This is a genomic window from Gemmiger gallinarum, assembly GCF_014982805.1.
Lineage (GTDB): Bacteria > Bacillota > Clostridia > Oscillospirales > Ruminococcaceae > Gemmiger > Gemmiger gallinarum.
In genome coordinates, this window is sequence record NZ_JADCKC010000001.1 from 1 (window position 1) to 230,686 (window position 230,686).

Here is a 230,686-nt window from a genome sequence, read left to right on the forward strand (position 1 = left end):
TCTTATTCAGTTTTGAGGGCACATGCCTTCAGAAAAGAGAATATGCGATCGAAAGATTGTATACCGGCCGGTGTCGATGACGGTGAGGTTCCACCTGTTCCCATTCCGAACACAGAAGTTAAGCTCATTCGTGCCGACGATAGTTGGTTGGAAACGACCTGTGAAAATAGGTAGATGCCGGCTTCTCTTTTATATGGCCCGTTGGTCAAGCGGTTAAGACAGCGGCCTCTCACGCCGTTAACGTGGGTTCGATTCCCGCACGGGTCACCAAAAGACGAAAAACAGCCTATCAGAGTTGATAGGCTGTTTTTCGTTTTGCCTGTTTTTTGAAAAACAAATTCCATAATTACTTAAATAAGGCAGACGCTCTATATAAAAGCGTCTGCCAGCTCTATATGCTTTTAGAAAGATATCTTGCCAGGTAACGGGTGTTGCGCTCCATCGTAACATGCTCCGGCCCTCTGCCGCTTTGCAGGATTTTTATTATTTTGCCATTCTTAAAAGAGCTTGGCGTTTATCTCACTCTCGATTTTTGGCTGTAAAAGTGAAGGAAAAACAATTTTAGAATGGGATTTTACAAAAATCAGTTTTAATGCATGATTTGCTATTTTTGGATAAACAAAGTGTCTGCGCTAAAAATTTAGCCATATAAGAACCGGCTTCTTTTGGAGAAATAGCTGGATTTCTCATGCAGGTGATGAACATTTGACTGCAACCGCCTTTGATATATTCCATCAGTAAGCTTTGCTCATAAACATTGAGCGGTGAGTTGTTCGCAGTAACCAGTTCTTGCAGAGGTGGCATGTAGTATACTTGGAGCTTGCTTAGCAAGTGATTGGCATAAGCACGATCCCCCATGAAATAGTTTAAATGAGGGTATTTTTGAGCTAGAAGAAACAACTGCTGCAGGATTGTGGCGGGGGATGACTGCCCTGGCACAATACTTTCCATCAAAGCTATAAACTCTTGAACAAGGGAATTTTCAATTTTTTGGGCCAAATCAGGAACATCTGCGTAATATCGGTAAAAAGTACCGCGATTTAGACAGGCGTACCGACAGATATCGGTAACGGTGATGCGCTGGGGTGGTTTTGTCTCTAAAAAATGAAGATAAGCTTCATAAATAGCTTTCCGAGAGTAGCGCGAACGCTGATCGATTTTATCGCCTTTTATAGTTATCACCACTTTTTGAACACAAGCATAGGCGAATGTTTGAAATCAAACAATATCAGAGAATATGGATGTTTGCTTTGTGCTTTTTTGGACTATTTATAATAATCACAGATACTGGATGTCAACTGGGGAAGACGGTAGCATTTTCAGCAGACAGTGAGATAATGGAACGAGGCTTCAGAATCTCCCGCGAATAGAAAAGAACTGTATTGTATGGTATAAGAATATAACCGGATCCCGTAACTAAAAAAATATGAGAAAATGCAGATGCCGGTGATTCCAATACTTTTGCCCTGCCTTCAAAGAGGAATGAAATTGTTGTACTACAGAGAACGTTCCGACAAAAAATCAGGCCGGAACGACGCAGTTTTATGGCCAGAGATGGCTACGAGTTGTTTGGATTGTTGTATATACCTGATAATTGCAACACACCTTCCCCTATGATACTTTTTTATCATGGAGGAGGATTTACATATCAGGCAGCAACCCACCATTTTGTGATGGCGCGACGTTTGGCGATGGGGACAGGAGCCAGGGGGGCTTGTGGATTACCGGCTGTCTCCCCGATATAAATTTCCCACGGAACAGCAGGATGCTTTTGATGCCTACCTGTGGGTATTAGAAAATGCAGAACAGATACATATAGATCCTCAGAAGATCGCTGTTTGTGGAGACAGTGCGGGAGGCAATTTGTCGGCAGTAGTGTGTCGTATGGCGCAGAAACAAAAAATCCAAATGCCCTGTGCACAGGAACTGTACTATCCGTTTGCCAATATGGATACAGAGACAAACAGCATGAAAAAGTACCGGAATGCGCCGATGTGTGGGGGAAAGCAATCAAAAGTCTTTAACAAATTGTTCTTTGGCGATATGCCGGAACCGCTTGAGTACGCTTCGCTTGTAGAAGCGGAAAATCTTGAGGGAATGCCCCCTACATATATAGAAAGCGCAGAGTATGATCCGCTGCTGGACGGTGCCGTTGCATACGGAGAAAAATTGAAGGTTAGCGGCGTGGCGGTTGAAGAAAATCATACAAAAGGTACGATGCATGGATACGATATTGCAGTAGACAGCGTATTTGTTCAAACGCTTATGAAAAAGAGAGTGGCTTTTCTGAAAAGATATTTTCAGCAGCGATAGATTCATTCAGAGAAGCCGAAACACAAACGCAGCCTTTGCATCGGTAGTTTATAAAAAATAAGTATAGCAACTTGGGGGCAATGAGAATGGGAGGAAACTTGTAAAACAAAAGCTCCGTCCCATTGAGATCCAAACTGTACAGAACAAAATTCGATCAAGAAACGCATGAAAAGACACGGCAGCAATGCCGTGTCTTTTTGGCATTTGGAAAAAGAAATAAAGGATCGATGAGTCCGCGGTTCCATAAAAACAAGGCCGCAAAACTCTAACTGCAAGGCGGCAGATACCGCCTTGCAGTAATTTTCGATGCTTCATAGTTCTTTTGAAACCTTCGTTTTCTTATATCCCTTGCGCTTTACGCCTCCGTGGTTTTTAGGGGCGCCTATTACGGAATGTTGAACACTTGTACTTATTTTGTACAAAAGCAACGGTTTATTTGTGCTCACAGCACAAAGCTTTTGGTCGGAAGGGCGAAAGCAAAAAAATACGCTTGACAAGGCAAAAATCTCTGATATGATATGTTCATAAGATTTATCTAAATAAATTTAGGTAAATTATTTTAATTCAAATACAGACAATCAAAAGGAGAACGTATCATGGAATTCGAAACTCTCAAACAGATCATTTCCGACACCTTCAGCTGTGACGAAGCCAAGATCACCATGGAGGCCTCTCTGGCCGATGACCTGGGCGCCGACAGCCTGGACGCTGTTGAGCTGAACATGGCTCTGGAGGAAGCCTGCGGCATTGCCATCCCCGATGAGGAGCTGGGCAATATGAAAACCGTCAAGGACATCTACGATTACCTGCAGGCCCACGCTGAGTAATTTTCCGGGAAAAGCTGCAAACTGCGTTCGTCCGGCGTTGCCGGGAGCGGAAACAAGGAGATCCGAACATGGCAAATGTTTTAGATAAAATCGGCAGGGTGAGCCGCCAGGGGGAACTGATCCGCAAGGCAGCACCCGAAAGCGGCGAGCTTGCCCCGGTCTGGCAGGAACCCACCTTTGTGACCTGTCCCACCTGCAAGCGCCGGGCCACCCGCAAGATCTGGGCGGAAACATTGTATGTCTGCCCCAACTGCGGTCACTATCAGCCTATCGGCGGGTATTACCGTCTGTCGCTGATCCTGGACCACGGCAGCTTCCGGGAGCTGGATGAAAAGCTCCGTGCCAAAGACGTGCTGAACTTTCCCGGCTACGCCGAGAAGCTGGCCGTTCAGAGCCGCAAGACCGGTCTGAATGACGCCGCCATCACGGCGACAGGCAAGATCGAAGGCATGCCGGTGGTCGTGGCCGTGTTGGACAGCCGGTTTTTTATGGGAAGCATGGGCACCGCCGTCGGGGAAAAGATCACCCGTGCGGTGGAGTATGCCCAGGCCAAAAAACTGCCTCTTATCATCTTTTCTGCCAGCGGCGGCGCCCGGATGCAGGAGGGTATTTTCAGCCTGATGCAGATGGCAAAAACCAGCTCCGCCATCGCAGAGTTTTCCTCCCGGGGCGGGTTGTTCATCAGCTACCTGACCCATCCCACCACCGGCGGCGTGACCGCCAGCTTTGCCAGCCTGGGCGACATCATGCTGGCGGAGCCGGGCGCACTCATCGGGTTTGCAGGTCCGCGAGTCATTGAGCAGACTATCGGCCAGAAACTGCCCGCCGGTTTCCAGCGCAGTGAATTCCAGGAGGAACACGGCTTCGTGGACGACATTGTGCCGCGCAGCGAAATGAAAGCAACTCTGGCGCAGCTGCTGCGCCTGCACACCAAAGGGGGACGCCGAGCTTGATTAAGGATATCTTGCGCATGACCGATGCGCTGGAACAGGAACTTGCCACGCTGGACGACGTGGATACGCCCCAGGCGAAGCTGCGCCGCAAGCAGATCGAGCGTGACCGTGCCGAGCTGCTGGAAAGCTGCACCGCCCTCCACGCGGAGGACAAGGTCTTTCTGGCGCGGCATCCCCATCGCCCCAAGATCGACGACTACATCAACGCCCTTTTCACCGACTTTTTCGTCCAGCGCGGCGACCGTCAGTGCAAGGAGGACGAAAGTATACTGGGCGGCATTGCCCTGTACAAGGGCCGTCCGGTGACCGTCATCGGCCACCGCAAGGGCAACACCCTTGAGGAAAACATGAAGTACAACTTCGGCATGCCCGGCCCCGAGGGCTACCGCAAGGCGCTGCGCCTGATGAAGCAGGCGGAGAAATTCGGCCGCCCCATCATCACTTTCATTGATACGCCGGGTGCCTACCCGGGCATGGAGGCCGAGATGCGGGGCCAGGGCGAGGCCATTGCCCGCAACCTGGCCGAAATGAGCCAGCTGACGGTGCCGGTCATTGCCATCGTCACCGGCGAGGGCAGCAGCGGCGGCGCTCTGGCGCTGGGCGTTGCCAACCGGGTGCTCATGCTGGAAAACGCCATTTACAGCGTGCTCAGCCCCGAGGGCTTTGCCAGCATTCTGTGGAAGGATGCCACCCGCCACGCAGAGGCCTGCGATGTGATGAAACTGACGGCGCAGGACCTGCTGGGCTTCGGCATCATTGATGAGGTCATTCCCGAGCCCATGGGCGGCGCACAGACCGATCCCAAGAGCCTGTTTGCCTGCCTGGATGTGGTGCTGGACAAAAATCTGTCCCAGCTGTGCAAGATGAGCGGCAATGCGCTGACCAACCAGAGGTATAAGAAATTCCGTCAGATGGGCCAGGTCTGAACCCGGTCCGCATAGGAGGAGCCATGACAGGATTACAACTGATCGGCACCGGCCGGGCCCTGCCCAAACGGTGTGTGACCAACGATGAACTGAGCCTGACGGTGGATACCAGCGACGCCTGGATCTCCGAGCGGACGGGCATACGCAACCGCTATTTCTGCGGGGAAGGGGAGAGCACCGTCACCCTGGCGGTGGCGGCAGCCCGCCAGGCCCTGGAGGGCGCGGGCATTGCTCCGGAGCAGATCGCCTGCTGCATCTGTGCCACCGTATCGGGAGACTATGCCACGCCCAGTGTTGCCTGCATGGTACAGGCGGAACTCGGCCTGCCCGAGGACATTCCGGTGCTGGATGTCAACGCGGCCTGCTCCGGATTCTTGTACGGCACCGTCACGGCGGCGGGCCTTCTGGAAAACTGCGGCGGCGACTATGCCTTGGTTGTGGGCTGCGAGCAGCTTTCCCGCCTGCTGGACATGACCGACCGCAGCACTTGTGTGCTGTTCGGCGACGGTGCGGGCGCGGCGGTGTACCGTAAGGAACCCGGCAAGCCGTTGGTATCCTGTCTGGGGGCCCGGGGCAGCAAGGCCATTGTGGCCGAAGGCCCTGGCCCCGAAACCAGCAAGATCGGTATGGACGGCCGGGCGGTGTTCCGCTTTGCGGTGGAAGCCATCCCACACTGCCTGCATGAGACGCTGGCCAGGGCAGGCAAGACGCTGGATGAGGTGGACTGGGTGGTCTGCCATCAGGCAAACGCCCGTATCATCGACCACTGCGTCAAAAAGCTGGGTGCTCCGCCCGAAAAGTTCTATAAAAATATCGACCGTTACGGCAACACCAGCGCCGCCAGCATTCCCATGGCCCTGCGCGATATGCGCGAGGCCGGGCTGCTGAAAGACGGTCAGACGGTTTTGTGCATCGGTTTTGGCGGCGGCCTGACCTGGGCCGGGGTGCTGCTGACCGTATCCATGGGGGAAGAAAAATGAAACTGCTCAACGAGATCCTCGGGACCAAGTATCCCATCATTCAGGGCGGCATGGCCAACATTGCCACCGGAGAGTTTGCCGCAGCCTGCTCCAACGCAGGCGCCCTGGGCATCATCGGGGCGGGCGGCGTCCGCAGCGCCGACGATCTGCGGGGCCACATCCGCCGCTGCCGGGAACTGACCGACAAGCCCTTCGGCGTCAACATCATGCTCATGCACCCCTGCGCCGATGAGTTCGCCCAGGTGGTGGCGGAGGAGCATGTCCCCGTGGTCACCACCGGTGCAGGCAACCCCGGCAAGTATGTTGCCAAGTGGAAGGAAGCCGGCATCATCATCATTCCCGTGGTGGCCGCTGCGGTGCTGGCAAAGCACCTGGCCAAGTCGGGGGTGGATGCCATCATCGCCGAGGGCACCGAGAGCGGCGGCCATGTGGGCGAGATGGCCACCATGGCCCTGGTGCCCCAGGTGGTGGACGCGGTGGACCTGCCGGTCATTGCGGCGGGCGGCATCGCGGACGGCCGTCAGATGGCGGCAGCCCTGGCCCTGGGGGCCTGCGGTGTTCAGGTGGGTACCTGCCTGCTGGCCAGCACCGAGTGCCCCATCCATGAAAACTACAAGGCCGCCCTGCTCAAGGCCAAGGACAGCGATACCATCGTCACCGGCCGCATCGGCGGCACCCCGGTCCGCGTGCTGAAAAACCGCATGAGCCGGGAGTACGTCCGCCGGGAAAAGGCGGGGGCCGACAAGATGGAACTGGAACAGTACACGCTGGGCAGCCTGCGCCGCGCCGTGTTTGAGGGTGACACCGACACCGGCAGCCTGATGGCGGGCCAGGTCAGCGGCATGCTCCACGACATCCGCCCGGCGGCGGAAATTCTGGATGAGCTCTGGACGGGAGCACAGCGCCGCATCGCCGAGATTCAGAATCTGGCACAGGCCTGAATGACAGGGGAGGTACTTTGATGAAACTGGCATTTTTGTACGCGGGCCAGGGCAGCCAGCATGCCGGCATGGGCCGCGATCTCTATGAGAGCAGCGCCGACTTCCGGGCAGCTTTTGACGCTGCCAAGCTGGATTTCGACCTGAAATCCGTCTGCTTTGACGACCCTGATGGGGTCATCAACCAGACCCAGTATACCCAGCCCTGCATGGTGGCTTTTGCGGCGGGTGTTACCGCGGCGCTGTACGCGGCAGGGATTCGGCCCGAGTACGCGGCAGGCCTTTCTCTGGGCGAGTATTCCGCCCTGCAGGCGGCAGGCGTCTTTGACGCCGCCACCGCCGTGGAACTGGCAGCCTTCCGGGGCAAGGCCATGGCCAAGGCGGCCGATGGCATTGACTGCGGCATGACCGCGGTGCTGGCCCTTGACCGGGACAAGCTGCAGGCCTGCTGCGACGAGGCTTCTTCCCAGGGCGTGGTGCAGATCTGCAACTACAACTGCCCCGGTCAGCTGGTCATCGGCGGCGAGAAGGCTGCTGTGGACCGTGCGTCGGAACTGGCCAAGGCGGCGGGCGCCAAGCGTTGCCTGCCCCTCAAGGTCAGCGGACCCTTCCACACCAGCCTGATGCACCCGGCGGGGGAGGAACTCCAGGAAAAATTCCGCACCGTCACCTTCGGCGAGATGCAGATCCCGGTGCTGTTCAACTGCCTGGGCCATGAAAAGGCCGCGGAGGATACCATCCCCGACCTGTTGGTCCGTCAGGTGCAGAGCAGTGTTTACATGGAGGACACCATCCGCCGTCTGGGCGAGCTGGGTGTGGATACCATTGTGGAGATCGGTCCCGGCCGTGCTTTGTCCGGTTTTGTGAAAAAGACGCTGGGCACCTCGGTGCGCTGCCTGGCGGTGGAGACCGCCCAGGAGCTGGCCGCCGCAGTGGCTGAGCTGAAAGGGGAGGCCTGAACATGAAGGAAGCTATGGTTCCCGACCGCCGCGTTGCCGTTGTCACCGGCGGCAGCCGGGGCATCGGCCGCGCCGTCTGCGTGCGGCTGGCAAAGGCGGGCTATGACATCTGCCTCAACTATGCGGGCAATGCCGCGGCCGCCGAGGAGACTGCCGCTCTCTGCCGGGAGGCGGGGGCACAGGTGCTGACGGTGCAGGCCGATGTCTCCTCTACCCAGGGCTGCACCGACCTCTTCGACGCGGTCAAGAAGCAGTTTGGCCGGGTGGACGTGCTGGTCAATAATGCCGGCATTACCCGGGACGGCCTGCTGCTGCGCATGAGCGAGGCCGACTACGACGCGGTGCTGGGCACCAACCTGAAGGGCGCGGTGTTCTGCTGCAAGGCGGCATCCCGCATGATGATGCACCAGCGTTACGGCCGCATCATCAACATGACCAGCGTGGTGGGCCTGCGGGGCAACGCGGGCCAGGTCAACTACGCGGCCAGCAAGGCGGGCCTGATCGGCCTGACCAAGAGCCTGGCCAAAGAGCTGGCTTCCCGCAATATCACGGTCAACGCGGTGGCTCCCGGCTTTGTGGGTACCGAGATGACCGCCGCCATGCCGGAAGCCGCCCGCACGGCGGCGCTGGCCACCATCCCGGCGGGCCGCATGGCCGACCCGGACGAGATCGCCCGGGCGGTGGAATTTTTTGCCGCCGAAGGCAGTTCCTACATTACCGGACAGGTGCTTTGCGTCGACGGCGGCATGGCCGTCTGACCCGGCAGAACATGATAAGGAGTACAGTTATGGACAAACGCAGAGTCGTCGTCACCGGCCTTGGCACGGTGAATCCTATCGGACACAACACTGCCGAGACCTGGGCCGCCGCCAAGGCAGGCGTCTGCGGCATCGCGCCCATCACCCTGTTTGACGCCAGCAATTTCAAGGTACATCTGGCGGGGGAAGTCAAGGACTTTGACCCTCAGCCGGTTATCGAGCGGCGGGACGCCAAAAAGATGGCCCGCTTCACCCAGTTCGCCGTCTATGCGGCAGCGGAGGCCCTGGCGGACAGCGGCCTTTCCGTCGACCCTGATTCCCCGGAGGCTGCCCGCTGCGGCGTTATTGTTTCCAGCGGCATCGGCGGCCTGCCCGTCATCGAGGAAGAGCATTCCCGCGGCCTGCAGAAGGGCTTTGAGCGGGTCAGCCCCTTCTTTGTGCCCATGACCATCGCCAATATGGCGGCGGCCCAGATCGCCATCCGCACCGGCTTCAAGGGCATGTGCAACTGCCCCGTCACCGCCTGCGCCGGCGGTACCAACGCGGTGGGCGACGCTTTCCATCGCATCCGCGACGGTTACGAGGATGTCATGCTCTGCGGCGGCGCCGAAAGCTGCATCAGCGAGCTGGGCATCGGCGGCTTCTCCAGCATGAAAGCCCTGTGCAATGCCGAGGACCCCGCCTGCGCCAGCGTTCCCTTTGATGCCCGCCGTTCCGGCTTCGTCATGGGCGAGGGCGGCGGCGTCCTGGTTCTGGAGGAACTGGAGCACGCCAAGGCCCGCGGCGCAAAGATCTACGCCGAGATGATCGGCTACGGCGCCAACTGCGACGCCTACCACATCACCGCACCGGCACCGGAGGGGGCAGGCGGCGCGGCCTGCATGACCCTGGCCATTCAGGATGCAGACATTCAGCCGGAGGATGTGGACTACATCAACGCCCACGGCACCTCCACCCACATGAACGACTCCTGTGAGACTGCTGCCATCAAGACGGCTTTCGGCGACTGGGCGTATAAACTTTGCGTGTCCAGCACCAAGTCCATGACCGGCCACCTGCTGGGCGGCGCGGGCGGCGTGGAGGCGGTCCTCACCGTTATGGCGCTGCACGACGGCTTTGTCCCCGCCACCATCCATTATGAGCAGCCCGACCCCGAGTGCGATCTGGACTATGTGCCCAACACCGGCCGGGAGATGCCCCTGCGCTGCGCCATGAGCAACAGCCTGGGCTTCGGCGGTCACAACGCCTGCATCGTCCTGCGCAAATGGGAGGGCTGAACATGAACGTTGAAAGTTCCATTCCCGCCCTCCCGCGGGAGAACGCCAACACCCTGACCTGCGACGAGATCGCCAGCATTCTGCCCCACCGCTATCCCTTTGCCCTGGTGGACCGCATCCTGGATATGGAACCGGGCCAGTGGGCGGTGGGCCGCAAATGCGTCAGCGGAAACGAGGCCTTTTTCTGCGGACATTTCCCGGAGTACAAGGTCATGCCCGGCGTGCTGATCCTGGAGGCCATGGCCCAGGTGGGGGCGGTGGCGCTGCTCTGCCAGCCGGAAAACCGCGGCAAACTGGCCTTCTTCGGCGGCGTCAAGAACGCCCGCTTCAAATATCAGGTCACTCCCGGCGATGTGCTGGAACTCCGCTGTGAGATCGTGCGCCGGGTGGGCCCGGTGGGGTACGGCATGGCCCGCGCCTTTGTGGACGGCAAACTGGCTGCCCAGGCCGAGCTGACCTTTGCCCTCAGCGCGCCCAAGGCGGATGCCGCTCAGTGACAAAATAGATAAAATCAAAAAGAGGTACTCCCGCTGCACAGAATGCGGCGGAAGTACCTCTTTTTCTTGATTCCCGATGAGCGCGCTGTATGCCCCAGGCTGACTTACTTTCTTAAGGACAGAAGCCCCGAACAGTAGGAAAACGGCTCAAATTGCATGGTCGGGAAACTGGACTTCAGCTCGTCAAAGACAAAGTAAATCTCGTCCTCGTCCCAGCTGTCGCCCGCCTCAGCCCGGCAGGCTTCCAGCTCCCGGCGGGTGGCAAAGGCCACATCCCCGATATAGAGGCTGCCGCCTTCCCGCAGACAGGACAGCAGCTCCCCGAGAAAGGAGACCTTTTGCGCATCGGTGAGGTGGTGCAGGGAATAGGTGGCCAGAATGGCATCATAGCGGTTTTGCCGCAGCGGGGCGGCCAGCCCTTTGGAAAAATCCCCCTGAACCAGGATGGCCTCCGGCATTTTTTGCTGGGCCAGCTCGATCATTTTGGAGGAAAAGTCCTGCCCGAAGATCCGGCACCCCTGTTCGTACAGTCGGGCAGTCAGAACACCGGTACCAAACCCGATATCCAGAATATCCCGCCCCGGAGCGCTCAGTACCCGGCGGAAAATCTCATCCATAATGTCCTGATACCCGGCAAACGGGTAGCGGCTGTTCTCGTCGGAACGGCGGACGCTGTTGTCGTACTCCTGCGCCCAAAGATTGAACCCCTGATTGTCCAGCATGAGAAAACTCCTTGTGCTTTTTCAGGCATTCTACCATATCCGGGCAGACTGGTAAAGACTCTGATACAATCCGAGGCGCAGCAGGGAACGATCCCGATACAAAAACACGGCGGCCCGCAAGGGCAGCCGTGTAAGGGGCAGGGGATAAGTAGCACGCCGGCACAAAGGGCACCGGCGCAGCGGGCGTTCCTGCAGCCCGCCGAAGGCTTACTGGGCGTCCCGGTTCTCGGGCGGCTTGGACATGAACAGCGTGGGGATCAATGCGATCGCCGCCAGGCCCACCAGGATGAACACCGCGCGGGCCAGCCAGCCAAGACTGCCGCCGAACAGCCAGCCCACCGCGTCGAACGCCCAGATGCCGTAGATGCCCCAGTTCAGCCCGCCGATAATGACGAGCAGGAGCAGGATCTTCTGAAATAAGGACATGAAAAACATCCTCCTTTCCACTGGCAGTATTGCCGGGCAGGAGGATGTTTATGCACACTTTATGGTTTGGGGGCAGGGAAGATCAGTTCTTCAGTGCCTGCATGGGGGCGGGAATGCGTCCGCCGCGATGGATCATGACGTCAGGCTTGAACTTGGAGATGGGCATAATGGGAGCGTGACCCAGCAGACCGCCGAAGTCCAGCACATCGCCCGCCTTGTGTCCAATGGCCGGGATGACGCGGACGGCAGTGGTCTTGCTGTTGACCATGCCGATGGCTGCCTCGTCGGCAATCAGGGCGCTGATGACCTCGGCGGAGGTGTCGCCGGGGATGACCACCATGTCGATGCCCACCGAGCAGACTGCGGTCATGGCTTCCAGCTTTTCCAGCGTTAGGCTGCCGCACTCAGCGGCCTTGATCATGCCGTCGTCCTCGGAGACCGGAATGAAGGCGCCGGACAGGCCGCCCACATGGTTGGAGGCCATAACGCCGCCTTTCTTGACTGCGTCGTTGAGCAGGGCCAGGCAGGCGGTGGTACCGCAGCAGCCGCAGCTTTCCAGGCCCATCTCTTCCAGAATGTTGGCCACACTGTCGCCGATGGCCGGGGTGGGCGCCAGGGACAGGTCGATGATGCCGGCGGGCACGCCCAGCCGCTCGCTGGCCAGGTTGGCCACCAGCTGGCCCAGACGGGTGATCTTGAAGGCGGTGCGCTTGACCAGTTCGGCCACCTCGTCCATAGGGGCGTCCTTGGGCAGCTTGGCTAGGGCGGCACGCACAGCGCCGGGGCCGGAAACACCCACGTGGATCTCGCAGTCGGGCTCGCCGGGACCATGGAAGGCGCCCGCCATGAAGGGGTTGTCCTCCGGCGCGTTGCAGAAGACCACCAGCTTGGCGTCGCCCATGCACATGTTGTCCTGGGTCAGCTCGGCGGTTTTGCGGACCACCTGGCCCATCATGCGCACCGCGTCCATGTTGATGCCGGACTTGGTGGAGCCCACGTTGATGCTGGAGCAGACGATCTCGGTCTCGGCCAGGGCGCGGGGAATGCTCTCGATCAGGCGTTTGTCGCCTGCCGAAAAGCCCTTGTGCACCAGCGCGCCGAAACCGCCGATGAAGTTGACACCCACCGTTTTGGCGGCGGCATCCAGGGCTTTGGCGTAGTCTACGGGATCGGCATCGGGTGCGGCGCCCAGAAGCATGGAGATGGGAGTGACGCTGATGCGCTTGTTGACAATGGGAATGCCGTACTCGGCGCTGATGGCGTCCACCACGGGAACCAAGTTTTTGGCGCGGGAAACAATTTTGTTGTAGATCTTTTCGCAGGCTGCCTTGCCGTCGGGGTCAATGCAGTCGAGCAGGCTGATGCCCATCGTTACGGTGCGGACATCGAGATTCTCGTTTGTCAGCATCTCGATGGTTTCCATAATATCGCCGCTGTTCAGTATCCGCATGTTAGCAAACCCCTCCGTCAGATTTTGTGCATGGCGTCAAAGACTTCCTGACGCGTCAGCGTGACCTGCATCTTCATTTCCTTGCCCAGCTCGTCAAAGCGGGCGCGGACAGCGTCCTGCGGAACGTTTGCCTTGGACAGGTCCACCAGCATGATCATGCAGAACATTTCCTGCATGATGCTCTGGGTCACATCCTCAATGTTGATGTTCATTTCGGCGCACACGGTGCCGACTTTGGCGACAACGCCGACGGTATCATGGCCGATGACGGTAATGACAGCTTTCATAATAAATATCCCCCATCCCAGATATATTGGATATTGCGAACACAGCCATTATAACAGATTTCTTTCCGTTTGGATACCACTGTACAGGAATTTATAGCGCAAAAGCGGCCATGCCCCGGAAAAAGGGATGCAAACCCCGGACCGATATGCTATAATGACAGAAAAATCTGTTTTGGCACGCGCCCTGCCGGCACTGCGGTCCGGGGCGGGAAAGGAGCGAGTTATGGAAAAGATGGAAGAATTGCTGCATATTCTGGAGAAAAACGCACGCCTTCCGCTGGAGGATATCGCTGCGATGATGGATGTCCCCGCCGCCGAGGCCGCCGCACTGATGGATGAGGCGACCGAGAAGGGGTATGTCCGGGGCTATCAGGCGCTGGTGGACTGGGAAAAGGCCGGCGTCAATCAGGTGGAGGCTGTGATCGAGCTGCACGTGTCTCCCCGCAAAGACCGCGGATTTGAGGAGATTGCCGCCACCATTGCAGCCTTTGAGGAAGTGGACGGCGTCATGCTCATGAGCGGCGGCTATGATCTGCTGGTCACCATCAAAGGCAGCAGTTTCCAGCAGATTGCCCTGTTTGTGGCCATGCGGCTTTCCCCGCTGGACGACGTGCTGTCCACGGCCACCAGCTTTGTGCTGCGCCCGTACAAGCGCGGCGGCATCCTGTTTCAGGATGAAGAGATCGACGAAAGAGAGTGTACGGTGCTGTGATGGATTACGAATCTTTGCTTTCTCCCCGGGCGAAGGCCATGCGTCCTTCCGGAATCCGCAAGTTTTTTGACCTTGCGGCCGATATGCCGGAGTGCATTTCTCTGGGTGTGGGTGAGCCGGACTTCAAGACGCCCTGGAGCGTGCGCGACGCGGCCATCCGGACTCTGCAGCAGGGGCGGACCCGCTACACCGCCAACGCAGGCATGAAGGAACTGCGGGACGAGATCTGCAAGTATCTTGACCGCCGCTTTGACCTGCACTACCATCCCGAGGATGAAGTTCTCGTCACGGTAGGCGGCAGCGAGGCCATTGACATGGCCATCCGCGCCCTGGTGGAGCCGGGGGATGAGGTCATCATTCCCGAACCCTGTTTTGTCTGCTACGAGCCCATCACCGAGCTGACCGGTGGCGTCCCGGTGCATATCGCCACCCGGCCGGAGGACGGTTTCCGCCTCAAGGCGGAGCAGCTGCGGGCGGCCATCACCCCCAAAACCAAGCTGCTGATCCTGCCGTACCCCAATAACCCCACCGGCGGCGTTATGGAGCGCGCCGACCTGGAGGCCATCGCCGAGGTCCTGCGCGGCACCAACGTTCTGGTGCTGTCGGATGAGATCTACTCCGAGCTGACCTACGGCCCTGAGCACCACGTCAGCATTGCGGCCCTGCCCGGCATGCGGGAGCACACCATTGTGGTCAACGGTTTTTCCAAGTCCTACGCCATGACGGGCTGGCGGCTGGGCTACGCGGTTGGCCCCGCTCCCATCATCAAGGTCATGACCAAGATCCACCAGAGCTGCATCATGTCGGCTCCCACCACCAGTCAGTACGCCGCCATTACCGCCCTGCGCCAGTGCGACGATCAGATCGAAAAAATGCGGGACGAGTATAACCGCCGCCGCCGTTTTCTGGTCAAGGCCCTGAACGATATGGGCATGGACTGCTTTACGCCGTTGGGAGCTTTCTATGTATTCCCCAGTATTCAGGTGTCGGGACTGAGCAGCGCCGCCTTCTGCGAGCTGCTTTTGCAGGAAAAGCATGTTGCCATCGTTCCCGGCGACGCTTTCGGGGCATCCGGTGAGGGCTACGCCCGCATCAGTTACGCCTACAGCGTGGAGTATCTTGAGACTGCCATCAAGCGGATGCGCGCATTTTTGAAAGAACACGGCTGGCACAAGTAAGCCGCTTCTCGGGGAGGAAACACCAATGCAAAAACAAAGCGTAACGGTTATTGCGCCCGCCAAGCTGAACCTTTCCCTGGACGTTGTGGGCCTTTTGCCCAACGGATACCATGATCTTGACATGGTCATGCAGGCCATCACTCTGCGGGAACAGCTGACTTTGCGCCGCAGCGAGACCCTCAACGTACGTATGCCCGGCAGCTTTGTGCCGGTCAATGACAAGAACACGGCCGTCAAAGCGGCCATGGCCTTCTTCCACTATACCGGGCTGCTGGCCGGGGTGGATATCACCATCCGCAAGACGATCCCGGTGCGGGCCGGTATGGCGGGGGGCAGTGCCGACGCCGCCGGGGTGCTGGTGGGCATGAACGAACTGTACGGCGCCCGCCTTTCCATGAGCGAACTCTGCGCCCTGGGGGCAACCATCGGCGCCGACGTGCCCTTTGCCCTCATGGGGGGTACCTGCCGGGTGCAGGGGGTGGGGGACTTCATCAAAGCCCTGCCGCCCTGCCCGCCCTGCTGGTTCGTGGTGGTCATGCCGTCGGTGGGCGTCTCCACGCCGGAGGCCTTCCAGAGGTACGACACCATGGGCAGCCCTGTCCATCCCGACTGCCAGGCCCAGGAGGATGCCATCCGGGCAGGGGACCTTGCGGGCCTCTGCCGGGCGGCGGGCAATGCCCTGGAACATTGCAGCGGCGCCGAGGAAACCCCTGCCATCCGGAAACTTCTGGACGAGGCCGGGGCCTGCACCAGCCTCATGACCGGGTCGGGGGCGGCAGTGTTCGGCATCTTTGACGACGAGGCCAAAGCCCGTGCCGCCCGCACCGCCCTGCAAAAACAGTATAAAAAGGTGTATCTGGCAAAGCCGGACCTGGGCGGCGCCCGGGTGGTGTACAGCCGTCCCCTCAAAGCCAAAAACTGATTGGATTTTATGTATAGACCCTCCGGGTCGGGACCATACTTTCTTTGCCGCCAAACTCCGGCGGAAAAAGAGGTTTCGACCGGGAGGGTTTTATGAAACAGCGAACTTTTCGCCTGCCCGTCCGCCGTGCCGCCGTTGAGATCGGCGTGGCACTGGGGCTGGTTTTGACCGTTGTACTTACCGCGGCGCTCTGGCACCGCCAGCAGGTATCTGCCGCCGTCTGCGCGGACACCCTTCGCCTGCATATCCTTGCCAACAGCGACACCATCGAGGACCAGCTGCTCAAGCTGAAGGTCCGGGATGCCGTTCTCACCGAGATGCCCGATATCCTGGCCGATGCCGACGACAAGGCAGACGCCGTCGCGGCGGTGAACGCCGCTCAGCGCCGCCTGCAAAAGACGGCGGAGGACACCCTGCGCCGGGTGGGCAGTGCCCAGACCGTTGCCGTCCGGCTGGAACAGGCGGAATTTGCTGCCAGGGATTACGGCAGTTTCCGTCTGCCCGGCGGGACCTACACTGCCCTGCGCATCGAGCTGGGCAAAGCGGAGGGCCATAACTGGTTCTGCGTGCTGTATCCGGAGCTGTGCATCGGCAGCAGCGAGGCGCAGTATAAGGACGAGGCCGAGAACGCTCTGGTTTTCGGCGGGTATGAAGTCCGGTTTGCCCTGCTGGACGGGGCAAAAAAACTGGCGGATGTCATCCGCGGCATCGGATGAACGATAGATAGAAAGGAAAACCACATGCTCAACCTGCTTTTGGGAACTTCCGGCAGCGGCAAGTCCACCCGGCTGATGCAGACCCTTAAGGCTGAGGCCGAGGCCGGCCGCCGCAGCATTCTCATCGTGCCCGAGCAGTTCACTTCCTCCACCGAGGGCGCCCTCTACCGCTTGCTGGGGGATACCCTCTCCGGCTATGTGGAGAGCTACTCTTTCACCTCCCTGGCGGAGACGCTGCTCCGCCGCTACGGCGGGGCCGCGGTGCCTACTTTGGATGAAGCCGGGCGGGCTGTGCTGGTCCGCCGGGCGCTGGACTCGCTGCTGGACAAGGTGGTCTATTACAGCCGTCAGCGTCAGAGCGCGGCTTTCTGTGAAAAAGCTGCCCAGACCATTGACGAGCTGAAAAGCGCCGGGGTCACCCCCGACATGCTGGCCGATTATGCCCGGGCTCCCGGAGCCGACCACGACAAACTGGGGGAGCTGGCGCTGATTTATGGCGCTTACGAGGGGCTTCTGGCCGGGACGGGCATGGACCCCGGCGACCGGGTGGAGCTGGCCGCCAGAAAGCTGGAGCCGGAATTCTTTGCCGGCCGCAGCGTGTACATTGATGAATTCGATACCTTCAACGCCTCCAAGCGTGCCATGCTGGAGGCTATGCTGCCTGTGGCCGATGTGACCGTCGCCCTGTGCTGCGACGGCATCCCGGATACCACGGGAGGCATGGGCGTTTTCTCGGGCGCCAAGCGGGTGGCAGCTCAGCTGCGCCAGATGGCCGAGCGCGCCTCCGTGCCCTGCCATACTGAGACATTGACCGACGACCCCCGCCACACCCATGCCCCCGCCCTGGCCGAGCTCTCCCTGCTGCTGGCCGACCCCACCTACACCCCTCAGTGCACCGTGGACCCGGCAAAGCCCGAGCTTACGTACTTTGCCGCCGACAGCCGCCAGGAGGAAGCCAAGGCGGTGGCGGCCGCCGTCCGCCGCTGTGCCAGACAGGGCGTGCCTTACCGGCGGATGGCAGTCATCTGCCGCAATGCCCCCGACTATCTGCCCGCCCTGCGGTATGAGTTCCGGCTGGCGGATATCCCTCTTTTCTGCGATGAGTCCACCACCCCGGAAAACACTGCCCCCGCCCGGGCGGTCCATGCGGCGCTGGATCTTTTGCGGGGCGGGCTTTCCACCACGGCGGTGCTGCGCCTGCTCAAGACGGGGCTGACCTCGCTGCCCCAGGACGCCCAGTGCGCCCTGGAAAACTACGCCTATACCTGGACGCTCTCCGCCGCCGACTGGCGGGAGCCTTTTACCCGCAACCCGGCGGGCTATACCGACCGCATGGGGGAGCAGGAGCGCAATGACCTGGCCCTGGCCGAGCAGGCACGGGATTTTCTCGTCAGCCGAATCACCCGGTTCACAAACGGCGCCAAAGGGGCCGACGTGACGGGTCTGACCCGGCATATCTATGGATTTTTGCAATCTCTCGGGGCGGAGGATGCCCTGGAAGCCCTGGCAAAGACCCTGCGGGAGGGGGGAGAACTCCCTGCCGCCGACGAGGCCCTGCGGGAGTGGAACGTGGTCATGGGTCTGCTGGACCAGATGGTCCGGCTGCTGGGCAGCGACGGGGAGGTACTGGCTCCCGCCGCATACGACGAACTGTTCACTCTGCTTTTGCGCACCACCGATATGGGGCACATTCCCCAGAGCATGGACAGCGTCATTTTCACCACGGCGGGCCGTATGCGCCTGCCCGAGACTGACGCCTGCTTCATCCTCGGTCTGGCGGAAGGGGAGTTCCCCCAGACGCCGGGAGACACCGGCCTTTTGACCCACGCCGACCGGGACGCCATGATCGCCCAAGGCGCTGAACTGCCCGACTGCTTTGAAAACCGTGTCATCCGGGAACAGGTCTGCTTTTACAAGGCCCTCACGGCTGCCCGGCGGTTTGTCTGGCTGTCCTGGCCGGGGGGCGCGGCGGGGCTGCCGGTCTCGGCAGCATTGGCCCCTGTGCTGGAGCTCATGCAGGTCCCTGCCGCAGAACCCGACCCCCGGGACCTGGCGGGGACTCCTGCCGCAGCCCTCGATCTGCTGGGCAGCCTGTGGCAGCAGCAGACGCCCCAGCGGGCTGCCGTTTACGGTGCCTTGCAGGCAGTGGAACACACCCCCGCCGCTGCACCTGGTTTTGCTGCCGTGGAACGTGCCGCCCGCCGTGACCCCGCCAAAGTGGAGGACACCGAAGCGCTGGAACAGCTCCTGGGCCGCAGCATCCGCGTCAGCCCCACAAGGTTTGAGCGGTACGCAGTCTGCCCCTTCGGTTATTTCATGGAGTATGTGCTGCGGGCCAAACCCCGGCAGAAAGCGGAGCTTGCCCCCAACATCAGCGGCACCCTCACCCACTGGGTGCTGGAAAACGCCCTGCGCCGCACCGGCAAGGCCTTTCTGGAACTGGACGAGGCGGACATTGGCCAGCTGGTGGACACCCTCGTCAGGGAGTACGCCGACGCCAACCTCCCAGGCGCCGGGGTGCGGATGCAGTATCTGATCGAGCGGATTGCCCGCAACCTCAAGAACCTGCTGGCTTTTCTGCAGCGGGATATGCGCCAGTCAGGCTTTCACCCGGTGGCCTTTGAGCTGCGCATCGACGACCGCCCCGACCCGGACGACCCCGACGCTCCCCGGGTCCTGCCGGTGGAGCTCTCGGACGAGAAGGGCCACACCGTGCGGGTGGTGGGCACCGTCGACCGTGTAGACGCCATGACACTGGGCAGCACCACCTATCTGCGGGTGGTGGACTACAAGACCGGAACCAAAAAGTTTGATCTGCGGGAGGTCTATTACGGCCTTGACTGCCAGATGCTCATGTACCTCTTTACCCTGGAACGCAACGGTTCCGGTATGGCTGAACAGCTGGGCGGCGAACCGGGCGGGGAACTGCGTGCCGCGGGAGTGGAATACCTCATGGCCGACCCCTCCCCAAAGACCCAGCCCCGCCCCCAGGCGGAGGACGACGCCCCCCAGGACTACCCCATGGAGGGACTGCTTCTGGATGAGGAGAGCGTCTACCGGGCCATGGATACCAAAGGCACCGGCGCCTACTCGCCCCTGACCTACCTGGCCAGCAGCGGCAAGGTGTCGGCAGCCTCCCGCGCCCGCCTGGCCGATGCCGACAAGCTGGGACGCATCCGGGACCACCTGGACGGCCTGCTGCTGCAGATGGCGGATAACCTTTACGCGGGCAAGATCGCCGCTGAGCCCCTCTGTCCGGGCAACTCCACCCCCTGTGTATGGTGTGATTACCGCGCCGTCTGCCGCCACGCGGACGGGGAAGGGGAGCGCACCGCCCTGATGGACGGTGACCCCTTTGAAGAGCAAAGCCCGGTGGAAACCGGAAAAGCAAAAACCAAAAAGAAAGGAGGAGCAAAGCATGGCTGATACCGCACCCAAAAAGATCCAGTTTACCCCCGCCCAGCAGGCGGCAATCTCGGCCCGGGGCGGCAGCCTGCTGGTCAGCGCAGCGGCAGGCTCCGGCAAGACCCGCGTGCTGGTGGAACGGGTGGTGGGCCTCATCACCGACCCCGACCACCCCGTGGAGGCCGACAGCCTTCTCATCATGACCTTCACCAATGCGGCGGCGGCCAAGCTGCGCGCCGATATCACCGAGCGCTTGGGCAAGGAGGTCCGCGCCCATCCCGATGACCTGCGCCTGCGCCGCCAGCAGATGCGGCTGCAAAGAGCCTCCATCGGCACGGTGGATGCCTTCTGCCTGCGGTTTGTGCAGCAGCATTTTTCCTCCCTGGACATTCCGCCCGACTTTACCACCGCCGACGACGCCGACCTCTTCCGCATCCGGCAGGAGGTGCTGGCCGACACGCTGGAACAGGCTTATCAGGACCCCGACTTCCGGGCCTTTGCCGACATGTACGACCGGGGGCGGACAGACGACACGGCAGGTCAGACGGTGCTTGCCCTCCACGATTTCCTCCGTACGCTGCCCTACCCCCCGCAGGCGCTGGAAAACTTTGTGGCCATGTGGCAGACCGACGAACCGCCCCAGGAGACGGCCTGGGGCAAAACGCTGCTCTCGGCGGCACTGGCCCGGGTGGCGAGTGCCCGCTGCCTGATCGCCGCTGCCCGCAGCCGCGCGGCGCTGGACGATGCCGCCGCCCAGGCCTTTGCCGTCGTGCTGGAGGACGACGACACCCGCCTGGCCCTGCTGGAGGACAAACTCCGCAGCGGGGACTGGGAGGCTGCCGTGAACGCCGCCTCGGACATGGGCAAGTGGCCCTCGGCGGGACGGGTCAAGGGCGGCCGGGATTCCAACCCCTATGCCAGTGCGGCGGCGGAACTGCGCACCCGTGCCAAAAAGCGAATGGACCAGCTGCGCACCGACCTGCTGCTCTGCACCGGGGCAGAATTTGCCGTCGACCGCACCGCCGCCGCACCCCTGGTGGCTGCTCTGGGCCGGGCGGTGTCTCAGTTCTCGTCGGCCTATTTTACGGCCAAGGTGACGGAAAAGCTTCTCGACTATGCCGACTATGAGCACCTGACCCTGGACCTGCTCAAGACCCCCGACGGCAGCCGCACCCCGCTGTGCACCACCGTCTCGGCCCAGTACTCTTACGTGCTGGTGGACGAGTATCAGGACACCAACGCCCTGCAGGACGCCATCTATTATGCATTGGCAAAGCCCGATGCCTCCAACCTGTTTTTTGTGGGCGACATCAAGCAGAGCATCTACCGCTTCCGCCAGGCGGAGCCCTCGGTGTTTATCGAGAAGCAGAAAGCCTGGCCCGCCTGGCCCGTCACGTCGGGGCCGGCTACCATCGCTCTGGACGCCAACTTCCGCAGTGCCCCCAACGTCATTGCAGGGGCCAACTATTTCTTTGAACATATCTTCTCGGCGGGGCTGGGCGGTGTGGATTACGGCGATGGCCAGCGCCTGGTGGTGGGCCGCGAGACCGAATATAAAGGAACCTGTGAGCTTACCGTGGTGGACGGCGCCGACGTGGATGCCGATGCCCGCGCCGTGGCCGAGCGCATCCAACAATTAAAGGAAGAGGCCTTCCCGGTGCGGGATGGTGATGCCACCCGCCCCTGTGATTACGGCGACTTCTGTATTCTGCTGCGTGGCCGGGGAGATTTTCCCACCTATGAGGCCGCTTTGCGTGCCCGGGGCATCCCCGTTTTTGCCGACACCGCCGCGGACTTGCTGGACGCTCCTCATGTGCGCCCCTTTGCGGCACTTTTGGAGGTCATCGACAACCCGGCCCAGGATGTGGCCCTCTCAGCGGTGCTGCTCAGCCCCATTTTCCCCTTTACCCCCGACGATCTGGTTCACCTGCGGCAGGAACTGCCCGGCGGCAGCCTGTACGGCGCTGTGCTGGCCAGCAGGGAGAAAAAGTTCCAGGACTTTGCCCGGCAGCTGGCGGTGTTCCGCCGTCTGGCCCGCACTTTGCCGGTGGACGGACTCATTGAGGAGCTCTTTGCCCGCACCGGCTACCTTGCCGCGGCGGGAGCCATGCCCGACGGAGCCCGCTGCCGGGATGACCTCCGTGCCTTTGCAGGCTGGGCGTCCGGGGCTGGCAAGGCCGGACTGGCGGCGCTGGTCCGGGCCATGCGGGCGGCACGGCAGAACGGCGGCCTGACCCAGTCGGGCACCGGGCAGTCCCGCCCGGGCTGTGTCTCCATTATGACGGTGCACCGCTCCAAGGGACTGGAATTCCCCATCGTCTTTGTGGCCAACACCTCCCACAAGTTCAATAATTCCGACATCATGCGTCCGGTGCTGTTCCATCGGGAGCTGGGCATCGGTATGACGCTGCGGGCAGGCAGTCAGGCCCGGCGGTACAAGACGCTGGCCCATGCGGCCCTGGTGCAGCAGATCAAGGCAGAATCCCTCAGCGAGGAAATGCGCATCCTGTACGTGGCGCTGACCCGTGCCCAGGACGCCCTGTTCATCACGGTGCCCCTCAAGCATACCGACAGCGAGCTCAAGACCCCGGCCCTCTATGCGGCGGCCGATATGCTCACGCCGGAGGCCCTCTGTGACTTCCAGGCCTGGTCGGGCTGGCTGCTGACGGCGGCTCTGCGCCACCCGGACAGCGATATCCTCTGGGCCCGCACCGACCTGCTGCCCGCCCAGGACAAAACCGGCGCACCGCTGTCCATCCGCCTGGTGGAACCGCCGGAAGTCCTACCGGCGCAGGAACCCGAGGAAATGCCCGCCCCCGACACAGCCCTTCAGGAGGAACTGATTCGGGGCTTTGCCTGGCACAGTCCCGACGAGGCATTGCGGGATGTGCCGGTCAAGGTCAGCGTCAGCGCCGTGACCCACGGGGCAGGGGAGACGGTGCAGCAGCGCCCGGCTTTTCTGCAGAAAAGCGGTATGACCGGGGCCGAGCGCGGCACCGCCATCCATGCGTTCCTGCAGAGCGTGCCTTTTGACCGGGACATGACCGACCTGGACGCCGAAGTCCGCCGCCAGACCGACCTGCAACTGCTGGACCCGGCCTTGGCCGGGGTGCTGGACCTGGATACGGTGCGCACCTTCTTTGAAAGCCCTGCCTGGCGCCGGGTGCGCAGTGCAAAGCAGGTATTGCGGGAGGAACCCTTCATCACGGCGCTGCCGGCGGGGGAGATATCTCCCGGAGCCCCGGACACGGCTCAGGTGCTGGTGCAGGGCATTGCCGACCTGGTACTGGTGTTTGACGACCACGCCGAGATCCTGGACTACAAGACCGACCGCCAGACCGATCCCCAGTATTATGTGGATGCCTACGGGGCCCAGCTGCGGCTTTACCGCCGCGCCTTTGCCCTGCGGCTGCGGGTGCCGGTAACCAAGCTGACCATCTACAGCTTCACCCTGGCCAGGGAACTGGATGTCCCCCTCAACGGATAAGGACGAGGCGGTGCCTGCCGGAAACACTGCGGAAGGCTGAAATACAAACTTTCCCCGCTGCTCTGCCGGGCTTTGCGCTTGACAAGCAGCGGGGTTTTGTGTACCATAATGAGCGGTCGAATGCGAAGAAATATCATAAATATTGTGCTTGTCCCTCTTGACGAGAGGAAACAACTATGATATTATGATACTACCTCTTTTGCGGGGCTATTTTTTTGTGCCCTTTTTTGGGCGCGACCGCAAGCACGAGGGAGGCTTTAGAAACCGTTAATTGGAGGTGCCGAAACATGACTGTCAAAATCACTCTTGCCTGCACGGAATGCAAACAGCGCAACTATAACAAGACCAAGAACAAGAAGAACAACCCTGACCGCATCGAGATGAAGAAGTATTGCCGTTTCTGCAAGAAGCATACCGTCCATCGCGAGACGAAGTAAGGAAAGGCGGAGCTTGAACAATGGCTGATAAGAAAGCTGTAACAGGGGCAGCCGCCAAGGCCGAACAGGCCGACAAGAAGGCTGACAAAAAGACCGACGGCAAAAAGAAGACTTCCTTCTTCACCAAGGTCAAGAACTTTTTCAGCCGCATCGGTAAGTATTTCAAAGACACCAAGAGCGAGCTGAAAAAGGTCGTTTGGCCCAGCAAAAAGCAGGTTCGCACCAACACCATCACCGTTTTGGTCGTCGTGCTGATCGCCGCGGTGGTGCTGGTTCTGCTGGACCTGATCTTCGGCGGCGTCATCCAGCTGATGATCGGCGCCTGACGACTTGGAGGCATGATTCATGGCTGAACAGGCTTACTGGTATGTTGTCCACACCTATTCCGGCTACGAGAACAAGGTGGCCCAGGACCTGATGACGATGGTGGAAAACCGCCGCCTGCAGGACCTGATCTGTGATGTCAAGGTCCCCACCGAGACTGTCATCGAGGACAAGCTGGACAAAAACGAGAACAAGATCGGTGAAAAAGAAGTCCAGCGCAAGATCTATCCGGGTTATGTCTTCGTCAAAATGGTCATGAATGACAATACCTGGTACATCGTGCGCAACACGCGCGGCTGCACCGGTTTTGTCGGCCCGGCATCCAAGCCGGAGCCCCTGACCGAAGAGGAAGTCGAGAAGCTGGGTGTCGAGATCGTGTCCGGACCTCGTGTGGATTACGAGGTCGGCGATACGGTGGAGCTCACCGGCGGCCCCATGGCGGGTTCTGTCGGTGTGGTCGAAGCCATCGACACCAACGCCCGCAAGGTCCGCGTCAAGATCTCGATGTTTGGCCGCGAAACTCCGGCAGAGCTGGAACTTTCCCAGGTCAAGCTGCTGTGACCTGCACGATCCGTGCAAGGCTGATCCCGCCGCCAGGGGGCGGCAAATACGTTTTCCGGTAAAGACCGCACGCGGTTTTTATAGAGTGCGCGCCTGCGCGTACTCGTGGGAGGTCCGCGCCGCGGACCGCAACTCACCACAAATTTTGGAGGTGCAAATAGTATGGCACAGAAAATCACTGGCTACATTAAGCTGCAGATCCCTGCCGGCAAGGCGACTCCGGCACCGCCCGTCGGCCCCGCTCTGGGCCAGAAGGGCGTCAACATCATGGCGTTCACCAAGGAGTTCAACGAGCGTACCAAGAATCAGATGGGCTACATCATCCCCGTCGTCATCACCGTTTACGCTGACCGCTCCTTCAGCTTCATCACCAAGACTCCGCCGGCCCCGGTCCTGATCAAGAAGGCCGCCGGCATCGAGACTGCTTCCGGCGCGCCGAACAAGAACAAGGTCGGCTCCATCACTCTGGCTCAGGCCGAGGAGATCGCCAAGCAGAAGATGCCCGACCTGAACGCTTCCAGCCTGGAAAGCGCCGTCAGCATGATCAAGGGCACCTGCCGCAGCATGGGTGTTACCGTCGAGGAATAAGCCCTGCATGACTGCGCGCAAATACGTGGGAGGAATTGATCCGATAACCACCACACAGGAGGAATGAGTAATGAATCACGGTAAGAAATATACCGAAAGCGCTAAGCTGATCGACCGTACCAAAGTTTACGACCCGCAGGAGGCGCTGTCCCTCTGCTGCCAGACCGCAAAGGCCAAGTTTGACGAGACCGTTGAGCTGCACGTCCGCCTGGGCGTTGACAGCCGCCACGCTGACCAGCAGGTCCGTGGCGCTGTTGTTCTGCCCAACGGCACCGGCAAGAACGTCCGCGTCATCGCCATCTGCAAAGGCGACGCTGCCAAGGCTGCTGAGGCTGCCGGCGCTCAGGAGGTCGGCGACGACGACCTGATCGCCAAGATTCAGGGCGGCTACCTGGACTTCGATGTTCTGGTCACCACCCCGGACATGATGGGCCGTGTCGGCCGTCTGGGCAAAATCCTCGGACCCCGTGGCCTGATGCCCAACCCCAAGGCTGGTACCGTTACCCCCGATGTGGGCCGTGCCGTTACCGAGGCCAAGGCCGGTAAGATCGAGTACCGTCTCGACAAGCAGAACATCATCCATGTGCCCATCGGCAAGGCTTCTTTCGGCGCCGACAAGCTGATGACCAACCTGGATACCGTTCTGGAGGCCATTGCCAAGGCTAAGCCCGCGGCTGCCAAGGGCCAGTACTTCAAGAGCGCTACCGTGGCTACCACCATGGGCCCCGGCGTCCGCGTCAACACCCTGAAGTACGGTGTCTGATTAAAAAATGCTTGACAAACCCGCGTTTGTGCGGTATTATAATTAAGCTGTTTTTAAGACAGCAGGTGCTGATTTCAGCATAAAGGGTTTCGCCCTGCCTGCCGAGAAACGTGGCGTTTGCTTTCATGCGATTTTCAGCCTCTTTCCCGGCATGTCCGGGCAAGAGGCTTTTTTGATCCCACAAATGAAATGAGGTGAATGAAAAATGCCCAGCAAGAAGATTTTGGCTGCCAAGCAGGCTTATGTCAAGGAGCTCAACGAGAAGCTGTCCAGCGCGATGGCCGGTGTTGTCGTTTCCTACAACGGCATCAGCGTTGCTGACGATACCAAACTGCGTAAGGAACTGCGTGAGGCCGGTGTTGAGTACACCGTCGTCAAGAACACCATGCTCCGTCTCGCCGTCAAGGGCACCCAGTACGAGGCTCTGACCGAGTGCTTCAAGGGTGACACTGCTATCGCGATCTCTCCGGAGGATCCCGCCGCCGCGGCTCGTATCCTGTGCAAGTTCGCCGACGCTGACAAGAGCAAGCGTTTCACCGTCAAGGGCGGTTTCTGCGACGGTCAGGTCATGGACGCCGCAGGTGTTCGCAGCCTGTCCACCATGCCCAACCGCGAAGGTCTGCTGTCCATGCTGGCCGGTTCCCTGTCCGGGATCATCGGCGGCCTGGCTGTTGCCCTGCAGGCTGTTGCCGACAAGCAGGAGGAGACTCCCGCTGCGTAACAGCTGCCTGATGCCGGCTGCATAATGGCCGGCGACCCCACAAAATTTGATCATAAGAGATCGAAATAAAAAACTTATGGAGGTAACTATCATGGCTTCTGAGAAGATCACTGCCATTGTCGAGTCTGTCAAGACTATGACTGTTCTTGAGCTGAAAGAGCTCGTTGACACCATCTGCGAGGAGTTCGGCGTTTCCGCTGTTGCTGCTGCTGCTCCCGCTGCTGCTGGCGCTGCTGCTGCTCCCGCTGAGGAGGAGAAGACCGAGTTCGACGTCATCCTGGCTGATGTCGGCGGCAACAAGATGCAGGTCATCAAGGCTGTCAAGGAGCTGACCGGTGCTTCCCTGATGGAGGCTAAGAAGCTGGTCGAGACCCCCAACGCCAAGCTGAAGGAGAACGCTTCCAAGGCTGACGCTGAGGAGATCCAGAAGAAGCTGGAAGAGGTCGGCGCAAAGGTCGAGCTGAAGTAATTTCCGCTTCAATTAGCACACAAAAGCCCGCTGCGAGGTTTATGCCCCGCAGCGGGCTTTTTGCATTTGTGTGCACGCAGGACAGGGCGGACCATCCCCGGAGAATGAACCTGCGGAAAACGCCGTCCGCCAAACCTCCGCTGTGCCGGACAAAAAGAAAGCCCTGTCCCGGTTTTCATGGAAAGCCGGAACGGGGCTTTTACGCAGCAATCAGGAATGGGTCTGCTGCATCAGTTTTTTCTTGATGGCGCGGGTGGAAATCTGTGTCGTTTCAGAGGAACTGTCCATTCGCCGCAGCATGTATTTGATGATGGCGGTACGGGGAACGATACCGATAAAGACATTGCGGTCATCCACAACCGGGACAAAATTCTGATCTACGGTTGCTTCCACCAGGGTCCGCATGTCGGTGGTGACAGGCACTGCCTTGTAATTGCGGCGGCGGGGGAAGCTGGAGATGGGAACATCCTCGCTGGCATCCAGGTCCAGACCGTGGATGTTCTTGATGCCCCAGAGAAGATCTCCCTCGCTGATGGTGCCGATGTACTCGCCGTTGCGGCGCAGAACGGGGATGGTTGCAAAGCGTTGATTGGACCACTTTTCCAGTGCCTGCCGGAGAGTAAAGTCCTCGTAGACGAACAGTACGTCCTGCTTGGGGGTCAGGAAAAACAGCAGGTTCATGATTGGGTTGTCTCCTTTGCTCAGTGTGTGGGCACGAAGCACGGCATGACAGGACAGATTCTGTGATCATGGCATTTCCGGACGGAAAACATTGTGCCCGCCGGAAAGCGGTAAATGAAGTAAATCTGCCAAGAATACAGCGAAATGCCGACGAAAAAATGTGAGAAATCCGCCCTGCTGCAAACGCGCTGACAAGGAGGCAGTGCAGAGTTCCACGAAAAGGCTCCCGCCGTACAATAGGTGGTCATGTCGGTCCCGAACGGGGGCTTCGGGCGGGGTGATCGGGCTTGCCGGCCGATCTCTTCAATTAAAGTATACGCGCCTGCCATGGGAACTTTGTGAATGGATTGTAAAATCTGCCCATACAAAACCTGACGAAAAAGGAGGAACAAATTCTGCGGACAAATGAAAGGAAACTGTAAAAATACCACTGTTCAAACGGCGCTGGATGGTGTATAATAAACCTGATTATACAGGCAATTTCCCCGGACGGGGTGTTGCGTGGATTGCAATAGTAAGGAGGATCGGCGATGATCACCAAGGTCAACCCCTACGGGAGCATTTCACTGACCAACGAATATTTCTCGGGCCTGGTCGCGCAGGCTGCAAAAAATTGTTACGGCATTGCCGCCATGGGCCAGAACACCGCGTCCGGCACGGTGCGTTCGGCGCTGCGTCACGGCAGCCTGCCGCAGCAGGGCGTTACGGTGGAGGAGGAGAACGGTGCGCTTCGCATTGCGCTGCACATCACAGTGGGGTATGGCCTGAACATTGCCTCCATTACCCAAAGCATTACCCACCGTGTGCGCGATGAAGTGGAGCATGCCACCGGGCTGAAGGTTTTCCGCGTGGATGTCTATGTAGACGACATCGTCGCCGGCTGATGGCTGTGCGCATCTGATCGTAAAAGTCAAACAACGAGGTGTTTATTACATGATTACTGGCAAGATCCTGCGTGACGCAATGATTTCCGGCGCCAACAACATTTCCAACCAGCGCACCCGCGTGGATGAACTGAATGTTTTCCCCGTACCTGACGGCGATACCGGCACCAACATGAGCATGACCATCGGTGCAGCCCGCCCTGAGCTGGAAAATCTGCCCGACGACTGCACTGTGGCGCAGGCAAGCAAGTGCGCGGCATCCGCCATGCTCCGCGGCGCCCGCGGCAACTCCGGCGTCATCACCAGCCTGCTGTTCCGCGGCTTTTCCAAGGCGCTGAAGGACAAGACCAATGCCGAGGCTGCCGACCTGGCCAGCGCTCTGCAGATGGGCGTTGACGCTGCCTACAAGGCTGTCATGAAGCCCACCGAGGGCACCATCCTGACGGTCACCCGCCTGGCTGCCGAAGCTGCTGCCGCCAGCACCCAGACCGAAGTTCCCGCCCTGTGGGATGAGGTTCTTGCCGCAGGCCAGAAGGCGCTGGACGATACCCCCAATCTGCTGCCTGTGCTGAAAAAGGCCGGCGTTGTGGATGCCGGTGGCCAGGGTATCATGCTGGTGTTTGAGGGCATGAAACAGGTCTTTGACGGCGGCGAGGTCATCCAGAGCATGGAAGTCGCCGCCAAGCCCAAGGTTGCAAGCACCGCGGCCGGCAAGGGCGTCTTTGCCGATGACCTTATGAAGGTCGAGGATATCAAGAACGGCTACTGCACCCAGTTCCTGCTGCATAAAGATGAGGGCGCCAGCGTCACCCGCCTGCGCGCTTTCCTGGAGTCCAACGGTGACTCTGTTGTGGTCATTGAGGACGACGATGTGGCAAACTGCCATGTCCATACCTCCGACCCCGGCATGATGCTGAGCGAAGCCATCAAGTACGGCTACCTGACCGACTTCAAGATCGAGAACATGCATGAGCAGTTCCTGGCCCGCCAGAAGCAGGGCAAGAGTCTGGAGAAGCAGGCGGCCGCCGAGGAGCGTGCCGCTGCCGGCAGCGCCGACGAGTTCGTCTACGCGGCTGTGGACCCCGAGCAGGACTACGGCTTTGTGGCTGTTGCCGCAGGCGAGGGCCTCAAGAGCGTCTTTACCGACCTGGGCGTGGAGGCGGTCGTCTCCGGCGGCCAGACCATGAACCCGGCCACCGAGGACATCCTGGCTGCCATCCAGAGCGTCCCCGCCAAGACGGTCTTTGTGCTGCCCAACAACAAGAACATCATCATGGCGGCGGAGCAGGCCCAGAAGCTGGCCGACCGCAAGGTCATTGTTCTGCCCACCCGCACGGTTCCCCAGGGCATGACCGCCATGCTCAACTTTGACCCGGGCACTTCCGCCGACGAGAACGCCATCAACATGATGGCGGCCGCCGATAAGGTTGCCACCGGCCTGATCACCTATGCCGCCCGCGACAGCGAGTTTGACGGCAAGACCATCAAGAAGGGCGAGATCATGGCCCTGGAGAACGGCAAGATCGTGGCCACCGGTAATGACATTACCAAGATGACCTATCGTCTGGCCCGCTCCATGAAGAAGAAGGATACCCAGTTCATCACGGTCATCTCCGGTTGCGAGATCAGCGACGCCGACGCCGAGAAGACCACCGATCTGGTGCGCTCCAAGTGCGGCGGCAACATTGAGGTCAGCCACATCAGCGGCGGTCAGCCGGTCTACTACTATATGATCTCGGTGGAGTAATCATTTTTCCATGAACCCAAAAAGGACGAATCTGTTTGGAGAGCCGCGGCAAAGCGGCATCCCGGTTCGTCCTTTTTTCGCAATCCGGGGCAGGGCGGAACTGTCCTGGAACTGCATGATTCAGACAGAAAGGAGGTCCCGCCATGCCTGCACTGGACGGCAGCATCCAATACTTGAAGGGAGTAGGTCCCGCCTTTGCCAGGAAGTTTGAAAAACTGGGCATCCGCACGGTGCGGGACCTGCTTCTGCACTATCCCCGCCGCTATATCGACTATACCAGACCCTATACCGTGGCCGAGGCCCCCTATGACGTGGACTGCTGCGTCCGGGCGGAGGTGCTGCAAAAGGAACCGGCCCGGCGCATCCGGGGCGGGCGTACCCTCTATCGGGTGCTGGCGGCGGATGACAGCGGCACCCTGACCCTGTCCTGGTTCAATGCCTCCTATGCGGCGGAAAACCTGACCATCGGCCAGAGCTATTACTTTGAGGGCCGGGTGGGGGGCACCCTGACCCACCGGGAGATGCTCCACCCCAATGTGCGTACCGAGGCGCAGGTCCAGGCGGGGCCGCTGGTGCCGGTCTATGCCAGCACCGAGGGTTTGCCCAGCGGCCGCATTGCCCGCTGTGTGGAGGCTGCCCTCAGCGCGGCGGACGACCTGGAAGACCCCCTGCCGCCGGTACTGCTGACCCGCTACCGTATGCCCTCCCGCGCGGCAGCGGTGAAAGGCGTTCATGCGCCCCATTCCCTCGAGGAAGCAGCCGCTGCCCGCCGCCGCCTGATCTTTGAGGAACTCTATGTGCTGCAGCTGGGCATCTTCCTCATGCGGGGGCACGGCCGGCAAAAGACCGGGGCCCCCATGCATCCGGTGGACCTGGAGCCCTTCTGGCGCAGCCTGCCCTATGCACCCACAGCAGCCCAGCGGAGGGCCAGCAATGAGATCTGCGCCGACCTTTGCGGGGAAGTCCCCATGAACCGCCTGCTGCAGGGAGATGTGGGCAGCGGCAAGACACTGGTGGCGGCGGCAGCCATCTGGCATGCTGCCCAGAACGGCTGGCAGAGCGCCATGCTTGCCCCCACCGAACTGCTGGCCCGTCAGCATGCCGCCACCCTGGCCGACCGGCTGGAACCCTTCGGCGTCAACGTCACCCTGCTGGTGGGAGGCATGAAAGCCGCCGAGCGCCGGGTGGCCCTCTCCGCCATTGCGGACGGCCGTGCCGGGCTGGTGGTGGGCACCCATGCGGTGCTCACCGACGCGGTGCAGTTCAAAAATCTGGGACTGGCCATTGTGGACGAGCAGCACCGGTTCGGCGTGCGGCAGCGGGGATTGCTGGCAGGCAAGGCCAGAAGCCCCCATCTGCTGGTCATGAGCGCCACCCCCATCCCGCGCACCCTGGGACTGCTGCTCTACGGCGACCTGGATATCTCGGTGCTGGACGAACTGCCCCCCGGCCGCAAACCCATCAAGACCTGGTTCATCACCGGACGCAAACGGCGGGATATGTACGGCTATCTGGAAAAACAGATCGCCGCGGGGCATCAGGTCTACATTGTCTGCCCGGCCATTGAACAGAATGAGATGGACGCAGGCATTCAGGCTGTCACCACCTACTATGAACAGACCGTCTGTCCGCTGCTGCCCGGCCGCCGGGTGGGGCTTCTTCACGGCAAGCTCAAGTCCAAAGAAAAGGACTCCGTCATGTCGGCCTTCAAAGCGGGGGAGCTGGATGTGCTGGTTTCCACCACCGTCATTGAGGTGGGGGTGGATGTGCCCAACGCCACCGTCATGGTCATCGAGAACGCCGAGCGCTTCGGCCTGTCGGCGCTGCATCAGCTGCGCGGCCGGGTAGGGCGGGGAAGCGCCGACTCCTGCTGTATCCTCATCTCGGACAATGAGGGCAAAACGGTGCGGGAGCGCCTCAGCTTCCTCTGCCATACCCAGAACGGCTTTGAGATCGCCAAGTACGATCTGGAGACCCGGGGCCCCGGAGATTTCTTCGGGGAGGCACAGCACGGCCTGCCCACCCTGCATGTGGCGGACCTGGTACAGGATACCCGCACCCTGCATGTGGCCCAGGACGAGGCCAAAGCCCTGCTGGCTGCCGACCCCAACCTGGCAAAACCCGAACACAAACTTCTTGCCGATGAGGTGGAACGGCTGTTTTCCTCGGCAGGGGCCATGAACTGAGCGCTCCGAATATCGGCAGCCTCTTTTGCCCTTTTCTCGGCGGGAAATTTTTGGTATACTGTTCGTATCGTTTATCCCTGCGGTAACCTGTCCGCCAAACGCAAAAGGAACAAACCTGCTTATGAAAAAACGTTTTGCCGGCTTTCTTGCCGTGCTTGTGATCGCCGTTACGCTGGCGCTACCCGCCTCGGCCATGCAGGGCTATACGCCCGACTTTGAGCCCACGGCGGAGGGAGCCTATATCGTCAACCTGGACACCAACATTGTGGTGTACCAGAAGGACAGCGAAAAGCAGCTGACGGCCGCCAGCCTGACCAAGATGATGACCATGCTGCTGCTGCTTAAGAATTATCAGGATCAGCTGGACACCGCCACGGGAGAAATGACCCGGGCCATCGATGACATCCTGTACGGGACGGGAGCCTCTCTGGCGGATATCCGTCCGGGAGAGTCCGTCACCCTGCGCAATCTGCTGTACGCCATGGAGCTGCCCTCCGGCAACGAGGCGGCTTATATAGCGGCATTTTTTATGGGCGGCACGGTGGAAAACTTCGTCGCCATGATGAACGAGGAAGCCAAGGCCCTGGGCTGCACGGGCACGGTTTTCACCGACCCCTGCGGCCTGGATACCGGCAATGTGACCACGGCCCGGGATGCCTACCTGATTCTGCGGGCGCTGATCCAGTACGATGCTTTTGTGGAGATTGCCGGGACCTCCAGCTACTGGATGCCCGCCAATACCCAGCATCCGGAACCCTATATCATTCTTTCCTCCAACAAAATGCTGACCCAGGGTACGACCTATTACCGGTCCTACACCCAGGGCGGCAAGACCGGCAGCCTGAGTGAAGGCTGGCAAAACTTTGCCAGCTGGCATACCCAGAACGGGGAAACCTACATCAGCGTTTTGCTGCACAGTTCCGCCGACCAAGAGGTAGACCCCCGTCCCGCCCTGACCGAGACAGGCACCCTGATGGACTGGGTGTTCCAGACCTTCACCATCCAGTCGGCTCTGGATACCACCCGCCCCATCACCGAGCGGCCCATTCGCTATTCTACTGAGACGGACACCATCATGCTCTACCCGGCGGATGACATGATGACGCTGCTGCCCGCAGACGGCGGCGCGGCGCTGACGGAACAGACCTTCTCCCTGCCGGAATACCTGACCGCCCCCATCGAGCAGGGGGATGTGGTAGGCACGGTGACTCTTTCCATCAACGGGGAAAAACTGGGCACCGTCGACCTGATCGCGGGCAGTACAGTTGCCCGCAACCAGGTGCTGTACACGCTGACTAAAGTAGGGGAATTCTTCTCCGGCACCTATTTCAAGGTGGTTGTCATTCTGACCATGATTGTTGTGGCGGTGTATGCCTTTGTGTGGGTGTGCGCCATCCTCATTGAGGGCAACCGAGGGCCCAAGCGCCGCCAGTGACGGTGCGCCAACCCCAAGTCGTATCGGCCCCGCGGCACCGAGTATATCAATTTGGCGCCGCACGGTCGTTTGTTTGCCGGTGCCCGGGCATTGCCTGAGCATCAAAATACTGGGAGCTGATATTTATGCTGGATGTCAAACGCAATCTGACCACCATGACGGATTTTTACGAGCTGACCATGTCGGCGGGCTATCTGGACGAGGGGTATCAGGACAAGATCGCAGTCTTTGATATGTTTTTCCGCCGCGTGCCCAACGGCGGCGGTTATGCCATCATGGCAGGCCTGCAGCAGTTCATGGACGCTGTGGACCACCTCTGCTTTACCGAGGAGGACATCAACTACCTGCGCTCCACCGGTGTCTTCAATGAACAGTTTCTCGACTACCTGAAAAACTTCAAGCTGCACTGCAATATCTGGGCCATCGAGGAAGGCGTGCCCATCTTCCCCCATGAGCCCATCGTCACGGTGGAAGGCCCTGCCATCGAGTGTCAGCTGCTGGAGACATTGCTGCTGGTCACCTTCAACCATCAGTGCCTCATCGCCACCAAGGCAAACCGCATCTGCCGTGCGGCGGAAAGCCGCCCGGTTATGGAGTTCGGCGCCCGCCGTGCGCAAGGGTATGACGCCGCCTATTTCGGTGCCCGCGCGGCCTACATCGGCGGCTGCGGTTCCACCTCCTGCGTCATGGCGGCGCGGGATTTCGGGATTCCGGCATCCGGCACCATGGCCCACAGCTGGGTCCAGATGTTCCCCACCGAGTATGAGGCCTTCAAGAAATACGCCGAGATGTATCCTGATGCCTGCGTGCTGCTGGTGGATACCTACAACGTGCTGCGCCACGGTGTGCCCGACGCCATCCGCGTCTTTGACGAGGTGCTCAAGCCCATGGGCAAGCGTCCCAAGGGTATCCGAATCGACTCGGGCGACATCGCTTATCTGTCCAAGAAGGCCCGCAAGATGCTGGATGCCGCAGGTTACCCTGACTGCACCATCTGCGCCTCCAACAGTCTGGACGAGTACCTGGTCCGTGACCTGATCCTGCAGGGGGCCCGGGTGGACAGTTTCGGCATCGGTGAGAACATGATCACCGCCAAGAGTGACCCTGTCTTCGGCGGCGTCTACAAGCTGGCAGCCGTCAAGGATGAGAAGACCGGTGAGTATATTCCCAGGATGAAGCTGTCCGAAACGGCGGAGAAGATGACCATTCCCTGCCTGAAAAAGGTCTGGCGTATTTATGACGAGGACGGCAAGGCCATGGCCGACCTGATCACCATGGCGGACGAGATGGTGGAGACCAAAAACGGCATCACGCTGTTTGACCCGGTGGAAACCTGGAAGGAACGCACCTACGTCAACTGCACGGCACGCTGCCTGTCCACACCCATCTATCAAAACGGCCAGCGGGTCTACACCTCGCCGGACCTCAATGACATTCGCAAATTCTGCAAGGCCCAGGTCAATACCCTGTGGGATGAAGTCAAGCGCTTTGAAAATCCCCACCGCTACTATGTGGACCTGAGCCAGAAACTGTGGGATACCCGCAGCGAGCTGCTCAAGCGCCTGTCCAAGTAAGCGCCGTAAACAGGCCGGAAACAACGCAATACCGGACTGCCGGGAAGGCTTCTGCTTCCCCGGCGGTCCGTTTTTTGTCTCCACAGGAAAAAATCCCCAGATTCATTACGATTCGGTTACTTTGCGGCCATCCGGCGCACAATAAAGCAGACGGATTTGCCACCCGGCGGCGGGTCGGCAGCCGAAATTTTTATTTTGGGAGAGTCTGCGATGCGGTGGTTTGAAAAAATGATGCTGTTTGTGATGGGCGGTGCCGCTTATCTGGCGGCGGAGGTGGCATGGCGGGGCGTCACCCACTGGACCATGTTTTTTGCCGGGGGGATCAGCTTTTGCTGCCTGGCCTGGCTGGGGGCGCGTCCTGGCCTGCCCGTGTTGGCTGGGGCGGGCATCGGTGCCGCAGGCATCAGCATGATGGAGTTTTTCGGGGGGATATTCTGCACTCATCTGCTCAAGGTGCGAGTGTGGGACTACAGTGCCGAGTGGGGCAACCTCTTCGGCTATGTCTGCCCCAAATACACCATGCTGTGGTACATCCTGTGCCTTTGGCTGCTGCTTTCCATGCGTCTGATGCAGCTGCCCGCCAGGGCCGGTGCCGGTCGATGAAAGACCGAATAACTGTACTCTTGAAGGCTGCCAAATGATTGAAAATCCGGTTTATGACCCTTTCTTTCTGATATACTGCAATCAAAGAAAAGAAAGGTGGTCTGAACCATGGCAAATCAGTTTCGGAATGTGGGCGGTCATATCGAAGTGTATGATGCATCGGGAGAATTTCTGTTTTCTGCCGACACCATGGAGGAGGCCTGGCGTGAACTCTGCGCCTGAGCGGTGTCATGTCCCGCTGCCAAAGGTGCCGGTACCCCCGGAGCGGGAGGAAACCGCGCAAAAGAACCGTGCTTGCCGCTTTGTGGAAAAAAGGAGGCCGGCCGGACCGGCGGCGCCTATTTGACGCGGAGACAAGGAAATCCTGCCGGAAAAAGCCTGTGCAAGGAAGTCCTGGACCGGTAAATTTCATTCGTCCTCTTGTAATTTTGTCCAAAAAAAGGTACACTTTTAGCAGTATGACCTGATTGCCGAGAAATGGGAGGAAATCATCGTGCAGCTTTTGCCGTATGCCATTCTGGATATGGATGGCACTCTGCTGGATTCTTCCGGCATGTGGGACGAGGTCGCCAGGGGGCTGCTGGCCCAGTGGGATGCCGTCTACACGCCGCGCCAGGGAGATGAGACGATGACCATGACCATCGACGGCGCCGCCGCCTATTTTGTGGAGCAGTGCCGCCTGCCGGTCACACCCGAGGAGCTTGCCCGGCAGATCCGTGACCGTGCCCGCAGGGCATACGGTACCATAGCCACACTCAAACCCGGTGTACGGGAGGCTCTCGACCTGATGAAAGACCGGGGCATTACCATGTGCGTGGCTTCCGGCACCGAGAAGCCTCTGGTGGATGCAGCTCTGGAGCAGTTCGGCATTCTGGACCGGTTCGCCTTTACGCTGTCCTGTCAGACGCCCGAGGGCAAGGCTGGGCCGGAGGTCTACCTGCGTGCCGCCCAAAAACTGGGGGCTGAGCCTGCACAGATCATGGTGTTTGAGGATTCCGCGGTGGCGGTACACACAGCACATCAGGCGGGTTTTGCCACCATCGGCGTGCTGGATTCTCATACCCGGCCCCACTGGCCGGAGGTTCGCCGGGAGGCCGACGATGTGCTGACCGACTGGGCAAGCTGGTGCGCTGCCATACGGGCATGATTCCGGACCGAATCACTACAAGAAAGAGGATGGAACATTTTTATGAAACTGATCACCTTTACCGTGCCGTGCTATAATTCCGCCGACTATATGGACCGCTGCATCGAGACGCTGCTGCCTGCCGGTGAGGAAGCGGAGATCATTCTGGTGGACGACGGCTCCAAGGACGATACCGGCCGCATTGCGGATGAGTACGCCGCCAAATACCCCGATATTGTGCGCGTGATCCATCAGGAAAACGGCGGCCACGGTGAGGGCGTCAACCAGGGCATCCGCAATGCTCAGGGCATGTACTTCAAGGTGGTGGATTCGGACGACTGGCTGGACGGCGACGCCCTGCAGAAGGTCATGGACTGCCTGCGCAAGTTCGCCGAGATGGAAAAGCCGGTGGATCTGCTGCTGTGCAATTATGTCTATGAGCATGTGTCGGACAATACCCGCCACGTCATTTCCTACAAGGGCATTATGCCCCAGGACCGGGTCTTTGTCTGGCAGGAGTGCGGCAAGTTCCCGCCGAGCCAGAACATTCTGATGCACAGTGTCATTTACCGCACTCAGGTTCTGCGGGACTGCGGCATTGAGCTGCCCAAACATACTTTCTATGTGGACAACATTTTTGTCTACCAGCCGCTGCCCTATGTGCAGACGCTGTACTATCTCAATCTGGACCTCTATCGCTACTTCATCGGCCGCGAGGACCAGAGCGTCAACGAGAAGATCATGGTCAAGCGGGTGGATCAGCAGGTTCTGGTCACCAAGATCATGATCGATGCGGTGGATCTCTACGCCCTGCCGCCGGAGCAGAAGAAGCTGCGGGCTTATATGTTCAACTACCTGTTCATGATGATGACCATCTCCATGGTCTTCCTTACCATGGACGGCAGCGCGGAGGCCCTGGAAAAGAAGAAGATCCTGTGGGCGTATATGCGCCATCGTGACCAGCGCCTGTACAAGCGCTGCCGGCTCTCGCTGGCGGGACTGTGCGATCTGCCCGGTGCTGTCGGCCGCAAGATCTGCCTGGGAGGCTACCGCATCGCCCAGAAAATCTTCAAATTCAACTGATCTCTCCACTTGCACTGGAGGAAAATGCCCCTCTCAGCCGAGCACCATGCCGGCAGGGAGGGGCGTTTTCCGTGTATACGAGAGAGAAGGAGTCTTCGTCAGGATTTGGGGTCTTGTCCGCGCTTTCCGTTTTCATTGAAGGCAAGGTAGTAGTTGCGGACCGAGATCACCGCGCCGAGGACCAGCAGGGAAATCTCAATCACCCAGAAGCCCGGCTCCTGCCGGCTGGCAGCATCGCTGGCGGACCAAATGTAAACCGCAAGAATCAGCGACAGCACCACAGGCAGGCACAAACTGAAGACACGCTGGCCCAGACGTTTGAGAGGACTGGCGGGTGGCAGCAGAGCGTCCATGTCCACTGCCGTACACAGAATGGATGCTACAGGAAAGCCCTGCACGTGGGTATAGTTGCGCTGGGCGGTAAAGGGCACACCGTCAATGGTGAACTCCGGATACATGCTTTCCTTTGTGACGACCAGATCCAGGCCGTGTTCTTTGGCATAGGCAAACAGTGCTTCGGAAAACTCCTGGGGCGTGGTGACCGCGCCGTCGGGGAAAAAAGTGAAGCGCAGTTCGTGCTGTGCCTTGGCAAATTCTTTGTAGTCGTTGATCCAGCCGGTGAAAAATCCACCGCCTTCTTTTTGCGGTGCAGCGGCTCGGGCCAGCACCTGGTCGATGTCCAGTGTCTGAATCTGCTGTCCCTGCAGCCCGTCGCACAGCCGAATGGCGCCCAGCAGTTCCTCCTGGCGGCGAATGAGGCGCTCCTTGTGCCGGGCGGCAGTGATGGACAGGGGACAACTGCCTGAAAGAATACCGCGGATCTCTTCAAGGGGCATATCTGTCATGCGCAGCATTCGAATCAGCTTCAGGGTGCGGATGTCCTCATCGGTGTACTCCCGGTAGCTGTTGTCGGCATTGCGTTGGGGGCGGAGCAGGCCCTGCGCTTCATAAAAACGGATGTTGCGGCGGGAAATGCCGGTTTCTGCCTCGGCCTGTTTGATGTTCATAAAAGATTCTCCTTTCCGGGGAAGGCCTCCTCCTGCAAAAGTGTTTCACGCGGGGGATGGATGTGATATAATTTGAACAACGGGCATGGCATCCAAGACAAGGAGGGATGACGGATGAAGAAAATTGCTTTTTGGGGCAGCGTGATCGCCCTTACAGTCTGGACCCTGGCGATAATAGTCATGGGCGTCTCCCTGCTCGGCGACATCGATACCGAGGTTATCAAGGTCTGCAGTTATGTCATGATCGGCTGCCTGGTTGTGCTGGCTCCCTGCTCAGGTTACCGCGTCTGGCTCAAGCAGCAGGAGTATGAGGAACTGAAAGAGACGGTGCGTCAGCTGAAAGAAAACCGGAAGTAGCTGTTGCAGGGGCGACCGGTCTTTGACGGCGTGCCCGGCGTACCCTTCGCCATGCCTTTTCTTTGACCTCATTATACCTGTTCCAGTTGGTGGAAGGTCAATACAAAACCGTAAAAAGACGCAAAATCCTGCCGGAAGGGAGAAAAAATCCTCTGCCAAGCGGTAACCGCCGAAACACTATGGGCAGAACGGCGGTTTTGCGTTATACTGTTACACGTAAAAACTGAAGAGGGGGAACTTTTTATGTATACTGTGGGAGATTCCATGCTGGAAGTCCGGGAGCTGCTGATCAAAGCCTTTGCCAGTGCCTGGCGGGCCGGAGAGCAGGCGACGGACCGGGATACTTATATTACCAGCAGCATCAACGTGATCACCTCCATCCAGATTCAGCCGGAAATGATCTATGCCGAGGAAGGCCAGGGACTGGTGGACGGAGAGCAGCTGGACCACATCGAGGATCTGGTCCGTGCCGACGGTGCCTGGGTATATTACGGCGTCCCGGCAGAGAACTTCTTTCTTGTGACATGGATGCCCGACGCAGAGACGGCCCGGCAGAAGGTGGAGGCCCTGCAGGCGGAAGGCGACTGCATCGCCTGTGTGGTGGATTTGGGCGAGCAGTGGCAGTTCGGTGAATAATCATGCCGGACCGAGTTTCCATTGCGCTGCCGCCGGTGGTTGCCTCGCTGCTGGCCAGACTGGAAGCAGCCGGGCATACGGCCTATGTGGTGGGCGGATGCGTGCGGGACAGCCTGCTGGGCATTGTCCCGGGGGACTGGGACATCTGTACCTCCGCCACGCCGGAGCAGACGCGGAAAATCTTTTCCGACTGCCGGCAGGTACTGACCGGCATGAAGCACGGTACCGTCACGGTACTTTGCGGCAAAAAGGCCTATGAGATCACCACCTACCGGGAGGACGGGGCCTATGCCGACCACCGTCACCCCGAGGCGGTGCATTTTGTGCCCAGGGTGGAAGGGGATCTGGCACGGCGGGATTTTACCGTCAATGCCATGGCCTATAATCCGGCGTCAGGTCTGGTGGATTGCTTTGGCGGCCGGGCAGACCTGACGGCCCGGGTGATCCGCTGTGTGGGGGAACCCTGCCAACGCTTTGCCGAGGATGCCCTTCGGGTGCTTCGGGCGGTTCGGTTTGCCTCTCAGCTGGATTTCTCCATTGATGCGGCCACCGCGCAGGCGGCTCTTGCCCTGCGGGACAGCGTGCAGACCGTCTCCCCGGAGCGTATCTTCACCGAGATGGAAAAGCTGCTGGCCGGCCCGGCGGCAGGACGTGTGCTCGCCGAGTTCGGCCCCATTCTGGCAGGAGCCCTGCCGGAGATTCAGGCATGCATCGGCTGCACCCAGCCTGGACGCTGGCATTGCTACGATGTCTGGCATCACACTGCCGCCGCAGTGGGGGCGCTGCCCCGGGACCTTGCGCCGGAAAACGCCCGGATTCTCCGCTGGACAATGCTTCTGCACGATATGGCAAAGCCTCTCTGCCGCACGGTGGGATCGGATGGTGCGGCCCATTTTCCGGGCCATAACCAGCGGGGGGCGCAGCTTGCCGACAGGATCCTGCAGCGCCTGCATGCCCCTACGGTGGTAAGGCTGGAAGCCTGCGGACTCATTGCCGTTCATGATGGTCCTCTGCCGGACAACGACCCGGCGATTCTGCGGATGCTGGCCAGACACGGCGAGGTCTGGCTGGAACGCCTGTGCACTGTCAAGCTGGCCGACCTGGCAGCCCATGCCCGCAAGCCGGCGGTGGAGGCGCGGGAACAGGAGGTTCGCCGCTTTGCACAGCGGATGCACACCCTGGCCAGAACCGGCTGCTATACCCTGAGAGGACTCAAGGTAGGGGGCGGCGACGCATTGGCTGCCGGTATCCGTCCCGGCCCGGCGGTGGGGGAGGCCCTGCAAAGGCTGCTGGACGATGTGATAGACGGTCGCCTGCCCAATGAACGGGCAACACAGATGGAAGAACTCCGAAAGATGGCAGGCGGTGCACACTGACAGCACAACGGGTCTGTCGGTGCATCCTCCGTTTGGCCTGTATCATACACACATAAAAGATTTGAATGAAAGCAAAATAAAAGCCCCGGCTGCGAAAAAAGCAGTCGGGGCTTTTGGCGTAGCGTTATATTCCGGCAGACAAAACCGCCCCGCTCACAGACGCACAGTCTGAAAAGCGGGGCGGTGGTGTATTACCGAATGAACTTCAGGCAGTCAGACGATAGCCTGACTGGGCACAAGGCTTACAGCTGAGGACCAGCGGAAACCAGAGCCTTGCCGGCTTCGTTGCTTTCGTACTTGACGAAGTTCTTCTGGAAGCGGGAAGCCAGATCCTTTGCCTTGGCATCCCACTCGGCAGCATCGGCGTAGGTGTCGCGAGGGTCGAGGATCTTCGGATCGACGCCGGGCAGAGAGGTGGGAACCTCGAAGTTGAAGTAGGGGATGGTCTTGGTATCGGCCTTCAGGATGGAGCCGTCCAGGATGGCGTCGATGATGCCGCGGGTATCCTTGATGGAGATACGCTTGCCGGTGCCGTTCCAGCCGGTGTTGACCAGGTAAGCCTTGGCGCCGGACTTCTGCATCTTCTTGACCAGCTCCTCAGCGTACTTGGTGGGATGCAGCTCCAGGAAGGCCTGGCCGAAGCAGGCAGAGAAGGTGGGAGTGGGCTCGGTGATGCCGCGCTCGGTGCCGGCCAGCTTGGAGGTGAAGCCGGACAGGAAGTAGTACTCGGTCTGCTCGGGGGTCAGGATGGAGACCGGGGGCAGAACGCCGAAAGCGTCGGCGGACAGGAAGATGACGTTCTTGGCGTCGGGGCCGGCGGAAACGGGGCGGACGATCTTCTCGATGTGGTCGATGGGGTAGGACACACGAGTATTCTCGGTGACGCTCTTGTCGTTGAAGTCGATCTTGCCGTGCTCGTCCAGAGTGACGTTCTCCAGCAGAGCGTTGCGCTTGATGGCGTTGTAGATGTCAGGCTCGGACTCCTTGTCCAGGTTGATGACCTTGGCGTAGCAGCCGCCCTCGAAGTTGAAGACGCCGTTGTCGTCCCAGCCGTGCTCGTCGTCGCCGATGAGCAGACGCTTCGGGTCGGTGGACAGGGTGGTCTTGCCGGTGCCGGACAGACCGAAGAACAGAGCGGTGTTCTCGCCGTTCATATCGGTGTTGGCGGAGCAGTGCATGGAAGCAATGCCCTTCAGCGGCAGGTAGTAGTTCATCATGGAGAACATACCCTTCTTCATCTCGCCGCCGTACCAGGTGTTCAGAATGACCTGCTCACGGCTGGTGATGTTGAAGACAACGGCAGTCTCGGAGTTCAGGCCCAGCTCCTTGTAGTTCTCCACCTTGGCCTTGGAAGCGTTGTAGGAGATGAAGTCGGGCTCGAAGTTCTCCAGTTCCTCAGCGGTGGGCTGGATGAACATGTTCTTGACGAAGTGAGCCTGCCATGCCACTTCCATGATGAAACGGATGGCCATGCGGGTGTCCTTGTTGGTGCCGCAGAAGACATCCATCACGTACAGCTTCTTGTTGGACAGCTCTTTGATGGCCAGTGCCTTGCAGGCATCCCATGCTTCCTTGGAAGCGGGCTTGTTATCGTTCTTGTAGCCCTCGGAGGTCCACCACACGGTGTCCTTGGAGTTCTCGTCCATGACGATGAACTTGTCCTTGGGGGAGCGGCCGGTGTAGATACCGGTCATGACGTTGACAGCGCCGAGCTCGCTGACCTGGCCCTTTTCATAGCCTTCCAGGCCGGGCTTGGTCTCTTCCTCGAACAGAGTCTCGTAGGAAGGATTGTATACGACCTCGGTAGTGCCGGTGATGCCGTATTTGGTCAGATCGATGTTTTTCATCGGAAAAAACCTCCTTGTACTCCAATTTAATTTGGTACTATGGATAGTATACCGTAATCCCTACAAAACCGCAATGTATGAAACGGCAAAATTGATAAAAAAATATCGAAAACTTTTGGTTACAACCGCCATTTTCTGGGGCTTGCACCCACCGCAGCATATCCCGGCGGAAGCAAACTGTGTTATAATAGGACCGGAAAGCAAGTTCTGTCCACACATTACTCTGCAAGGGAGGCTGTTTTTATGCAGACAAATGATACACTCAAGACCATTCACACCCGCCGCAGCTGCCGGGCCTATCAGGACCGGCAGCTGGACCGGGACAGCCTGGATACCGTCATCGATGCCGGGCTGTGGGCGGCATCCGGCCGGGGCTCTCAGGACCCGGTCATTGTGGCGGTGCAGGACAAGGCGCTGCGGGATGAGCTGTCCCGTATGAACGCCTCCATCATGGGCACCGACAGCGATCCCTTCTACGGCGCACCCACGGTGCTGGTGGTGCTGGCCCGCCGGGACGTACATACCTCTTTGGAAAACGGCAGCCTGGTCATCGGCAACATGATGCTGGCCGCCGAGAGCATCGGCCTGGCATCCTGCTGGATTCACCGCGCAAAGGAAATGTTCGATTCTCCCCGGGGCAAGGAACTGCTGGGGCAGTGGGGCCTGGACCCGGAGGTCTACTACGGAGTAGGCAACTGCATTCTGGGCTATGCCGCACCCGACGGCACCCGTCCCGCAGCGGACCGCAAAGAAGGCCGTGTGCTCTATCTCTGAGAAGGAGCCGTGAGGCATTCCGGCAGCTCTGAAAAACAGCATGATCACAAAAAGGCAGCCCATTACGGAAAGCTTTCCGCAGTGGGCTGCCTTTTTGTGTCGGAACATCTTTGCACAGCCCGGTCACAGATCCAGCTGCAAAATGTAATCGTCCATCACAAAACCGTGGCCGATGTCGGTTACCACGGCATCCACATCTTTGAACCCTTTGGCGTGGTAAACGTCCAGACTGTGGGCATTGTATTTGTTGCAGGTCAGATAGACAGCGCGTTTGCCTTCGGTGCGGGCCAGCTCCACGGCGCGGGCCAGCAGCAGGGAAGAGAGATGTTTGCCGCGCATGTCGCTGCGCAGATAGAGCTTGCTCAAAAACAGCCGGTCGCCGTCGGGTTTGACGCCGCAGTACCCCACCAGGTCGTCGCCCTCATAGCCGAGAAAATAGGTGTAGCCTTCCCGCCGCACCGCCCGGGTCAGGGCGTCCGGACTCTGGTACATCTGTACCATGTAGTCGATCTGCTCGGGGGAGAGCAGACCGGCGAAATATTCGTGCCAGATCTCGTTGGCCAGCCGGGCCAGCTGGGCAAGCTGTTCATCGGTTTTGCAAATACGGATCTCCATGGTAGCGTCTGCGCGGCAGAACGCGCACTCCTTTCATAAAAACTGTATATTTATGCTATCACAGCCGGCGGAACCATGCAAGCACTCTCCGTTGGTGTCGGCATTTGCCAAACCTTGTCGATTCCGTTATAATGTATAACGTATTTTGGAGGATTGTACCCATGGCAGGGAAACCCTGCGGGGCAATCCCCGGGAAGGAGGCCCGCCCTATGGCCGGAAACGGTACGCAGAACACCCAGGAGCTGCAGAAGCTGGAAGGCGTTGTGGAGCATATGATCTACGAAAACCCCGAAACCGGCTACGCGGTGTTCGAGGTGGATGCTCAGGGCACCGACATTGTGGTGGCGGGCAATGTGGGCAGCGTGGACAACGGCATGTCGGTGGTGGTGTACGGGCATATGACCACCCACCCCAACTATGGCGAGCAGTTCCGTGCCGAGACCTGCGAGGCGTCCCTGCCCCAGGATACGGCCGCCACCCTGAGCTACCTTTCCAGCGGGGCGCTGCCCTATATCGGGCCGTCCACCGCCAAAAAGATCGTGGCCAAATTCGGGGACGACACCCTCACCGTCATTGCCGAGAGCCCCCAGCAGCTGTGTGCCATCCGGGGCATCACGCCGGACAAGGCGGAAGCCATCTCCAAGGAGTTCAAGCGGATGTACGGCGTGCGGGAGGTGGTGGCCTGGGCGGCGGGGTTCGGCCTGTCGGCTCAGAACGCCGTGGAGCTCTACCGCAGTTTCGGCGCCAACGCCGTCACCATTCTGCAGGATAACCCCTATCTTTTATGCGGGGACCCTCTCAACCTGAAATTCAGCCAGGTGGATGCCATTGCGGCCCGCCTGCGCTTTGAGCTGGACGACCGCCTGCGGGTGGGGGCAGGCCTTTTGTATGCCATGCGCCACAATGCGGGCAACGGTCACACCTGTCTGCCCCGGGCAAAACTGCTGGAGAGCACGGCACGCTTTCTCCGGCTGGAACCCGACCGGGTGGAGGAAGGCCTGGAAGGTCTGCTGGCCTCGGATGAGCTGAGGGCGCGGACCTTCGACGGCACCGAGTATATCTATCTGCCCGACCTTCTCACCGCCGAGGAGGACATCGCCGCCCGTCTGCGGGAGCTGGCCAGCTATCCCACCGAGCCGCCCAAGACGCTGGACAGCGACATCCGGGTGCTGGAGTTTGCCCAGGGGGTGACCTATGCCCCTTTGCAGAAGGATGCCATCCGTCTGGCGCTGTCCTCCCGCATCATGGTGCTCACCGGCGGCCCCGGCACCGGCAAGACCACCACCGTCAACGCGATTTTGTCGCTGTATGAGGCATCCTATGACCGGGTGTCCCTCTGTGCCCCTACCGGCCGTGCAGCCAAGCGGCTGAGCGAGCTGACCGGGCATAAGGCCTCCACCATCCACCGGCTTCTGGAGGTGGATTATACATCCGGAACGCTGCGGTTCATTCACAACGCAAAAAATCTTCTGAAGTGCGATGTGGTCATTCTGGACGAGGTGAGCATGGTGGATGTCAAGCTGTTTCAGGCCTTGCTGGCGGCGCTGAGACCCTCCTGCCGCATTGTGCTGGTGGGGGATGCGGACCAGCTGCCCAGCGTGGGCCCCGGCAATATTCTGGGGGAGATCCTGCGCGCCGGGACCCTGCCCACCGTGCGGCTGAACCAGGTGTTCCGCCAGGCCGGGCAGAGCCTGATCGTGCGTAACGCCCACCGCATCGTCAACGGCCAGATGCCCCAGAAAGGCGGCCGGGACGACGATTTCTTCATGATCGAGTCGATGGGACTGGCCTGCCAGCGCCTGGTCTGCGACCTGGTGGCCACACGGCTGCCCCAAGCCTACGGCTTTGACCCGGTGCGGGACATTCAGGTGCTCTGTCCCACCAAGGTGGGCCCCACCGGCAGTGTGGAGCTCAACCGCCGCCTGCAGGAGCTGCTCAATCCGCCGGGGCCCGGCAAGCCGCAGATCGGCTCGTCGGACGGCGGGCGTGTGCTGCGCCTGGGCGACAAGGTCATGCAGATTAAAAATGATTACGATATCACCTATGAGCGCAACGGCGCCGAGGCCGGCGTGGGCGCCTACAACGGGGATATGGGCATCGTGACGGCGGTGGATACCGAAAACCGCACCGTCACGGTGCAGATGGATGACCGCCGCTACACCTATATGGCGGATCAGCTGTCCGAGCTGGAACCGGCCTACGCGGTGACGGTGCACAAGAGCCAGGGCTCCGAGTTTCCGGCGGTGGTTCTGCCTGCCGCCGATGTCCCGGCGCGCCTCTGTTACCGGAATCTGCTGTATACCGGGGTTACCCGTGCCCGCAGGCTCTGCGTGCTGGTGGGCAGCAGCCGGACTGAGCGCACCATGGTGGATAATGTCCGCCAGAACCTGCGGTTCAGCGGTCTGCGGTATTTCCTCAAACCGGCACAGGGCGCAAAATGATATTCAAGGCGCTGCGCAGCGTATGGGAGACCGTTACGCTCTTGTGTTTTCCGCGGCGGTGTCCGCTGTGTGATAGGGTATTGGGCCGCGACGTTGTCGATGGTCTGCTTTGCCCGGCCTGTGCGGCCAAAGAGGAGCAGCTGCGCCATATGCCGCCTCGCCTTCCCGCCACCGAGCATTGCTTTTACGCCGTGGCGGGGGCAGCCAGTGCCTACTATTATGCAGGAGAAATCCGGCAGGCCATTTTGCGATGCAAATTGCATGGTCAGATCTGGTATATCCGGGAGCTGACCGATCTGGCAGCGCTGCGGCTGTTCCCGTTGGAACCGGCGGAAAAAACGGGACGGCTGCCGGTCTATCTGGGGGTGCCAACCCTGCAGCCTTTTGACTGCATCGTCCCGGTGCCGCCGCGCCTGGGGGAGGAAAAAGGACTTCGAATCCCGGAACAGATTGCCCGGCGGCTGGGAAAAATACTCGGCCTTCCGGTCAGCCGGGCGCTGCGCCCGACCCGAAAAATGGAGCCCCAGAAGGGCCTGGATCTGGCCGACCGCCTGCGGAACCGAAAAAAGGGTTATGTCGTGTGCGATTATCCGGCCATTGCGGGGCGGCGGGTCCTGCTGGTGGATGACATCATCACCAGCGGGGCGACGGTCTCGGCCTGTGCAAAGGCCCTGTATGACGGCGGCGCGGCGGATGTGTTTGCCGTCAGTCTGGCGGTGGAGGAAGACCGCCTCTCAGCATTACCAAATAACAAGGAGATCAGATATGAAGCAGCAGGACATCGGCATTGATCTGGGGACGACCTCCATCATCATTGCCACCGAAAAACAGGGCGTGGTGTTTTCCCAGCCCAGCATCGGCGCGGTGGATACCCGTACCGGGTCCATTGTGGCGGTGGGGGACAAGGCCCTGCGCATGGTGGGACGGGTGCCCTCCTATATTGAGCTGATCCGCCCGCTGCGGGACGGCGTCATTCAGGATCACCGCATGACCCATGAGCTGATCGTGCGCTTCATCAATGAGGTCTGCCGTTCCCGCATCCGCCGTCCCCGGGTGGCGGTCTGTGTTCCTGCGGCCATCACCGGCGTGGAGGCAGACGCGGTGGTGGAGGCGGTCATGTCGGCGGGGGCACGCCAGGTCTACCTGGTGGATGAGCCGGTGGCAGCAGCCCTGGGGGCGGGACTGGATATCCGCCAGCCCCGGGGCTGTATGGTCATCGACATCGGCGGCGGCTCCACCGACATTGCGGTCATCAGCATGGGCGGCCGTGTCCGGGCAGCCAGCGTTCCGGTGGCAGGCAACGCATTCGATAACTGCATCGCCCAGTGCGTGCAGGAAAAGTACGGCTTGGCCATCGGCCCCGCCACGGCAGAACAGCTGAAAAAGCAGGTGGCCAGCTGCTCCGGCAATGACTTTGAGGGCGTCATGGAGGTGCGGGGGCATTCCTGGCAGACCAACCTGCCCGCCCGCCAGATCGTCTATACCCGGGACCTGTACGAACCGGTGCGGGAGCTGGTGGCCCGCATTGCCACGGCAGCCCGCGGCGTTCTGGAAAGCACTCCGCCTGAGCTGGCCGCCGATGTCTCCCAGACCGGCGTGCTGCTGACCGGCGGCGGCTCCATGCTGCGGGGCCTGCCCGGTTATCTGGCCGGTATCCTGCATGTCAACGTGGCCATCGCCCCCGATCCCCTCAACTGTGTGGCCCGGGGCACGGCGGCCAGTCTGTCCATGGGCTCCCAGCTGACGGCAGGCTTCCGGGACGCCACACCCAAGGTCTGGCATCCCATCCTGTAAAAATCCGGGTTACCCGGAATGCACATTGCCCTGCATCCATGCCAAAGGAGGTGCCTCCCATGACCGCACATCCGGACAATCCCACACCCTCCCCGAAACAATCCCGGGGCCGATGGCTGTGGCTCAAGCTTTATCTGCCCGTCTGGGTGTTCTGCGCCGCCTGGTACTGGCTTGGCATGGGCGGCGGGGGATGGATCATGGGTTACGGCATTCTGGCAATGCTGATCCTGCTGCCGTTGGCAACTCTGGCGGCAGCAGTTGCCATCGGCTGGAGGAAAGAATCCGGCCCCCGGCGGTGGGGTGCCCTGATTTTGCTGCCCGCTTTGTACGGGCTGCATATCCTGGTTACTACCTCGCTTTCCACGGCGCTGGGCATCACCAACATTGCGCCGGTGGGGGTTGCTGTCCTGGTTTACCCCTTTGCCGCGGTACTTTTGGGGTTGCTGGTGGGGGCAGGAGCCCGTGCCCTGCGGGAAAAATCCCGGGCAGGCCCCACGGCTGGCAAATGAAATTTGCCTCACAAAAGTTACAACTGTAAATCGCGCCCGGAGCCTTTTCTCCGGGCGTGATTTATGCTATACTGAGCTGAATAGCGATTTCAGGCATCCGGCGCTGAGCTGAGCATCGGAACGGCCTTTCCGGCGGACGGTTTCATCCGGTCCGCATCACCCCGAGACCCTGAGAGGACGGAACGAATCACACATGTCCGATACACGTACCAACGATTATTTTTCTCTGCGCGACCAGTATATTTCGGCGCGCTTTCCCCGGCTCAACAATGTGCAGCGGCAGGCCGTATTCACCACGGAAGGTCCCCTGCTGATTCTGGCGGGCGCGGGCAGCGGCAAGACCACCGTGCTGGTCAACCGCATTGCCAACATCATCCGGTTCGGCGCGGCCTACGGCTCCCGGGAGATGCCGGAAGGCGGCCTCTCCACCAGCGAGATGGAAGCCCTGCGCCACGCCGTGCAGACGGGCAGTGATCTGCCCTCCACTATCGAGCGGCGGCTGTCGGTGCATCCCGCCCGCCCCTGGAACGTGCTGGCCATCACCTTCACCAACAAGGCGGCAGGGGAGCTGAAGGAGCGCCTCAAGGCCATGCTGGGGGAGACGGTGGGCGGCGATGTCAACGCCTCCACCTTCCACTCCGCCTGTGTGCGGATTCTGCGCCGGGACGCCGAGCGCATCGGCTTTCCCCGCAGCTTCACCATCTACGATTCCGACGACCAGCAGCGGGTCATGAAGCTGATCTATAAGGAACTGATGATTGACGACAAGTTCCTGCCGGTCAAGTCGGCCATTGCTCAAATCAGCGGCTTCAAGGACAAGCTCCTGTCGCCCGCCGATGTGGCTTCCCAGCCCGCCGCCAACACCAAGGCGGCACTGGTCTCCAAGCTCTACACCGCTTACGCCAAGCGCCTGCGGGATAACGGGGCCATGGATTTCGACGACCTGATCTACCACACGGTCCAGATGCTCAAAACCGATGCCGAGGCCCGCCAGTATTACCAGCAGAAATTCCGTTATGTTCTGGTGGACGAGTATCAGGACACCAGCGTGGCCCAGTTCCATCTGGTGCGGCTGCTGGGCGGCGGCTACAACAATGTCTGCGTGGTCGGTGATGACGACCAGTCCATCTACCGGTTCCGCGGCGCCACCATCGAGAACATCCTCAGCTTCGAGCAGCATTTCACCGGCGCCAGGACCATCCGTCTGGAGCAGAATTACCGTTCCACCGCCAACATCCTGAACGCCGCCAACAGTGTCATCAGGAACAACAACGGCCGCAAGGGCAAGACCCTCTGGACCGAGAACGGCGACGGCGCCAAGATTCACCACTACACTGCAACCAACGAGCAGGACGAGGCCAGCCACATTGCCGAGATCATCGGCGAGCATCTGCGGGAGGGTGCCGCCCTGCGGGACCATGCGGTGCTCTACCGAATGAACGCTCAGTCCAACCCCGTGGAAACTTACTTCGCCCGTGCGGGCATTCCGTACCGCATTGTGGGCGGCCAGCGCTTCTTTGACCGCAAGGAAGTCAAGGACATCAACTCCTACCTGGCGGTCATTGTCAACCCTCGGGATGACGTTCGTCTGCGCCGGATCATCAATGAGCCCGCCCGAAAGATCGGCAATACCACCATTGAAAAGATCGGTGAGCTGGCTGCGGCGGACGGCGTCCCCATGATGGAAGTCATCGCCCACACCGAGCGCTATCCCGCCCTGGGCCGTGCAGCGGGAGCACTGAACGGCTTCTATGCCATGTACCGGGATCTGTGCGAAAAGTCCACCTCCATGGCCCTGGACGACTTTATGGGCGAGGTCATTGCTAAGACCGGCTATGAAGCTATGCTCAAGGCCCAGGGGGAGGAGGGGCAGACCCGTCTGGAGAACCTGGGCCAGTTGGTGTCCTCCATCAAGACCTACGCCGACCAGAACGGCGAGGACGCCACCCTCTCGGGCTTTTTGGAGGAAGTCGCCCTCATCAGCGACCTGGACTCCTACGATGAAAACACCGATGCGGTGGTCATGATGACACTGCACTCGGCCAAGGGCCTGGAATTCCCCTATGTGTTCATCATCGGCATGGAGGACGGCATCTTCCCCGGGGAGCTCTCCCGCTACAACGAGGAGGATATGGAGGAGGAACGCCGCCTCTGCTACGTGGGCATCACCCGCGCCAAGAAGGAGCTGTTCCTCTCCTCGGCCCGCAGCCGTATGATGTTCGGCCGGACCCAGCGCAACCAGCCGTCCTGCTTCCTGGACGAGCTGCCTCCCGACCTGCTGGATGCCACCGAGAATCCCGAGCTGGAATACAGCAGCGGCTTTGGCGCGGGCTACGGCAGCTACAGTTATAACGTTCCCGGCGGGCGCAGCGGTTACTCCGGTGCCTCCCGCGGCTACCTCAACAGCGAGTACAACCGTTCGGCCGGAGGTTTCGGGGCGGGTTATTCCTCCCGGGGAGGCTTCAAGAGCGGATTCTCGGTCAGCGGCGGCCACGAAAGCCCCAACTTTGAGGGCGGCCGCCACAGCATTCCGTCCTCCGGTTTCGGTGCAGGCTATGGCCGCACCAACCATCATTCGGGCACACCGGCCCGGGCGGCCGGGGCGGGGACCTCGTCCCTGGCCTCCCTGCAGAACCAGTCGGCACCCAAGCCCAAAAAGGCAGCGGGCTTTGCCCCCGGGGACCTGGTGGATCATAAGGTGTTCGGCCGGGGCAAGGTGCTCAAGGTCACGCCGGTGGCGGGAGACTGCATTGTCGAAATTCAGTTCGACCGTGTGGGCGTCAAAAAGACCATGGCCAACTATGCCCCCCTGCAAAAGGTCGAGGAATAAATACACGCCCTGCGGGCCGCTGCCAATGGAGCGCGGCCCTGCGGCTACATAAAGAGGAACCATCATGCTTGTCACACTCATTGCACATACCAACGATCCCGAAAAGACGGTGGCGGCGGCTGCCAAGCTCTGCTACTCCGATGCTCACATCGAAACCCTTATGGAAGGCCTCACTCCCGAAAAGACGGCGGCTTTTCTGCAGAAGCTGTCGGACTTCGGCCATGCCAGCCCCATTGAACACGCCAGCTTCACCTTCGGCATCGAGGGGGTCTCCCGCACCTTTCTGGCGCAGGTCACCCGCCACCGCATTGCCAGCTTCAGTGTCCAGAGCCAGCGCTATGTCCGGCTGGAGGACTTCCGCTATGTCATCCCGCCCGAGATCGAGTGCATCCCCGAGGCAAAGGCCAAATTCATCGAGGCCATGAACCTGGATGCAGCCAAGTATCTGGAACTGGTCAAAAGCCTGGAGGATGCCCACACCGCCCGCCTGATGGCGGAAGGCCTGGACGAGAAAAAAGCCCGGGCCAAAGCCTCCAAGCAGGCCAATGAGGACGCCCGCTTTGTGCTGCCCAACGCCTGCGAGACCAAGATGGTCATGACCATGAACTGCCGCAGCCTCATCAACTTCTTCAACCTGCGCTGCTGCAACCGCGCTCAGTGGGAGATCCGCGCCGTGGCGGACGAGATGCTGCGTCTTGTGCTGCCGCTGGCTCCCCATATCTTTGCCCAGGCAGGTCCTCGCTGCCTGACGGGCCCCTGCCCGGAGGGCGGCATGAACTGCGGTAAGATGCTCGAGGTGCGGGACAAATACGCAAAACTCAAACAAGAGGCGCTGCAAAATGGGTAAACTCATTATCATGGAAGGCTTGGACGGTTCCGGCAAGGGGACGCAGGCCGAACTTCTGGCAAAGAGTCTGACGGAGCAGGGAAAGACCCTGCGCAAGGTCACCTTCCCGGACTACGCCAGCGACTCCTCGGCCTTGGTGCGGATGTACCTGGCCGGAAAATTCGGCGACAGACCGGACGACGTCAACGCCTACGCGGCGTCGAGCTTTTTTTCGGTGGACCGCTACGCCAGCTATAAAACCAACTGGGGGGAGTTTTACCGCAGCGGCGGGCTGGTCATTTCCGACCGGTACACCACCAGCAACGCGGTGCATCAGTGCTCCAAGCTGCCGCCGGAACAGTGGGATTCCTTTTTGAACTGGTTGTTTGACTTTGAGTACAACAAGATCGGCATCCCCGCGCCCGACCGGGTGATCTACCTGGCGGTGGACCCGGAGGTGTCCCAGCAGCTCATGTCCAAGCGCTATCACGGAGATGAGAGCAAAAAGGACATTCAGGAAAAAGACACCGAGTATATGGCCCGTTCCCGGGCGGCCGCCGAGTATTGTGCCAGAACCCTGGGCTGGCGGCGCATCGAATGCACCGAGGTGCAAAACGGTGTCCGGGAGATGCTGCCGGTGGAGACGATCCACGACCGGATTCTTCACGAGATCGAAGACCTGCTGTAATGGCGGACAAAGCCCTGCCGCGGGGCAGAAAGGAAGGTGCCCATGCTGCGCAAAGCAACGGACGCGGATCTCGAGATGCTGACGGACTTTCGTCACGAGGCATACGGCGGCAGCCGGACCGAGATCGCGGGGTGGCTGAAAAACATTGTCGGACCGGATAACATTCTGCTGGTGGAACTGCCCGGCGGAGAAAAAACGGCGCCGCCCGTCTCCATGCTGTGTGCCGTTCCGGTGGAGACGGCGGGGCGGCGGGGCATCTGGTTCTGCGGCATGGCCACGCGGCCGCAGTATCGCGGCCGGGGACTGATGACCCACCTGCTGGATGGCTGTATCCGGGCGTATGCTGCCAGCGGCTATGAATTTGCCGTGGTGGTGCCGGAGGCATCCCGGGCGGCGGCCCGCCTGCGAAAGCTGGAATTCAAGGATGCCTTTGCCATGCGGGTGCTCAATCGTCCCATCAATCACAATCTGTGGGCCCGGGCGGAGTTCGACACCATGACGGTGCACCGCCTGATGGAGACAAGGCTTCGTTATCAGCCGGGCTGCATCACCCTGCCCGAGACCAGCATGAATGAGGTGGTCTCCCAACTGTATCACCGCGGCGCCACCATTGTGGCCAACCAGCGGGGCTACGGCATCTATTTTGTCCGGGAGGACCTTCTGCAATTTATCGAGCTTCAGGCAGACAACGACCATTCGGCCGATATCCTGCTGGAAGCTGCAAGAGAACGCACCGGCTGCACCCATGCGCAGCTGCTTTTGACGGAAAATCAGTCCCTGTTTCTGGGGGCGGGCAAGCGCTGCGGGTACGGCATGATCCGTTTTCTGCAAAAGCCTTTTCCGTTGTCGGACGTTTATTTTCGCCTGCTGTTGTGATGCGGGCCCTGCCTAAAGGAGTGTAAAACCATGAGGATTCAGAGAAATCAGAGCGGACAGCCTTCCGGTGCACAGGGGCGCCCAAGTACGCCGCAGCCCTCCGCGGAGGATATGGCAAAACGCCGGACAGCAGCGCAGCCTGCTCCCGAACCGGAACCCGATCCCGAGCCGGAATACGAGGATTACGACGATGAGGAGGAGGAAAGGCCCCGCCGCCGTCGCTTCCCCATTGCGCTCATTATTATTGTGGTGTTCCTGGCGCTGGTGGTTGCTGCCGGCTGGCAGGTGCTTCAGCTTTACAATGAGGTGGGTGGCCGCACCGGTTCCCTGGGGGATGAGGTGACCGTCACCATTGAGGAGGGGGCCAACGCAAATCAGATCGCCCGTCAGCTGGCCAAGGCCGGCATCGTCGAGCATGAGTGGCTGTTCCGTGCCTATGCCCAGTACAGCGGCAAAGCCGGTGACCTGCAGCCCGGCGAGATCACCCTGCGTTCCGGCATGTCCTACAATGACATTCTGCAGCAGCTGTCTCAGCAGCGGGTGTTCCGCAAGACGGTGACCGTGACCTTCCCCGAAGGCTATACTGCTGTGGCCATCGCACAGCTGATGGAAGAAAACGGTCTGTGCACGGCGTCCGACTTCCTGGCCTGCGCCAACGGCGATGCGTACACCGAGAAGGACGGCAGCGAGGCTGTGGCCGACTTCAGCGACTACGATTTCTGGAACCAGATCCCCGACAATGAGGGCCGTCTGCTCCGGTGTGAGGGCTATCTCTTCCCGGAAACCTATGAATTCTTTGAGGACGACACCATCGAAAACTACGTCCGCACCTTCTACAACCAGTTCCAGAAGGTCATTTCCGGCTTGACCGATCAGATCGACGCCAACCCGGACGACTGCATCAACTCCATCGACGACGCGGTGATCCTGGCCTCCTTCATTCAGGAGGAAGCCGGTTTGGAATCGGAGGATTACAAAGTCTCCGCCTGCTTCCATAACCGTCTCGAGAGCGACGACCCGCAGTGGGCAGACCACCGTCTCGAGTCCAACGCCTCCAGCTATATCACCAACGACGCGGACAACAACTACCTGTGGAACTCTCCCATGGCCGAGTATATGGGCTGGGTGGAGGCCGGGGCCATCCCGGAGGAAGTTCTGGCTGCTTACGACACCTACCGCATCAGCGGTCTGCCTGCCGGTGCCATCTCCAACCCGGGCAAGGCTGCCATCGAGGCTGCCCTCAACCCCGATCAGGAGTATATCGACGAAGGCTACTACTTCTTCGTCACCGGCAACCCCAACGGCGACTATCCCGGCGAGTACTTCTACGCCAAGACCGCCGACGAACACGTGGCCAATGTGGCAAAGGCGGGCTGGTAATCCGCCGCAGCACAACCAGAATGAGGGAGGAACCACCATGCTTTCACAGCCGGAACTGCTTTCCCCGGCAGGCAACCTTGAAACACTGAAATATGCGGTGCTGTTCGGCGCCGATGCCGTCTACTGCGCCCTGCCGGAGTTCGGCATGCGGGCCGCACCGGTCAACCTCACCCCGGAGGAACTGGCCGAGGGCTGTATCTTTGCCCATGCCCGGGGCAAAAAGGTCTATCTGACCCTCAACACCCTGCCCACCAATGAGGAACTGGACCGCCTGCCCCAGGCCATCCGCGACGCGGCGGCCGCGGGGGTGGACGCCTTCATCGTGGCGGACCTGGGCGTTGTGGAGATGGTCAAAAAATACGCCCCTGACGTGGATATCCACTTTTCCACCCAGGCGGGCATCGCCAACTATGCGGCGGCCACGGCGGCCTGGCACCTGGGAGCCAAGCGGGTGGTGCTCTCCCGGGAGCTCACTCTCACCGAGATCGCCCAGATCCGGGACAACACTCCGCCTGAACTGGAACTGGAAGCCTTTGTCCACGGCGCCATGTGCATGAGCGTCTCAGGGCGCTGCCTGCTGTCCAGCTATATGACCGGCCGCAGCGGCAACCGGGGGGAGTGTGCCCAGCCCTGCCGCTGGAAATACTATCTGGTGGAAGAACGCCGTCCCGGGCAGTATATGGAGATCGGCGAGACCGGCAGCGGAAGCTATATCCTCAACGCCAACGACCTGTGCACCGCGCCGTTTATTGATCTGATCTGCAAGGCGGGCATCGACTCTCTCAAGATCGAGGGCCGGGCCAAGACCTTCTACTATGTGGCGTCGGTGACCAGTGCCTACCGCCGCGCTCTGGATGCCTATCTCAAGGACCCCATGTCGGACAGCTTTGATCTGCCCGACGACGTTATTGACGAACTGGGCCGCACCAGCCACCGCCACTACTCGCCGGGCTTCTACTTCGGCAAGGAGCAGGCCCTGCAGACGCCTTCCCACACCTATGTGCGGGACTGGGATTTCATCGGAACGGTGGATTCCTGGGAAAACGGCATTGCCAGCTGCACCCAGCGGGGACGCTTTTTGCTGGGGGATACCATTGAGGCGCTGCAGCCCGACGGCACCGCGGTGCCCATCACCCCCGAGTGGATCAAAAACGAGGCAGGGGAGGAGGTCAGCGCCACCCCGCATCCCATGATGCACTACACCATTCCCTGCAAGACGGAGCTTATGCCCTACACGCTGCTGCGCGCTCCCAAAAAGCCCTGTCCCGATGAGGTGGCGGACCCCAACGCCGACACCACCTTCTCCTGCACCGACTGCTGAGCGGCGTCCAAAGACTGTGAGGGAGTACCATGGATTTTGAAACGCTGAAACAGGAGTGTCTGGCCTGCCGCCGCTGCGGCCTGTGCGAGACGCGGCAGAACGTGGTGTTCGGCCAGGGAGTGCCCAATGCCGAGGTCATGTTTATCGGCGAAGGCCCCGGCGCCAATGAGGATGAACAGGGCCTGCCCTTTGTGGGCCGCAGCGGCAAGCTGCTGGACAGTTACCTGGAGGCTGTCGGCCTCAGCCGGGACAAAAACATTTTCATTGCCAACATTGTCAAATGCCGCCCGCCTCAGAACCGGGACCCTCTGCCCGAGGAATCGGCGGCCTGTATGCCCTGGCTGCGGGAGCAGTTCCGTATCCTGCGGCCCAAAATCGTGGTCTGCCTGGGCCGGATCTCTGCCCAGCAGCTGATCGACCACAAGTTTTCGGTCACCAAAGACCACGGCAAGTTCTTTGACAAGCAGGGAACTCTGTTCATGGCGACCCTGCACCCGGCGGCGCTGCTGCGCAACCCCAACAACAAGCCGCTGGCCTTCGGGGACTTTGTGGCCCTGCGGGACAAGATTCATGAGGTCTGTGACCACACCTATTCCGACGCTGAATAACGCTCAACCGCCCGCTGCCGTGCCGATTGGCTCAGGCGGCGGGCGGCCTGCGTTTTGGCAGGGGTGACAGGAGCTGCCTTTTGCGCATACGATGGGATGTGCCCGTTGTTTGGGCAAAAAGGAGGCTGTTTTTGATGCAAAATACACCTGTTCTGGATTTCTTTCTGGGGGCGCTGTCTCCCTCCGGTTTCTCCGGCTGGTTTGCCGAGGCTGCGGCCGAACCCGGTGCAAGACCACGCCTCATCAAGGCGGGACCCGGCTGCGGCAAATCCACCTTCATGCGCCGCATGGGGGAAAAAGGCGCCCAAACCGCACCCGACGGCGCCATGATCGAACAGATCCACTGTTCCAGCGATCCCGACAGTCTGGACGGCGTCCGGCTGCCCGACGGCACCCTGTATCTCGATGCCACCGCGCCCCATACCCTGGACTGTAAATATCCCGGCGCTGCCGAGCGGGTGGTCAGCTTCTACGATACCCTGGACAACGACTATCTGGAGGAACACAGCGCCGAGGTGCTGGCGCTGGGCAATCAGAACACCGAACTTCTGCAGCGGGCAGCGGCGGATTTTGCCCTGGCATGCGGCCTTTTGCAGCGCCGCCGCCAGTATGCGGCCCAGGCCCTCGACACAGAAAAGCTGGATCGCTTTACAGCCCGCCTGGCCGCCCGTCTCATGCCCCGGCGGGGCGGCTGCAAACCCGGCACCCGGCGTATCCGGCTGCTCAGCGCCCCCACGCCCGGCGGCATCACGGTGTTTGCGGATACCGTGACAAAGGCGGCGGACACCATCTATGTGGTGCACGACGCCTACGGTGCCGCATCCGCCCGTATGCTGAAACAGCTGGCCGACCGGGCACGGCAGGCGGGATATGAAGCCTATGTCTGCCGCTGTGCTTCCGACCAGCGCAGAATCGATCATCTGATTCTGCCGGAACTGCGCCTTGCAGTGCTGACTTCCAACACCTGGCATACCATGAACTTCCCGGGACAGAAAAACATCCACGCAGCCCGCTTTATGAACGGAAAGATGCTGGCAGCCCGCAGGGGGCCGCTGCAGTACCAGAAGCGTATTGCCTCCCAGCTGATTGCCCGGACCTGTCAGACCCAGGCCGAGGCCAAGCGCATTCACGATGAGCTGGAAAAGCACTATATCCGTGCCACTGACTTTGCGGCGGTGGACGCCATCCGTGCCCGGCAGCAAGCCGAGCTTTTCGACCAGAAGTAAAAGAGCTAAGGACCATACAACCGGAAAGGCAGGGAAACGGGATTGGAACAGCAGCAACCATTGTCGCTGACATTGCCGGTGCGGCAGCTGGTGGAGTTTTTGCTTCGCCGGGGCAGCATTGACAACCGTTTCACCGGCTTTGACCGCGCAAACGAAGGCGCGCGCCTGCACCGCAAGCTGCAGCGCGCCGCCGTCACAGAACACCCCGACTATAAAGCCGAGGTGTTTTTGCGCTACCAGATCACGGCCGCTCAGGTGGATTACACCATCGAAGGCCGGGCCGACGGTATCTTTACCGCCCCCGACGGCATTACCGCCATTGACGAGATCAAGACCACCGCCCTGCCGTCCACCGCCATCACGGGGGAACAGTCTCCCGAGCACTGGGCTCAGGGCCAGGTCTATGCCTATATCTATGCCGAACAGAACGACCTGCCCACCGTGCGGGTCCAGCTGACCTATTACCAGATCGATGAGGAACTGACCCTGCGCTTTTCCCACGACTATACCCGGGAGCAGCTGAGGGAGATCGCCACCGGTCTGTTGGAACAGTATGCCCCCTGGGCGCAGCGTGCCGCCCGGTGGAAGGATGCGCGCAGGGAAAGCCTTGCCGCCATGCGGTTCCCCTTTGACAGCTACCGCCCTGGTCAGCGGGCCATGCTGACGGCGGTCTATCATACCTGTGCGGAGGGCGGGCAGCTGCTCTGCCAGGCGCCCACCGGCATCGGCAAGACCATCAGTGTGCTGTTCCCGGCCCTCAAGGCCATGGGGGAGGGCGGCCCGGTCTTTTACCTGACCGCCCGGGGCACCACCCGTGCGGCGGCGGAAAACGCCATCGTAGCCCTGCACGAGGCAAACCCCGGTTTGACGCTGCGCAGCATCACCCTGACTGCCAAAGACAAGATCTGTCTGACCGAGACCCACGAATGCACGCCGGAAGCCTGCCCCTATGCCAACGGCTACTTTGACCGTATCCGGGAGGCTCTGTGGGAAACGCTGGACGCCGACACCCTCACGGCCCAGACCCTCACCGACGCAGCAAAAAAGCATACCGTCTGTCCTTTTGAAATGGGGCTGGACCTGAGTCTGTGGTGTGATGTGATCATCGGGGATTATAACTATCTGTTCGACCCGGTGGTCAGCCTCAAACGGTTCTTTGAGTCGGCGGGGGACTACCTCTTCCTTATTGATGAAGCCCATAACCTGCCCGACCGTGCCCGAGACATGCACACAGAATCGCTTTTGAAAAGTGAGTTCACCTCTGCCAAAAAGCTTTTGGGCAAAGGAAAAAGCCGCCTCAAGACGGCGCTCCAGAAGGTGAACAATGCCCTGCTGGAATGGCGTCATCGCTGCGAGAAGGAGGGAGGCAGCGCCAAAACCCTCATCCGCCCAAATCGGGATGAGGAACTGGACCGGATGCTCAGCCGCCTGTGTGAGCCGCTGGAGGCCTGGCTGGATGAGCACCGCACCCCCGATGAGACCCATGGAGCGCTCCTGCAGCTTTACTTTGACGTGCGGGCCTGGCTGCGGGTGGCAGAAACCTTTGACGACCATTTTGTGTTACAGGCCACGGCCTTCGGCAGCGATGTGCGCCTGACCCAGCTCTGCCTGGACCCCAGCGCTTTTCTTCAGCAGAATTTTGCTCTGGGACGGGCGGGGGTGCTGTTTTCCGCAACCCTGGCGCCCCCTTCCTATTATAAGGATCTCTGCGGTCTGCCCGACGCCCGGGCCGTGGCACTGAAAAGCCCTTTTCCCCAGCAGAACTTTGCCCTCTACTGTGCCTGCGATGTGAGCACCCGCTACCGGGACAGGGACGCTGCCTGCGCCCGGGTGGCCGATTATCTGGCGGGGATGGTGAAGGCCAGGACCGGCAACTATATTGCCTTTTTCCCCAGCTATCTCTATCTGGACAAGGTGCGTGCCGCCTTTGCGGATCGTTATCCGGATATCCCGGTGCTCATCCAGCAGAGTGCCCTGGACGAGGCTGGCCGGGAAGAATTCCTCTCCCGGTTTGCCCCCGACCCGGCGCGGTCGCTGCTGGGGTTTGCGGTGCTGGGCGGCGTGTTCGGGGAAGGGGTGGACCTGGCGGGCAGCCGTCTCATCGGTGCGGCGGTGGTGGGGCCCGGTCTGCCTCAGGTGGGCGCCCGTCAGGAACAGCTGCGGGACTATTTTGAGCGCACCCGGGGCAGCGGCTTTGATTACGCCTACCGCTATCCCGGCATGAATAAAGTACTCCAGGCTGCGGGCCGGGTCATCCGGACCCCGCAGGACAGGGGAGTGGTCCTGCTCATCGACGACCGGTTTTCTGCGCCGGATTACCGCCGCCTGATGCCGCCCCACTGGTCGCACTTTGCCCCGGTGTACGGCTGCGGGGAACTGTGCGCCGCGCTTGAACAGTTCTGGCGGACAGCCGATGCCGATTCTTCCAATCCGGAAGGGGAGGAACCACCCATGCAAAAGAGTGAACACGACGTATAAAGAATGGCGCTTGGCCGGGAACCGACGGCCAAAAACAGCACATTACAGCGAAAAAGTGAAGGAGAAAATCCGGAATTTTTGCAATTTTCTGTGGGCAGGGCCTTGTAAAACAGATGGTTTCTTGGTAATATTTTAACAGGAGACTGCGTTGCGGCCCGGCGTGTTGGAAGGCGCGGGCGGTGGTCCCCGATAAATTCATGCTGTAAGGAGCTATCAAGATGAGAGGCATTTACACCCCTGTCACGGATATTCGCCGCAAGGTGTTTACCGAAGTTGCGCGCATGTCCTATGAGGGCGGCGAGTATGCGGATTACGCCAAGCATATGCGTGACCTGCCCTACAAGATCATTCCCGGCGAGGTCGGCCAGCTGCGCAGCAGCATCTTCCTGGAGAGAGCCATTGTCTCCGAGCGTATCCGTCTTGCCATGGGACTTTCTCTGCGTCCTCTGGACGAGAGTGTTCCCGCTTCGGACAATCTGGAGCATAGCATGATCGCGGACAAGTACTATGAGCCGCCGCTGATCAACGTCATCAAGTTCGCCTGCAACAAGTGCCCGGAAAAGGTCATCAAGGTCACCTCCATGTGCCAGGGCTGCCTTGCTCATCCCTGCCAGGAAGTCTGCCCCAAAAAGGCCATCAGCTTCCGCAACGGCCGCAGCCATATCGATCAGAGCCTGTGCGTCAAGTGCGGCCGCTGTGTCAGCACCTGCCCGTACAATGCCATCGTCAAGGTGGAGCGCCCCTGCGCCAAGGCCTGCGGTATGGATGCCATTCATTCCGACAAATACGGCCGTGCCGAGATCGATTACGACAAGTGCGTATCCTGCGGCATGTGCCTGGTCAACTGCCCCTTCGGCGCCATTGTGGACAAGGGGCAGATCTTCCAGCTCATTCAGGCCATCAAGCGCGGCGACCGTGTTATTGCCATTGTTGCGCCTGCCTTCATCAACCAGTTCCCCGGCCTGACCCCTGCCAAGCTGCGCGTCGCCATGCAGCAGCTGGGCTTTGCCGGTGTGTCTGAGGTTGCCGTGGGCGCCGACCTGTGCACCATTGACGAGGCCAAGGACTTCATGGAAGAGGTTCCGGAAAAGCATCCCTTCATGGGTACGTCCTGCTGCCCGGCCTGGAGCGTTATGGCAAAGAAGCTGTTCCCCCAGTATGCCGATTGCATCAGCATGACCATGACCCCCATGGTGCTGACTGCCCGTCTTATCAAGCGTTCGGACAAGAATGTCCGTATCTGCTTTGTGGGTCCCTGCTCCGCCAAGAAGCTGGAGGCCAGCCGGCGTACCGTCCGCAGTGAGGTGGACTTTGTCCTCACCTTCGAGGAACTGATGGGCATGTTTGAGGCCAAGGGCGTTGACTTTGCCTCTCTGCCCGATGACAAGAACGATACCTTCGACGACGCCAGCGGTGACGGCCGTGGTTTCGCGGTGTCCGGCGGCGTTGCTCAGGCAGTGGTCAATGCCATCCACAAGCTGGAACCCGACCGCGAGGTCAAGGTCGCTTCTGCCCAGGGCCTGGCGGAATGCCGTAAGATGATGATGATGGCTAAGGCCGGCAAGTATAACGGCTACCTGTTGGAAGGCATGGCCTGCCCGGGCGGCTGCATTGCCGGTGCGGGCACCATCGCAGACCCGGCCAAGAGCGCTGCCATGCTGGCCAAGTACAAGGCCCAGGCGCCCAAGCAGTCTGCACTGGATACCGAATACAAGGATACTCTGGACTACCTGAAATACTGATCCGTTTCCCGGCACCTCCGGAACGGAAATCCCATACAAACGGCGCAGCGGTCGGAAAATGCCATGCAATTCCGGCCGCTGCGCCGTCTGGTTTGCAGTAAAACAGCATGCAAAAAGCCCCTGCACGGGAGGAGTTCCTCTCGTGCAGGGGCTTTGCTTTCCTCAGGGGAAAGCACTGGAAAAACACCGGCTGCCGGCCGGAAAGAAGTTAATCCGAGGTGTCGGTGGCTTCCTCGGCGGTCTCGGGAGTCTCCGCCTTGAGGGCATCTTTTGTCTGGGCAAAGGCGGTGAGATGGTTGCTGTCGATCTCATACACAACGCCGTCCGCGGTGGATGCCGTCATGTAGGCGACGCCCGAATCCTCGGCGGATGTGGTGCCGAAGACGCAGCGCACCGTGCTGCCGTCCTCGGAAGTGACCGTCACAATGGCGTTGGGGGTATCCAGCCCGTACTCGCTGTCCGCACCCGGCTGAGTGATGCTCCACTGGGATTCCAGCGAGCAGATGGTGTTGACCATCCGTTTGACATCATCCTGGTCGAGAGCGTAGTCCGGGTCGCTGTCCAGTGTCCAGGTCTCATCGTCCAGGGTGAAGGAGAGGGTCTCGGTGCCGGTCTCCAGTGTCAGGGCCGTGATGTCGCTGGACTCAAAGTCGGTGATGGCCTGTGCCTTGTACAGCTGTCTGGGAGTCTTGCACAGCGACGACAGGTTGGAAGTAGAAATGGTATACACCGGACCGTCCTCGCTCAGGCGGGCGTAGTAGGAGTCGGTCATGCTGTTCTGGTCGCCCACAGTCAGGGTGTAGCTGTCCTCACCGGCAGTTAAGGAAATGCTCATCTCGGGGGTGGCGAAGCCCATGGAGCCCACATCGGCATCCTCGCTCAGCTCCCGCAGAGCGGTCATGCCGGTAATGTTGTCCGCCAGCTCACTCACCACATCCTGGTCGATGGGGAGCAGTGTGTCGCTGTCCAGGGTCCACACGCCGTCATCGCCCTTGGTCAGGGACACATCATTGTCGCCGTCCTGATAGGCAATGGTGGTGAGGCTGTCGCTGGATACGCTGAACAGCGGGATGCCGGTATCCTCCTCCGCATCGCTGCCAAAGATGCTCAGCAGAGCCAGCAGCAGGGCCAGCACCACCACGACACCTGCCAGAATGCAGAGGGGAAGAAGTTTCTTTTTATTCATGCAAGTGCCTCCTTGGCTGAGTAGAACTTATCTGCGGCGGCGCAGGATAAACACCGCAACGCCGATGACAATGCAGGCAACGGGCACAACGATCACAAACAGCAGACCAAGGCCGGTCACCGCGGTGGAAGGAACGGTCAGGTAGGTGGCGTTCATGCTCTTGGCGTCAATGACGACGGCATTTTCCTCCCCGTTAAGCCAATTGATGATGCTGCCCAGGAACTGGGAATTGCCGCCCGATACCATCTGGTCGATTTCGGATACAAAGATGTTGGCGCAGTTGACCCATACGATCTGAGCACCGGTGGATTCACTCTCTGCGGCCACAGCGGGGTAGAAGGGGCCGTCGGGGTCGTTGGCCCCCTGAGAGGCGGTTTCAGCGGTGGCGTAATCCTGCATGGCGTAGGAAGAGGAACTGGTAGACAGCAGATTGGTGTAGGTAATGTCCTCATTTTCGCTGTCGGTCAGAATGCCCTGGGCCACGGGGGTAAAGACCATCATGCCGTCGGTCATGCCGGAGGTGATGTCGTTGGACACCACATCAGGCAGCAGATAGGTGGAGGAGTAGCGATAGGCAAAATGGTTGGGGTCGTTTTCAATCACCAGGCCGGACTGACGGGTCATGCCGTACTCGGCCATCAGAGCATCCAGATTGGGGGTGTCGTACTCCAGACCGGTGGTGATGAGCAGCTTGCCGCCGTTTTGCAGATAGCTGCGCAGCAGATCAATGGTGTCGCTGGTGTAGTCCACCTGGGGCGCGTTGATGAGGATGGCGGAGGCATCCTCCGGGATGGAACCGGCCGAGAGCAGGTTGAGGCTTTCAACGGAGACATTGGAGTTTTCCAGCGTTTCGGTAAAGTCGGAGGACAGCTCGGTCTCACCGTGGCCGCTCATCTGGTAGAGCACATAGGCGCTGTCGCTGGTGACGCGGGCAATGCCGCTGGTCAGGGCGGACTCCGCTGCAAAATTGAGGGAGTAGGAGCCGGTGGTGTAGTAGTCGGAGTAGTCGGCCTCGTACATGTTGTAGTAATCGACAACAGTGGATTTGTCGCCGCAGACCAGGATGACGCTGGAGCTGGAAGCATCCTGGGCATCATACTGCTGGGCAAAGGTGGGGTAGAGGGCGGGGTCGCGCTGCTGCCAGGTAAAGTGAGAGCTCTCACCGGCATAGCGGTCCAGCAGACGGGTGATGTTGGAGTCCTCGTTGCCGGTCTCTGCCAGATAATAGGCGGTGACATCCTGATCCAGAGAGGCCAGCATGGACTTGGAGGTGTCGCTCAGGGTGAACAGGCCGGAGGAGGAGATATCCAGCTCGGTATATTTGGTGGGCAGGGCACCCACCACCAGGTTGATGAGAATGACAGCCGCCAGCACAATGACGGTGATGGCCGTGGCATAGGCACCGTTTTTCAGCACGCGCACGCTGCCGGCCTTCTGTTCTGCGGTCTGTGCAGGACGTGCGGGTTCGTTTTTCTTGTGAAACAGTTTCATGGTGTATCGTTCCCTCCTTTGCCTTAGTTCCAGCGGCGGCGTTCCAGCGCCTGACCGGTCAGAAACAGGAACAATGCGATGACGGAGAGATAGTAGATCACGCCCGAAAGGGTGAACATGCCGCTGACGAACTCGATGAAGGGATCAAACAGGGCAAGGGCGTCGAGGCCCTGGTTGAAGGCAGTCAGAAGCCAGGCGGGGCGCAGCTTGAACAGCAGCACCAGTACCACCGCACCCACGCAGAAGACCGCGCTGCCCGCGGTGACGTTTTTGCACAGCAGGCCAACAAGGACAGCAGCCACGGCCAGAATCACACAGAAAACGATGAAGGCCATGGTATTGCCGCTGGTGAAGAGCGTTTGAATGCTGTTGATCATGTAGCAGACCAGCAGGGCACCGAAGGTGGCCAGGTAGGAGATAATCTGGTTTTCGGTCAGGGCCGAGATGCAGGTGCCGATGGCAATGCAGGCGGCGCCCACAAGGAAGTATCCGAACAGAGCGGCATAGCAGCTGAGGAAGGATACAGAGCCGAAGAGGCTCAGGATCAGCGGCATGACGCAGGCAGCAGCCACGGGCACGGCAAAGACGGCCAGCTGGGCAAAGTATTTGCCCAGCACGATGGAGGGGATTCCCACAGGGCTGGTGAGCAGCAGCTGATCGGTTTTGTTGCGCCGCTCGTCGGCAAAGCTGCGCATGGACAGGGCGGGCAGCACAAACAGCATGACCAGCGAGGTGGAATACAATGCCGTTGCAAAGTCCGGCGAGGCATAGACCAGGTTGTTGGCTGTGTAATACAGAGAGATAAAAGCAAAGATGGCCGCAATGACGACATAGCCGATCATGCCGGTAAAATAGCTTTTGACCTCACGCTTGAAGATCGCTTTCACGGTTACTCGCCCTCCTTTCCGTCTGCTGCGGCGTCGGCGGAGGTGTCGGCAGCTTCGGCAGGTGCATCAGCGTCCGGCGCCTGGGCCTGCGGCTGTTCCGCCTCTGCCGGACTCTCCGGGGCAGAGGACGGCACGGCCTCTTCGGCGGTGGAGGCGGTATCTTCCGTGCTGTCCGTGGGCGCTTCTTTGCCGGAACCCTCTGTCCCGGCCATATCGGTGTTTTCGGTCAGCTGCAGGAAGACATCCTCCAGACTCATGGTCTGGCTGGACAGAGACAGCAGTGGGCAGCCCGCATCGGCCAAGGCCTTGGACAGGGCGGCGCGCAGGTCGCTTCCGGCGGCACTGGAGGCGGTAAAGCTGACCTCGTCGCCCTTTTCGGCGGTGATCTGCACATTGGTCAGCCCGTCAACACTTTCGGCGGCAGCCACGACGGCATCCCGGCCGCCCAGTGCCGTAGCCGCAATGACACCCTGGGCAGCCAGCCGCCCGGCCAGCTCCTCAGGGGTGCCCTGTGCCACCAGCTTGCCGTGGGCGATGATGAGAACCTGGTCGCAGACCGCCTGGACCTCGCTCAGGATATGGCTGGAGAGGATAACGGTGTGGGTTTTGCCCAGATCATGGATCAGGGAGCGGATCTCGATCATCTGGGCAGGGTCCAGACCGACGGTGGGCTCATCCAGAATGATGATCTTCGGATCGCCCAAAAGGGTGGCGGCAACGCCCACGCGCTGCCGATAGCCTTTGGACAGATTGCGGATCAGCCGGTTCTGCATGCTTTCCAGACCGGTGCGGCCGGAGGCACGCTCAATGCTTTCCAGGCGGGCGGCCTTGGGGCGGACACCCTTTAGCTCAGCCACAAACATCAGGTATTCCCGTACCGTCATGTCGGTGTACAGCGGGGGCTGTTCCGGCAGGTAGCCGATGCAGGACTTGGCTTCCCGGGGCTCCTCCATAATATCGTGGCCGTCGATTTTGACGGTGCCGCTGGTTGCTGAAAGATATCCGGTGATCACGTTCATGGTGGTGGATTTACCGGCGCCGTTGGGACCCAGCAAACCGTAAATGCAGCCGTCTTCCACGGTGAAGCTGATGTCGTCCACCGCGCAGTGGTTGCCATAGCGCTTTGTCAGATGATTGACTTCGATCAAAGCACACACTCTCCTTTTCTCGATCTGACAGGTACCGGCACACTTGTCCGGGGATCTCTGCCGATACCAATCTATGGGCGATTATAGGAGCCATTTGTGAAAGTTTTGGGACAATTCTGGGGCAGTCCTTTGAAGTTGTGTGAAATCCTTCACACATTTTCGTCACCTGACGGGCAGGTGTCCTCCCACTCGACAAGATCCGGCGGTTTTGTGCCGGATGTGTGGGAACATGGTCCGGAGCACTTGCGCTGCCCGGGACAGGAAAACGCTTCCTGTTCCGGGCGGCGGGGTATCTTTTCCTCCGGCAGCATGGTACAATGTAAAAAATGCCGAAAAACCGGATTCGCACCCGGCGGGTGTGAGGGAGGAAAATAATTTGATTTTAGGAATTGGAACCGATCTGTGTGAAGTGGCACGGATGGAAAAAAGCCTGCAAAGGGACCACTTTTTGCAGCGGGTGTTTTCCCCGGGGGAGCGGGAACTGATCCAGGCCCGCCAGGGCAAGGCCCGGGCAGAGACGGCGGCGGCCAACTTTGCCGCCAAGGAAGCGTTCCTCAAGGCCTGCGGCGTGGGGCTGGGGGGCTTTGCTCTGGCGGAGATCGGCGTGCTGCGCCAGGCGTCCGGCGCACCCTGCTATGTCCTGGAAGGCTGCGCTGCAAAATGGGCGGAGGAAAACTACGTGACGGTGCATCTGTCCCTGACCCATGAGGCGGGGCTGGCCTGTGCCTTTGCGGTACTGGAACAGACAGGAGGCGTGTGATGGCAACGGCGGTTTTGCAGCGGCCTCAACCGGCGCAGAAGACCCGTGCACGGCAGAGCGGCCTGGAGCTGCTGCGCATTCTGTGTATGCTGTTTATCATTGCCGACCACTACGCGGGGCAGAGCGGCGGGGCGGTGTACGATACACTGCCCCATGCATTGCTGTATGCCCTGCTGGGGGCAGGTTCCCGCATGGGATGCAGCATCTTTGTCATGATTGGTGCCTGGTTTTTGTGTGAGCAGCCCTTCAAAACACGGCGGGTGCTCAATCTGTGGCTCAGTCTCTGGCTGTACACCGTTCCGCTGACGATTCTGTGCTATTTTGTGCCGGGCAGCGAGGTGGGGCTGGGCACACTTCGCTGGGCGATTTTTCCGGTCAGTACCAAACAGCTGTGGTTTGTGGCGGCCTATGTGGTACTGCTGCTGTTGAGCCCTGTGCTGAATCTGGTGCTGCACACGGCATCCCGGCAGTCGCTCCGGGGAATGCTCGTCCTGTTTGGCACGCTGCTGGTGGGCTATTCAACCCTGTTTGCTGAGGACGGCGTGTTCTCGGATGTGCTGTGGACCTTCCTGTATGAGTATCTGCTCGTGGGGTATCTGCGCCGTTACCCGGATAACCGCCTCTCCCGCGCTTTGCAGACCTGGCAGGCGCCGGTGCTGGCTCTGCTTGTTGCCATTGCCCTGACGGCTCTGCGCGGGGCGGCACTCTGGCAGGGCATCGGCGGCAAACCCATGCAGTATCTGGAATATTACCGCACAGCCCTCTGTGCCGCGCCCAACCTGCTGTGCGCCCTGGCGTTCTTTTTCTTTTTCAAAAATCTGGCGGTGGGCAGTCTGCGCGCCGTCAATACGGTGGCTTCAGCCACGCTGGGCGTCTACATCATCCATCAGACCCCGGCGGTCATGGGCCTTTTGTGGAATGGCATTTTCCACGCGGCGGAACATCCCGGCTCGGCCGGATATGCGCTGTTTGTGATTGTTGCCATCTTTGCCGCCTGTACCGTGATTGATCTTGCCCGCAGCCGGCTGCTGCTTCGGCCCCTGGAGCGGACCCGCTGGTTTGCTGCGCTCTGCCGCAGGGGAGATGCCCTGGCTGAGGGGCTGGACAAAATCTTGCCCGCAGGTGATTGAAGACGGGCCTTCCTGCTTATACTATTAGCAAAGAAAATTTGCAGTACAGGGAGGCACCGAATGATGGAAGTACACAGGGGAGAAGTTTTCTACGCCGATCTCAGCCCCGTGGTGGGCTCGGAACAGGGAGGGGTGCGGCCGGTACTTATCGTGCAGAACGACATCGGCAACCGGCACAGTCCCACGGTGATTGCCGCGGCGATCACCTCCCGCCAGGATAAAAACCGTCTGCCCACCCATATCGGCGTGCGCGCCGACCGGTGCGGACTTTCCAAGGACAGCATCGTTCTGACGGAGCAGATCCGCACGCTGGATAAGCGCCGCTTAAGGGAAAAGGCGGGGTGCATACCGCCCGACGACATGCGCCGCGTGGACGAAGCGCTGGAGGTCTCCATGGGGCTTTCGGCACAGAACACGCTCCAGAGCCAGTGAGAACTTAGCCCGCCCGCACAGACATAATAACGGCAAAAAAAGCCGGGGCATCCCACCTCCGCGCAGCTCCCGACAGGGAGGGCGAAGGGGATGTCCCGGCTTTTCGTTGCGGTCTTTGTGGTCAGCAGATCAGAAGGCGGCGTGCGCTGCGATCCATTCTGCGGCCTGTTGTGGGGAAATATCGCTCACGTCCAGAGAAATGGTGTTCATTTCTTTGTAGAGAGGAAGATAGGCGCAGCTTCGCTCCAGAATATCCGGCTGGCGAACTCCGGCAGAGATATCCGCGCCCAGTCTGGACCGCAGAGCGTCCACGGCGGCGGTCAGGGTAAAGACGGATACCGTCACATTTTCCAGGGTCAGGCGGCGCAGCACCTCATCCAGAATTTCCTGCCTCTGCATGACCCAGCAAAAGATCACCGTCTCAAACTGGCTGCAGGCCAGAAAGCGGTTAAGTAGACAGGCAATGTTATCCAGCACCAGGGCTTTTGTCTCATTGTTCACGACAAAAGGGGACATGGCCCAGCACCAGTCGCCGTCCAGAAAGGCGGCGGGTTCCACCAAGGGCAGCAGCGCACGGCAGGTGGATGTCTTGCCCACGCCCATGGTTCCGTTTACCATGATCAAACGTTTCAAATCGGTTTCCTCCCGGATAGGATGCAAAAACACGTCCCGCCGTGCGGCGGGACGTGTGGAGTTGAACAGCGGACTTACAGCTTTTCAATGACATCGCGGGTGTCGCGGGCGATCATCAGTTCCTCGTTGGTCTCGATGACCAGGGTGCGGACACGGGCGCCCCAGGCAGTGATCTCGACAACGTCGGAGCTCTGCTTGTGCGCATCGCGGTTCTTGTCGGTGTCGATGCGGATGCCCAGCCAATCCATGTGGTGGCAGATCTTGGCGCGGGAGTCGGCGTCATGCTCGCCGATACCGCCGGTGAAGCAGATGGCGTCAACGCCGCCCATGGCCGCAATATAGCTGCCGATGGTTTTCTTGATCTGGTAGTTCAGCATGTCGCTGGCCAGCTGTGCACGCTGGTTGCCGGCCTTGGCAGCGGCTTCCACGTCGCGCTTGTCGCTGGAAACGCCGGAGATGCCCAGCAGGCCGGACTTCTTGTTCAGGATTTCGTCCAGCTGATGGCCGGTGATCTCCAGGTTGTACTTCAGGTAGTTGACCACGGAGGGGTCCAGGTCGCCGCAGCGGGTGCCCATCATCAGGCCGGCCAGCGGGGTCATGCCCATGGAAGTATCCACGACCTTGCCCTGGTCCACCGCCGCGATGGAGGAGCCGTTGCCCAGGTGGCAGGTGATAAGCTTCAGGCGCTCAATGGGCTCTTCCAGGAATTCGGCAGCACGATGGCTGACATACTTGTGGCTGGTGCCGTGGAAGCCGTAGCGACGGACGCCGTACTTCTCATAATATTCGTAGGGGATGGCGTACATGTAGGCCTTGGGCGGCATGGTGCTGTGGAAAGCAGTGTCAAACACAGCAACGTTGGGCTTGTCTTCGCCGAAGACTTTGTAGGAAGCCTCGATGCCCAGAATGGCAGCAGGGTTATGCAGCGGAGCGAGAGGGCTCAGATCGCGGATAGCCTGCACGACTTCCGGCGTGATCAGGCAGCTTTCCTTGAACTTTTCGCCGCCGTGGACAACACGGTGGCCGATGGCGTCGATCTCGGCAACACTGTCGATGACCTTGCCCTCACCGGTGGTCATCTTCTTGACCAGCTCGGTAAAGGCTTCGGTATGGGTGGGGAAAATCGCAGGCGTGGTCTTTTTCTCGCCGTTGGCCTCATGGGTGATCATGCTGCTTTCCATACCAATGCGCTCGCACAGACCTTTGCACAGGACCTTCTCGCCGTCCATGTCGATGAGCTGATACTTCAAGCTGGATGAACCACAGTTGATAACCAGGACTTTCATACTTGGTAATCCTCCTTAATACGGGGGCGTCCCCCTTTTGCACATTACTATTTTATTATATAATGGAACCATGGCCATTTCAAGAAGCAAATTGGTACAGTAGTACATATCTTGCGCATAACAGGAGGTGTTTTCATGGAGTTTGCAGGCATCATTGCCGAGTACGATCCCTTCCACAACGGCCATGCCGAGCAGATCCGTATGCTGCGGGCAAAAGGTGCAGGGAAGATCGCCGTCTGCATGAGCGACGGCGCCACCCAGCGGGGCGGCATTCCGCTTTTGCCCAGCCGTGTCCGGGTGGAGGCTGCGCTGGCGGCGGGAGCGGATCTGGTTCTGGGCCTGCCTGCGCCCTATGCCTGCCTGGGGGCGGAGGGCTTTGCCGCTGCGGGGGTATCCCAGCTCACAGCCCTGGGCTGCGATACCCTGGCCTTTGGGGCCGAAACTCCCGATGGGGACCTGCTGATGCGTGCCGCCGAACTGGTGGACAGCCCCGCCCTGTCCCGGCGTCTGCCCGGGCTGATGGGCCAGGGCATGACCTTTGCGGCAGCCCGTGCCGCTGCCGCTGAACAACTGGCTCCCGGTATGGGAAAATTCCTTGAACAGCCCAACAATATTCTCGGCGTGGAATACTGCAAGGCCATCCGGCGCCAGGGCAGCCATATGCAGCCTCTGCCGCTGCCCCGGGTAGGCGCAGGCCACAATACCGATGAGACGGGAGAAGTTCTTGGGCGCAAAATCGCCTCTGCCAGCAAGCTGCGGGAATTGGCCGCATCGGAAGGCCCCGCTGCGGCGGAGGAGTATGTCCCGGCAAGAGCTGCGCTTCTGTATCGGGAGGCCGTTGCCAGAGGGGAACTTTCCGACGGACAGAAGTTCTCCATCGCGGTGCTTTCCCGCCTGCGCAGCCGCACGCCGGAGGAACTGGCCCGGCTTCGCGGCTTGTCCGAAGGCATTGAAAACCGCCTGTATACGGCGATCCGGAAAGCGGGGGATGTGGAGGAGCTCTACACGCTGCTCAAGACCAGGCGCTATCCCCATGCCCGCCTGCGCCGTCTGGTGCTGGATGCAGCCATGAATGTCACAGCACAGAGTGTCCCGGATCAGCCGCCCTGGTTGCATGTGCTGGGGGCCAGACGCAGTGCGCTGAGATTGCTCCGCTATGCCGCACTGCCGGCTTCCACCTCCCTGGCGGAGCTCAGCCGCCTGTCGGAAGAAGCGGCTGCCCTGAGCAGGCTGCACAGCGAATTTGTGGATTTTTCGGCGCTTTGCAGAGTGCGCACCATGCCGGCGGGACTTGCGTACACGGCAAAACCGGTGGTATTATAAAAAGGAGTTATGGACAAAGCTTGCAGAAGATTGCAACATTGATGCGACCTGAAACTGCAAAATTTGTGCGAAAAGGGGAAGGTCTATGGCATTGCACGTTATGGATGAGGCGAACCTTTGTTTGGGCTGCAAAAAGCCGCGCTGCCAGGAAGGGTGTCCCATCCACACCAACATTCCGGAAGTAATTCGCCTGCTCAAGGCCAACAAGCTCAACGAGGCCGGGCGGATGCTGTTCGAGAATAACCCGCTGACCACGGTGTGCAGCCTGGTCTGCAACCATGAAAACCAGTGTGAGGGACACTGCGTTCGTGGCATCAAAGGCTCGCCGGTGCATTTCTCGGTCATTGAAAACTACATCTCCTCCACCTATGCCTCTCAGATGGTCCGCGGCCCGGCCAAGCCCAACGGCAAAAAGGCGGCCATCATCGGCTCCGGCCCTGCGGGACTGACCATCGCGGTCATTCTGGCCCGCTACGGCTATGATGTCACCATCTTTGAAGCTCACGACAAGATCGGCGGTGTGCTGCGCTACGGCATCCCCGAATTCCGGCTGCCCAAGAGCGTTCTGGATGATTTTGAATATCGCCACCTGCGCCTCAAGGACATCAAGGGCCGTCCCAATACCGATATTGGTCAGGCCCTCAAGCTGGAGGACCTTTTCCGTGACGGTTACAAGGCTATTTTCATTGGCACCGGCGTCTGGCGCCCCAATACCCTTGGTGTCAAGGGGGAGAGCCTGGGCAATGTACATTACGCCATCAATTACCTGCAGAACCCGGATGTCTATCACCTGGGCAACCATGTGGTCATCATCGGCGCGGGCAATGCGGCCATGGATGTGGCCCGCACCGCCATCCGCCATGGCACCCGCCATGTGGTCTGCGTTTCCATTACCAAAAAGGTGGCGGCCAGCGATTACGAGACCAGCTATGCCAAACTGGAAGGGGTGGAGTTCCTCTTCAACAAAAAGCCGGTGGAGATCACCGACCGCGGCGTGATTCTGCGAGATCTCGAAGAAGGGGAGGACGGCGCCCTCACCGAGCTGCCCGGTACCGAGATGCTCTACCCGGCGGACAGTGTCATTGTGTCCATCAGTCAGGGCCCCTGCACCACCCTCTCGGACACGGAAAAGCAGATCCAGATCAATCAGCGGGGGCTGTTTGTGACGGACGAGGTGGGCCGCACCACCATGCCCGGTGTCTTTGCCTCCGGAGATGCGGTCAAAGGCGCACGTACGGTGGTGGAGGCGGTGGCCTACAGCAAAAAAGTGGCCGAAGCCATGCACGAATATATGCAGAAATTGCCTCTTGACCCGCCCGATGAGTACGCCAACGTACCGGTTGCCGAAATCGAGGAAGGCAACTGACGAGAAGAGCATTGCCGGCGAAACCGTAAAAAATGCCCGCGTTCTTTTCCACAGGGAAAGGAACGCGGGCTTTTTATATTTCATGCGGATGAAATATCCGAATGCCGGTCAAAATCCATCCGGACAAGAAATTCAGAATGTCGGAAGAGTCATTTCCCGGAGCGGCGGGGCTTTTTCCGCACACTGTACCCGAACTTGCCCAGCCGGCGGCCCAGTGCCAGATAGTCGCCGTGGGAGTAAACAATGAGCTTGGCACGGTTGAGACAGAGCTTTCCGTTTTCATCCAGAAGGCTTTCGTCCACATCCACGGCAACCACCTCCGCCAGAAAAAGATCGTGGCTGCCCAGAGGAATGCGCTGGGTCACCTTGCACTCCAGATTGACGGGGCTTTGTTCCAGCAGCACGGTGCCGACCTGAGCGGCAGGCAGGGCGGAAAGTTTCATCTCCCGGAACTTGTCCACATCCCGGCCGCTTTTGACGCCGCACCAGTCCACCGCGCGGGTGAGACTTTCGGTGGGCAGGTTGATGACGAACTCGCCGCTGTCACAGATGAGGCTGTGGCTGTACCGTTCCGGCCGCACGCTGATGCTGACCATGGGCGGCTGAGTGCAGATGGTACCGCACCAGCCCACCGTGATGAGGTTGGGGTGATCCGCAGGTCCGCAGCTGACCAGAACCGGCGGCTCCGGGTTAAGCAGGGTGGAACCCTTCCATACCTGACGTGCCATGTTTATTCCTCCTCGTCCCAGGTCCGCTCGCTGATAATGTAGCGCGGCCGGGCCTTGGTTTCCATATAGATCTTTCCGATATACTCCCCGATGACGCCCAGGCAGATGAGCTGAACGCCGGACACAAAGCAGATGATGCTGGTCGTGCTGGCCCAGCCCGAAACGGTGTGTCCCAGAACAGCCTGCACCACAGCCCAGATCACCCCGATAAAGCTGATAAGTGCCACTAAAACGCCGAAGCCGGTGATCAGGCGGATGGGCTTGACCGACAGGCTGGTAATGCCGTCAAAGGCCAGGGCCAGCATTTTGGACAGGGGATAGTGACTTTCCCCGGCCAGACGCTCGTGACGTTCGTAGGCAACGCTGGTGCTCTTGAAGCCGACCAGCGGAACCATGCCCCGCAAAAACAGGTTAACTTCCTTGAAGTTGGCGAACTCTTTCAGCACCCGGGCGCTCATCAGGCGGTAGTCGGCATGGTTGAAGACCACCTCGGCTCCCATGCCATTGAGCAGCTTGTAAAAGCTCTCGGCGGTGAATCGCTTGAAGAAGGTATCGGTGGCGCGGCTGCTGCGTACGCCGTAGACGACCTCGCAGCCATCGTGATAAGCCTCCACCATCTTGTCCATGGCGTTGATGTCGTCCTGGCCGTCGCAGTCGATGGAGATGGTGATGTCGCAGCGGCAGCGTGCCTCCATCAGGCCGGCCAGCACAGCATTCTGATGTCCCCGGTTGCGGCTTTGACTGATGCCCAGATAGTGCGGGTCGCTTTTGGCAAGATTGCAGATGATCTCCCAGGTTTTGTCCCTGGAGCCGTCGTTGACAAACAGGATGCGGCTGTCAGGGCTGATACTGCCTGCCGCGGCCAGCTGCTCGATTTTCTGCAGAAACAGCGGCGCGGTGATGGGCAGGACTTCCTGCTCGTTGTAGCAGGGGATGACGATATACAAAACCGGTTGGCTGGGGTGTTTCATTGATGGCTGACCTTTCCTTCCTGATATTGTGCCCGCAGGCGGTTGGTGTCCAGAATTTTGAAGCTGCCGCGATAGGTTTCCAGCAGGCCTTCCTGCTGCATACGGCCCAGCTCTCGGCTCAGGGCACTTCGGTCGCAGTTGAGATATTCCGCCAACCCCGCACGGGTCAGAGAGACGGAGAAGGTATTGCTGCCTGCACGCTCCGCCTCATCCAGCAGCCAGATGCAGATGCGGGCCCGCAGGCTCTTGCAGATCAAAAGCTCCACCCGGCGGTCCAGAGCAAAATATTTGTTGCTGATGGTGGTGACCAGATTTTGCAGCAGCTGGTAATGGGATTCATGCAGGCTGGCGCAGGGATGGATGATTTTCTGATAGGGCAGATAGGCTGCCAGACAGTCGGTCTCCGCCATTACGCTGACGGGGCTGCGCAGGCTGGACCCGGACAGCACATCCCCGAACAGTCCCGAAGGCCCCATGTGTGTGATGGCCACGCTGGCGCCGTCAGGTGTGTTTTTGAAGGCGGTGATGGAGCCTTCCAGCACAATGCCCACCTCGTGATTTTCGTAGCCGGCCAGAAGCAAAAATTCTCCCTTCTGGTATCGGCGCACCCGCGGGCGGAAACACTGCATCATACTGTCAAGCTCATCGTCGCGCATGTTCTGCAGCAGGGATGTGGCGCGCAGCGTGTCGTAATAAGGCCGCAGATCCAAGGCAAAACCTCCTCCCGGGCCGACGCCATGTTGCGCTGGCAACGGAAATTTTGTTTTCATTATAGTATAGTAACGATGTGAATTCAAGCAGGGCGGCAGTTTGCCGCCCTGCCGCCGCGTTTTGCGGTGGACCCGGAACATCCGGGGCGGCGGTGACCCTGTGGCTGCCGCAGTACAAAAGGAGGAGTTTTAGAAATGATACTCAAACGTTTGGCATCCGGTTTCACGGCGCTGGTCATGTGCGTTGCGCTGGCTGCGTGCAATACCACCGATACTTCTTCCCAGAGCAGCAGCACTGCCGCCACGGCGGAAGCTGCACCTGTTGAGAGCCCGGCCCCGGCGGAAGAAAGCCCGGAGACTGCTTCGGCAGCATCCCTGCGTGTGGCCGGTTTGAAAGGACCCACCACCATGGGCCTGTGCAACCTGATTTCGGACAGCGAGGGCACCGGCGAGTATGACTTCACCATGTACGGCGCTGCCGATGAGATCGTGCCCCTGCTGGTCAAGGGGGACATTGATGCTGCCGCTGTACCCGCAAACCTGGCGGCAACTCTCTACCAGCGCACTGAGGGCCAGGTGCAGGTGGCCTGCATCAATACGCTGGGCGTGCTGTACATCCTGGAACAGGGCGACACCGTGCAGTCGGTGGCCGACCTGAAAGGCCAGACCATCCTGACCACCGGCAAGGGCACCACACCGGAGTACGTGCTGCGCTATGTGCTGGAGCAGAACGGCCTCAACCCGGATACCGATGTGACCATCGAGTACTTCAATGAGGCCACCGAGGCTCTGTCTCAGCTGCAGGCAGGCCGTGGCACCATTGCCATGCTGCCCCAGCCTTTCGTTACCAGTGCCCTGTCCCAGGTGGATGGCCTGCGCGTTGCGCTGGACATGAATACCGAGTGGGAAGCCGTTGCCGGCAGCAAGCTGGTTACCGGCGTTCTGGTGGTCCGCAAGGATGCCATTGAGCGCGACCCGGAGGCATTCAGCGCCTTCATGGATGGCTATGCCGCCAGCGTTGAGGCCGCCAACACCGATCTGGAAGGCACTGCCGCTCTGTGTGAGGAGTATGGCATCGTGGCCAAGGCGGCCCTGGCCCAGAAGGCTCTGCCCGAGTGCAACATTGTGTTTGAGACCGGCAGCGAGATGAAGACCGACCTGACCAACTACTTCCAGGTTCTGTATGACGCCGATCCGTCCAGCGTGGGCGGCGCCATGCCGGACGATGCCTTCTATTACAATGCTGAAGCCTGAGGCTTTACGTCGGAGGCGCCTGCTGCAAAAGGCAGGCGCCTTGGCGTTTTGGGTGATCGTCTGGCAGCTGGCAGCCATGGCGTTGGGGCACGGCGGACTGTTCCTGACCACACCGGTGGGGACCCTTCAGGCTTTGGTGCGCCTGCTGCCCACAGTGGAGTTCTGGTACCGTATTGCCTTCAGCTCGCTGCGCATTCTGGCGGGCTTTGTACTGGCTGTTGTCTGCGGCACGGCACTGGCTGCGGCGGGGGCCAGATGGCAAACTGTGCGAATCTTGTTCTCTCCGCTGATGCAGATCATTCGGGCTATGCCGGTGGCAAGCTTTGTCATTCTGGCTCTGCTTTGGGTCCGCAGCGCCAATTTGTCCATTGTGGTAAGCTTTACCCACGTGCTGCCGGTGGTGTATGCCGGGGTGGCAGGCGGGATTGCCGATACCGACCGCCGGCTTCTGGAGATGGCGAAGGTCTACCGTTTGCCGCTGCTTCGCCGGCTGCGGTATATCTGGCTGCCGGGGGTGTTTCCCTCTTTCAGCGAAAGCTGTGCCGCAGCCATGGGCATGTGCTGGAAGAGCGGTGTCTCGGCGGAGGTCATCGGCCTGCCCGACCACTCGGTGGGGGATGCCCTTTACCGCGCCAAAATCACGCTGACCACATCGGATGTTTTTGCCTGGACGCTGGTCATTGTTCTGCTGTCCACCTTTTTGTCGGCGGTGGCGGCATGGCTTTTGCGCCGTCTCAAGGAACGTCTTTGCGGGGAGGTGACCGAATGATCCGCATCACCGATCTCTGCAAGGCATTCGGAGAAAAGAAAGTGCTGGAACACCTCAGCCTGAATATCGAAGGCCCCGTGGTTCTGATGGGGCCGTCCGGCCGGGGCAAGACCACCCTGCTGCGCATCCTCATGGGATTGGAACAGCCGGATTCCGGCCGTGTGGAAGGGCTCTCGGGGCGGGGACTTGCCGCCGTCTTTCAGGAGGACCGCCTCTGCCCGCAGCTCACAGCGGCGGGGAATATCTGCCTGACCGGCCGGGGAGTGACAGCAGGGGAGGCGGAAGGGGAGCTTCGAGCTCTCGGGTTTTCCCATGCCGATTTGAAACAGTCGGTCAGCAGGCTGTCGGGCGGGCAGAAGCGCCGTGCCGCCTTGCTGCGGGCACTGCTCTGCCGGAATACGGAAATCCTGCTGCTGGATGAGCCCTTCACCGGTATGGACGATGCCCTGGTGGGGACGGCTGCCGGTACGGTGGTGCGCCTGGCGGCGGGGCGCGACACTCTGCTGGTCACCCACGACCATGAGGCAGCCCGACTGCTGGGCTGGCCTGTAATAACGCTGTAACATCGATTCTTTTGAAAACTTCAAAAAATGCGGATTTTTTCAAAAAAGCCCTTGACAGTATGGCTCAGTCTTGCTATAATACAATACGCAGTTTGACGGTAACGCCAAACTGATTTGGAAAGATGGCTGAGCTGGTCTAAGGCGCACGACTGGAAATCGTGTAGGGCCCCTAAAGCCCTCAAGGGTTCGAATCCCTTTCTTTCCGCCACAAACCCCTGCCGCATTGCGGCAGGGGTTTTGTCGTGTCCGGGGCTTTCCCCTTGGCTTCTTTCTGTTCGGCATCTTATCCGGCCTTACAGATCAGCTCTTATCCGGTGTAGCAAGGGATGGGCAATCGCTGAACCGGAGCCGGAACGGCTCGTTGCCCGGCAGAGGTTTTTGATGTGCCGCACGGCCTTTCTACCGGCAGTCCGTTAAGGGGAAAACAAAATCAAAAATCCCGCCTGATATTCCGGTTCTGTCCGTACAGAACAGCCCGGAACTCAGGCGGGATTTTTTATCTTATATCACTTATCACTAATTCGGAAACTGCAGCCGGGGAAGCAGCCTGTCAGAAGGCCCATTCGCCGTCCCGGAAAATCTCCACGGTCTCACCGTTCTTGCGCAGGCCGGTGATGTGGCTGTCCACAGCGCCCACCATCACATCCTCGTGGATGGCGGAATCGTTCAGGCCTTTCTCCATCAGCTGCTCACGGGTCATGTCGCGGCCGCCCACGATGTTGGTGGGGTATCCGGCGCCGAAGGCAATGTGGCAGGCGGCGTTTTCGTCAAACAGGGTGTTGTAGAACAGCACGCCGCTGCGGCGGATGGGGCTGGAGGCGGGCACCAGAGCCAGCTCACCGATGCGGTTGGCGTTTTCGTCGGTGGAGAGCAGCTCGCCCAGCAGTTCGGCGTTCTTTTCGGCGCCGTGCTCAATGACCTTGCCGTCCTGGAAAGTCACATGCCATCCCTCGATCAGCTGGCCGTTGTAAGCGTAGGGGCGTGTGCCGTAAACCACGCCGTTGACCCGGTCACGATGGGGCGCGGTAAAGACTTCCTCGGTGGGAACGTTGGCAATGAATTCCACACCGTTTTCCGCCACGCTGGAAGCCCCCTCCCAGGTGGCGTCCTCCGCCAGGCCCACGGTCAGGTCGGTGCCGTTGGAGCTGGTCATATGGACGCTGTCCAGCTGCCAGGCGTTGAGCTGATCGCGGCGGGCCTTGGTTTTGGCCACATGCTCCTTCCACTCGCTGACAGGATCACCGCCGGTCACACGGCAGACATCAAAGATGAGCGCCCACAGCTTTTCCATGGCCTCGTCCTGAGGCAGGTCGGGGAAGACCTTGGCGGCCCAGCCCGGGGCAGGTACGGCGGCCACACACCACTGGACGCGGTCGTTCATGGTGTATTCCTGCCAGGGCTTGAGAACGGTGCGGCGGGCCAGATTGACGCGATTGAGCTTGCCGGCATCCAGACCCGCGTAGGCCTCGGGGTCGGCGGCGTGGATGGCCAGGGTGCAGCAGCCGTCCGGGTCCTCGGCATAATCCAGATAGCTGCGCAGTTCGTAGGGCTTCATTGCCTTCAGGTCTTCCTCTGCGGCCAGTTCCATGTCGATGCGGGAAAGGCGCTCGTCCTCCCAGCGCACGATGACCCGCTTGGCGCCCGCCTCATAGCCTGCCTTGGCGCAGGCATGGGCAAACTCCGGCATGGTCACTGGGCAGCGGACGATGAAGTTCTGACGGGGACGCACATTGACGCCCACCTTGACGATAAAGTCTGCATACAGCTGCAAAAGTTTCTGATCCATTTTTTCTTGCTCCTTTGCACCCGTCGTTGGACGGGGCGTTTGATAGTTTGAATGGTTCCAGTATACACGATACCCAGCCAAAAGAAAAGTGATACCCCAACCCGGCCGCAGAGTGCTGGAAAAACTTGCACCCGCAGCGGCCTTCCGGTATACTGTCCATAAGAAGAAAACAAAGAAGGACTCTCAAATGAAATATGCGAATCATACCATGCTTCTCATGGGCATCCCGGCAGCGCTGCTTGCGGTGATCGGGGTCCTGCTTCTGATAAGCGGTGCAGGTCTGCTGGAAACGGCCGGTGCCATGGCAAATGAAGCTGTGGATACGGGCGGACAGCCGGTAGGCGATGTGGAAGGCTACGCCATGCTGATCGGTCTTGCCGGGGCGGGCCTGGGCGGTCTGGCCGGGCTGGCGGCTCAGATATTCGGGATGCTGCTGGTTCTTTACGGCGGCGGAGTGTTGCTGTTTTCGGGCGTTGCCAGGCTGATTCTGGACCCCGAAAGACGGCGTTTGCTGCCTTACCGCATCCTTATGGGGATTGCCTGTGGGATTGCCCTGCTGCCGGTACCGGAACTGCTCAAAATGTTTGTCCGGGCTCTGTCTGACGGCTCGCTGCAGCCCATGCCGCTGGTCGGCGCGGTACTTGCCTGCGTACTGGTATTTTTCAGTGCCCGCAATACCTATACCGACCGGATTTTTTACTGAGAAAAAGGGAAACATAGAACATGAGGCGTCTCCGCTCAATGCGGAGGCGCCTCATGGTGCAAAAGGGGAGATGATGTCAAGATTACATGCCCAGGAAATAACGGCAGAACAAGGCGGCACAGACGGCGCCCACAAAGGGGGCGGTGCCGGGCACCAGCAGGCCGTATTTCCAGTCGTTGTCGGCCTTGTTGCCGATGGGCAGGAGCTGATAGGCCAGCCGGGGTCCCAGGTCGCGAGCCTGGTTCATGGCAAATCCGGTGGTGCCGCCAAAGCCCATGCCCACGGCCCAGACGAGAATGCCCACACCGAGGGGCAGCCAGCTCTCATAATTTTTGGCGATGGCCAGAATAGCGCTCAGAAAGACGGTGGTGGCGAAAGCCTCCACAAAGTAATTGCGGGGCAGATCGCGGATGGGCGGGTTGGTGGAGAAGATGTTGCGCACGGCGATGGGATCGACTTCCTTTTCACTGGCCTTGAACTGGTCGGCATACATGACGTAGCAGATCAGCGCTCCCACAAAGGCACCGGCCATCTCGGCAAATGCATAGGGGAGAAAGCAGGACCAGGGGATCATGCCCAGAATCGCCTGGGCAAGAGCCATGGCGGGATTCAGGCAGACGCCGCCGAAGATCATCAGTACTACCGAAATGCCGAAGCCCCAGGTAGTGATGGCGAACAGATGACCGGAGCCGCGGTATTTGCTGCTTTTCAGCACCTCGTCGCAGTGGACGCCCACACCGAAGACGATCATCAGACCGGTGCCGAGAAATTCGGCCAGAACATTATGAAGCATAGGTTCCTCCTCCCGCTGGTTCAGCGCACGATGACGGACAGGCCGTCGGGAATGACCGCAACACGGGCGTCGCTGCCCATGCGGGCATAGGCACGGGCGAGAGCCTCATCCACCGTGGGAACAAGCTCCATGTGCAGATGTGCGGCAATGTCAGGGTCCAGCAGGTCGGACACCAGGATCACGTGGTACTTGACCAGAATCCGAGCCAGAATCTGGCTGGTCCACTGTTCCGGCACCGTCTCCAGACGCGGGGTGGACATGGCCTGCCGCAGGAAGGCTTCGGGGGACTCTGCCTTGGCGATGTTTTCGTAGAAGGCCTGTCCGCCGTGGCCGTCGCGGCAGCCGGCCACCATGATGATGACGCCGCCTTCCCGGACGGTCGCCTCGGCAGCGGTCATGCCCTTGACGGCCTGATAAACGTTCTGGTCCAGGGGATACCCGCCGTTGGTGGAGACGGCAATGTCGCAGGGAATCTTGCTCACATGGGCCAGGTCGCTGACAAAGTTGCAGCCCTGCAGGTGGGCGTCCTCGGTATCGCCGGCAAAGGAGGCGATGATCTTTTTGTCTTCATTGAGGACCACGTTGACGATGAAGGCCAGCCGTGCGGCGCGGGCAGCAAAGACCATGTCGGCGTGGATGGGGTTGAGAGACAGGTTGCCGGTGCGGCATTCGGGCGAGGAGATGAACTCGCCGCAGTGGTTGGCCTGGATGGTCTTGTAGCTGGCGATGCCGGGCAGCACCGCCTTGCGTCCGCCCGAGAAACCGGCGAAGAAATGCGCCTCAATAAAGCCCTCGGCCAGCAGCAGGTCGGCGCTGGCCGCGACCATGTTGATCAGGCAGTTGCCGCCGCTGGGCAGGGTGCCCACGTTGACCATGGGGGATTTGCGGGCGTCGTGCATGACGATCTCCACATTGTTGACGATGTCCTCGCCGTACTTGGCCACGAGCTCCTCATGGGTAGAAGCGCGGTGGAAGCCGGTTGCCACCAGGATGCGGATGCGGGCGTCGGGGGCGGCGCTGCGCAGACGGCGCAGCAGAATGGGCATGATGATGGCCGACGGCACGGGGCGGGTGTGATCGGAACTGATGATGACAATGTTTTTCTTGCCTTTGGCGAGATCTTCCAGACGGGGGGACCCGATGGGGTGATCGAGGGAATCCTCCACCAGTTCGGCTTCGCTCTTCCCGGCACGATAGTCAGCCTGACGGGAAACCAGAATGCCGGCCAGATTCTTTTCATCGATGTGAAGGGTCTGGGCACCGGTGTCGTAAGGCAGGCGGATTTCTTTCATGGAACGTACACTTCCTTTGTTTGTACTGGCCTTTTCAAACGGCCTTAGCAGTGTAGCACAGCAAGTCTGGACAAACCACCTCAAAAGATGGTATCATTTGTTACACTTGGCGGAAAAGGAAGGATGATTTAGATGGAAGGCGATACCTATTTGCTCAACCGGCTCAAGGCTTTAGGCTATACACCGGAAGAACGGCCCCGTCATACGTATCTGGCCTACTGCGGGCTGGACCAGCCGTTTACTTATGTACTGGCCCATGGCGTAGTCAAGACCAGCATCATCCTGAAAAACGGCAAGGAATTCAATATTGCCTATCTCAAGGGGCCGTCCCTGATCTCATTGCTGCGGGATGAGGTCTCAGCGTTCACCAGTGCGCCCTTCAATATCCGGGTGGAGAGCGAACTGGCTTCTTTTTATAAGGTCCCTCGTGTTGAACTTTGGAACGACATCAATCGGGATGTGGGGCTGCAGCAATACGTCAAGGAATACTACCGCTGCCGCTGGTCGGAGAGCATCCAGAGTCAGCAGCTTCTGGCCATGAACGGCAAAAAAGGTGTAGTCTGCGGCTTTTTGCTCAATATGGCAAAGCAGTTTGGCTGTACGGTGCCTGGCGGTATCCTGATCGATTTTGTGGTATCGTACGAGGACATCGCAGGCTTCTGCGGCATTTCCACCCGCAACAGCGTCAACCGCATCGTCACGGAACTGCGCAGGGAAGGTCTGATCGAACTTCAGGGGCGGCGCATCCTGATCCCGTCGGCGGAACGCCTGCGGGAGCAGGTCGCCGAATAAATCTCCTGCCGCAGAGAAACAGAAAAAGGGACACCGTCCATAATCGGACGGTGTCCCTTTTGGTCTCTTTGGAGATTACGGGCAGATGCTGCCGGATCAGAACGCCACTTTCTTGGCGATGTAATCCTTCAGCTCGGAGATGGGCAGACGGATCTGCTCCATGGTATCGCGGTCACGGATGGTGACGCAGTTGTCGGCGGGAGTCTTGTCGTCGCCCACGGTCTGGAAGTCCACGGTCACGCACAGCGGGGTGCCGATCTCATCCTGACGGCGGTAGCGCTTGCCGATGGAACCGGCGTCGTCAAAGTCCACCATAAAGTCCTTGGCCAGCTCGTTGCGGATCTCCATGGCCTTGCCGGACAGCTTCTTGGACAGGGGCAGCACGGCGCACTTGAAGGGCGCCAGGAAGGGATGGAGATGCAGCACGGTGCGGATATCTTCCTTGCCCTTGCTGTCCACCAGATGCTCCTCGTCGTAGGCCTCGCACAGGAAGGCCAGCGCCACGCGGTCGCAGCCCAGAGAGGGTTCGATGACGTAGGGGATATAGTGCTCGTTGGTCTCGGGATCAAAGTACTCCAGGCTCTTGCCGGAAGCCTCCTGATGGCGGCCCAGATCGTAGTTGGTGCGGTCGGCAATGCCCCACAGCTCGCCCCAGTCGGTGAAGGGGAAGGCGTACTCGATGTCGGTGGTGGCGCGGGAGTAGAAAGCCAGCTCGGCGGCCTCGTGGTCGCGCAGGCGGAGGTTTTCCTGCTTGATGCCCAGGCTCAGCAGCCAGTTGGTGCAGTAATCCTTCCAGTAAGCGAACCATTCCAGGTCGGTGCCCGGCTTGCAGAAGAACTCGCACTCCATCTGCTCGAACTCGCGGGTACGGAAAGTGAAGTTACCCGGGGTGATCTCATTGCGGAAAGCCTTGCCCACCTGGCAGACGCCGAAAGGCAGCTTGCGGCGGGTGGTGCGCTGAATGTTGGCAAAGTTGACGAAGATGCCCTGGGCGGTCTCGGGACGCAGATAGCAGGTGGAGGAGGAGTCCTCGGTGACGCCGATGGCGGTCTTGAACATCAGGTTGAACTTGCGGATGGGGGTGAAGTCATGCTTGCCGCAGACGGGGCAGACGACCTCGTCATGGGAGGCGATGAAGGCATCCATCTCGTCAAAGGTCATGGCATCCACATCCACGCCCTTGCCCTGCTCGCAGTCTGCGATGAGCTTGTCGGCACGGTGACGGCTCTTGCAGGCGCGGCAGTCCAGCAGCGGGTCCGAAAAGCTGGCCACATGTCCGGTGGTGACCCAGGTCTGGGGGTTCATCAGAATGGCAGCGTCCAGACCGACGTTGTAGGGGCTTTCCTGCACGAACTTTTTCAGCCATGCCTTTTTGACGTTGTTTTTGAACTCAACGCCCAGAGGGCCGTAGTCCCAGCTGTTGGCCAAGCCGCCGTAGATTTCGCTGCCGGGGTAAATGAACCCGCGGTTTTTGCACAGGTTCACGATCATGTCGAGCGTCTTTTCGGAATTTTTCATCATTTTACTCCTTACCCGCGTGGCTGGCTGCCACACAAAGTTTTTTCGCGCCGGAGCCTGAAAATACAGGCTGCTGCGCGATTTCTCTCAATTATAGCACAGCATATCTGCCATGACAAGAATTGCCAGGGCAAACGATTGATTTTTCATACAACAATAGTATGACTTTTCTGTAATTTTTGACAGGGTATCTGATTTCTCCGTGAAAAACCTTGTAAAAAGTGCCGGGATTCAATATAATAAAACCAAGTAAAATCAAATGGATTTCCCGCCTGCACCGCCGGTTTGCCCGGGGGTGCAGGGCGTTCTGCTTGAAAATTGCGGCGCTGCGGGTAAAAACGCAGGGCTTGGCAGAAAAAACGGGGAAAAATACCGGCAGATTTTCTTTCCTGTTCATGGGGAGGACCGGTGGCTTTTTCTTCTCTTGCCGCACAAAAGCGGATGACAACAGGCGGGATATCAATGAAAGGGGGAACGCACCATTGGCAGAGGATTTTGTCATTGAGATGTTGCACATCACAAAGGAATTTCCCGGAATCAAGGCCAATGATGACATCACCTTGCAGCTGCGCCGTGGCGAGATCCACGCACTGCTGGGTGAAAATGGCGCTGGCAAGTCCACGCTGATGAGCGTGCTGTTCGGTCTGTATCAGCCGGAAAAGGGCGTGATCAAAAAGGACGGCAAGGAGGTCCGCATCAAGGACCCCAACGACGCCAACCGTCTGGGCATCGGCATGGTGCATCAGCACTTCAAGCTGGTGGAATGCTTTACCGTTCTGGACAACATTATCCTCGGTGTGGAGGAAACACGGTTCGGGTTCCTGCGCAAGGATGAAGCCCGCAAAAAGGTCATGGCCCTGTCGGAAAAATATGGCCTCCGCGTCGATCCGGACGCTTTGGTGGAGAATATTTCGGTGGGTATGCAGCAGCGTGTGGAAATTCTCAAGATGCTCTACCGGGATAACGACATTCTCATTTTTGACGAGCCCACGGCCGTCCTGACGCCCCAGGAAATCGACGAACTCATGGAGATCATGCGGGGCTTCAAGGCAGAGGGCAAGAGCATTCTGTTCATCACCCACAAGCTCAACGAGATCATGGCGGTTTCCGACCGCTGCACCGTTCTGCGCAAGGGCCGCTGCATGGGCACTGTGGACATTGCCTCCACCACCAAGGAGGAACTTTCCCGCATGATGGTGGGCCGCGATGTCAGCTTTGCCGTGGAGAAAAAGCCTGCCCGGCCCGGTGAGCCTATCCTCGAGGTGGAAAACCTTGTGGTTCCCAGCAAGGTGCACAAGAATAACGCCGTCAAGGGTGTGTCCTTCCAGGCACACGCGGGGGAAATTCTCTGCATCGCCGGTATTGAAGGCAACGGCCAGAGCGAGCTGGTCTACGGCATCACCGGCCTGGAGAAGGTCACGAGCGGCCATATTCGCCTGTGCGGCCAGGATATCACCGACGCCCCCATTCGGGAGCGCTCCAAGGCGGGCATGAGTCATATTCCGGAGGATCGCCACAAGCACGGTCTGGTGCTGGATTATACCCTGGGTGAAAATATGGTCCTCCAGCGCTACTGGCAGCCGCAGTTCCAGAACCACGGCTTCATCCGCAAGGCGGAGGTAGAGCAGTATGCCGACAAGCTGATCCGCCAGTACGATGTGCGCAGCGGTCAGGGAACTGCCACCATTGCCCGCAGCATGTCGGGCGGCAACCAGCAGAAGGCCATTATTGCCCGGGAAATTGACAAGGAACCCCAGCTTCTGGTTGCGGTCCAGCCCACCCGCGGTCTGGACGTGGGCGCCATCGAATATATCCACAAGCAGCTGGTGGCCGAGCGTGACGCCGGCCGTGCAGTCCTGCTCATCAGCCTGGAGCTGGACGAGGTCATGAACCTGTCCGACCGCATCCTCGTCATGTATGAAGGCGAGATCGTGGGCGAGTTCGATCCTGCCAAGACCACGGTTCAGGAGCTGGGCCTGTATATGGCCGGCGGCAAGAAACAGGGGGAGGCAAAAGCATGAAAAAAAGCAGAAAGCCCCTTTCGCAAAACGCGGCGCTGATCGGTGTGCTGGCCAGCCTGCTGTCCATCCTCATCGGCCTGCTGCTGGGATACCTTCTTCTGGTGATCCTCAATCCGGAGGCTTCGGCCAAAGGCATGGCGGCCATGCTGGGCACCGGCATTGCCAGCCTGGACAAGTTCGGCAAGGTCCTGTACCAGGCCGCGCCCCTCATGATGTGCGGCCTTTCGGTCGGCTTTGCCTTCAAGACGGGACTGTTCAACATCGGCGCACCCGGCCAGTACACCATGGGAACTTTCTTCGCCCTGGTCTGCGCCATCCAGTTCCAGCTGCCGTGGTATCTCTGCCTGCTGGCAGCTATGATCGGCGGTGCCATCTGGGGCATTTTCCCCGGTCTCTTCAAGGCACTGTTCAACGTCAATGAGGTCATCACCTCCATTATGTTCAACTGGATCGGCATGTATCTGGTCAACCTGCTGATTGCCAACATGCCCACCATGCTGGCGTCGGCCTGGGGTGCATCCAACTCCGACCGTACCGCAGCCCTCAGCGCGGCCAATCCGGGCGCCGTCATTCCCAAGGGCGGTCTGGACAAGCTGTTCGGCAATTCCAGCTGGATCAACATCAGCATTCTCATCACCATTCTGGTTGCCATCGTGATCTGGGTCGTGTTGCAAAAGACCACCTTCGGCTATGAGCTCAAGGCCTGCGGTCTCAACAAGGATGCTTCCCAGTACGCGGGCATCAACGCCAAGCGCAATATCATTCTCTCCATGGTCATTGCCGGTGCCCTGTCCGGTCTGGGCGGCGGCATCTACTACCTGGCGGGCACTGTTCAGTACGTCATCGAAAAATCCGTTCTGGCCATGGGCTTCAACGGTATCCCGGTAGCACTGCTGGCCAATTCCAACCCCATCGGCGTTATTTTCAGCGCACTGTTTATCAGTTATATCCAGGTGGGCGGCGCTGCCATGCAGCCGGAATACTCCCCCGAGACCACCGACATCGTCATTGCGGTCATCATCTATCTGGCAGCCTTTGCCCTGCTGATGCGCGGTGTCATTTCCAGGGCGTTTGCCAATCGTAAGCAGAAGGAGGCGGCGAAGAAATGATCGTATTTGCAAATATCATCAGTCTGACCGTCCTGTTTGCGGTGCCGCTGCTTCTGGTTGCACTGGGCGGCATGTTTTCGGAGCATTCCGGCGTCATCAACATCGCCCTGGAAGGCATGATGATCATCGGTGCCTTGTTTGCCTGCTTCTCACTGCAGGCCTTTGACAAGAGCGGCTTCGGCCCCGAGCATCCCCAGCTCGCCATGTTCTGCGCCATCCTCATTGCAGGGGCCTGCGGCATGATCTTCTCGCTGTTCCTGGCCTTTGCGGCCATCAACCTCAAGGCGGACCAGACCATCGGCGGCACGGCCCTCAACCAGTTTGCCCCGGCCTTTGCCGTGGTTCTGACCTGGGCCATTCAGGGTCAGGGCCTCACCACCATCCAGGTCCCCAGCTGGGCCCGCATCACCCGCGAGACCTTCGGCCTTGCCCCCATCGAGGGCCAGACCTTCTGGAACACTCTGATCTTCAAGTATTTCTACCTCACCACCCCCATCGCCGTGGTGCTGCTCATCGTTTCCTACGTGGTGCTTTACAAGACCCGCTTCGGCCTGCGGCTGCGTGCCTGCGGCGAGCATCCCCAGGCGGCGGACTCGGTGGGCATCAACGTCTACAAGATGCGCTATTCCGGCGTGCTGATCTCCGGCTTTTTGGGCGGCATCGGCGGCCTGGCCTACACCGTTGCAGCCGGCAGCGGCTTCAACTCGGATGTGGGCGGCTATGGCTTCCTTGCTCTGGCGGTCATGATCTTCGGTAACTGGAAACCTCTGCCCATCCTGGGCTCGGCCATCTTCTTTGCACTGTTCAAGGTCATCGCGGCCTACAGCGGTTCTCTGGCCTTCCTGCCCAAATTTGAGGGGGTCAAGGATATCTCTAACCTCTACCAGATGCTGCCCTATATCGTCACCATGATCGTCCTGGTCTTTACCTCCAAGAAGTCCAAGGCACCCAAGGCGGAGGGCATCCCCTACGACAAGGGCTCGCGCTGATCCTTTGGCTCCTGTCCTACCCGGAAAGCAACACAAAACAACCTATAACGGAGTCGGTGACCAAGCGCCGGAGCCCAGCCCTGGCGGCTGTATCGCGGCGCGGCGGCCGGCTCCGTTTCGTTTTTCCGCGGCTGCGCCCGCGGACACATAAGGAGAAACATCTATGCGAATGTACGATGTCATTGCCAAAAAGCGGGACGGCGGCATTCTCACAAGAGAGGAAATTGCCTTTGCCGTCAACGGATATGTGGCGGGGGACATCCCCGACTACCAGATGAGTGCCCTGCTCATGGCCATCTACCTGCGGGGCATGACCGATGAGGAGACCGCCGTCCTCACCGAGGTGATGGCGCACTCGGGGGATATGGTGGACCTGTCGGCTATCCAAGGCATCAAGGTGGACAAGCACTCCACCGGCGGCGTGGGGGACAAGACCACGCTGGTCATCGCCCCCATTGTGGCGGCCTGCGGCGTCAAGATCGCCAAGATGAGCGGCCGCGGTCTGGGCCATACCGGCGGAACCGTGGACAAGATGGAAGCGGTGCCGGGCACCCGCACCGCCCTGACCCGGGAGGAATTCTTCCGCCAGGTCAACGAGATCGGCATCTCGGTCATCGGCCAGAGCGGCGAGATCGCAGTGGCGGACAAAAAGCTGTACGCTCTGCGGGATGTGACGGCCACGGTGGGCTGCATCCCGCTGATTGCCTCCTCCATCATGAGCAAAAAGCTGGCTGCCGGGTCGGATGCCATCCTGCTGGATGTTACCATGGGCGACGGCGCCTTCATGAAGAACCTGGACGACGCCATTGAGCTTGCCCGCCTGATGGTATCCATCGGCACAGCCCACGGGCGGAAAGTGGCTGCCCTGATCACCGATATGGACAAACCTTTGGGGCATAATATCGGCAACTCGCTGGAAATTGCCGAGAGCATCGCGGTACTCAAGGGCAAGGGCCCGGCCGATCTGACCGAGGTCTGCCTGCAGCTTGCCGCCAATATGCTGGTATTGGCCGGCAAGGGAACATTGACCGAATGCCGCGCCATGGCGGAGCGCACCCTCCAGGACGGCACTGCCTTTGTCAAGTGCTGCCGGATGTTTGCGGCCCAGGGCGGCGATGTGGAGATGGTGAAGGACCCCGACAAACTGCGCAAGGCGACTTACAGTTACGAGATCACCGCCCGGGAGAACGGTTACATTGCCAAAAACGACGTGGAAAAGATCGGCAATGCCAGTGTTCTGCTGGGAGCGGGCCGTATCCGCAAGGAAGACTCCATCGACTTTGCAGCGGGGATTGTCATGCACAAAAAACTGGGGGACAAGGTACGGTCGGGGGAGTCCATCTGCACCTTTTACGCCGACGATCCTGCCCTGTTTGCTCCCGCGGAAGAAATGTACCGCGGCGGGCTCGTCATTTCGGACCAGCAGCCCAATCTGCCGCCGCTGGTGTATGCCCGGGTCACACCCGAGGGCGTCCAGCGGTTCTGACGGCGGGCAATTTGGAAAGGGGACAACGGTATGTCAGAACTCCAATGTGAGAAAATCGCCTATCCCTCGGCGGACGGGCGGCACACCATTGCAGCGTATCTCTACCGGCCGGTACAGGGAGAGCCGCGGGGCGTCATCCAGATCAGTCACGGTATGTGTGAGTATATCGGCCGCTATCGCCGGTTGATCGAGTTTTTTACGGCACACGGATATGCGGTGGGGGGCAACGATCATCTGGGGCACGGCGCCAGCGTCCCGCCGGAGGAACACGGTCATTTTGCGGACAAAAACGGCTGGCGGCTGGTTCTGTCCGACCTCAAGACCATGAACGACCAGCTGCACCGCCGCTATCCCGACCTGCCGGTGGTTCTGTTCGGCCACAGCATGGGCAGCTTTTTTGCACGGTGGTACGCTGAGTACTGGCCGGATACCATCCGCGGCATGATTCTCAGCGGTACGGCAGGCCCTGCCGCCCGCAATGAGCTGGGCTATGCCGTCAGCACCATGGCGGCGGGGGTGGCGGGGTCCCGCTACCACTCCCGCGTGATGATCAAGTCTCAGTTTGCTAAGTATTGCAGCCGCATTCCTGACGCTGTCTCCAAAAATGCATGGATCAGCCGTGACCCGCAGGTGGTGGCCGAGTATGACGCCGACCCGGATTGCAATTTTACCTTTACAGCAGCGGCGTACCGGGATATGCTCCAGGCTTTGACCCATGTCAGCAGCCGCAAATGGGCAAACTCCATTCCCAAAGACCTGCCGATTCTGCTGGTATCCGGCACAGACGACCCGGTAGGGGACTATGGTGCCGGTGTACGGGAGGTCTACGCCATGCTGGGGGACGCAGGCGTCCATGACTTGACCTGCCAGATCTATGAGGGCGGCCGCCACGAGATGCATAACGAGACAAACTCCCGGGAAGTGTTTGAGATGGAGCTGGAATGGCTGGACAGCCGGCTTTTCGGCAATACCGGCGACCAATCCGGTCAGGCATCCGACGACTGAAGATGGCATTACTTTCCGCCACGCGACCACACACGGAAAAGAAATAGAAACCGCCTTTCCCGGCGCACCATGCTGTGCAGGGAAAGGCGGTTTTTGTTTTAAGAAAATATCAGGTTGCCCGGATTGCGGCATCAGCAGATGCGGGGCAGCTGGGCACCGGTCAGCTTGCTCAGGATCCGGCTGCCGAAGGCGGCGTTCAGCATTACCTGTCCGGGGCGGGCCGTGGTGACGCGGCCGATCTGAACGGCACCCTCACCGCCGGGCAACGCATGAAGAGCGGAGAGCACGGCATCCACGCAGGTCGGGTCCACCACCGCCAGCATGCGGCCCTCGCAGGCAGCATAGAGGGGGTCAAGGCCCAGCAGGTCACAGGCGGCGGCAACGGCCGGGTCTACGGGAATGGCGTCCTCCTCCAGCTCGATGCAGAAAGGGCCATGCTCCACAAATTCATTGAGGGTGGTGGCCACACCGCCCCGGGTGGGGTCACGCAGGATGCGTACGCCGCCGGCATCCAGGGCAGCTTTGCTCAGGGCATGGAGGGGGCAGCAGTCGGAGAGCAGGGTGCCCTCACAGGGAATGTCTCCCCGGGCCATCATAACGGCAGCCCCATGACAGCCCACACTGCCGCTGACCAGCACCGCATCGCCGGGGCGGATGGCCGACCGTCCCAATCCATGGGCGCGCAGCACGCCGATGCCCGCTGTATTGATGTAGATGCCGTCCACATGGCCCCGCTCCACCACTTTGGTGTCGCCGGTGACGATCTGGACACCGCAGGCTTTGGCGGTCTCGGCGGCGGAGGCGACGATCTCCCGCAGATCATCCATGGCAAAGCCCTCCTCCAGAATCAGGGCCAGGCTCAGATATTTCGGCTCACCGCCCGCCATGCAGACATCGTTGATGGTGCCGCACACCGCCAGCTTGCCGATGTTGCCGCCGGGAAACCGCCAGGGCGTGACCACAAAGCTGTCGGTGGAAAAGACCGGGCTCCCGCCCAGATCGGACAAAACCGCGCCGTCACCCAGCTCGTTGAGTGCGGCGTTGCCGTAAGCGGGCAGCAGTACCTGTTCGATCAGCTCAGAGGTGCGCAGACCGCCGCTGCCGTGATCCAATGTAACAATCTCTTTCATTTCATGCTCCTTGTCTTTGCGGAAAAGCCGGTCAGCGGGCGCGGTATTTCCAGGCCGCCGCGCAGGCTCCCTCGCTGGAGACCATGCAGGGCCCCACCGGGTCTGCCGGGGTGCAGGCCTTGCCGAAAAGCGGACACTCGCCGGGCTCACAGACACCGCGGATCACCGAGCCGCAGCGGCAGCCGGGAATTTCGTTTGCCTGGCCGGGGACAAAGCCGAATTTTTGGGCAGCGTCCCAGCGGCTGTACTCAGGTCTCAGGGCGTAGCCGCTGTCCGGAATTTCTCCCAGCCCACGCCACAGACTGGTGCGGTGCTCAAACACCTGGTCGATGGCTGCCAGCGCCGCCGGATTCCCTGCGGGGGCCACCAGACGGGTGTATTCGTTCTCCAGTCCGGGATGGCCTTCTGCCAGCATGGCAACCAGCCGCCAGACCGAGTAGAGGATATCTCCCGCCTCAAAACCGCTCACCACGGCAGGCAGTTGAAATTCCCGAGGCAGAAAGGAAAAGGCGATCGCCCCTGTGACGGCGGCCACATGCCCGGGGCAGAGAAAACCGTCCACCGCAAAGTCCGGCGCGGCGATCAGGGCGCGCAGGGCGGGTTCGGTGCGCTTGAGCAGACAGAGAACGGAGAAGTTCTCCAACTCACGGTCGGCAGCTTCCAGAATGCAGGCGGCGGTGCCGGGGGCGGTGGTCTCAAATCCCACCCCGAGAAAAACCACCTGGGTATCCGGCTGGGCGGCAGCCAGTTCCACCGCCTCCATGGGGGAGTAGACGGTCCTGACCTGGGCACCCAGAGCCCGGCGGCGTAGCAGCGTATCGCCCCGCTGAGAGCCGGGCACCCGGAGCAGGTCGCCATAGCTGGCAATCAGAACATCAGGCTGCCCGCAGAGCTGCAGGATGCCGTCAATCTCCCCGGCGGGGGTCACGCAGACCGGGCAGCCGGGACCCGAGAGCAGGCGCACATCGGGGGCAAGGGCAGTGCGCAGTCCTGCCTTGGCGATGGCCATGGTGTGAGTGCCGCAGATCTCCATCAGACGCACCGGCCCGGTCTTTTCCGTCAGGGCGTGGATGGCATCCAGCAGCCGCCGGGAGCCTTCCGGGCGGCGGAAATGATCTTCAAAGAGCATCGATGGCCTCCTGAATGCAGGCAAGGTTTTCCTCCGCCTGCTGCTGGGTCAGTTTCTGGATGGCGAACCCGGCATGGACCATCACATAGTCGCCGGGCTGAATATCGGGGATAAAGTCCACCCGGATGGTCTGGGAGAGACCGGCGGCTTCTCCCACGGCACGCTTGCCGTCAACGGATACAATTTTCAGGGGAACTGCCAGACACATGGAAATCAACGCTCCTTTGTGCAGCCGCGATGGCCAGCTGACCCAGGCAGAGGCCTTCGTCGCCGGGGGAAACGCGGCAATGAGGATAAACCCGGAATCCGTCCGCCTCCAGCAGGCGGGTGATGCCGGACAAGAGATACTGATTGAGAAAGACACCGCCGGACAAAACCACCGGCAGGCGACGGTCATTGAGGGCCCGGCACTGTTCCAGCGCCATGCGGCACAGTGCGTCCATAAATCCGCGGGCCATGGCGGCAGGAGATACCCCCTCTGCCTTGTCGGCACAGAGTGCGCGCAGCAGCGGGCGGGTATCAAAGCGGCGCAGACCGTCCTCCTCATAGAAGGCGACGGGATATACCCGGCCGGGGATGGAGGCGTCGACCAAGGCTTCCAGCAAAGTGGGAGCCTGACCGTCGTAGGCCGCGGCCTGGCGCCCGGTCAGCAGGGAATAGACTCCGTCAAACAACCGCCCGATGCTGCTGGCCGCCGGGCAGGAGATGCCCCGCTCCAGCATGGCAAGCAGGGTGGCGCGGTTTTCCGCAGGCGGAAAAGCGTCGGTGGCAAGCTCTGCATCCCAGGCAAGGGAGAGGGCAATCCGGCCAATTTTTTGGGTGGCAGCGTCCCCGCCGGGCAGCAGGACCGGGCGGATGGACCCCACCCGGCGGAACTGCTCGTATCCGCCCACCAGAAATTCTCCGCCCCAGATGGTGCCGTCCAGCCCCAGGCCGGTACCGTCCCAGACAATGCCGAAGACCTGGCCGTCCAACCGGTTGTCTGCCATGCAGGCGGCCATGTGGGCCCAGTGGTGCTGCACCTGCAGCAGGGGCAGATTCTCCCGCCGGGCAAGCGCCCGGGCTTCCCCGGTGGAGAAGTAGTCAGGATGCAGGTCACAGACCAGCTGCGCCGGCCGGATGCCGAACAGCCGCAGATAGGTCTCCATGGCGGCGCGGTAATGGTCCAGAGTCTCGGCATTTTTCAGGTCGCCGATGTGCTGGCTCAGAAAGGCGTGATACTCCCGTCCGGCCGCAAAGGAAGCCTTTTGCTCGGCGCCAAAGGCCAGAATCCCGGTCACGTCGAAAGCGGTGGTCACCGGCTGGGGGGCGTACCCCCGGCTGCGGCGGAAAAAGTATTCCCGCCCCCGCCACACTGCTGCCAGCGAGTCGTCGCAGCGGTTGACAATATCCCGGTCGTGGAGCAGAAAGCCGTCGGCGATGCCCCGCAGACCCTGCAAAGCCTCGTCGTTTTCGGTCATGACGGGGCGGCCGGGCAGATTGGCGCTGGTCATGACCAGTGTGTCGGGCCCTCCAGAACTGCCGTCCAGCAGCAGGACATGCAGCGGTGTGTAGGGCAGCATGACGCCCAGGCGGGCGTTGGCACTCAGCCCGGTTAGACCCTGCGGGTCACGCTTGCGCAGCAGCAGGATGGGACGCCGGACGCTTTGCAGAAGTTTTTCCTCATCGCCGTCCACAAAGCAGAGTCGTTTTGCGGCGGCAAGATCGCGGCACATGACGGCCAGCGGCTTTTCCTCCCGGTGCTTCCGGCGGCGCAGCCGCCGCACAGCATCGGGATTGGAGGCGTCGCAGGCCAGATGGATGCCGCCCGTCCCCTTGACGGCAATGACCCCGCCTGCGGCCAGAGCCTGCTGGGCCAGAGTCACGGCATCCCCGGGCACCGCAGCGCCCCGGTCATCCAGATAAAAGGCCCTGGGACCGCAGCGCGGACAGCAGTCGGGCTGGGCGTGGTAGCGCCGGGTGGCAATGTCACCGTATTCGGCGGCGCAGTCGGGGCACATGGCAAAGGTGGACATGGAAGTTCCCGGCCGGTCATAGGGCAGGGAACGGATGATGGTGAACCGTGGCCCGCAGTCGGTACAATTGATAAAGGGGTAGCGGTATCGCCGGTCGGAGGGGGTGTACAGCTCCTTCAGACAGGCGGGACAGGGGGCAATGTCCGGGGAGACCAGCGTCGCGCCGCTGTCCTGCCGGCTGTCCCGGATGGTAAAATCCCGGTACCCTGCCAGCCCGTCCATGGGCGTTATCCGGACATCCTCCACCACAGCCAGGGGCGGCGCTTTGCGTTTCAGCCCGTCAGCAAAGCCCTTCAGAGCCTCGTCGGGACCTTCCAGTTCCAGCTCCACGCCGGAGGAGGTATTGCGCACCCAGCCGTTCAGGCTGCATTCCCGGGCCAGCCGGTGGAGAAAGGGCCGGAACCCCACGCCCTGCACAATGCCGCTGACCGCAATGTGGATCCGATGAAGCTCTCTCATGCCAGAGCAGCGCGGATGCGGGCTGCCAGATGGGCGGCCAGCTCGTCCAGCCCTTCGCCGGTGCGGCTGGAGACGACGAACATGGGGCCTTCCGGGTTGACGCCGCGGTAATCGGCCCGCACACGGTCCAGGTCAAACTCAAAGTAAGGCAGCATGTCCCCCTTGTTGACGGCCAGACAGTCGGTGTCGGTGAACATCAGGGGATACTTGGCCACTTTGTCGTCGCCCTCGGGTACGCTCAGCACGGTGAGGCGGAAATCCTCCCCGATGTTGAACTCCGCCGGGCAAACCAGATTGCCGATGTTCTCCACAAACAGCACGTCCAGATGGTCCAGATCAAACTGGGGCAGGATGTGCTGGATGCTCATGGCCTCAATGTGGCAGGCACCGTCGGTGTTGAGCTGTACGGCGGGAATGTTCAGTGCTGCGATTTTTTCGGCGTCGATCTGCCCGGTGATGTCGCCCTCAATGACGCCGATGGCAAATTCATCCCGCAGCCGCTGGATCATCGAGGTAATCAGGGTGGTCTTGCCGGCACCGGGGCTGCCCATGACATTGATCATGCAGACCTTTTTGCCGCGCAGCACCTGGCGCACCTGAGCGCTGACATCCTCATTCCATTCCATGACCTGATGCAGAACTTTGATCTCCATTTATGTATCGACCTCCAAACTGTCAACCAGAAATTCCCGCCCGGACAGCCGCTTGAGCCGGATGCTTTTGCAGAAAGGGCATTCAATATGCCGCCGGTCAATGTCACTTTCCCGGCCGCAGTCCAGGCACCGTACCCGCAGGGGCACCTCAATCACCTCGATCTTTGCTCCCTCGGCAATGGTGCCTTTGGCCAGCACGTCAAGGTACATCTGTACGCATTCAGGTACCACGCCGCAGAACTGCCCCAGCTGCAGGCGGATGATTTTGATTCGCCGGGCATGCTGCTGTTGGGCGGCCTGCAGGGAAATGTCCAGAATGCTTTGTGTGATGGAAAGCTCGTGCATATAGAAGGCTCCTCCGGTAACGACGGAATTCGAATCATTGAATTCTAATTTCCTATTGTATCACTGTGTGTGACAAAATTCCATATGAGGAACCGGAACAAAAACTTGCGTAACGGCAAATTATCAAAAATTTCACAATTTCCGCAGTGTAAAATCATGCGTTTTGCAAATAGCGCCGAAACTGCCGAAGCAAATCGCCAATCTGTGGGGAGAAGAACTAAAAAAATCGAAGGTACAAAAAAATAAAAGCTCCTGGCATTCACGAACACCGCGGGACAACTGATTTTGGGGCGCCGCACAGGAAACAATTGTACAGATGAAATCCTGAACGAGTGTCAAACGCAGAATTTGCCGTGTCTTGTATTTCTTCGGCAGCAGGCATATAATAAAGAGCGGATTCGGCATATTATATGATTCTTTTCCGTAAGGGAGCTTGTTTTATGGGTGTTATTCCAGTCTTGATTTTGTGGCCTGCGCTCATTGCATTGCTGATCCCGCTTCTCAGGAACAGCAAAGCGCGGGGAATCGCGGTTTACGTCGGAGCGGGCGGCGTAATGATTCTGGCCCTGACGCTGCTGATCTCCTGGCTGCGCGGCGGCGGGCAGATGGTCAAGCTGTACCAGCAGACAGAGGGAATCGATCATCTGATGCTGGCCGGCGAACTGGTGCTGATGGTTCTGATCGTTTATCTGAGCATCCGGCACCGCAAGTACCCGGTGATTCTGCTGTCGGTAGGACAGACGGGGCTTCTGATCTGGTCGGAAACCACGCAGCCTGTGGAAGCGCCCTACCATATGGCAGTGGACTGCCTTGCCATGCTGATGTGCATTATTGCGGCATTCGTAGGCGGACTGATCTGCATCTACGCTGTCGGTTACATGAAAGGCTATCATAAACATCACACCGAGTATCAGGATCGCAGCGGCTTTTTCTTCTCCATGCTGTTTCTCTTCCTGGCCGCCATGTTCGGCCTGGTACTGTCTGAAAACCTCGTCTGGATGTATTTCTTCTGGGAAATCACCAGTGTGGTTTCCTTCCTGCTCATCGGCTACACCCGCACGGAGGAGGCTGTCAACAACAGCTTCCGTGCCTTGTGGATGAACCTGCTGGGCGGCCTTGGCTTTGCCATCGGCATTGCGGTGGCAGCCGGCACGCTGGGCACGGTTCAGCTGGGAGAGGTCGTTGCGGCGGGAGCTGTCATACCGGTGGTCATGCTGGCCTTTGCGGGCCTGACCAAGTCGGCACAGCTGCCCTTCTCCTCCTGGCTGCTGGGCGCCATGGTGGCACCCACTCCGTCCAGTGCCCTGCTGCACAGTGCAACCATGGTCAAGGCGGGCGTGTATCTTCTCATCCGTCTGTCGCCGGCGCTGTGCAATACCATGACCGGTATGACGGTGGCTTTCATCGGCGGCTTCACCTTCATTGCAGCCAGCATGATGGCCATTGCCCAGAACGACGGCAAAAAAGTTCTGGCATTCTCCACCATTTCCAACCTGGGCCTGATCGTGGCCTGTGCCGGCATCGGCGCGGAGGAGACAATCTGGGCCGCCATTTTGCTCATGATCTTCCACTCGGTCAGCAAATCCATGCTGTTTCAGGCGGTGGGCTCCATCGAGAACAGCCTGGGCTCCCGTGATATTGAGAGCATGCACGGTCTGCTGCTCCGCCTGCCCCGCCTGACTTATATTATGGGCATCGGCATTGCGGGCATGTACCTGGCGCCTTTCGGCATGCTGATCTCCAAGTGGGTGGCTCTCAAGGCTTTTGTGGATGCCGACAACTATCTGCTGGTCATCTTCCTGGCCTACGGCAGTGCAACCACCATGCTGTACTGGACCAAGTGGCTCAGCAAGCTGGTGTCGCTGCACCACACCAAGGAACCCGCCCACGATGCGACCCTGCCCGACCAGTACCTTTCCATGTACATCCATGCGGCGGCCACGCTGCTGCTTTGCCTGCTGTTCCCGCTGGTTTCCACCTATGTGGTGGACCCCATGATCGTGGAACTGTTCGGCTCGGCCCATGAAGTGCTGTCCATGAGCGTGCTGACCACCATGGCCATCATGCTGGTCTCGGTCATCTTTGTCCCGTCGCTCATGTTCCTGCTGACGAGAGCGACCCATCGGGATTACGTTCCCATCTATATGGGCGGCATCAACGAGGGGGACAATACCTACTTCACCAACAGCTTCGGCGAGCCGGAGCATCTTTACCTGAGCAACTGGTATCTCCGGTTTGAGTTCGGCATGCGCAGACTGATGCGTCCGGCGGTGATTGTGGCCGCGGGTGTTCTGATCGTCATGCTTTGCCTGATCGTAGGGGGTGCAGTGTAATGCAGGTAGTATCTGTTGTACTTTATCTGATCCTGGCCCCGTTTGTGGGGGCATTGCTCGACGGTTTCGACCGCATCATTTCGGCGCGGATGCAGGGCCGCAAGGGCCCGCCGCTTCTGCAGCCCTTCTATGATCTGGCCAAGCTGTTTTCCAAACAGATGCTGGCGGTCAACAGCGTGCAGATGCTGCTCAATCTGAGCTATCTGGTCTTTCTGGCGGTGGCGGGCGCCATGCTGTTTGCCGGCGCCGATATCCTGATGAGCCTGTTCATTCTTTCCACGGCGGACATGTTCCTGGTCATGGCGGCATCCAGCGATTCCTCGCCCTTCTCCACCCTGGGCGCCGGCCGCGAGATGATCCAGATCATGGCCTACGAGCCCATGACGCTGCTTCTGGCGGTGGGCTTTTACCTGGCCACCGGTTCCTTCCAGGTAGTGGACATCATCCATATGCCTTACAGCACCGTGCTGCCCATGCCGGGCTTTTTGATCGGCTTCTTCTTTGTCATGGCCATCAAGCTGCGCAAGTCGCCCTTTGACCTGTCCACCAGCCACCATGCCCATCAGGAGCTGGTCAAAGGCCTGACCACCGAGATGGCGGGCCCTACCTTTGCCATCATGAACATTGCCGAATACTACGAAATGACGCTGATGCTGGGCATTGTGGCGCTGTTCTTCATCAACGAAAACTGGTGGAGCTGGCCCATCGCCATTGTGGCCTGCCTGTTCGTATTCTTCCTGGAAATTCTGTGGGATAACGTCAGCGCCCGCGTCAAATGGCGCACGCTGCTGGACAGCTGTTGGGTCGTCACGCTGCTTTCGGGCGGACTCAACGGTTTGATCCTCATGCTGATTCGATAAGGAGGGGCGCAAAGGTATGGCAAAACTGGCAAAATCCCCGTGGCTGCTGCATTATGACGCCAGCAGCTGCAACGGGTGTGATATTGAGGTTCTGGACTGCACGACGCCGCGGTATGACATCGAGCGCTTCGGCATCATCAACACCGGCGATCCCTTCCAGGCCGATATCCTGCTGATCACCGGCGGCATCAACAATCAGTGCGAGAGCGTTGTCCGCCAGCTGTACAGCCAGATGCCCGACCCCAAGGTGGTCGTGGCGGTGGGCATCTGTGCCTGCACCGGCGGTGTGTTCAAGGACTGTTACAACATCAAGGGCGGCGTGGATACGGTCATCCCGGTGGATGTCTATGTGCCGGGCTGTGCGGCCCGCCCCCAGGCCATCATTGACGGTGTAGTCAAGGCTCTGGAGATTCTGGAGCAGAAGCGAGAGGCTTATTCCGAAAAACAGGAACAGAAAGGCCGCGCATGAGGGAAGGAGAGTGCCCGATGGAGCATTTGAATACGATTGAACCCATCACCATGGCAGAGTTCATGCCTGCGGTGATCCGGTTCAAGATGGACGGCTGGCGGGTCGTGCAGATCTGTGCCAACCGTGTGCCCGACGGATACGAGATGAGCTATTCGTTCGGCAAGGATTATGATATGCGCACCCTGCGCCTGACGGTGGGGGAAAACGAAACGATCTCCAGCATTACCCAGGTATATCCCGGCGCGTTTTTGCAGGAGAACGAAGCCGCCGAGCTGTTCGGTGTCAAGATCGAGAGCATCGACAAGGACTATCACGACAAGCTGTACCGCATCGCGCGGGAAACGCCGTTTAAGCAGAAGGGGTGAGCGGACATGGCAAAGCAGAGTATTGTACCGTTCGGCCCGCAGCATCCCGTGCTGCCCGAACCGATTCATCTGGACCTTGTTCTGGAAGATGAGGTCGTGGTCAAGGCAGTGCCCAGCATCGGTTTTGTGCATCGCGGCCTGGAAAAACTGGTGGAGACCAAAGACTATAAGGACTATGTTTACATTGCCGAGCGTGTCTGCGGTATCTGCAGCTTTGGTCACGGCATGGGCTACTGCCAGTGCCTGGAAAAAATCATGAATATCGAAATCCCGCGCCGTGCAGCCTACCTGCGCACCATCTGGGTGGAGATGAGCCGTGTTCACAGCCATTTGCTCTGGCTGGGCCTGCTGGCCGACGCCATGGGCTTTGAGAGCCTGTTCATGCAGTGCTGGCGCCTGCGGGAAAAAATTCTTGATATGTTTGACGCCACCACCGGCGGCCGCATCATCTTTTCGGTCAACTGTGTGGGCGGTGTGCTCAAGGACATGGATACCGGCATGCTGCTGAAGATCGTGGATACCGTCAATGAGATGGAGAAGGAACTGCGCCCCATTGCGGAGGCTTTCCTGCGGGATCTGTCGGTGGGAACCCGCCTGCATGGCCTGGGCATTCTCAAGCCTGACCAGGCCCGCCTGATGGGCGCGGTAGGGCCCATGCTCCGTGCCAGCGGCGTGGCCTATGATACCCGCCTGCTGGGCTACGCAGCCTACAATGATTTGGACTTCGAGCCCATCACCGCAGCGGAGGGGGATTCCTTTGCCCGCTGCGAGGTCCGCATTCACGAGATCTACCAGTCCTTCAGCCTGATCCGCCAGGCCGTGGAAAAGATCCCGGAAGGTCCCATCTGTGTGCCGGTCAAGGGCAATCCCAACGGCGAGCACTTTATGCGCATCGAGCAGCCCCGGGGCGAGGCAATTTACTACGTCAAAGCCAACGGCACCAAATTTGTGGAGCGTTTCCGTCTGCGCACGCCCACCACAAACAACATTCCTCCCATGCTGGATATGCTCAAGGGCTGCCAGCTGGCCGATGTGCCGCTGCTGATTTTGACCATCGATCCCTGCATCAGTTGTACCGAGAGGTGAGAAAGCATGGCGGAATGGAAGTTTTTGCCGTTTGCGCAGACGGCGCTCAAGAATCTGTTCAGCGCCCCGGTGACCACCGGGTATCCCTTTGAACCGGCCCAGTATCCCGACCGGATGCGCGGCCATGTATCTATCCAGATCGAAAACTGCATCAGCTGCGGCCTGTGTGCCCGCAGCTGTCCGCCCGGCGCCCTGACGGTGGACCGCAAGGCAGGCACCTGGACCATCAACCGGTTTGATTGTGTGCAGTGCGGCAACTGTGTCAACGTCTGCCCCAAAAAGTGTCTGAGCATTGTTCCGGGCTATACCCAGCCGGATGTTGCCAAGCACAGCGATACCTTTACCCGTCCGCAGCAGCCTGCCCAGGCAGCCAGGCCCGGGGCAAAGCCGGTCAACGACGCGGCCAAGTGTGTCTACTGTACCCTGTGTGCCAAAAAGTGCCCGCAGGAAGCCATCACGGTGGACCGTGCCGCCAAGAGCTGGACCCTGGATGCCGAGAAATGTGTGGGCTGCGGCCTCTGTGCAGCATCCTGCCCCAAAAAGTGCATCACCATGCAATGATTTTACACTGCCGGCAGGAACAGACCGCAGGAACCGAACAATTTTATAAACAAAAGCAGCCTTCCCGCGCTTTTCCCGGCGCCGGAAGGCTGCTTCTTTCTGTTTTATATTTTGCGATTTTGCGGCATAAGGACGTGCCTTGTACCGACGGAGAGAACAGCTCACTCTGCCGACAAGATCACACCGCCGCCCATCACATAGCCGTCGCGGTAGAATACGGCGCTCTGGCCGGGGGCGGGGGCACGGACCGGCTCGGGGAAATCCACCGTCAGCACGCTGTCCTCGCAGCGGACAACGCAGGCGGTGGGTTTGGCGGCACTGCGGATCTTCACAAGATACTCGCCGTCGGCCAGAGGCAGTCCGTCGGGGGTGACGACAGAATCCACAAGGATGCGCCGGTTGAACTCCCCGCCGCTCTCGGCCAGACGGATGTTGCCGTCGGGCAAGATCTCCCGGACAAACAGCGGCCGTCCCGCCGAGAGTCCCAGCCCCTTGCGCTGGCCCACGGTGTAGTGGTCCACCCCCAGGTGGGGGCCCAGCTCCTCGCCGTCGGGACCGATAAACCGCCCGGCTTTGGGGGTCATGCCCCGGGCACGGATGAAAGCGGAGTAATCCCCGTCGGGGATAAAGCAGATCTCCATGGAGTCGGGGGCATCGGCACAGCGCAGATCAATGTCGTGGGCAATGTCCCGGACATCGGACTTTTCAAATTCCCCAAGGGGAAGGATCAGCCGGTCCAGAATGTTCCGGCCCAGGCGGTAGAGCATGTAGCTCTGGTCCCGGGCTGCGCTCTCGGCGGTGCAGATTCGGCAGACGCCGTCAGAGCAGCGCTCAATGCGGGCATAGTGCCCGGTGGCAAGATAGGGGATGCCCAGCTCGTCGGCTTTTTCCGCCAGCAGGCGGAACTTGACCGCCGGATTGCAGAGAATGCAGGGGTTGGGGGTGCGTCCGGCGCAGTAGCTTTCGCAGAAGGGGGTGACGACCTCCCGGTCGAAGGCCTCGGCCGCGTCGATCACGTGCACCTCCACGCCCAGAGAGCGGGCGGCGTCCCGGGCGGCGGCCACAGCGGCATCGTGGGCGGGGGAAAAGCGGATGACCGCACCCTCCACGGCAAAGCCCTGCTCCTGCAGGATCCTCACCGTCACGCTGGAGTCCACACCGCCGCTCATGCCCACCAGAACGCGGTCCTGCTTTTCATAGGTGTTGAAGCCCATAGCATCCATGGCAATTTCTCCTTTATACAGTGGGTGGAAAGAATGGGGGCAAAACGGCAGAATCAGGCCTGCCTGCCGCCGTATTTTTTGCTCTGCGCCACAGCCAGACGGTCGCAGCGCTCGTTTTCGGGATGACCGGCATGGCCCTTGAGCCAATGGTAGTGGATCACATGCTTTTCGCTTTCCGCCAGAAGTTGCGCCCACAGGTCGGCGTTCAGGGCAGGGGACTTGTCGGCCTTTTTCCAGCCCCGGGCCCGCCAGCCTTTTGCCCAGCCCTTTTCCAGCCCGTTGATGACGTACTGGCTGTCGGAATAGAGATCAATGTCGCAGGGCTCCTTCAGCTGGCGCAAAGCCTCCAGAAGACCGGTCAGTTCCATGCGGTTGTTGGTGGTGCCAGCCTCCCCGCCGGAAAGTTCCTTTTCGTAGACCTTGTCAGCCGTGCGAAAGCGCAGGATCGCTCCCCAGCCTCCGGGACCGGGATTGCCGCTGCACGCGCCGTCGGTGTAGATTTCGATGTGTTTCATGTTGAACTCCTGCTATATTGTCCATACTGAGCATGGAAAAACGTCGGTTTGCTTCTGCCATTATACCCGCTTTACAGGCGGCAGGCAAGGGGAACGGCTCTGGGGCTCAGAATTGACAAGCTATCCAATAGCAATTATAATGTTTTTATCTGCAATGTTCGTGTTATGCTGGCATTCGGGCCCGGCCGCGCCTGACAGGCGGGCTTTTCGCGCCCCAACAAAAAATCCGGTGTGAGTGGAGTAACGTTCAGACAGCACATTTTTTGCGCAGAACGCTCCCGGTCACAGGGTTTGTAGGTCTCCATATTTTGGAATACTGCGGTCAAGCCGCGACACAAATACATTACGTTTACCTGCTGCAGGGCCCGGCATCCGCCAAAGGCGCGGATGTCGGCTTTGCCGAGCAATCCTACGGAGGTTTCAATGGAAGAATTCAACGACAAGCGTCAGACCGAAAAAGCAAAGAATCCGCGCACGCCTCAGCGGCGTCCTCGCCGTCAGCCTGCGGCCAAGGCGGCAGAGCCTGCACAACAGGGAGAAGGCGCACAGAATACCGCAAAACCCCGCCGTCCGCAGCGTCCGCGCCGCGCACCGGTTCCTCAGGCGCCCAACCGCAATGCCCAGCAGACGGCCAGAACGGTGCCGGTACAGCAGAATCGTGCCCCCCGTCCCCGCCGGGGCCAGAACGTCCAGGCAGATGCCCCTGCCATCCCCATGCACATCTGCCCGTTGGGCGGCTTGGGCGAGGTTGGCAAAAACATCACCCTGTATGAGTGTCAGGGGGACATGATCCTGATTGACTGTGGGCTCGTGTTCCCGGACTCGGATATGTTCGGCGTCGATCTGGTCATCCCCGACTTCACCTATGTGCTGGAGAACAAGGACCGCATCAAGGGCATCTTCATCACCCACGGTCACGAGGATCACATCGGCAGTCTGCCTTATCTGCTGCGTCAGTTCAACGTGCCCATCTATGCGGCCAAACTGACCATCGGCCTCATCCGCAACAAGCTGGAGGAGCACGGACTGGCATCCAGCACCAATTTTGTGGAGATCCGTCCCCGGCAGAAGGTCCGTCTGGGCTGTTTCACCATCGAGCCCATTCATGTCAACCACTCCATTCCGGATGCCCTGGCCTTTGCCATTGAGTGCCCGGCGGGCATCGTCATCCATACCGGCGACTTCAAGATCGACTACACGCCTCTTTCCGGGGACGCGGTGACCGATCTGTCCACCATTGCCGAGTACGGCCGCCGCGGGGTCCTGGCTCTGCTGGCTGACTCCACCAACGCCGAGCGCCCCGGTTTCACTGCCACCGAGCAGACGGTGGCGGAAGGAGTCCGCAGCCTGTTTGCCCGGGCGCGGAACAAGCGTATCATTGTGGCGACCTTCGCCTCCAACATTTACCGCATCCAGCAGATCATCGACCTGGCCATTGAGTCGGGCCGCAAGGTGGCGGTAAACGGCCGCAGCATGGTTTCCAACACCGAGATGGCCAAGGAGCTGGGCTACCTGCATGTGCCCGATACCGTGCTCATCGACATTGAGGAGGTCAACAAGTATCCTCCCGAGAAGGTGGTCCTCATCACCACGGGCAGCCAGGGCGAGCCTCTGTCGGCGTTGTCCCGCATGGCTCAGGCCAGCCACCGCAACGTCAAGGTCGGCCCCGGGGACTTCATCATCATCTCGGCCCGGCCCATCCCCGGCAACGAAAAGACCGTCACCAAGGTGGTCAACGGACTGCTGGCCCTGGGCGCCGAGGTCATCTATGAGAACATGTACGACACCCACGTGTCCGGCCACGCCTGCCAGGAAGAGCAGAAGCTGATGCTGACCCTTGCCCACCCCCAGTATTTCCTGCCGGTGCACGGTGAGTTCAAACAGCTCAAGCGTCATGCCGAGACGGCGGAACAGCTGGGCTATATTCCTAAGCAGAACATCTATATTGCGGAGAACGGCCAGAATCTGCGCCTCTCCCGGGATTCCCTGACGCTGGAGGGCACCGTGCCCGCAGGCGCCGTCATGGTGGACGGCTACGGTGTGGGCGATGTGGGCAATGTGGTCCTGCGCGACCGCCACCACCTGTCGGAGGACGGCATCATTGTGGTCACCGTCACCATCGACGGCCGCAGCAGCCGGGTGCTGGCAGGGCCGGAACTGGTCTCCCGCGGCTTTGTCTACGTTCGGGAGAGCGAGGAACTTATGGACGGCGCCCGTGCCCAGGTGGAGATGGCTCTTGACCGTGCCCTGGCCGACCACGCCCATGACTGGAACAGCCTCAAGACCCGCGTGCGGGAGGCACTTTCCAGCTATATCTATCGCAAGACCAAGCGCAGCCCCATGATTCTGCCCATCCTGATGGAAGTCTAAACCAACCCTTTGGCCCGCCGGGGGCGCAGTCTCCCGGCGGATTCAGTTGAGGAAGTACGATGAAAAACAAGTTACGCCTGGACACGGCGGCCATCATGGTGCTGCTGATGCTGTGCTGCGCGGCGTTGGCCGTACCGGTGGTGCTGTATGCACCCCAGTGGCTGCTGGCGCCGGTGATTGTGCTGGCGGCGGCGGTGATTCTCATTGCAGTCAACCGCCGACGCGTGCGCACCTTCATCGCCCGGAACCTGAGCGGCAATGTGTTCGGCGGCAGCAAGGTCCAGTATTCGCTGGCGCAGCTACCGCTGCCGGCTTTTCTCATGTCCGGCAACTCTGTTTTGTGGTATAATGCTTATTTCAAGGACAGTGTCCTCGGCGGGGCCGATGCCGTGCTCATGCCGGTGGAAAAACTGCTGCCCGGGCTGGATATGGCGGTCTGCTCCCGTCCGCACGGGCAGGACATTACCGTCAACGGCTTCCGCTTCACGGCGTACGCCAGCCCCAGCCCCACCTCCAACGGCGCCAGCATCGTCTACCTCGTGGACGACACCTTTTATAAGGACACGCTGGACGAGTACACCGCCAGCCGTCCGGCCTGCATGATCATTGTCATCGACAGCTATGATGAGCTCTTCACCGACATGAAGGACTCGGAGCAGGCCCACGAGCAGGAGGCCATCAACCGCCTGCTGGAGGAATACATCGGCCAGACCACCGGCTTTCTGCGCCGGGTGGCCAACAACCGCTACATTGCGGTGGTGGAGGAGCGCCACATCCGCCGGATGATCAAGCATCGCTTCGACATTCTGGACAAGGTGCGCGCCCTGCATCCCGGCGGTTCGCTGACCCTGTCCATCGGCGTGGGCCACGGCGGCAAGACCTTGGCCGAGTGCCAGGAGATGGCCAGGGAGAGCATTGACATCGCCCTGGGCCGCGGCGGCGACCAGGCGGCGGTCAAGACGCTGGACGGCTTTGAGTTTTTCGGCGGCGTCTCCCACGGTGTGGAAAAGCGCAGCCATGTCCGCAGCCGCATCATTGCCAATGCCCTGGAGGACCAGATCCGCCAGAGCGACAGCGTGCTCATCATGGGCCACAGCATGAGCGACCTGGATGCCATCGGATCGGCCATTGGCGTGCTGCGCATGTGCAAGATGTGCGGTGTGCCGTCGGTCATCACGGTACATAAGGGCGCTACTTTGGCGGGCCAGCTCATCGACCTGTTCATCAAGGCAGGGGAGGGCGACAACTTTATTGAGCCCGAGGAAACCTACGAGATCATCACCCCCAAAACGCTGCTGATCGTGGTGGATACCTATCAGAAGCGCCTGTTGGAAAGCCAGAAAATCTACGAAAAATGCCAGCGGGTGGTTGTCATTGACCATCACCGTATGGCGGTGGGGCACATCGACAACCCCATTCTGCTCTATCATGAGCCCTATGCCTCCAGTGCCAGCGAGCTGGTGTGTGAGCTCTTGCAGTTCATGCCCACACAGGGAAATATTACCCCGCTGGAGGCCCAGGCACTGTTGGCCGGCATCATGCTGGACACCCGCAGCTTTGCCCTGCATGTGGGCGTGCGCACCTTTGAGGCGGCCGCCTGGCTGCGCAGCCGCGGCGCCCAGACTGCCGACACCAAGCTGCTGTTCAATGTTTCCAAGGCAGAGTACGAGGCCCGCGCCCACATTGTGGAGGACGCCTATATCTATAAGGGCTGTGCCGTTGCGGTGTCGGAGGAGCTGGAACCCGGCATGAACGTGGTGCTGCCCATGGCTGCCAACGATCTGCTCACCATCACGGGAGTGGATGCCAGCTTTGTTGCCGTCGCCAAAAACGGCGGTGTCAATATTTCGGCGCGCAGTATGGGCGCGCTGAACGTCCAGGTCATTCTGGAGCCTCTGGGCGGCGGCGGTCATCTGACCATGGCCGGTGCCCAGCTCAAGAACTGCTCGCTGGAGGAGGCCGAGCGCCGCATCCGCGAGGAGATCGATCACTATCGCGCCAACCAGTCAGCGTCCAACGCTGTACCTGTGAGAAAACCGTAATTGTAAGGAGGGGTTCACTGTGAAAGTGATTCTGAAACAGGATGTGAAGAACATCGGCAAAAAGGACGAGATCCATGAGGTCTCGGACGGCTACGCACGCAACTTTCTGTTCCCGCGGGGACTGGCCGCTGTGGCCGACGCCGGCGCGCTGAACGTCGCCCGCACCAAGGTGGAAGCCAAGGCTCACCATGAGGCGGAGGCCCGTGCCGCCGCCCAGGCTCTGGCCGACAAGATCAAGGACAAGACCGTGGTGGTCAAGGTCAAGGGCGGTGCTTCCGGCAAGCTGTACGGCAAGGTCACCTCCAAGGATGTGGCCGACGCCCTCACCAAGCTCATCGGCGCCGAAGTGGACAAGAAAAAGGTGGAGATGCAGTCCAACATCAAGGAGTTCGGCAGCTACGATGCCGCCGTCCGCCTGTATCAGGGCGTCTCGGCCAGCTTCAAGGTCAAGGTCGAAGAACTGTAAAGCAGAGCACGTTTACACCTCATGCAGATCAAAGGAGGCGCCCACATGCCGGGCAATGAGCTGAGCCTTTCGGGGCTGGGCATCCAGATGCCCTACAATATGCAGGCGGAGCAGAGTGTCCTTGGCGCCGCTTTGATGGATGAGAACATCCTCACCCAGCTGATTACCGAGCTGGAACCGGAGATGTTCTACTCCGACCAGAACCGCGCAGTCTACACCCAGATGGCGGCGCTGTTTGCCGAGAACGAGGCCGTGGACGTGGTCACCCTGGTAGACGCCCTGGCCTCCAGCGAGGCTTTTCAGGGGGCTGACGACGCCAAAATCTACGTTGCCCGCCTGGCCGAGACGGTTCCGGCCCTGTCCAATGTGGAATCCTACATCCGCATTGTCCGGGAGAAATACCAGACCCGCCGCCTGATCGAAGCCGCCCGCTCCATTTTGCAGCAGACGGCGGAGGAATCCGACGCCGACATGCTGCTGGAGAGCGCCGAGCAGAAGATCTACGACATCCGCAGCGGCAAGGACAAGACCGGCGTCAAGACCATCAAGGAATCCATCCTGGATGTCATTGCCACGCTGCAGAAGCTCAGCGGTCCCGACCGGGACAAGTACGCGGGCATTCCCACCGGCTTTACCTATCTGGATACCGTCCTCACCGGCCTGGGCCGCTCCGACCTGGTCATTCTGGCAGCCCGTCCCGGCATGGGCAAGACGAGCTTTGCCTTGAACATTGCCACCAACGTCGCCCGCCTGCAGAAGGTGCCCACCATTGTGTTCAGCCTGGAAATGACCTGCGAACAGCTGACCGACCGTATTCTTTCCAGCACGGCGGGCATTGACAGCCAGACCTTCCGTACCGGCCGCCTCAACGACTCGGACTGGAATGACCTGGTAGGGGCCAGTACCCTTTTGTACGATGCGCCCATCTATATGGACGACTCCTCGGGCATTTCGGTGCCGGAGATCAAGGCCAAAATCCGCCAGATCAATCAGGACCCCAAAAAGGACCGCATCGGGCTGGTCATCATCGACTATCTTCAGCTCATGCAGTCCTCCAAACGGACTGAGAGCCGCGTGCAGGAAATCAGCGACATCACCCGGAACCTCAAGATCATGGCGAAGGAACTCAACGTCCCCGTTATTGCCCTGTCCCAGCTGTCCCGTGCGGCGGAAAAGACCAGCGGCCGGTCCGATCACCGGCCGCAGCTGTCCGACCTGCGTGACTCGGGCTCCATCGAGCAGGACGCCGACGTGGTTTTGTTCCTCTACCGTGCCGCCTACTACAACAGCCAGAACGGCGAGGGGGAGCAGGCGGATGAAAATGTGGCCGAGTGCATCGTTGCCAAAAACCGTCACGGCGAGACCACCTCGGTCAAGCTGGGATGGGACGGTGCCCATACACGCTTTATGAATTTGGATTACAGCCATGACAACTTCAACGGTGGATCCGATCATTGAACAAACAGAAGAATCCCTGCTGGCGTTCTGCCGGCAGCGCGGGCTGTTCAAGCCCGGCGACAGGGTCATTGCAGCCTGCTCCGGAGGGGCGGACTCCATGGCCCTTTTGCTGTTTCTTTACCGCTGCCGCCGCCAGCTGAAGATCGAGGTACTGGCCACCCATGTGGACCACGGCATCCGGGGGGAGCAGTCCCATGCCGACGCCCGCTTTGTGGAGCAGTTCTGCCGCTCTTTGGGGGTGGAACTGTTTGTCTACGATGCCCGGCGGGAGGGGGTGGAGATCCCGCCCCACGCCAGCGAGGACTGGGCAAGGCGGCTGCGCTATGCCTGGTTTGACGCCCTGGCCCAGCGGGAGGAAGCGAAGATCGCCACGGCGCACACCCTGTCCGATCAGGCGGAGACCCTGCTGTTTCGGCTGGCCCGGGGCACGGGACTCCACGGCATGACGGGCATTCCGGTGCGCCGGGGCGTCTATGTGCGGCCCTGCCTCTGCATCACGGGGGCACAGACGGCAGCATACTGTGACGCACTTGGGCAAAGCTATGTACAGGACTTCACCAACGAGACCGACGACTATGCCCGCAACCGCATCCGCCACGGGGCCATGCCGGCCCTGGCCAGCGTGAACAGCGCGGCAGAGCGGTCCATTGGGCGGTTCTGCCGCCAGATGCAGGAGCTGGACGACTGGCTGACCGCCGAGGCGGCGGCCCTTCTGCAGGCGGCCGCCCTGGAGGACGGTTACGATGTGGAGCGTTTGAGGGAGGCCGACGGCCCAATCCTGACCACAGCCCTGCACAGCCTCATCGTGCCCGAGCGGGATGCGGAGGAGAAGTACGTCAGCCTGCTGCGCTTTCTGATCCTGAGAGGGGACGGGGCCCTGCAGCTGACCCAGGATGTGAACTTCAAGGTGAAAAATGGTGTGCTGCGGCGCATTGCACCGCCGGGGGCGCTACCGCCGCCGGCACCGCCGCAGCCGGCCCTGCCGGGGGTTTATCGCCTGCCGGGGGGCTATACCATCGAGATTCAGGTGCAAAAGTATGAAGAATTTCTGAAAAATGAACCAATTTTCAAAAAAGACTTAAACTGTTGCGCAGATTATGATAAAATACAAAAGAGTATTTTGCTGCGTACACGTCAGCCGGGGGATGACTTCCGTCCGGCGGGCCGTCATGTCAGGAAAACACTCAAAAAATTGTTCAACGAACTTGGTGTGAAACCGGAGGAGCGGGCGCTGATGCCTTTGCTGGCGGATGGCAGTGAAGTCGTCTGGCTGTGGGGCAGCGGATTTGCCGAGGGCCTGGCCCCCGACCGCAATACGCGGACGGTGCTGGTGGTGCATGCTGAGCGGGATACGGAGGCTTGAATCCATGTATGATATGAACCGCGACATCGACCATGTTCTGGTGTCGCAGCAGCAGCTGCAGGACAAGATCAGCGAGCTTGGCGCGCAGATCAGCCGGGACTACGACGGGCACGAACTTCTGCTCGTCTCCATTCTCAAGGGATCTGTGGTGTTTATGACGGATCTGATGCGCGCCATCAGCATTCCCTGCGCCATCGACTTTATGGTGGTGTCCAGCTACGGCGGTTCCAACACCACGACCACGGGTCTGGTCAAGATCGTCAAGGACCTGGATCAGGATCTGACCGGTAAGGATGTGCTGATTGTGGAGGATATCCTGGACACCGGCGTGACGCTGTCCCATCTGATGCCCATGCTGCGCATGCGCAATCCCAGCAGTGTCAAAATCTGTTCGATCCTGTCCAAACCCAGCCGCCGCAAGGCCGACATTGAGCCCGACTACAAGGGCTTTGACGTGCCGGATGAATTTGTGGTCGGTTACGGCCTGGACTACGACGAAAAGTACCGCAACCTGCCCTATGTGGGAGTCCTGAAACCCGAAATTTACACTAAGGCGTAAAATGGCGCCGCGTTCCGGCAACAAGAGTAGGAGTTGATTTCTTGCAACAAAAACCTCGCTTCAGCGGCGGAATTGTGATTGCGATCGTGCTGGTTCTGGCACTTGTAATGGTGACGATGTATTCGTCGCTGTCCGGTACCGATACCAGCACCATGGCCTATTCCGACGTAATCGAATACTTTGAAAACAATCAGGTTACCGCCTTTGACCTGGATTTGAACACCGGCGTCATTGAGATGAGCCTGAAGGAAGGGGACAAGCCCCTGCCTGAGAACGCCCAGCAGCAGACCGAGGCAACCGGACTGCTGCAGGAACTCTCCGGCAATGAGGACTACGGCCCCAAAAACGGCGGCACAGTGGTTGCTACCTACAAGCTGCCTTATATCGATTATTTCCTCAGCACCCTGCGGGATGAAGGCCTGATCGAGCAGTACAATGAGGCCAATCCCGACGCTCCCATGGTCTACGATATGTCCCCGGTCAAGCCGAGCATTCCGTGGATGGAGCTGCTGCTCTATGTCATCATGATCGGCGGCGTGGCATTTTTGTTCATTTCCATGTACCGCAGCGGCGCAGGCGGCAGCGGTATCATGAATGTGGGCCGTGCCAAGGTCAAGGATCAGCAGGAGAGCCAGCGCAAGGCAACCTTCGCCGACGTGGCCGGTGCCGAGGAGGAAAAGGCCGAACTTCAGGAAGTTGTGGAGTTCCTCAAGGCGCCCGAGCGGTTCAATTCTCTGGGCGCGCGCATTCCTCACGGTGTGCTGCTGGTGGGCCCTCCGGGCACCGGCAAAACACTGCTGGCCCGTGCCTGTGCCGGTGAGGCGGGCGTTCCTTTCTATGCCATTTCCGGTTCCGATTTCGTCGAGATGTACGTCGGCGTCGGTGCTTCCCGCGTGCGTGACCTGTTTGAAAAGGCCAAAAAGACCATGCCCAGCATCATCTTCATTGATGAGATCGATGCAGTGGGCCGTCAGCGCGGCACCGGCCTGGGCGGCGGCCATGACGAGCGCGAGCAGACCTTGAACCAGCTTCTGGTTGAGATGGACGGCTTTGATGCCAACGACGGAGTTATCGTCATGGCGGCGACCAACCGCGCCGACATCCTGGATAAGGCTCTGCTCCGTCCCGGCCGTTTTGACCGCCAGGTCTATGTGGGCCTGCCCGATGTCAAAGGCCGTGAGGAGATCCTCCGCGTCCACACCAAGAACAAGCCCCTGGGCCCCGATGTCAACCTCAAGACCATCGCCCAGTCCACTGCGGGCTTCTCGGGCGCAGACCTGGAAAACCTGGTCAACGAGGCCGCGCTGCTGGCTGCCCGCAAGGGCAAGAAGGCTATCACTGAGCCTGAAATCGAGGAGGCCTCCATCAAGGTGGTGGCCGGCCCCGAGAAGAAGAGCCGCGTTGTGACCGACAAGGAAAAGCGCCTGACTGCCTACCATGAGGCCGGCCATGCCATCACCGGTTACTATTGCCCGACCCATGACCCCGTGCATCAGATCAGCATCATTCCCCGTGGGGCCGCGGGCGGCTACACCATGTATCTGCCCGATAAGGAGCCCAGCTATGTGACCCGCACTGCCATGAGCGAGGACATCGTCTGCCTGCTGGGCGGCCGTGTGGCGGAACAGCTGGTGCTGGAGGATATCTCCACCGGTGCCTCCAATGACCTGGAGCGCGCCACCGACCTGGCCCGTGCCATGGTCACCCGCTATGGCTTCTCCGAGCGTCTAGGCCCCGTTGTCTACGGCAACGATCCCGGCCAGACCTTCCTGGGCCGTGACCTGGCCCAGGGCAAGGGATATTCGGAGACCATTGCCTCCGAGATCGACAATGAGATCCGCGATATCATGGACGAGTCCTACGAATCTGCGCGCCGCATCCTGTCCGATCATATGGACAAGCTGCACGCAGTGGCCAAAGTCCTGATGGAGAAGGAAAAGATCTCCGGCGATGATTTCCGTGCCCTGATGGAGGATCGCCCCACTGCGGATGCGGACGACGAGGAGATGCCTGCGCAGGCGCCGGAAGCTCCGGCCCAGGACAGCACCGCGCAGCAGCCTCCGGTGCAGGAGTGAGAAAGATGATGCTGCGGCGGAACCCTGGCTGCAGCGCAGGGATAGCAACAATTAAGCAAGGTGAGTGAAGCATGGATCAGAATTTCTCTTTGATGGCCCAATCCCGTGCCAACTATTATACTGCGGGCAGCCCGGTTCAGTTTGTCCGCGTGGAGCTGCTGAAAGGCGACGTGACCGGCGAGGTTGCGGTCTGCCTGACTTTCAAGAATGTCGGAACCGAACCGCTGACCGGGCTTGTGATCCATTTCAAGTGTAAAGATGCGGCAGGCCAGGTCCTGTGCGAGGATGATTTCTACTATGAGCAGCTGGATGCACAGCCGGGCGATCTGTTCGGCAGCGACGATGCAGTCTATGTCAGCGATACGCCGGTGTCCAGCGTCGAGATCGAGCAGGACCGCGCTTTCCTGAACGGGCGCGGTGTAGACCTGCGGGGATACAAGCGCGTCCGCCTCAAGACGCCCCGGGTGCTGCCGGCTTCCATTGCCAAGACGCTGCAGCAGCGCACCGGCAACGATGCACTGATCTGCGTGCCTCAGGATATCGAGCAGGGCTGGTTCTGCGCGTGCGGGGCTTTCCACCCCAACGAGGAGAATACCCAGGTCTGCAGCGAGTGCGGCGGAGACCGCGCCTACATCAAAGCCGCCCTGACCCATGTGCTGGAGGAGGCCCGTCAGGCCGCCGAACAGCAGCAGCGCGAGATCAACGCAGTGGCCAACTCCGACCCCCAGCAGGAGGCGGCAGCCGCCACAGCGGCCGCTGCCCAGGCTGCCATTGCCGAGGAGCCCACCGCTCAGTTTGCGCCGCCCCAGCAGGAGAGCAATCCCGAGCTGGACCGCGTCCGCCGCTACGCCAACAAGGGCATTCTGCTGGACGATGAGCAGGACGACGACGAGGACGGCACCCGCATGTTCGATGCGGAGGAGGCCTCCGGCGAGCTGGACTATGACGGCGATTATGATGAGGATGACGAGGATGAGTACGATCGTCCCCGCCGCCGCGGCCGCTATGCCGACGACAGCGAGGAAAGCGAAGACGATGTCATGGCCGAGCGCATTATCCGCTGGGCCCCGCCGATCACGGCAGTCATCTGCGCGCTGATCATTGCCGTGGCGGTGATCTATCGCTTCCTCATCGCCTGAGGCCCTGAGACTAAGATTCAAACACAAAAAAGCGCTGCCGGCTGGCAGCGCTTTTTTGCATTCGGGGCAGGGAGAAAATCACCCCTTTTCCGGCCCACCCGCACATAGCTTGTCAAACAGAGCCAGGATGCCGGGCTTGTCCAGCTTGATGACCCGACCCGAGAGATAGTGCAGGGTGTTTTCCTCGGGGATCTGGCCAAAGGTCAGCCGCTGAGCACAGAGGGCCTGGGTGCGCAGACCGGTGCGCTCATTCATTTTGTGATTGCCGTACTTGATGTCGCCGATGACCGGGTGCCCCAAATAAGCCAGGTGGGCGCGGATCTGATGGGTGCGGCCGGTCACCAGTCCGATCCGGCAGAGGGCAAAGGGACCGGACTGGCGGATCACCGTCACATCGGTGATGATCTGCTTGTAGCCTTCACTTTCCCGGGCATGGATTCGGACTTTGTTGTTTTTTTCGCTGTGCTGCAGCCAGGCAATATGGCGTCCCTGGGGCGGTGCCCCCACGGTGATGGTCAGATATTCCTTTTTCATCCAGTTCTCCCGGATGATCTCGTTCATGTCGCGCAGGGCACTCTGGGACTTGGCAGCCAGAACCAGCCCCTCGGTGCCGCGGTCAAGGCGGTTGCAGATGGCGGGGGCAAAGCGGTTCTCGGCCTTGGGGTCGTAGACTCCCCGGGCGGTCAGCTGCGCAATGAAGGCGTCCACCAGATTGGCATCGCCGGTGCGGTCACTGTGGCAGAGCAGATGGGCGGGTTTGTACAGCGCTGCGATGTTGTCATCCTCGTAGATCACGGTGACGGCGGGCTGGCGCCGGGGCGCCGGTTTGGGCCGGGTGGGGGAGACGACAGGGAAAAATTCATCGTTGATGTACAGCTCAATGATGTCGCCCTCCTTCAGGCGGGTGTCGGCTTCGCCGCGCTTGCCGTTGACCTTGATGCGCTTGTTGCGGAAGCTCTTGTACATCAGACTGCGCGGCATATCTTTGGTGACCGACTCCACAAAGCGGGAGAGGCGAACGTCGTTTTCATTTGGCCCTGCCACAAATTTCTTCATAAAATGACCTCTGACTTTTCAATTACTGGGTACACGTGTATAATGAGATACAGGAACTTGCCCGGGTCCGGGCCAAAACAAAGGATAGGAACGATGCAACATGGCCCAAGCCAAGAAACCAAAGCCGCTGCATGCAGATCACCGCGCCAGAATGCAGGCGCGAGTGCGCCGCGACGGTCTGGAAAGCCTGGCGGAGCATGAGGCGCTGGAGTATCTTTTGTTCTTTGCCATTCCGCGGCAAAATACCAATCCACTGGCCCATCGCCTGATCCAGCAGTTCGGCAGCTTCTGCCGTGTATTGGAAGCCAGCGAGGAGGAGCTGCAGGAGGTGGAGGGCATCGGACCGTCCAGTGCCCGAATGATCCATTCGGTGCTGGAGTTTGCACGCTATTATACCATGCACAAACGCAACGGCCGGGTCAGCCTCAACACAACTGAGAAAGTCATGGAGTACGTGCGGCCCCTGTTCATTGGCATGCAGCACGAGGTAATGTATCTCATTGCCATGGACGATAACTATACACCGCTGAGGGACATCCGGATCGGGGACGGTCTGCCCAACAAGCTGACATTTGATATCAACAAACTGGCCAGGACGGCGGTGGCGTCCGGGTGCAGCTGTGCAGTACTGGCCCATAACCATCCTTCGGGACTGGCCATTCCGTCGGAGGCGGATTTTGCCACCACAGTGCAGATCACCAAGGCGCTGGGAATGCTCAATATTGAACTTCTTGACCATCTTATTATAACCGCTACAGACGCCGCGTCAATGCGGGAGAGCGGAAGAATGCCGCATTTTGACCCTTATAATCAGCAGGTTTACTATTGAACGGCCCTTGCAGGGGAACAATACAGCCCGGTAAAAGCCTGCGGGACGAAAAAGCGCCGCCGACAGGAGACTGCCGGCGGCGCAATGGTTTGTTACATCAGTTGGAAATTGGTGAAACTCAGGTCTCGGGAATCAGAACGCCGTAGCCGCCGTCTGCACGGCGATAGACTGCCTGAATGCAATCATTTTCAATGCTGCGGTAGAGGAAGAAGCTGTGGCCCAGCAGATTCATCTGCAGGATAGCCTCCTCGGTGCTGCAGGGCTTGACGGCAAAGTGCTTCTCGCGGATGATCTCGTAGGTCTCCTCCGGCTCTGCCTGAGCGATGGGGATCTCGGCAGCGGCGCTGGTCAGCTTGTCACCAAGGCGCTTGCGGTACTTGACCACACGGCGCATCAGCAAATCGAAGGCGTCGTTGAAGGCATCCTCCATGCGCTCGGAAGCCTTCTCGGCCCGGAGCGTCAGCCCGGTGCTGTGCACGGTGATTTCCACGGTCTGACGGGATTTTTCTACGTTGACCGTCACCTGTGCCTGTGCCTCATTGGGAAAGAATTTATCCAGCTTGGCGAGCTTTGCCTCCGCTTTTTCTATAAAACTGGGCTTCAGAGAAACCCTGCGTCCGGTACATGTAACCTTCATTAGAACCTTGCCTCCTTGGCCGGGACGGGCGGGCTTTACAGCACGCACATCCCGCGAATTATTCACAGCCGGGCCGGATATGCAGTGCCGTGGCCTCAAAGCATCTGCGGCGGGATAACTCGGCACAACAGAAAGGTCTGGCTGCTACCTATATTATATCAGGGTTTGGAACGATTGAAAAGCTTCCCGATATGAAAAAAGGACGACGCTTTTTGGCGGATTTTTCTCTTGACAATTATATGCATTTGAGGTATAGTAAACAAGTCGTTGGAATTGTGCCACATCAAAATATGGGCCTGTAGCTCAGTTGGGAGAGCGTTCGGTTCGCATCCGAGAGGTCAAGGGTTCGAATCCCTCCAGGTCCACCAGTTCAGAGCAAGCGTTGTTCGCTTGCTCTATTTTTTTGCCCTGATGGACCGGATGGTGATGGCGGAACGCACCGCTGGCAGAAGGTTTTCTCTTTCACACCGCCCTTGAAAAACATTGCCAAAGATAGTAAAATAAATAACATCTATACAATGTCGCACTGTGACTTTCCAAAGCCAGAATGAGGTGTTTGATATGATTCTTAGCATGACGGGATACGGCAGAGCGCGCCAGACGCTGGACGGCCGTGACATCACGGTGGAACTGCGCAGCGTCAACTCTCGCTTTCTGGAGTATTCCTCGCGCATTCCGCGGGCGTTTTCCTTTCTGGAAGATCCGCTGAAAAAGCTGGTTGCCGCCCGGGTCAGCCGGGGCAAGGTGGAGCTTTCCCTGACGGTGCAGAGCGTGGAAGCCGCCGACACGGTGGTGTCGGTCAACTGGACGCTGGCCAAGGGCTACCAGGACGCGCTGATCCGCCTGTCTGAACAGCTGGAACTGAAAAACGACATGACAACGGGAATGATCGCCCGTTTTCCCGATGTGCTGACTCAGACGGCGGCGCCGCTGGATGAGGAAGCCCTGTGGGAGAATGTCCGCACGGTGGCAGAGAAGGCAGTGGATGCTTTTCTGGCCATGCGCGCCGTGGAGGGCGAAAAGATGCGGGACGATCTTCTCAGCCGCCTGAACACGGTGGAAACTCTGGTCACCGGCATTGAACAGAACAGCGCGGGCCGGGTCAAGGCCTACACCGATAAGCTGTACGCCCGCCTCAAGGAACTTCTCGAGGACCGCAACATTGACGAGTCCCGCATCCTGACGGAAGCCGCCATCTTTGCGGACAAGACTGCTGTGGATGAGGAAACCGTCCGCCTGCGCAGCCATGTGTCCCAGTACCGCGCCATTCTGGCAGGGGACGGGCCTGTGGGCCGCAAGCTGGACTTCCTGACGCAGGAACTCAACCGCGAGGCCAACACCATCGGTTCCAAGTGCCAGGATCTGGAAATCACCCGCCTGGTGGTGGAGCTCAAGGCGGAAATTGAGAAGATCCGCGAACAGCTGCAGAACCTGGAGTAACCGGTTCATCCACAGAAAGGCGAAACAACCATGAAGCTCATCAACATCGGGTTCGGCAATATGGTCAATGCGGACCGCCTGATCGCCATCGTGGCCCCTGAGTCGGCGCCCATCAAGCGCATTGTGCAGGATGCACGGGACAAGGGAGCCTTGATCGATGCGACCTACGGACGCAGAACAAGGGCCGTACTCATCACCGACTCCGACCATGTCATCCTCTCGGCCATTCAGCCGGAGACGGTGGCCGGTCGTTTTGACGGAAATACACAGCCGGCCCCGGAAGAACAGGACTGACCCCGCGGCCAAAAATCGGGTATCATAATGGGAAAGGATAAGGATGTTATGCAGGGAGAAAAGTATTTGTTTGTAGTTTCGGGCCCGTCGGGAACCGGCAAGGACACCGTTGTGGCCCGCCTTCTCGAGAAGCACCCTGAAATCAGCCGCACCATCTCGGCCACCACGCGCTCTATGCGTGAGGGGGAAAAAGACGGTGTGAACTACTACTTCGTCACCCGGGAGGAATTTGAAAACAAAATCGCCCACGACGAGATCGTGGAGCACACCTGCTACTGCGACAACTATTACGGCACGCTGCGCTCGGAAGTGGAGCGTCATATGCGGGAAAAGACCCCGGTGATTCTGGTCATCGAGGTGGAGGGCGCGGGCAATATCAAACGGCTGTACCCCGGCGCGACCACCGTTTTTGTGCTGCCTCCCAATATGGAAGAGCTGGAGCGCCGCCTGCGCTGCCGCGGCACAGAGGATGAAGCCACAATCCAGAAACGTCTCAAGCGTGCTCAGACCGAGATTGCCAATTCGGTGGATTATGACGAACATGTGGTCAACGTTGAAGTGGATTCCTGCGCGGAGAGCCTGTACTCCATCATTCAGTTCCACATTACCCACGGCAAGGAGTGATCCTTCGCCGGAGCAACAGGGCGAAAGGGGGCGGCGCGTCTGCCGCAGATTGCAAAAGTGGCGGTAAGCGATGCCACCATCCATTTTGACAAGCTCTATTCCTACCTGGTACCACAGGAACTGGCGGAGCATATCTGGCCGGGCAGTATGGTGCTGGTGCCCTTTGGGGCGGGCAGCAAACCCCGCATGGCGGTTGTGCTGGAATGCGGGGAGGAGACTGAACCGGACCCGCGGCTCAAGACCATTCTGGATGCCGCGCCGGAGGAGGCCCGCCTGACCCCCGATCTGATCGAGCTGGTCCATTTTTTAAGGGACCGGACCTTCTGTACCTGGTTCGAGGCGGTCAAGGCGATGATCCCCTACGGCGCCCAGTACCAGCCCGCCCGAAAGGACGGGCGCTGGGTCATGCAGAGCCGGCTTTCCCGCACTGCCGAGCCGGTTTACACCCTGGTGGGGGAACTTCCCCAAAAGCCGAAACCCGGCCCCAAACAGGCCGCTGCGGTGCAGGCTTTGCGGGATGGGCCTCTCAGCCGGAAGGAACTGGCGGAACAGGGCATCTCCGACGCCACCCTCAAGACCCTTTGCGAAAAAGGAGTCCTGTCGGTGGAGCAGCGGGACAAACTGCTGGACCTGTTCGCGTCCATCCCCTTTGACCCCCGGCCGCTGGAACTCTCCCCGGAGCAGCAGGCGGCCTACGATGCTCTGGAGCCTGATTTGACCGCCCGTCAGCCCCGTGCCGCTCTGCTGTACGGCGTGACCGGCAGCGGCAAGACGGCAGTGTTCCTCAAACTGATTGAGCGCACTTTGGAGCTGGGCCGCAAGGCGCTGGTCCTGGTGCCGGAGATCAGTCTGACCCCGCAGATGATCCGCCGCCTCAAACAGATGTTCGGCAGTCGCCTGGCGGTGCAGCACTCGGCCCTCAACAACACCGAGCGCCTGCTCCAATGGCGGATGATCCAGTCGGGCAAGGCGGATATTGTGGTGGGCACCCGCAGCGCGGTGTTTGCCCCACTGCGGGATATCGGCCTCATCATCATTGACGAGGAGCAGGAGCACACCTACCAGAGCGAGTCTGCGCCCCGTTACTCGGCCCACGATGTGGCCAAAAAACGGGCTGCGGCGGAAGGGGCGCTCCTCGTCTTTGCCTCGGCCACCCCGCGCACCGAAACCTACCACGCCGCCCAGTCGGGCCGCCTGCGCCTTGTCACGCTGACCCAACGGTACGGCGGCCGTCCGCTGCCCACGGTGGACTTTATTGATATGCGGGCGGAGCTGGCCGCGGGCAACCCCCGGGAAGTCAGCGGCCGCCTGGTACAGGAACTGAAGGTCAACCTGCAGAAGGGGGAGCAGAGCATCCTGCTTCTCAACCGGCGGGGATACCGGACGGTTGCCATGTGCTCGGTCTGCGGGCATGTCATCAAGTGCCCCAACTGCAGCGTTCCCATGGTGTACCACAAACCCCAGCAGGCGCTGATGTGCCATCACTGCGGGCATCAGGTCCGCCCGGCGCCCCAGCGCTGCCCCGAATGCGGCGGCAAGCTCAACTACAGCGGCTTCGGCACCCAGCGGGTGGAGGAGGAGCTGGAGCAGCTTTTGCCCGGCGCCCGCATCCTGCGCATGGATCAGGACTCCACCGGCCAGAAAAACTCTCACGAGAAAATGCTGGCCGAATTCGCTGCAGGACAGCACGATATCCTTCTGGGCACCCAGATGGTGGCCAAAGGTCTGGACTTTGAAAAGGTCACTCTGGTGGGGGTATTGGGCATTGACTCTATGCTGTTCGGGCAGGGGTTCCGCGCTTTTGAAAATGTGTTCAGCCTGGTCACTCAGGTCATTGGCCGGGGCGGACGTGCCGAACTGCCGGGCAGAGCGCTGATCCAGACCGTCGTGCCGGAACACCCGGTACTCAAGCTGGCGGCGGCGCAGGATTACCCCGCATTTTACCGGCAGGAGATCGCCTTCCGCAAGTTCAGCCTGTACCCGCCTTTCTGCGCTTTTTGTGTGGTGGGCTTTACCGGCAAACAGGAAGGTGCCGTCTGTCAGGCGGCCTTTGCCTTTGCCCGGATTCTGGCCGACCTTGCCGCCAAACAGCCGGAGATCCCGCTGCGTCTGCTTGGCCCGGCCCCCATGAATATCGGGATGCTGGCCGGCAAGTACCGCTATAAACTCACCATCAAGTGCCGCAACGATGCAGCCTTCCGCGCCTTGATGCGCGGGGCGCTGGACGAGTACGCCAAACAGAAGCTGCCCGCAAAAGCCACCGTCGCCCTGGACTTCAACTCCGACGGCGATATGTGACCGGCATGCCCGGAAGAGGAAAATCACCGATGCTGATTCGTTTTTTGCGTTTCCTGCTGGGATTTGGAATTGTGGTGGCAGGATGCTTCACCTTTGCCGCACTCTTCCACCTGGCGGACATCCCCATGCCCTGGCTGCAGGACAATGCACTGTACTGTGAACTGCAGCGGGAACTGGCTTTTCCGGAAGCGGTGGCCTTTACGCAGGAGGAATACCTGCGTGCGGCGCTGGGGTACGGCATGACCACTTTGTTTCTGTATGTATTCAGGCGCGTTTTGGGATTTGCATGCAAATCCCGATAAAAGACGCTTGTTTCTGGCGGTTCGCGCCGCCCTATCTGACATCATGGAGGTATTACCTATGGCACTTCGCACAATTGTACAGGATGGAGATCCCATCCTGAAGAAAGTCTGCCGCCCGGTCACCAAATTTGACGACCGCCTGGCCACCCTGCTGGACGATATGAAAGAGACTTTGCTGGACGCCAACGGTCTGGGCCTGGCTGGTCCGCAGGTAGGCATGATGCGCCGCCTGTTCATCTGCCTGGATGACCGCGACATGCCCGAGGAACTGCCCGAAAATTACGAGTACAAGTTCATCGAGTTCATCAACCCGGAGATTCTCGAGCTCAGCGACGAGAAGGTGGAACTGTACGAGGGCTGTCTGTCCTTCCCGGGCCACAATGGAGCCATTTCCCGCTCCAAGCACGTCAAGGTCAAGGCCCAGGACCGCAACGGCAAGGAGTTCACCATGGAGGCGGACGATATGCTGGCCCGCTGCATCCAGCACGAGAACAACCATCTGGACGGCATCACCATCATGGACCTTGCCACTCATTTCTATGAGGACGACTACCCCGAGGAGAGCGACGACTGATCGCAGCATACAGGGAGGAAAGTATTCTTGAAGATTCTGTTCATGGGAACGCCCGACATTGCGGCCCAGAGCCTGGAGGCTCTCATCGACGCCGGACATGAGATCTGCGGTGTCTATACCCGGGCGGACAAACCGGTGGGACGCAAGCAGATTCTGACGGCACCGCCTGTCAAGCAGCTGGCTTTACAGCACGGGCTGACCGTTTATCAGCCCGCCACCCTGCGGGACGGCGAGGCGGAAAAAGTCTTCCGCACGCTGTCTCCCGACCTGGTGGTGGTGGTGGCTTACGGCCGCATTCTGCCGCCGGAGCTTCTGCACATTGCCAAATACGGCTGCATCAACCTGCATGTTTCGCTGCTGCCCAAATACCGTGGCTCCGCGCCCATCCAGTGGGCGGTCATCCATGGGGATGCCGAGACCGGCGTCACCATCATGCAGCTGGACGAGGGCTGCGACACCGGTGATATCCTGATGGTGGAGAAGGTCCCCATCGGCCCGGAGGAAACTTCCGGGGAGGTGTTCGACAAGGTCAGCTCCATCGGCGCCCGCACCCTGGTCCGGGCCGTGGATCTGCTGCGGGAGGGCAAACTCACCCCCAAAAAGCAGGACGACGCCCAGGCCACCCAGGCCCCGCCCCTCACCAAGGAGATGGCTCGCTTCACCTTCGACACCCCGGCACAGACGCTCCATGATCTGGTCCGCGGCATGAACCCCTGGCCCGTCGCTTTCTTCGAGTACGGCGGCAAAAAGGTCAAGGTGCTCGACAGCCGCACGGCGGAAAATCCGGAGGGCGCCAAGCCCGGCACGGTGCTGGCCCTCAAGCCTCTGACCATCGCCTGTGCTGACGGCGTTCTGCAGCTGCTCAGCGTCACGCCGGAGGGCGGCCGTCCTATGGAGGGCACCGCCTGGGCTGCAGGCCGCCGCCTCAAAGCGGGGGACTGCCTGTGACGGCGCGGTATCTGGCGGTCCGGGCGCTGATGCATCAGGAACGGGACGGTTATTCCAACCTGGTGCTGGACGCCGAGCTCAAGAAATGCGAGCCGCCCCTTTCCCGGCGGGATGCCGCCTTTGCGGCCGGCATCTTTTATACCACCCTCGAGCGCCAGCGGCTCATCGACTGCTGCCTCAATCAGTTCACCCGCAAGCCGGTGGTGAAACTGGATGCCCCGGTGCGGGCGATTCTGCGGGCGGGTCTGGCACAGGCCAAGTTCCTGGACGTGCCCCTGCCCGCCGCCGTCAACGAGTCGGTCAAGCTGGCCAAAGCTTTCGGCAAGACCAGCGCCGCGGGCATGGTGAATGCGGTCCTTCGCAGGGCCGCCGCCTTTGACGAAAAGACGCTGTCCTTCCCGCAGCCGGTGGAACGGCTGGCGGTTCAGTACAGCCTTTCGGATGCAGTGGCGGAGTTCTTGTACCGGGACTACGGGGAGGAAGCCTTTGCCATTGCGGAGGCCTTCTACCATCGGGGGGATACCTTTATCCGGGTCAACACCCTCAAAACGGGGGACGCGGCTCTGACGGATACCCTCCGCGCCGAGGGCTGCGAGGTCCGCCCCGGCCCCTGGCCCCATTGCCTGGCGGTGCGCTTCCCGGCCTCCCCGGCGGCCACCAAAGCCTTTGCCCAGGGACTTTTCCATGTGCAGGGGCTGGCGTCTCAGTTTGCCGCCCTGTGCACGGCAGCACAGTCGGGCCAGCGGGTGCTGGACCTCTGCGCCGCGCCGGGAGGCAAAAGCCTGACCATGGCCGAGGCCATGCACAATGAAGGCACTCTTGTCAGCGCCGATGCGGTCAAAAGCCGCCTGCCCCTCATCGAGCAGGCTTTTGCCCGCTGCGGGGTCACCTGCGGCAGCGTCCGACAGGGGGATGCCTCCCAATTTGACGAAAGCCTCGGCACCTTTGACCGGGTGCTGTGCGACGTGCCCTGCAGCGGTCTGGGGGTCATCGGCAAGAAGCCGGACATCCGGTTCAAGACGCTGGAAAACCTGTCAAGTCTTGTCTCTTTACAGCAGAAGATCCTGCAAAATGCGGTGCGGTATCTTGCCCAAAACGGGCGTTTGGTGTATTCTACCTGTACAATCAATGTGAATGAGAATGAGGACCAGATTCGCACATTCTGCCGGGAACATCCGGAATTTCACGTTGTTGCGCCGCAAACCGTGCCGGAAGGCGCGGCGGTGGGGGAGTGGGGCACGCTGTTTTTGCCCCACAGAACCGCCTCGGACGGCTTTTTTACAGCAATTTTAGAAAGAGTTTAGAAATTTTCCGCGCAATGCATTATAATAAGAAGGTGGATCTTGATGGAAAAACGCTGCCTCTCCTCCATGACACAGAAGCAGCTGGCCGAATATATTGCCTCTCTGGGGCAGCCTTCCTTTCGGGCGGGGCAGATCTATAAGTGGCTCCACCAGAAACTGGTCACCGACTTTGACGCCATGACCGATCAGCCCAAGGCGCTGCTGGAGCGCCTGCGGGAAGAGTGCACCATCGCGGCGCCCTCCATCCGGCGCAAGCAGTGCTCCCGGGACGGCACCATCAAGTACCTGCTGGAACTGGCCGACGGCAACTGCATTGAGACGGTGCTTATGCGCTACCATTACGGCAACTCGGTGTGTGTGTCCACCCAGGTGGGCTGCGCCATGGGCTGCCGGTTCTGTGCCTCCACCCAGGCGGGCCGCGTCCGGGACCTGACCGCGGGGGAGATCGCCTCCGAGATCTACACCGTCCAGCGGGACACGGGGGAGCGGGTCTCCCACATTGTCCTCATGGGCATCGGGGAACCGCTGCATAACTTTGACAACGTCATGGATTTCCTCGAGATCATCTCCAGCCCCGGCGGTCTCAACATCGGCATGCGCAACATCAGCCTGTCCACCTGCGGCCTGGTGCCCAAGATCGATGAGCTGGCCAAGCGCAAGCTGCAGCTGACGTTGTCGGTATCGCTGCATGCGCCCAACAATAAGATGCGCAGCAGCATGATGCCGGTCAACGATGCCTTCCCGCTGGAAAAGCTCATTCCCGCCTGCCGCCGCTATCAGAAGCAGACCGGCCGGCGCATCAGCTTTGAGTATTCCATGGTGCGCGGCGTCAATGATTCGCCCGAGACGGCCAAGGAACTGGCCGACCTCATCCGCGGCATGGGTGCCCATGTGAACCTGATCCCGATCAATCCCGTGGACGGCAGCCCCTACTCGGCTACCGATGACAAAAACATCCGCCGTTTTAAGGATATGCTTGAACAGCTTGGCGTCAATGCGACCATCCGCCGCCGTCTGGGGGCAGACATCAGCGCGGCCTGCGGACAGCTGCGCAGGGAGGACGCCAAAATGACGATGGAAAGGAACCACACATGAAACTTGCGGCGCTAACAGACATCGGCAGCTGCCGGCAGGAAAATCAGGATAATTATTGCGGCCAGCAGCTGACGGACGGTTCCGGCTGGGGTATCGTCTGCGACGGCATGGGTGGTGCAAACGGCGGCCGTGTGGCGGCCAAGATTGCCACCGACACCATGCTGCAGTATTTCTCCCGCCAGCTGAAGACCCTTCGCCACGGCGAGGAAAAGCAGTTTATCATGCGGGGATTTGACATTACCAACCGCGCAGTTTATGATAAAGCTACGTCTGACCCCGATATGCTGGGAATGGGTACCACAGGCGTGTGTGCGTACATTTATGAGAATATGGCGCACATTGTCCATGCGGGGGATTCCCGGGCCTATCTGTTCCGGGGCGGGCAGATCCGTCAGCTCACGCGGGATCATTCCATGGTCCAGCAGCTGGTGGACAGCGGCCAGATCACCCGGGAGCAGGCTGCGGCCCATCCGCAGAAGAACCTGATCACCCGGGCCCTGGGCGTGTCGGCCAACATCGTGCCGGAGTACAACCGCTGCGGCATCGAAAAAGGCGACATCATCCTTCTGTGCACGGACGGCCTGACCAATATGGTCTCGGATGAAGAAATCGCCCTCATCTTACAGGAAACCACATTCTTTGATGCACCGGGTGTGCTGGTGGACCGGGCCCTTTTGGGCGGCGGTCAGGACAACATCACCGTTCTGCTGATGGGCGTGGAATCAACGGAGGAGACAAATGGATAATCTGATCGGCAAAAAGCTGGACGGACGCTACCTGATCGAAAGTCTGATCGGCGTCGGCGGCATGGCAAACGTCTATCGCGGCCAGGACACCCAGACCGGCAATGCGGTGGCTGTCAAAGTTCTGAAAGAAGAGTTCCTCGACAACGAGGAGCTGGTCCGGCGTTTCAAGAATGAATCCAAGGCGATCTCGATCCTCGACCATCCCAACATCGTCAAGGTATACGATGTCTCGGTCTCGGACAAGATGCAGTATATCGTCATGGAGTATATCGACGGCATCACGCTGAAGGAATACCTCAAGCAGCGCGGCGGGGCCCTTACCTGGAAGGAGACGGTCCACTTTGCCACCCAGATCCTGGGCGCGCTGGAGCATGCCCATTCCAAAGGCATTGTCCACCGCGATGTCAAGCCCCAGAACATCATGCTGCTGGCCAACGGGTCCATCAAGATGATGGACTTCGGCATTGCACGGTTCTCCCGTGCACAGAGCCAGACGGTCAGCGACAAAGCCATCGGCTCGGTGCATTATATCAGTCCCGAGCAGGCCAAGGGCGACAAGACCGATGCCCGCACCGACATCTACTCGGTGGGCGTCATGCTGTACGAGATGCTCAGCGGCACACTGCCCTTTGACGGCACCGGCGCCGTGTCCATTGCCATCATGCAGATCTCGGAGAAGCCCCGACCCCTGGCCGAGGTTGCCCCCAATGTGCCGGAAGGCCTTCGCCAGATCACCGAGAAGGCGATGAACAAGGACCCCAACGAGCGTTATCAGTCTGCCCGGGAGATGCTGGATGCCATTGACTCCTTCAAACACAACCCGTCCATCCGGTTTGAATATGAGTATTTGACCCAGGACAATCCCGACAAAACCATCAACAAGGTCGTCAACGACAGCAAGGGCCGGGGAGCCATCCGTACCTCCGATGCCCGCCGCGCGGGACAGCCCTCCAATGCAAAAGGGAAAAACGTGAAAAGCAAACGCAAGAATAAAAAGGGCGCCAAGCCGTTCTCGGTGGTGCCCATCTTCCTGGGCATGGCGGTGGCGTTTGTCATCGGAGCCTTCATTCTGGTCTACCTGATCTTCGCCAACTCCACCAACCCGCTGTTCTCCAACCGCGCCGACGTGCAGCTCATCAACTTCGTCGGAGAAACGGAGGCTGACTTTCGCGCCTCCGAATATTACTCCCTTCTGACTCCCAACTGGGTCTATGAGTATAACTCCCAGTATGATGAGGGTGTCATTTATCAGCAAAACCCCAAGTCCGGCCGTACCGTCAAGGAAGGCCAGACCATTACCCTTAAAGTCAGCCTGGGCACTCTCTGGGTGCAGATCCCCGACTCGGTCATCGGCATGACCAAGGACGAGGCGGAACAGACGCTCAAGGATCTGGGCGTCAACAACGTGGTCAACAGCTTTGTCATTGATGACAGCGTCACCTCGGGCACGGTGGTGCGCACCTCTCCCGCTGCAGGGGAACAGGTGGAGGGCGATGCCACAGTCACCCTGTATATTGCCCAGCCCAAGATCGAGACCACCAAGATTGTTCCCACGGTGGAGGGCCTCGACTCCGAAAAGGCCCGTTCCACCCTGGCCAATATGCAGCTGGTCCCGTCCATTGTGGAACAGCCCAGCGATCAGCCTGCCGGTACGGTGCTGAGCCAGTCCCCGGCGGGCGGTACCGAGGTGCGTATCGGCTCCAGCGTGCGCCTGTATGTTTCCAGCGGTGTGCCGGAAACGCCGCCGGAGACCAATGACGGCGAGCTCAACGGCGATCCCAATACCGTCGTCAAGACCTGGTCGGAGGACCTGGGTGACGGCAACTGGGAGGACCGCTACCAGACCGGAGACGGCAAGGTCTACCGCGCCGACGGAACCTTCCTGTACCAGGGATGACGCCGTATATTACCAAGGGCGTCGGCGGCTTTTACTACGTTCGCACCGATGACGGCATTGCCGAATGCCGTGCCCGCGGCATCTTCCGCAAGCGCGGCATTACGCCGGTGGCGGGAGATCAGGTGCAGCTCAACGCCGACGCCAATATGATCGACGAAATTCTGCCCCGCAAAAATGTCTTTGTGCGGCCTCCGGTGGCCAATCTGGATGTTCTGTTTATTGTGGCCAGCACCACCCAGCCGGTGCCCAGTACTCTTGTGCTGGACAAGCTGGCGGCGTCGGCGCTCTACCAGAATGTCCAGCCGGTGCTGGTGGTCACCAAGACCGATCTTGCGGCGGCTGATATGCTAAGAAAAGCCTACACCGGCAGCGGTCTGCCCCTGATCCTTCTCCATTACGATACCGGGGAAGGCCTGGACGAGGTCCGCGGCTGGATCAAGGACCATCTGTGTGCCTTCTGCGGCAACTCCGGGGTGGGCAAGAGCACCCTCATCAATGCCCTTGCCCCCGATCTGGACCGGGAGACCGGAGCCATCAGCAAGAAGCTGGGCCGCGGCCGCCATACCACCCGGGAGGTGGAGATCTTTGAGGTCTGCGGCGGCCGCATTGCGGACACGCCGGGCTTTGCCAGCCTGGAGACCCAGCGCCTCTGCCGCATTCCCAAGGAGGAGCTGGAGCAGGTCTTTCCTGAGTTTGAACCCTACCGGCAGCAGTGCCGCTTTGTGGGCTGTTCCCACCGGACGGAGAAGGGCTGTGCCGTGCGGAAAGCTCTGGAGGAAGGCAAGATTTCTCAGACCCGGTATGACAGCTACCTTGCCATGTACGAGGAAGCTGCCCAGCTGAAAGACTGGGAAAAATAAGTACTTTTGCCGCAGGCTTTGCCGGTGTGCCGTCAATGCACGCCTGCAGGCCTGCGGCTTTTTGTGTGAGAGGAGAGAAAGAGCCCATGGAGCATGCCGTGATTCTGTCGGCCTGCAGGGTTTCACCGCAGATGCGCCGCTATATTCAAAGGGAAGATTACATTGTAGCCTGTGATGCAGGCTACCGCAATGCGGCGGTGCTGGGGGTGACGCCCGACCTGATCGTGGGAGACTTTGACTCGGCGCCCCGCCCGGACACAACGGGGGATATGGTGGTGCTGCCCCATGTCAAGGACGATACCGACACCCAGTACGCCGCGCGCTGGCTGCTGGAGCACGGCGCAAAACGGGTCACACTGCTGGGTGCCTTGGGCGGCGCACGGATGGAACACACCCTGGCAAACATTGCCACGGGGCTGTATCTTGCCCGCAATGGGGCGGAGGTGTGCATCGCGGATGAACGCAGCGAACTGCACTACCTGCTGCCCGGCCGCCCGCTGCGCCTGCCTCGCGGGGACTGGATGTACCTCTCCCTCTTTCCCATCGACGGCAGCCTGACGGGGGTATCCATGTCGGGGGTGTTCTATCCCTTGTCGGACGCCACCCTGACGCCCGACTATCCCCTTGGCGTCAGCAATGAGTTTACAGCCCCTGCCGCCGAACTCTCCTGCACCGGCGGCAGCGGTCTGGTGGTGCTGACCCGGGCCGACGGGTGACGTTTTCCCGGCAGACGGCATACAATGGCGTACATGAGCAAATGGGAGGTGGATGCCATGCAAATCGTCGTCGTGAAATGTCCCAAAGCGCTCAGCTGGCTGCTGCGCGCGGTGTTCAAGGTAAAATAACAGAGCAAAGCATCCCCCTCGGGAAGGTCCTGCCGGACGCCCGGGGGATGTTTTTTTGCCGGAATTTCCCCCTGCGGCAGACATTCCACACTCCGGCAGCAAAAAGGACTAGTCTGAATTGCTGCCCGGCCGCATATAGATGCACAAGAAAGCGTGGAAAGGGGCATGCGCATATGGAATTGAAGGTGTTCAAAGACACCATTGCCGCATACGGCGGCAGATGGGAGACAAGGCTGGAGCTGCCGGTGGAGACCGAGATCCTGGTCCCGGATTATCTTCCGGCGGTGTTCAAGATCGTCAAATGTCTGATCGAGCCGGTACTGATGCAGAACCACACCGCTGCCGCCAAGTGGCAGGGGGAGGGGTATCTGCGCTGTACCGTCTACTACCAGTCGGACGAAGCGGGAACTCAGCTCTACCGCATTGAGCAGAAGTTCCCCTTTGAAAAGTCGGTGGACCTGCCGGAAGGCCGCTATGAGACGGGCCCGGCGGGGGTCTGGGGGGAGCTGGAATACTGCAACTGCCGGGCCATCAGTGAGCACCGCATTGACCTGCGGGGTGCCTATGCCCTGGGGGTGACAGTGCAGGCGGTGGAGGAACTGGAGCTGCTGACCTCTCTGGCCGACTGCGGCATTGAGCAGCGGACCCGGGTGCTGGCGGGCAAACTCTGTGCCGCGGCGGAGGAAAAGACCTTCACCGCCGAGAGTACCATCGCTCTGCCCGGCGCCGATGAGGTGATTCTGGACATTTCGGGGGTGTTTGCACCGGATACCTGCACCGTGCAGACGGGGCAGGTCAGCTGCCAGGGAATGCTGCGGGTGCAGGCCTGTTACCGCCCGGCGGGCAGCGAGGAGATCACCGGCCGGCAGAAGGAGATTCCCATCCGGCAGACCATGGAGGTGCCCGGCGCTGCGGAAGGGGACGAGTGTGTCTTCTGGGGTGAGGTGCTGGGCTGCACCCTGGCGGCGGACGATACCGGGGACCCGGTGCTGACGGTTACATGGAAGCTCCATGCCGAGCTGTGGCGGGCGGTGCAGTACACGGCAGTGGCGGACGCCTACTCCACCGTCTGCCGCACCGAGACCCAGGGAGCTGTCTGCCGCCTGTTGGAGGATGCCTGCTCTTTGCGGCAGACCATTCTGGCTGAGGCGGGGGACGACCTGCCCGATCCCGATCTGGAGGTCAAGGGCTGCTTTGTCACGCTGGGAGCCCTGCTCCCGGCGCCCGGCGAGCAGGAGGGGACCGTCTGCTTCGGCGGCAAGGGCACAGCTCATGTGCTTTGTGCCGATGCAAGGGGAGAACTGACCTGCTACGACAAGGCTTTCACCTGGCAGCTGCCCCAGAGCTTTGCGGGCACGGCGGCGGATTACTGCCTCCATGCCCATGCGGCGGTGGGCAAGGTCACCTCGGGCAAAACCGGGGACCGCTTGCGGGTGGAGATCGAGATCGCCGTGGATGGTCAGCTTCTGAAAGTGAGTGCGGTGCCGGTGGTGGGAGATGTGACCCTCGGTGAGGAATTCCCCGATAAAAACGACGGCCCCGCCCTGTATCTCTACTATGCATCGGAGGGGGAGCGGGTATTTGACATTGCCAAGCGCTACCATGCCCGGGCAAAGGACCTGGCGGCGGCCAACCATCTGGAACCCGAACCCGGAACTCCGGTGCAGGAGATGACCACTGCCCGGACCTGCCTGCTGATCCCCGCGGCGTTGTGAAAGGAGGCCCACAAATGACGCAGGAACAGATCTATCAGAACATTGCCAGCCGGACCGGCGGCGATATCTATATCGGGGTGGTAGGCCCGGTGCGCAGCGGCAAGAGCACGCTCATCAAGCGCTTTGCCGAGCTGATGCTTCTGCCCCACATCAAGAACGACGCCCAGCGGGCCAGAGCCATTGACGAGCTGCCCCAGTCGGCGGCAGGGCGCACCATCATGACGACGGAGCCCAAATTCATCCCGGAAAAGGCGGTGGAGGTGGAGTTGTCCGGGGGCGGCAGCTTCCGGGCCCGGCTGGTGGACTGCGTGGGCTATATGGTGGAGGGCGCCCTCGGCCATGAGGAGAACAACGCGCCCCGCCTGGTGAAGAGCCCCTGGTTTGACAAGGCGGTGCCCTTTGACCTGGCCGCCGAGACCGGCACCCGCAAGGTCATCCGGGAGCACGCCACCGTGGGGCTGGTGGTCACCACCGACGGCAGCATTGCCGAGATCCCCCGGGAAAACTATCTCAATGCCGAGCAGCGCATCATCGACGAGCTGAACGAGATCGGCAAGCCCTACCTGATTCTGCTCAACTGCACCGACCCGGACAGCGAGGCCAGCCGCAGCCTGGCCGAGGGTCTGGAGCGGGACTACGGCCACCCGGTCTGCCCGGTGAACTGCACTCAGCTCACCGCCGAAAAGCTGGATGCCATCCTCAAGCGGCTGCTGTATGAGTTCCCGGTGCAGGAGATCGCCGTTACCATGCCGCCCTGGGTCACCATGCTGGAGCCCGGCCACTGGCTGCAAAGCTCGGTGTACGAGGCTATGCTGGAGTTTGCCTCGGGTGTGCACCGTATGCGGGATGTGGCGGGCAAACAGCCTGCCATCGACTGCGAGTATATCACCGGGGCGTCCCTGTGCGGCATGGATCTGGCTACGGGCAGCGTGCATATCTCGGTGAAGATTGCTCCTGACATTTTCTATAAGATTCTGGGCGAGCAGACGGGTCTGGACATTGTGGATGAAGCCAGCCTGTTGCCCTGTGTGGTCAGCCTGGCCCGGGCCAAGCGCGCCTATGACAAGATCAAGGGCGCTCTTGACCAGGTGGAGGCCACCGGCTACGGCATCGTCATGCCCGGCATTGATGAACTGGCGCTGGAGGAGCCCCAGATCGTGCGGCAGGGTGGGCAGTACGGGGTGCGTCTGTCGGCCAGTGCGCCGTCGCTGCACATCATGAAAGCGACCATCCGCACCGAGATCTCGCCCAGCGTGGGCAGCGAGCAGCAGGGGGAGGAGCTCATCAAGAGCATTCTGCAAGACTTTGAGAGCGATCCCGGCAAGCTGTGGAACACGAATATTTTCGGCAAGAGCCTCAACGAGCTGGTGAACGAGGGCCTGCAGGCAAAGCTGCTGCATATGCCTCAGGAAGCCCGGGGGCGCTTGCAGGTCACGCTGGAACGTATCATCAACGACGGCTGTGACGGGCTGATCTGTATTCTTCTGTAAGCAGGCACAGGGAAAGGGGGCGCGTATGCGGCGCAACAATAAGGACCGCCTGCGTCGTGCGCAGGAGGCCGAGCTCAAGCGCGTCGTGGAGGCGCTGGCCGCCAATGAGCGCAACTATCAGCAGGCGGGGGATGAACTGTGCATTGAGGAACTGGTCTACGAGCGGGCGGCGCTGATGTGCCGTTACCGTGCACTGCTGCGGGCGGTGCGGGGAGGTGACGAACCATGCCCCTCGGTTTGATACTGGTCGGAGCGGTCTGCGTGCTTGTGGTGGCGCGCTGTGCCGCACGGCAGAAACACGCGGTGCCCGCGCTGCTGGGCAGTGCACTGTGCGGGATTGCGGCGCTGGCGGTGGTGGGGCTGCTGGCACCGTATACAGGGGTAACGCTTCCGCTCAATCGTTTGACGGCCTTTGCGGCGGCGGTGCTGGGCCTGCCCGGTGTAGTGGGCATCCTGCTGCTTCAGCTGATGCTGTGACGCCGCCGGGCTGAGGCAGAAAAACAGACGGACAGGGAAGCTCTATTCCTGTCCGTCTGTTTTCACGCTTCTGAGAAAATGTCATAAAATAAGCAACGCGGCCGCTGCAGGCGGGGCATCAAGCCCTGATTCTGCAGCGGCCGCGTATTGCATCGAGAAAACGACTGGACCGTAAGCCGGGTTCTGTATTAAACGACGATCTATCTTGACCTTGCGTTGCCGCAAGGCTCCGCGGGAAATCCCGCATGCCATCTCCGGGACGCGCGAGGCTCCGCATCTGTCCCATACGGATGTTGCTTCTGACAGGGTTTACATAGCCGCAAAGTCGCCAGTGCGCTGGTGAGCTCTTACCTCGCCTTTCCATCCTTGCCGGACCCGAAGGCCCGGCGGTCTATTTCTGTTGCACTATCCCTGGGGTCACCCCCGGCTGCCGTTAGCAGTTGTCATGCCTCTGAAAAGCCCGGACTTTCCTCAGGACGGACAAAGCCGTCCCGCCGCCGTATGTTCCACTCGTTTCAGCGGAAGTATACCACATCCGGCACAATTTGGCAAGTGCGGCGGTTTTTGCATGGTTTGCAACACTCTGCCCGATGTGATATAATCTATCCATACACTGCCGTGCGGTGGGCTTTGCCCTGCCCGCGGCCGTGCAACCAACAAAAGCGGGAGGGCGCCTATGCTGTATCTTGCCTGCCGGGTCCCGTCCGATGCCCAGGGCTGCCGCCTTGACAGCTTCCTGAGGGGGCAGGGGCTTTCGGCGGGGCTGATCCGCGCGGTCAAGCACCAGTGCGGCGGATTCTTTGCCGACGGCGCGCCCATTCACACCAATATGCCCCTGACGGCAGGGCAAGAGCTGACTTTTGCCCTGCCGTCCGACCCGCCCACCCAGGTGGAGCCTCAGCCGGTAGCGTTCGGCATTCTGTTTGAGGATGCCTTTGCCGCAGTGCTGGACAAGCCTGCCGGACTGGCGGTGCATCCTACCCTCAATTATCCCGACCGCACGCTGGCCAACGGCTGGCTGTGGCACCTGGAGCAAAAGGGACAGACCGGTGTCTTTCGTCCCGTCAACCGTATCGACAAAAACACCAGCGGCCTGGTGCTCTGCGCGGGCAATTCCTTTGCAGCGCCGATTTTGGCCGCAACCGCCCACAAGTGCTATCTGGCCGTGACGGAAGGCCTTCTGCCGGAGGATGACGGCGTCATCGACGCCCCCATCGCCCGGCGGGGAGATTCCATCATCGGGCGCACTGTTGCCCCGGAAGGCAAGCCCAGCGTGACCCGGTACCGCGTTCTTGCCAGAGGAGGCGGTCATACTCTGGCGGCCTGTATCCCCGTGACCGGCCGCACCCATCAGATCCGGGTGCACATGGCGCACCTGGGATGCCCGCTGGCGGGGGATACCCTCTACGGCGGGCACACCGGTAGCATCGACCGCCATGCCCTGCACTGTGCGGCGCTGACCTTCCGCCATCCCTTGGACGGCAGCCTGCGCCGCATCCAGTGCCCTCTGCCGCCGGATATGGCGCAGCTGTGCCGGGCCTGCGGCATGCCGCCGGTTGAAATGCAAACCCTGTTTGCCCTGATTCAGGAACTTTCCCCGGAAGAAACGGGAGTGGAACCAAAAACGCCTTTTGCGTATTTTATCAGAGAAAATGACTAAGAAACATTTGGAACAGAATCACACGGAAGAGCCTTCCCCACGGCGCGGCAAAAAGCGCGGCAAATTTGCCGAGTGGCTGGATGTCCACCGCATCAAGCGGACCGTCAGGCTCTGGCATAAAAGACAGAAAAAGTCAGAACGCCGCAGCCGCCTCAGTGAGATGATCCACCGGCTGCCCCATGCAACGCTCATCGGCGATCTCCTGTACATGTTCGGCTTCTGGCTGGAGTATGCGGCGATCTGCGCCGGACGCACGGTGCTGCGGGTAGCAGGCACCATTCTCTCCCACGTGTGGGATGTCCTTCTCATGATCATCCGGCCGCTGGCCATTGGGATCATCACCTTTCTGGAAGACCTGCTGGAACCGTTGGCACGCATGCGCTCGGGTCTGCGCCATATCCGCGCCCTGCCCCAGCAGCACCCCGAGGAAAACGCAAAGCAGATCCGGGCAGAGAAAATTCAGTATTTCAAGCGGGGCACCAGACTGTACCTGCCCCTTGTATGGAATGCTTTGTCCTATGCGTTGCCTGTTGCAGCTGCGGTGCTGCTGGTCTGGGTGGTGCGCACCCAGCTCAGCTTCAACTACCTGCTGGAAGTTCGGGTCAACGGCGAGTCGGTTGGCTATGTTGCCAGCGAGCAGGTGTTTGACAGTGCCCGGGACGATGTGCAGTCCCGTATCGAGCGTGCCCGTGCCGTCATGGAATCCGCCGGAGTGGAAACCACCGATGATGCCTGGAACATTTCGCCGACCTACACTCTGGCAGTCTCGGGCGATGTCATGACCGAGAGCGAGGTGGCCGACGCCATTCTGAGCGCCTCCAGCGATGAGATCGGCGACGGTACCGCAGTGTACATTGACGGTGAGCTGCGCTTTGTCACCAGCGAGGGCGACCATCTGCGCGCCTACCTGGATGCTGTCAAACAGCCCTATGAGGATGCCTTTGACTCCGACCGACGGGTGGAATTTGCCCATGATATCACGCTGGTGGACGGCGTTTACTTCCTGTCGTCCATTGTTCCCTATGACACCGTCATCGAGACGCTGAATGCCAAATCGGAGCCGGTCACCTACACGGTGACGGAGGATCAGACGGCAGGGGAGGCGGCCAAGGCCATCGGTGTGGATTACGCCACGCTGCAGTCCTGGAACCCCGACCTTACCGGCGAGGATGAGGAACTGACCGAAGGCCAGACGCTGGTTTCGTCGGAGGCCACGGCGGAGCTGCTGCAGGTCAAAGTGGTGGAACGGCAGTCAGTGCTGGAGGATGTTCAGTATGATGTGGTCAAGACCGAGTCGGATGAGTACGACTTCGGCAAGGAGGTCGTGGTGCAGGAAGGTCAGCTGGGCCTGCAGGAAGTCACCAGTGATGTGACCTACATCAACGGCAAGGTCAGCGCCATCGATATCGTCAATATCACCACGGTGATCGAGCCGGTATCCGAGCAGGTTATCGTGGGTACCAAGCTGCAGAGCGACATGGTGGCCCAGGTGGGCAGCGGCAATTTCTACTGGCCGGTTCCCGACTACAAGGGCGTTACCCGCTGGGTGGAAAACGACCGTTATGCCACCGATATTACGGCAAACTATGGCACACCCATCATCGCAGCGGACAGCGGCGTGGTGGTTACGGCGGGCACGCACTGGAGCTACGGCAATTATGTGGTGATCGACCATGGCAACGGCTGGAAGACGCTGTATGCGCACATGTCGTCCATCGCGGTCACCACAGGACAATCGGTAACGGGAGGACAGACCATCGGCTATGTGGGCCAGACCGGCGTTGCTACCGGCTGCCATTGCCATTTTGAAATGTCTTATAACGGAACCCTGGTCAACGCACACGACTACTTCCCCAATATGTAAAGCGGATTCGGCCGTACCGGCCGATGATCGCCGCAAAGGAGAACGTCTTTGAAATCTCAGATCGACGAAAAGCAACAAAATGAGGGCGGCTCCAGCCGTCCGCCCAAGCCGCCCCGCGGCCGGTTTGGCGCGTGGCTGGACGAACGCCGCGTCAAAAAGACTGTCCGTATCTGGCACAAGCGGCAGAAAAAGGCCGCTCGCCGCAGCCGGCTGAGCGACCTGATCCATCAGCTGCCCCATGCGACGCTGATCGGGGATGCCCTGTATATGGTGGGCTTCTGGACTGAGTATGCGGTAATCTGCGTGGGACGCACGGTGCTGCGTGCCGTCACGGCCATCCTTTCCCATGCGGGAGCCATTCTGCTGATGATCGTCCGGCCGCTGGCCATCGGGATCATCACCTTCCTGGAGGACCTGCTGGAGCCGTTTGCGCGGATGCGCTCGGGTCTGCGCCATATCCGGGAACTGCCGGAACAGCATCCCGATGAGGATGCCCGACAAATACGCGCCGAAAAGATCCAGTATTTCAAGCGCGGCACCAAGCTGTATCTGCCCCTGGTATGGAATGCCCTTTCCTATGTTCTGCCGGTGGCAGCTGCGGTGCTGCTGGTCTGGGTGGTTCGCACCCAGCTGGGGTACACCTATCTTCTGGAAGTCCGCGTGGGAGATAAAACGGTGGGCTACGTGTCCAGCGAACAGGTGTTCGACAATGCCCGGGATGATGTGGAATCCCGTATTGAGCGCGCCCGCTCCGTTATGGAGGCTGCCGGCGTGGAGACCACCGACGACCAGTGGGAAATCACCCCCACCTATACGCTGGCGGTTTCGGGTGATGTCATGACGGAGAGCGAGGTGGCCGACGCCATTCTCAGTGCCTCCAGCGACGAGATCGGCAGCGGCACAGCAGTCTATGTGGATGGCGAGCTGAGCTTTGTCACCACCGAGGGTGACCATCTGCGTTCCTATCTGGATGCGGTCAAACAGCCCTATGAGGACAGCTTTGACTTCAACCGCCGGGTGGAGTTTGTCCATGACATCACGCTGGTGGACGGCGTCTACTTCCTGTCGTCCATTGTGCCTTACGATACCGTCATCTCCACGCTGAATGCGAAATCCGAGCCTTCCATCTATACACTGGAGGAGGACCAGACCGCCGGTGAGGCGGCGGAGACACTGGGCGTTGATTTCCAGACGCTTCAGGGGTGGAACCCCGACCTTGCCGACGAGGATACCGAGCTGACGGAAGGCAGTGCTCTGATCACCTCCGATGCCAAGGCGGAACTTCTGCAGGTCAAGGTCATTGAGCGCACCACCGAGGTGGAGGATGTGGATTTCGACGTGGTCAAGACTGAGTCGGACGAGTATGATTTCGGCGACGAGGTCGTGATCCAGGAAGGCCAGAACGGACAGCAGGAGGTCATCCGGGACATTACATATATCGACGGACAGGTTTCCGATGTAAGTATTGTCCAGATCAACACGCTGGTGGAACCGGTGACCGAGCAGGTCGTTGTCGGCACACGGCTGGAAAGCGGTATGGTTGCCCAGGTGGGCAGCGGTACCTTCTACTGGCCGGTACCCAACTACCGCTACGTCAGCCGCTGGATGAGCTCCGACCATAAGGGCGCGGACATCGTTGCCCCGGCAGGTACGCCCATCATTGCGGCAGACAGCGGCAAGATCGAGTATGCGGGCTGGCACAACCATCCCTACGGTTACGGCAACTATGTCATCATCGACCACGGCAACGGCTGGAAGACGCTGTATGGTCATATGTCTGCCTTTGCCGTCAGCACAGGGGATGCGGTCGAAGCCGGGCAGGTCATTGGCTATGTGGGCAATACCGGCTATTCGTTCGGCAACCACTGCCATTTCGAGATGTACTACAACAACTCTCTGGTCAGTGCAAAAACCTACTTCCCCAACATGTAAGGGGAAAATTTCTTCGCTGCCCTGCACGTTGTGGATAAAATCCATAGGCAGGGCCGAAGCAATTTGGGATTTTTCACGCAATTTTTGTAAATACTAAGGGCAGCACTTTTCAAAACTTCCGTTTTGGTGTATAATACAGCAAACCATGCGGCTTTGTACCGGCGCGGCCAGAAGGCCGGGCCTGTGGCAGGGAACGGGGGCGTTTGCGCCCCGTGCAACCCCTGTCGGCCGTGCTCGGCTGGGCAAAGGAGAGAATTATCACTTTGGAAAAATTTGTGATCCGCGGCGGGAATCCGCTCACCGGCGATGTGACCATCGGCGGTGCCAAAAACGCGGCTGTGGCCATATTGCCTGCGACCATTCTGGCAGCGGGAAAATGCATCATCGAGAATCTTCCCTGTATCAGTGATGTCATGGCGTCCCTGCAAATTTTGAGCGAGCTTGGCGCCAGTATCCGGATGATCAGCAAAAGCACTTATGAGATCGACACCTCCCACCTTGACTGTACCGAGGTGTCCAATGAGCTTTCCCGTCAGATGCGTGCCAGTTATTATTTTCTGGGCGCTCTGCTGGGCCGTTTCGGCTCTGCGCAGGTTGCCATGCCGGGCGGCTGCAATCTGGGCCCCCGTCCTATCGACCAGCATCTCAAGGCATTCACGGCTCTTGGAGCAGAGGACTCGGTGGAGTACGGTATGATCCGTGTCAGCGCGGACAAGCTGACGGGTTCGCATATCTTTTTTGATACGGTGTCGGTTGGCGCTACCATGAACGCCATGCTGGCCGCTGTCATGGCGGACGGGCTGACCATTCTGGAGAACGTTGCCCGGGAACCCCATGTGGTGGACCTGGCCAACTGCCTTAATATGATGGGCGCAGACGTTCACGGTGCGGGCACCGATGTCATCAAGATCCGCGGTGTGGGGTCCATGCACGGATGCAGCTATTCCATCATCCCCGACCAGATCGAGGCCGGGAGCTATATGGCTGCCGCTGCCATCACCCGGGGCGATGTGACACTGCATAATATCATTCCCAAGCATTTGGAGCCCATCACCGCCAAAATGCGTGCGGCGGGCTGCGTGATTGAGGAGTACGATGAATCGCTGCGCATCAGCTGCCATCAGCGCCTCAAGCCCCTCAAGATCAAGACAATGCCTCATCCCGGTTTCCCCACCGATATGCAGCCGCTGATGACGGTGCTGCTCAGCGTTGCCGACGGCACTTCCATTGTCACCGAAGGCATTTGGGAAAACCGCTTCCGCTATGTGGATGAGCTCATCCGCATGGGTGCCAACATTCAGGTGGACGGCCAGGTGGCGGTGGTGGAAGGCGTAGAGCAGCTGCATCCCGCACCGCTGCGGGCACTGGATCTGCGTGCCGGCGCAGCCATGGTGGTTGCCGCCCTTGCCGCGGACGGTGTGAGCGAGATCGACGAGACCAGCCACATTGAGCGCGGCTACGAAAATATCGTGGAAAAACTTCAGGCCCTCGGCGCGGATATCCGCCGTGTCGAGATCCCGGTCAACACCATCACCCGCGCCATGTAAAAGGCGGCGGATGCTGGCGGGAAAAGGCCGTAATCTCCCGTTGCGGAGCAACCACACCGCTTATGGGGCCGCAGTACTGCGGCCCTGTTTTTGTGAGCGGCGGTACAAATCAGACAGAGAGGAAATCACACAAGGCATGGCATTGTTTACGACACTGTATTCCGGGTCATCCGGAAACTGCGCGCTGGTCCGCCACGGAAGCAAATATCTTCTTGTGGATATGGGCAAAAGCTGCCGCACCACCCTCACGGCGCTGCGCAAGCTGGGGCTTGCCATTGCCGACTGTGAGGGCATCCTCATCACCCATGAGCACTCCGACCATGTCAGCGGCCTGGATACTTTTTTGAAGCATTATACGGTTCCCGTCTACGGCTGCGCAGCAACGCTGGAAATGCTGGAATCCCGGGGAACCTTGCCCCCCGCCATCGAGGCCATCGCCATCGACGGCCGCACCGAGGAGATCGGCTCCTTTGTGGTGACTTCCTTTCCCACCAGCCACGACGTGCCCTGCTGCGGCTATCGCATCCGCACGCCGGATGAACGCACCATGGCCATTGCCACCGACCTGGGGGTTCTGACTCCTGTGGTGCAGCAGCATCTTGCCGGGTGCGACCTGGTGGCGCTGGAGGCCAACTACGACCGGTTCAGCCTGCAGGGCGGGCCCTATCCCTATTATCTCAAGGTCCGCATTGCCAGTGACCGGGGCCACCTGGACAACCGTGCCTGCGCGGCGGAACTGCTGGACCTGATTCAGGACGGCTGCAAAAAGTTTGCTTTGTGCCATCTGAGCCAGACAAACAACACTCCTGAGCTGGCACTGACCACCGTTTACAATGTGCTGCTGGCAGCGGGCATCGAGCCGGGGCGGGATGTGCTGATCCAGGCACAGAGCCGCAACGAAATCAGCCCTTACATAGAATTTTAAGGTGCCGCCATGCAAAACATTGATCTCATCTGTATCGGAAAGCTCAGCACCTCCTTTTACGCCGCGGGTGTGGCCGAGTACCAGAAACGGCTGTCGGCTTTCTGTAATTTCCGCATCATAGAACTGCCGGAGGTTATGGTGGATGAACGCCATGCCGGTGACGTTCAGATTGCCAAGGCTCTGGACAAGGAGGCAAAGGCCATTCTGGGGTCGCTGCGCAAGGGGGAATACCTGGCCGCGCTGTGCATTGAGGGCAAGCAGATCTCCAGCGAGGAACTGGCCGCCATGATTGCCGACCGGGCCATGAGCGGCTCAGGAGACATGGCCTTTGTCATCGGTTCCTCCCACGGACTGGCAGACAGTGTCAAGCGGGCTGCCCAGGCAAAGATCTCCATGGGACGCATCACCATGCCCCATCAGATGGCCCGCCTGGTGCTGACCGAGCAGCTTTACCGGGCTTTTTCCATCAATGCGGGCATGAAATATCATAAGTAAGCAAAGAGCCCATACAGAAAGGCGGGGAGGAAACAATGCGCCGAAAAAACGGGACTCTCGCATTTGTTCTGGGACTTTGTATGCTGCTGGGCGGCTGCGTACCGAAGGCGGTCTCTTCCGGCCCGCTGCCGGGCGATGCTTCCGAACAAAGTGCGGAAGGGGATTCGGCCATCTCTCAGCCGAAGGGAGAGGCTGGGGATGCCGCGCAGAAAATTGAGGAACTTCTGGCCGGCATGTCCCTGCGGGAGAAGGTGGGACAGCTGTTTTTCGTACGCCCCGACGCCCTGGACCCGGCACAGGACCAATCCCGCATTGACGACGCCGATGCCCGGGGAGCGACCGCCTTCACCGATGCCATGGGCGAGACGCTGCGGCAATATCCGGTGGGCGGGATGGTGATCTTCGGCAAAAACCTCACCGATCCCGGACAGCTCACCGCTTTTACCGCAGATTTGCATGAGGCGGGGGAGATCCCGCTTCTTGTTGCCGTGGATGAGGAGGGAGGCTCTGTGGCCCGGCTGGCCAATCACCCGGGCTTTGATGAGCTGCCGGATTATCCTGACGCTGCAGAGGTGGCTGCCTCCGGCGGTGCTGAGGCTGTGCGGGAAATGTCTGCCTCCATCGGCAGATACCTGGTACAATACGGCATTGACCTGGACTTTGCCCCAGTTGCGGATGTCAACACAAACCCGGACAATCCCGTCATCGGTCGGCGGGCTTTTTCCGATGACCCGCAGCAGGCAGCGGAGATGGTCGCTGCGGCGGTGGAGGGCTTCCAGGAGGCGGGGGTCCTCTGCTGCCTCAAGCATTATCCGGGGCACGGCGACACGGCGGAGGACAGCCATAAGGCCCTTGCTGTGACCCAAAAGAGCTGGCAGGAACTGCTCTCCTGTGAGCTGGTTCCTTTTCAGGCCGGAATCGATGCCGGGGCAGATCTGGTAATGGCCGGGCATATTGCTGCCCCGCAGGTCACGGGAGAGGATACACCGGCCTCCCTGTCACGGCCGCTTTTGCAGAGCCTGCGGCAGGAGCTGGGCTTTGACGGTGTCATCGTCACCGATTCCCTGGCCATGGAAGGCATCACCGGGCTGTATACACCGGGGCAGGCTGCGGTGCTGGCCGTGCAGGCTGGGGTGGATATCCTGCTTATGCCAGATGGTCTGGCCGAGGCCTTTGACGCAGTGATGGCAGCTGTGGAGGACGGTACCATTCCCCAATCCCGCATTGACGAGAGCGCAGCCCGGGTGCTGGCGCTCAAGGCAAAGCGCGGACTGATCTGACGGAGGATAGGCTTATGTATGCAGTGGACGGAGCGTTTTTCGCCCAGCGTGTTTCGGGCATTCAGCGGTATTCCATCGAGCTTCTGGCGGAGCTGGATAATATCCTCTCTCCCGGGGAGCTGGAGATTGTGGTGCCCCAGGGTGTAAAAACGCCGGAGTACCACAATATCCGGGTGGTGCCCTGGGGCAGCCGCAGCGGCATGCTGTGGGAGCAGATGGACTATCCCAGATATCTCCGTCAGAAGGGCCGGAAGGGCCTTTGCACCTGCAACGTCATGCCGCTGTTCGGCTTTTCCGGCATGGTGGTGGTGCATGATGTCTGCTATCGTGCCCGCCCGGATTTCTACACCGATGCCCGGGGCCGCCTGAGTGCGGCCTGGCACCGGCTGCAGTACCGGGTGATCGCCAAAAAAGCGGAACATATCATTACAGTATCCCGGTTTTCCCGCAGTGAACTGCAGCGGTACTATGGTGTGGCCCCCTCCCGGGTCACGGTCATCCCCAATGCCTGGCAGCATATGCAGCGCACCCAGCCTGACCCGAACGCTTTTGACAAGTGGCCGGAACTTCATCCCGGGGAATATTATTTTTCCATGTCCAACCTGCTGAAAAACAAAAACTTCCCCTGGGTGCTCAGAGCGGCCAGAGAAAAGCCGGAGGCCATGTTTGCCATTGCAGGCGGCGGCAATCTGGCAAAGGCGGCGGGGGAGATGGGGCTGGAAGATCTCCCCAATGTGCGCTACCTGGGTTATGTCTCGGACGGAGAGGCCAAAACTCTTATGGCAAACTGCAAGGCCTTTTTGTTCCCCACGCTCTACGAAGGCTTCGGCATTCCGCCGCTGGAAGCCATCGCCTGCGGGGCACCCCGGGTCCTTGTCAGCGATACTCCCTGTATGCGGGAAGTTTACGGCAGCCATGCCGATTACATTGACCTGAACACCAACCCCGGCAATGTGGATGAGGTGACCCCGGGGCACAATGCAGCCGGGGTGCTGGCGCGCTATTCCTGGGAAAAAAGCGCCCGCCTGCTGGCGGAGCTTCTCCGAAATAGGGCATCGGAAGCCTGACAGGTATATTCCGGCATACAATCAGTGTAAAAAAGAGCTGTGCTCCCAAACAAGGAGCACAGCTCTTTTGCATGAATTCAAAAAGGGCAGGCAATATCCTGAAAGGAAAACCACCGACTTTTACAGCAGGGCGATCCCGGCTTCCTTGCAGGCCTGAATCGTCTCCGCATCCCACAGGCTGACTTGGACCTCGCCCACATGAGCCTTGCCCAGCAGCAGCATGCACAGGCGGCTCTGTCCGATGCCGCCGCCCATGGTCAGGGGCAGTTTCCCGGCCAGCAACATTTTGTGGAAGGGCAGCTCGGCCCGCTCGGGGCAGCCGGCTTCCTCCAGCTGGCTGCGCAGGCTCTCGGCATTGACGCGGATGCCCATGCTGGACAGCTCCAGCGCGCAGCCCAACGCCTTGTGCCAGAAGAGAATATCACAGTTCAGGGCCCAGTCGTCGTAGTCGGGAGCGCGGCCGTCATGAGGCTTTCCGCTGCGCAGTTTGCCGCCGATCTGCAGGATGCAGGCAGTCTTGTGCTCCTTGACAAAAGCGTTCTCCCGCTCCTTGGGCGTCAGGTTGGGGTAACGGTCCTCCAGCTCCTGGGAGGTGATGAAGGTCACATCCCGGCTCAGGGCAATCTTTTTCAGGGCAGGGAACTTCCAGCGCAGCTCGTCGGCGGTGCCGCAGACTGCATCCACAATGTCGTGGACGGTGTCCTCCAGAAATTCCAGATTGCGCTGGCGGTCGGTGATGACCTTTTCCCAGTCCCACTGGTCCACATAGATGCTGTGCAGGTTGTCCAGTTCTTCGTCCCGGCGGATGGCGTTCATGTCGGTGACAAGGCCCTGACCGGCGCGGAAGCCGTACTTGCCCAGGGCATAGCGCTTCCACTTGGCAAGGCTGTGCACCACCTCGGCGTTCTCGTTCAGACAGGGAACGTCAAAGGCCACGGGGCGCTCCACGCCGTTCAGGTCGTCGTTCAGGCCGCTGCCGTGGGCCACAAACAGGGGAGCAGTGACCCGCTTCAGGTGCAGCGCCGCACAGAGCTTTTCCTGAAAGATGGTCTTGATGAGACCGATGGCTTTCTGGGTATCATACAGGCCCAGGGGGCTCTTGTAGTTCTTCGGAATGACGATGTTGGACATGACTTCCATCCTCTCTGCTCAGATCCCGGATTTTTGTCAAAACCGGGGAATATGTTCCATTATAGCGGCTGTACCCGGCTGCGTCAAACTGTGCGCGGCGGGCGGTCAGCTCCTGGCAAACTGGCTCTGGTACAGCTGGGCATAGAAGCCGCCCCTGGCCAGCAGTTCCTCATGGGTGCCGCGCTCAATGATATTGCCCGCCTTCATGACCAGGATACAGTCGGCATTCTTGATGGTGGAAAGGCGGTGCGCCACAATAAAGCTGGTGCGGCCTTTCATCAGCTCCTCAAAGGCGCTCTGGACCAGGATCTCGGTACGGGTGTCGATGGAGGAGGTGGCCTCGTCCAGGATCAGGATGGGCGGGCGGCGCAGCATGACGCGGGCAATGCAGAGCAGCTGCTTCTGCCCCTGGCTGATGTTGCCGCCGTCCTCTGAGATGACGGTGTCGTAACCGTTGGGCATGCGGCAGATAAAGCTGTGGGCTCGGGCCTGTTTGGCGGCGGCAATGATCTCCTCCCGGGTGGCGTCGGGCTTGCCGTAGGCGATGTTCTCGGCGATGGTTCCGGCCTTGAGCCAGGTTTCCTGCAGCACCATACCGAAGTTGGCACGCAGGGAATCCCGGGTCACTGTATCGATGGGCTGACCGTCTACCCGTAAGGAACCGCCGTTGATCTCGTAAAAACGCATGAGCAGGTTGACCAGGGTGGTCTTGCCGCAGCCGGTGGGGCCGACCAGAGCGATGCGCTGGCCGGGCTCGGCTTTCAGACACATGTCCTCAATGAGGGGCACATCCGGAACATAGCGGAACTTGACGTGATCGAATTCCACCTTTCCGGCACCGTGGGGCAGGACCTTGGCGTCGGGGGCGTCGGGACGGATGGGGTCCTCGTCAATGAGGTCGAACACCCGCTGGGCGCAGGCCAGGGCGTTCTGCAGCTCGGTCATGACGCTGGAAATGTCGTTGAAAGGCTTGGTGTACTGGTTGGCGTAGTTGAGGAAGGCATAGAGCCCGCCCACGGTGATGGAACCGCCGATGGCCAGAAACGCACCGATGACGCCCACCGCCGCATACACCAGAGAGTTGACAAAGCGGGTGGCGGGGTTGGAGATGGAGGAGTAGAAGACCGCCCGGATACCGCAGCGCTGCAGGTCCAGGTTGATCTTTTCAAAGCGTTCCTCGGCGCGGGACTCGTAGCCGAAGGCCCGGACAAGGTGTTCATTGCCCACCAGCTCCTCCACCAGAGAGGTCATCTCGGCGCGGGTCTCGCTCTGGACCTTGAACATGGAATAGGTGTGCTCAGCGATAAAGCGGGCCACAAAGATGGACAGGGGGGTCAGCAGCACAACGATGAGGGCGATGCGCCACTCAATGACCAGCATGATGCCCAGAGTGCCCAGAATGGTGAGCACACCGGTAAACAGCTGGGTAAATCCCATGAGCAGACCGTCGGAGAACTGCTCCACGTCGGTGGTGATGCGGCTGATGGCATCGCCGGGGCGGTGGGCATCCATATAGCTCAGGGGCAGCACCTGCATGTGTTCAAAGGCCTTAACCCGGATGTCCCGCACCACCTGGAAAGTGATGCGGTTGTTGACCAGGTTCATAACCCACTGAGCAGTCACCGTGATGAGGATGGTCACAAGAAGCTGCACCCCCAGCGTGATGAGGGCGGCAAAATCCACATCGCCGGGGCCCACGATCAGATCGACCCCCTGGCCGGTCAGGACAGGGGCATACAGCGTGGAGATGACCGTCACGGCGGCCAGTACCAGGGTGGCAGCCACCGACAGACGGTAAGGGGCAATCAGGGCCAGCACGCGGCGAATGGTGGCGGCGTCCGCCTTGCGGAGTTTTTTCTGCTTGCTCATAATGTGCGGGACACCTCCTCCTTGGAAAGCTGGCTCAGGCAGATCTCACGATAAACCTCGCAGCCCTTGAGCAGCTGGGCGTGGGTACCAAGCCCGGCGGTTTTGCCGTCGTCCAGCACCAGAATCTGGTCGGCGCGCTGCACCGAGGCCGCGCGCTGGGAGACGATAAAGACCGTCATGCCGTGGGTCTTTTCCTTAATGGCGGCGCGCAGGGCAGCGTCGGTGGCGTAGTCCAGGGCCGAAGCACTGTCGTCCAGAATCAGGATGCGGGGCATGGGGACCAGGGCCCGGGCGATGGTCAGGCGCTGGCGCTGGCCGCCGGAAAAGTTACGCCCGGCGGTTTCCACCGGGGCATCCAGCCCGCCCGGCTTGGCGCGGACGAAATCCGCTGCCTGGGCAATCTCCAGGGCGGTCCAGATCTCCTCATCGGTGGCGTCGGGCTTGGCCCAGCGCATGTTGTCCCGTATGGTGCCGGTAAACAGCACCGCCTTCTGGGGTACAATACCGATCAGCCGGCGCAGCTGGGCAAAACTGTACTCCCGGACATTGTGCCCGAAGAGAGAAACCTGCCCCACGGTGGCATCGTAAAAGCGGGGGATCAGATCGATCAGGGTGGTCTTGCCGCTGCCGGTACCGCCGATGACGCCGATGGTCTGACCGGGGGCTGCGTGCAGGGTGATGTCCTCCAGGCTGGGAGCACCTGCGCCGCTGTAGGTAAAGCCCACGCGGTCGAAGGCCACCGCCGAAGCCGCAGCATCGCCTTCCAGCTCGGCGGTGGCGGGGGCGGGCATGGTGCAGGTGGTGTTCAGCACCTCGGTCACGCGCAGGGCGCTGGCAATGGCGCGGGTAGCCACAATGACCAGGTCGGCCACACGGAGAAGATTGAGCAGGATCTGGCTCAGATAGTTGATGAGGGCGGTGATCTCACCCTGGGTGAGCGTGCCGGTATCCACCTCTCGTCCGCCGTACCAGAGAACGGCGATGACGCCCAGGTTGACCACCAGATAGGTCAGGGGGTTCATGAGGGCCGAGATGCGTCCCGCAGCCAGCTGGAAATCCCGCAGCCGGTCATTGGTGGCGGCAAAGTCGGCCATCTCATCTTCCTGGCGGGAGAAGGCACGCACCACCCGAGCACCCACGTAGTTTTCCCGGGTCAGCAGAGTGACGCGGTCGAGAGCACTCTGGGATTTGTGATACACTGGCACCGTTGCCCGCATGATGAGATAAATGATGAGGGAGATGACGGCGGTGATGAGCAAAAACCAGAGCGTCAGCCGGGGGCTGATGGTAAATGCCATCACAATGGCGCCGATGACGATGAAAGGACAGCGCAGCAAAAGGCGCAGGGTCATATTCAGGCCATTCTGGACCTGGTTGACATCGCTGGTCATGCGGGTGACCAGGGTGGGCGTGCCGATGTGATCCAGTTCGGTATAGGACAGGGTATCGATGTGGGCGAACAGATCCCGCCGCAGGGCGGTGCCGAAGCCCAATGCCGATTTGGCGGCAAAATACTGTGCGGTCAGGCTGCACACCATGCCGACGACGGCCAGCAGGACCAGCAGTCCGCACTGGCGCCAGATCAGAGGCACATCGGAATTTTTGATGCCTTCATCGATGATGGTGGCCATGACGATGGGGACCAGAAGCTCAAAGCAGGCCTCCAGCATTTTGAAAAGCGGCGCGATCACGGTCTCCTTTTCGTAACCGCGGATGTAACGGAACAATCTGCGCATAACATTCCAGCCTTTCCGTGGATTGATTTTCTGCAACTTTCTCGGAACAGCGAAAGAATTTCCTGCACTGCACCGGTAAAGCACAAAAAATCCGACACCTATTATAGCACGGATTGCGGTTTGCCGCCATGCATTTTGCCCGCTTTCGATGATTATTTGCCCGCCCTTCGCCTATACTGTCCGTGGAGGATATGCCGCAGCAAGTACGGCTGCCTGCCAAGGGGGAAAATGCGTATGCTATATTTTCAAAAAGGACTTTCGCGCCGTACCTGCCGCACGGTGGGCCGCGCGCTGACGCTGGCCGCACGGGAGGGATGCACCAGTGCCGATACCGGTCACCTTTTGCTGGCCATGCTGGAAACGGACGGAGGCCCGGCAGTAGAATTTTTGCGGGGCAAGCATGTGACACAGACGGCTCTGCTGGAATGTGCCGGGCGCCGCAGCTGCCACGGCACGCCGGTGCGGCTCAAGACAAGGGATCTGGCGCCTGAGACACGCAAGGCGCTGGAGTTTGCGGTACTGGGGGCCCGGGCCGCCCGGGTACCCCGTGCAGAGAACGAGCATTTGCTGTGTGCCATGCTGGAGGACTGCGCCTGTACCGCCAGTGTCTGGCTGGCGGAGCTGGGGGTGGAGGTCCCCCAGGCGGCAAGGGAATGCCGACAGCTGTCGGGACAGCTGGTGCTGCCGGCTCAGCCCCGGATGAACACCTCCCGGGGCAGCCGTCCCAGCGAGAAGTATGGCCGCGACCTGACCCGCCTGGCGCAGGAAGGCCAGCTGGACCCGGTTCTCTGCCGGGATGCCGAGCTGGACCGCATGATCGAGATCCTCTGCCGCCGACAGAAAAACAACCCCTGCCTGTTGGGAGAACCGGGTGTGGGAAAGAGCGCCCTGGCGGAAGCCCTGGCCCAGAGAATTGCCTCGGGGCAGGTGACCCAGAGCCTGCGGGGCAAACGGGTCTTGTCTCTGGATATGGCCTCCATGGTGGCGGGCACCAAGTACCGCGGCGATTTTGAGGAGCGCTTCAAAAATTTGCTGGAGGAGCTGTACCGTGACCGTTCCACCATTCTGTTTATTGATGAGATCCACATCATCGCAGGAGCTGGTGCGGCGGAGGGAGCCATCGATGCCGCCAGTATTCTCAAGCCCATGCTTGCCCGGGGAGAAATCCAGCTGATCGGTGCCACCACCCAGGAGGAATACCGCCGTACCATCCAGAAGGATTCGGCGCTGGACCGCCGTTTTGGCAAGGTGATTGTGGAGGAACCTACACCGGCGTCCGCCGAGAAGATCCTGGCCGGATTGATGCCCCGTTACGAGCGCTACCACGGCATTGCCATTCCGGCGGAGGCCATCCACGCGGCGGTGGAGCTGAGCGTGCGGTACCTGCCGGGGCGATATCTGCCGGACAAAGCCATCGATCTGTTGGATGAGGCGGCGGCGTCCGCCCGGATCCTCTATGCGGACCATCGCAACGGCCCCATGCCGGAATTGAAACCGGAGGATATTGCGCGGGTGGTCAGCAAGGCCAGCGGAGTGCCGGTGGAGCGAGTCGGAGAAGCGGAACGGGAGCGCCTGTACCAGCTGGAGGACCGGCTCTCCCAGGAAGTAGTGGGCCAGCCCCGGGCTGTCAAAGCGGTGGCAGCGGCCATCCGGCGTAGCCGCACCGGTCTGCGGGAGTCGGGCCGTCCCATTGGCGCCATGCTGTTTCTGGGACCGACGGGTGTGGGCAAGACCCAGCTTGCCCGGACGCTGGCCAAAAGCTGGTTCGGCAGCGAGAAGGCTCTGCTGCGCTTTGACATGAGCGAGTATATGGAACAGCATACGGTGGCGCGGATGATCGGTTCGCCCCCGGGCTATGTGGGGCATGACGAAGGCGGGCAGCTCACCGAGGCAGTCCGCCGCCGACCCTACAGCGTAGTGCTCTTTGATGAGATCGAGAAGGCCCACAGCGACATCCAGAATGTGCTTTTGCAGATTCTGGAGGACGGCTGCCTGACCGATGCCCAGGGGCGCAAGGCGGATTTTTCCAATACCATCATTTTGCTGACTTCCAACCTGGGAGCCCGGTGCCTGGCGGGGCAGACTTCCCCCATGGGGTTTGGCGCCGCCGCTGAGGAGGCAGACCGCCGGGCACAAAAAGCCCTGCAGGAAGCCAAAAACTACTTCCGCCCCGAGCTCATGGGCCGTATGGATGAGGTGGTACTCTTCGATCCCCTCGGCCCCAAGCAGCTGACCCGCATTGCCGACCGGCTTCTGGGCGAGCTGGAGGAGCGCGCCGCCGTGCAGGGATATACCCTTCTCCATACCCCCGCGGCCGCAGCAGCACTGGCGGGAACCGAGGTCCCCTCCTACGGAGCGCGGGAACTCCGCCGCAAGGTGGGGCGTGCCGTGGAGCAGGCACTGGCCGACCGGATCGCCAGCGGCGATACCGTGCCGGGAGAGTCCCTCACCGCAGACGTGGGAGCAGACGGAGAGATCATCCTGCGCAGCGGAGATTTTGCCGCCTGTGTATAAAAAGGCAATTCGCCAAAAACAGCCGCATCCCCATGCAGCCGGAAAGGCACGCACGGGGATGCGGTTTTACATATATCCAAAGGAGAAATTCAGCGCCCGGAGGCTCCGGCCGTGACGGCGGTGCGCTGGGGCTCTGCCGTGGGACACAGTACCGGCAGAGGCGTGTTCCGGGCCTTGAATAAGACACAGGGCAGCAGAAGAAGCAGCGGGTTGGCGGAAACGAGGAATACCTTGTTTTCCATCAGCAGATACGCCATCATGGCAGTCATACAGAGCAGCTCGCCTGTGTGATGCCCCCGGCAAAGCCGCCACAGGAGGATCACAAAGACTGCTGCCACCAGAATGGCACCCAACAAACCCTTGTTCATGGGCAACGCAAGGTACATGTTGTCGATGGAATGGTGTTCGTCTCCGTCGGTGGGGACGCCGCCCAGCAGGGAGAGGGGCGTTTCCCAAAAAACGTTGTGCCAGATCTCAAACCGTCCCGAAAACAGCCGGTCGATTTTCTTGAGGATGGGAGTACGGTCGGGTGCCGCCGGATCGAAGAAGTATCCCGCCAGCACACTGAATAACGTCAGCACCGGATACACCGCCAGCAGCAAACCGTGGTAGATGCGGCTCTCGAAAATGCGCGGCAGCACTTTTTGCAGGGCAAACAGCAAAAGCAGCAGAAGCATGGCTCCGGCTGCGCCGCGGCAGATGGGCACGAACAGGGTGTACAGCAAAAGCAGGACAAGTCCGCCCCAGTCAAACCAGCGCAGCTTGGGCCAGCGCAGCCAGCTCCAGGCGAAAAAGACGCCGATCAGCCGGGCACCGTAGCCGTTGTAATGGCCATACCCGTAATCCCAGTTCCGGCAGTAGTATTTGAAGGGGACCAAGGGGGTGGTGTAGTGCAGCAGCTGTACCAGAACCAGCCCGGCGGCGGTCACCGCCAAAAAGACCTGTACGGCCTTTCTCAGGTCCACATCCTTGGCGCCCATCCCCACCAGCGCAGCCAGCACAAACCAGTGATCGTCCCCGTACCATGCGGCAAAACCTGTATAAAGGATGACGCCTCCCAGCAAAAACCATTGGGCTTTTGTTTCATAGCGGGTCAGCAGCAGGCATTTGGCCAGCAGCAGAAGGATTCCCAGGCCGGTCAGAGCCGCACGGAACAGGGAACTCAGCCCAGGCAGGGTGGATTGGATGTTGGAACTGAACACCTCGCTCAGAATGAGCAATAAGGCCAGCCCTGTGCAGTAGACCCGCTGGGCCAGCAGACGGCAGGAATCCTCGGAAAGGCGCAGAATTCCCAGACGTTGAATCAACATGGAAAAACCTCCGTGAAAATGTGCGAAAAAACGGATAACCGTCCGAATTTTAGCATAGTATGCCCCAAAAGAAAAGTGTGACAGCCCACATGACGATGCCCCTTACTGAGAGCTGTGTTCGTTTCGGAACTGCGCCTTGAGCACTTCCAGAAATTTCTCTGCCGGCTTGGAAAAGAGCTGGTACTTTTTCCACACCACATAAAGCCTGACCTCAAGAGGAGGTTCCAGCGGACGGAAGCAGAGATTGCTGCCGGTGGTGTTGATGAGCCTGTCCAGCACAAAGGCATACCCCAGCCCCTCATCCACCAGCAGGGAGGCGTTGTAGACAAGGTTGTAGGTGGCCACCAGATTCAGCTGCTCCTGATTGCGCTGCAGCCACTGCATGATGTCGGAACTGTCACAGGTCTGGCGGGAGAGAATGAGCGGCTTGTCCCACAGATCTTCCGGACGGAGGGAGTCGCGCAGGGCAAGCGGTGCATCCCTCCGCATCAGAATCCCCCAGCTGTCCCGGGCGGGGATTTCCATATAATCATAATAGGTGTAGTCGGTGCCGCCGATCAGGATGCCGAAGTCGATCAACCCTTTGTCCAGACTTTCGCACACATCGCAGGCATCTCCGCTGGAAATCTGAAACCGCACATTAGGATACAGGCAGCGCATGGTCTCTGCCGCCCGGGCCAGCAGACGGACGGCGTTGGTCTCGCCGCTGCCGATGCAGACCGAACCGGATATGGTTTCCTCCGAGTCAAGGATCTCGGTCTCGGTTTTATGTACCAGATCCAGAATCTCCTCGGCGCGTTTGCGCAGCAGCATGCCTTCTTCCGTCAGGGTGATGCGGCGGCTGCCCCGGACCATGAGCTGTTTGCCCAGTTCCTGCTCCAGCTCTTTCAGCTGACGGGACAGAGTGGGCTGGGAAAGATGCAGTGTCTCCGCCGCGGCGGAGATGCTCTGCTCCCGTGCTACGGCAAGAAAATATTGCAGTACCCGCAATTCCATGCCGGTCGGCCCCCTTTCGCCTGTAGTTTATGGAAACTATAGCATTGCATTTTCATAGCTGTCAAGCATGGAAGGATATTTGATATAGGTATTTGATAATAGGGAAGGGATGCCATACAATCATAGGCAGAGACGTGTGGGAAAACACGGGGAAAGGCCTGCTGCCCTGGAAGGCAGTTGACGCGGAGCAAAATAGATGCTACGCTGAATGAAAAGGCCAGTCTCCCGGATGGTGCAAAGTGTTTTCCGACCGAAAGAGAGCAACCACCGTGGGAGGAACATTATGGGCATGGATTGGGAGATCCCGGCGCGCAAAGCTGTGGAGCAAAATCTGCTGGATGCCGGCTGCGACTGTGAAAAGACACAGCAGTACCTTCGGCTTCTGGAGGAAGGCCGGATGCAGGAACTGATTCAGATGCTGCGCTGCCAGCGTTGTCACCTGATGGAAAAGCTCCACCGGGAACAGCAGAAAGTCGATTGCCTGGACTACCTGATCTACCAGCTCAAAAAAGGCAACTGTGACAGGCAGGGCTGAATCCTGTACCGGGAAAGATCAGCCGGGAATGGACGGCCGAAACTTGCAACGGCGTATATGGCGGAAAACGGAAACAAAAAGGAGTGGATGGATATGCTGCATAAAAAATTCCAAAATCTGGAACTTTCGGCACTGGGGCTGGGTATGATGCGCCTGCCCAAAAATGGCAGCGGCGACGGAGATATTGACGAGGCAAAGGCTGCTGAGATGGTGGATTACGCCATCCGCAGCGGGGTGAACTATTTCGACACCGCCTACGCATACCACGGCGGCAAGTCGGAGATTGTAACGGGCCGGATTTTGAGCAAGTATCCTCGGGAAAGCTATTATCTTGCCAGCAAGTTCCCCGGTTATGACGCGGCCAATATTGATCGTGCCCCCGAAATCTTTGAGGAGCAGCTCAAAAAGTGCGGCGTGGAGTATTTTGACTTCTATTTGCTCCATAACGTCTGTGAGGATACCATTGACGGATATCTGGACGAAAGCAAGGGTCTGATGCGCTATCTGCTGGAGCAGAAGGCGGCGGGCCGGATTCGTCACCTTGGCTTCTCCTGCCATGGCGATTACAATACCCTCAAGCGGATGCTGGATACGTATGGCGAGCATCTGGAATTCTGCCAGATTCAGCTCAATTATATGGACTGGCATTATCAGGATGCCAAGTCCCGGGTGAAACTGCTCAACGAGCGCAAGGTCCCCATTTGGGTCATGGAGCCGCTGCGAGGCGGCAAGCTGGCCAATCTGCCTCGCTCGGCAGCTGAAAAGCTCCGCACCCTGCGCCCGGAGGAATCGGTACCCGGCTGGGCGTTCCGCTTCCTGCAGGCGGTACCCGGCGTGACCATGATTTTGTCGGGCATGTCCAGCATGCAGCAGCTGGAGGACAATGTGGAGACTTTCCGCACGGAGCAGCCTCTGAACGGGGCTGAGTTTGATGCGGCGGTATCTGTGGCCGACAGCATGGTGGCGGGCGGCGTGCTGCCCTGCACCGCCTGCCGTTACTGTACCACCCGCTGCCCGGCACATCTGGATATCCCTGCATTGCTGGCGCTGTATAATGAATACCGTTTCAGCAAGGATGCTTCGGTGGTGGAAGAGGTCCGCACCTTGCCGGAAGCGGCCCGCCCCAGCGCCTGTATTGCCTGCCATAGCTGCGAAGGAATCTGCCCGCAGAAAATCAAGGTCTCTCAGGCAATGGATGACTTTGCCAAAAGCGCCGGACTGCGCTGATTGAAAAAATTAACAGAAAACCTCCCCCGTATCGGCCCGATCACCGGTATGGGGGAGGTTTTGTATTTTATGAAAATCGGAATCAAACAGGCACGGCAGGAAAACACCGTCAGGCCACAGGCTCGGCCTGGGCTTTGTCCCCGGCCTGTGCCTTGCGCTTGTGTACGTCGCTGCGGATGAGCTTGTAAACGGTGGCGGTGACAGGAACGGCGAGCAGCATGCCGAAGATGCCGCCCAGACCGCCGCCCACTGTGACGGCAGCCAGAACCCAGATGCCCGGCAGGCCGATGGAGGACCCGACGACACGGGGGTAGATCAGATTGCCTTCCAGCTGCTGCAGGATGGCAATGAAGATAAGGAAAGCAATGGCCTGCAGGGGATTGACGGTCAGGATCATAAAAGCGCCCACACCGGCCCCCAGATAAGCACCCACCACCGGCAAAAGCGCTGTGGCGCCCACCAGAGTGCCGACCATGGTGGCGTAGGGAAAGCGGAAGAGCAGCATACCGAGGGTGCACAGGACCCCGATGATGATGGCCTCGGTGAACTGCCCGATGAAAAATTTTGAGAAGGTCTCGTTGGCGGTGGAGAAAACATACATCAGGCGCCGATAGGTTTTGGGGGACAGATAAACCTCTGCCAGGGAGCGGCACTGGCCGGCCAGATGTTCCTTGCCGGCCAGCAGGTACAGGGCAAAGATAAAGGCGATCACAACCTGCATGACGAGGCCGCCTACATTGCTGACGATGGATACTGCGGAGGAAAAAATACTGCCCATGCCGGAGGTCAGATAGTTTGCGGCTTTCTCGAGAAACTGCGGCCAGTTAATGTCAAGGGTATTGAGCCACTGCTGGATCTGCGGCGTCGGGTCAGCAAAGGAATTGAGCCATTCGGCAAACTGGTCGAGCAGCGGCGGAATGCCCAGCAACATCACGCGGAAGGCATCTGCCAGCTGAGGAAGAATAATCACGACCAGAAGAACCAGCACTGCCACGATAATAACCAGAGCCCCGGTAATGCTCAGAACCCGGCGGGCCGGGCGAAAACGGCTGTTTTCGCCGGCAAGCACCGGCAGTGCTTCCAGTCGCACAATGAGCAGATTGAGCACGTACGCAATGCCGCAGCCAATGAAAATGGGCATCAAAAGAGAAAAGATCAGCTGTATTGCCTGCAGAATGGAGTCACTGTATTTGACGATCAGCGCCAGAATTGCGGCACAGAGCAAGAAAAGCAACGGTTTTTTGTTGTGCATTGGGAAAATCCTTTCCTGAAGCAGAGAAGCTTGCCTCAAATGCTGCCACGAAAAAAGATAGGCGCGCACTCTGCTGATTTGGAAAATATTGTAGCATGTGACGCCGGTGCTGTCTACCAGACAGAACTCTTGATTTGTTGTATTTACTTTGAAATACAGGAGCGGATGGGCAAGGTGCGGGCAAAAAAGGAGGCGCCCGACCTCTGAGAGAGACGGGCGCCGCAGGGAATACGGCTCACGGCATGAGAAAGAACAAACCGGAGATGTTATTCGGTTACCGCTGTTTTCAGGGCGGCGAGGTCCGCTGTGTCGGGATGGGTCAGCGCCTGCTCAAAGTTTTGCAGCATGGCGGTGCGGCGGGGGCTTTCCTCCATGGACAGATAGCGGGTACGCACAGCTTCGGGCATTTTACCCTGGCACATGTAGGTGCCGATAACAGCAACGCTGTCGTTCAGATTCTGACGCACGCGGTCAAGGATCTGTGCAAAATAGGCAGGCGCTCCGCCAAAGCCTGCGGTGCCGAAAAGAAACACCTTCTGACCAGTCAGACTCTTGAGGAATTCGGCAACCTGTTCGTCACAGCTGCCCTTGTCGGTCCAGAAGCCCACATAGATGGTATCGGCGGCCAGTGCCCTGGCGTCGGGAGCGCCGAAATAGAGGCAGTCCCCGGCGGGCAGAATTTCCTGAATGGCTTTGGCCAGCATGGCGGTGTTGCCGGTGCGGCTGCTGTATACAATTGCGTAGCTCATTTGGTTTCCTTCCTTTCATAAATGCAGTGGACGCCCCGGTGGGCCATCATGCCGCCCAGGCATTCCTTGTTGCAGCGGGCACAACGGTGAATTTCTCCAGCGTGTCCGGAAAAAACTTTGTTCGGCCAGTCCGGGTCGGCGGTCAGCTGGCGGCTCATGGCAGCGCAGTCAATGCGCCCGGAGGCAAGCTGCTGCTCAATAAAATCGGGGTCGGTCAGACCACCCACTCCACAGATGGGCAGCAAAGTCAGGTTTCGGACTTCATCGCAGAATTTGAGGAAGCATCCCTCCTGACCGAATTCGGGGTGCTTTTTCGGCGGGATGGTATCGGAAAGCTCACCGTGATCGGCCAACGTCACATGGAAACTGGTGACGCCGGCCTGTTCCAGCAGCGGAACGAACACCGGCAGCTCCGATTCCAGTACGCCGGCATTTCCGTAGTGGGGATTTTCCTGCCGCACGGCAAGCTTGTAGTCGATGGGCAGTTCCGGCAGGCGGCGCCGGATGGCGGACACGGCCTCTACGGCAAAGCGGGCACGGTTCTCAGGGCTGCCGCCATACCGGTCGGTGCGGTGATTGAACAGGGAGGAACTGAAACTGCCGCACATCCGGTCGCCGTGGACCTGTACCATGTCGAAGCCTGCCTGTACGGCCAACTCGGCTGCGGTACCGAAGACCTGGGTGATGCGGGCGATTTTTTTCTCCGGCAGGCCGGTGATGTAAGGGCCGACCTGCTGGTTCAGGAGAGGACGCAGCTCTTCCATAGAGAGGCGTTTGGTCAGCACACCGGGAATATAACGGATCATGCCCTTGAGGTCGGAGTCGGACTGGTGCAGCTGAGCGCACAGCAGGCAGCCTTGCTCATGGACCGTGTCGGCGATCTCCCGGTAGAACTTTTGCCCTTTTGACGTGTACAGGGAAGGCCCGAACCCGTGAGGGAGGACCGGCACATCGCCGATGATGATCATGGCGCATCCGCCGGCGGCAATCCTGCGCAGCCGTTCCAGCATTTCTTCCCGGGGCAGCCCCAGACTGGTGGGGGCAAAAATGATTCGATTTTTTAAGGTCAGCCCGCCGTAATTCAGGGGGCTGTGAATGGTTTCGTACATGTGGTATCTGCTTCTTTCTGGATTGCTTTTGTCAAGAGGGAGAACAGCTGTTTCCGTTCCTCCGCATCCAGCGATGCCAGGGCCTCGTCGTCCCAGTCAAAAAAGACCTGATGGCTGACGGCGAACGCTTGCTTGCCCTTTGCGCTCAGATCCAGGTGATAGGCGCGCCCTGATTTTTCCCGGGTGAGAAAGCCGTCCTCCACCAGCTTTGTGATGCAGCGCTGGGAGTACCCCCAGTCCAGATGCAGGTCGGCAGTCAGCTCTGCCTGGGTGCAGCCGGGATGCTTGCCCACATAAATCACCGGAAACAGGGAACCGAAGTTCAGGCCAAGCGCCTGCAGACGTGTGGTTGTGTAGGTGACAAAATCACGGTGAAATACAGTGGCATAGTAAGCCAGAGTCTGAAACATCAAACCGTCAACTCCTTTTCTTGACTTGGTCAAGTATAACTCGCAAACTTGACAAAGTCAAGCTGAATTTGAAAGACTGGAAAAACGATCCTGCGATAATATTTTGGCGTGCACCTTATTTTCAGAGGAAATGTCGTACATTCCAGCAAAAATGTTCAATAGGAAGGGGGAAGAAATACAAGGCTGAATGAGCAGCTGTGCAGATCCGGGAGCGGTGCATGGATGCTGCTGTCCGGCAAACCGGGAGAAAAGGCCGGTACGGCGGGAATGCGATATACAAAGAAAAGCCCGGACGCTGCTGTCCGGGCTTTTGAAATACTGGATGCCGTATTTTGATATGGTACGGGCAGTGAGAGCCAAATTCACACGTTTGCCCTCTGGAACCCAAAGGGGCGGCCACCTCAGTAAAAGCGGATCGCCGTCTATACGATATCAATGGTGTCTTCGAGAAGGTGTAATGCAGGATCCAAAGATTCATGGATTGCTTTCGATGGAAAAATCCAAATCTATCCGATAGGTTTCATCGATCAAAGATGGTGTATACTTGTATTTTTGACACATATCCAGATAATACGCATTTTCCTTTAAAAGAAATTGCTTGGTACACCATGAATCGTCTGCGCGTTTTTCAACTTCGCAGGCATAATTTTTGATATCCGAAAAGTGAGTTTCAATATACTGACTGCTCATGACAAGGCAACAATACCGTATTTCTTTCAAATACTCGGGAGAGAAGCCTTTTTCCCATCCAAAAGGAATATACCCGCCTTCGACAACAAGGTTTTGCCGGTTTTCAATCGCAGTCTTTATCATTCCCTGAACAATCGGCCACAAATAGGTTTGCAGCGCATTATCGTCCTCCGGCGTTAGGTTCGTATAGCCACTTCGGATCAATCCCATTTTCAAAAGATCCATTGATAAATAAGGAATATGATGCTTTTCAAGAATCCTTTGTGCCAAAACCGTTTTTCCCGTGTGGGAAGCGCCCGTAATCAATAGAATCATGTTTCCACCCTCAAATCATACTTTCTCAACAAAAAGAGAGCAGTTTGTTTTTAAACTGTTTTTGAAAAAATGGATTTCTTGTTTGGAACATTGCCGCACGATCTGACTTTTGTAAAAAAGTCGGAGCAAGTGATAAAATACTTGCTCCGACATGGTACGGGTAGTGGGGGTCGAACCCACACGGTTGCCCACTGGAACCTAAATCCAGCGCGTCTGCCAATTCCGCCATACCCGCATAGTTTGAACTGTAAATTTTAGTTTAGCAAGACGGGCCGGGTTTGTCAATTCCCGGCCATCCGTACAAGGAGGCAAGGAAGACTCGAAAAATCAGGAAAAACAAAAAATACAATAATTCGCCCTCTCCCTGCACATACTCTAAAGCAGGGAGATGATAACAATGCACAAGCTGTTCCGGCGTGCGGCCGCGCTGATTCTGGCCGCAGCGGTGACGGCGGGCGTCGGCGTTACCGCAATCAACCGCTCGCTGCCGGATACTTTTTATGTGGAACAGGGTCAGGAACTGACCATTGCTTCCATGCCCTGGCTGAAAGAAAAGTCCTCTTCCGTTCAGGAGGTGGCAGCGGGCAGCATGGGCCAGGATGACGGGTCCAACCGTACGCTGGCACTGTTTGGACTGGTGCCCGTCAAGACAGTCCGGGCAATATCCTCCGAACGCCGGGAGGTGACCGTCTGCGGGACGCCGTTTGGCATCAAGATGTTTTCCAACGGCGCTCTGGTCGTAGCCTTTTCGGATTTGTATACCAGCCTTGGCAGTGAAAATCCCGCCAAGGAGGCGGGCCTGCGCCTGGGAGATCTCATCATTTCGGCAGGGGGGCATACGGTGCGCAACAATGATGAACTCAGCGCGGCGATCACAGAGGCGGCAGGGGGAGCAATGCAGGTTGTTTATCTGCGCAGCGGAGAAAAACAGCAATGCACGCTGACACCGGTCAAAGATCAGAGCGGTGTATACAAGGCGGGGGTGTGGGTCCGGGATTCCTCGGCGGGCATCGGCACGCTGACCTTTGTCGATACGGAGAACGGTACCTTTGCAGGACTTGGCCATGCCATCAGTGATACCGATACCGGTACAAGCATCTCTTTGCTGTCGGGCGAGATTGTTCCGGTCAGTATTACCGGCTATGTGCGGGGAACGGCCGGTTCACCCGGGGAACTGCGGGGAGAATTTTCCGGGGAAACAATTCTTGGCACGGTACTGTCCAATGATGAGACCGGTGTCTACGGCGCTTTGACCGGAAGCGTACAGGGTACAAAGTATCCGGTGGCCAACAGTCAGGAGGTGACCGTCGGTGATGCTCAAATCCTCACGACCATTGCAGGGGGGCAGGCAAAACTTTATGATGTTCGCATTGAGCGGGTCAATCTCAATGCGGGGGATCCAAATCGAAACATGATGATTGAGATTACCGACCCGGAACTTCTCTCGGCAACGGGCGGTATCGTGCAGGGAATGAGCGGCAGCTCCATCCTGCAGAACGGCCGCCTGGTAGGTGCGGTCACTCATGTGCTTATCAACGATCCTTCCCGGGGGTACGCAATTTTTGCACAAACGATGCTTTGCGCCGCCGATGCCTGTTCCACGTCACAAATTTCCAAAAACTGACACACAGTGGCATGAATGGGAAATAAAGACAATTATTTTCCAAAATAAGAAACCGGGGATTTGTGGGCACAGCTTGTCGCATTTGTTTGCTTTTTGGGGATGGCTGGAAATTGCAAGGGGAGATTGTCGGACAAAACATTTGAAAATAATCAATTTTTTTGAAAAATCCGCTTGCAGGATATGGAAAAAAGTGGTAATATTTCCATTGTCACGAAGACACAGACATTCACATAAAGGAGATTGCATGTTATGGAGAGAATCAAGTTTGTGATGACGGACACCGGGGCGGATATCTCGGCGCTGTGCAAGGCGGCCCTGGAGGAAAAGGGGGTTGGCGTGACCATTTGTGAGCGCAACGGCTCCAAGGCACTGGAAGCACTGTTGGAGACCCGTCCCCAGGCCGCGCTGCTGGATGCCTTCATGCCGGACCTGGATGCGATCACGGTCAAACAGCGCTACGAAGCGCAGGTTGGCCGCCAGGGGCCCAAAACCACTTTCTTCGTGACGGGCGCATTCCAGAATGAGGCGGTGGAGCAGGAGCTTCTCGACAATGGGTTCTCCTTCTTTTTTGTCAAGCCCTTTGATGAAAACGTTCTCGCGGCGCGGGTTCTCAAATGTGCAGGCACACCGGCTCCCCATATTACCTTTTCGCAGGACAGCGATGAGCTGGTTGTAACGGAAATTCTTCACCAGATTGGTGTCCCCGCCCACATCAAAGGATATCAGTTTTTGCGCGATGCGATTCTTTTGACCATCGAAGATCATGAGTATATCAATGCGGTGACCAAGCGCCTTTACCCGGAGATCGCCAAGCGCAACGGGACGACGGCGTCCCGCGTGGAGCGGGCCATCCGCCATGCCATTGAGGTTGCCTGGGATCGTGGAGATGTGGATACTCTCAACAGCTATTTTGGCTACACCATTCATAATCTTCGCGGAAAGCCCACCAATTCGGAGTTTATCGCCATGATTTCGGACAAAATTCGTCTGGATAAAAAGCGCCGCGCCTGATGCTGCGCAAAACAAAAGCAATGCAGATCCGATTCCCTATGAAACGGACGCACAGCCAGAACCTCCCGAACGCCTTTTTTGCAGGCTGCGGGAGGTTTTTTCTTATGTGGGGCAATTTACGAATTTTTATGAATCATACCGGGTATGGCGGTGGATTTTTTGTGTGGAAGCCTGTATAATGGGACTATATTACTGTATTTCAGGCAGGAGGAAGCGCCCATGCATGCACAAACCAAACCGACCGTTACTGCAATCCTTGTGGCGGCGGGAGCTTCGCGCCGGATGGGGTTTGACAAACTCAGCCATTGGCTGCCGGATGGCCGGACGGTGCTGCAGGCCAGTGTGCAGGCCTTTGACAGCCATCCCGATGTGAGCCAGATCATTCTGGTAGCAGGCAAAAACCGGCAGATGTGTGATGCGCTGGCGGCACAGTGCCGGAAAGACGCCCGTGTGGTAGACGGCGGTGCAACCCGGGCCGACAGCGTTCGGGCGGGGCTTGCTGCAGCGACGGGAGAACTGGTTGCCATCCATGATGCGGCCCGTCCCTTTGTCAGCCGGGACCTGATTTCCCGCACTCTTGCCGCGGCGGCAGAGTGCGGCGCGGCGGCCCCTGCCGTGGCGGTCAAGGATACCATAAAGCTGGCGGAGAACGGCCTTGTACAGCAGACGCCGGACCGGTCCCGTCTGTTTGCGGTGCAGACGCCGCAGTGCTTCTCCCGCGAAAAATACAGACAGGCCCTGGAACTGGTCACCGCCGACCGTGCCTCTACCGTCACCGACGACTGCAGTTTGTTTGAGCTGGCGGGTTTTCCGGTCCGTCTGACACAGGGAGATTACGAAAACATCAAAATCACTACAGTGGAGGATCTGAAAGGGGAAAGCCGCATGCGCATTGGTCACGGATATGACGTTCACCGCCTGGTGGAGGGGCGTAAACTGATTCTGGGCGGGGTGGACATCCCTTATGCAAAAGGCCTGTTGGGGCACTCCGATGCGGATGTGCTTTTGCACGCCATCTCCGACGCTCTGCTGGGGGCAGCTGCATTGGGGGATATCGGCAAGCACTTTCCCGACAACGATCCACAGTATGAGGGTGCGGATTCTCTGATGCTTCTTGGCAAAGTGGGGGAGCTGCTGCATGGGGCCGGCTATACGGTGGGCAACATCGACGCAACCATTCTGTGCCAGGCACCCAAACTCCTCCCGCATATTCCTGCCATGCGGAAAAACATTGCCGCGGCGTTGGAAATTGATGTGGAAGCTGTCAGCGTCAAGGCGACCACGGAGGAAAAACTCGGCTTTACCGGTGCGGGCGAGGGCATTGCCGCCCATGCGGTGGCGCTGATTCTGTAATCCGGCGTAAAATTGAACCGCGAAGCTTTGCGGACGGACAAATCTATGCTATACTGAAAAGAATCCCGACACAGGCCGGGAAGCCGTATATTGCGGCGGGGAGAGGAGGACTGCGCGCTGATGAATAATGAGCTGGTCAACATCATCAGCAATTTCCGTTCTTTTGACTGGACGCGGGATCTGCTGGATGTCATCATCATTGCGGTGGCATTTTATGAGCTGATCCTGTTTGCGCGCAAATCCCGCGCCGGACAGCTGGTCAAGGGCGTCTTGCTGTTTCTGGCATTCTATGCCATTGCATTTTACTTCCGGCTGCGTACCGTCAAGTGGGTGCTCAGCAACGTTATGCAGATCGGCTTTATCGCGGCGGTGGTTTTGTTCCAGCCGGAGCTTCGCCGGACGCTGGAACGCCTTGGCCAGAGCACCAACTGGGCCAGCAAGCTGCTGTTTACCCGCAAGATGGAACCCACCCTGCGCGGCCAGTGGCAAAGCGCCATTGTTGCCATTTGTGATGCGGCCGAGCAGCTTTCGGATACCCGCACCGGTGCGCTGATGGTTCTGGAACGCAAGAACAATCTGGAAGAGATTATCCACACCGGCACCCAGTTCAATGCCAATGTCATTCCCGAGGTGCTGGGCACCATTTTCTATGAAGGAACCCCGCTGCACGACGGCGCGGTCGTCATCCGTGACGGACAGATTGTGGCCGCCGGATGCGTTCTGCCGCTGTCGAACAACCTGGAAATGGGCAAGGACATGGGCACCCGCCACCGTGCCGGCCTGGGCATGAGTGAAAACTCCGATGCCATCGTCGTTGTAGTCAGTGAGGAGACCGGTATCATATCACTGGCCAAGAACGGCGTACTGATCCGCCGGCTCGACCGACAGAACCTGTTCAGCCTGCTGCAGGAGGAAATTGTTCCGCCGGAGGACGGACCCGACAAAGAACAGGGGATTCTCCAGCAGCTTTTCGGCAAAGGAGGCACGGCCGTACATGGTAAACAAAAATAAGGCGCCCAAGCCGGAACAGACGGCCAAGAAGCATTCCATCTGGGATAACAGACTGTTTGTCCTGGCGGCATCCCTTTTGTGCGCGATTCTTTCCTGGAGCATCGTCACGCTGACTCTGGATCCCGAGGGGGACAAGACCTTTACTGTGTCGGAGGTCAGCTACAGCTATAACTCCAACCTGTATACCTCTCTCGGTCTGGACATCGTTGAGACCGAGCAGATTGGCAATATACAGGTCAAGGTTGAAGGCAGCGGTACGGTCATCGGTCAGCTGCAGGCAAGCGATCTGATTGTTTATCCCAACTACTCCACTGTGAGCGGCGCGGGGGAACAGACACTCAGCCTGCAGGCCCGGGTCTCCAGCACGCAGTTTTCCACCAATAACATTGAGGTTCAGGTTGTCTCACCCAAGCAGGTCACGGTGGTGTTTGACAAGGTCGGCGAAAAGACGCTGCCCATTACCGTGGAGAGTGCCAACCTGAGCGTGGCCGACGGTTATATGCTCTATCGCAGCAGCTCAGTCCCGGCGGAGGTCACAATTTCCGGCCCGCAGTCGGAGCTGGATGCCATTACCTCGGTGGTGGCACCCGTTACGGTGGATGGGGAATTGTCCGACAGCACCAGTGTGACCACCGCTCTGGAAATGCGAGATGAAAACGGCAATGTGATCTCGCCCCAGTATGCGTCCATGGATTCCACCAGTGCCAACGTCACGCTGACGATCTATCAGGTACGGGAACTGCCCCTGGCGATTGACTTTATCAATGTGCCCACCGGGTTTGATACGTCCAGCCTTAAGTATACCCTCAGTCAGGAAACGATGGTGGTAGCCGGACCTACCCGTACCGTCAGCGCCCTGAGTGAACTGAGCGTTGTCAGCTTCGATCTGGGCCAGCAGTTTGCCTTTGATCGGGATTATCAGCTGCCGGTGGAATTGCCCAGCGGTCTGGTGGCACAGGATGATACCTCCAGCGTGACCTTGAGCTTTGACACATCGGATATGGCCAGCGTAACCATCAATGTGCCCAATATCAGGACTATCAATATGCCCAGCAACTATGATATCACCGTACAGTCGGAGCGGGTCAGCAATGTGACGCTTTACGGCCCGAAGGATGAAATTGAAAATCTTCTGCCCGACAGTGTGGTTGCACAGCTGGATTGTCAGAACCTTCAGATCACGGCCGGACAGCAGACGCTGCCGGTGACCATTCAGGTGCCGTCGTCCTCCCGCATTTTTGCGGTGGGCAGCTACACGGTGCTTTGCCAGATCACTTCCCGATAAGGCGGGAAAAACCAACCACAAAGGGGAGCTGTCACACAAACAATGATCCTTGTCAGAAATATCCGCCTGCCGCTGTCCTGCGGCGAGCAGGAAGCCGGAGCCAGGGCGCTCAAATTGCTGCATCTGGCTCCGGGCCGAGTTGCACATTGCGGCGTCGCCAAACTGTCGGTGGACGCCCGCAGGGGTGCGCCGGTTCTGGTATACACAATGGCAGTCACGCTCAAGGACGAGGGTGAGGAATCGGCATTTGCCGGGGCCTCGCCCTATGTCTGTATTTCACGGCAGCCGGTTTTTGACTTTCCAAAAGCCGGGGCACCGCTTATGCACCGGCCGGTGGTCTGCGGCCTCGGCCCGGCAGGCCTGTTTGCCGCCCTGCTGTTTGCCCGCAGCGGGTACCGCCCCATCGTGCTGGAACGGGGACCGTCTTTGCAGCAGCGTGTGGCAGCGGTGGAACACTTTGAAAAGACCGGTGAGCTGGACCCCAATGCCAACCTTCAGTTTGGCGAGGGCGGAGCCGGTACCTTTTCGGACGGAAAGTTGACCACCCGGGTGGGAGATCCCCTGTGCGCCTTCGTCACCCAGGCGCTTTTGGAACACGGTGCGCCCAAAGACATTGCCTGGCGGCAGAAACCCCATGTGGGCACCGACCTTCTGCAGGGGGTGATCGCCTCCATCCGGCAGGAAATCGAGCGTCTGGGCGGCACGGTCCGCTTCAACACACCGCTGACGGGACTGCGGACCAGAGGGGGAACTCTCTGCGCCGCAGTGACGCCGGAGGGAGAGATCCCCTGCGAGGCACTGATTCTGGCGGTGGGACACAGTGCGCGGGATACCTTTTCCATGCTGTACGGCATGGGGCTTCCCATGGAATGCAAGCCCTTCTCGGTAGGCATGCGCGCTGAGCATCTGCAGACCGAGATCGAAAAAAGCCTGTATCATGGCGCGGCGGGACACCCCGCTTTGCCCCGGGGAGAATATCAGCTCAGCCAGCATGTGGGAGAGCGGTGTGTCTATACCTTCTGCATGTGTCCGGGCGGCCGCGTTGTGGCGGCAGCCAGCGAGGAAGGCGGCGTCGTCACCAACGGCATGAGCTATCACGCCCGCAGCGGCCCCAACGCCAACGCGGCGGTGGTGGTCAGTGTGGATGGCCGGGACTTTGACGGCGATCCGGTCCGGGCGGTGGAGTTTCAGCAAAAGCTGGAACAGGCGGCCTACCGGGCGGGGGCGGCAGCCGCTCCTTATGCAGCACCGGCCGAGACAGTGGGCAGCTTCCTGGAAGGCCGCGGCAGGCTGGAACTGAGCTCGGTGCGGCCTACCTATCCCCGGGGTGTGGTGCCCTGTGATCTGGGCAGCCTGCTGCCCGGGGAACTGGCAGATACCCTCCGCACGGGATTGCGGGCCTTTGGCCGCAAGATGGCAGCCTACCGGGCACCGGATGCGGTATTGACTGGCCTTGAGACCCGGACCTCCAGCCCGGTGCGCCTGCTCCGGGGGGACGATCTGCAATGCCTGGGCATGCCGGGCCTCTATCCCTGCGGGGAAGGCGCCGGCTATGCGGGCGGTATCATGACGGCTGCGGTGGACGGTGTTCGCTGTGCTGCGCAGCTGATGTCCGGACACACACCGCCGGAATGTTGAGTTTGCTTAGAGAGGAAAGTGTGTATACTATGCCGTACGGCCATCCCTATAAAGAAAACGGAGGACCGGAGCCGTCTTCCCGGCAGGAGCCGGGGCGCAATGCTGCGTCCGCAGGTCCCGGCCGGCAGGGCGAGGGCTGGGAGCGCGAGCTTGACACGGCAGTAGAGGAAATTGCGGCCGCCGGGAAAGAAATCGGAGCCACCGTCCTGGGCGGCATTTCTCAGGTGCTGGACAGCATCAGCAGCGGACTTGCCCGCAGCGGGGAGAAGAAAGAGCAGACCTTTGCCCAGTGGCGCAAAGCCATGGACCGCCGCCTGCAAAACTCCGAACAGGCAGGTTGGCTTGTTACTGCAGTGATTGGGTGGTGCCTTGCCGGAAGCTTTGGCATTGCCGCTGTGGTGATGCTGGTGCTGGCGGCAGTAGGCGCGGCGCCTTTGGGAATATCGGAAAGTGAATATCTGGTGTTTCCCATTCTGGGGGCAGCGTTTTCCGCTTTTACGGTGGGCTTCGGCATCATGGGAGGAATCGGCGTCAGCCGTTATCGCTACTACGGCAGACTGCGCCGCTATCTTCACGGAGCGCGGGACTGGGTCTGCTCCGTTTCTTCCCTGGCGCGGGCGGCACTCAGCGACACCGACAGGGTGCGCCGGGAACTGGCCATGGCGGTGGCAAACGGCAAGCTGCCGGGTGTCTGCCTGAGCGACGACGGGAACACCGTTTATTTCAAAGAACAGCTTTACACGCCGCAGCCGGAACGGCCCGCTCCCGAGCCGGACGAGACAAAGGCCACAGAAGCAGAGCCCACGGCCCTGGAACGCTTTGAACGGGACGGCGCGGAATTTCTCCGTTACCTTCGCAGCTGCTGCGGCAGGCTGGATGAGACCGCCGACGAAGAGCTTGTGAAGATGGAAAAGATCTGTGCACAGATTCTTGGATTCATTCACAATCACCCGGAACAGCTGGACCGGGTACGGCGCTTCGGCGAGTATTATCTGCCCACCACACGCAAGCTGCTGGATACGGCGCTGGGGCTGGGCGGTGCCGAGGCGGAAAATGCAAAGACCATCCGCCGGGACATTACAGGTATTCTGCACACGCTGAATACAGCCTATCTCAAGCTGTACGATACCCTGCTGGAGGAAGTGTCCATGGATGTATCCTCCGAGATCGATGCGCTGGAGACCATGCTGCGTCAGGATGGCCTGACCCACGATTTTGCCAGCGATTTCGGCGTGCACGGGTAAGGCAATCCCTGCCCGAATTGACCCGCAGAACAGGAAGGAATGAGGAAACATGGGATATCGCGTCTGGCAGCAAAAGACGCAGGATGCGCAGGCGGAACAGGCGCTGACGGCATCCGGCTGCGGCCGGCTGCTGGCCAGGGTACTGGTCTCCCGCGGCTGCCGCACGCCGGAGGAAGCCTGCATCCTGCTGGATGAACAGGCACCGCTGTCCGATCCGTTTCTCATCAAGGATATGGACAAGGCGGTGGAGCGCCTGCAGCGGGCGCTGGAGGAAGAAGAACCCATCGTCATTTACGGTGACTACGATGTGGACGGCGTTTCCGCCACAGCCATTCTTTATGAATATCTGACCAATCTGGGTGCACAGGTCCGCTGCAAGCTGCCTCTGCGCACCGAGGGAGGCTACGGCCTCAACCGCACGGCGCTGAAGAAGCTGGCGGACAAGGGATTCCGGCTTATTGTCACGGTGGACAACGGCATCGCAGCGGTGGAGGAAGCCGCCTATGCCAAGGAGCTGGGCATCGATCTGGTGATCACCGACCACCACCTGCCCTCTGGTTCTCTTCCGGAGGCGGTGGCCGTGGTGGACCCCAACCGCTCCGACGACGAGAGCCCGTTCAAGTCGCTGTGCGGTGCGGGGGTGGCCTTCAAGCTCTGTGCAGCTATGGAAGGCTGTGATCCGGCGGAATTGCTGGATGTCTGCGGCGACCTGGCCGCCATCGGCACCATTGCCGACGTGGTCCCGCTGGTGGGGGAAAACCGTACCCTGGTACGGGAAGGGCTGGCCCTTTTGCAGGATACCGTCCGCCCGGGACTGGCCGCATTGCTGGAAGCCTCCGGCTGTGCAGGAAAAACCGTCACCTCCGAGACGGTGGGATACAGCATTGCTCCCCGGCTCAATGCGGCGGGACGGATGGATACTGCGGCGACGGCCCTCAAGCTGCTGCTTTGCTCCAATGAGGAACAGGCCACCGGCATCGCCGCACGCCTGACCGAGATCAATACCGACCGTCAGCATACCGAACAGGAGGTGCTGGCTGCCGCTCTCAAACAGCTGGAGGTAGAGCCGGCCCGTGCCCATGACCGGGTGCTGGTCGTTTCCGGCGAAAACTGGCATCCCGGCGTGCTGGGCATTGTGGCCAGCCGCCTGACAGAACGGTTCGGCCGTCCGTCCATTGTCATTTCGGTGGCGGAAGGAGAGGGCCGGGGCAGCGGTCGGGCGCCCCGCAGCTTCAATCTGCACGGTGCCCTGCAGGGCTGCGCAAACCTTTTGAGCCGGTACGGCGGTCATGCGGCGGCGGCCGGACTGACTATCGACGAGGAAAATCTGCCGGCCTTCCGCCGGGCAATCAATCTCTGGGCGGAGCAGACCTATCCGGAACCGGAGCCGCCCATCCTGGAACTGGACGCGCCCGCCACCGTCGCGGAGCTGACGGTGGGGGAGGTTGCCCAGCTGGACAAGCTGGCACCTTTCGGCGGCGGAAACCATCAGCCGCTGTTCCTGATTGAAAATGCCGTTCTGGACGGGATCTGGCCTATGGGCGCGGAGAAGCGTCACAGCCGCATTCGCCTGCGGCAAGGGGCGGACAGCTGTTTTGCCTCAGTGTTTGGTACCGCGCCGGAAGATCTGCCCTATCGGGTAGGCACAGCGGTGGATGCAGCGGTAGAAGTAAGCATTTTTAACGGCCGCAACGGTCCGGCGGTTTCGGTGCATATCCGGGCGTTGCGCCCTGCCGGCATGGGAGACGCACCGGTCCGGCAGGCGGCGCTGCTGGATGATTTTCTGGCCGGGCACTCCCTGACCAGGGAACAGGCAGAACAATTTGCTCCGGCCCGGACGGATACGGTGGCGTTGTACCGCATGATTCAGGCGGGCAGCGTCTACGCAGAGGATCTGCAGCCGGTATTTGCGGCGCTGGGCAGCGATAAGGCGGGTAAGGTTCTGGTCAGTCTGGAAGCCTTGAGGGAACTCGGCCTTGTGGAGCGCCGCGGCGCCCGGTATCTGCCGGCCGCGGTGGACGGAAAGAAGGACCTGATGAGCGCGCCGATCCTGCGCCGCATGGCACAGATGACGGCGGGTTCAGAGGATACACAACAGGAACACTAAGCGGACAGGGGAGGAAGGAAGATGGAGAACACCGAGAAAATGCCGATCACCTATGAGGAACTCAAACAGGAACTGATTGACAGCGGCCGTCCCTATGACTTTGACATGATCGACCGTGCCTTTGCTCTGGCCAATCAGGCACACAGTGCCCAGCGCCGCCGCAGCGGCGAACCGTACATCTGCCACCCGCTCAGCGTCGCCCGTATTCTGATTGATCTGGGCATGGACAGTGAGAGCATTGCCGCTGCCCTCATGCACGATGTGGCCGAGGACACCGATGTGACAGTGGATGAGATCCGGTCCAAATTCGGGCCGGAGGTTGCACTTCTGGTGGACGGCGTCACCAAACTGACTCAGATCAAGTTTTCCAACGTGGAGGATCGCCAGGCGGAAAACCTGCGCAAGATGCTGCTGGCTATGAGCCAGGATGTCCGCGTTATGATCATCAAGCTGAGCGACCGCCTGCACAACATGCGCACCGGCGACGCCTGGCCGGAACAGAAACGCCGGGACAAGGCGCTGGAAACGATGGAGGTCTATGCCCCCATCGCCCATCGCCTGGGCATTTCCAACATCAAGGAGGAACTGGAGGACCGCAGCCTGCAGTATCTGGACCCGGTGGGCTACAACACCATCCGGGATCTGCTGGACAAGCACGGCGACGAGTTTCTTCACGGTGTCTGCGATACCATCTCGGCCCACCTGACGGAAAACGGCATTGAGAATGCCAAGATCAAATACCGGGTCAAGAGCGTCTACGGTATCTACCGCAAGATGTATATGCAGAACAAGGAATTCGAGGAAATCTACGACATCTACGCGGTTCGCATCATTCTGAACAGTGTGGCCGAGTGCTACACGGCGCTGGGCCTCATCCACGACATGTATCACCCGCTGCCCAACCGGTTCAAGGATTATATCTCGACGCCCAAGCCCAACGGTTATCAGAGCCTGCACACCACAGTCATCGGCCATGAGGCGCTGCCCTTTGAGGTCCAGATCCGTACCTGGGATATGGACCGCCAGGCGGAGTACGGCATCGCCGCCCACTGGAAGTACAAGGAGGGAATCACCAGCTCCGGAGACAAGCTGGACGAACGCCTTGCCTGGGTTCGGCAGCTTTTGGAAAGCCAGCGCTCCAGCGCCGACGCCACCGACCTGCTCAGCGACATCAAGAGCGACCTGCTGCCGGAGGAAGTCTTTGCCTTCACCCCCCGGGGCGATGTGATCAACCTGCCCGCCGGCGCCACGGTCATCGACTTTGCCTATGCCATTCACTCGGCTGTCGGAAACCGGATGATCGGCGCCAAGGTCAATAACCGCATTGTTCCCATTGACCATCAGGTAGTCACCGGAGAGATCATTGAGATCATCACCGGCCCCGAAAACCGCGGCCCCAGCCGGGACTGGCTTAACATCGTCAAGACCAGCGAGGCCAAGAACAAGATCCGCAACTGGTTCAAGAAGGAACGCCGGGAGGAAAACATCGCCGAGGGCAAGGATGCTTTGGAGCGGGAACTCCGCCGCAACATGATGACCATTCCGCCTGAACACTACGACGAGTTCATGTCCAATCTGGCCCGCCGCAACCGCTGCAACACGGTGGAGGAAATGTACGCGGCCATCGGTTACGGCGGCCTTCAGCTCTCCCGCATGCTGACCAAGATCAAGGATGAGTATGCACGCCTCAAGGCCAGCGAGCCCAAGCCGGTCACCCTGGACATCAAGCGAATCCATTCCTCTGAGGGCGTTGTGGTGGAAGGCATCGACAACTGCCCGGTCAAGTTTGCTAAGTGCTGTTCGCCGCTGCCCGGTGACGACATTATCGGCTTTGTGACCCGCGGCTTTGGCGTTTCCATCCACAAGCGGGACTGCAAGAATGTCCATGAGAGCATGCGCCATCCTGAAAACGCCGACCGCTGGGTGCGGGCCTACTGGGATACCGCAGCCAAAGAGCAGTACAGCGCCACTTTGGAACTGACCTGTATGGACCGCAACAATCTGGTGTCGGATATCGCCCTGGCTCTGTCCGATATGCGGGTGCCCATCTATTCCATGGCAGCGCGGGCGGCGGAGCATGGCCGGGCGCATATGAGCCTGACCATCGGCATCATGAATACCGAGCACCTCAATAACGTGGTAGCTAAACTGAAAAAGGTGAAGGATGTCATCAGTGTCCTGCGCACCTGAACGGAGTATCTGCATGAAAAAAAGGCAGAACATAACATTTCATCGGCTGCTGTGCGCTTTGCTGGGCGCGGCAGCAGGCATTGCCGTATTTCTTGTTCTGTACGGAACCTCCACGCTGAATGTGGCCAACGATGGCTGGATTCTGAACGGCTATGATGAGACCGACATCCAGCAGCACTACGCCGGGTGGCTGCTGTTCCGAAATTCCCACTGGACCTTTCCCCTGGGAATGTGCGACACTCTTGCCGCGCCCGACGGTACGCTGATTTCCTATACCGACAGCCTGCCCTGGGTAAGCATCTTCTTCAAGCTGCTGCGGGGCGTGCTGCCGTCCACCTTTCAGTGGTTCGGATGGTATACGCTGTTCTGCTTTGCCATGCAGGGAGCTGCGGGGGCGCTGCTCTGCACCCGGGGAAAGCTTCTGACATCCCGGGTATCACTGCTGTTCGGCGCACCGGGCGGGCTGGTGTTTGCCTGCCTGCCCACTCTGTGGGAACGGGCCTTCCGCCACGTGGCACTGGCATCCCAGTATCTGTTTCTTTTCGGTCTTTATTTTTATCTTGAGTACCGCACGGCGCTGTCCCGGGGAAAAACGCCGCGCTATGCCTGGGTGGTTTTTCCGCTGCTGGGCTTTGCGGCGGTGGGTATCCATCCCTATTTTCTGCCCCCGGTCATGATCTGTGCCCTACTGGCGGCGGTGGACCTGGGCAGACTGGCCCGCCGCCCCGCAGCAGGGGCCGGACTGTTTGGCGTCAGCATGCTGGCGGCAGTGGCCGGCGGCATCCTGACCGGTGCGCTGGGTGGTGGGGTGGAGGTCTCCCGCTACGGCTACGGACAGCTTTCCATGAACCTCAACGCCGTCCTGAACCCCATCTCCCGGGGCGGGTATACCTGGTCAAGGCTTTTGCCCCAGCAATCCCAGCTTCCGGAACAGTATGACGGTTTCAATTATCTGGGATTGGGGGTTCTGGGCCTGGCAGCTGCTGCACTTTTCTACAGTGTGTGGCGGACACTCCGCAGCCCGAAGGAAACCGCCGGATGGTGGCGCCGCAACTTGCCGTTGGTTCTGGCCTGCGCTTTCCTGACGCTGTTTGCTGCCAGCAATAACCTGACGCTGGGCAGCTGGCAGCTCAGCATCCCGATGCCCAAGGCCCTGACCGAGCTGTGCGGCATCTTCCGATCCAGCGGACGGATGTTCTATCTGGTGGGGGCCTGCATTCTGCTGTTCGGTATTTACACCATCCGGGATGCCTGCGGGACTTCGGGCAGAGGCAGAATGCTGGCCTGCCTGCTGCTGGCCGGTGTGGCTGCCCTGCAGTTGTGGGACCTGTCGCTGGTCGCCGCCCAAAAACGCCAGATTTTTGAGCAGCCTGTGGCGGACACGGTGGTCAACGCCGAGGAGACCCAGCACATCGGCAGCGGGCACACACAGCTGCTGGCCGCTTCTCCCTTGCGGGAGGACCGCACCCGCCGGCTGGCCATTCTGGCGGGCAAGCAGGGGCTTTCCACCAACATTTCCATTGCTGTGTCGGGCAGTTACCCGCAGGCGGAACAATCCGCGGCGGATGCAGGAGCGCTGCTGGATGCCGGACAGTACGATCCGTCCGCCGTCTACGTCACCACCGACGAAGCCCAGTACAACCGCTGGCAGCAAATCTTTGCCGGGAACGCAGCGGTTACATGGTTTGTGACGGATTCCTGCTATTTTCTGGTGCCGCAGCCCGGCGCATGAGCGGGAAAAAACAGACTTTTCAGGAGGTTTTTATGAGAGCAGTGATCCAGCGGGTGGCCCGCGCATCGGTTACGGTCAACGGCGGAGAGCCCCGCGCCATTGGCAGAGGCATTGTGATCCTGCTGGGGGTTGGGGACACCGACACGCTGGACATTGTGCCTAAGCTTGCTGAGAAATGTGCCAATCTCCGCATTTTTGAGGACGACCAGGGCAAGCTCAACCGCAGTGCGGTGGAGCTGGGATATTCGGCGCTGGTGGTCAGCAATTTTACATTATACGGCGACACAGCCCGTGGGCGCCGCCCCAGCTTAATCCGTGCCGCCAAGCCGCCGTTTTCGGTGGATGCCTACGAGGCGTTTCTGAAAGAGCTGTCCCGACAGGGCCTTGCTTCAGTACAGCACGGCGAGTTCGGCGCAGACATGCAGGTCGACCTGGTCAACGACGGCCCGGTGACCATCTGGATCGATACCGACGACTGGTCCCGCTGAGCCCGGCTCAAAGGGGAAAGGAGCAATCTTATGAATCTGATTCACATCACGGCCTCCGCGCCGCTGTTTACCAATACCTTTCTGATCCTGACCCGGGCGGATCATGGGATCGTCATTGACCCGGCCGCCGATGCTTCCGTTTACCTGCGCCGGATCGAGCAGGAAAACGCCCGGCTGACCCACATCCTTCTGACCCATGGACATTACGACCATGTGGGAGCGGTGGTGGAGCTGCAGCAAAAGACCGGCGCCGCAGTTTATGTACAGCCGGAGGACACCAACAAGGCACCCATGTTCCCGCTGCCTTCCATCGGTCAGGCCTATCCGGAGGACGGTATTCTCAAAATTGATGAGCTGGAATTTCATATCTGGCGCACGCCCGGACATACACCGGGCAGTGTCTGCCTCTACTGTGACGGGGTGCTGTTCAGCGGGGATACGCTGTTTGCCGGCAGCTGCGGACGCGTGGATCTGCCGGGAGGCAGTGCGGCGGATATGCGCAACAGTCTTTCGCTGCTGGCCAAACTGCCGCTGCCCGGGGATACCAAAGTTCTGCCGGGACACGAGTATTTCTCCACGCTGGGGGAGGAGCGCAGGCACAATCCGTATCTTTTGGGAGAGTGGTATTGAGCAATGACGAATGCACCGATTTGTCTGATTCTTCACGGTATGGCCGGATATGAGGCGGAACACACCGCCCGGATGTTTTTCTCAGGGCTGCAGCGGGCGGATACCGTGCCGCAGGAGGGCGACTGCCTGCTCATTTCTTCCAAGCCCTATGCGCAGATGGTTTTTCTGCGGCAGAACGGGGAAGCCCGCTGGACGGCCTGTGCGGCATCGCCGGAGCAGGAACCCGCCGACCGGGAGTACGCCCTGTGCCGTCTGCTCTACCATTTCCTGCAGGAAAAGACCGGTATCCGGCCGCCCTGGGGCATGATGACGGGGGTGCGCCCGGTGCGCATCATTCACGACATGCGCGCGGCAGGCGCTACTGAGGAAGAGATCCGGGCAAGGTTCGTCGACCACTTTGAATGCACCCCCGAGCGTTTTAAAACTGCCCTGCGTATTGCCGAGGTCCAGCGGCCCATTCTGGCCGACGCCAGGCCCATGGACTACAGCCTGTATGCGGGAATCCCGTTCTGCCCGTCCCGGTGCAGCTACTGCAGTTTTGTCTCCCGCACGGTGGGGGACAAGGCCACGCGGGCACTGGTCCAACCCTATGTGGACTGCCTCTGCCGGGAACTCAAGGCCATGCGGGAGATTGCCGACGAGTGCGGCCTTCATCTGAAAACCCTCTACATCGGCGGCGGGACTCCCACCAGCCTGTCGGCGGCACAGCTTCGCCAGCTGATGGGATGCCTGGCCGAAACTTTTGATCTGAGCAGACTCAGCGAGTATACGGTGGAGGCGGGCCGGCCCGACTGCACCGATGCCGAGAAGCTTCAGGCACTGAAAGAATACGGTGCAACGAGAATTTCCATCAATCCTCAGACCTTCTCGGATGAGGTGCTGAAGAACATCGGGCGCCGTCACAGTGCACAGGATATTCTGGACTGCTTTGCCCAGGCCCGCGCGGCAGGACATGACAACATCAATATGGACCTGATTGCCGGTCTGCCCGGGGATACGGTGGAAGGTTTCCGCAAAAGCCTGGAAACAGCCATTTCTCTGGAGCCGGAAAATATAACGGTGCATACCCTGACGCTGAAACGGGCTTCCAATCTGGTGGTGGAACACCGCCCCGACGCATACGATGATGTGGCAAGGATGCTCGCCCACTGTGATCTGCTGGAGAAGGCCGGCTACCGTCCCTACTACCTCTACCGACAGAAGGGCACGCTGCAGAATCTGGAAAACGTCGGATGGTGCAAGCCCGGATACGAGGGACTCTACAACATTTACATCATGGAGGAGGTCCACACCATCCTCTCGGCAGGTGCAGGCGGTTCCACAAAGCTGGTCCAGCCGGGCGTCCGTCATGCCCGGATCGAGCGTATCTTCAACTACAAATACCCCACCGAATACATCGGACAATTTGATACCGTTCTTGCACGCAAGAAAGGAGTGAAGGAGTTCTATGACGCTTTTGCCGGTACAAATCCCGAAACGACTTATCAGCAATGAGATGGTGAATTTTGCCGCACAGCGCCCGGCTGAATTTGCCGAGCTGTGTGAGCGTCAGTATGACGCCCGGATTGAGCGCGCCGTTGAAACGATTCTGGATTCCGGGCGAGGGCTTGTGCTGCTCACAGGACCTTCCAGCTCGGGCAAGACGACCTCGGCAAAGCGCCTGGCCGAGGCTGTCCGGAAGAGCGGCCGCCGCAGCGAGGTGGTCAGCCTGGACGATTTCTTTGTGGGGGAAGGCCGCTATCCCAAGCGTGCGGACGGCACCGACGACTATGAGTGTGTGGAAGCTCTGGACATTCCGCTCTTGCAAAGCTGCCTGCGGGAATTGGCTGAAACGGGGGAGTGCGATGTTCCGCAGTTTGATTTCCTGACACAGATGCCCTCGGGTAGGACCCGCCATGTGGACTGCCGGGACGGTGTGGTCATTGTGGAAGGGCTTCACGCTTTCAACCCGGTCCTCACCGATCCGCTGCCCCGGACGGCCCATCTGCTGATCTATGCAAGCCTTCGGGAAGAATACTGCGACGCGGTGGGGGCGCGCACGGTTGCCACACGGGACATCCGCCTGGCCCGCCGTCTGACCCGGGACGCCCTGTTCCGCGGGCACGGGGCGGATTTCACCCTTGATTTGTGGCCTCATGTCTGTGATTCGGAAAACCGGTATATCAAGGTATTCAAAAATCGGGCGGACCTGGTCCTGGACACCTCTTTCAGCTATGAACCCTGCCTGTGGAGCGGTTTGCTGGCCCCCATGCTGGAAACGGTCAAGCCGGAAAGCCAGCACGCCGTTCGCCTGGCAGCGCTGTGTGCCCAGCTGCAGCCCTTTGCCCCCATGAGCCGGGAAATGGTCCCTGAACGCAGCATTTTGAGAGAATTTATCGGCTGAGTTGTAAAATTGGCCGCCAAAACCGAAAGAATTAACGAAACGTACACAAATCAGGCCTTTTTGAGCGTTGCAAACCCGCAAGGGATACGCTATAATGCAGATAAATAAGCTGCCGCCCGGGTGCCATTTGTCCGGGAATTACTGGTTCAGGCAGCCGCTATTCCGTAGCATAGAAAGAGGTGCACAGATATGTTTGAATTGGATATTGAGATGCTCAAGGAGCAGGGCCTCCAGATTATGGATACTGCAAAGAAGACTGCCATTGACATTGCCGATAAGGGCAAGAATCAGCTGGAGCTTCTGAACCAGCAGGCACGCCTGTCCAAGTCTCAGCGTCAGCTGGGCGCGCTGGTTTACAGCCTTCACAAAGCCGGTGAGGAGAACCAGCCCCTGGTCGACAAGTATATTGAGGCCATTGCCGAGATCGAGAAGAATATCGAGGAGATCAAGGCCCACATGACGCCCGACGAGCGTGCCGAAGCGGAAGCTGCCGAGGCTGAACAGCCTGAAAATGCGGAGCCGGAGGATGCCGCTGCCGAGGATGAGGAAATCATCGAGGAAGAGCCGGACCGTCCCAGAGGGGAAACCAAGATTTGCCCGGTCTGCCATTCCGAGGTGGATGCCGAAGCACTGTTCTGTAACCACTGCGGCGCACAGTTGTAATTCTCATCTCAAAATGATAGAATATCAACGCAAAAATCATTATGATGCAGACGACCTTGTCGAGATCATAAAAATTCTGCGCAACCCGGAATCCGGATGCCCCTGGGACCGGGTACAGACCCACACCTCCATCCGGATGAATTTTCTGGAGGAAGCGTATGAGGCGGTGGATGCTCTCGACTGTGATGACCCGGTACTCATGTGCGAGGAACTGGGGGACGTACTGATGCAGGTGGTTTTCCACACCTGCATTGAGACGGAAAGGGACCGTTTTGAGTGGCAGGACGTATGCGACGGTGTCTGCCGCAAGCTGATTTTCCGTCATCCGAATATTTTTGGCTCGCAGCCCGAGACTGAGGGCATAAACGATTGGGATGCGCTCAAGAATAAGGAAAAGGGCCGCACGACCCTGGCACAGGACCTGGACAGTGTGCCCAAGGCAATGCCTGCCCTGATGCGGGCGGCAAAACTGCAGAAACGTGCGCAGCGCCGTCTGGGGGAATCCCCGGCAGACGGACAGGCTGTGCAGCAGGCTGCTCAGGCCGCTGCGCAGGCAACGCCGGAGCTGGCGGAGCAGGCCATCGGCAGACTGCTGTTTGAGACGGTGCGTCTGGCGAGAGCTGCAGGCATTGACCCTGAGCAGGCCCTGGAAAAGCAAAATGCCCTTTTTGCGGCTGAGGCAAAACAGATGCCACAGCCCGAATGATTTGAATACGGGCAATGATATTACCAGTCAAAAAGCGAACCGGTCTGCCGTTTGCGGCGGATCAGCGATGCGCTTTTTGCAGATAAATTACTTGGAGGTATAAAAAATGACCAAAGTTGAACTGATTGCCGCTGTTGCTGCCGATGCAGGCCTGACCAAGAAGGATGCCGAGAAGGCGGTCAACAGTGCTGTCAACGCCATCACTGAGGCGCTGAAGAACGGCGAAAAGGTCTCCCTGGTCGGCTTCGGCACTTTCGAGGTCCGTGAGCGCCCGGAGCGTAAGGGCCGCAACCCCCAGACCAAGCAGGAGATCACCATTCCTGCTTCCAAGCTTCCGGCATTCAAGGCCGGCAAGGCTCTGAAGGACGCGGTTCAGTAAACAAGGCGTCAGCCGAAACAGCATTGCCCGCCGCTGTAAAGCGGCGGGCGTTTGCATATCGGGAGTTAAAGCCCTGAGGAGGATATGGGATGAGATTGGATAAATACCTGAAGGTCAGCCGCCTGATCAAACGGCGCACGCTGGCCAATGAGGTGGCGGATGCGGGCCGAGTGCTGGTCAACGGCAAGGCGGCAAAGGCAAGCTACGCAGTCAAGACCGGTGATGAAATTGAGATCACCTTCGGCAACAAACCGGTCAAGGTGAAGGTGCTTTCGGTGGAGGAACCCCGCGGCAAGGATGTCGCCCGGGAACTGTACGAAGTGATCTCCGGCTAATTGGCATATTTTTTTTCGGGCCCGCATATATAGCTAGGGAAACCAAGCAATATGCGGGCCCGGTTTTGCATGCCGCGCCGCAGAACAGGAGGTGGCGGCCATGCCGAACAGACAAAACGAGCTGCCCGGACCGGAGCTCCCGGCCCAGGCCCATACCCTGATGCTGGAAAATCGGCAGACCCTGGTGGCAACCGGGGTGACAAGGGTGATCAGCTGCGACGAGACGGGGGCGGCGCTGGAAACGACCCAGGGAAACCTGACCATCGGCGGGCAGAAAATCCAGGTGGGAGAACTTTCGGTCAGGACGGGGGAGGTCCGCATCACCGGCAAGATCGAATTTTTGCAGTACGCCGAGAATCGCCAGACATCCGGCGGATTTTTCCGCAGACTGTTCGGGTAAACCGTATTATGACGGCATCTCCGCCACTGTGGGCGGTCTGGACGGACGTGCTCTGGTGCCTGGGCATCGGGCTGTGTATTGCCGGAGGAAGAGATGCGCTTGGCCTGCTGTTTGGGGACAGCCGGCCGGTTCGTCTGGTGCTGGATCTGACCGGTTTTGCAGCGGCAGCGGTGGCGGTTTGCGGGTTTTCGGCTCAGGTTTCGGCCAGCGGGACTGCGCGGTGGTATATGGCGGCGGCTATGGCGGCGGGGGCTTTCGGGTGGAGTGTAACGGTTTCTGCGCTGCTGCATCGGGGCACAGCGATGTTGCTTCGCATTCTTGTGCTTCCTCTGCGCGGAATGGAAAGAAAAATTCTGCGCCCGTTTCACAATCGACTGGTTCAGGCAGCGTTTTCTGCAAAACAGAAACGTTTGCATCGAAAGCAGGTTAAAAAGAGAAAAAAACAGAAAAAGATGTTGCAAAATCCAAAACGGATATTATATAATTAAACATACGCAGGCAGCCGTGCCTGCATTGCCGAGGATGCAGCTGGAAGGGAGGCGGGTCGCGGCGATGAAAAAGCATAACAAAATGCCGAAATGGGTACTGCCGGCACTGATCTGTGTATTGTGCGGCTATCTGGTCGTCAACGTGATTCGCTGCCAGGTGACAATTGGCTCCAAGCGCCAGGAACTCGACTCGATCCAGACACAGGTCGAGGAGCAGAAGGCGGAAAACGAGGAGCTGGATCGGGCTCTTTCCGACGGTGAGGATGCCATCATTGAGCGCATTGCCCGGGAACAGGGTTATGCCCGCCCCAATGAGCGCATTTTTTACGATATCAGCGGCAAGTAATTTTAGTGTCAGGAACAGCTTTGCGGGCTTTTTCTGAAATACAGCGAACAGCAAAGGGGTATTACAGTTTGGCATTACAGGTAGGGGACATTTTGGAAGGTAAAGTCACCGGCGTGAAACCGTTCGGTGCCTTTGTCGCACTGCCGGAAAACAAAACCGGCCTTGTCCACATTTCGGAAGTTTCGTATGAGTTTGTGCAGGATCTTTCCACGGTTCTGTCCGAAGGCCAGACCGTTTCGGTCAAGGTTCTGAACATTGCACCGGACGGCAAGATTGCACTGTCCATCAAGCGCACCCAGCCGGCTCCCGAGCGCGGCCAGCGTCAGGGCGGCGGCAATGGCCGTGGCCCGCGTCCGCAGCGCCGCGAAGCACCCCCGCGCGTCTGGCAGCCCAAGCCTTCCCAGCCCAAGGGCGAGATGAGCTTTGAGGATATGATGGCGCGCTACAAGACCCAAAGTGAAGAAAAAATTGCGGATCTGAAGCGCGTGACCGAGAACCGGCGCGGCGGCTATTCCCGCCGTCGCGGCTGATTGTCCGCTGCTGCAGAATTCATTGATTTACTGAACATAAGACAAAGATAGGCTCTGTTGTCTCTCGGAATTCGGACGCAGGGCCTATTTGGGTTATCTGTCGTTTTTAGGGGGGACAAGCCTTTCCGGAAACAACCCGCCCGACAGGCCCAAAGAGAAAGAAAGGAAATGTTATGCCCGAGCGTTACACACTGGTTGCGCCCTGCTTTTTTGGAACGGAATCCACCCTCTCCTTTGAGGTCAAGCGCCTCGGTGCAGAGAACGTCAAGGTCACCGATGGCCGCGTCGCCTTTGAGGGAGACGCCTCGCTTGTCGCGGCGGCCAATTTGAACCTTCGTACGGCAGAGCGTGTCCTGCTGCTGCTCAAAACAGCGCGAACGACTACATTCGATGAGCTGTTCGACAGCGTCTACAGCATTGCGTGGGAGGATCTGCTGCCTCCCGACGCGGCGTTTCCGGTCAAGGGTTCCAGTCTCTCCAGCACCCTGTCCAGCGTGCCTGCCTGCCAGAGCATCGTCAAAAAAGCAATCGTCAAGCGCCTGATGGCGGGACATCATGTTACCACCCTGCCCGAGACAGGCGCTTTGTACAAGGTCCGCTTCGCCCTGCGCAAGGATGTGGTGGAGATTATGCTGGATACCTCCGGCGACGGGCTGCACAAGCGGGGATACCGCCGCAACGCTACGCTGGCCCCCATCAAGGAGACGCTGGCGGCAGCCATTGCCGATCTGGGGCATGTCCGCCGGGATACCTTTGTTCAGGACCCCTTCTGCGGTTCCGGCACCATGGTGATTGAGGCGGCCCAGAAAGCGCTCAACATTGCCCCCGGCCTGCGCCGCCGTTTTGCGGCAGAGGCTTTTGCCTTCCTTCCGCGGGAAATCTGGGCACAGGAACGGCGCAAGGCGCTGGAGGCTGCCCGTATGGACGCGGCCTTTGAAGGTGTGGGGTATGACATTGACCCGGCAGCAGTGGCACTGGCCAACGCCAACGCCAAGCTGGCCGGAGTGGGGGATCGCTGCCGCTTTGAGGTGGCGGATGTCAAGGACTTTCACGCTGCACCTCAGGCGGTGGTCCTGACCAACCCGCCTTATGGGGAGCGCCTGGGCGATGCGGCGGAAGCGGCGTCGCTGGCGCGGGTGCTGGGTCAGGTCTGGCGCGCTGCTCCGGGGTCGGGACTGTACGCCATCACGGCCGATGCCGCCTTTGAAGAGCATTTTGGGGCAAAAGCCACCAAGCGGCGCAAAATTTACAACGGCATGATTCCGTGCCAGCTGTATATGTATTTTCAGCCCCGTGAATTTTCGGGCAAGCGCAGGGAAGCCGCAGCTGCCCGTCATGAGTAAAGGAGGTTCCGCCGGTGGAAGATCTGAAACTTGCGGTCCTGATTGATGCAGATAATATTTCGCCCAAGTATGTCAAGGCGATTCTGGATGAGGCTGCCTCGTTTGGTGTGGCAACCTGCAAGCGCATCTACGGCGACTGGAGCGACAGCCGCCTGAAAAGCTGGAAAGATGTGCTTTTGAACAACTCCATCATTCCTGTCCAGCAGTACAGTTATACAACGGGCAAAAATGCAACCGACTCCGCCATGATCATTGATGCCATGGACCTTTTGTATTCCGGAAATCTGGACGGTTTCTGCATCGTCTCGTCGGACAGTGACTTTACCCGTCTGGCCGCCCGGCTGCGCGAGGCGGGCAAGCTGGTCATCGGCATGGGTGAGAGCAAAACGCTGGGCCCCTTCGTCAAGGCCTGCGACCAGTTCAAGTATCTGGACCTCATTTTGGACAATGCAGAGCCGGAGGAAGAGAGCGCTGTGCCCACCGCTGCAGACAATCTGCAGGCGGCCAGCGACGACACGGCGATCAACCGGGACTCGGTGGGACGCCTGGTGCACGGCATGATCGACGAGATGGACGACGGCACTGGCTGGGTGCGTACCAGCCGGATCGGCGATCAGCTGATCAAGCGCTATCCGGACTTTGACGTGCGCAACTTCGGCAGCAAAAGCCTCAATAAGTTTCTTGCGGCCCTGCCGGGGCTGGAAGTGGAGGAACGCATGCTCTCCAACGGCAATCCCATCCAGTTTGTGAGGATTCGCCCGCAGCCGGCGCCCAGAAAACCGGGCCGCAAGGCTGCGGCGCATGCAGGCGGCAAAAAGAGAGCCGTACGCAAAAAGGCGAACGGAATCTGACTTTTTGCAGCACATCGGTTTTTCGGATGTATATTTTGGCACCGCGTTTTTTGGACTCTTTCGAAAATGCGGTGCTTTTTTGCAGACAAAAACGGGAAGCCTTCGAAAATTTATGCAAAAACAGCCTGAAATATGGTATTTTCACGCTGTGGATACTTGCGAAACGCCTCCATTTATATTACTATAATAAGGTGCACTGCCGATTTACTGCGCTGAATCGATGCGGAAACCGGCAAAGTGATTGAGGAGGAGAGATCATCATGAAAAGAATTATCAGCACGGTCCTGGCTGCGGCCCTGGTTTTGAGCCTGGCGGCCTGCTCCAACAGCGATTCGAGCACTAGCACTTCTGCCGCGGAGGACAGCAGCACGGCTGCCACGGCGGAAACCACCGCCGACACCGGGGACGATGCCGCCACAGAAGAGAGCGACCTTGCCTACATCAAGGAAAAGGGCACTATGATCATCGGCTATACGGTCTACGCACCCATGAACTATACCGATGATGACGGCAACTTCACCGGTTTCGACACCGAACTGGCCACGGCTGTCTGTGAGCAGCTGGGCGTCGAGCCGGTCTTCCAGGAAATCAACTGGGAGACCAAGGTGGTTGAGCTGGATGCCGGCACCATCGATTGTATCTGGAACGGCATGACCCTGACCGAGGATATTATGGAAAACACCGCCTGCACCGAGCCCTATGCCAAGAATGCGCAGGTCATCGTCATGAAGAAGGAGGCGGCCTACAACGGCACGGCAGACCTTGTGGATGCCAGCATCGCTTATGAGGCGGGCTCTGCGGGTCAGGAGACCCTTGAGGCAGAGGAGAACCTCTCTCAGGCCGACCTGGTTCCCAAGACGGTACAGGCTGACTGCCTGCCGGAGGTTGAAGCGGGCAACTGCCAGGCTGCGGTTCTCGACCTGACCCTGGCCAACGCCATGATCGGCGAAGGCACCAGTTACACTGATCTGGAGATCAAGGACGAGCTGAACGTAGAGGAGTATGGCGTTGCCTTCCGCAAGGGCAGCGACGTTGCCGCGGCGGTCAACGATGCCTTTGCCGCTCTGCGCGAGGACGGCACCATGCAGGCGCTGGCCGACAAGTACAACCTGGAACTGGCCGACTGAACAGTTTGAAATAGGCCCTGCGCGCGGCGGCTGAGCCGTTCTGCGTGCAGGCGCCTTTGTGTATTGACAGAAAACCCGGGATACGGCTTTCGCAAGGAGGCGGCCCGGCACGGGGAAGTGGAAAACATGAGTGAAGCCATGGTGATATGGGGCCGCCTGACGGAGAGTTTCTGGCTCAATTCAGAACTGTTCCTTCTGACGCTGGCCTTTGCGCTGCCGCTGGGCCTGGTGGTGGCGTTCGGCTCCATGAGCCGGTTTATGCCGCTGCGTGGAGTGGTGCGCACCTTTGTCTGGGTGATCCGCGGAACACCGCTGATGCTGCAGATCATTGTGATTTATCTGGGCCCCGGCCTGATGGGATGGGGCAATCCCTGGCCGGCCGGCAGTTTCGGGCGGCTGTGGGCGGCGGTGGTGGCCTTTGTCATCAACTATGCCTGCTATTTCTCTGAGATCTACCGCGGCGGCATTGAGTCCATCCCCAAGGGCCAGACGGAGGCCGGCCAGGTCTTGGGCATGACCAAACCGCAGATTTTCTTCCGGGTGACGCTTCTGCAGGTCATCAAGCGCATCCTGCCGCCCATGGGCAATGAGGTCATCACCCTGGTCAAGGATACGGCGCTGGCCAATGTCATCTCCAACAAGGAAATTATCATGATGGCCAAGGAATACAGTGCCAAGGGCCTGATCTGGCCGCTGTTTTCCACGGCGCTGTTCTTCCTGGTCTTTGTAGGCGTGCTGACCCTGGTGTTCGGTGCGCTGGAAAAGAAACTGGATTACTTTAAGTAAGGAGGCAGAGAAATGGCTTTGCTGGAAGCTACCGGGATCGGTAAAAACTTTGGCAGCACCCACGTGCTCAAGGACATCTCTCTGTCGCTGGAAAAGGGAGAGGCACTGGCCATCATCGGCTCCTCCGGCTCGGGCAAAACGACTCTTCTGCGCTGCCTGAATTTCCTGGAGACGCCCGATACCGGCCGCATTGTGGTGGACGGCAAAACGCTGTGGGATGCCGATGACCCTCAGACTCACAAGGAGAGCGAAAAACGGAAAAAACGCCTGCATTTTGGACTGGTGTTCCAGAACTTCAATCTGTTCCCCCAGTATACGGCTTTGCAGAATGTCATGCTGGCGGGGGAACTGCTGGCCAAGGAGCGCCCCGATTATAAGGCGAACCGCCGCCGGATTCATGACGAGCTGGAACTCAAGGCTCGCCGCCTGCTGGAACAGATGGGGCTGAGTGATCGTGCCGGGCATTACCCCCATCAGCTGTCCGGCGGACAGCAGCAGCGTGTGGCCATTGCCCGGGCTCTGGCTCTGGAACCGGATATCCTCTGCTTTGATGAGCCCACCAGCGCCCTGGACCCGGAACTGACGGGGGAGGTCCTGCGTGTTCTGCGGGAACTTGCAGCCAACAAAACCACCATGATTATCGTCACCCATGAGATGGCTTTTGCGCGGGATGTGGCGGACCGTATTCTGTTCATGGACGGCGGCGTGGTGGTGGAGGAAGGCTCTGCCCATCAGGTGATCGATCACCCGCGGGAGGAACGCACCCGCCGGTTCCTGGCACATTACAGCACCTGAACAAAAGCGTTTTGACGCCCACTGAAAGATTCATCAAAAAAGGCGGAGACTCTGCAGAGGCAGGGGCTCCGCCTTTTTGCCGCTCTCCGTCCGGAACCGGCCTCGGCTCCCGGGCATACCATGGGGGAGAGCGACTGCCGTATTGAGAAAAGGAGGAATGCCGTATGCGCAGGGCAACCCCGCTGATGCCCAGGCTGAAGGTGCGCCTGCGGCTGCTGATCGTTTTGCTGCTGGCCTGCCTTCTGTGGTACGGCGGCAGCGCCCTGGATGCCAAGATTCAGCCCGCCCTTCAGGAACTGGCCGAGTATGAGAGCCGCGCCGCCACCGTCGAGGCAATGAACGGGGCCATCTCCCGGGAAATGGAGCAGCATCCTGAGCGGTATCAGAATCTCTATACCATCCGGTACGGACAGGATGGGGAAGTTGCCTCCGTGGAGAGCAACGCGGTGGCCCTCAATCAGGCCAGAATGTACCTGATTGAGGCGGTGACGCAGGCATTGCAGACACTCCCTGAGACAGAACTGCGCATACCCTGGGGCAGCCTTCTGGACAGTGCACTGCTCAATGACCGGGGACCCAGCTGGAGTCTTTGCATCCAGCCCCGGGGATATGTGGAGGGAGAAATTCAGGAAAGCGTCCGGGAGGTGGAGATCAATAAGGTGGAATACTGTATTGATCTGGAATTAAGCACCGTGGTCAACATGATCCTGGATGGAGACACCCATCTGCTGAACGTGGAAAATACAGTTCCGGTGGCGCATGTTCTTCTGGATGGCGCTACGCCGGGCTATTACGCCCAGGGGGATGCCTGAAAATGGAAAAAACGTGAAAGCGGTGACGAGACTGCAAAACCGGCGTCGGGTATGGTATAATACCCAAGAGTGCCCCTTTTAAGGGCAAAACCGGATAGGAGGATAAAGACCGATGGAGCTGGAAAAAGCCAGACAGCGCGCCGAAGAGCTGCGCAAGGTCATTGAGTATAACAACCGCCTGTATTACGACCAGGACGCCCCGGAGCTGGAGGATTTTCAATATGATGCCCTGACCCGGGAACTGAAAGCGTTGGAGGCACAGTACCCCGAACTGATCGTACCCACCTCGCCCACCCAGCACGTGGGCGGCACGGCCAGCAGCAAGTTCAGCAAGGTGACCCATGCGGTCAAGATGGAGAGCCTGCAGGATGCCTTCTCCTTTGATGAACTGCGGGAATTCGACGCCCGTGTCCGGGATGCGGGCATCGAGCCGGAGTATGTGGTGGAAGCCAAGATTGACGGCCTTTCCGTCAGCCTGGAATACCAGAACGGCACCCTGGTCCGTGGCTCCACCCGCGGCGACGGCGTGGTGGGGGAGGATGTGACCGAAAACATCCGGGCCATTGCCCACATTCCCAAACAGCTGCTGGATGCCCCGGAATTCCTGGAAGTCCGTGGTGAGGTCTATATGCCCCGGGAGGCTTTCCTCAAACTGAAGGAAGAGCAGGAACTGCAGGATAAAACCCCTTTCAAGAATCCCCGCAACGCGGCGGCGGGTTCCCTGCGCCAGAAGGATGCCAGGATCACGGCGTCCCGCGGCCTGTCCATCTTTGTGTTCAACATGCAGCAGGTCCGGGGCAGGATCTTCAAGACCCACAGCGAGACCCTGGACTACCTCAAGAGCCTGAAATTCACCGTCTCGCCCCGCTACAATGTCTATCACAATATTGAGGATGCCATTGAGGAGGTCAAGGCCATCGGCGAGGCCCGTGGCACGCTGCCCTTTGATATTGACGGCGCCGTCATCAAGGTCAACGACCTGGCCTCCCGCAGCCTGCTGGGCAGCACCAACAAGTTCCCCCGCTGGGCCATTGCCTTCAAGTATCCCCCCGAGGTCAAGGAGACGGTCGTCCGGGACATTGAGGTCACGGTGGGACGCACCGGCGTCCTGACGCCCACCGCCGTCTTTGACCCCATCTTCCTGGCCGGCACCAGCGTGGCCCGGGCCAGCCTGCACAACGGGGATATCATTGCCTCCCTGGATGTGCGCATCGGAGATACGGTGCAGGTGCGCAAGGCGGGAGATATCATTCCCGAGGTCATCGGTGTGGTCAGACATGGGGAGAATACCGTGCCCTACACCATGCCCTGTGCCTGCCCCTCCTGCGGCGCACCGGTGGTCCATCTGCAGGACGAGAGTGCCCTGCGTTGCGTCAACCCCGAGTGTCCGGCTCAGGTGCTGCGCAACCTGATCCACTTTGCCTCCCGGGATGCCATGGCCATTGACGGCCTGGGGGAAGCGGTGGCCGCTCAGCTCATCGACAAGGGCTTTGTGCACACGGTGGCGGATATCTATGATCTGACCATGGAACAGCTTCTGACCCTGGACAAGTTCAAGGAAAAGAGCGCCACCAATCTCCGCACCGCCATCGAGCGCTCCAAGGGCAACAACCTGGACAAGCTGGTGTTCGGCCTGGGTATCCGAAACATTGGCGATAAGGCGGCGGCATTGCTGGCCGAGCGCTTCGGCAGCATGGATGCCATCCGTCAGGCAACCCAGGAAGAGATTGCCGAAATCGACGGTTTCGGCGGCGTTATGGCCCAGAGCGTGGCTGAGTTCTTTGCCAAGGAGGGCACCGCCGACCTGATCGAGCGCCTGACAAAGGCGGGGGTCAATATGACCTGGCACGGCGAGCCCAAGGGCACGGCGCTGGAGGGCAAGACCATCGTGGTGACGGGCACTCTCAGCCGGCTGTCCCGTCAGGAGGCGGAAGCACTCATCAAACAGAACGGCGGCAAGGCCAGTGGTTCGGTCTCCAAAAAGACCAGCTATGTGCTGGCCGGTGAGGCTGCAGGCTCCAAGCTGACCAAGGCCCAGTCTCTCGGGGTGCCGGTCATCACCGAGGAAGAATTTTTTGCCATGCTGGGGCAGTGACGCTTGCCGTATCCTGTGAAAAGCCGTATAATGAACTATTATATTCGCCAATGAGAGAAATTCTCGTTGTGCGGAGTAAAGAGGGGAAGAGGAAGTATGTCAAAGAAAAAGCCGTTTATCACGCTGGAACAGGCACAGGACATCATTGCGGATGTACCCACGCCCTTTCACCTGTATGACGAGAAGGGCATCCGGGAGAATGCCCGCCTGGTCAACAAGGCCTTTGCCTGGAACAAGGGCTTCAAGGAGTACTTTGCCGTAAAGGCGACGCCCAACCCCTATCTGCTGCAGATTCTGCAGGAGGAAGGCTGCGGTGTGGACTGCTCCAGCTATACCGAGCTGCTGCTGTCGGAAGCGTGCGGGTTCCACGGCAGCGACATCATGTTCTCCTCCAACGATACCCCGGTGGAGGACATGAAGAAAGCCTATGATCTGGACGCCTACATCAATCTGGATGACCTGACCCATGTGGACTTTCTGCAGCGGGTGGCGGGCATTCCCAAGACGGTGTTCTGCCGCTACAATCCCGGCGGAACCTTTGATCTGGGCAACGGCATCATGGACAACCCTGGCGACGCCAAGTACGGTATGACCGAAAACCAGATGGCCGAGGCCTACACCCGCCTCATGGCCATGGGCGCCGAAAACTTCGGTATCCATGCTTTCCTGGCCAGCAACACCGTCACCGACGATTACTACCCCGAGCTGGCGGGCATCCTGTTTGAGCTGGCCGTCCGCCTGCACAAGCGCACCGGGGCAAAGATCCGCTATATCAACCTGTCGGGCGGCGTGGGCGTTGCCTACCGTCCTGATCAGCGCAGCAACGACATTATGGCCATCGGCGAAGGCGTCCGCAAAAAGTTTGAGGAGATCCTTGTGCCGGCGGGCATGGGGGATGTGGCCATCTTCACCGAGATGGGCCGTTTCATGCTGGCACCTTACGGCTGTCTGGTCACCGAGGCTATCCATGAGAAGCATATTTATAAGGAGTACATCGGTGTGGACGCCTGTGCGGCCAACCTGATGCGCCCGGCCATGTACGGCAGCTACCATCACATCACCGTGCTGGGCAAGGAGGACGCTCCCTGCGACCACAAGTACGATGTGACCGGCGGTCTGTGCGAGAACAACGACAAGTTTGCCATCGACCGTATGCTGCCCAAGATCGACAAGGGCGACATTCTGGTCATCCACGACACCGGCGCTCATGGCTTCTCCATGGGCTACAATTACAACGGCAAACTCCGCAGCGCCGAGGTCCTTCTGTGCGAGGACGGCAGCCATCAGTTGATTCGCCGCGCCGAAACACCGGCCGATTACTTTGCTACGCTGGACATCACGCCTTTTTATAAAAAACTCAAGCTGTAAGGCAAAAAAGTTCTTGCCAAACAGGGCGGATTGTGATATTATATTTTAGCGTTAGCGCCGCCGGCACCACCGGCGGGATAATGACAGATCATTAAACAGGCGGTCCTCTGCCGATCTTTTTCGGGTATGAACGTCGAAAAAAATGGAGGAACATTCATGGACGCATTCAAGACTCTTACCGAGGGCATGATCAAAGAGAATCAGCCGAAGTTCGAAATCGGTGACACGGTTCGTGTTTCCGTCCGCATTAAGGAAGGCGACAAGGAGCGTATCCAGGCTTTCGAGGGCACCGTCATTGCCAAGAAGCATGGCGGCATTGCTGAGACCTTTACCGTCCGCCGCACCTCTTACGGTGTTGGCGTGGAGCGTGTGTTCCCGGTCAACAGCCCGTTCGTCGAGAAGGTCGAGGTTGTTCGTCGCGGCAAGGTTCGCCGTGCGAAGCTCTTCTACCTGCGTGAGCGCACCGGCAAGGCTGCCAAGGTTAAGGCTCGTATCTGACGACAAGAAGAAGGGGAGGACGCAAGTTCGTTCTCCCTTTTTCTTATTTTATTATTATTCACAGGATGCCGTTTGCCGGCTAAGGAGGGAAGTCTCCCGTGGGACGTGTCAAGGCCAATCGCGGTCTGCTGGAATGGGTCGATTCCATTATTTTTGCCATTGTGATTCTGGCGCTGGTGTTTACTTTCGGTGTGCGTGTCGTGCAGGTGGACGGTTCCTCCATGAACCCCGGCCTGGTGGATGGCGAACGCCTGCTTCTGTCCAGCCTGCCCTATGAGCCGGAATACGGCGATGTTGTTGTCATTGACAGCTATACCGGTTACGGCAAGCTGCTCATCAAGCGTGTCATCGGCAAGGGCGGCGATGTCATCGACATTGACTTTGAACAGGGCATCGTATACCGCAACGGGGAAGCCCTGGACGAGCCCTACACGGCGGATAAGACTTATCTTTCGGAAGGCGTCACCTTTCCTTTGACAGTGCCGGAGGGAATGTTGTTCATCATGGGAGATAACCGCAATGACTCCAAGGACAGCCGCTCCCCTGAGATTGGCTGCGTCTCGGAAGGGGATGTTCTGGGCAGGGCGGTGCTCCGCCTGACGCCCTTTGACAAGTTCGGGCTGATTTCCTGAACCTGCCCGCAAAGTTGCAACCATAGAGGAAAATACATCGTGCGGGTCGGAAGCAGGCCCTGCACATAGGGAAGGGAGAGTGAATGCAATGGACGATATGTCGGGAGTCAATCGCCGGGTGATCCAGTGGTTCCCCGGTCACATGACCAAGACGCTGCGCATGATGGAAAAAGAGATCCGCAATGTCGACTGCGTTCTGCAGATTCTCGATGCGCGCATTCCGCTTTCCAGCCTCAATCCGGAGATTGAGCGCATCACCGGCGGCAAGCCGCATCTGTATGTGCTGAACAAGTCCGACCTGGCCGATCCGGAGATCACCAAACAGTGGCTGGAATATTTCAAGGCGGCAGATGCCGGATGCATCGCCATGGATGCCCGGCAGAAAAAGTCTGCCAACGCCATCAAGAAGCCCATCATCGCTGAACTGTCGGCCCTTCTGGAACGCCGCCGCAACCGCGGCATGGCAGGGGCGCGGACCCGTGTGATGGTGGTGGGCATTCCCAATGTGGGCAAATCCACCTTCATCAACTCCTTCGCCGGGGAAGCCCGTGCCAAGGCGGCCAACAAGCCGGGTGTGACCCGCGGCAAACAATGGATCGCCGTGGACGATTTCGACTTGCTGGACATGCCCGGCGTGCTCTGGAAAAAGTTCGATACCTTGGAAACGGCCACCAATCTGGCATTTATCGGTTCCATCCGGGATGATATTCTGGACATCGAGGAGCTTGCCTGCGGTCTTTTGAGCAGCGTGCGGGGCATCTACCCTCAGCGCCTGCTGGAACGCTACAAGCTGGATGCCGATGCGCTGGAGCTTGCTCCCTATGACCTGCTGCTGGCCATCGGTGCCAAACGGGGCATGCTGGTCTCGGGCGGTGAGGTGGATTCCGAGCGTGCGGCTCGCATGCTGGTGGGCGAGTTCCGCGCCAGCAAGTGGGGGCGCATCTCTCTGGAACGCCCGCCGCAGATGGCACGGGAGGAGGACGACGATGGCCTCGAGGAAGACTGACAGCACCGCTCTTTACGCCTTTGACGAGGAGCTTCGTACACAGCACGGCATACTTTGCGGCGTGGATGAGGCGGGCCGCGGCCCTCTGTGCGGGCCGGTCTGCTGTGCGGCGGTGATTCTGGACCCGGCCAACCCGGTGGAGGGAGTCAACGATTCCAAAAAGCTCAGTGCCAAACGCCGGGAGGAACTCTACGAGGAAATCACCCAAAAGGCATTGGCCTGGAAGGTCATCTTTGTTCCGCCGGAGGAGATCGACGAGAAAAACATCCTCTGGGCTACCATGGACGGCATGGCGCAGGCGGTGGCGGGCCTGGACCCGGCCCCGGCCTATGTGCTGGTGGACGGCAACCGGTATCCGCCGGATGTGCCCCAGCCGGGGGAGACGGTAGTCAAGGGAGACGCCAACAGTGCCTCCATTGCGGCGGCCTCCATTCTGGCCAAGGTCAGCCGTGACCGCTATATGATGGAACTGGACCGGCAGTATCCCCAGTATCAGCTGGCCAAGCACAAGGGGTATCCCACCAAACTGCATTATGAGCTGATCGCACAGTACGGCATTCAGCCGTTTTATCGCCGCAGCTTTCTGAAAAAGCAGGGGTACTGGCATTGAACCGGCCGCTGGGGCAGACCGGCGAGGCGGTTGCCGCCAAGTACTATATCCAGAAAGGGTATCTGCTGCTCAATCACAATTTCCGGACACGCATGGGGGAGCTGGACCTGATTCTGTACAAAGATGATACCGTCGTCTTTGCGGAGGTCAAGACCCGCAGCCGTCCGGGGCCCATCCTGCCGGCCGAAGCAGTCGGCCCGGCCAAACAGCGGCGGCTCATTGCAGCGGCCGCCCAATACTTGCAGAACAGTCCCTATGCCGATTCCCGGGTGCGGTTCGACGTGGTCGAGGTGATCCCGCAAAACGGAGGATGGCAGGTACATTGTATTTCCGACGCATTTTCCTGCTGATTAAACGGCAGAATACAAAAATACAGATGGAGGGTGTTCAGGAATGGAATATCAAAGCACACGCGGTGGAGTCAGCGGCGTCTCGGCATCCGAGGCAATCGTCCGGGGTCTTGCGCCGGACAGCGGCCTGTATGTTCCCCAGTCCTTCCCGCAGGCAGACCTGCAGGCATGGAAGGGTCTTTCGTATCCGCAGCTGGCGGACAAGGTGGTCGGTTCTTTCCTGACCGACTATGATCCGGCCTTCCTGGCCCAGGCCACTGCGGCTACCTACGGCGATGCCTTTGCAGGCAAAGCGGGCCATGTGGAGAAGGTCCGCGACGGCCTGTATGCGCTGGAGCTGTGGCACGGTCCCACCTGTGCCTTCAAGGACTACGCTCTGCAGCTGATGCCCAAGCTGCTGCTTCAGGGCAAGAAGAACCTGAACCGCACTGAGACCACCCGGATTCTGGTGGCGACCTCGGGGGATACCGGCAAGGCGGCTCTGGCGGGTTATGCAGGCCTGGAAGGCATCGAAATCTCGGTGTTCTATCCCAATGCCGGTACCAGTGAGATTCAGCGCCTGCAGATGGCCACCCAGCAGGGGGATAACGTCCATGTCTATGCGGTGGACGGCAACTTTGACGATGCCCAGACCGGCGTCAAGAAGGTCTTTGCCGATGCCGACGTGGCGGCGGCCCTGGAAAAGCGGGGCATCCGCCTGTCCAGTGCCAACTCCATCAACTGGGGCCGTCTGGTGCCGCAGATCGTCTATTACTTCTACACCTGTTTCCGTCTGGCGGAAAAGGGCGCCATGGCCTGGGGCGAACCGGTGGACTTCTGCGTCCCCACCGGCAACTTCGGCGACATTCTGGCAGGCTACTACGCCAAGCGCATGGGCCTGCCTGTGGGGCGGCTGGTCTGCGCCTCCAATGAAAACAACGTCCTCACCGACTTCATCCGCACCGGCACCTACGATGCCCGCCGGGAGTTCCACAAGACGGCTTCTCCCTCCATGGACATCCTGATCTCCAGCAACCTGGAGCGCCTTCTCTACCATGTGTCCGGCAGCACCGAGAAGGTTGCCAGCTGGATGAAGGACCTGTCCACACAGGGCCATTACACGGTGGATGCTCAGACGCTGGCGGCCATTCAGGAAAGCTTTGCCTGCGGCTGTGCCGACGACGAACAGGGAGCCAAAGAGATCCGCGACCGCTTTGAGCAGGACGGCTACCTGTGCGACACCCACACTGCGGTGGCCTTCCGCGTGGCGGAGGACTGCCGCAGCACCGCCCCCATGGTGGTGCTGTCCACGGCCAGCCCCTTCAAGTTCCCCCGGGATGTGCTGCGTGCCCTGGGGGCCGAGGCACCGGAAAGCGACTTTGACTCCATGCAGGCGCTGACGGCCAAAACGGGCTGTGCTGCACCTGCTGCGCTGAGCAGCCTGCGGGATCTGCCCGTCCGCTTCACCGAGGTCATTGCCCCGGCGGCCATCCGGGAGGCGGCGCTGCGCTGAGTTCCGGGCCGGCTTTTCCATAAAAACAAAACGGCGGACCACGGATGGTGTGCCGGAACAAGAAAGCACAGGCTCTGTAGACAGAGCCTTGCGGGACTGTTTTTCGGGAAAAAGCCCGCGGCTGTGTTTTCTTGTAAGGCACACCAGGTGGTCCGCCGTTTTCGCTCAGGTTCCAAAGGCGGTTTGCCTCTCAGAACTTTCTGGCGGGATCATGCACGTCAGACTTCGGAGAACGTCTCACACATGGTCTCGCCGGACTCGGCGCTGCGGTTCTTGACATGGATTTCCTTGGCAGTGCAGCAGCAGGAACCGTTGTTGTAGACGCAGTTCTCAACGTCGCAGCAGATGCCGTTGATGACATTGTTATCGTGATTCATGGTCTGTCGACCTCCTTTCGCCCCTTAGTATGGCACGGGACACGGCAGGCTATACGGAGGGATACATGGCAATTTTTGCAATCGGCGACCTGCACCTTTCTCTGGGCGCCGACAAGCCCATGGATGTGTTTCCGGGGTGGCAGGGCTATCTGCCCAAACTGGAGGCCAACTGGCGCAAGCTCATAGCCCCGGAGGACACCGTCGTCCTGGTGGGGGACACCAGCTGGGCAATGCACCTGAAGGATACAAAAGAGGATTTCGCCTTCCTGGAAAACCTTCCGGGGCAGAAGTGGCTTTTGAAGGGCAATCACGATTACTGGTGGACCACCCGCAAAAAGATGGAAACCTTTTTGCAGGCAAACGGCTTTGACTCCCTGCACATCCTGCACAATAACGCCTGCATCGTGGATGGAGTGGCATTGTGCGGCACCCGGGGCTGGCCCTTTGATGACACCGCCGCCCAGGATGCCAAGGTCATGGCCCGGGAAGCCGGGCGCCTGAAAATGTCTCTGGAAGCGGCGGGGGAGCTGCCCAAGCTGGCTTTCCTGCACTATCCGCCGGTGTATCCCGGAGCATGTGCTCAGGAGATCGTGGATGTGCTGCACGCCTACGGTGTGACCCGGTGCTGGTACGGCCATCTGCATGGCAAAGCCCTGCGCTTTGCCTTGCAGGGAACCTATGACGGCATCGAATACCGGCTGCTTTCCGCCGACGGCATTGCCTTCTGCCCCCTTAAGATACGCGCCTGAACGCAAAATTGCACGAAAAAATTCCAATTTACTATGGCATTCTGCAAAGACGTGTGCTATAATACCTTGTACCGCTATGTTTGGAGGAGTATTCTAATGAATCTGATTTCTTGTGAAAAGCTCGAAAAAAGCATGGTCGAGCTGCAGTTTTCCATTGACGCCGACACTTTCAAAAATGCCGTGAGCGCGGCGTTCAAGCGTGAAAGCAAAAAATATAATGTCCCCGGCTTCCGCAAGGGCAAGGCTCCTCGCGCGATGATCGAGAAGATGTACGGCGCCGACATTTTCCATTACGACGCTGTCAATGATCTGTTCCCCGCTCAGTACGAGGAAGCCGTCAAGGCTGCCGGCATCGAGGTCGTCGGCGCTCCCGAGCCCGAGGTCGTCTCCATGTCCGAAGCTGAGGGTGTCACCCTGAAGGTCAAGGTCGCCGTCAAGCCCGAGGTCACCCTGGGCGAGTACGCCGGTTTAAACGTCACCAAAAAGGTCAAGACTGTGGAGGACAGCGCTGTGGATGCAGAGCTGGCCCGTATGCAGGACCGCAACGGCCGTCTGCTGACCCGTGAGGGCAAGGCTGAGAACGGCGACACCGTCGATATCGACTTCGAGGGCTTTGTGGGCGATACCGCTTTTGAGGGCGGCAAGGCTGAGCACTACTCTCTGGTGCTGGGCAGCAACTCCTTCATCCCCGGCTTCGAGGATCAGCTGGTCGGCCATGCCGCCGGCGAGGAGTTTGACATCAACGTCAAGTTCCCCGAGGAGTACCAGGCTTCCGAGCTGGCCGGCAAGGATGCCACCTTCAAGATCAAGCTGCATGAAGTCAAGTACAAGGAGCTGCCCGCTCTGGACGACGACTTTGCCAAGGATGTCAGCGAGTACGACACTCTCGACGAGCTGAAGGCTTCCATCCGCAAGGGCATGGAGGAGAACAACGACCGTCAGGCTGACCAGCAGGTCGAGAACGACCTGATCGAGCAGGTTGTCAACGGCATGCAGGCCGAGATCCCGCAGGCCATGTACGACAGCCGCGTGGACGAGCTGGTCCGTGACTTCGAGTACCGTCTCTCCCAGCAGGGCCTGAAGATGGACATGTACCTGCAGTACATGGGCATGACCATGGATCAGCTGCGTGCCCAGTTCGCAGACCAGGCTGAGAAGCAGGTCAAGATGCGTCTGGCCATGGAAGCCATCGTTGACAAGGAGAACATCGTCACCAGCGACGAGGAGTTCGAGGCCGAGGTCAAGCGCATTGCCGATGCCTACAAGATGGAGCCTGAGAAGGTCAAGTCCATCGTCGATGCCGACGCTGTCAAGAAGGATCTGGCAGTCAACAAGGCCATCGACTTGGTCAAGGAAAAAGCCAACATCACCACTGAACAGGTGAAGGAAGAAGAAAACGCCTGAGTCTGACTCCGGCGACCACGGGACCGATACGGTACGTCTGTTGCCGTATCGGTTCGTTTATCCACGAAAAAATGCAGACAACTCTATTTGTACAGGAGGGGACCTATTATGAGCCTTGTACCGTATGTTGTTGAGCAGACCGCGCGCGGCGAGCGCAGCTACGATATCTTTTCCCGGTTGCTGAATGACCGCATCATTGTGCTGAGCGAGGATGTCAATCCCAGTTCGGCAAGCGTGGTCGTAGCACAGCTTTTGTACCTGGAGGGCCAGGACCCCGAAAAGGACATCAGCTTCTATATCAACAGCCCGGGCGGTTCCATCTCGGACGGCATGGCCATTCATGACACCATGAAGTACATCAAATGCGATGTGTCCACCATCTGTGTGGGCATGGCGGCTTCCATGGGTGCATTCCTGCTGGCCAGCGGCACCAAAGGCAAGCGTTTTGCTCTGCCCAACTCCGAGATCCTGATCCATCAGCCGCTGATCTCCGGCGGCGGAATCTCCGGCCAGGCGACGGATATCAAGATCCACGCGGATCATATTGTCCACATCAAAAATCGCATGAACACGCTTCTGAGTGAGTACACCGGTCAGCCGCTGGAAGTGATCCAGCACGACACCGAGCGCGATAATTATATGACCGCACAGCAGGCTGTGGATTACGGCCTGGTGGATGCGATCATCTCGAAACACTGAGAGCACGGGGGCTTTCCATGGCAAATCAAAATTCCGGCAAGGACGGAAAAGAACGGGAACTGATTTGCAATTTTTGCGGACGTTCGCAGAACCAGGTCGAACAGCTGATTATCGGCCCGGGTGTGAACATCTGCAAGGACTGCATCGACATGTGCTATAATGCCCTGTACAAGGACGGGGACCGTCCCGCACCGCCCAGGGCTCAGGCACGCCGCGCGGCGGCACAGCGCCGCGGCAACAATCCCCTTGCCGACATCAACATCCTGACGCCTGCCGAAATCAAAGAAGGCCTCGACCAGTATGTCATTGGTCAGGATGAGGCCAAAAAGGTTCTGGCGGTGTCTGTCTACAACCATTACAAGCGCATCCTTTCGGGGCAGGAGAGCAGTGTTGAGCTGCAGAAATCCAATGTTCTCATGCTCGGCCCTTCCGGCACCGGCAAGACGCTGCTGGCACAGACGCTGGCGAAAATGCTGGGCGTTCCCTTTGCCATCGCCGATGCAACTACTCTGACCGAAGCCGGTTACGTGGGTGAGGATGTAGAAAACATTCTGCTCAAGCTGATCCAGGCCGCAGACTACGATATCCCCAAGGCGGAGGTCGGCATCATCTACATTGATGAGATCGACAAGATCACCCGCAAGAGTGAGAACCCCTCCATCACCCGCGATGTCGGCGGCGAGGGTGTGCAGCAGGCACTGCTGAAAATCCTGGAGGGGACTGTCAGCAATGTCCCGCCCCAGGGCGGCCGCAAGCATCCCCAGCAGGAATTCATCCAGATCAACACCAAGAACATTCTGTTCATCTGCGGCGGTGCCTTTGACGGCCTGGAAAAGCTGATCCAGAAGCGCACCGACAATGCGTCGCTGGGCTTCGGCAGTCAGTTGCGCACCAGCCTGGATAAGGATGAGACCCGCCAGAAGCTGCTGCGCCGGGTGGAGCCGGATGATCTGGTCAAGTTCGGTCTGATCCCCGAGCTCATCGGCCGTCTGCCCGTGGTGACGGTGCTGGATCCTCTGGATGAGCAGGCGCTGATCCGCGTGCTGACCGAGCCCAAAAACAGCATTGTGCGCCAGTACAAGGAGCTGTTCGGCCTGGATAATGCTGAACTGCAGTTCACCGACGCAGCCCTCCATGCCATTGCCAAAAAGACCATCGAGCGCAAGAGCGGCGCCCGTGGTCTGCGCAGCGTGGTGGAGGAACTGCTGATTCCCATCATGTATGAGATCCCGTCCGATCCCACCATCATCCGGGTCGTCATCGACGAGGATACCGTGGAAGGCGGCAAGCCCCATCTGGAATATGGTGCTGTCCGCAAGCGGTATAAAAATCAGGCGCAGATTTCTTCTTACTGAGATTCCGCGTTGAGTACAAAAAACAGCTGTGAAGCTTTCTGGCTCCGCAGCTGTTTTTTTGTATCGAGGCGGCAGGGAAAAGGGGCCTGTCCGAGAATGGGGGCTTCAAACGAATTATGGGAAACCGGATGGAAAACTGGCGCTGTGAAGGAGCGTCTGCCACAATTTTGCAGCAGCAGAAGAAAGAGCAAGGGCAAAATGTCGGGAAGTCTTTTTCGGAAAATTGAGAAATGGCACATCCCCTTCAAACAGGAGAAAATCCCGCATTTCAGGCGAAAAGCGGCCTTTTTGCAGAGAAAGCACGACAGGAAAAGTATAAACTTTTTGTGAATTCAAAAAAAATCTGGTGGGAGGGCTTGATTTTTTGCCGGCAAGTGACTACAATATGTTTAGCACTCAGGAAGATGGAGTGCTAAAACAAATGGTTCACATTGAATTTTATTTATAGGAGGATGTTTCTCTATGAAAATCAAACCTCTTGCAGATCGTGTTGTGATCAAACTGGTCGAGGAAGAAGAGACCACCAAGGGCGGCCTGATCCTGACCGGAACCGCGAAGGAAAAGCCCCAGGTTGCGGAAGTTCTGGCTGTTGGCCCGGGCGGCAACGTGGACGGCAAGGAAGTCGAGATGATCGTCAAGGTCGGCGACAAGGTTCTGACCAGCAAGTACGCCGGCACTGAGGTCAAGGTTGACGGTGAGGAATGCACCATCGTCCGTCAGAGTGACATTCTGGCCATCGTTGAGTAATTGAGATTCACAGCATTTTTAAGGAGAGCGTAGAATTATGGCTAAGCAGATTAAACAGGGCGAGGACGCCCGTAAAGCACTGTGCGCCGGCATTGATCAGCTGGCAAACACCGTCAAGATCACTCTGGGCCCCAAGGGCCGCAACGTGGTTCTGGGCAAGAAGTTCGGCAGCCCGGTCATCACCAACGACGGCGTGACCATCGCCAAGGAAATCGAGCTGAAGGATGCCTTTGAGAATATGGGCGCTCAGCTGGTCCGCGAAGTTGCCACCAAGACCAACGACGCTGCCGGCGACGGCACCACTACCGCTACCGTTCTGGCACAGGCTCTTGTCAACGAGGGCATGAAGAACGTTGCCGCCGGTGCCAATCCCATGGATATCAAGCGCGGCATGCAGAAGGCTGTCACCACTGCTGTGGATGCCGTCAAGGCTCACAGCCAGAAGGTCAAGGGCAGCAAGGATATTGCCCGTGTCGGCACTGTCTCTGCCGGTGACGCTGAGATCGGTCAGCTGATCGCGGACGCCATGGAGAAGGTCACTGCCGACGGCGTCATCACCATCGAGGAGAACAAGACCACTGCCGAGACCTACACCGAGGTTGTGGAAGGCATGCAGTTCGACCGCGGCTATGTCACTCCCTATATGGTCACCGATACCGAGAAGATGGAAGCCGTCTTCGATGACGCCAGCATCCTGATCACCGACAAGAAGATCAGCGCATTCCAGGATATGGTTCCTCTGCTGGAGCAGATCGTCCAGTCCGGCCGCAAGCTGCTCATCATCGCGGAGGATGTGGAAGGCGACGCTCTGTCCAACCTGATCATCAACCGTCTGCGCGGCGGCTTGAATGTGGTTGCCGTCAAGGCTCCCGGCTTCGGCGATCGCCGCAAGGAGATGCTGCAGGATATCGCCATCCTGACCGGCGGCACCGTCATCAGCAGCGATCTGGGCTATGAGCTGAAGGACGCTACCATGAATCTGCTGGGCAACGCCCGTCAGGTCAAGGTCACCAAGGAGACCACCACCATCGTTGGCGGCAACGGCGACAAGCAGGCCATCAGCGATCGTATTGCTCAGATCCGCAGCCAGATCTCTACCGTTACCTCCGAGTTCGACAAGGAGAAGCTGCAGGAGCGCCTGGCCAAGCTGGCCGGCGGCGTTGCCGTCATCAAGGTCGGTGCTGCTACCGAGGTCGAGATGAAGGACAAGAAGCTCCGCATTGAGGATGCTCTCAACGCCACCAAGGCTGCTGTTGAGGAAGGCATCGTCGCCGGCGGCGGCACTGCCACCATCAACGCCATCCCCGCTGTTGAGAAGCTCATCGACGAGCTGGAGGGTGACCAGCGCACCGGCGCCAAGATCGTTCGTCAGGCTCTGGAAGCTCCTCTGCGTCAGATCGCGGCCAACGCTGGTCTGGAAGGCAGCGTCATCATCAACAAGATCCTCGAGGCAGGCAAGCCCAACTACGGCTTCGATGCTCAGAGCGAAGTCTATGTGGATGACATGATCGAGGCCGGCATTGTCGACCCGACCAAGGTTACCCGTTCTGCTCTGGAGAATGCTGCCAGCGTTGCAGCTATGGTCCTGACCACCGAGAGCCTGGTGGCTGATCTGCCCGAGCCTCCGGCTCCGGCTGCTCCCGCAGGCGGCGACATGGGCGGCATGTACTAATCGGTAAAACCGCATAACCGAACCGCAACAGCGGCGGGCATTCCCATTGGAGAATGCCCGCCGCTTTTTTGCTGCCTTGCTGGCGTATGCCCAAAACGGCCATACTGGTAGAGAGTCCATCAGCCGGGGTTGCTGTCACCCGGAACGATCCCGGCATAGCATGAGACGGCACGACTTTGCTGCTTGCAAAACAGCGGGGAAGTTGTTATGCTTATTTCAGTACACAGTGTCAAAGAATTCCCGCCCCAAGACGACAGCCAGCGGGCGGGAAGGCAATCATCGGAGGTGACGACCTTGGCAAAGGCCTGGAAATACCTGGCGGCAGGCGCGGCTGCACTGTTTGTGGCGGAATGGAAGCTGTCTGACATTGCGATCAAGCCCCGCCAGCAGCTGGATACCAAAGAAAAGTGTGAGGAAGAGCTCAGACTCTCCGGCATCGACCCGGAAGAGGTGGAGAAAAACTGGAACCGGGAGGATTTTACCCTCAAAAGCCGCTATGGTTACCGGCTGCGCTGCACGCTGATCCCCAAAGACCCCCAGGTGAAACATACGGACGGCCGGACCAGGGTGGCGGTCGTTGTCCATGGGCACGGCGAAAATTGCTGCTCCAGCATGAAATATGCAAAAGTGTTCCGCGATCTGGGCTTTGAGACCATTGTCTACGATCAGCGCAATCACGGGGCATCCGACAAAGCCCTGACCACCATGGGCCGCCGGGAAGCGGATGATCTGGCAACGGTCTGTGCCTGGGTACGCCGCCGCTTTGGCAAGAGCTGCCTGCTGGGCACCCACGGGGAATCCATGGGCGCGGCTACTGTCATGCTGCACAGCGCCATGGACCGCAATCTGGCCTTTGTGGTGGAGGACTGCGGGTATTCCAGCCTCAAACGTCAGCTGGCTTATGTGATGAAGACCCGCTACCATCTGCCGCCGGCCCTGCTGCTGTACCCTTGTATGGGAGTGGCCTGGCTGCGCACCGGTGTGCGTTTTTCCCAGGTGGAACCGGCGGAGGCGGTGGCCCGCAGCGGTGATACCCCCATGCTCTTCATCCACGGGGATGCGGATACCTATGTGCCGTTCTTCATGCTGGATGAAAACTACAACGCCAAGCGGACTGGTGCCCGGCGCAAGGTGGTGTTCCCGGGGGCGGCCCATGCCATGAGCCTGCTCTCCGACCCGGAACGCTACCGCAATGAGGTTGAGGCATTCTTGAAGGACAATCACATCCTTTGACCACAAAACAGGGAGGCGGCAGTGTGAAAAAGTGGATCTTTCTGGCCGTTACGCTGCTGCTGATGGCTCTGATTTTTGCCCTGTCCGCTCAGGAAGGGGAGCGCTCCTACGCCCTCAGCCAGAGCGTGGCCCATCAGATTCAGGAAAACTCCGCCACGCAGTCGGTGGTCCCGGCCTGGTTCAGCGAAAACTTTCACGCCAACGTGCGCAAGTGGGCCCATGTCTATCTGTACGCCCTGCTGGGGGCCAGCACAGCGCTCACGGTGGCATCCTTTGCCGACGGATGGCGGCGAAAAGGAGCAGGCCGCGGAGCCTTCTTCTGCGGAGTCACTGCGGCAGTGATCTGCTTTGCCTATGCCGCCGGTGACGAGCTTCATCAGTACTTTGTGCCGGGGCGTGCCTGCCTGGCCACCGATGTGTTTGTAGATGCAATAGGCTTTCTGCCGGGCATCGCACTGGTCTGCTGGCTGTGGTACCGGCACTGCAAAAAGGCGGACAGACAAAATAAATCCTGATTTCAAAAGCCATATATGGACTGGGTACATCCCGGGGCCGTGTATGGCTTTTGCCAATTCCGGGCATCCTCTCTAACAAACGGCGGCTTGTGCAAACCACCGGAAAAACAGGAGGGATGCTCTGCATGACACGCCGACGACTGTTTGCTCTGTACGCGGCTTTTGTCTGCCTGTTTGCCGTCATTGTCTGCCGGGTGCTGTGGATCGCCACCGATGCCGATTATGCCGTGCGGGCGGGAGCACAGTCGGTTTCCGAGACCGAACTGCCCAGGGAGCGGGGCGACTTCTTTGACCGCAGCGGCAGCCGCCTGACCGGTCTGAAAACCAGCTGGTATGCCCTGTGCATTCCGGGAGATTCCAGCTATTCCCAGCTGTTTCCCTATGTACCCTATGCCCAGCAGAATTTTCTGTACGATAACCGCAACAGTGCACTGCCTTTTCTGATCGAGGTGTCGGAGGATCTGAGCGGCAGCGGCGTATATACCTATCCCATCCGGCAGCGATATCTGGATTTGCCCATCGCCGTCCATCTGATCGGCTATCTGGACGGCGATGGACATGGTGTGTCGGGGCTGGAACTGGCCTATGATGATGTCCTGAGCGCTTCCGCAGACGCGCAGGTAGTGGAATGCTCCACTACGGCACAGGGCAGCCTCCTGGACGGCAGCACTCCCGATCTCACGGTGGAAACGCAGGGCAGCGGCGCCGGGGTGCAGCTGACCCTGGATGCGGGCATTCAGCGGGCCTGTGAGGGCATTGCCCAGGAAACCATGAAGCAGGGATGCATTCTGGTGGCCGATACGGAAGATGCCAGTGTCCTTGCCAGTGTCAGCGTGCCGGAATTTGATCCGGATGACATCCAGAAAAGCATTGATGCGGACGACACCTCATTGATCAACCGGGCCTTTTCTGCCTTTAACGCAGGTTCCGTCTTCAAGGTGGTGCTGGCTGCTGCGGCATATGAGGCAGGGCTGGACTGGTTCACTCACACCTGCGAGGGCTCCATCGAGGTGGGAGATCAGACCTATCGCTGTGCGCTGGGCAGAGCACATGGAACGGTGAACCTGCGTGGTGCCCTGGAACAAAGCTGCAACTGTTATTTTGTGGCTCTGGGACAGGCCCTGGGCGCAGATCGGGTGCTGGAGATGGCGGAGGAGTTCGGCTTCGGCAAAGCCACCGCCGTTGCGGGAGGCCTCAAGACCAGTGCAGGTACACTGCCCGATGCCGACGCCCTGCAAAGTGCCGGACAGCTGGCCATGTTCTCCTTTGGTCAGGGAGAACTGACGGTGACGCCTCTTCAGGTGACCGCCATGATGCTGACTGTGGCGGGGGACGGCAGTTACCGGCAGCCGGAATTTGTCCGGAGTGTTGTGGACAGTGAGACAATGGAACCACTGAGCACAGCCGGGGACCGGCAGCAGGCGGACTCCCGGCCGGTCTGCAGTGAGGATACGGCAAGGATTCTGCGCAGTATGCTGCAGAGCGTGGTGGAGGAAGGCATCGGCGGGGACGCTGCTCCCAAAACCGGGACCGCAGGGGGAAAGACGGGCACTGCCCAGACGGGTCAGTATGATGAGGCAGGGAAGGAGCTGCTCAACTACTGGTTTTCCGGTTTTTATCCTGCCGACAATCCCCGGTATGTCATCACCGTGCTGCAGGATGCGGTGCTGGAACCGGAGGTGTCCAGCGCAGCCATTTTTGCCCGGGTGGCGGATGCCATCTGTGCGTTGGAAAACAGTTGACATTGACTGCGGGACGGCATATAATAGCACTATAAATGGAAACAGGCAAAGACGGGGTCAATCTCCCGGATCTTTCGTGTACAGAGAGGACGCTGGAAAGCTGCAAGGCGTCTCACGGAACCGGGACAATCGCCGCCCCTGAGCCCCCGGCAGAAACGGGCGTGTCCGCAGCGTTAATGCGGGGAAAGCGGCAGGTCTCTTGCAGGCCTGCAAACCGGGTGGTACCACGGAAGCAACTAGCCTTCGTCCCTGTAACAGGGGCGGAGGCTATCTTTTTTGTGGCCTGCGCTTTGACCACTAACAAGGAATGGAGATTCAGAAACAGTATGCAATGGACAGGACTTAACGATCTGCGCGAAAAATACCTGCACTTCTTTGAGGGCAAGGGCCATCTTCGTCTGGGCAGCTTCCCGCTGGTCCCGAAGGACGACCCCAGCCTACTGCTCATCAACAGCGGCATGGCGCCCATGAAAAAGTGGTTCCTGGGCCAGGAGGAACCGCCCCGTCACCGGGTCACCACCTGCCAGAAGTGCATCCGTACTCCCGATATTGAGCGCGTGGGCATCACTGCCCGCCACGGCACCTTCTTCGAGATGCTGGGCAACTTCAGCTTCCAGGATTACTTCAAGAAAGAGGTCATTCCCTGGGCCTGGGAGTTTTTGACCCAGACGCTGGAGATCCCCGCCGAAAAGCTGTATATCTCGGTGTACCTGGACGACGATGAGGCCTACGACATCTGGACCAAGGAAGTGGGCATCCCGGAGGACCACATGGTCCGCTTCGGCAAGGAGGATAACTTCTGGGAGCATGGTTCCGGTCCCTGCGGCCCCTGCTCCGAGATCTACTATGACCGTGGCCCTGAGTACGGCTGCGGCAAGCCCACCTGCGGCGTAGGCTGCGACTGTGACCGCTATATGGAGATCTGGAACCTGGTATTCAGCCAGTTTGACTCCGACGGCAAGGGCACCTATACCCGCCTGGCCAAGCCCAACATCGATACCGGCATGGGCCTGGAGCGTCTGGCCTGCGTCATGCAGAACGTGGGCAACCTGTTCGAGGTGGACACCGTCGCATCGGTCCTGCATCATGTGGAGCGCATCTCTGGCAAGACCTACGGCGCCAACGAAAAGGACGACATCTCCATCCGTGTCATCACCGACCATATCCGCTCCACTGTGTTCATGGTTTCGGACGGCATTCTGCCTTCCAATGAAGGCCGCGGCTACGTGCTGCGTCGCCTGCTGCGCCGTGCGGCCCGTCATGGCCGTATGCTGGGCATCGACCGTCCCTTCCTGACCGAACTGGTAGACACCGTCATCACCTCCAGCGAGCAGGGCTATCCCGAGCTGCGGGAGCATGAGGACTATATCAAGAAGGTTGTCGGCACCGAGGAGGAGCGTTTCTCTAGAACCATCGATGCCGGCCTGAACATCCTCACCGGCATGATCGAGGAGCTGAAGGCTGAAAACAGCACCGTCCTCACCGGCGAGGAGGCCTTCAAGCTCAACGATACCTTCGGCTTCCCCCTCGATCTGACCCGTGAGATCGTGGCCGAGCAGGGCATGACGGTGGATGAAGAGGCCTTCCACAAGGAAATGACCAAGCAGCGGGAGCGCGCCCGCGCCGAGCGTCTGGCCAAGGATATCTCCGGCTGGGCTGCCGACCTGTTCGCTGAACTGACTGCCGAGCCCACCGTCTTTGACGGCTATGAGACCACCAGCGAACGTGCAAAGGTCCTCGCTCTGTCCGAGGGGGAGGAGCTGGCCGACGCCGTTGCCACCGACATTGAGGAGAAGGACGGCGTTCTGGTCGTTCTGGACCGCACCCCGTTCTATGCAGAGATGGGCGGCCAGGTGGCCGACCACGGCTATCTGGTGGCCGGCGACGCCAAGCTGCGGGTCAATCAGGTCAAGAAGACGCCCAAGGGCTACTTTGTGCACACCTGCACCCTGCTGGAAGGCACCATTAAGGTGGGCGACGAAGTGACCGCTTCTGTGGATGAGGCACGCCGCATGGCCATCTGCCGCAACCACACCGCCACCCATCTGCTGCAGGCTGCCCTGCGTGAGGTTCTGGGCGATCATGTCCACCAGGCCGGCAGCTATCAGGATGACAAGATCACTCATTTTGACTTCACCCATTTCAGCGCAGTCACCCCCGAGGAACTGCGCGAGGTGGAGCGCCGCGTCAACGATAAGATTTTTGCCTCTCTGCCGGTGGAAGTCCGCAGCATGCCCATTGAGGAAGCCAAGAAGCTGGGCGCCATGGCTCTGTTCGGCGAGAAGTACGGCGAGGTTGTCCGCGTGGTGGATGTCTGCGGCTGGAGCACCGAGTTCTGCGGCGGCACCCATGTCAAGAACACCGCGCAGATCGGCTGCTTCCGCATTCTTAGCGAGAGCAGCGTTGCCGCCGGTATCCGCCGTATTGAGGCAACCACCGGCTATGGTGTTCTGCGCCTTCTGGACGAGCGCTGCGATGAGCTGGACTGCGCTGCCCGCTGCCTGAAGGTGAGCAATGTTCATGACCTGCCTGCCCGCGTGGCGGCTGTTGTGGCCGAACTCAAGGAGACCAACAAGCAGCTGGATATTGCCAAGGCAAGCATTGCTGCCGCCAAGATCGACGGCCTGTTTGACAACGCCGAGAATGTGGACGGCGTGCGCATTGTCACCGCTTTCTTCAGCGGTACCGGTTCCGACGCACTGCGCAGCATGTGCGACAAGATTCGTGACAAAGCTCCCAATGTGGTGGCTGCGCTCATCGGCAGCGATGCAGGCAAGACCACCCTGGCAGTCAGCGTCAGCAAGAATGCCCAGACTCGCGGGCTGAAGGCCGGTGTGCTGGTCAAGCAAATTGCTGCTGTGGCCGGAGGCAACGGCGGCGGCAAGCCGGAATTTGCCATGGCTGGCATCCGCGATACAACCAAGATCGACGAAGCTCTGGCTGCCGTTTGCGGTATCGTCAAAGCAGAGCTGGAAAAAAACGCCTGATTCAGGTACAATAAAAGAAACCGAGATTTCTTCTACTTCAAAACAAAGGAGGGCTAAAGTATGGAAGACTGCCTGTTTTGCAAGATTGCGGCGGGAGAGGTTCCCTCGAACAAGCTGTACGAGGATGACCGTCTGCTGGCTTTCTATGACATTGATCCCCAGGCACCGGTGCATTTCCTGGTCATTCCCAAGCAGCATATTGCCTCTGCCGCAGCACTGACTGAGGCGGATGCCGAGCTGCTGGGCCACGTGTTTGCGACCATTGCATCGCTGTGCGCCAAGCTGGGCTGTGAGGGCGGCTATCGCGTCGTCACCAATGTGGGCGTGGACGGCGGCCAGAGTGTGCCGCATCTGCATTTCCATGTGCTGGCCAAGCGCAGCCTTGCCTGGCCTCCGGGCTGATGCCCGGCTCCGGCCGGATTCTGCTTATTTTCCACACAAAGAAAGAGGAAAAAACATGCAAGATACTTATACCCTCCATGTGGCAGGCCTGACGCGTGAGCTGCCCATCTGCAAGGTCAATGATCACATGGATATCGCCGCCTTTATCATGTTCAGTGATGTGGAACTGACGGTGGCCTGTGCGACCGAGCTTTTGAAAAAGTGCCCCGAGTTTGATGTCATCCTGACGGCGGAGGCCAAGGGCATTCCTCTGGCATATGAGATGTCCCGTCAGAGCGGCAAACAGTGGATTCCCGCGCGCAAGGGCGCAAAGCTGTACATGCGGGATCCGGTCGTCATTGAGGACGAGTCCATCACCACGGCGGGCAAGCAGACGCTGGTCATTGACCGCAAGGACATTGAATACATGAACGGCAAGCGCATCCTGATTGTGGATGACGTGATTTCCACGGGCGGCTCTCTGCACGCGCTGGAGACGCTGGCTGCCCGCAGCACCGGCAAGGTCGTGGGCTGCTGTGCCGCTCTGGCGGAAGGCGATGCAGCCAAGCGTACCGACATCTTCTTCCTGGCGCCGCTGCCCCTGTTTATCCATTGATATGGCTCGCAAGCTTGCGGTTTTTGGTCTGGTTTTCGCATTGACGGAACTATCCGCGGCTTATCTGCCGCTGTCGGCTCTCTGGCTGGCAGCGGCTATTTTCGTTGCCGCGGGTATTTGGCCGTCCATCCGCCGGGAGAGTGTGCGGGTGATTGCTGTGCCCCTGATGGCGGCAGTGGTCCTGGGCCTTGGGTGCAGTACACTGTATCGGTGGTTTGTGGTTCGGCCTGCGGAGGCACTCTCGGGGCGTACGGCGGAGATCGTGGCCACGGTGCAGACCGATGCCCAGACCTCCTACCAGGAGGAAATGCTTTCCGCAACGCTGCACATTACTGAGATGGACGGCGAACCCGCCGACCTCTATGCCAGCTGCGGGGCATTTCCCGGGGCAAGAGCGGGAGAGATCTTTTCCGCACGGGTGAGCCTGGAGGCGCTGGAAGAGGATGCCTACAGAATGAACCGTTATGCCGACGGTGTGTATCTCAATGCAGAATACCTTGACGGTTATGAGTACCTCGGCGAAAGCAACACGTTGAAATTTCTGCTTTACCGTCTGCGGATGGAACTGTCCCACCGCCTGCGCACCTACCTGCCGTCGGAAGCAGCCGGCCTGGAGGCCGCCATGCTGCTGGGTGACAAGACACGCCTGGAAGATGGGGTGGAAAAATCTTTTCGAGTTGCCGGGGTGTCCCATCTTCTTGCGGTATCCGGTCTGCATGTGACCCTGCTGTGCGGATTGCTTGTGTCGGAGTGGGATATCCGGCGCCGGTTTTCCCGCCCAAGAATTGTGATGCAGGCCGCCCTGCTGGTATTTTATATGGCTCTCATCGGATTTCCGGTATCGGCGGTACGGGCGGGAAGCGTATTCCTCATCACCCTGCTGGGCAGATTTTTGCTGCAACCTCCGGATACGTTGACTTCCATGGGGCTGGTGGCACTGGTGCTCGGCATACAGAATGCCTATGCGCCCTGCGATCTGGGCTTTCAGCTTTCTTTCGGTGCGGTGCTAGGGGTACAGGCGGCATCGGCCATCACTCGCTGGGAGGGCAAAACGATTTTCCCCTGGCCGGAAACAGAACGGGGAGAAAAACTCCGCTATCTCGGACTGGGCATTCTAAGCACCCTGCAGAGCACCATTCTGGCAACCCTTGCCACACTGCCGGTGCTTCTGGCCCACGGCATGTCGGCCAGCGGTGTCAGCGTTCTCACCAATTTGCTCGTGGTCTGGATGCTTCGACCGGCGCTGATTCTGGGAATTGCAGTTGTGGCGTTGTCGGTGCTGCCCTTCCTGGCGCCTTGTATGAAGGCGTTCAGCCTGCTGCTTGCCGTCTGGCTGAATGTCATGTACAGCATTGTGCAGTGGTGCGCCGCACTTCCCACCGCGCATCTGGCACTGCCGGAAAAATATACCCTGCTGGTCCTCGCTGTGCTGGGCCTGCTTGCTGTTCTGTACTGGAAGCTGCACAGGATGGTCTGGTATCTGCCCGCGGCGCTGATCTGCTGCGCTGCGGCCGTGGCATTGGGCGTTGTATTCGGGAAGGATGTCGTCCGCATTGGTGTGGTGGGCACCGCGGGAAACGGCTGCCTTGTGGTGACGCAGAACGGCCGGTCTGCCGTATTGTTCCGGGGCGGGGATTCCAACCTCCGTGCGGTGGAGGAGTACCTGGAGGAGGCCGGAGATCTTCCCCAGACTGTACTGGTGGACCTGCGGCAGAATGCCCGTGAGATGGCGTTTGAGGCGGCCCGGGTGGTGCCCATGGAGGACATGGAGGAAGGGGTGGAAATCCTTCCGTTCTCAGACGAAGTGACCCTGGAGCTGTGGCATACCGGGGACGGCAACCTTGCGGTTGTAGAGATAAGCGGGTATACTGTTGGTATCCAGTCAGGCAAGATCGACGCGGAGGTAACGGTCGGTCTGGATGTCTATTGCGCCGGGGCATCGTACCCGGACAATCTGGATGCAGATACGGTGATTTATACCTCGCGGGCGGCTTCCTGGCTGGAAAAGGCGGAAAACGCCACCCTTTTGTATGGACCGGATATCCCGGAGCTGACCATACGCCCGGGCAGATCGGTATTTTTTGACGGAGTGACGAAAGATGCTGTACAGTGAGAACGAACTGAATAAGCGGATCAAGGCGGGCTGCAGCGTATATTATTTTTACGCGGCAGAGGAAGCACTGGTCCGTGATGCGGCAGCCAAGGTGGAACACGCCCTGTCCAAGGACGACCCCGAGACGACGGTCCTGTCCGGGCCGACGCCCGGCGTGGAGGAGATCGTTCTGGCGGCAGGCACCATTTCTTTTTTTGGCGGAAAGCGCCTGGTGCTGATGCCGCTGGTCAAGCCGTCGGCCTATTCGGATAAAGACTTGCAGGAGTTCTGCGATACGCTGGCGGATACCGAGAATGCGGTATTTATCCTGACCAGTGTGCTGGAGGAACGCTACGGCAAGATCAAGCCCGGCAAGCGGGAGCAAAAGCTCATCACCGCCTGTGAGAAGCTGGGGTACTGCGCCCAGGTGGCCAAGCCGGGGCGCACCGCCCTGCAGGGAATGCTGCGGGACTGGGCCCAGGAGATCGGTGCATCCTTTGCTCCCGGGGCGGAAGGCCTGCTCATCGACCGATGCGGGGAAGACCAGTTCCTTTTGCATAATGAGGTAGAGAAGCTGGCGGCGCTGGCGGATTACGGCACCATCACCCCGGAGATGATCCGCAGGCTGGGCACTGTCACACTGGATGCAGACACTTTTGATATGGTCAAGCTCGTCACGTCCGGGCAGACCGCAAAGGCACTGCAAAAACTGCAGGTCCTGCTGGCATTGCAGAACGATCCGATCCTGATCACCGGCGCGCTGATCGGCAACTATCTGGACATTTACCGTGCCTTCATTGCCCGGAAAAGCCGCCGGCAGATGGCCGAGTTGGCCAAGGATTTCGGCTATGGAGGAAAATGGAACTATCGTCTGGGCAATGCGGAGAAGGCTGCCGGGCGGTTTAACCGCCGTCAGATCGAGCGGAGCCTGAAAATCTTGCAGCAGCTGGATCTTGACCTGAAACGCAGCAAACTGGAAAACGACCTGTTGCTGCAGAAAGCCCTGTGTGAACTGGCACTGGCAGGAGGAAACCGATGAAATTTGTGACCAACCGCGCCGTTGTAGTGGAGGGCAAATACGATGCTGCCCGTCTGGCGGGCATTGTGGAGGGCACGATCCTGACAACGGACGGGTTTGCCATTTTCCGGGATAAGGAGATGCAGCGGCTGTTCAAGCGGCTGGCCCGTATGCAGGGGTTGATCGTGCTGACGGACTCCGACGCGGCAGGATTCCGTATCCGGCATTTTGTGACCAAACTGGCCGGAGCGGAACACGTGGCGCAGGCCTATATCCCCGCGCTGCCAGGCAAGGAAAGCCGTAAAGCGGAACCCGGCAAGGAAGGACTGCTGGGAGTGGAGGGGGTGTCCAATCCGCTGATTCTGGAGGCGCTGCGCACAGCGACGGCAGGGGATATCCCCGGGGAACAAAGCAGTCAGGAAGCAAATCCCATTTCCTACAGCGATCTGTATGACTGGGGGCTTTCCGGCCGTCCCGACTGCGCCGAGTTCCGGCGGGAGTTTCTGCGAAGGTTGGGCCTGCCGCCCCGCCTGAGCAAAAAGGAACTGCTGGAAGTGCTGAACACTCTTTACACCCGCGACGCTTTGGAACGGGAATGCCGGATGGCCGGGGAAGCCCGTCAAAAGGAAGAGGCAAATCCCGGACCGGACAAAAACTGACAAAAAACAGCGCAGACACGCTCCCGAACTGGAGAAGTCTGCGCTGCTTTTTTGATATTGGGAAAGGGGGTAAACTTATTTCAGCACGCCGTCCAGTACCTGCTGATAGTACCAGGGCTTCGGTGCGTGAAAGCTTTTGCCGACCAGAGACTGGAAGGCGGGGTCCTGAATCTGGGAGGGGAAGGCCAGCTCCCAGGCACACAGGGCCTGATATTTGAGTTTCAGCTCCCGGTTGGCGGCATTGTTGCCGTACTTGGAGTCACCCAGAATGGGGCAGCCGATGCTGGCCAGATGCGCCCGGATCTGATGGGTGCGTCCGGTGACCAGCTCCACGCGGAGCAGAGCCAGCCGTCCGCTGACGGCCAGTGTTTCATACCTGGTAATGATCTCTTTGGCGCCGGGGCGGGCGGATTTCAGGACGCGGACCGTGCCGGTCTCGGCATCCTTGAGCAGGTAGTCCTGCAGGGTGGCCTCGGCGGGCTCAGGACGGCCGAAGGTCACGCAGAGATACCGTTTGCGGATGCTGCGCTTGCGGATTGCATCGGTGATGAACTCTTCCGCCTGGGGCGTTTTGGCAAGGAGCACCAGGCCGCTGGTGCCGGTATCCAGCCGATGGCAAAGGCGCGGCGGCTTGCGGGCGTCCCAGTGTCCGGCTTCATACAGTGCTTTGCATACGCGACCGAAGAGGGTATCGGCGTCAGGGCCTTCCACGGGGATACCGGCAGGCTTGTTTGCCACGATCAGGTCGTCGTTTTCGTAGATCAGCTCGGCGGGGCGCAGGGCAAGAAAGGCGGGGCCGTTTGCAGGCGCTTCGCCCAGCTGTTCGTCGGTCAGATAAAGGCGGATCACATCGCCGTTTTGCACCCGGGTAGAGAGCGGTTGTTTTTTGCCGTTGAGCTTGATCTTGTTTTCCCGCAAAGCCTTGTTCAGCCGCCCAATTCCCAGCACCGGATACTGCTCGGACAGGTATTTGTCCAGACGGACGGGAAGCAGACTTTTTACGCGAATCTCTTTCATGAAATCGTCTCCAGTTCTTTATCCCACAGCACGGTGGCATCGGGAATGTCCAGCGTCAGCATCAGCCAGCCGGGATCGCTGTCGTCAAAATTCAGGATGGCATAGGTTTTGCCGTCGGCACAGATGGTTGAGGCATTTTCCAGCCGGGAGCGGGTGAAGGGGGCGTCTGCAAAACAGACGGTCTTTTTGTCGCTGTCCAGAACGCCCCTGTTCCAGAGCTGGTCGGTGTAGTCGGCCAGGCGAAGGGGATAGTTTTCGTCAAAGGGAGTGCAGAGATCATCCCCTGTAAAGGACTGCATTCCGGGGGCGATGACATACCAATGGCAGGATCCGTCGGCGGAGGAAACCTCACCGCACCAGGAGTCGTCGGGGGCGGCATCGGCATATTTCAAAAAGACGGTTTCGTCGTGGAAGAGATAGAGCGTGTCGGGGTCAGCCTCTCCGCGGGACAGAGCGGTCAGCGCATCGCTGCGTGCGGCAGCCAGGGACTCGGCGTCATAGCGGGCGGCAAAGGGATCGTTGGTCGTCATGTCGTGATCGGCAGCGTAAAGGGCAAGGTGAAGGGCATCGTCCTGTATGCCGTCAAGAGAGAAAATGTGCGTATAAAGGGACTGGGCCTGCTGCCAGAAACTGCTGTTGAGGCCGCCGGGAAAAGCCTCCGAGCTCTGTGTCTCTTTCATGGCATCACTGCGCTGGATCAGTCCGGGGGAAATGTCCCAGACCTGAACAGCACAAAGGATTGCGAGCAGTAGGGCGGGAGCAAGCCGACCGGCTTTTTGGGGCACTGCGCGAAGAGCAAAAGCGAAGGCGGCAAGGATGAGCAGATAGTAGACAGGCCAGAAAAGGCGGCCGCTGGAGCGGAAGATGGAACAGAGGGAAAGAAGCTTTGCGGGCAGGGGAACGGTCAGCAGGGTGGCGCCGTTGGCCGTGACAACATTGCTGACAGCAAAGACACTTAGAATCAGGCAGACAGCCGCAAGCATCCAGTGACGCCGCAGCAGGCCTGCCAAATGAAGTCTGCGCTGCACCAGCAGGACCACGGCTGCCAGAGGAAGCGCAATGAGAACTCCCAGGCCCAGATAGGCGAAGGCATCGTAATTGCCGCCGACCTGATTCTGTACCGGCAGCAGGCGGCTCCACTGTACGCCGCCCACCCCGACGGGATTCCACAGCGCGTTGAGGTTCAGACCAAAGTAACCGTACAATGCCTCGCTTCCGCCGGAGGCGTTCCCATAGAAAAGCCCGAAAGCCCACCCGGCAGCGAGGGTTGCCGCAAGGTCGGCGAAAAGGTAGAGGGCGGGCACGGCAAAACGCCGCCGGGTAACCGCATACTCTGCCAGCAGTGCCAGCGTTATGGCGTAGGTCATAGGCAGAAAATAGGGATGGATGGTGATGGCGGCTATATTCAGCACAAACAGACCAATGCTGGGCATTCGGTCATGCCGTCGGCATTCAAAATAACAGTAGAGAGCGGCCAGAATGAGAAACTGTGCCCCCAGGGCGGTATGGCGAAAGGCACGCTCAAACAGCACAGGGCTGGAGACGAACAGGATATCGCCCAGAACCGGCAGAAGGACACCGCGGGCAAAGCAGCCCGCCAGCAAGGCACCGAAGGCGCCCTGCATAAAAAAGCACATTAGCGTGAACAGCCCGAAATACTGGAAGGTATCCGGAAGCAGCGGCGAAAGAATGCGAAACAGCGCGGCAAACAGAGGTACAGAGTCGGTGTAGGCGATGCTGATCCCGTCCGGGTAGTTGAGGTCTTGGGTAAGGCAGAATGGAAATCCCAAATCGCTTTGCCGGTAGAACAGCCAGCCTGCATAATGCTGCTGGATGTCCTTTTCGATGTATCCGCCGCGGCAGAACGCGTCGTTGGTCACATCCAGCGGGCCAGCACCGTATACCAGAAAAAATACAAGCACACCCAGCAGACCTCCCGTGAGAAAAAGCGCGGTTTTTCTGTGTGCCGAAAACCTGGTCATCAAGCGCAGCCGCCTCCTTGTACATAGAATGATTCATGCAGCGGGGTCTAAACGGCATGATAAAATATTGTATCATAATCCTTTGAATTTGCCTAGCACATGCGGTTTGACAACGGCAGGCGGCTGTTGTAAAATAATACACGCAGTTACGCGCCGCTATGGTGGAATAGGCAGACACAAGAGACTTAAAATCTCTCGGAAGAGATTCCGTACCGGTTCGACCCCGGTTAGCGGCACCACGCCGGAGTAAAGTTCGCTTTACTCCGGCGCTTTTTTATGCACTCGGCGGAATCCGGACCGGTACTGCCTGAAATATATAACGTTTTGCCGGGACCGGGCCTCCAAATCAAAAAAGCCAGGGAACTGTCATGATTTTGATGAGAAATCAGGAAAATTCCGGCCTGAAATTTTGGAAATACAGATGAGGCAAGGCCGATCTGAGCAGGCATCGGCAAATGTCATAAAATAATTGTAGAAATCGCAAAACAAATTGCCATCGCTACGGCTTGATTTTGACAGGAGCATTGTAATATATTAGTAAAGCTTTCATGCAGTTATGCTGTGTACATAGGGAATATCAGCTGCTGTTTTGAGTGACGGTACGGCAAAATTGGCCATATGGAAAGTTTGGCAAGAGGGGATAGCTATGACGAAGGATCTGACGAGCGGGAATCCGCTCAAAGTGATTTTGTGGTTTTCGTTTCCGCTGGTTCTGGGAAATCTGTTCCAGCAGTTTTATAATCTGGCTGATACCATCATTGTCGGCCGGTTTGTGGGCGTCGATGCGCTGGCAGCGGTTGGCTCCACAGGCTCCATCAACTATATGATTCTCGGGTTTGTAATCGGTATCTGCAACGGCTTTGCCATTCCCATCGCGCAATACTTTGGGGCGCGCAGTTACAGCGATATGCGCCGGTATGTAGCTAACTCGGCGTGGCTTTCTCTGGCGGGAGCAGTTATACTGACGGCGGCAACGGTTTTGCTCACGCGGCCCATTCTGCAGTTGATGCAGACACCGGCGGACATCATTGACGACGCGGCGATTTACATCGGATGGATTTTTGCCGGAATTCCCTTTGTGTTTCTCTATAATATGGTTTCCTGCATTATGCGGGCTTTGGGTGACAGCAAAACCCCATTGTTTTTTCTGGTTGTTACCAGCTTTCTGAATATCGGTCTGGATCTGGCTTTTATTTTACTGCTGGACGCCGGTGTTCTGGGAGCAGCCCTTGCGACGGATCTTTCCCAGGCTATTTCGGGAATTGCCAGCCTGATTTATCTCTGCAAGCGCTTTGATGTGCTGGCGATGCAGGGAAATGAGGCAAAGGTGGATGCAAAAGCCTGCAATCGACTTTTGTATATGGGTTTGCCCATGGGCCTGCAGTGCAGCATAACGGCCATTGGCTCCGTTGTGATGCAGTGGGCGGTGAATGTACTGGGCAGTACCGTTGTTGCAGCAGTCACTGCGGCAAGCAAGACAAGCAATTTGCTGACGGTTCCGCCGGAAAGCATCGGCACAGCAATGGCAACGTATGCCGGGCAGAATCTGGGAGCTTCCCGTCTGGATCGGGTGCGCAGCGGTGTGCGGTGCGCGTTGGGGATCGTTGCCGTGTATGCGGTGGGCTCTCTGGTTCTGCTGCACTTCTTTGATGTGGCGATCATCGGTCTGTTTATTGATACTGCCACAGAGCTTGAGATTGTGGCCCTTGCACAGCAATATCTGCTTTGGAACAGTTTGTTCTTCTTCCCCCTGGGGGCGCTGATCATTTGGCGCTATGTGATTCAGGGCCTGGGGTATTCCAGCGTTGCCATGATGGCCGGCGTGGCGGAGATGATCGCGCGCACCGGCGTGGCGCTGATCCTTGTGCCGATGCTGGGATTCTTTGGCGCGACACTGGCAAACCCTGCCGCCTGGATTGCTGCCTGCATCTTCCTTATTCCTGCATACAACTGGACGACCAGACATATCGCAAACCGACTTCATGCAGGCAGCCTTAATAAGGCAGCTTCTCCGCAGCAGTAAATTTGTATTTGAAAAGGCAGAGCTTTGAAAAAAGCTCTGCCTTTTGCTGTGATAAGGTTTAACCAAATATCCGCAACGAGCGACATTCTAAAAATAAATGTAAGAAAAACAAACAAAATTGCAAACGATTTTGATCAGAAGAAGCGCTGCAAGGAAGCCTATCAGAGAAAAAAGCAAAAAACGAAACGGGAATACGATCCAAAAAACGACGAATTGACGGTAAATACATAAGGCCGAAAAAGTTTTTTTGAAAAAATCCAAAAAATATCAAAAAAAGTGTTGACTTTGAAGAGGTGCTTTGCTATAATAACACATGTCGCCGGGAGACAGACCTCCCCACGACAGAAAACTTGGGGGTGTAGCTCACCTGGGAGAGCGCTTGAATGGCATTCAAGAGGTAAGGGGTTCGATCCCCCTCATCTCCACCAAAGAAAAAGAGCGTCAGAACGTTGGTTCTGGCGCTCTTCTCTTTTTGCAATACCGTGGTTTTTACCTTGGTGGAAAGCAGTATGGATGATTTACTGCCGGCGGATTCTCTGGCAATGCGAATTCAAAATGAGACGGTGCGATAACTGGAACGTACAGCCGAAACAATAAAAAAACAGCAGACGGTCTGCAAAGATTGCCATTTGTGGTATGATCGTGGTATGATATACAAAATCATGGTCTGTTATGGCTGTGTGCTGTCCGGAAACTTTCGGTACAGCAGGTATGGCTTTGATACAGGGGAGATTGTTAAACAATGGAAAAACGCGAGAAACTGCAATACACCATGGTGTTTGCAGTGGATTTGCTTAGCTTGGCGGTCAGCACACTGGTCTCATGGCTGTTTCTGGATCGGGTGCTGGGCGTGATTCTGGAATACTCCGGGGAAGATATCTTTCAATTTGTACTGATCTTGCTGCTGGCGTTTCTGCTGGTTTTCCTCATTTCCGAAAGCGCGCAGAATATTACGCGGCGCAGTGTCCCGGCCGAATTTGGAGATTGCCTGCGGGTAGATGCCCTGCTGGCGGCGATTCTGGCCGTATTCCTGCTGATTACAAAGGCGCCCCTTCTGGAGTCCCGCTATCTTTATGTGGGACTGCTTTCGGTCAATCTGGTAATGCTGTTTGTTGTTCGCTGCTGCCTCAAGCATTATTTGAACCGCACGTTTTACAAAGGCAGTATGGCATCCCTTGTGGGCGTTGTGACAACGCAGGACCGGGCTTCCAGCTTCATTCGGGAACTGAAGTCGGACTGGAGCATTCGTATTGTAGGGGTGGCTCTGGTGGATGAGGGGGTTGAGGTGCCTGAGGCTATTGAGTCGGTTCCGGTACGGGCCGGGTTTGACGGCTTTATGGAGTGGATTCGCCGGGAATCCCTGGATGAAGTGTATGTCAATCTTCCCTATGCCACAGGGGAATCGCTTTGTCCGATCCTGGAAGAAATGGAAAGCATGGGGCTGGTGATTCATCTCAACGTTCCGGCGCTGGAGCGATTCTTCCCCAAAAAGCAGAAGGACCAGTGGGGGCCCAGGCTGCGCGGCGGCATTGAGGAACTGGACGGTGTGCCGCTTGTTACCATTGCGCCCACCAACCACAAGACTACAGATTTGCTGATCAAACGACTGATGGACATTGTGGGCGGCATTGTGGGTCTGGTTATTTCAATTCCCATCATCGCTGTTGTGGCGATTCCGCTCAAACTGGAATCCAAGGGCCCTTTGTTTTTCAAGCAAAAGCGGGTGGGACTGAACGGGCGTGTCTTTTCCATCTATAAACTGCGCAGCATGTATCAGGATGCCGAACAGCGTAAAAAAGAACTGATGGATAAAAATGAAATGCAGGGCCTGATGTTCAAGGTTGACGATGACCCACGGATCACCAGGGTGGGAAAATTCATTCGCCGGACATCCATTGATGAACTGCCTCAGTTCTGGAATGTGCTTCGCGGGCAGATGAGTCTGGTTGGAACCCGCCCGCCGACAATGGACGAATACGAACGCTACCAGAGCCATCACAAACGCCGCCTGTCTATGAAACCGGGCATTACCGGTCTGTGGCAGGTCAGCGGCCGCAGTGACATCAAGGACTTTGAAGAGGTCGTGCGGCTGGATGTCTGGTATATCGACAACTGGTCTCTCAAGCTGGACATCAAGCTTCTGTTCAAGACAATCGGCGTGGTAATCAGCAGATCCGGAGCGGAATGAAAAACGTGCTCTGGGGATCGCTGCCATACGGAAAAAACAAAAAGGCTTACGGAAACGATATCGTTTCCGTAAGCCTTTTTTGCAGATCAGCAGTTGGACAGTTTGGCTTCCAGCTCATCCAGTTCCTTTAACCAGAGAGCGTTGGCGGCATCGCTGGGCATGCGCCAATCAGCACGGGGAGAGAGTGTGACGGAACCAACCTTGGGACCGTCGGGCAGGCAGCTGCGCTTGAACTGCTGCGCAAAGAAGCGGCGGTAGAAGTTGCGCAGCCAGTACAGCAGAGTGGCAGCATCGTAACGCCCATCAAAAGCCCGCTTCGCCAGACGGAAGATTTTGGACGGCGTAAACCCGAAGCGGAGTACGTAGTACAGATAGAAGTCATGCAGCTCGTAAGGACCGACCAGCTTTTCGGTCTGCTGGCTGAAACTGCCGTCCGTGGCGACAGGCAGAAGTTCCGGGCTGACGGGGGTGTCCAGAATATCCAGAAGAACATCCCGCAGTCTTTCGTCGGCGGAACTGTCCGCGGCATACTGTACAATATGGCGGACCAGCGTTTTGGGAACGCCGGCATTTACGCCGTACATACTCATGTGATCCCCGTTGTAAGTGGCCCAGCCGAGAGCCAGTTCGCTCAAATCGCCGGTACCGATGACGAAGCCGCCGTTTTTGTTGGCATAGTCCATCAGCTCCAGCGTGCGGACACGGGCTTGGCAGTTCTCGAAGGTGATATCATAGCAGTCGGGGGACTGACCGATGTCATCAAAATGACTCTGTACCGTGCGGGTGATGTCGATCTCGGCAAAACGAACGCCCAAAGCCTCGCACAGAATCTCGGCGTTGGTACGGGTGCGTTTGCTGGTGCCGAAGCAGGGCATGGTCAGAGCATGAATGGTGGCGGTGGGGCAGTTGAGTACCCGACAGGCCCGCACGGCCACCAGAAGAGCCAGACAGGAGTCGAGACCGCCCGAAATACCGATCACAGCACAGTTGGCATGGGTGTGTTCCATGCGCTTGGCAAGACCTTCGGCCTGAATGCGCAAGATCATCTCGCAGCGATCTGCGCGGGCGGTGGTCTCCTGCGGAACAAAGGGAGCGGGAGAGATTTCCCGGGTCAGTGTGGTCTCGGCCGAAGGCAGGTGGAAGGAAACGCGGGTATACCCGTCGGCCTGCGGTGCAAAGCTGGAATTTCGGATGCGCTCCTGCTGCAAACGCTCCAGGTCGAGTTCGGTCTGTGCGCGGCCGCTGCCAAAGGGAACCGATTCGCTGAGAAGAACGCCGTTCTCCGCAATCAGATTGTGCCCTGCAAAAACCATATCGGTGGTACTTTCACCGTGGCCGGCGTCTGCATAGAGATAGGCGCAGAGCAGACGGGCGCTCTGCCCGCAGACCAGTTCACGGCGGTAGGCGTCCTTGCCGATGGTCTCGTCGCTGGCCGAAAGGTTTGCCACCACCGTGGCGCCTGCCAGGGCATGGGCGCAACTGGGAGGAATGGGGGACCAGAGGTCCTCGCAGATTTCAACGCCAAGAACAAGACTGGGCATTTCCTCGCAGGCAAACAGCAGCCGGGTGCCGAACAGAGTGTCCTGATCGGCGAAGCGGACGGCTTTTACCTCCGGCTGTCCGGCGGCAAAATGGCGCTTTTCATAAAACTCATTGTAGTTTGGCAGCCAGGTCTTGGGAACAAGGCCCAACAGGCGGCCGTCGGTCAGGACGGCCGCACAGTTATACAGTTTGCCGTCCATTGCCACGGGCAGACCCACGAGCAGAACCATTCCCAGTCCGACAGAGGCCTCCAGAATTTTGCGCAGCCCCTGTTCGGCGCCTTGTGTGAGAGGAGCCTGCAAAAACAGATCGCTGCAGGTATATCCGGTCAGACAGAGCTCCGGCAGACACAGCAGCCTGACGCCGTCAGCGGCAGCTCCCCGCATCTGCAAAATGATCTGCTCTGTATTGTAATCACAGTCTGCAACGCGCAGTGCAGGCGACGCTGCACGGACAGAAAGAAAACCGTCTTTCATAGTTCGACCGCCTTTTGTTCTGAATATTCAGAGTCTTTTCAATTATCATAGCACAGTTCAAAGTGTCCCTGCAATAAAATCCCTAAATAGTCTGAATTAAATAACAAAATGTAAATCATAAAAATAAAAATGTAATATATAGTTGACATTGCAAGGTGCGTGTGATATTCTGAAAACAGAACGGAGGTGACCGCATGGCAAAGAATCTCAAGCTGAAAGCGGCGCGTGCCGAAAAGGACATGACGCAAAGCGATCTGGCGGCGGCAGTCGGGGTATCACGGCAGACGATTCATGCCATTGAAAAAGGGGAGTATAACCCTACAATCCGGCTTTGCCGTGCCATTTGTCGGGCACTGGACAAAACGTTGGACGAACTGTTTTGGGAAGAAGAGGAGGCCGAACAATGAATACCATCTTCAAGTCAAGCAAACTGGACGAGATGCAGGAAATTCAGATGCTCAAAATCGAGCATTACGGTTTGTGGCTGGCTTTTTGGGGGATGCTGGTGATTACCGTGGTACAGGCATCTATGGGAGCTCCTTTTCGGCAATATGCTGCGGAAGGCTTTCTGATGTGCATTCTGGCCGTATTTGAACTGGTAGCCAGCCTGAAATACGGGCTTTGGGACAGAACCGGCAAACCCAGTCTGAGCATCAATCTTCTTGCCGCGCTGGCGGCTGCGGCCATTACAGGCGGCAGCGCTTTTGTCGAGCAGGGATACTGGCCGGGGGCTTTGCTCAGCGGCGGCTGTTCTTTCCTGCTGACTTTTGGCCTTTTACAGCTCTGGGCATCTCTGTACCGCAAACGCCGGGCAAAGATGGACCATGCCGAGGAAGAAACTGCATCGGATGAGGAGGACGATTCCCATGAATGAAAAAAATCAATCCCTTTCCCGCAAAGAACTCTGGATCTTTCTGGCCATCGCATACGGATGCCCGTACCTGATGGGGATTCCCATGTATTTCGGCCTGTCGGCAGGGGCGGATGTGACGGCATTTCCTCTGGCCCAGATGCTGTATCCGGCGGCGGGTGTGATGCTTGCCTTCCTTGTCACGAGACGAAAGGACCCCATGCTTCCCCGGGGTTTTTACGGCTTCTATCTGTTTGTCACGGCAGCCATGCTGGTATGCTGCCTGTGCAGCGTGCTGATGCCCGGTGCAGACTGGCTCAGTATTTCCAACTATGCTGTGATCGCTGCGAGCCTCATCGGCTGGGTCATTCTGTTGGCGACCCGGCGGGAAAAACGCGCCGCCTACGAACTGGGCTGGCGCAAGGGGAGTATTTCCGGTGTATGGCTTTGCACCCTGATTTTTGCGGGACTGTATGTGCTTCGCATTTTCCTGCCTGCTTTCCTGACGGGAACCCAGAGCCCTTATCTGGAGTATCTGCTCACCCCCATGCCGTACATTATGCTGCTCAATGTGGTGCTTAACTTTTTCCTTAGCTTCCTCTGCTTTTTCGGCGAGGAATATGGCTGGCGGTATTTTCTGCAGCCCCGCATGCAGGCAAAATTCGGCACCCGCAAGGGTGTGATTTTGCTGGGGGTGGTATGGGGACTGTGGCACCTGCCGCTCAATCTGTTCTATTACGCGCCGGATACGCCGCTTCAGAGTATTCTGCTGCAGCAGATTACCTGCATCTGCCTGGGAATTGTCATTGCCTACGGCTATCTCCGGACGGGCAACATCTGGACCGCTGTGATCATGCATTTCCTCAATAATAACATGGGCCTGATTTTTGTGCCGGACCTCAGCTTCCAGAATCAGGCGTACGGCTGGGGGGATGTGCTGTACTCGCTTATTCTGATGGGAGTGCTTCATCTGCCGTTTTTGTTCAGCCGCGTATTCAACGGGAAAAAACCGGAACCA

Annotated in this window: 211 protein-coding genes, 6 tRNA genes, 1 rRNA gene, 1 other RNA gene, 1 pseudogene and 1 other annotated feature (1 of these 221 cut by a window edge); of the genes and pseudogenes, 171 read left to right on the top strand and 49 right to left on the bottom strand. The window is 59.4% G+C overall.

Annotation, left to right across the window (positions count from 1 at the left end; genetic code table 11):
- The first annotated feature begins 66 nt into the window (after positions 1-66).
- Together rrf and INF35_RS00010 are read left to right on the top strand one after the other, a co-directional pair.
- Positions 67-183 (top strand): 5S ribosomal RNA (gene rrf, locus INF35_RS00005).
- 12 nt (positions 184-195) lie between these two features.
- Positions 196-270, top strand: a tRNA-Glu gene (locus INF35_RS00010).
- Positions 271-561: 291 nt separating this feature from the next.
- On the opposite strand, the gene INF35_RS00015 is transcribed toward INF35_RS00010, so the two are convergent.
- Positions 562-1,182 (bottom strand): TetR/AcrR family transcriptional regulator, encoded by a 621-nt coding sequence (locus tag INF35_RS00015; RefSeq protein ID WP_193499550.1) that lies wholly within the window; start codon positions 1,180-1,182, stop codon positions 562-564.
- 534 nt (positions 1,183-1,716) lie between these two features.
- Between INF35_RS00015 and INF35_RS00020 the strand changes: the two genes are divergently transcribed.
- From INF35_RS00020 to fabZ, 10 genes are all read left to right on the top strand, one after another.
- The gene (locus tag INF35_RS00020; RefSeq protein WP_193499551.1) at positions 1,717-2,313 is read left to right on the top strand and encodes an alpha/beta hydrolase; all 597 of its coding nucleotides are present in this window, start codon (positions 1,717-1,719) and stop codon (positions 2,311-2,313) included.
- A gap of 596 nt (positions 2,314-2,909) precedes the next feature.
- Positions 2,910-3,140 carry an acyl carrier protein gene (gene acpP, locus INF35_RS00025; protein ID WP_193499552.1) on the top strand — a complete coding sequence of 77 codons (231 nt, stop codon included), beginning with the start codon at positions 2,910-2,912 and terminating at the stop codon, positions 3,138-3,140.
- 68 nt (positions 3,141-3,208) lie between these two features.
- Positions 3,209-4,093 (top strand): acetyl-CoA carboxylase, carboxyltransferase subunit beta, encoded by an 885-nt coding sequence (gene accD / locus INF35_RS00030; protein WP_193499553.1) that lies wholly within the window; start codon positions 3,209-3,211, stop codon positions 4,091-4,093.
- Positions 4,090-5,019, top strand: a complete 930-nt coding sequence (locus tag INF35_RS00035) for an acetyl-CoA carboxylase carboxyltransferase subunit alpha (protein WP_268885718.1) — start codon at positions 4,090-4,092, stop codon at positions 5,017-5,019. Before accD ends, INF35_RS00035 begins: the two co-directional genes overlap by 4 nt.
- Before the next feature lie 23 nt (positions 5,020-5,042).
- Complete coding sequence (locus INF35_RS00040; RefSeq protein ID WP_193499554.1) at positions 5,043-5,999, top strand: beta-ketoacyl-ACP synthase III; 957 nt, start codon at positions 5,043-5,045, stop codon at positions 5,997-5,999.
- Positions 5,996-6,940, top strand: a complete 945-nt coding sequence (locus INF35_RS00045; protein ID WP_193499555.1) for a nitronate monooxygenase — start codon at positions 5,996-5,998, stop codon at positions 6,938-6,940. The genes INF35_RS00040 and INF35_RS00045 overlap by 4 nt, the downstream gene beginning before the upstream one ends.
- Before the next feature lie 20 nt (positions 6,941-6,960).
- Positions 6,961-7,896 (top strand): ACP S-malonyltransferase, encoded by a 936-nt coding sequence (gene fabD, locus INF35_RS00050; RefSeq protein WP_193499556.1) that lies wholly within the window; start codon positions 6,961-6,963, stop codon positions 7,894-7,896.
- Between the two features lie 2 nt (positions 7,897-7,898).
- Complete coding sequence (gene fabG, locus INF35_RS00055) at positions 7,899-8,654, top strand: 3-oxoacyl-[acyl-carrier-protein] reductase (protein WP_235983062.1); 756 nt, start codon at positions 7,899-7,901, stop codon at positions 8,652-8,654.
- A gap of 29 nt (positions 8,655-8,683) precedes the next feature.
- Positions 8,684-9,931, top strand: coding sequence for a beta-ketoacyl-ACP synthase II (gene fabF / locus INF35_RS00060; RefSeq protein ID WP_193499557.1), 1,248 nt, complete (start codon positions 8,684-8,686; stop codon positions 9,929-9,931).
- 2 nt (positions 9,932-9,933) lie between these two features.
- On the top strand, positions 9,934-10,428 hold the full coding sequence (fabZ, locus tag INF35_RS00065) for a 3-hydroxyacyl-ACP dehydratase FabZ (protein ID WP_193499558.1): 495 nt from the start codon (positions 9,934-9,936) through the stop codon (positions 10,426-10,428).
- Between the two features lie 104 nt (positions 10,429-10,532).
- Here fabZ and INF35_RS00070 read toward each other — a convergent pair whose 3' ends face one another.
- From INF35_RS00070 to INF35_RS00085, 4 genes are all read right to left on the bottom strand, one after another.
- Complete coding sequence (locus tag INF35_RS00070) at positions 10,533-11,150, bottom strand: class I SAM-dependent methyltransferase (RefSeq protein WP_193499559.1); 618 nt, start codon at positions 11,148-11,150, stop codon at positions 10,533-10,535.
- Positions 11,151-11,357: 207 nt separating this feature from the next.
- Positions 11,358-11,576 (bottom strand): DUF378 domain-containing protein, encoded by a 219-nt coding sequence (locus INF35_RS00075; RefSeq protein ID WP_193499560.1) that lies wholly within the window; start codon positions 11,574-11,576, stop codon positions 11,358-11,360.
- An 82-nt stretch (positions 11,577-11,658) separates the two neighbouring features.
- On the bottom strand, positions 11,659-13,026 hold the full coding sequence (locus INF35_RS00080; protein ID WP_193499561.1) for a PFL family protein: 1,368 nt from the start codon (positions 13,024-13,026) through the stop codon (positions 11,659-11,661).
- Positions 13,027-13,043: 17 nt separating this feature from the next.
- A complete protein-coding gene (locus tag INF35_RS00085; RefSeq protein WP_193499562.1) occupies positions 13,044-13,313 on the bottom strand; it encodes an ACT domain-containing protein in 270 nt (89 codons plus the stop codon).
- 232 nt (positions 13,314-13,545) lie between these two features.
- Between INF35_RS00085 and INF35_RS00090 the strand changes: the two genes are divergently transcribed.
- From INF35_RS00090 to rplL, 13 genes are all read left to right on the top strand, one after another.
- Entirely contained in the window at positions 13,546-14,025 is a 480-nt protein-coding gene (locus tag INF35_RS00090; RefSeq protein ID WP_193500483.1) for an Lrp/AsnC family transcriptional regulator, read from the top strand.
- Positions 14,025-15,203 carry a pyridoxal phosphate-dependent aminotransferase gene (locus tag INF35_RS00095; RefSeq protein WP_193500484.1) on the top strand — a complete coding sequence of 393 codons (1,179 nt, stop codon included), beginning with the start codon at positions 14,025-14,027 and terminating at the stop codon, positions 15,201-15,203. The genes INF35_RS00090 and INF35_RS00095 overlap by 1 nt, the downstream gene beginning before the upstream one ends.
- A gap of 25 nt (positions 15,204-15,228) precedes the next feature.
- A complete protein-coding gene (ispE, locus tag INF35_RS00100; protein ID WP_193499563.1) occupies positions 15,229-16,125 on the top strand; it encodes a 4-(cytidine 5'-diphospho)-2-C-methyl-D-erythritol kinase in 897 nt (298 codons plus the stop codon).
- A gap of 92 nt (positions 16,126-16,217) precedes the next feature.
- Complete coding sequence (locus tag INF35_RS00105; RefSeq protein WP_193499564.1) at positions 16,218-16,841, top strand: stage II sporulation protein R; 624 nt, start codon at positions 16,218-16,220, stop codon at positions 16,839-16,841.
- Between the two features lie 24 nt (positions 16,842-16,865).
- On the top strand, positions 16,866-20,267 hold the full coding sequence (locus INF35_RS00110) for a PD-(D/E)XK nuclease family protein (protein ID WP_193499565.1): 3,402 nt from the start codon (positions 16,866-16,868) through the stop codon (positions 20,265-20,267).
- On the top strand, positions 20,260-23,733 hold the full coding sequence (locus INF35_RS00115; protein WP_193499566.1) for a UvrD-helicase domain-containing protein: 3,474 nt from the start codon (positions 20,260-20,262) through the stop codon (positions 23,731-23,733). The genes INF35_RS00110 and INF35_RS00115 overlap by 8 nt, the downstream gene beginning before the upstream one ends.
- Before the next feature lie 287 nt (positions 23,734-24,020).
- Positions 24,021-24,170 carry a 50S ribosomal protein L33 gene (gene rpmG, locus INF35_RS00120; RefSeq protein ID WP_193499567.1) on the top strand — a complete coding sequence of 50 codons (150 nt, stop codon included), beginning with the start codon at positions 24,021-24,023 and terminating at the stop codon, positions 24,168-24,170.
- 20 nt (positions 24,171-24,190) lie between these two features.
- Complete coding sequence (secE, locus tag INF35_RS00125; protein WP_193499568.1) at positions 24,191-24,496, top strand: preprotein translocase subunit SecE; 306 nt, start codon at positions 24,191-24,193, stop codon at positions 24,494-24,496.
- Positions 24,497-24,515: 19 nt separating this feature from the next.
- Positions 24,516-25,055, top strand: coding sequence for a transcription termination/antitermination protein NusG (gene nusG / locus INF35_RS00130; RefSeq protein WP_193499569.1), 540 nt, complete (start codon positions 24,516-24,518; stop codon positions 25,053-25,055).
- Positions 25,056-25,217: 162 nt separating this feature from the next.
- Positions 25,218-25,643 (top strand): 50S ribosomal protein L11, encoded by a 426-nt coding sequence (gene rplK, locus INF35_RS00135; protein ID WP_193499570.1) that lies wholly within the window; start codon positions 25,218-25,220, stop codon positions 25,641-25,643.
- Between the two features lie 70 nt (positions 25,644-25,713).
- Positions 25,714-26,406, top strand: a complete 693-nt coding sequence (gene rplA, locus INF35_RS00140) for a 50S ribosomal protein L1 (RefSeq protein ID WP_193499571.1) — start codon at positions 25,714-25,716, stop codon at positions 26,404-26,406.
- Between the two features lie 34 nt (positions 26,407-26,440).
- Positions 26,441-26,589 (top strand) — a sequence feature (ribosomal protein L10 leader region).
- A 22-nt stretch (positions 26,590-26,611) separates the two neighbouring features.
- The gene (gene rplJ, locus INF35_RS00145; RefSeq protein ID WP_193499572.1) at positions 26,612-27,127 is read left to right on the top strand and encodes a 50S ribosomal protein L10; all 516 of its coding nucleotides are present in this window, start codon (positions 26,612-26,614) and stop codon (positions 27,125-27,127) included.
- Between the two features lie 91 nt (positions 27,128-27,218).
- Positions 27,219-27,596, top strand: a complete 378-nt coding sequence (gene rplL / locus INF35_RS00150; protein ID WP_193499573.1) for a 50S ribosomal protein L7/L12 — start codon at positions 27,219-27,221, stop codon at positions 27,594-27,596.
- A 210-nt stretch (positions 27,597-27,806) separates the two neighbouring features.
- On the opposite strand, the gene INF35_RS00155 is transcribed toward rplL, so the two are convergent.
- Positions 27,807-28,277: a CBS domain-containing protein gene (locus tag INF35_RS00155; RefSeq protein WP_193499574.1), complete on the bottom strand. Its 471-nt coding sequence runs from the start codon at positions 28,275-28,277 to the stop codon at positions 27,807-27,809.
- Between the two features lie 530 nt (positions 28,278-28,807).
- On the opposite strand from INF35_RS00155, the gene INF35_RS00160 reads away from it, so the two are divergent.
- From INF35_RS00160 to INF35_RS00195, 8 genes are all read left to right on the top strand, one after another.
- The gene (locus tag INF35_RS00160; protein WP_193499575.1) at positions 28,808-29,161 is read left to right on the top strand and encodes an Asp23/Gls24 family envelope stress response protein; all 354 of its coding nucleotides are present in this window, start codon (positions 28,808-28,810) and stop codon (positions 29,159-29,161) included.
- 49 nt (positions 29,162-29,210) lie between these two features.
- On the top strand, positions 29,211-30,908 hold the full coding sequence (locus tag INF35_RS00165; RefSeq protein ID WP_193499576.1) for a DAK2 domain-containing protein: 1,698 nt from the start codon (positions 29,211-29,213) through the stop codon (positions 30,906-30,908).
- Between the two features lie 143 nt (positions 30,909-31,051).
- Entirely contained in the window at positions 31,052-33,094 is a 2,043-nt protein-coding gene (recG, locus tag INF35_RS00170) for an ATP-dependent DNA helicase RecG (protein WP_193499577.1), read from the top strand.
- A gap of 121 nt (positions 33,095-33,215) precedes the next feature.
- Positions 33,216-34,529 carry a D-alanyl-D-alanine carboxypeptidase family protein gene (locus INF35_RS00175; RefSeq protein ID WP_193499578.1) on the top strand — a complete coding sequence of 438 codons (1,314 nt, stop codon included), beginning with the start codon at positions 33,216-33,218 and terminating at the stop codon, positions 34,527-34,529.
- A 125-nt stretch (positions 34,530-34,654) separates the two neighbouring features.
- On the top strand, positions 34,655-36,103 hold the full coding sequence (locus tag INF35_RS00180) for a nicotinate phosphoribosyltransferase (RefSeq protein ID WP_193499579.1): 1,449 nt from the start codon (positions 34,655-34,657) through the stop codon (positions 36,101-36,103).
- Positions 36,104-36,313: 210 nt separating this feature from the next.
- Entirely contained in the window at positions 36,314-36,706 is a 393-nt protein-coding gene (locus tag INF35_RS00185; RefSeq protein WP_193499580.1) for a putative ABC transporter permease, read from the top strand.
- Between the two features lie 493 nt (positions 36,707-37,199).
- Positions 37,200-37,853 carry an HAD family hydrolase gene (locus tag INF35_RS00190; RefSeq protein ID WP_193499581.1) on the top strand — a complete coding sequence of 218 codons (654 nt, stop codon included), beginning with the start codon at positions 37,200-37,202 and terminating at the stop codon, positions 37,851-37,853.
- 42 nt (positions 37,854-37,895) lie between these two features.
- Complete coding sequence (locus INF35_RS00195; RefSeq protein ID WP_193499582.1) at positions 37,896-38,915, top strand: glycosyltransferase family 2 protein; 1,020 nt, start codon at positions 37,896-37,898, stop codon at positions 38,913-38,915.
- A gap of 98 nt (positions 38,916-39,013) precedes the next feature.
- Here INF35_RS00195 and INF35_RS00200 read toward each other — a convergent pair whose 3' ends face one another.
- A complete protein-coding gene (locus INF35_RS00200) occupies positions 39,014-39,922 on the bottom strand; it encodes a MerR family transcriptional regulator (protein WP_193499583.1) in 909 nt (302 codons plus the stop codon).
- Between the two features lie 114 nt (positions 39,923-40,036).
- Between INF35_RS00200 and INF35_RS00205 the strand changes: the two genes are divergently transcribed.
- The 3 genes from INF35_RS00205 (at position 40,037) to INF35_RS00215 (ending at position 42,291) form a co-directional block, all read left to right on the top strand.
- Positions 40,037-40,279, top strand: a complete 243-nt coding sequence (locus INF35_RS00205) for a hypothetical protein (RefSeq protein WP_193499584.1) — start codon at positions 40,037-40,039, stop codon at positions 40,277-40,279.
- Between the two features lie 243 nt (positions 40,280-40,522).
- Positions 40,523-40,915, top strand: coding sequence for a hypothetical protein (locus INF35_RS00210; RefSeq protein WP_193499585.1), 393 nt, complete (start codon positions 40,523-40,525; stop codon positions 40,913-40,915).
- A 2-nt stretch (positions 40,916-40,917) separates the two neighbouring features.
- Positions 40,918-42,291, top strand: coding sequence for a CCA tRNA nucleotidyltransferase (locus INF35_RS00215; protein WP_193499586.1), 1,374 nt, complete (start codon positions 40,918-40,920; stop codon positions 42,289-42,291).
- Between the two features lie 242 nt (positions 42,292-42,533).
- On the opposite strand, the gene pckA is transcribed toward INF35_RS00215, so the two are convergent.
- On the bottom strand, positions 42,534-44,138 hold the full coding sequence (gene pckA, locus INF35_RS00220; protein WP_193499587.1) for a phosphoenolpyruvate carboxykinase (ATP): 1,605 nt from the start codon (positions 44,136-44,138) through the stop codon (positions 42,534-42,536).
- Positions 44,139-44,381: 243 nt separating this feature from the next.
- On the opposite strand from pckA, the gene INF35_RS00225 reads away from it, so the two are divergent.
- A complete protein-coding gene (locus INF35_RS00225; protein WP_193499588.1) occupies positions 44,382-44,912 on the top strand; it encodes a nitroreductase in 531 nt (176 codons plus the stop codon).
- Positions 44,913-45,035: 123 nt separating this feature from the next.
- Here the strand turns inward: INF35_RS00225 and INF35_RS00230 are convergent, their stop codons facing one another.
- Positions 45,036-45,527 (bottom strand): GNAT family N-acetyltransferase, encoded by a 492-nt coding sequence (locus INF35_RS00230; protein ID WP_193499589.1) that lies wholly within the window; start codon positions 45,525-45,527, stop codon positions 45,036-45,038.
- 209 nt (positions 45,528-45,736) lie between these two features.
- On the opposite strand from INF35_RS00230, the gene recD2 reads away from it, so the two are divergent.
- The 14 genes from recD2 (at position 45,737) to INF35_RS00300 (ending at position 64,246) form a co-directional block, all read left to right on the top strand.
- A complete protein-coding gene (gene recD2 / locus INF35_RS00235) occupies positions 45,737-47,968 on the top strand; it encodes an SF1B family DNA helicase RecD2 (protein WP_193499590.1) in 2,232 nt (743 codons plus the stop codon).
- Between the two features lie 149 nt (positions 47,969-48,117).
- On the top strand, positions 48,118-48,759 hold the full coding sequence (locus INF35_RS00240; RefSeq protein ID WP_193499591.1) for a ComF family protein: 642 nt from the start codon (positions 48,118-48,120) through the stop codon (positions 48,757-48,759).
- The gene (mreB, locus tag INF35_RS00245; RefSeq protein ID WP_193499592.1) at positions 48,734-49,762 is read left to right on the top strand and encodes a rod shape-determining protein; all 1,029 of its coding nucleotides are present in this window, start codon (positions 48,734-48,736) and stop codon (positions 49,760-49,762) included. The genes INF35_RS00240 and mreB overlap by 26 nt, the downstream gene beginning before the upstream one ends.
- Before the next feature lie 59 nt (positions 49,763-49,821).
- Complete coding sequence (locus tag INF35_RS00250) at positions 49,822-50,271, top strand: hypothetical protein (RefSeq protein WP_193499593.1); 450 nt, start codon at positions 49,822-49,824, stop codon at positions 50,269-50,271.
- A gap of 193 nt (positions 50,272-50,464) precedes the next feature.
- On the top strand, positions 50,465-53,101 hold the full coding sequence (locus tag INF35_RS00255) for an ATP-dependent helicase (RefSeq protein WP_193499594.1): 2,637 nt from the start codon (positions 50,465-50,467) through the stop codon (positions 53,099-53,101).
- Between the two features lie 61 nt (positions 53,102-53,162).
- On the top strand, positions 53,163-53,948 hold the full coding sequence (gene thyX / locus INF35_RS00260; protein WP_193500485.1) for an FAD-dependent thymidylate synthase: 786 nt from the start codon (positions 53,163-53,165) through the stop codon (positions 53,946-53,948).
- Positions 53,941-54,615 carry a dTMP kinase gene (locus INF35_RS00265; protein ID WP_193499595.1) on the top strand — a complete coding sequence of 225 codons (675 nt, stop codon included), beginning with the start codon at positions 53,941-53,943 and terminating at the stop codon, positions 54,613-54,615. The genes thyX and INF35_RS00265 overlap by 8 nt, the downstream gene beginning before the upstream one ends.
- A 42-nt stretch (positions 54,616-54,657) precedes the next feature.
- Positions 54,658-55,491: a GNAT family N-acetyltransferase gene (locus tag INF35_RS00270; RefSeq protein ID WP_193499596.1), complete on the top strand. Its 834-nt coding sequence runs from the start codon at positions 54,658-54,660 to the stop codon at positions 55,489-55,491.
- A 30-nt stretch (positions 55,492-55,521) separates the two neighbouring features.
- Positions 55,522-56,871: an endolytic transglycosylase MltG gene (mltG, locus tag INF35_RS00275; RefSeq protein WP_235983063.1), complete on the top strand. Its 1,350-nt coding sequence runs from the start codon at positions 55,522-55,524 to the stop codon at positions 56,869-56,871.
- Between the two features lie 37 nt (positions 56,872-56,908).
- Positions 56,909-58,192 (top strand): peptidase U32 family protein, encoded by a 1,284-nt coding sequence (locus tag INF35_RS00280; protein ID WP_193499597.1) that lies wholly within the window; start codon positions 56,909-56,911, stop codon positions 58,190-58,192.
- 29 nt (positions 58,193-58,221) lie between these two features.
- Positions 58,222-58,800, top strand: coding sequence for a uracil-DNA glycosylase (locus INF35_RS00285; RefSeq protein ID WP_193499598.1), 579 nt, complete (start codon positions 58,222-58,224; stop codon positions 58,798-58,800).
- 134 nt (positions 58,801-58,934) lie between these two features.
- On the top strand, positions 58,935-60,026 hold the full coding sequence (locus INF35_RS00290) for a hypothetical protein (RefSeq protein ID WP_193499599.1): 1,092 nt from the start codon (positions 58,935-58,937) through the stop codon (positions 60,024-60,026).
- Between the two features lie 42 nt (positions 60,027-60,068).
- Positions 60,069-62,504, top strand: coding sequence for an ATP-dependent DNA helicase (locus INF35_RS00295; protein ID WP_235983064.1), 2,436 nt, complete (start codon positions 60,069-60,071; stop codon positions 62,502-62,504).
- A gap of 218 nt (positions 62,505-62,722) precedes the next feature.
- Entirely contained in the window at positions 62,723-64,246 is a 1,524-nt protein-coding gene (locus INF35_RS00300; protein ID WP_193499600.1) for a 4Fe-4S dicluster domain-containing protein, read from the top strand.
- 208 nt (positions 64,247-64,454) lie between these two features.
- On the opposite strand, the gene INF35_RS00305 is transcribed toward INF35_RS00300, so the two are convergent.
- From INF35_RS00305 to INF35_RS00320, 4 genes are read right to left on the bottom strand one after another with little or no spacing between them, the layout of a single operon-like run.
- A complete protein-coding gene (locus tag INF35_RS00305) occupies positions 64,455-65,432 on the bottom strand; it encodes a DUF4340 domain-containing protein (protein ID WP_193499601.1) in 978 nt (325 codons plus the stop codon).
- A gap of 27 nt (positions 65,433-65,459) precedes the next feature.
- Positions 65,460-66,923, bottom strand: a complete 1,464-nt coding sequence (locus INF35_RS00310) for a GldG family protein (RefSeq protein WP_193499602.1) — start codon at positions 66,921-66,923, stop codon at positions 65,460-65,462.
- 23 nt (positions 66,924-66,946) lie between these two features.
- On the bottom strand, positions 66,947-67,810 hold the full coding sequence (locus INF35_RS00315; protein ID WP_193499603.1) for an ABC transporter permease: 864 nt from the start codon (positions 67,808-67,810) through the stop codon (positions 66,947-66,949).
- Positions 67,811-67,812: 2 nt separating this feature from the next.
- Positions 67,813-68,958, bottom strand: a complete 1,146-nt coding sequence (locus INF35_RS00320) for an ABC transporter ATP-binding protein (RefSeq protein ID WP_193499604.1) — start codon at positions 68,956-68,958, stop codon at positions 67,813-67,815.
- Positions 68,959-69,334: 376 nt separating this feature from the next.
- Here INF35_RS00320 and acpS point away from each other — a divergent pair, with 376 nt between their 5' ends.
- The 3 genes from acpS (at position 69,335) to INF35_RS00335 (ending at position 71,280) form a co-directional block, all read left to right on the top strand.
- A complete protein-coding gene (gene acpS / locus INF35_RS00325) occupies positions 69,335-69,718 on the top strand; it encodes a holo-ACP synthase (RefSeq protein WP_193499605.1) in 384 nt (127 codons plus the stop codon).
- Entirely contained in the window at positions 69,718-70,848 is a 1,131-nt protein-coding gene (locus INF35_RS00330) for an acyltransferase family protein (RefSeq protein WP_193499606.1), read from the top strand. Before acpS ends, INF35_RS00330 begins: the two co-directional genes overlap by 1 nt.
- A 63-nt stretch (positions 70,849-70,911) precedes the next feature.
- Entirely contained in the window at positions 70,912-71,280 is a 369-nt protein-coding gene (locus INF35_RS00335) for a type II toxin-antitoxin system PemK/MazF family toxin (protein WP_193500488.1), read from the top strand.
- 129 nt (positions 71,281-71,409) lie between these two features.
- Here the strand turns inward: INF35_RS00335 and INF35_RS00340 are convergent, their stop codons facing one another.
- Both INF35_RS00340 and INF35_RS00345 read right to left on the bottom strand, forming a co-directional pair.
- Positions 71,410-71,913: an AAA family ATPase gene (locus INF35_RS00340; protein ID WP_193499607.1), complete on the bottom strand. Its 504-nt coding sequence runs from the start codon at positions 71,911-71,913 to the stop codon at positions 71,410-71,412.
- Positions 71,914-71,987: 74 nt separating this feature from the next.
- On the bottom strand, positions 71,988-73,199 hold the full coding sequence (locus INF35_RS00345; protein WP_193499608.1) for an acetate/propionate family kinase: 1,212 nt from the start codon (positions 73,197-73,199) through the stop codon (positions 71,988-71,990).
- Between the two features lie 135 nt (positions 73,200-73,334).
- On the opposite strand from INF35_RS00345, the gene INF35_RS00350 reads away from it, so the two are divergent.
- Together INF35_RS00350 and INF35_RS00355 are read left to right on the top strand one after the other, a co-directional pair.
- Positions 73,335-74,522: a nucleotidyltransferase family protein gene (locus tag INF35_RS00350; RefSeq protein WP_193499609.1), complete on the top strand. Its 1,188-nt coding sequence runs from the start codon at positions 73,335-73,337 to the stop codon at positions 74,520-74,522.
- Between the two features lie 85 nt (positions 74,523-74,607).
- The gene (locus INF35_RS00355; protein WP_193499610.1) at positions 74,608-75,888 is read left to right on the top strand and encodes an NAD(P)-dependent oxidoreductase; all 1,281 of its coding nucleotides are present in this window, start codon (positions 74,608-74,610) and stop codon (positions 75,886-75,888) included.
- A gap of 149 nt (positions 75,889-76,037) precedes the next feature.
- Here the strand turns inward: INF35_RS00355 and INF35_RS00360 are convergent, their stop codons facing one another.
- From INF35_RS00360 to INF35_RS00370, 3 genes are read right to left on the bottom strand one after another with little or no spacing between them, the layout of a single operon-like run.
- On the bottom strand, positions 76,038-76,616 hold the full coding sequence (locus INF35_RS00360) for a flavin reductase family protein (protein ID WP_193499611.1): 579 nt from the start codon (positions 76,614-76,616) through the stop codon (positions 76,038-76,040).
- A 2-nt stretch (positions 76,617-76,618) separates the two neighbouring features.
- The gene (locus INF35_RS00365; RefSeq protein ID WP_193499612.1) at positions 76,619-77,587 is read right to left on the bottom strand and encodes a glycosyltransferase family 2 protein; all 969 of its coding nucleotides are present in this window, start codon (positions 77,585-77,587) and stop codon (positions 76,619-76,621) included.
- Positions 77,584-78,297, bottom strand: coding sequence for a Crp/Fnr family transcriptional regulator (locus INF35_RS00370; protein ID WP_235983065.1), 714 nt, complete (start codon positions 78,295-78,297; stop codon positions 77,584-77,586). Before INF35_RS00370 ends, INF35_RS00365 begins: the two co-directional genes overlap by 4 nt.
- 195 nt (positions 78,298-78,492) lie before the next feature.
- On the opposite strand from INF35_RS00370, the gene INF35_RS00375 reads away from it, so the two are divergent.
- From INF35_RS00375 to INF35_RS00390, 4 genes are all read left to right on the top strand, one after another.
- Positions 78,493-79,551: an ABC transporter substrate-binding protein gene (locus tag INF35_RS00375; RefSeq protein ID WP_193499614.1), complete on the top strand. Its 1,059-nt coding sequence runs from the start codon at positions 78,493-78,495 to the stop codon at positions 79,549-79,551.
- A 40-nt stretch (positions 79,552-79,591) separates the two neighbouring features.
- Positions 79,592-80,320 (top strand): ABC transporter permease, encoded by a 729-nt coding sequence (locus INF35_RS00380; protein ID WP_235983066.1) that lies wholly within the window; start codon positions 79,592-79,594, stop codon positions 80,318-80,320.
- The gene (locus INF35_RS00385; RefSeq protein ID WP_193499616.1) at positions 80,317-80,883 is read left to right on the top strand and encodes an ATP-binding cassette domain-containing protein; all 567 of its coding nucleotides are present in this window, start codon (positions 80,317-80,319) and stop codon (positions 80,881-80,883) included. Before INF35_RS00380 ends, INF35_RS00385 begins: the two co-directional genes overlap by 4 nt.
- Before the next feature lie 116 nt (positions 80,884-80,999).
- A tRNA-Ser gene (locus INF35_RS00390) sits at positions 81,000-81,091 on the top strand.
- A 342-nt stretch (positions 81,092-81,433) separates the two neighbouring features.
- Here INF35_RS00390 and INF35_RS00395 read toward each other — a convergent pair.
- Positions 81,434-82,669, bottom strand: a complete 1,236-nt coding sequence (locus tag INF35_RS00395; RefSeq protein ID WP_193499617.1) for an aminopeptidase — start codon at positions 82,667-82,669, stop codon at positions 81,434-81,436.
- Positions 82,670-82,856: 187 nt separating this feature from the next.
- On the opposite strand from INF35_RS00395, the gene INF35_RS00400 reads away from it, so the two are divergent.
- Positions 82,857-83,372 carry a hypothetical protein gene (locus INF35_RS00400; RefSeq protein ID WP_193499618.1) on the top strand — a complete coding sequence of 172 codons (516 nt, stop codon included), beginning with the start codon at positions 82,857-82,859 and terminating at the stop codon, positions 83,370-83,372.
- Positions 83,373-83,454: 82 nt separating this feature from the next.
- On the opposite strand, the gene larD is transcribed toward INF35_RS00400, so the two are convergent.
- Both larD and larA read right to left on the bottom strand, forming a co-directional pair.
- A complete protein-coding gene (gene larD, locus INF35_RS00405; protein ID WP_193499619.1) occupies positions 83,455-84,165 on the bottom strand; it encodes a D/L-lactic acid transporter LarD in 711 nt (236 codons plus the stop codon).
- Positions 84,166-84,185: 20 nt separating this feature from the next.
- Complete coding sequence (larA, locus tag INF35_RS00410) at positions 84,186-85,457, bottom strand: nickel-dependent lactate racemase (RefSeq protein WP_193499620.1); 1,272 nt, start codon at positions 85,455-85,457, stop codon at positions 84,186-84,188.
- Positions 85,458-85,589: 132 nt separating this feature from the next.
- On the opposite strand from larA, the gene INF35_RS00415 reads away from it, so the two are divergent.
- Positions 85,590-86,249 (top strand): Crp/Fnr family transcriptional regulator, encoded by a 660-nt coding sequence (locus tag INF35_RS00415; protein ID WP_193499621.1) that lies wholly within the window; start codon positions 85,590-85,592, stop codon positions 86,247-86,249.
- A gap of 96 nt (positions 86,250-86,345) precedes the next feature.
- Here the strand turns inward: INF35_RS00415 and INF35_RS00420 are convergent, their stop codons facing one another.
- Both INF35_RS00420 and INF35_RS00425 read right to left on the bottom strand, forming a co-directional pair.
- On the bottom strand, positions 86,346-87,767 hold the full coding sequence (locus INF35_RS00420; RefSeq protein ID WP_193499622.1) for a glycine--tRNA ligase: 1,422 nt from the start codon (positions 87,765-87,767) through the stop codon (positions 86,346-86,348).
- 146 nt (positions 87,768-87,913) lie between these two features.
- Positions 87,914-88,282, bottom strand: coding sequence for a hypothetical protein (locus INF35_RS00425; RefSeq protein ID WP_193499623.1), 369 nt, complete (start codon positions 88,280-88,282; stop codon positions 87,914-87,916).
- Here INF35_RS00425 and INF35_RS00430 point away from each other — a divergent pair.
- From INF35_RS00430 to INF35_RS00450, 5 genes are all read left to right on the top strand, one after another.
- Entirely contained in the window at positions 88,274-89,788 is a 1,515-nt protein-coding gene (locus tag INF35_RS00430) for an ABC transporter ATP-binding protein (RefSeq protein ID WP_193499624.1), read from the top strand. The genes INF35_RS00425 and INF35_RS00430 overlap by 9 nt on opposite strands.
- Positions 89,785-90,897, top strand: a complete 1,113-nt coding sequence (locus INF35_RS00435; protein ID WP_193499625.1) for an ABC transporter permease — start codon at positions 89,785-89,787, stop codon at positions 90,895-90,897. Before INF35_RS00430 ends, INF35_RS00435 begins: the two co-directional genes overlap by 4 nt.
- The gene (locus INF35_RS00440) at positions 90,894-91,886 is read left to right on the top strand and encodes an ABC transporter permease (RefSeq protein ID WP_193499626.1); all 993 of its coding nucleotides are present in this window, start codon (positions 90,894-90,896) and stop codon (positions 91,884-91,886) included. Before INF35_RS00435 ends, INF35_RS00440 begins: the two co-directional genes overlap by 4 nt.
- Positions 91,887-92,049: 163 nt before the next feature.
- Entirely contained in the window at positions 92,050-93,372 is a 1,323-nt protein-coding gene (locus INF35_RS00445) for a pyrimidine-nucleoside phosphorylase (protein WP_193499627.1), read from the top strand.
- A 30-nt stretch (positions 93,373-93,402) separates the two neighbouring features.
- A complete protein-coding gene (locus INF35_RS00450; RefSeq protein WP_193499628.1) occupies positions 93,403-94,377 on the top strand; it encodes an alpha/beta hydrolase in 975 nt (324 codons plus the stop codon).
- A 131-nt stretch (positions 94,378-94,508) separates the two neighbouring features.
- Here INF35_RS00450 and hypE read toward each other — a convergent pair whose 3' ends face one another.
- From hypE to hypA, 6 genes are read right to left on the bottom strand one after another with little or no spacing between them, the layout of a single operon-like run.
- Positions 94,509-95,507, bottom strand: a complete 999-nt coding sequence (gene hypE / locus INF35_RS00455; RefSeq protein ID WP_193499629.1) for a hydrogenase expression/formation protein HypE — start codon at positions 95,505-95,507, stop codon at positions 94,509-94,511.
- 31 nt (positions 95,508-95,538) lie between these two features.
- Positions 95,539-96,636, bottom strand: coding sequence for a hydrogenase formation protein HypD (gene hypD / locus INF35_RS00460; RefSeq protein ID WP_193499630.1), 1,098 nt, complete (start codon positions 96,634-96,636; stop codon positions 95,539-95,541).
- Positions 96,626-96,844: a HypC/HybG/HupF family hydrogenase formation chaperone gene (locus tag INF35_RS00465; protein ID WP_193499631.1), complete on the bottom strand. Its 219-nt coding sequence runs from the start codon at positions 96,842-96,844 to the stop codon at positions 96,626-96,628. The genes hypD and INF35_RS00465 overlap by 11 nt, the downstream gene beginning before the upstream one ends.
- Entirely contained in the window at positions 96,807-99,110 is a 2,304-nt protein-coding gene (gene hypF, locus INF35_RS00470) for a carbamoyltransferase HypF (RefSeq protein ID WP_193499632.1), read from the bottom strand. The genes INF35_RS00465 and hypF overlap by 38 nt, the downstream gene beginning before the upstream one ends.
- Entirely contained in the window at positions 99,107-99,763 is a 657-nt protein-coding gene (hypB, locus tag INF35_RS00475; protein ID WP_193499633.1) for a hydrogenase nickel incorporation protein HypB, read from the bottom strand. The genes hypF and hypB overlap by 4 nt, the downstream gene beginning before the upstream one ends.
- Positions 99,764-100,108 (bottom strand): hydrogenase maturation nickel metallochaperone HypA, encoded by a 345-nt coding sequence (hypA, locus tag INF35_RS00480; RefSeq protein WP_193499634.1) that lies wholly within the window; start codon positions 100,106-100,108, stop codon positions 99,764-99,766.
- 554 nt (positions 100,109-100,662) lie between these two features.
- Between hypA and INF35_RS00485 the strand changes: the two genes are divergently transcribed.
- The 6 genes from INF35_RS00485 to INF35_RS00510 are packed head-to-tail and all read left to right on the top strand — an operon-like array spanning position 100,663 to position 105,782.
- A complete protein-coding gene (locus INF35_RS00485) occupies positions 100,663-102,441 on the top strand; it encodes an NADH-quinone oxidoreductase subunit 5 family protein (protein ID WP_235983067.1) in 1,779 nt (592 codons plus the stop codon).
- Positions 102,441-103,301, top strand: coding sequence for a respiratory chain complex I subunit 1 family protein (locus INF35_RS00490; RefSeq protein WP_193499636.1), 861 nt, complete (start codon positions 102,441-102,443; stop codon positions 103,299-103,301). Before INF35_RS00485 ends, INF35_RS00490 begins: the two co-directional genes overlap by 1 nt.
- A 16-nt stretch (positions 103,302-103,317) precedes the next feature.
- A complete protein-coding gene (locus INF35_RS00495; RefSeq protein WP_193499637.1) occupies positions 103,318-103,770 on the top strand; it encodes an NADH-quinone oxidoreductase subunit B family protein in 453 nt (150 codons plus the stop codon).
- Positions 103,771-103,787: 17 nt separating this feature from the next.
- Positions 103,788-104,135, top strand: coding sequence for an NADH-quinone oxidoreductase subunit C (locus tag INF35_RS00500; RefSeq protein WP_193499638.1), 348 nt, complete (start codon positions 103,788-103,790; stop codon positions 104,133-104,135).
- Between the two features lie 6 nt (positions 104,136-104,141).
- Positions 104,142-105,221, top strand: coding sequence for a hydrogenase large subunit (locus tag INF35_RS00505; protein ID WP_193499639.1), 1,080 nt, complete (start codon positions 104,142-104,144; stop codon positions 105,219-105,221).
- Positions 105,222-105,227: 6 nt separating this feature from the next.
- Positions 105,228-105,782: a 4Fe-4S binding protein gene (locus INF35_RS00510; protein ID WP_193499640.1), complete on the top strand. Its 555-nt coding sequence runs from the start codon at positions 105,228-105,230 to the stop codon at positions 105,780-105,782.
- Positions 105,783-105,943: 161 nt separating this feature from the next.
- On the opposite strand, the gene mnmA is transcribed toward INF35_RS00510, so the two are convergent.
- Both mnmA and rnhA read right to left on the bottom strand, forming a co-directional pair.
- Positions 105,944-107,005, bottom strand: coding sequence for a tRNA 2-thiouridine(34) synthase MnmA (gene mnmA / locus INF35_RS00515; protein ID WP_235983068.1), 1,062 nt, complete (start codon positions 107,003-107,005; stop codon positions 105,944-105,946).
- A gap of 53 nt (positions 107,006-107,058) precedes the next feature.
- Positions 107,059-107,520, bottom strand: coding sequence for a ribonuclease HI (rnhA, locus tag INF35_RS00520; protein WP_193499641.1), 462 nt, complete (start codon positions 107,518-107,520; stop codon positions 107,059-107,061).
- 423 nt (positions 107,521-107,943) lie between these two features.
- On the opposite strand from rnhA, the gene INF35_RS00525 reads away from it, so the two are divergent.
- From INF35_RS00525 to INF35_RS00560, 8 genes are all read left to right on the top strand, one after another.
- Positions 107,944-109,890, top strand: coding sequence for a ribonuclease J (locus INF35_RS00525; protein WP_235983069.1), 1,947 nt, complete (start codon positions 107,944-107,946; stop codon positions 109,888-109,890).
- 59 nt (positions 109,891-109,949) lie between these two features.
- Positions 109,950-111,932, top strand: a complete 1,983-nt coding sequence (locus tag INF35_RS00530; protein WP_193499642.1) for a DHH family phosphoesterase — start codon at positions 109,950-109,952, stop codon at positions 111,930-111,932.
- A gap of 19 nt (positions 111,933-111,951) precedes the next feature.
- Positions 111,952-112,398: a 50S ribosomal protein L9 gene (gene rplI, locus INF35_RS00535; protein ID WP_193499643.1), complete on the top strand. Its 447-nt coding sequence runs from the start codon at positions 111,952-111,954 to the stop codon at positions 112,396-112,398.
- 45 nt (positions 112,399-112,443) lie between these two features.
- Positions 112,444-113,856 (top strand): replicative DNA helicase, encoded by a 1,413-nt coding sequence (gene dnaB / locus INF35_RS00540; RefSeq protein ID WP_193499644.1) that lies wholly within the window; start codon positions 112,444-112,446, stop codon positions 113,854-113,856.
- Complete coding sequence (gene tilS, locus INF35_RS00545; RefSeq protein WP_328740048.1) at positions 113,840-115,219, top strand: tRNA lysidine(34) synthetase TilS; 1,380 nt, start codon at positions 113,840-113,842, stop codon at positions 115,217-115,219. Before dnaB ends, tilS begins: the two co-directional genes overlap by 17 nt.
- A gap of 13 nt (positions 115,220-115,232) precedes the next feature.
- Complete coding sequence (hpt, locus tag INF35_RS00550; RefSeq protein WP_193500491.1) at positions 115,233-115,778, top strand: hypoxanthine phosphoribosyltransferase; 546 nt, start codon at positions 115,233-115,235, stop codon at positions 115,776-115,778.
- Positions 115,779-115,885: 107 nt separating this feature from the next.
- Complete coding sequence (gene ftsH, locus INF35_RS00555) at positions 115,886-117,853, top strand: ATP-dependent zinc metalloprotease FtsH (RefSeq protein WP_235983113.1); 1,968 nt, start codon at positions 115,886-115,888, stop codon at positions 117,851-117,853.
- Positions 117,854-117,924: 71 nt separating this feature from the next.
- The gene (locus INF35_RS00560) at positions 117,925-118,992 is read left to right on the top strand and encodes a hypothetical protein (protein WP_193499646.1); all 1,068 of its coding nucleotides are present in this window, start codon (positions 117,925-117,927) and stop codon (positions 118,990-118,992) included.
- 78 nt (positions 118,993-119,070) lie between these two features.
- On the opposite strand, the gene INF35_RS00565 is transcribed toward INF35_RS00560, so the two are convergent.
- Entirely contained in the window at positions 119,071-120,048 is a 978-nt protein-coding gene (locus tag INF35_RS00565; protein ID WP_193499647.1) for an RluA family pseudouridine synthase, read from the bottom strand.
- A 100-nt stretch (positions 120,049-120,148) separates the two neighbouring features.
- Between INF35_RS00565 and INF35_RS00570 the strand changes: the two genes are divergently transcribed.
- The gene (locus tag INF35_RS00570) at positions 120,149-120,877 is read left to right on the top strand and encodes a JAB domain-containing protein (protein WP_193499648.1); all 729 of its coding nucleotides are present in this window, start codon (positions 120,149-120,151) and stop codon (positions 120,875-120,877) included.
- A gap of 118 nt (positions 120,878-120,995) precedes the next feature.
- Here INF35_RS00570 and hpf read toward each other — a convergent pair whose 3' ends face one another.
- Positions 120,996-121,514: a ribosome hibernation-promoting factor, HPF/YfiA family gene (hpf, locus tag INF35_RS00575; RefSeq protein ID WP_193499649.1), complete on the bottom strand. Its 519-nt coding sequence runs from the start codon at positions 121,512-121,514 to the stop codon at positions 120,996-120,998.
- Positions 121,515-121,806: 292 nt separating this feature from the next.
- Between hpf and INF35_RS00580 the strand changes: the two genes are divergently transcribed.
- The 18 genes from INF35_RS00580 (at position 121,807) to INF35_RS00665 (ending at position 138,423) form a co-directional block, all read left to right on the top strand.
- Positions 121,807-121,882: transfer RNA gene (locus INF35_RS00580), tRNA-Ala, on the top strand.
- A gap of 193 nt (positions 121,883-122,075) precedes the next feature.
- Entirely contained in the window at positions 122,076-122,954 is an 879-nt protein-coding gene (locus tag INF35_RS00585) for a YicC/YloC family endoribonuclease (protein WP_193499650.1), read from the top strand.
- Between the two features lie 30 nt (positions 122,955-122,984).
- Positions 122,985-123,248 carry an extracellular matrix/biofilm regulator RemA gene (gene remA, locus INF35_RS00590; RefSeq protein WP_193499651.1) on the top strand — a complete coding sequence of 88 codons (264 nt, stop codon included), beginning with the start codon at positions 122,985-122,987 and terminating at the stop codon, positions 123,246-123,248.
- A gap of 66 nt (positions 123,249-123,314) precedes the next feature.
- On the top strand, positions 123,315-123,872 hold the full coding sequence (gmk, locus tag INF35_RS00595) for a guanylate kinase (RefSeq protein ID WP_328740053.1): 558 nt from the start codon (positions 123,315-123,317) through the stop codon (positions 123,870-123,872).
- Positions 123,873-123,929: 57 nt separating this feature from the next.
- Positions 123,930-126,170 (top strand): replication restart helicase PriA, encoded by a 2,241-nt coding sequence (priA, locus tag INF35_RS00600; protein ID WP_328740054.1) that lies wholly within the window; start codon positions 123,930-123,932, stop codon positions 126,168-126,170.
- Positions 126,171-126,199: 29 nt separating this feature from the next.
- On the top strand, positions 126,200-126,472 hold the full coding sequence (locus INF35_RS00605) for a hypothetical protein (protein ID WP_193499653.1): 273 nt from the start codon (positions 126,200-126,202) through the stop codon (positions 126,470-126,472).
- A gap of 58 nt (positions 126,473-126,530) precedes the next feature.
- Positions 126,531-127,046 (top strand): peptide deformylase, encoded by a 516-nt coding sequence (def, locus tag INF35_RS00610; RefSeq protein ID WP_207728237.1) that lies wholly within the window; start codon positions 126,531-126,533, stop codon positions 127,044-127,046.
- Positions 127,047-127,073: 27 nt separating this feature from the next.
- Positions 127,074-127,994, top strand: coding sequence for a methionyl-tRNA formyltransferase (gene fmt, locus INF35_RS00615; protein WP_193499655.1), 921 nt, complete (start codon positions 127,074-127,076; stop codon positions 127,992-127,994).
- Positions 127,991-129,298 (top strand): 16S rRNA (cytosine(967)-C(5))-methyltransferase RsmB, encoded by a 1,308-nt coding sequence (rsmB, locus tag INF35_RS00620; RefSeq protein ID WP_328740056.1) that lies wholly within the window; start codon positions 127,991-127,993, stop codon positions 129,296-129,298. Before fmt ends, rsmB begins: the two co-directional genes overlap by 4 nt.
- 42 nt (positions 129,299-129,340) lie before the next feature.
- Complete coding sequence (gene rlmN / locus INF35_RS00625) at positions 129,341-130,393, top strand: 23S rRNA (adenine(2503)-C(2))-methyltransferase RlmN (RefSeq protein ID WP_193499656.1); 1,053 nt, start codon at positions 129,341-129,343, stop codon at positions 130,391-130,393.
- Entirely contained in the window at positions 130,390-131,139 is a 750-nt protein-coding gene (locus tag INF35_RS00630) for a Stp1/IreP family PP2C-type Ser/Thr phosphatase (RefSeq protein WP_193499657.1), read from the top strand. The genes rlmN and INF35_RS00630 overlap by 4 nt, the downstream gene beginning before the upstream one ends.
- The gene (pknB, locus tag INF35_RS00635) at positions 131,132-133,036 is read left to right on the top strand and encodes a Stk1 family PASTA domain-containing Ser/Thr kinase (RefSeq protein ID WP_193499658.1); all 1,905 of its coding nucleotides are present in this window, start codon (positions 131,132-131,134) and stop codon (positions 133,034-133,036) included. The genes INF35_RS00630 and pknB overlap by 8 nt, the downstream gene beginning before the upstream one ends.
- On the top strand, positions 133,033-133,896 hold the full coding sequence (rsgA, locus tag INF35_RS00640; protein WP_193499659.1) for a ribosome small subunit-dependent GTPase A: 864 nt from the start codon (positions 133,033-133,035) through the stop codon (positions 133,894-133,896). Before pknB ends, rsgA begins: the two co-directional genes overlap by 4 nt.
- Positions 133,897-133,982: 86 nt before the next feature.
- A complete protein-coding gene (locus tag INF35_RS00645) occupies positions 133,983-134,612 on the top strand; it encodes a thiamine diphosphokinase (RefSeq protein WP_193499660.1) in 630 nt (209 codons plus the stop codon).
- Between the two features lie 302 nt (positions 134,613-134,914).
- Positions 134,915-136,456 (top strand): SPOCS domain-containing protein, encoded by a 1,542-nt coding sequence (locus INF35_RS00650; RefSeq protein WP_193499661.1) that lies wholly within the window; start codon positions 134,915-134,917, stop codon positions 136,454-136,456.
- Positions 136,457-136,470: 14 nt separating this feature from the next.
- Positions 136,471-137,946 carry a stage IV sporulation protein A gene (gene spoIVA, locus INF35_RS00655; RefSeq protein WP_193499662.1) on the top strand — a complete coding sequence of 492 codons (1,476 nt, stop codon included), beginning with the start codon at positions 136,471-136,473 and terminating at the stop codon, positions 137,944-137,946.
- 25 nt (positions 137,947-137,971) lie between these two features.
- Positions 137,972-138,187 carry a hypothetical protein gene (locus INF35_RS00660; protein WP_193499663.1) on the top strand — a complete coding sequence of 72 codons (216 nt, stop codon included), beginning with the start codon at positions 137,972-137,974 and terminating at the stop codon, positions 138,185-138,187.
- Entirely contained in the window at positions 138,172-138,423 is a 252-nt protein-coding gene (locus tag INF35_RS00665) for a pro-sigmaK processing inhibitor BofA family protein (protein WP_193499664.1), read from the top strand. Before INF35_RS00660 ends, INF35_RS00665 begins: the two co-directional genes overlap by 16 nt.
- A 157-nt stretch (positions 138,424-138,580) precedes the next feature.
- On the opposite strand, the gene rnpB is transcribed toward INF35_RS00665, so the two are convergent.
- Positions 138,581-138,936, bottom strand: an RNA gene (gene rnpB / locus INF35_RS00670) — RNase P RNA component class A.
- Positions 138,937-139,099: 163 nt separating this feature from the next.
- Here rnpB and INF35_RS00675 point away from each other — a divergent pair.
- The 8 genes from INF35_RS00675 (at position 139,100) to INF35_RS00710 (ending at position 149,193) form a co-directional block, all read left to right on the top strand.
- Positions 139,100-140,083: an RluA family pseudouridine synthase gene (locus INF35_RS00675; RefSeq protein ID WP_193499665.1), complete on the top strand. Its 984-nt coding sequence runs from the start codon at positions 139,100-139,102 to the stop codon at positions 140,081-140,083.
- On the top strand, positions 140,076-141,947 hold the full coding sequence (locus INF35_RS00680; RefSeq protein ID WP_193499666.1) for a peptidoglycan DD-metalloendopeptidase family protein: 1,872 nt from the start codon (positions 140,076-140,078) through the stop codon (positions 141,945-141,947). The genes INF35_RS00675 and INF35_RS00680 overlap by 8 nt, the downstream gene beginning before the upstream one ends.
- A gap of 48 nt (positions 141,948-141,995) precedes the next feature.
- Positions 141,996-143,879, top strand: a complete 1,884-nt coding sequence (locus INF35_RS00685) for a peptidoglycan DD-metalloendopeptidase family protein (protein ID WP_193499667.1) — start codon at positions 141,996-141,998, stop codon at positions 143,877-143,879.
- A gap of 263 nt (positions 143,880-144,142) precedes the next feature.
- Positions 144,143-145,426, top strand: coding sequence for a UDP-N-acetylglucosamine 1-carboxyvinyltransferase (locus tag INF35_RS00690; RefSeq protein WP_193499668.1), 1,284 nt, complete (start codon positions 144,143-144,145; stop codon positions 145,424-145,426).
- A 136-nt stretch (positions 145,427-145,562) separates the two neighbouring features.
- Positions 145,563-146,351, top strand: a complete 789-nt coding sequence (locus INF35_RS00695; RefSeq protein WP_193499669.1) for an MBL fold metallo-hydrolase — start codon at positions 145,563-145,565, stop codon at positions 146,349-146,351.
- 9 nt (positions 146,352-146,360) lie between these two features.
- Positions 146,361-146,846, top strand: a complete 486-nt coding sequence (locus INF35_RS00700) for a 23S rRNA (pseudouridine(1915)-N(3))-methyltransferase RlmH (RefSeq protein ID WP_193499670.1) — start codon at positions 146,361-146,363, stop codon at positions 146,844-146,846.
- Between the two features lie 35 nt (positions 146,847-146,881).
- Positions 146,882-148,126, top strand: coding sequence for a beta-N-acetylhexosaminidase (gene nagZ, locus INF35_RS00705; protein WP_193499671.1), 1,245 nt, complete (start codon positions 146,882-146,884; stop codon positions 148,124-148,126).
- A gap of 14 nt (positions 148,127-148,140) precedes the next feature.
- Positions 148,141-149,193 carry a glycosyltransferase family 4 protein gene (locus INF35_RS00710; RefSeq protein WP_193499672.1) on the top strand — a complete coding sequence of 351 codons (1,053 nt, stop codon included), beginning with the start codon at positions 148,141-148,143 and terminating at the stop codon, positions 149,191-149,193.
- Positions 149,194-149,313: 120 nt separating this feature from the next.
- Here INF35_RS00710 and asnA read toward each other — a convergent pair whose 3' ends face one another.
- The 3 genes from asnA to INF35_RS00725 form a co-directional block, all read right to left on the bottom strand.
- Positions 149,314-150,324: an aspartate--ammonia ligase gene (gene asnA, locus INF35_RS00715; protein WP_193499673.1), complete on the bottom strand. Its 1,011-nt coding sequence runs from the start codon at positions 150,322-150,324 to the stop codon at positions 149,314-149,316.
- A gap of 105 nt (positions 150,325-150,429) precedes the next feature.
- Positions 150,430-152,193 carry an ABC transporter ATP-binding protein gene (locus INF35_RS00720; RefSeq protein WP_193499674.1) on the bottom strand — a complete coding sequence of 588 codons (1,764 nt, stop codon included), beginning with the start codon at positions 152,191-152,193 and terminating at the stop codon, positions 150,430-150,432.
- A complete protein-coding gene (locus tag INF35_RS00725; RefSeq protein WP_193499675.1) occupies positions 152,190-153,929 on the bottom strand; it encodes an ABC transporter ATP-binding protein in 1,740 nt (579 codons plus the stop codon). The genes INF35_RS00720 and INF35_RS00725 overlap by 4 nt, the downstream gene beginning before the upstream one ends.
- A 234-nt stretch (positions 153,930-154,163) precedes the next feature.
- Here INF35_RS00725 and INF35_RS00730 point away from each other — a divergent pair, with 234 nt between their 5' ends.
- Positions 154,164-156,443, top strand: a complete 2,280-nt coding sequence (locus tag INF35_RS00730; RefSeq protein ID WP_193499676.1) for an ATP-dependent Clp protease ATP-binding subunit — start codon at positions 154,164-154,166, stop codon at positions 156,441-156,443.
- Between the two features lie 89 nt (positions 156,444-156,532).
- Here the strand turns inward: INF35_RS00730 and INF35_RS00735 are convergent, their stop codons facing one another.
- Complete coding sequence (locus INF35_RS00735; RefSeq protein WP_193499677.1) at positions 156,533-157,753, bottom strand: hypothetical protein; 1,221 nt, start codon at positions 157,751-157,753, stop codon at positions 156,533-156,535.
- A gap of 102 nt (positions 157,754-157,855) precedes the next feature.
- Positions 157,856-158,749, bottom strand: a complete 894-nt coding sequence (locus INF35_RS00740; RefSeq protein ID WP_193499678.1) for a LysR family transcriptional regulator — start codon at positions 158,747-158,749, stop codon at positions 157,856-157,858.
- A 283-nt stretch (positions 158,750-159,032) separates the two neighbouring features.
- Here INF35_RS00740 and INF35_RS00745 point away from each other — a divergent pair, with 283 nt between their 5' ends.
- On the top strand, positions 159,033-159,284 hold the full coding sequence (locus INF35_RS00745) for a hypothetical protein (RefSeq protein ID WP_193499679.1): 252 nt from the start codon (positions 159,033-159,035) through the stop codon (positions 159,282-159,284).
- Between the two features lie 93 nt (positions 159,285-159,377).
- Positions 159,378-160,511, top strand: a complete 1,134-nt coding sequence (locus tag INF35_RS00750; protein ID WP_193499680.1) for an aldo/keto reductase — start codon at positions 159,378-159,380, stop codon at positions 160,509-160,511.
- A gap of 109 nt (positions 160,512-160,620) precedes the next feature.
- On the opposite strand, the gene INF35_RS00755 is transcribed toward INF35_RS00750, so the two are convergent.
- The 6 genes from INF35_RS00755 to INF35_RS00780 form a co-directional block, all read right to left on the bottom strand.
- A complete protein-coding gene (locus tag INF35_RS00755; protein ID WP_193499681.1) occupies positions 160,621-161,763 on the bottom strand; it encodes an AI-2E family transporter in 1,143 nt (380 codons plus the stop codon).
- A 266-nt stretch (positions 161,764-162,029) separates the two neighbouring features.
- Entirely contained in the window at positions 162,030-162,512 is a 483-nt protein-coding gene (gene bilS / locus INF35_RS00760) for a flavodoxin family protein BilS (protein WP_193499682.1), read from the bottom strand.
- A complete protein-coding gene (gene bilR, locus INF35_RS00765; RefSeq protein ID WP_193499683.1) occupies positions 162,509-163,621 on the bottom strand; it encodes a bilirubin reductase in 1,113 nt (370 codons plus the stop codon). The genes bilS and bilR overlap by 4 nt, the downstream gene beginning before the upstream one ends.
- Entirely contained in the window at positions 163,594-164,031 is a 438-nt protein-coding gene (bilQ, locus tag INF35_RS00770; RefSeq protein WP_193500495.1) for a bilirubin utilization transcriptional regulator BilQ, read from the bottom strand. The genes bilR and bilQ overlap by 28 nt, the downstream gene beginning before the upstream one ends.
- Before the next feature lie 474 nt (positions 164,032-164,505).
- Positions 164,506-165,036, bottom strand: coding sequence for a P-loop NTPase family protein (locus INF35_RS00775; RefSeq protein ID WP_193499684.1), 531 nt, complete (start codon positions 165,034-165,036; stop codon positions 164,506-164,508).
- A gap of 152 nt (positions 165,037-165,188) precedes the next feature.
- Positions 165,189-165,271, bottom strand: a tRNA-Leu gene (locus INF35_RS00780).
- A 162-nt stretch (positions 165,272-165,433) separates the two neighbouring features.
- Here INF35_RS00780 and spoIVB point away from each other — a divergent pair.
- The 37 genes and pseudogenes from spoIVB (at position 165,434) to thrC (ending at position 201,344) form a co-directional block, all read left to right on the top strand.
- Positions 165,434-166,660: a SpoIVB peptidase gene (spoIVB, locus tag INF35_RS00785; RefSeq protein ID WP_193499685.1), complete on the top strand. Its 1,227-nt coding sequence runs from the start codon at positions 165,434-165,436 to the stop codon at positions 166,658-166,660.
- A 249-nt stretch (positions 166,661-166,909) separates the two neighbouring features.
- A complete protein-coding gene (spo0A, locus tag INF35_RS00790) occupies positions 166,910-167,671 on the top strand; it encodes a sporulation transcription factor Spo0A (protein ID WP_193499686.1) in 762 nt (253 codons plus the stop codon).
- 219 nt (positions 167,672-167,890) lie between these two features.
- Positions 167,891-168,532: pseudogene (gene ispD, locus INF35_RS14150) on the top strand (2-C-methyl-D-erythritol 4-phosphate cytidylyltransferase); the annotation flags it as partial.
- Between the two features lie 24 nt (positions 168,533-168,556).
- Entirely contained in the window at positions 168,557-169,024 is a 468-nt protein-coding gene (gene ispF, locus INF35_RS14155; RefSeq protein WP_235983115.1) for a 2-C-methyl-D-erythritol 2,4-cyclodiphosphate synthase, read from the top strand.
- Positions 169,025-169,144: 120 nt separating this feature from the next.
- Positions 169,145-170,035, top strand: a complete 891-nt coding sequence (cdaA, locus tag INF35_RS00800) for a diadenylate cyclase CdaA (RefSeq protein WP_193499688.1) — start codon at positions 169,145-169,147, stop codon at positions 170,033-170,035.
- A complete protein-coding gene (locus INF35_RS00805) occupies positions 170,019-171,320 on the top strand; it encodes a CdaR family protein (RefSeq protein ID WP_193499689.1) in 1,302 nt (433 codons plus the stop codon). Before cdaA ends, INF35_RS00805 begins: the two co-directional genes overlap by 17 nt.
- Positions 171,321-171,362: 42 nt before the next feature.
- Positions 171,363-172,958, top strand: coding sequence for an NAD(P)/FAD-dependent oxidoreductase (locus INF35_RS00810; protein ID WP_193499690.1), 1,596 nt, complete (start codon positions 171,363-171,365; stop codon positions 172,956-172,958).
- Between the two features lie 29 nt (positions 172,959-172,987).
- Positions 172,988-174,202: a hypothetical protein gene (locus INF35_RS00815; RefSeq protein WP_193499691.1), complete on the top strand. Its 1,215-nt coding sequence runs from the start codon at positions 172,988-172,990 to the stop codon at positions 174,200-174,202.
- A 49-nt stretch (positions 174,203-174,251) separates the two neighbouring features.
- Entirely contained in the window at positions 174,252-176,309 is a 2,058-nt protein-coding gene (recJ, locus tag INF35_RS00820; protein ID WP_193499692.1) for a single-stranded-DNA-specific exonuclease RecJ, read from the top strand.
- Positions 176,310-176,330: 21 nt separating this feature from the next.
- Entirely contained in the window at positions 176,331-178,499 is a 2,169-nt protein-coding gene (locus tag INF35_RS00825; protein ID WP_193499693.1) for a RelA/SpoT family protein, read from the top strand.
- Positions 178,500-178,512: 13 nt separating this feature from the next.
- Positions 178,513-180,231 (top strand): DUF6311 domain-containing protein, encoded by a 1,719-nt coding sequence (locus tag INF35_RS00830; protein WP_193499694.1) that lies wholly within the window; start codon positions 178,513-178,515, stop codon positions 180,229-180,231.
- Positions 180,232-180,263: 32 nt separating this feature from the next.
- A complete protein-coding gene (gene dtd / locus INF35_RS00835; protein ID WP_193499695.1) occupies positions 180,264-180,719 on the top strand; it encodes a D-aminoacyl-tRNA deacylase in 456 nt (151 codons plus the stop codon).
- 30 nt (positions 180,720-180,749) lie between these two features.
- Entirely contained in the window at positions 180,750-181,349 is a 600-nt protein-coding gene (locus INF35_RS00840) for an MBL fold metallo-hydrolase (protein WP_193499696.1), read from the top strand.
- Between the two features lie 3 nt (positions 181,350-181,352).
- A complete protein-coding gene (hemZ, locus tag INF35_RS00845; protein WP_207728238.1) occupies positions 181,353-182,843 on the top strand; it encodes a coproporphyrinogen dehydrogenase HemZ in 1,491 nt (496 codons plus the stop codon).
- Positions 182,797-183,732 (top strand): uridine kinase family protein, encoded by a 936-nt coding sequence (locus INF35_RS00850; RefSeq protein ID WP_193499697.1) that lies wholly within the window; start codon positions 182,797-182,799, stop codon positions 183,730-183,732. The genes hemZ and INF35_RS00850 overlap by 47 nt, the downstream gene beginning before the upstream one ends.
- Before the next feature lie 189 nt (positions 183,733-183,921).
- Entirely contained in the window at positions 183,922-184,395 is a 474-nt protein-coding gene (locus INF35_RS00855; protein ID WP_235983070.1) for a zinc ribbon domain-containing protein, read from the top strand.
- A gap of 13 nt (positions 184,396-184,408) precedes the next feature.
- Positions 184,409-185,101 carry a MazG family protein gene (locus INF35_RS00860; RefSeq protein WP_193499698.1) on the top strand — a complete coding sequence of 231 codons (693 nt, stop codon included), beginning with the start codon at positions 184,409-184,411 and terminating at the stop codon, positions 185,099-185,101.
- Between the two features lie 106 nt (positions 185,102-185,207).
- Entirely contained in the window at positions 185,208-185,480 is a 273-nt protein-coding gene (locus INF35_RS00865) for an HU family DNA-binding protein (protein ID WP_193499699.1), read from the top strand.
- A gap of 89 nt (positions 185,481-185,569) precedes the next feature.
- Positions 185,570-185,815, top strand: a complete 246-nt coding sequence (locus tag INF35_RS00870; protein ID WP_193499700.1) for an RNA-binding S4 domain-containing protein — start codon at positions 185,570-185,572, stop codon at positions 185,813-185,815.
- A gap of 100 nt (positions 185,816-185,915) precedes the next feature.
- The gene (locus tag INF35_RS00875; RefSeq protein WP_193499701.1) at positions 185,916-186,215 is read left to right on the top strand and encodes a YabP/YqfC family sporulation protein; all 300 of its coding nucleotides are present in this window, start codon (positions 185,916-185,918) and stop codon (positions 186,213-186,215) included.
- 8 nt (positions 186,216-186,223) lie between these two features.
- Entirely contained in the window at positions 186,224-186,703 is a 480-nt protein-coding gene (locus INF35_RS00880) for a hypothetical protein (RefSeq protein WP_193499702.1), read from the top strand.
- Between the two features lie 64 nt (positions 186,704-186,767).
- A complete protein-coding gene (locus INF35_RS00885; protein ID WP_193499703.1) occupies positions 186,768-187,049 on the top strand; it encodes an FtsB family cell division protein in 282 nt (93 codons plus the stop codon).
- Positions 187,050-187,117: 68 nt separating this feature from the next.
- Entirely contained in the window at positions 187,118-187,579 is a 462-nt protein-coding gene (locus INF35_RS00890; RefSeq protein ID WP_193499704.1) for a S1 RNA-binding domain-containing protein, read from the top strand.
- 173 nt (positions 187,580-187,752) lie between these two features.
- Positions 187,753-188,922 carry a THUMP domain-containing class I SAM-dependent RNA methyltransferase gene (locus INF35_RS00895; RefSeq protein ID WP_193499705.1) on the top strand — a complete coding sequence of 390 codons (1,170 nt, stop codon included), beginning with the start codon at positions 187,753-187,755 and terminating at the stop codon, positions 188,920-188,922.
- Positions 188,923-188,936: 14 nt separating this feature from the next.
- A complete protein-coding gene (locus INF35_RS00900; RefSeq protein ID WP_193499706.1) occupies positions 188,937-189,773 on the top strand; it encodes an NYN domain-containing protein in 837 nt (278 codons plus the stop codon).
- A gap of 260 nt (positions 189,774-190,033) precedes the next feature.
- A complete protein-coding gene (locus INF35_RS00905) occupies positions 190,034-190,900 on the top strand; it encodes a transporter substrate-binding domain-containing protein (protein WP_193499707.1) in 867 nt (288 codons plus the stop codon).
- A 126-nt stretch (positions 190,901-191,026) separates the two neighbouring features.
- Complete coding sequence (locus tag INF35_RS00910) at positions 191,027-191,686, top strand: amino acid ABC transporter permease (RefSeq protein ID WP_193499708.1); 660 nt, start codon at positions 191,027-191,029, stop codon at positions 191,684-191,686.
- A 12-nt stretch (positions 191,687-191,698) separates the two neighbouring features.
- Positions 191,699-192,481, top strand: coding sequence for an amino acid ABC transporter ATP-binding protein (locus INF35_RS00915; RefSeq protein WP_193499709.1), 783 nt, complete (start codon positions 191,699-191,701; stop codon positions 192,479-192,481).
- Positions 192,482-192,645: 164 nt separating this feature from the next.
- Entirely contained in the window at positions 192,646-193,293 is a 648-nt protein-coding gene (locus tag INF35_RS00920; protein WP_193499710.1) for a sporulation protein YunB, read from the top strand.
- A 112-nt stretch (positions 193,294-193,405) separates the two neighbouring features.
- Positions 193,406-195,388 carry an NAD-dependent DNA ligase LigA gene (ligA, locus tag INF35_RS00925; protein ID WP_193499711.1) on the top strand — a complete coding sequence of 661 codons (1,983 nt, stop codon included), beginning with the start codon at positions 193,406-193,408 and terminating at the stop codon, positions 195,386-195,388.
- A gap of 96 nt (positions 195,389-195,484) precedes the next feature.
- Entirely contained in the window at positions 195,485-196,756 is a 1,272-nt protein-coding gene (locus INF35_RS00930; protein WP_193499712.1) for a diaminopimelate decarboxylase, read from the top strand.
- A 156-nt stretch (positions 196,757-196,912) separates the two neighbouring features.
- Complete coding sequence (rplS, locus tag INF35_RS00935; protein ID WP_193499713.1) at positions 196,913-197,254, top strand: 50S ribosomal protein L19; 342 nt, start codon at positions 196,913-196,915, stop codon at positions 197,252-197,254.
- Between the two features lie 98 nt (positions 197,255-197,352).
- Positions 197,353-197,886: a signal peptidase I gene (gene lepB / locus INF35_RS00940; protein ID WP_193499714.1), complete on the top strand. Its 534-nt coding sequence runs from the start codon at positions 197,353-197,355 to the stop codon at positions 197,884-197,886.
- A gap of 88 nt (positions 197,887-197,974) precedes the next feature.
- Entirely contained in the window at positions 197,975-198,892 is a 918-nt protein-coding gene (gene ylqF / locus INF35_RS13735) for a ribosome biogenesis GTPase YlqF (RefSeq protein WP_235983071.1), read from the top strand.
- The gene (gene rnhB, locus INF35_RS00945; protein WP_235983072.1) at positions 198,873-199,502 is read left to right on the top strand and encodes a ribonuclease HII; all 630 of its coding nucleotides are present in this window, start codon (positions 198,873-198,875) and stop codon (positions 199,500-199,502) included. The genes ylqF and rnhB overlap by 20 nt, the downstream gene beginning before the upstream one ends.
- Positions 199,499-199,852, top strand: coding sequence for a YraN family protein (locus INF35_RS00950; protein ID WP_193499716.1), 354 nt, complete (start codon positions 199,499-199,501; stop codon positions 199,850-199,852). Before rnhB ends, INF35_RS00950 begins: the two co-directional genes overlap by 4 nt.
- A 43-nt stretch (positions 199,853-199,895) precedes the next feature.
- Positions 199,896-201,344: a threonine synthase gene (thrC, locus tag INF35_RS00955; RefSeq protein WP_193499717.1), complete on the top strand. Its 1,449-nt coding sequence runs from the start codon at positions 199,896-199,898 to the stop codon at positions 201,342-201,344.
- 218 nt (positions 201,345-201,562) lie between these two features.
- Here the strand turns inward: thrC and INF35_RS00960 are convergent, their stop codons facing one another.
- Positions 201,563-201,721, bottom strand: coding sequence for a DUF1540 domain-containing protein (locus INF35_RS00960; protein WP_193499718.1), 159 nt, complete (start codon positions 201,719-201,721; stop codon positions 201,563-201,565).
- A gap of 65 nt (positions 201,722-201,786) precedes the next feature.
- On the opposite strand from INF35_RS00960, the gene INF35_RS00965 reads away from it, so the two are divergent.
- The 15 genes from INF35_RS00965 (at position 201,787) to INF35_RS01035 (ending at position 219,590) form a co-directional block, all read left to right on the top strand.
- Entirely contained in the window at positions 201,787-202,470 is a 684-nt protein-coding gene (locus tag INF35_RS00965) for a metallophosphoesterase (protein ID WP_193499719.1), read from the top strand.
- 96 nt (positions 202,471-202,566) lie between these two features.
- Positions 202,567-203,874 carry a trigger factor gene (gene tig, locus INF35_RS00970; protein WP_193499720.1) on the top strand — a complete coding sequence of 436 codons (1,308 nt, stop codon included), beginning with the start codon at positions 202,567-202,569 and terminating at the stop codon, positions 203,872-203,874.
- Between the two features lie 108 nt (positions 203,875-203,982).
- The gene (locus INF35_RS00975; RefSeq protein ID WP_193499721.1) at positions 203,983-204,573 is read left to right on the top strand and encodes an ATP-dependent Clp protease proteolytic subunit; all 591 of its coding nucleotides are present in this window, start codon (positions 203,983-203,985) and stop codon (positions 204,571-204,573) included.
- 17 nt (positions 204,574-204,590) lie between these two features.
- A complete protein-coding gene (gene clpX / locus INF35_RS00980; RefSeq protein ID WP_193499722.1) occupies positions 204,591-205,928 on the top strand; it encodes an ATP-dependent Clp protease ATP-binding subunit ClpX in 1,338 nt (445 codons plus the stop codon).
- Positions 205,929-206,390: 462 nt separating this feature from the next.
- Positions 206,391-206,675, top strand: a complete 285-nt coding sequence (locus INF35_RS00985) for a co-chaperone GroES (protein ID WP_193499723.1) — start codon at positions 206,391-206,393, stop codon at positions 206,673-206,675.
- Positions 206,676-206,712: 37 nt separating this feature from the next.
- The gene (gene groL, locus INF35_RS00990; RefSeq protein ID WP_193499724.1) at positions 206,713-208,347 is read left to right on the top strand and encodes a chaperonin GroEL; all 1,635 of its coding nucleotides are present in this window, start codon (positions 206,713-206,715) and stop codon (positions 208,345-208,347) included.
- A gap of 294 nt (positions 208,348-208,641) precedes the next feature.
- Positions 208,642-209,580 (top strand): alpha/beta hydrolase, encoded by a 939-nt coding sequence (locus tag INF35_RS00995; protein WP_193499725.1) that lies wholly within the window; start codon positions 208,642-208,644, stop codon positions 209,578-209,580.
- 23 nt (positions 209,581-209,603) lie between these two features.
- A complete protein-coding gene (locus INF35_RS01000; protein ID WP_193499726.1) occupies positions 209,604-210,095 on the top strand; it encodes a VanZ family protein in 492 nt (163 codons plus the stop codon).
- 125 nt (positions 210,096-210,220) lie between these two features.
- Positions 210,221-211,837 (top strand): peptidoglycan D,D-transpeptidase FtsI family protein, encoded by a 1,617-nt coding sequence (locus INF35_RS01005; protein ID WP_193499727.1) that lies wholly within the window; start codon positions 210,221-210,223, stop codon positions 211,835-211,837.
- Between the two features lie 326 nt (positions 211,838-212,163).
- Positions 212,164-214,824, top strand: coding sequence for an alanine--tRNA ligase (gene alaS / locus INF35_RS01010; RefSeq protein WP_193499728.1), 2,661 nt, complete (start codon positions 212,164-212,166; stop codon positions 214,822-214,824).
- Positions 214,825-214,884: 60 nt separating this feature from the next.
- Positions 214,885-215,226, top strand: a complete 342-nt coding sequence (locus tag INF35_RS01015) for a histidine triad nucleotide-binding protein (protein WP_193499729.1) — start codon at positions 214,885-214,887, stop codon at positions 215,224-215,226.
- A gap of 55 nt (positions 215,227-215,281) precedes the next feature.
- Positions 215,282-215,821 carry a phosphoribosyltransferase family protein gene (locus tag INF35_RS01020; protein WP_193499730.1) on the top strand — a complete coding sequence of 180 codons (540 nt, stop codon included), beginning with the start codon at positions 215,282-215,284 and terminating at the stop codon, positions 215,819-215,821.
- 148 nt (positions 215,822-215,969) lie between these two features.
- A complete protein-coding gene (locus INF35_RS01025) occupies positions 215,970-217,934 on the top strand; it encodes a ComEC/Rec2 family competence protein (RefSeq protein ID WP_193499731.1) in 1,965 nt (654 codons plus the stop codon).
- Positions 217,921-218,952 carry a DNA polymerase III subunit delta gene (gene holA / locus INF35_RS01030; protein ID WP_193499732.1) on the top strand — a complete coding sequence of 344 codons (1,032 nt, stop codon included), beginning with the start codon at positions 217,921-217,923 and terminating at the stop codon, positions 218,950-218,952. The genes INF35_RS01025 and holA overlap by 14 nt, the downstream gene beginning before the upstream one ends.
- Positions 218,949-219,590 carry a toprim domain-containing protein gene (locus INF35_RS01035; RefSeq protein ID WP_193499733.1) on the top strand — a complete coding sequence of 214 codons (642 nt, stop codon included), beginning with the start codon at positions 218,949-218,951 and terminating at the stop codon, positions 219,588-219,590. Before holA ends, INF35_RS01035 begins: the two co-directional genes overlap by 4 nt.
- A gap of 75 nt (positions 219,591-219,665) precedes the next feature.
- On the opposite strand, the gene INF35_RS01040 is transcribed toward INF35_RS01035, so the two are convergent.
- On the bottom strand, positions 219,666-220,607 hold the full coding sequence (locus tag INF35_RS01040) for an RluA family pseudouridine synthase (protein WP_193499734.1): 942 nt from the start codon (positions 220,605-220,607) through the stop codon (positions 219,666-219,668).
- Positions 220,604-222,529, bottom strand: coding sequence for a DUF6311 domain-containing protein (locus INF35_RS01045; RefSeq protein ID WP_193499735.1), 1,926 nt, complete (start codon positions 222,527-222,529; stop codon positions 220,604-220,606). Before INF35_RS01045 ends, INF35_RS01040 begins: the two co-directional genes overlap by 4 nt.
- A 212-nt stretch (positions 222,530-222,741) precedes the next feature.
- On the opposite strand from INF35_RS01045, the gene INF35_RS01050 reads away from it, so the two are divergent.
- The 5 genes from INF35_RS01050 (at position 222,742) to INF35_RS01070 (ending at position 226,800) form a co-directional block, all read left to right on the top strand.
- Positions 222,742-222,828: transfer RNA gene (locus tag INF35_RS01050), tRNA-Leu, on the top strand.
- 407 nt (positions 222,829-223,235) lie between these two features.
- The gene (locus tag INF35_RS01055; RefSeq protein WP_193499736.1) at positions 223,236-224,612 is read left to right on the top strand and encodes an MATE family efflux transporter; all 1,377 of its coding nucleotides are present in this window, start codon (positions 223,236-223,238) and stop codon (positions 224,610-224,612) included.
- Positions 224,613-224,636: 24 nt separating this feature from the next.
- On the top strand, positions 224,637-224,843 hold the full coding sequence (locus INF35_RS01060; protein WP_193499737.1) for a hypothetical protein: 207 nt from the start codon (positions 224,637-224,639) through the stop codon (positions 224,841-224,843).
- 121 nt (positions 224,844-224,964) lie between these two features.
- Positions 224,965-225,040, top strand: a tRNA-Ala gene (locus INF35_RS01065).
- A gap of 314 nt (positions 225,041-225,354) precedes the next feature.
- Entirely contained in the window at positions 225,355-226,800 is a 1,446-nt protein-coding gene (locus INF35_RS01070; protein WP_235983073.1) for a sugar transferase, read from the top strand.
- A gap of 86 nt (positions 226,801-226,886) precedes the next feature.
- Here the strand turns inward: INF35_RS01070 and INF35_RS01075 are convergent, their stop codons facing one another.
- Positions 226,887-228,818 (bottom strand): NAD(+) synthase, encoded by a 1,932-nt coding sequence (locus INF35_RS01075; RefSeq protein WP_193499738.1) that lies wholly within the window; start codon positions 228,816-228,818, stop codon positions 226,887-226,889.
- A gap of 194 nt (positions 228,819-229,012) precedes the next feature.
- Between INF35_RS01075 and INF35_RS01080 the strand changes: the two genes are divergently transcribed.
- The 3 genes in view from INF35_RS01080 to INF35_RS01090 are tightly spaced (each overlapping or abutting the next) and all read left to right on the top strand, a layout consistent with a single transcriptional unit that may run on beyond the window.
- A complete protein-coding gene (locus tag INF35_RS01080; RefSeq protein ID WP_193499739.1) occupies positions 229,013-229,225 on the top strand; it encodes a helix-turn-helix transcriptional regulator in 213 nt (70 codons plus the stop codon).
- Positions 229,222-229,692, top strand: coding sequence for a hypothetical protein (locus tag INF35_RS01085; RefSeq protein WP_193499740.1), 471 nt, complete (start codon positions 229,222-229,224; stop codon positions 229,690-229,692). Before INF35_RS01080 ends, INF35_RS01085 begins: the two co-directional genes overlap by 4 nt.
- Positions 229,685-230,686, top strand: partial view of a CPBP family intramembrane glutamic endopeptidase gene (locus INF35_RS01090; RefSeq protein ID WP_193499741.1) — the 5' portion only. Its footprint extends 45 nt past the window's final position; 1,002 of the gene's 1,047 nt are visible here — the first part of the coding sequence; the start codon lies at positions 229,685-229,687; its stop codon lies beyond the right edge, outside the window. The genes INF35_RS01085 and INF35_RS01090 overlap by 8 nt, the downstream gene beginning before the upstream one ends.

Excerpts from the sequence above, each read along its gene's own strand:
- acpP (WP_193499552.1), top strand. The coding sequence starts at position 2,910 with ATGGAATTCGAAACTCTCAAACAGATCATTTCCGACACCTTCAGCTGT.
- accD (WP_193499553.1), top strand. The coding sequence starts at position 3,209 with ATGGCAAATGTTTTAGATAAAATCGGCAGGGTGAGCCGCCAGGGGGAA.
- INF35_RS00040 (WP_193499554.1), top strand. The coding sequence starts at position 5,043 with ATGACAGGATTACAACTGATCGGCACCGGCCGGGCCCTGCCCAAACGG.
- INF35_RS00045 (WP_193499555.1), top strand. The coding sequence starts at position 5,996 with ATGAAACTGCTCAACGAGATCCTCGGGACCAAGTATCCCATCATTCAG.
- fabD (WP_193499556.1), top strand. The coding sequence starts at position 6,961 with ATGAAACTGGCATTTTTGTACGCGGGCCAGGGCAGCCAGCATGCCGGC.
- fabG (WP_235983062.1), top strand. The coding sequence starts at position 7,899 with ATGAAGGAAGCTATGGTTCCCGACCGCCGCGTTGCCGTTGTCACCGGC.
- fabF (WP_193499557.1), top strand. The coding sequence starts at position 8,684 with ATGGACAAACGCAGAGTCGTCGTCACCGGCCTTGGCACGGTGAATCCT.
- fabZ (WP_193499558.1), top strand. The coding sequence starts at position 9,934 with ATGAACGTTGAAAGTTCCATTCCCGCCCTCCCGCGGGAGAACGCCAAC.
- INF35_RS00070 (WP_193499559.1), bottom strand. The coding sequence starts at position 11,150 with ATGCTGGACAATCAGGGGTTCAATCTTTGGGCGCAGGAGTACGACAAC.
- INF35_RS00075 (WP_193499560.1), bottom strand. The coding sequence starts at position 11,576 with ATGTCCTTATTTCAGAAGATCCTGCTCCTGCTCGTCATTATCGGCGGG.
- INF35_RS00080 (WP_193499561.1), bottom strand. The coding sequence starts at position 13,026 with ATGCGGATACTGAACAGCGGCGATATTATGGAAACCATCGAGATGCTG.
- INF35_RS00085 (WP_193499562.1), bottom strand. The coding sequence starts at position 13,313 with ATGAAAGCTGTCATTACCGTCATCGGCCATGATACCGTCGGCGTTGTC.
- INF35_RS00090 (WP_193500483.1), top strand. The coding sequence starts at position 13,546 with ATGGAAGAATTGCTGCATATTCTGGAGAAAAACGCACGCCTTCCGCTG.
- INF35_RS00095 (WP_193500484.1), top strand. The coding sequence starts at position 14,025 with ATGGATTACGAATCTTTGCTTTCTCCCCGGGCGAAGGCCATGCGTCCT.
- ispE (WP_193499563.1), top strand. The coding sequence starts at position 15,229 with ATGCAAAAACAAAGCGTAACGGTTATTGCGCCCGCCAAGCTGAACCTT.
- INF35_RS00105 (WP_193499564.1), top strand. The coding sequence starts at position 16,218 with ATGAAACAGCGAACTTTTCGCCTGCCCGTCCGCCGTGCCGCCGTTGAG.
- INF35_RS00110 (WP_193499565.1), top strand. The coding sequence starts at position 16,866 with ATGCTCAACCTGCTTTTGGGAACTTCCGGCAGCGGCAAGTCCACCCGG.
- INF35_RS00115 (WP_193499566.1), top strand. The coding sequence starts at position 20,260 with ATGGCTGATACCGCACCCAAAAAGATCCAGTTTACCCCCGCCCAGCAG.
- rpmG (WP_193499567.1), top strand. The coding sequence starts at position 24,021 with ATGACTGTCAAAATCACTCTTGCCTGCACGGAATGCAAACAGCGCAAC.
- secE (WP_193499568.1), top strand. The coding sequence starts at position 24,191 with ATGGCTGATAAGAAAGCTGTAACAGGGGCAGCCGCCAAGGCCGAACAG.
- nusG (WP_193499569.1), top strand. The coding sequence starts at position 24,516 with ATGGCTGAACAGGCTTACTGGTATGTTGTCCACACCTATTCCGGCTAC.
- rplK (WP_193499570.1), top strand. The coding sequence starts at position 25,218 with ATGGCACAGAAAATCACTGGCTACATTAAGCTGCAGATCCCTGCCGGC.
- rplA (WP_193499571.1), top strand. The coding sequence starts at position 25,714 with ATGAATCACGGTAAGAAATATACCGAAAGCGCTAAGCTGATCGACCGT.
- rplJ (WP_193499572.1), top strand. The coding sequence starts at position 26,612 with ATGCCCAGCAAGAAGATTTTGGCTGCCAAGCAGGCTTATGTCAAGGAG.
- rplL (WP_193499573.1), top strand. The coding sequence starts at position 27,219 with ATGGCTTCTGAGAAGATCACTGCCATTGTCGAGTCTGTCAAGACTATG.
- INF35_RS00155 (WP_193499574.1), bottom strand. The coding sequence starts at position 28,277 with ATGAACCTGCTGTTTTTCCTGACCCCCAAGCAGGACGTACTGTTCGTC.
- INF35_RS00160 (WP_193499575.1), top strand. The coding sequence starts at position 28,808 with ATGATCACCAAGGTCAACCCCTACGGGAGCATTTCACTGACCAACGAA.
- INF35_RS00165 (WP_193499576.1), top strand. The coding sequence starts at position 29,211 with ATGATTACTGGCAAGATCCTGCGTGACGCAATGATTTCCGGCGCCAAC.
- recG (WP_193499577.1), top strand. The coding sequence starts at position 31,052 with ATGCCTGCACTGGACGGCAGCATCCAATACTTGAAGGGAGTAGGTCCC.
- INF35_RS00175 (WP_193499578.1), top strand. The coding sequence starts at position 33,216 with ATGAAAAAACGTTTTGCCGGCTTTCTTGCCGTGCTTGTGATCGCCGTT.
- INF35_RS00180 (WP_193499579.1), top strand. The coding sequence starts at position 34,655 with ATGCTGGATGTCAAACGCAATCTGACCACCATGACGGATTTTTACGAG.
- INF35_RS00185 (WP_193499580.1), top strand. The coding sequence starts at position 36,314 with ATGCGGTGGTTTGAAAAAATGATGCTGTTTGTGATGGGCGGTGCCGCT.
- INF35_RS00195 (WP_193499582.1), top strand. The coding sequence starts at position 37,896 with ATGAAACTGATCACCTTTACCGTGCCGTGCTATAATTCCGCCGACTAT.
- INF35_RS00200 (WP_193499583.1), bottom strand. The coding sequence starts at position 39,922 with ATGAACATCAAACAGGCCGAGGCAGAAACCGGCATTTCCCGCCGCAAC.
- INF35_RS00205 (WP_193499584.1), top strand. The coding sequence starts at position 40,037 with ATGAAGAAAATTGCTTTTTGGGGCAGCGTGATCGCCCTTACAGTCTGG.
- INF35_RS00210 (WP_193499585.1), top strand. The coding sequence starts at position 40,523 with ATGTATACTGTGGGAGATTCCATGCTGGAAGTCCGGGAGCTGCTGATC.
- INF35_RS00215 (WP_193499586.1), top strand. The coding sequence starts at position 40,918 with ATGCCGGACCGAGTTTCCATTGCGCTGCCGCCGGTGGTTGCCTCGCTG.
- pckA (WP_193499587.1), bottom strand. The coding sequence starts at position 44,138 with ATGAAAAACATCGATCTGACCAAATACGGCATCACCGGCACTACCGAG.
- INF35_RS00225 (WP_193499588.1), top strand. The coding sequence starts at position 44,382 with ATGCAGACAAATGATACACTCAAGACCATTCACACCCGCCGCAGCTGC.
- INF35_RS00230 (WP_193499589.1), bottom strand. The coding sequence starts at position 45,527 with ATGGAGATCCGTATTTGCAAAACCGATGAACAGCTTGCCCAGCTGGCC.
- recD2 (WP_193499590.1), top strand. The coding sequence starts at position 45,737 with ATGGCCGGAAACGGTACGCAGAACACCCAGGAGCTGCAGAAGCTGGAA.
- INF35_RS00240 (WP_193499591.1), top strand. The coding sequence starts at position 48,118 with ATGCCGCCTCGCCTTCCCGCCACCGAGCATTGCTTTTACGCCGTGGCG.
- mreB (WP_193499592.1), top strand. The coding sequence starts at position 48,734 with ATGAAGCAGCAGGACATCGGCATTGATCTGGGGACGACCTCCATCATC.
- INF35_RS00250 (WP_193499593.1), top strand. The coding sequence starts at position 49,822 with ATGACCGCACATCCGGACAATCCCACACCCTCCCCGAAACAATCCCGG.
- INF35_RS00255 (WP_193499594.1), top strand. The coding sequence starts at position 50,465 with ATGTCCGATACACGTACCAACGATTATTTTTCTCTGCGCGACCAGTAT.
- INF35_RS00265 (WP_193499595.1), top strand. The coding sequence starts at position 53,941 with ATGGGTAAACTCATTATCATGGAAGGCTTGGACGGTTCCGGCAAGGGG.
- INF35_RS00270 (WP_193499596.1), top strand. The coding sequence starts at position 54,658 with ATGCTGCGCAAAGCAACGGACGCGGATCTCGAGATGCTGACGGACTTT.
- mltG (WP_235983063.1), top strand. The coding sequence starts at position 55,522 with ATGAGGATTCAGAGAAATCAGAGCGGACAGCCTTCCGGTGCACAGGGG.
- INF35_RS00280 (WP_193499597.1), top strand. The coding sequence starts at position 56,909 with ATGCTTTCACAGCCGGAACTGCTTTCCCCGGCAGGCAACCTTGAAACA.
- INF35_RS00285 (WP_193499598.1), top strand. The coding sequence starts at position 58,222 with ATGGATTTTGAAACGCTGAAACAGGAGTGTCTGGCCTGCCGCCGCTGC.
- INF35_RS00290 (WP_193499599.1), top strand. The coding sequence starts at position 58,935 with ATGCAAAATACACCTGTTCTGGATTTCTTTCTGGGGGCGCTGTCTCCC.
- INF35_RS00300 (WP_193499600.1), top strand. The coding sequence starts at position 62,723 with ATGAGAGGCATTTACACCCCTGTCACGGATATTCGCCGCAAGGTGTTT.
- INF35_RS00305 (WP_193499601.1), bottom strand. The coding sequence starts at position 65,432 with ATGAATAAAAAGAAACTTCTTCCCCTCTGCATTCTGGCAGGTGTCGTG.
- INF35_RS00310 (WP_193499602.1), bottom strand. The coding sequence starts at position 66,923 with ATGAAACTGTTTCACAAGAAAAACGAACCCGCACGTCCTGCACAGACC.
- INF35_RS00330 (WP_193499606.1), top strand. The coding sequence starts at position 69,718 with ATGGCAACGGCGGTTTTGCAGCGGCCTCAACCGGCGCAGAAGACCCGT.
- INF35_RS00335 (WP_193500488.1), top strand. The coding sequence starts at position 70,912 with ATGGAAGTACACAGGGGAGAAGTTTTCTACGCCGATCTCAGCCCCGTG.
- INF35_RS00345 (WP_193499608.1), bottom strand. The coding sequence starts at position 73,199 with ATGAAAGTCCTGGTTATCAACTGTGGTTCATCCAGCTTGAAGTATCAG.
- INF35_RS00350 (WP_193499609.1), top strand. The coding sequence starts at position 73,335 with ATGGAGTTTGCAGGCATCATTGCCGAGTACGATCCCTTCCACAACGGC.
- INF35_RS00355 (WP_193499610.1), top strand. The coding sequence starts at position 74,608 with ATGGCATTGCACGTTATGGATGAGGCGAACCTTTGTTTGGGCTGCAAA.
- INF35_RS00360 (WP_193499611.1), bottom strand. The coding sequence starts at position 76,616 with ATGGCACGTCAGGTATGGAAGGGTTCCACCCTGCTTAACCCGGAGCCG.
- INF35_RS00365 (WP_193499612.1), bottom strand. The coding sequence starts at position 77,587 with ATGAAACACCCCAGCCAACCGGTTTTGTATATCGTCATCCCCTGCTAC.
- INF35_RS00375 (WP_193499614.1), top strand. The coding sequence starts at position 78,493 with ATGATACTCAAACGTTTGGCATCCGGTTTCACGGCGCTGGTCATGTGC.
- INF35_RS00385 (WP_193499616.1), top strand. The coding sequence starts at position 80,317 with ATGATCCGCATCACCGATCTCTGCAAGGCATTCGGAGAAAAGAAAGTG.
- INF35_RS00395 (WP_193499617.1), bottom strand. The coding sequence starts at position 82,669 with ATGGATCAGAAACTTTTGCAGCTGTATGCAGACTTTATCGTCAAGGTG.
- INF35_RS00400 (WP_193499618.1), top strand. The coding sequence starts at position 82,857 with ATGAAATATGCGAATCATACCATGCTTCTCATGGGCATCCCGGCAGCG.
- larD (WP_193499619.1), bottom strand. The coding sequence starts at position 84,165 with ATGCTTCATAATGTTCTGGCCGAATTTCTCGGCACCGGTCTGATGATC.
- larA (WP_193499620.1), bottom strand. The coding sequence starts at position 85,457 with ATGAAAGAAATCCGCCTGCCTTACGACACCGGTGCCCAGACCCTTCAC.
- INF35_RS00415 (WP_193499621.1), top strand. The coding sequence starts at position 85,590 with ATGGAAGGCGATACCTATTTGCTCAACCGGCTCAAGGCTTTAGGCTAT.
- INF35_RS00420 (WP_193499622.1), bottom strand. The coding sequence starts at position 87,767 with ATGAAAAATTCCGAAAAGACGCTCGACATGATCGTGAACCTGTGCAAA.
- INF35_RS00430 (WP_193499624.1), top strand. The coding sequence starts at position 88,274 with ATGTTGCACATCACAAAGGAATTTCCCGGAATCAAGGCCAATGATGAC.
- INF35_RS00435 (WP_193499625.1), top strand. The coding sequence starts at position 89,785 with ATGAAAAAAAGCAGAAAGCCCCTTTCGCAAAACGCGGCGCTGATCGGT.
- INF35_RS00440 (WP_193499626.1), top strand. The coding sequence starts at position 90,894 with ATGATCGTATTTGCAAATATCATCAGTCTGACCGTCCTGTTTGCGGTG.
- INF35_RS00445 (WP_193499627.1), top strand. The coding sequence starts at position 92,050 with ATGCGAATGTACGATGTCATTGCCAAAAAGCGGGACGGCGGCATTCTC.
- INF35_RS00450 (WP_193499628.1), top strand. The coding sequence starts at position 93,403 with ATGTCAGAACTCCAATGTGAGAAAATCGCCTATCCCTCGGCGGACGGG.
- hypE (WP_193499629.1), bottom strand. The coding sequence starts at position 95,507 with ATGAAAGAGATTGTTACATTGGATCACGGCAGCGGCGGTCTGCGCACC.
- hypD (WP_193499630.1), bottom strand. The coding sequence starts at position 96,636 with ATGCTCTTTGAAGATCATTTCCGCCGCCCGGAAGGCTCCCGGCGGCTG.
- INF35_RS00465 (WP_193499631.1), bottom strand. The coding sequence starts at position 96,844 with ATGTGTCTGGCAGTTCCCCTGAAAATTGTATCCGTTGACGGCAAGCGT.
- hypF (WP_193499632.1), bottom strand. The coding sequence starts at position 99,110 with ATGAGAGAGCTTCATCGGATCCACATTGCGGTCAGCGGCATTGTGCAG.
- hypB (WP_193499633.1), bottom strand. The coding sequence starts at position 99,763 with ATGGAGATCAAAGTTCTGCATCAGGTCATGGAATGGAATGAGGATGTC.
- hypA (WP_193499634.1), bottom strand. The coding sequence starts at position 100,108 with ATGCACGAGCTTTCCATCACACAAAGCATTCTGGACATTTCCCTGCAG.
- INF35_RS00485 (WP_235983067.1), top strand. The coding sequence starts at position 100,663 with ATGATTCTGGCCCTGACGCTGCTGATCTCCTGGCTGCGCGGCGGCGGG.
- INF35_RS00490 (WP_193499636.1), top strand. The coding sequence starts at position 102,441 with ATGCAGGTAGTATCTGTTGTACTTTATCTGATCCTGGCCCCGTTTGTG.
- INF35_RS00495 (WP_193499637.1), top strand. The coding sequence starts at position 103,318 with ATGGCAAAACTGGCAAAATCCCCGTGGCTGCTGCATTATGACGCCAGC.
- INF35_RS00500 (WP_193499638.1), top strand. The coding sequence starts at position 103,788 with ATGGAGCATTTGAATACGATTGAACCCATCACCATGGCAGAGTTCATG.
- INF35_RS00505 (WP_193499639.1), top strand. The coding sequence starts at position 104,142 with ATGGCAAAGCAGAGTATTGTACCGTTCGGCCCGCAGCATCCCGTGCTG.
- INF35_RS00510 (WP_193499640.1), top strand. The coding sequence starts at position 105,228 with ATGGCGGAATGGAAGTTTTTGCCGTTTGCGCAGACGGCGCTCAAGAAT.
- mnmA (WP_235983068.1), bottom strand. The coding sequence starts at position 107,005 with ATGGATGCTATGGGCTTCAACACCTATGAAAAGCAGGACCGCGTTCTG.
- rnhA (WP_193499641.1), bottom strand. The coding sequence starts at position 107,520 with ATGAAACACATCGAAATCTACACCGACGGCGCGTGCAGCGGCAATCCC.
- INF35_RS00525 (WP_235983069.1), top strand. The coding sequence starts at position 107,944 with ATGGAAGAATTCAACGACAAGCGTCAGACCGAAAAAGCAAAGAATCCG.
- INF35_RS00530 (WP_193499642.1), top strand. The coding sequence starts at position 109,950 with ATGAAAAACAAGTTACGCCTGGACACGGCGGCCATCATGGTGCTGCTG.
- dnaB (WP_193499644.1), top strand. The coding sequence starts at position 112,444 with ATGCCGGGCAATGAGCTGAGCCTTTCGGGGCTGGGCATCCAGATGCCC.
- hpt (WP_193500491.1), top strand. The coding sequence starts at position 115,233 with ATGAACCGCGACATCGACCATGTTCTGGTGTCGCAGCAGCAGCTGCAG.
- ftsH (WP_235983113.1), top strand. The coding sequence starts at position 115,886 with ATGGTGACGATGTATTCGTCGCTGTCCGGTACCGATACCAGCACCATG.
- INF35_RS00560 (WP_193499646.1), top strand. The coding sequence starts at position 117,925 with ATGGATCAGAATTTCTCTTTGATGGCCCAATCCCGTGCCAACTATTAT.
- INF35_RS00565 (WP_193499647.1), bottom strand. The coding sequence starts at position 120,048 with ATGAAGAAATTTGTGGCAGGGCCAAATGAAAACGACGTTCGCCTCTCC.
- INF35_RS00570 (WP_193499648.1), top strand. The coding sequence starts at position 120,149 with ATGGCCCAAGCCAAGAAACCAAAGCCGCTGCATGCAGATCACCGCGCC.
- hpf (WP_193499649.1), bottom strand. The coding sequence starts at position 121,514 with ATGAAGGTTACATGTACCGGACGCAGGGTTTCTCTGAAGCCCAGTTTT.
- INF35_RS00585 (WP_193499650.1), top strand. The coding sequence starts at position 122,076 with ATGATTCTTAGCATGACGGGATACGGCAGAGCGCGCCAGACGCTGGAC.
- remA (WP_193499651.1), top strand. The coding sequence starts at position 122,985 with ATGAAGCTCATCAACATCGGGTTCGGCAATATGGTCAATGCGGACCGC.
- INF35_RS00605 (WP_193499653.1), top strand. The coding sequence starts at position 126,200 with ATGCTGATTCGTTTTTTGCGTTTCCTGCTGGGATTTGGAATTGTGGTG.
- def (WP_207728237.1), top strand. The coding sequence starts at position 126,531 with ATGGCACTTCGCACAATTGTACAGGATGGAGATCCCATCCTGAAGAAA.
- rlmN (WP_193499656.1), top strand. The coding sequence starts at position 129,341 with ATGGAAAAACGCTGCCTCTCCTCCATGACACAGAAGCAGCTGGCCGAA.
- INF35_RS00630 (WP_193499657.1), top strand. The coding sequence starts at position 130,390 with ATGAAACTTGCGGCGCTAACAGACATCGGCAGCTGCCGGCAGGAAAAT.
- pknB (WP_193499658.1), top strand. The coding sequence starts at position 131,132 with ATGGATAATCTGATCGGCAAAAAGCTGGACGGACGCTACCTGATCGAA.
- rsgA (WP_193499659.1), top strand. The coding sequence starts at position 133,033 with ATGACGCCGTATATTACCAAGGGCGTCGGCGGCTTTTACTACGTTCGC.
- INF35_RS00645 (WP_193499660.1), top strand. The coding sequence starts at position 133,983 with ATGGAGCATGCCGTGATTCTGTCGGCCTGCAGGGTTTCACCGCAGATG.
- INF35_RS00650 (WP_193499661.1), top strand. The coding sequence starts at position 134,915 with ATGGAATTGAAGGTGTTCAAAGACACCATTGCCGCATACGGCGGCAGA.
- spoIVA (WP_193499662.1), top strand. The coding sequence starts at position 136,471 with ATGACGCAGGAACAGATCTATCAGAACATTGCCAGCCGGACCGGCGGC.
- INF35_RS00660 (WP_193499663.1), top strand. The coding sequence starts at position 137,972 with ATGCGGCGCAACAATAAGGACCGCCTGCGTCGTGCGCAGGAGGCCGAG.
- INF35_RS00665 (WP_193499664.1), top strand. The coding sequence starts at position 138,172 with ATGCCCCTCGGTTTGATACTGGTCGGAGCGGTCTGCGTGCTTGTGGTG.
- INF35_RS00675 (WP_193499665.1), top strand. The coding sequence starts at position 139,100 with ATGCTGTATCTTGCCTGCCGGGTCCCGTCCGATGCCCAGGGCTGCCGC.
- INF35_RS00680 (WP_193499666.1), top strand. The coding sequence starts at position 140,076 with ATGACTAAGAAACATTTGGAACAGAATCACACGGAAGAGCCTTCCCCA.
- INF35_RS00695 (WP_193499669.1), top strand. The coding sequence starts at position 145,563 with ATGGCATTGTTTACGACACTGTATTCCGGGTCATCCGGAAACTGCGCG.
- INF35_RS00700 (WP_193499670.1), top strand. The coding sequence starts at position 146,361 with ATGCAAAACATTGATCTCATCTGTATCGGAAAGCTCAGCACCTCCTTT.
- nagZ (WP_193499671.1), top strand. The coding sequence starts at position 146,882 with ATGCGCCGAAAAAACGGGACTCTCGCATTTGTTCTGGGACTTTGTATG.
- INF35_RS00710 (WP_193499672.1), top strand. The coding sequence starts at position 148,141 with ATGTATGCAGTGGACGGAGCGTTTTTCGCCCAGCGTGTTTCGGGCATT.
- asnA (WP_193499673.1), bottom strand. The coding sequence starts at position 150,324 with ATGTCCAACATCGTCATTCCGAAGAACTACAAGAGCCCCCTGGGCCTG.
- INF35_RS00720 (WP_193499674.1), bottom strand. The coding sequence starts at position 152,193 with ATGAGCAAGCAGAAAAAACTCCGCAAGGCGGACGCCGCCACCATTCGC.
- INF35_RS00725 (WP_193499675.1), bottom strand. The coding sequence starts at position 153,929 with ATGCGCAGATTGTTCCGTTACATCCGCGGTTACGAAAAGGAGACCGTG.
- INF35_RS00730 (WP_193499676.1), top strand. The coding sequence starts at position 154,164 with ATGCTATATTTTCAAAAAGGACTTTCGCGCCGTACCTGCCGCACGGTG.
- INF35_RS00735 (WP_193499677.1), bottom strand. The coding sequence starts at position 157,753 with ATGTTGATTCAACGTCTGGGAATTCTGCGCCTTTCCGAGGATTCCTGC.
- INF35_RS00740 (WP_193499678.1), bottom strand. The coding sequence starts at position 158,749 with ATGGAATTGCGGGTACTGCAATATTTTCTTGCCGTAGCACGGGAGCAG.
- INF35_RS00745 (WP_193499679.1), top strand. The coding sequence starts at position 159,033 with ATGGGCATGGATTGGGAGATCCCGGCGCGCAAAGCTGTGGAGCAAAAT.
- INF35_RS00750 (WP_193499680.1), top strand. The coding sequence starts at position 159,378 with ATGCTGCATAAAAAATTCCAAAATCTGGAACTTTCGGCACTGGGGCTG.
- INF35_RS00755 (WP_193499681.1), bottom strand. The coding sequence starts at position 161,763 with ATGCACAACAAAAAACCGTTGCTTTTCTTGCTCTGTGCCGCAATTCTG.
- bilS (WP_193499682.1), bottom strand. The coding sequence starts at position 162,512 with ATGAGCTACGCAATTGTATACAGCAGCCGCACCGGCAACACCGCCATG.
- bilR (WP_193499683.1), bottom strand. The coding sequence starts at position 163,621 with ATGTACGAAACCATTCACAGCCCCCTGAATTACGGCGGGCTGACCTTA.
- bilQ (WP_193500495.1), bottom strand. The coding sequence starts at position 164,031 with ATGTTTCAGACTCTGGCTTACTATGCCACTGTATTTCACCGTGATTTT.
- INF35_RS00775 (WP_193499684.1), bottom strand. The coding sequence starts at position 165,036 with ATGATTCTATTGATTACGGGCGCTTCCCACACGGGAAAAACGGTTTTG.
- spoIVB (WP_193499685.1), top strand. The coding sequence starts at position 165,434 with ATGCACAAGCTGTTCCGGCGTGCGGCCGCGCTGATTCTGGCCGCAGCG.
- spo0A (WP_193499686.1), top strand. The coding sequence starts at position 166,910 with ATGGAGAGAATCAAGTTTGTGATGACGGACACCGGGGCGGATATCTCG.
- ispF (WP_235983115.1), top strand. The coding sequence starts at position 168,557 with ATGCGCATTGGTCACGGATATGACGTTCACCGCCTGGTGGAGGGGCGT.
- cdaA (WP_193499688.1), top strand. The coding sequence starts at position 169,145 with ATGAATAATGAGCTGGTCAACATCATCAGCAATTTCCGTTCTTTTGAC.
- INF35_RS00805 (WP_193499689.1), top strand. The coding sequence starts at position 170,019 with ATGGTAAACAAAAATAAGGCGCCCAAGCCGGAACAGACGGCCAAGAAG.
- INF35_RS00810 (WP_193499690.1), top strand. The coding sequence starts at position 171,363 with ATGATCCTTGTCAGAAATATCCGCCTGCCGCTGTCCTGCGGCGAGCAG.
- INF35_RS00815 (WP_193499691.1), top strand. The coding sequence starts at position 172,988 with ATGCCGTACGGCCATCCCTATAAAGAAAACGGAGGACCGGAGCCGTCT.
- recJ (WP_193499692.1), top strand. The coding sequence starts at position 174,252 with ATGGGATATCGCGTCTGGCAGCAAAAGACGCAGGATGCGCAGGCGGAA.
- INF35_RS00825 (WP_193499693.1), top strand. The coding sequence starts at position 176,331 with ATGGAGAACACCGAGAAAATGCCGATCACCTATGAGGAACTCAAACAG.
- INF35_RS00830 (WP_193499694.1), top strand. The coding sequence starts at position 178,513 with ATGAAAAAAAGGCAGAACATAACATTTCATCGGCTGCTGTGCGCTTTG.
- dtd (WP_193499695.1), top strand. The coding sequence starts at position 180,264 with ATGAGAGCAGTGATCCAGCGGGTGGCCCGCGCATCGGTTACGGTCAAC.
- INF35_RS00840 (WP_193499696.1), top strand. The coding sequence starts at position 180,750 with ATGAATCTGATTCACATCACGGCCTCCGCGCCGCTGTTTACCAATACC.
- hemZ (WP_207728238.1), top strand. The coding sequence starts at position 181,353 with ATGACGAATGCACCGATTTGTCTGATTCTTCACGGTATGGCCGGATAT.
- INF35_RS00850 (WP_193499697.1), top strand. The coding sequence starts at position 182,797 with ATGACGCTTTTGCCGGTACAAATCCCGAAACGACTTATCAGCAATGAG.
- INF35_RS00855 (WP_235983070.1), top strand. The coding sequence starts at position 183,922 with ATGTTTGAATTGGATATTGAGATGCTCAAGGAGCAGGGCCTCCAGATT.
- INF35_RS00860 (WP_193499698.1), top strand. The coding sequence starts at position 184,409 with ATGATAGAATATCAACGCAAAAATCATTATGATGCAGACGACCTTGTC.
- INF35_RS00865 (WP_193499699.1), top strand. The coding sequence starts at position 185,208 with ATGACCAAAGTTGAACTGATTGCCGCTGTTGCTGCCGATGCAGGCCTG.
- INF35_RS00870 (WP_193499700.1), top strand. The coding sequence starts at position 185,570 with ATGAGATTGGATAAATACCTGAAGGTCAGCCGCCTGATCAAACGGCGC.
- INF35_RS00875 (WP_193499701.1), top strand. The coding sequence starts at position 185,916 with ATGCCGAACAGACAAAACGAGCTGCCCGGACCGGAGCTCCCGGCCCAG.
- INF35_RS00880 (WP_193499702.1), top strand. The coding sequence starts at position 186,224 with ATGACGGCATCTCCGCCACTGTGGGCGGTCTGGACGGACGTGCTCTGG.
- INF35_RS00885 (WP_193499703.1), top strand. The coding sequence starts at position 186,768 with ATGAAAAAGCATAACAAAATGCCGAAATGGGTACTGCCGGCACTGATC.
- INF35_RS00895 (WP_193499705.1), top strand. The coding sequence starts at position 187,753 with ATGCCCGAGCGTTACACACTGGTTGCGCCCTGCTTTTTTGGAACGGAA.
- INF35_RS00905 (WP_193499707.1), top strand. The coding sequence starts at position 190,034 with ATGAAAAGAATTATCAGCACGGTCCTGGCTGCGGCCCTGGTTTTGAGC.
- INF35_RS00910 (WP_193499708.1), top strand. The coding sequence starts at position 191,027 with ATGAGTGAAGCCATGGTGATATGGGGCCGCCTGACGGAGAGTTTCTGG.
- INF35_RS00915 (WP_193499709.1), top strand. The coding sequence starts at position 191,699 with ATGGCTTTGCTGGAAGCTACCGGGATCGGTAAAAACTTTGGCAGCACC.
- INF35_RS00920 (WP_193499710.1), top strand. The coding sequence starts at position 192,646 with ATGCGCAGGGCAACCCCGCTGATGCCCAGGCTGAAGGTGCGCCTGCGG.
- ligA (WP_193499711.1), top strand. The coding sequence starts at position 193,406 with ATGGAGCTGGAAAAAGCCAGACAGCGCGCCGAAGAGCTGCGCAAGGTC.
- INF35_RS00930 (WP_193499712.1), top strand. The coding sequence starts at position 195,485 with ATGTCAAAGAAAAAGCCGTTTATCACGCTGGAACAGGCACAGGACATC.
- rplS (WP_193499713.1), top strand. The coding sequence starts at position 196,913 with ATGGACGCATTCAAGACTCTTACCGAGGGCATGATCAAAGAGAATCAG.
- ylqF (WP_235983071.1), top strand. The coding sequence starts at position 197,975 with ATGGACGATATGTCGGGAGTCAATCGCCGGGTGATCCAGTGGTTCCCC.
- rnhB (WP_235983072.1), top strand. The coding sequence starts at position 198,873 with ATGGCCTCGAGGAAGACTGACAGCACCGCTCTTTACGCCTTTGACGAG.
- thrC (WP_193499717.1), top strand. The coding sequence starts at position 199,896 with ATGGAATATCAAAGCACACGCGGTGGAGTCAGCGGCGTCTCGGCATCC.
- INF35_RS00960 (WP_193499718.1), bottom strand. The coding sequence starts at position 201,721 with ATGAATCACGATAACAATGTCATCAACGGCATCTGCTGCGACGTTGAG.
- INF35_RS00965 (WP_193499719.1), top strand. The coding sequence starts at position 201,787 with ATGGCAATTTTTGCAATCGGCGACCTGCACCTTTCTCTGGGCGCCGAC.
- tig (WP_193499720.1), top strand. The coding sequence starts at position 202,567 with ATGAATCTGATTTCTTGTGAAAAGCTCGAAAAAAGCATGGTCGAGCTG.
- INF35_RS00975 (WP_193499721.1), top strand. The coding sequence starts at position 203,983 with ATGAGCCTTGTACCGTATGTTGTTGAGCAGACCGCGCGCGGCGAGCGC.
- clpX (WP_193499722.1), top strand. The coding sequence starts at position 204,591 with ATGGCAAATCAAAATTCCGGCAAGGACGGAAAAGAACGGGAACTGATT.
- INF35_RS00985 (WP_193499723.1), top strand. The coding sequence starts at position 206,391 with ATGAAAATCAAACCTCTTGCAGATCGTGTTGTGATCAAACTGGTCGAG.
- groL (WP_193499724.1), top strand. The coding sequence starts at position 206,713 with ATGGCTAAGCAGATTAAACAGGGCGAGGACGCCCGTAAAGCACTGTGC.
- INF35_RS01005 (WP_193499727.1), top strand. The coding sequence starts at position 210,221 with ATGACACGCCGACGACTGTTTGCTCTGTACGCGGCTTTTGTCTGCCTG.
- alaS (WP_193499728.1), top strand. The coding sequence starts at position 212,164 with ATGCAATGGACAGGACTTAACGATCTGCGCGAAAAATACCTGCACTTC.
- INF35_RS01015 (WP_193499729.1), top strand. The coding sequence starts at position 214,885 with ATGGAAGACTGCCTGTTTTGCAAGATTGCGGCGGGAGAGGTTCCCTCG.
- INF35_RS01020 (WP_193499730.1), top strand. The coding sequence starts at position 215,282 with ATGCAAGATACTTATACCCTCCATGTGGCAGGCCTGACGCGTGAGCTG.
- holA (WP_193499732.1), top strand. The coding sequence starts at position 217,921 with ATGCTGTACAGTGAGAACGAACTGAATAAGCGGATCAAGGCGGGCTGC.
- INF35_RS01035 (WP_193499733.1), top strand. The coding sequence starts at position 218,949 with ATGAAATTTGTGACCAACCGCGCCGTTGTAGTGGAGGGCAAATACGAT.
- INF35_RS01040 (WP_193499734.1), bottom strand. The coding sequence starts at position 220,607 with ATGAAAGAGATTCGCGTAAAAAGTCTGCTTCCCGTCCGTCTGGACAAA.
- INF35_RS01055 (WP_193499736.1), top strand. The coding sequence starts at position 223,236 with ATGACGAAGGATCTGACGAGCGGGAATCCGCTCAAAGTGATTTTGTGG.
- INF35_RS01070 (WP_235983073.1), top strand. The coding sequence starts at position 225,355 with ATGGAAAAACGCGAGAAACTGCAATACACCATGGTGTTTGCAGTGGAT.
- INF35_RS01075 (WP_193499738.1), bottom strand. The coding sequence starts at position 228,818 with ATGAAAGACGGTTTTCTTTCTGTCCGTGCAGCGTCGCCTGCACTGCGC.
- INF35_RS01080 (WP_193499739.1), top strand. The coding sequence starts at position 229,013 with ATGGCAAAGAATCTCAAGCTGAAAGCGGCGCGTGCCGAAAAGGACATG.
- INF35_RS01085 (WP_193499740.1), top strand. The coding sequence starts at position 229,222 with ATGAATACCATCTTCAAGTCAAGCAAACTGGACGAGATGCAGGAAATT.